The following is a 226,391-nucleotide window of genomic DNA, read 5'->3' as shown; positions in this document are numbered from 1 at the left end:
GCCCTACATTTTGGCAGGCGAGCAAACTGTACCCCTACACTTAGCGCTTCAGTTGAAGACCGCCAGCAAACTAAAATCGGCTCAGCAGCTCACTAACCAATTGATAGACGTTCTGGCGAAGGCTCGTGCCAGTGCTGTCGCGAAGAGGGGAAAACGAGACGCGTCAAGCATGGATATGCTTGCGCGCTCAGTGCAGTTCGTTATCGAAAGCGTTGGATATTTGCAGCCGAATGAGCAATCGCTCATTCGCATTGTTCGCGAGCTTACCAACTCCGTCGAATCGAAAGAGCAATGGAGCAGCTCAATCGGCAATCTGATCGAACATTCGACTAAGTTCAGCAGCGCTATAGTGGAGGGTGTCTACCAGTCTCTTGCAGATCGAATAGAGCGGCGCGAGGGACATAAGATTGGCTTCGTCATCGATTGGCTATACGCGTGCTATCTATCATCGCGTGATAGTTATCCAGTGGAGTTCTCCCCCATTGTCCAGCGATTCCGCGGCGTGCAGCGGAAATTCGACAGCTCCTTCATTAGCCGAGCCGTGGATGCCGAAATACGCCAGGCGTCGTTTCCTAAGATAGTCTTTGATCTGTCTCAAGCGACAACAAGCTTCGCGACAGAGTCTGGCTTGGCAATGTGGTCAGCTTCGGTGGTGCCCGATAGGCGACTTGATTGGCGGTATGTTGATTTCAGTTTAGGTACCTTTGAAAGCGCCGAAGTCTTGCTCGGTAGGAGGAATGAGGAAGATGCGCCCTATTTTAAGCTGTTCAAAGCAATTTCGCATCGGGCGATCGAACAAGCACCCTTTCAGGTCTCAGGTGGCAGCGCTACGGTACTTCCTTGGTTCGACTATGGTATTATCGAAGAGACGAGATCATCACTCGCGTCATGCTCCGCGGAGCACGCCTCTGCATTCGGCGTCGCGCTGATGGGCCTCGCCGAACTATCCTTGGATGATGCTGATGGTGCTGATGATAGTGATGAATCGATATCGACCGTCTCCCTCCTAGAAGTCGTGATCGGCCGGGACGATATGGACAGCGCTCTCGTGCAATTTGCAAGATCGTGGGTTCATCGAAACACGTCGTTATTTGTGAAGTCACCATCTCGGTGGCTTATACCAGCCGACAAGGTCTTCCTTCAAAGACATGAGAAAGACGCCATCAAGTGACAACAGCATAGATCGCCTTGCACTAGAGTTGCAGCTCGTGATTTAGCAAAAGCCAAGCACGGACGTCCCCTGCCGGTTCGTGGAAACGCAGTCGCAGGTGATGGTTCTTGTGTCGGTTTCTCCTCTTACAGGACGCGCTTGCGAATCCTAGAAGTGGCGACTGAAGATGAAATCGCGGCCACAATCTGCCTAAACTGTGGGATTACCAGAGCACTCCTTAAACGGTAGACCAGCGTTTACGTTTGACGTTATCAAGCTCTTCTCGCAGAGAATCGCAGGAGGCAATACGATACTATCGTTCGATTTTTTAATGTGTTGGGAAGACCTTAGTTTATCAATTGCTTGATGTAGCTTCCGACCATATTTACCCAAAAGGTGAAGCTTCCGGGGAAGCTTAATTCAAGTGCGACGAGTGACCCGAGGGCTAAGATAACGCCCAAAAGGAAATACGGTGCACGTGGCAGAGAAGAACTCTTCTTCAGTATCTGCACGGGAGGTCGTGCAGGCATGGTTTGCATTGGCACTATCGTACGATCAAAGAGGAGCCTCAGATCGACTTCGTCGCCTCCCATACGTCGTGTATCCCAGGCTCCACATTCATAAAGAACGCGCAGTGCGTTTCTACCTTTTAGCTTGCCTAACAACGCATTGAAATCCTTCGCGTCGGGCAGATTAGTCAATCGCCCTTCGAGTCGCTTCGTAACTCCAGCGAATCTATCCACCAGCAAACCGCGGTAGTCTTTATTGGGGTCGGGTGCAGATGCATACGACTTAGCAATCAGATTCTTGATCGCCTGTATATTGCCTGCGCCATCGACGCTTGTCATCGCTCGCCAAGCACGCGTCTTATGTCGATACTGCAACATTGCCATGAAGGCCTCGTGCCGCATGAAGCTGGCGTCACGCAATCCGTTATCGTTCCACTCATCACGTAGGCAATGAGCGAGCGAAAACGCGGATGCAAGTCCGCTGTTCAAGCCTCGACCGGGCCAGAAATGTATAGCATTTGCAGCATCTCCCAATAGGCAACCGTAAGTGCCAGGCGAATTTCTTGTGGGAGGCAAAACTTCGGCGCAAAAACGAGGCCGCTGTACCATTGCAAGTCGGAAAGCCGTGATGCCCTTCAAATCAGATTCCGCTACGCCAAATAAGCGTAATCCATCCAAGATGCGTGGCCAAAGGAGCGAAGCACGAGGCTCAAGTGCGGGCTTGAAATACGTGTTGTGGGTAGGGCAGTAGTACTTGCCACCATCCTTTGCGTCTCGTTGCATCATACACGGATTAGACTGGATACATTCTTCGAACCTTTCTTCTGCGAGGTTCACGCCTAAAACTTCCTTCACCTCTTCGGGATGCAGTCGCATGTTCAAAAATCCCTCGCCATTGAGGGAATTAAGTAGAAAACGATTCTGGCCAATCGTGAGTGCGACGGCGGTCGCATCTGGGAGTTTTGATTTGACTAAAAGTCCAAGAACAACATCCTCCAGCGGACTTTCCTCATCATCGTCATCATCATCCTGGTCTATCAAGGAATAAGACTTCGCGTCAGGCTCGCCAAATTTGTCCAGGAAGAATTCTCTTGTCGAAGAGCTCGCGCCTTCGCAAATGACTAGCACGTGTTGGTCGCTGATATTGTGTGTTTTAGGCGAAAAACGCTCGACGCGCATTTGTATTCTAGGATCACTTACGGCCAGCTGAAGCAGCGTGTCCTCGATTTGTGCAATCCGCATATTGCGAGGTGGCCCAAGCTCCGGAGGTGAATCCGGCCCTATGGGCCACATCTCCGTAAATTGTCCCTCTTGAAACAGTTCATCTTGAGCGGCCTTCGGAAGTTGAGTGTACTGGCGACTCTGGATTGTAACGACTTGCTGCCTCCGGGCGTTACCTTCACCTTTCCCCCTCCATTCGATTCCCTGATCTGTCTTCATCCATCGGCTGTCAAAAACCTCAATGATAGCCGTATCGCCCATTAGCTCCTGTAGCTTCAGCGCAAAAGCCAAGCCTACGGGTCCCCCACCGCTTACCGTTACCTTTAATTTTCTCACGCTTGCCCCCAGATTGCCTTCCCATACAAACTTAGGTGGCACGTTACGCGAATATCCCTCGCAGGTTCAAGCGATTGGCAGAGAAGGGCGGATATTTTCGTGCCGCAGCAATGACATTTGAGCAGGGATGCCGCCCTCTGCGACCTTCTCTCAATAATCGGCATGGCTAGGCGAGTAGCCGAGGTCCTGGGTGGTCGGAGCTGGTGAAGATGCAAGAGATTAGGTCGGGCGACTCGAGCGACGAGAGCCGCCATGGATCAAAGTGCTCGCCGAGTCCGCCGCTTAGCTATGCGCGCTAGTTGAAACCCTGCTCGTTCCGAATGGCGTCGTATGCTGCATTGACGCGCTGAGCCTCGGCTTCAGCGGCCTCGCGGATTGATTTACTGCGGTCGGCCACCGTGTCGGGATGGCACTTGACGATTGCGAGCCGATAGGCCGCTTTAATTTCAGGTATTGTCGCTTGCGGCGAGACGTTCAAGATCAAATAGGGATCGTCGATCTCTATATTGCCCTGATAGCCGCCATCGCCTGATTGTGGTCCGATATAATCCAACACGTCAGCGTGACGTTCCGAAGCGCCGTTTTCACGCTCAGCGGCCAGTCGATTGCTACGTCGAATGGCCAAGAACGTCGCCAAGCCAAGCACCCATCCAAAAACGGTCGCCACTTCGACGTGACGACCGATAAGATTCGGAAAGGCATTCCACACAAGTAGATCAGCGCCTTCATATATGTATGCTTTGAGGAGAGCAGCGGAGGCAGCAAAGCTAAACAGCGCGGCGATGAACGCGAGACGATAGGCCCTTCCTCGTCTCCAAGATCGCATAGACAGCCGCCAAGCATGATCTCTGCGATGTTGAGGATGCTGCGCCATCTCAATGCGAGTAACGACATCGGCCAAAGCCGATCTCGCATTCGCGAGGGCTTCGTTCAAATCCTGCCCCCTGCGAGAACGCATCTCGAAGCGATCTTCTACTGTGAGATACCGCACGCCTTCTCTCGCGCCTTGGTCTCTTAAACCAGCAATCTCGTCAAGCAGCGACCTCTTGGTTGTTTCAAGGTCGTGCAAGGCAGCACTAATCTGCGACTCGTCGATGAGCTCTGGCTCCGGCCGTCTAGTCCAGCTAGCGAACACCAAAAGAAAGATGAGGAATAATGGAAACGCGTAGACGGTAAAGGTGAAAAGATAGGGGAGCGAATAGGCAAGCCCGATGATAACCAAGGTTGCGATCGTGCAGCCGAGCGGCTCTTGCGGTGGCTTTTTAGCCATGCATCACCGAGCAGAGATCAGCGAGAGCAGGGCCAACCCGATTAGCGGCAAAACCAGGATATAAAAGATCCCGCTGATCACGTAGGTCATTATGGGACTTCGAGCCACCCGGGTATCAGTGACTACTTTGGCAAAGCTGCCGGTTGGAAACGTATAAAGAAACCACTGAGCGACCACGCCTGGAAGCAAAAGCCATTTCCAAGCCCGGTCAAACTCAACACCCGGCTTGTTCTCGCGCCTCCAGACCCCTTGAGCCATCTGACGATTCCTCGTTTAAAGGTTCCAGTTTGTTGCTTTAAAGCGGTGGTTGCTTATAAGCAACAGCGCAATCACTTGGCCTATGGATTGGCGCCAAGTGGTCGCGAACAATTTGCGAAGGATTCGGCGAGAACGAGGGTTCTCGCAGGAGACCCTCGCGACGGACGCCGGCGTGAATCGCACCTACATCAGTAAGTTGGAGAAGGGCTCGACATGGGTCGGCCTGGAGGTGCTCGTCAAAATCTCAAAGGTGCTCCAGGCTGAGCCAGCTGACTTCCTTCAGCGTCCGGCCCGGAAGCCGCCCAAGAAGGCCTGAGCGGCCTAGTTCAGTCAGCATTGTTCTTCGCTCGCACCGCATCGAGCAGCTCGTTGGTGACGGCGGTGTATGTCCGCCAGAATTCAACGTCCTCAGGACCTTTGCGGCCTAGGCGTTTATCGGCTTCTACCGTCACCCAATCGCCTATGCGCGGGTCGTCGAGGACGAGTGAAAGAGCGTGCGCAACAAGTTCGTCATCCATGGGAAAACCCTCCGAGGCATCAAGCCAACAGAGGGTCTGACCAAACTCGATGATAGGCAACGGCGAGCTTAGCCCTTCCCGGTCTTCTTGTCCTTCGCCGCCTTGAAGTTCGCTTTAACAGCACTTGCGCAGGCCTGTAGCGCTTCATCCAGGCCACCGGCCACGGCCAAAACTTTGATTTGCTCCAACTGTTCGACGAGGTCGTCCCATGCAGCATTTCCGGTTCCGACAGCTTTGAGAGTCGATTTCCCACGCTCAAGCTCCAAAGGCTGCTTTCCATATCGAAGTGAGCAGTAGATGGTGCCGCCGGCATCTACCCAGAAGTTCTCCCTGCTGATTCTCTTTCCCTCTCTGAAGCTTCCGATCTTTGCAATTTGCTGATCGATGCTGGAGGCGAATTTAGCCCGTCGCTGCAAGGCAGGCGTGTTCGCAGTGGGCTTGGTGACATTGACAAGACTGATCGTGGCTCGTGCCATGGTGGGCTCCTCGTTGTTGGTGGAGCCCCGTCTTCTGAATTCGCCACTTGGGCAACGGCAACCTGGTAGCCGGTACCCAAGTTGTCTAACCCGCTGGTCGGTGCGCGCTTTTTTGCGGAATGCTGGATATGAGTCCGCTTTTGGCGGGAAACCGGAAGCTGTTACGATGCGGTCCTTACAGCAGCTTTTGACCCGTTGCTGACCTCCGCCCACAGAGCTGCCCAAAGAATGACCATGAAGGACATCCGGCTGCCATGGACGGCCCTTGACCCTTTCAGACATCAGGCTCTATGGACGCGACTGGAGTACATCGAACTTCGAGCTAAATCGCGTACCGTTGTGATCAATGCTGCGTTGAGCGAAGTGCTCCGATCAGTCGCGCAGCCGTGCCTGGCTTAATTCCAGGCGGAGTTGTACGCCAGAAGGCTTCCAAACAATATCGACTTTTCCGCCGAGCTGCCCTTCGACTGCCGACTTAATGAGCCTGCTGCCGAAACCGGTCGATGTCGGCTTGGCAATTGCAGCAGAGGAATTGCGCTCGTTCCACGTCAGCACCAGACTCTCTCCAGCAAATGCCCAGCCGATCATCACCTTCCCGTCTGCATGACCCAGTGCGCCATACTTGATAGCGTTCGTGGCAAGCTCATGCAGGATGAGCGCCATAGCGGAGGCTGATTTCTCGCCCAGCAGGATTTCCGGTCCGGTCAAGCTCACTTTGCCATGTTGCGCGTCACTCAAATGCGGTGCCAATATCTGTTCAGCAAGATGGATGAGCAACACCGAATGCGCCGGCATCGAATCCGCTGCTCCGATCCGGACGAGGTCATGCGCCCGCGATAGCGCCTGCAAACGTTCTTTAAGCGCGGCGCTCATTTCAGCCGTCGTATTGGTCGATCGGCCCGTCATGTACACCATGGCCTCGAAGAGCTGGAACAGGTTCTTCACCCGATGATTCAGCTCTTGCATCAGCAGCTGGCGAGCCTCCTCGGCCATTTTCAAATCATGCAGGTCGGTGCACGTGCCGTACCAGCGGATGATCTCGCCCGCCTCGTTGCGGACGCACTGTGCACGTCCGATCACCCAGCGATATTCGCCCGAGCGGTGCCGCAGCCGATACTCGATGTGATAGGGGGCGCCCGTAGCCAAGCTGTGGCGCCACAATTTCCAGGCTCGCTCCTGGTCGTCGGGGTGAAACATTCCGTTCCAGGCCTCACCATCGGTTGAACCTTTGGGCATCCCCGTATATTCGTACCAGCGGTCGTTGTAATAATCGTGATAGCCGTCGGGCAGCGTCGACCAGATCATCTGGTCGATGGAGTTAACGATGGCCTGGTAACGTTCCTCGCTTTCGCGAAGAGCAGCCACCGCCCGGATCGTGTCCGTCACATCGGTCGCTTGCACGAAAATGCCGTACCGGTCGCCCGCGCCGTCGCTTATCGGCTGATAGACGAAATCGAGATGCCGCTGCTCGCGAATTCCACTTCGATCCAGGACGACCGGAATGGCGCGCCCGGCGTAAGGCTCTCCGCTCTTGTAGACGGTGTCGAGTAGCTCGATGAAACCTTGCGATGCCACCTCGGGCAGGGCCTGGTCGACCGACTTGCCGAGGATGTCGTTACGGCCCACCAACTGCAAGTAAGCGGGGTTTGCGATTTCAAAGACATGGCGGGGCCCCCGCAGAATGGCCGTCGCGCCTGGCGCCTGTTCGAACATCAGGGACAGACGCGCAATCTCCTGCTGGGCGCTACGCCGCGCCAGGACAATTTGAGTTGTCTCGTTGCCTTGATTGAAGATGCCCGCAACCTCGCCGTCTTCGCCGCGGATCGGGCTGATGCTGTAGTTCCAGTAGGTCTCCTGCTGGACGCCGCCACGCACCATTGGCAGCATTTCGTCATAGGTAGAAAAGCCCTCGCCCGTGGCCATCACGTTCTCGAACTGGGGGCCGACGACGTGCCAGATGTCGGACCAGACTTCCTTGGCGGGGCGGCCGAGAGCCCAGGGATGGCGCTCGCCCGGGATGACAGACCACGCGTCATTATAAAGGAGCCTGAAGTCCGGCCCCCAGTAGATCGCCGTTGGAAAGCTCGAATACAGGCAAATGGACAGTGCCGAACGAAGCGATTGCGGCCACGAATCCGGAGGCCCGAGTGAATTTGACCTCCAGTCGAACAGGCGGATGCGCTCGCCCATCCGTCCTCCCCCGTTCAGGAATGTCAGCATCTCGTCACGCATTGAATGCCCGTCTCAGCCCTCCGGGAGCAAACTTATCCAGCATTTCGGCGGACGGATACCCCCTGGCATGTCCTTACAGAGCGAACTGATGGGTCGGCTCTGTCCCGTCCAGAATATTTGCTGATCTCTCTCGATCTAGACCGCCCCCGGGGTTGGCGGCCCTCTTCATTTCAAACCAAGTTGGATTTCCGCTGTTGGCCCTTCGCTTCCGTTAGGGCGTTGCGGCGAGATGTCCGGGGTCGGGGGTGAAGCGGAAGCGCCCGACCGCTGGTCAAAACGGCGCTGTTGACCCGAAGCGGACTTGACGCTGAAACCCTCGGAAAGCTAATGCCCCTTCCGGGTCGCAAGCAGTTGACGAATGTGATCGAGCACGGGGCGGTAGTTTAGCTTCTTCGCTGCTTGCGGACCTTCTTCGCAGAGGTCACCCGCGAGGGCAAGGACCTTGCCAACCGTCGCGCCCAGCATTGTCTTTACGGTTGGGTACGTGCTCCGTATCCACGCGGAAAGAGCAAACCCGGAACCGGTGGGGCCGCCGACGTCGATTAAAGCGACATCGATGTTATGTTTCTCGCCTTCGAGGCATTCACGGGCTTCATCGTAGTGAGTTGCTTCCACCACTCGATAGCCGCACTCGCGAAGGTACTCCGCCAGCGGATGGCGCACGAGCACATCTCGCTCGACGATCAAGACAGTTGCTGTTTGCATGCGTGCTACAGCGCCGGGCCGAGCATCTCCGCGATCAGCATTGCGATCTGCTTTGGATCGTAGGGCTTGCGGATGAACCTACCTACGCGGCTCGCTGCGCTCTCCAATTCGATGCTTCCAGAGGCAACGAGGATAAGGAGCATCGGTTGCATAACGCGCATTTTCCCAGCCAACTCTAGACCATCAAAAGTTCCGGGCATGCGTATGTCGGTAATAAGCGCGTCAATTCGCTCGCCTGATGAGATGTAGTCCATGGCATCGTCGGCGGTGCTCGCCTCAACAACCTCGAAGCCTGCGCCTCGAAGCTGCTCAGCTACGTCAAATCGAATGAACCATTCGTCCTCCACGAGCAGAACCCTGACTCGGTTGCCGTCTAGCTGCTCTTGGGGGACCATCATTGGCTCCTCGGGATGCTGGTCAGCCAATCGACAGAGCGGCGCAACGTTCCAAGCCCTTGTGTTCAAATACTAAATTATAAAGCGCAGCTGCAGGAAAATTAACATAGGACAATGATCAGTGATGATGACGTTGCCAGCTCAGCGTCCTGAACTACGCGCTTTGTGCAGCCACGCTGACTTCTGCTGTTGGCCCATCGCTTCAGTTAGGGCGATGCTGCGAGATGTCCGGGGTCGGGGTAAACCGGAAGCCCCCCAACTGCTGCTCAAGGTGGCGCTGTTGACCCATCTCGGACATTGGGCCCTGAAAGCGTTCCGGGATTAGCGTCCCGCTTATGAAGATCGCTTGGGCGGCCAAGTCCGACGACCATGTGTTATTGATTTTGGCTATGACAATCCCGATCCGATGCGCTGTACAAGCGGCTTACATTTTCCTTATCGGCGGCTTATCCTTTCAGATCCGAGTGGCGGAAGGGCATCTTTGTGCAGCCTAAGCCCCAGGATGGACAACCCGAGGATGGCAGCTTGCGCTATCTATTCGAGGAGTACGTATTCGATACTGACCGGCGCGAGCTGCATCGGGGGACTGATGCAGTGTCGGTCACACCGCAGGTTTTTGACCTGCTCGACTACCTGATCCGCAACAGGGATCGCGTCGTTAGCAAGGATGACCTCATAACCGCGATCTGGAAAGGACGGATCGTATCCGACTCGGCGCTGACGACTCGGCTAAACGCTGCCCGCGCTGCCATCGGCGATACCGGTGAGGAGCAGCGCCTCATCAAGACGCTTCCGCGTAGGGGCTTCCGTTTCGTCGGACAGATGCGGGAGACGCCAGAAGTTGCGAACCCAAATCCGCGCGGTGCGTCCGAGAGCTCTCTTGCGCTCCCCGACAAACCTTCCATTGCCGTGCTGCCATTCGAAAACATGAGCGGTGACCCCGAACAGGAGTATTTTGCGGATGGAATGGTTGAGGAGATCATCACGGCGCTTTCGCGGTTCAAATCGCTGTTTGTCATCGCTCGCAATTCGAGCTTTACGTTCAAAGGCAAAGCCGTCGATGTGAAGGAGGTCGGACGCAGACTTGGCGTGCGCTACGTCCTTGAGGGGTCTGTGCGCAAGGCATCCGGGAAAGTTCGCATCGCAGGGCAGTTGATTGACGCAGTGACCGGCGCGCACATCTGGGCGGATAGGTTCGAGCGTGACCTGACCGACATTTTCGATCTGCAGGATGAAGTGACGGTCGCTGTTGTCTCAGCTATTCAGCCAAAATTGTTTCAAGCAGCAACTGAGATGGCGACGCGACGGCGACCGGAGAACCTCACCGCATATGATTTCTTTATTCGAGCTAGGCAGCAGTACTATCTGTTCACCCGCGAAGGAGTGGCCGAGGGGCTCCGGCTGGCTCATCGCGCCTTGGAACTGGACCCTCGATTTGGTGTGGCCGCTGTTTTGGCAGGTATCCGTCACGTGCACAACGTCATTTTTGGCTATGCTATCGATCCTCAATTCGACCGTAGCGAAGCAGTTCGGCTTTCTCGCCTGGCATTGAGTATCGACGATAGTGATCCGGACACGTTAGCAATTGCCGCCATAATCTCGGCGTTCATGGTCGGCGATAGTGAAAGTGAGATCGAAATGACTGATCGGGCGGTCGCGCTCAACCCAAACTCATATATCGCATGGAGTTGCAGAGGCCATGTGTATAGGATTGCGGGGGTGCCGGAGGAAGCGCTACGCAGCTTTGAGCGTGCGATGCGCCTGAGCCCGGTAGACCCGCAACTACACACAACGCTTGCTGGGATGGGGATGGCCTTTATTGAGCTTAGTCGGTTTGACGAGGCCATCGTCGCCGGGAAGAAAGCCCAACGTCAGAGCCCCTCCTATTCGCCAGCTTACCGCTGTCTCGCATCCGCCTTCGCCCATCTCGGACGCGACATTGAGGCACATGACACGGCGGCGCGTCTGCTTGAGACCGATCCCGCGTTTACGATTTCTGCGTGGATAGCTCGGGGCGGACAATCAAATGCGAAGCTCTTGATTGAGGGCCTTCGGAAAGCTGGATTGCCTGAATGACAGCTATTGGCCCTTCGCTTCCGTTATGGCGTTGCGGCGAGATGTCAGAGGTCGGGGGTAAAGCGGAAGCTCCTTACCGCTGCTCAAAACGGCGCTGTTGACCCGGAGCGGACGTCGACCGTGGGCGAGCCTCATATGCAGCCCATCGAACGATTCTCCACGTTGCCGCAGTCACTCGGGCAGTTCATGAAGCTGGCGGTATCGGCGAGATGCGAGCTGGAAAGTCCATTTCTGTTGCTAAGTGCGACAGCTTGTCCGGGTTTTTGACGATGTAGATCGCGGTGATCCCGTCCTCGCGGATGTCGAGCGCAGTCGTCTGCAGAACGCCGCGTCCATCGAGGCAAACGTAGCCTGGCAGGCCGTCGATGGTGACGACACGAAGCAGCTTCGGCGGTACGACGTATTTGCGTCGCTGCCTAGCAAATAGGCGCAGGGCCCGCTCGACCCCCCGAATGACATTGCGGAAAGCAAGGACTTTGCCGCCGCCATCGGTATGGATCTCGACATTCCTTGCCAGCAGCGCCGAAAGCGCCGCCACGTCCCCGTCGCGTGCTGCGGCGAAGAAAGCACGGGTGATCCGATCCGCATCCGCGGGTTCGACATCAAAGCGGGGACGTGCGGTCTGCACGTGCTTGCGGGCGCGCGCCGCGAGCTGACGAACAGCTGCCGGCTGGCGGCCGAGCGTGATGGCCACTTCGGTCAGCGGCACGTCAAAGACGTCGTGGAGAAGGAAAGCGGCCCGCTCAAGAGGCGACAGGCGCTCAAGGGCCAGCATCAACGTGACCGTGACGTCGTCGGCGACCGTCTCGTTCGGCTCCACGGAACCGACGAGAGGATCTGGCAGCCAGGGTCCGACGTAGGTTTCCCGGCGCGCCCGCGCGGAGCGGCGTCGGTCGAGGCACAGGCGTGTGACAATGCGGGTCAGATAGCCGGGAGGCGAATCGACGCCACGCTCCACCCCGACCCACCGTAGCCATGCGTCCTGAACGACGTCCTCCGCCTCGGTGAGCGAGCCCATCATCCGATAGGCCAAGCGTGTCAGGCGCCTGCGCTCCGCTTCGAACTCGGTGGTCCGCTGATCGTCCATCGCCTCCATCCGCCCAGTTTCCTCGCAGATCATATCCGCTGTCACCGTCGCTCGCGCATCCCGAACCCGAGAATAAGACGATCGGACCTGCGTGGATGTGACATCGGCCGCTTTGAATGGAACCGCCGAGTGCCATGTCACACCCTGACCGCTTGGCCCGTCATCGCTCCGAGCGTCGAATCTCCGGCGTTCCGAACAACGAGGCACGTCATGAGCGAGAACAAGCGGCTGGTCTGGAACGAAGTGGCACCCCACGGTGCAAAGGCGCTCTTCAGCATCCACCACTACATCACCACGGGTACCGACCTGCCCCACGAACTGATCCACCTCGTCTTCCTGCGGGTTTCGCAGATCAACGGCTGTGCGCACTGCATTGACCTGCACACCCGGGACCTCTTGGCCACGATGTCATTTGAAAAAGTCGCCCTCGTTTCAGTCTGGGCCGAGGTGCCCCACCTGTTTCCCGACAAGTACCGGGCTGCCCTCGCGTGGGCGGAGGAAGTTACGCTCGTCAGCGAGACGCACGCCTCCGACGAGGCCTATGCGGCCGCAAGCGCGGCTTTCGCCCCAAAGGATCTCGTGGACCTCACGATCACGATTGCGGCCATGAACGCATTCAACCGGTTGGGGGCGCCCTTTCGGCTCCCGGTCAAGGCCAAGGCCTGATCCGCTTCTTCGCATCGATTCGGAATGGCCCAAGGGCCGTTCCGAAGCGGAGCCGCGGGTGCCGGCCTATGAACCGGAGCGGAAGTTGCGCCCGGAGAGCTGTAGCTCGCCGCGCGCCTCAGGTCTCTCGCTCAGAGCTTTACCGAGATGAAGGCTTCTTCCGGAATCGCAAGCCCAGGCATTGCGCCGACTACAATGCCAGCTATTGGCCCTTAGCGGCTAATTCCTACCTGGCCGCGCGCGTCTGGTTATGAGGTAAGAGCCGACATTTTCAACTTCGCCACCCGGCCATTAACTCTTGTGAATCCCGAGCCGCCCCACCGCGACTATGTTTAGGACTGCGTGGGTCTTTAAATTGGTTGGGGGAGTGCTGCTGAACCCTTATGCAGGGAAGGTGGTCGCCTCCGTGAACAGTTTTCGTTCGTGGAGTGAGTCATGTTGCTTTCAGAAAAATTCAGTGAGCGAACCATCTCCGACATGGACGTTGCGCTGGAGCGAGCTTGTAGATTGATGCCGCAGGCTTTCGAAGGTCATCCAGCCCGCAAGTTCGTGGCGGAAAAGATCGTCGAGTGCGCCAGCAAGCACACGCAGACGCTCGGCGGTCTGACCGAAGCTGGCAGACGTGCCGTCGCTGAACTCGCGGCTGAGATCGTCGAAACGAACTGAGTTACTGCAAGACCTTCGGCAGCACGAGCACGACTTCGATTTCCCGCCTGAGGATGCGGCTTGCGATGTCCGCGATGAGTAGAGAAAAGTCGTCTTCGATCGTGGCGGCGGTAGCTTCGTCCTCGGCGTAGACGTACAGCAGAGGCCCTTCAACCTCAGCAAAACGAACGCCAGCGAATACGCGATCGAACTCAGCCGCTCCGAGGATCGCAGCTACGCGAGCCTGAATGGCGAAGTCCTGAATGTCGGTTAAGTTCATGCTCAAGAGATAGATATTAGAGGCAGGGAAACAAGAGCGCCTGCAATCACTTGGCACGCGCGTCTGTCCAGATGGAAAGCTGGTTCGGCATGCGCTGGCTGGAGGGCCGCAGACGCGAGCGCACCCGCGGGATGAAAGGACGGCCCGGTCCCGTCATTCTGCCGAACGAGAACTCCCCATTTCGGCGAAGAGGGTGTTCGCTTTCGCTGTAGGGAACGCTCCCGGCATGGTGTTCCCCGGGCCGTTCGGTGGGCGTTCTCGTTGACGTTGAAAATACAACCTGGAATCGCGATGCCGGTTGTATATGAGAACAACTGTCGGAACGTCCCCTCAGCCTTGCGGTTGGAGCGTCGTGAGTAAGGTAGGTAAACTGCCCGCCGTTGGCCCAACCTGACGGCGGGCTTTTTGTGAGTTGCGTAAGTGGCGAAGCGTACCAGGACGGCGCCGGCCAGAAAGCCGCGTGCCGCTATGCCGGGCTTTATCAGCCCCCAGCTTGCGACCTTGAAGATGAAAGCACCTTCGGGGTCTCAATGGATTCACGAAGTCAAATACGACGGCTACCGCATCCAGCTTCATATCGACGGTGACGACCGCAAGGTCTTTACCCGCAATGGGCTCAACTGGACGCACAAGTTCTCCGTGATCGCCGGCGCCTTTGACATCCCAGGACAAGCCATCGTCGACGGCGAGGTTGTGGTCATCCACGAGGGCCGGACCAATTTCTCTGAACTCCAGGCAGACCTCGCGAGAGGCGAACAGGACCGCTTGCTGTTCTTTGCCTTCGACCTCCTGTGGCTCGACGGACAGGACTTGCGGAAGCTCTCGCAGCTTGCCCGAAAGGAGCTGCTGAAGGATCTGATCGAAAGCAATCAGCTCGAGGAGCCGATCTTGTACAGCGAGCACCACGAGGGCGACGGGCAGGCACTGTTCGAAGCTGCAAGGAAGCTGAATTACGAAGGTATCGTCTCCAAGAGAGTTGACGCCCCATATCGGTCGGAACGTGTGGAAGCCTGGCAAAAGGTCAAAGTCGTCCAGAAGGGAAAATTCCCCGTCGTCGGGTTCATCAAGGACCCCACTGGCGTCGCCGCTCTCTACCTCGGCAAGGAGGAAGGGAAAGAGCTGGTCTATATGGGCAAGGTCGGCACCGGCTGGAGTGGGACGACATCGCGCAAGATCAGGGACGCCCTGGATACCGTAGTAAGCCCGAAGCAGAAGCTCACCAAGCCCGTCAGGAAGCCGAAGGCCACCTGGGTCGAGCCAAAATTCTACGCAGACATCGAGTACCGAGACATCACCGCGGAAGGATTGCTTCGTGCGAGTTCCTTCAAGGGATTGTCCCGGAAATAACTTCGGGACTCGACTCTGATGTTCTCTTTATGTTCTATTTTGGCTATGTCCGATCGACCGGCGAGCTGGCGTATGCCTACCCACAAGCAAATGGAAAAAATAGCAGCTGCAGCAGGCAGATCAGCGGAAGCGAAGCCGGGATTGGCACCGAATCAGGACCTCCCTGCTGAATACTGGCAAGCACTCCTCAATGACCCTCGCGCGCAGGCCGAGCCCGTCGTCTCAGGGGAAGCAAAGCGACTATGCCAGATCGCTCGACACATTCTGAGGGTGAGCTGCCGGCGCTGCGCCAGGACTGTCGAGATTCAGACGGCTGACGCCGTTCGGCTGTATGGTGCGGACGCAAGTTGGAGAAACGTTGGTCAGCGCCTTCTCGACAACACCTGTACGCAAAGGACAGGACGCCATGAGGAGGATGGCTGTTGGCCGTCGTTTGACGTGGCCTGATTGAGCCAGGGGACGGCCCATGGCTCCCAAACACCACCCGACCCCGCTCTCAGGAGGCGACCGGAAGGCTTTATCGAAGGAGTTGGGGAAGGCGAGGGCAATGACGACAATCCTTGCCGCACAATCCTCGGAAGCCCGGGCCAAAGGCGAGGCCCTAATCCAGACCGCCGACAAGCTTCTTTGCCAAAGCTGGAACGAGCGCATGTGGGCTGACGGTGGCCCGATCGATCCTTCGCCATCGATCGACCAGGCGGTGAATGGTGGGTACGCATGGCTCGAAATCGAATGCTCTCGCTGCAAGACGAAGCGAGAAATTGACTTGGCCTCTTTGCGCCATCCGCCGACAACCCATGTCCACGATCTTGCCAGCCGTCTTCGTTGTAGCAAGTGTGCCAAAGCTGGCCGCAGGCCAACTACGACGTTGTTGCAGCTGGGGCAGCGGCCTCGTCTGATCGATCAGGATACCTGAGGATGTGCAATCTCTACTCGATGACGAAAAACGTCGATGCGATTCGGCGCTTGTTCGGGGCGCTCAATAGCAGCGTCGGCAACTTGCCGAGCATGCCAGGCATCTTTCCGGATTATCCCGCGCCGATCGTCCGCAACTCCTCGAATGGACGAGAGATTGCCATGGCACGGTGGGGCATGCCGTCTTCGCAGAAGGCATTGATGGATGCCACCAAGAAGCGAGCCGAAAAGCTCCAATCGAAGGGCAAGTCGGTTGACTTCAAAGAACTCCTGAAGATGGAGCCCGACAGCGGCACCACCAATATCCGGAACGTCAGTAGTGCGCACTGGAAGCGCTGGTTAGTTCCCGAGCACCGATGCTTAGTGCCGTTCACGTCGTTCAGCGAGTACGGCACTATCGACGGAAAGAAGGTGCCGGTGTGGTTTGCGCTCAGCGAGGAACGGCCCCTCGTAGCCTTCGCCGGTCTCTGGACGAACTGGACGAGTGTCCGGAAGGCGAAAGAAGGCGAAGTTACCACTGATGTGTTCGGCTTCCTCACCTGCGAGCCTAACGAGGAGGTTGGTCGGGTTCATCCCAAGGCTATGCCAGTCATCCTGACAAAGCCCGAGGAATACGACGTGTGGCTCAGAGCACCGTGGGATGAAGCCAAAGCGCTACAGAGGCCGCTTTCAGATGGGGTGCTGCAAATCGTTGCGACTGGTGAAAAGGAGGACCCTGCCCCAAGCTGAGGGATTCATTGACAGACCGACATAGCAGGTGACGAGGGTTGCTGCGATTACGGCAAGACTAGCGAGACTTATCCGTGCTGTGACAGCCAAGCAAGGACCACGGAACAAACGAGAGAGATCACACCTGACCAGGACCAAGAACGTCCGCGTGCGGCGCTAATCGAACGCAGATACAGAAACGCACCGAGCAGCGTTCCGTAATTCTTCCTGAAGTCGCCATTGAGCTTAGCAATCTTCGATAGCTCTGAAGACGTTTCGTCTGTCACGGTGCTGGCTCCCTATGGCAACTACCAGCACCCCATAAACCACTGTTTTGCCCGACGGCGCAAGTGCCATTTCGGTAAAACGAAAACTATCGTGCAGGGATAGTTTGGAGCAAACTCAGCCTTAGCAACCGATAATGCTCCCAAACACGGAAGGTCATCAACCAGTCGGTCTAAATATCTCCATCGGGCAGCCAAAGCTGCATTCCCATTCGCACGAACGGAGATATCATGGCTCAAAGGCCAACACGCTGGAATAATCCGGCTCTTAACCTTCCAAACCTCACAAGAATCGACGAACGCCTTATTGGCAACTATCCCTCGCACCTTCGCGGGATGGCAACGAATCGTTATGGCGGTAACAACCTTCAACATGAACGCGGTTTGAGAGGTGGGACGTACGGGCCGGCGGGGCCAGCCCGCGTTTACACTGAAGAGCAACGGAAGAGCTACGAGGCAGCTCTCCGCCAGCGAGGAGAGCTGCCATGAACGATCTAAATGCGAACAACACAAACATGATCTCAGAAACTGACCAACGCCCTGTATCGCGTGCTGAGTTCCTGTTGCGTTTTCGTCCGGCTCCTTCGTTGGGCGCAAAAGCTTCGGCGAGATACAAGCGGAAGCTCCAAAACGCCATTAGTACTGACCTGATCGCATGGCTTCGAGAGAACGATCCGGCGGACTTCGCTGAATTGATGGATTTGCGTCGCGCCATGTACAGCCTGTCATCCAAGGGAAAGTATCGCGTATTTCTGCTGGGACTCACTCAATACGGTGAGCGCAAGATCAAACTGGTCGGCCCTAAGAGCGCCGTCATGATCGTGAGCGAGAAGTCACGCCATTATCTATTGCGTGTGCTTTGCCGTCTTAGGAAGGCCCGTGGATGGCCGCCTATCAGATACTGAAACCTGCGGCACGGCGGGAAGAGCGCGACGTTCTGGCAAATCTCATCGACGCAGTGCCATTCGATAATCCAGTGGCTGTGACGCTGACTATGAAGAAGCGTGCGGGAGCGAGAGCTGCCGACGACATAGCAGCTTCTGAAAACCTGCGGTTATTTCGGGTGCGCTTAGAAAATCGGGTTCTCGGTCGCGCAGCCAAGATCCACGGCAAGCGATTGCGCATGATTTGCGTGTTGGAAACGAGTGCCGACCATCGTTTGCATTACCACTGCATCTTTGAGCGGCCATACCACTGCTCATTCGAGCGTTTCAGGGCGATCATCCGAGACCAATGGCCGAAAACAGATTTCGGCTATCACGAGGTACATATCCAGGACCGGTCCGATTCCGGATGGACTGACTACCTCCTAAAGCTGCGACAGAAGCGGTCGCTGCTTGACTCCATAGATTGGACCAACTGCCAACTGTGATTGCTGGGCGAAAGGCCCCTCTCAGGCAACCGATCATCTTGTACAGTGCGAAGAGCGTCTCCGTGTCGGGACGCTTTAATAGCTAACTGTACTCCGATGGAATAGGTATAGGCACTCCGATGGAAGCGCCGCAGAGTACGAGGGCACCGTCGCAGAGAGAAACCTGATCGGCAAGCCAAGTCAATTGAATGTAATCGAGCGAAGCGAGTCTTTGAGATTGAACAATCGTCGGCGGCTGCTATTCAAGCGCCTTCAGGCTATTAATGGAGACGACAATTGGCGAGGAAATCAAAAACCGTAAAGCGGGTACGAAAGGCTTACTCAACAGCCGACATCAAATTACTCAAAGCTCATTCAAAATCTCGTACGCCAGTTACCAAGATATCGAAGCTGATGAAGCGTAGCGAAGGATCATTGAGGCAGAAGGCTTTGGCGCTCGGCATCGGTCTTGGACACCAACGATAACGATGGCTCTCTTAAGCGAAAGCTGTCGGAGTAGTGTGATAAAATTTCAATAGGCTGGCAGCCGCCGTCAGCGCTTCGTGTATCTGGCCATCGGTTGCGTCCACCCATTTGGCTGGCGGGCTCGAGACACCAATGCGGATTAGTACTGTGTTGCCGGTCTTATCGGCAAAGGCACCTAACTCAGTTAGATCAAGCCCGGGAACGGGCTTCTGCGAAGAGGACGGCCAGAATGAAAGGGCCACCACCGATTTTGTGATCTTCCAGTCTATCGTGACGTTCGGCGGAAGGCTGGCTTTGAAAGATATCCAGACCGAGTCGCTTCCCTTTGTCCCTGGTGGCTTCATCTTGAGATCGGGGTACGAGGCAGACGCGATCTCATAAACCCGGCCCCACATGTGGGTAACTTCGTCTGAGGGAACCGCCACATAAGAGCGCCGTGCAAGGCTGATAGCGTGCTGGATAAGCTTCGCACGGTGCTCGGACCTGGCATCCGCCTGAGTAGCGATGGCATCGGCAATCCGTTCGTATGTGATGACTGCGTCGAAGCTGCTGCCGGAACGTGAGACATCATAGGCAGCCGGAGCAATGAGACAGCAATACACCTTTACCCCAAGCTGTGATGACAGGAGTGCTGCACGTTTGCGGTATCGTTCCGGCTGGGTTGGCTGAAATGCGGCGTCAATCTTGTTCTCGATCAGCAGCGCTCCTCGCAGCTCGCCACATGAAAACCGAGCGTAAATATCAGTCTCCCCGGTACTGTCGGATACCGACAGAGCGCACCGGTCTATCTGAATCGGATGGGGAAGTTTAAGAGCTTTGCTGAAAAGGTATCGTACGCTCTCATTAAAGAGAAGTTCCTCCTGGATCAGAACGTCGATGTCTCGCTCGTAGAGGCGAGGAAGTAGCACGTCACTGACACCGTGCTCGCTCACCAATTGCGTCCTCGCAGACCTTGAGCGATTCCTACAGCCTGATCTGGCACAGGCGCAGTGAGGTATTCTCGAACATCGAAGTACCGATGACCCATGATTCCGCCAGGATCAGACTTGGTGAATAACGTTTCGTGCATCTGATCGCATAAGAAGAACTGATTATCTTTGCTTATGTCCCAATCCTGCTGATCTCGGGCCAACCGGGTTGCTTCGACAATTCGTTCGCGCTCACTGTCGGTCAGCAGAACCGTTTCGTTTAGAACCTCGCCGTCTCTAATCTCGCATTCGACAATCTTGGCAATCGAGCCAATATGACGAACGGCTTTGTCATAGTAGATGCCAATATATTTTGCCTTTCTGCGTGACCAGGCTGCGGGGCAGAAATAGAGCCGCTGAGCGATGTTAATCTCGCGAGAGCGGCCGCAGGGGGGTACAAACAAGGTCCACCTGTCGATCGGTAGTAGACCCTCCCCACTGCAAAAGTCCTCGTAGTCAGAGACCAGCGCGTGCATTTCCTCATCATAGTCGTTGAGGCAGCTGCGAGCAGCCGCAATCATGTCCTCAAACGTGACAGGCACGAGGACAACGCCTCGCTCAGTTGCCGTGGCCTTGAGAGGTTCCCATGACGCCCCAGACAAGTCGATTCGCTCGGGGCTGAGTAGAAAAAGAAATCCCCCGCTCGAGTGCGTGAAGCCGTCCAAGTGGCGGTGAAGTTGGTCGGCATAGAAGCCAGCGGTACTCCGCTTAGTCTCAATCCCGATCCGGAATGGTTCTTGATAAAGATAGCCGTCGATTACGCTCGAACCCGTGCCAACCTGCTGCTTTATCTGAAGGCCCAGCCCTATTGTACTGCCCGCATCAGTTGCAGCCTCACGGAGCAGCACTGAGAGAAGCCTCTCGAACCGAAAGCGATTGAAATCGTAAAGTCGGTGTAGGAGCAGAAGCGTATTGTTGGTTTCGAAGTTCTCTCGCTGGGAGTATCGCGGAAAGTAATGAACTTGGGTCATGGTCCAGGCCGCTCACACGAAGGTTCGGTTTGAAAAACATACTCCGCACCGGAATAGCAGATCGTCTCGATACCCTTCGATCTATACTGGCTTACTAGCTTGGCCGTGCGCTCATTTGGTCTTGATTGGCTCAACGCTCCGGGCCAGATCACAATCCCTCTGCTGCCGTTGACATCCTTCCAGCGATCGGGGCCCGTGTCCAACATGGTCTCGGCAAACTCACGCCAAAGGTTGAACTGATCGGGCCCCATGAACTGCCAAAACTTGAGGATCTGGCTGTGTGTCTCGGTGCTACGGTTAGACTTCAGCTCGACGTTCACAATTTCGCAGTCGCCTTTGCTGCTCTTGCGCATCAACAGCATGTCGGCAACGATCCGTTCACGCTTTTTCTCGTGGTTGGTTTCGTCCAACCCATTGAGTGCGATTTCGTCCGACACGTACCAATAGGAATGGCCATCGCCGAGAGCATCCTCAACTGACTTGATCCGACCAGCATTCTGCATAGCTTGAGAAATCAGCCACGACTGGACAGACTTCTCCGGAGTCGGGCGGGCTGGAGCTTTAAGGCTCAAAGTGCCCTCCTTCAGAGCAGCGAGCTTGCTTCGTAAGGCGGAGCCGCTCGTTATACTCGAAAAGCCGAGCTGAGGAGCCAGAATTGAGCAACTGACAAGACTGATCGAGTTGACCGATGGCCTAAGTCGAAGTGAATGACTGACGAAAAGATCTCGGTAATCATCGATCACCATTGTGAATTCGTCAGTCTTGATGCGCTCGGCATTTGCGAGAAGCTTTTCGAGTTGGGCGTTCAAGACGCTCATTATCAACTAACCTTTGCTCAACATCAGTCCGTTTTTTCCTACACGAACTTAATGCATCAGCATCGTTTGACCCGAACCAGACCGGATTTAGCAAGCCCCCTGACGGAACCCTGGTGGCGGCGTATCAGCTTTGCAAAATTGTGAACGCCCTGGATTGGTTTCGTGCGGTGTAGGACGCGGTGGCAATTGGCGCACAAGACGGCCAAGTCTTTGAGGTAAGTCTCTCGCGATCCATCTGCGATGGGCTTCCGATGGTGAACCTCATAACCCGCTAAGCCATGCTTGCCATATTGCGCCACGAGGTCGGCTGAACATGCTTCACATCGCACGGCCCCCTTAGTAGCTAGCTCGTTGAGGAGTTTTTCCTCTCGAAGAGCAGCACTTCTTTCTCGCTGAACATGCGCCTTGAACTGAGCATCACCCTCGGGAGCGGATTTCAACTCGTCTACCGGATCCTCGCAGAGTTCGGCTACAGCGAAGCCTGGCTGAAAGTCCTCATGTTCCCCATCGTCCTTCCAGAGAACAAGAGGCACGCCAGTTCGACGGGCGTTAGCGAACTCAAACCTCATTTGGCCAATGTAGAAGTCTTGCGCCGTGTTCCATGCCTTGTGTTCGCCAGAATAGTCGAAGGTGACAAGCTTCCTGTCGACAGTCACTGAGCACCTTCCAATCCGGATCCAACCTTTAGGACCAACGACCGCGTGCTCGACCAAGGCACTGGTGACCCGCATACAATTATCAGGCAAATGATCGTTGTACCCTTGGCTGTCGCCTTCAAGCCATTTTACTATGATCATGTTGGCGCCGCCTCCTGAGCCTGGGATAGGTCCCTTCAGAGCAATGGAATAAGAGCACACGACAGTGTAGGCCACGTCATTTCCTCATCTTCCGACGCATGATCATGAGCCGGGTCTTGGCAACGTCAATCTCTTCCACCGTGAATGCCCCGCTCGAGTCATGGTCGACGGCGGCCTGTTCGATCGAGCAGTCCAACAGATCGTGTTGCGCCAATTTCTCCAAGCCAGATTGCATCTGCTCAACATGATTGATGTCTAGGACCCGCTTCGCCGTGATCACAGTACCCTGCTTGTCAATCAGATCGCGCATAGCGGTGAACTCATAGCCAGGAATGGCTGCTTCAGCTCGGTCGAGCCTTGCCAGGACATCCTTCTTGAAGCGCTCTTCGAATGACATGCTTAACTCCTCTGTGGGTAGAGTCGTTTAGCAGAGGCAAGCAGACGACGAAATCCCTACACTCGCTGAAAAGTGTGAGCGGGTGCGATGGACAACGAAGACTTTATCGAGCTTGAGGAGGAGGAGACAGAACCCGACGAGCCAGCGCCAGAAAAGCGCAAGGTAGATGAGGCGGGCTCTGAAAAGCCCAAGGACACTCAGGCCGCCTTCCTTGGGACGAGCAACACCGCGTATATTTGTAACCGCCCGAAAGGGCGCAAATTCGAGTACTCGTTTCCGCGGACGACGATAAAGGACGTTGCGCGATCGGAATTCTTGGTTCTCGGGTTCGATACGGAATACCAATCACCCAAAGAAACGTTTGAGACCGAGGAGATCAAAGAAGGGAAGGCGAAGTACGAGGTCGTGTCGTACCAATTCCATGCAATCAACAGTAACGGTGTTGAGTGGAACGGTGTTGCCATCCCGAGAGACGGCGACCGTCTCTCCTTAACGGAGTTCATTGTTTATGCGTTGTCGTTAGGAGCGAGGAAAAAGCAGCAGATTCCGCGAACAATCATCTTGGTGGCGCACTACAATCGAGCAGACTTGCCAGCCTTCGATGACAGCAAGCAGGTTCTTTGGCGTCTTCAGAATGTTCGAAGCTCGCTGATCTCCGCATCAGCACCGATTCCGCTAAAGATCAGCTTTGATGACGGTGACAAAGAGCCCGTCGATATCAGCATTTATGTGCGCGACACAATTTTGCTTGCCCCAGCTGGTCGTAAGAGTCTGGCCGAGATTGGTAAATTAATTGAGCGGGAAAAGATCAAGCTCTCTGACGATGACGAGGAAGAGCTTCATTGGAAAAAGAACATGAAGGTCTTCCGGAACACCGACTGGGAGTCTTTCCGCGAATACGCACTGATCGACGCCGAAATCAGTGCAAAATACTTTCTCAAGCTGACGCACATGTACCAAGAGGTCACCGGCGAGGACTTTGTGCCGAACGCCCTGTCGAGCATCGGAATGAAATTGCTCGTCAAAGGATGGAAGCAGGAAGAGCCAAAGCGCGATCCGACTGAGTTGGTAGGTAAGGAGCAGGTGACCGAGGTCGTCTGGAACGAGAAGACGCAGGGATTCAGGAAATGGAAGCATACCCCATACCTCGAAGAGATCAGCTGGTTCGTCGACTTCGTAACGGAATGCTATCACGGCGGACGGAATGAGCAGTTGTGGTTCGGGCCGAGCTTTGAGGACGATTGGTACGACTACGACCTTACAGGAGCTTATCCGACCGCGATGGCCACGATTGGCCGTCTTAATTGGCGTACGATAAGACCGTTGGCTTCGCTAAACGATTTGCGTGGCAACGATGCCGCATTCGTCTGCGTCGATTTCAAGTTCCCAGATTACACACGGTATCCAACACTTCCTGTGCGGACGCAGAACGGGATCATCTTCCCCCTGTCCGGCCGCAGTTATTGCGCTCGCCCAGAAATCGAGTTGGCGCAACAGTTGGATTGTCAATTAACGCTCAAGAACGGCGTCGCAGTTTCGCAGGATCAAGACGACAAAATCTTCTTCAACTTCATCAAAGAGACAATACGGAAGCGCGATGAGGCGCCGACAAAGATTGAAAATGCCTTCTGGAAAGAGCTGACAAATTCTTGTTATGGCAAGACGGCGCAAGGTCTTCGCGAGAAGCGCGTGTTCAGTCTCCGCAAGCGCCGGGGCGAGCGCATCGGTGAGAGCGCTATTAGTAACCCATTCTATGCATCGTACATCACATCGTTCGTGCGCGCTGTCGTCGGCGAGATCATGAACCGGATTCCGGCTGACAAGATGGTTTTCAGCGTGACGACGGATGGCTTCCTCACGAACGCGAGTGAGCAGGAGATTGAGTTCGCCAAGAGCGGGCCAATCTCTAAGAGGTTTTCGGATGCCCGCGAGGCGCTCAAAGGTGATCCTGAGGTACTTTCAGAAAAGCATCGCGTTCGTCAGGTGCTCGGTTGGCGCACGCGCGGCCAAGCAACTATCCAGCCAGGTGATGAGACCGTGAAGAGCGAACGTTACGTTCTGGCCAAGGCAGGCATCAAGGCGCCCGTTCATTGTACGGAAGTGCACGAGCAGAACGACTACATCACCGAGCTATTCTTTCGACGCAATGCGGAGCACAAGATCGAGTTGGATTATTTCACGAGCGTGCGCGAAATGCTTCTCTTCAATGCTGACCTCGTTGGGAAGAAGGCCAGGAAGCACATCAGCATGGAATTCGATTTTAAGCGGAAGCCGTATGCAGCAGGAATGACCGAGGTTGAGGGGATCAAGCCGTTGGGAGCTGGCCCGAAGACGCACCTCGTCTTCAGCACGGAACCGTGGAAATCTGCAGCGGAATTCAAGCAGGTTCGATCCGTGTGGAATGATTTCTACGGCAAGACAAAGATCTGCCTGAAGACGACGAACGATTTCGCGGAGTTCGCGGACTTCTTTGATACAGCATCGTCGCTTGCGCCAGGTATGGGGCGATACATGAGCAGCAAGAACGGCGACATCAGAAGGCTCAAGCGCGATATATGCCGGGCGTTCAAGAGGGGTCTGGCCGGCTTTGCTCCGTATCAGGCCATGACGGCCAAGGAATTTGCTGCGGTGCTGAATGAAGTTGGGTTTCTGGCAGCAGGCGAGCCCGTGAAGGTCAGCGATGTCAACAATGCGGCCAAGCCCAACGCTCCGTTCACCAGAAATTCGACTCCCCCGACCAAACCTGTCAGGAAAATCGTGCAAAGCCTCAAGACCCGGTTTCCGGAATTCGACGAACTCGAGATATTGGCCGCTCCCTCGCCGGACGCAATCAGGTTGTACGACGCGCTTCTCCGATCTTGCCCATTCGTCGATCGCACTCGGGCTACCAGTGAATCATGGCGATGATAGTAAAAGTTCTGCCGTTCATCCCATACCCAGCTTTTACTACGTCGTGGTCGACGCGCCCGCAGCAATAGCTCCGGAGATTCATTATTCCTGAGCTGGAGCGCTCTCGGGGTTATTTCTAGTCACCATCGCAAAGGCGGGCAGGCCGGGCGCGACCTGCACCTGCACGTCGACCGCCCGGGCCTCGATCCCTTCAAAGGCGACGGTGGAAACCCGCTGAACCATGCTCGAACCAGCCTGCCCTCACGCACAATTAGGGGTAGCAGAGCCCGGCCCGTTTCGCAAGAACAATACGGGAACATTCGCGCAGGGCAGAGCAGGTCCTAACCAGTCGTAAACGTCTGACCGACATTACGTCTCGAATGCCAGCTTCTGTCCTCAGCACATCCCAACGAATGTCCGCTACTCCTAGCCTGCGGGATGGGCCGTGGTCTAACAAGTGAACAAGCAAAATGCTGGTAAATCGCCGGAGAAGCGAACGTCGGGTGTGCAGCCGGCTCGCCAAGATTCATTTTGGCGCGGGCTCGCTGCCCAGGGACTGCACGATCACGGATATCTCGGACGGGGGGGTGAAAGTCGTGGCGGAATTTCTGGAAGTGCCGCCGCAATTCACCATCATCTTCGCGCCGGACTATTCCCGGCAATGCCGCCTGCGCTGGCGCATCGGCTGTGAGTTCGGCGCCGAATTCGTCGACTAGACCTCAACAAGGCCGCGTCCTTAACGGGACTTTAGCGTTAATCGGTAAGCATCTCTGATCAGTTGCCGAGTGATCAGAGTATGTCCAAGCGTTCGTCTCTCGCCTTCCCCCCGGCGAGATTTCTGCTTTCCGCGCTCATCGTGCTTGCCCTCGGCGGCTGTCAAACGACGAGCCTCGAGGACGTCACCGGCGCGCTCGGCGGCAAGTCGGAACCGGTCAGCAAGGCCGACGCCAGGTCGGACATGAAGCCGGACATGGACGCATTGCGCGAGCGCTATCGCGCCAAGCCCAGCGATCCCGCCATTGCGCTGGAATACGGCAAGGCGCTGCGTGCCAGCGGCCAGCGAGCCCAGGCGGTCGCGGTGCTCGAGCAGGCCGTGCTCGCCCATCCCAGCAACAAGGCCCTGCTTGCCGGCTACGGCCGCGCGCTCGCCGACAACGGCAATTTCCAGCAGGCGTTCGACGTTCTGGGCCGCGCGCATTCGCCTGAGGATCCCGACTGGCGGATCCTGTCGGCGCAGGGCGCCGCGCTCGATCAGCTTGGCCGCAATGAAGAGGCGCAGCAATATTACGCGAGCGCGCTGAAGATCGTGCCTGACGAGCCGCAGGTTCTGTCCAATCTCGGCCTGTCCTACATGCTTCAGAACGACCTGACGCGGGCCGAACAGGTGCTCGGACGCGCTCATCAGCGCAATCAGAACGATGTGCGGATCCGTGCCAATCTCGCGCTCGTGCTGGGATTGCAAGGCCGAGAGGCCGAGGCTGAAATCCTCGTCAAGGCAGATTTGCCGCCGGACCAGGCCGCGGCCAAGGTCGCGGCGCTGCGGCAGCTGCTGACCAAGAAGCAGCAGCAGCGGGCCGAGAAGTAACCTGCCAGCCGCCTGCATTCTTCGCGTCGCGTTCTCGCGACGCGAAAACGCTATGGCGATTACGACGCTTTGCGATGCGGGGCTGATCCGCGGCTCGACCGGCCCTTCAGCTTCTTCAAGAGCGGCTCGAGCAGCGAGCGCTTCGGCTTCTTCACCTCGCCGCGGCCGGCGAGGCGGTTCGCCATGTTCTGAAAAAGCTCGGCGGTGCGGTGACTCTTGGAGACTTCCGCGATCATCTGGCCGTTATTGGCCGCGGTCGAAAACAATTTCGAATCGAACGGTATCACCGCGATCGGCTGGCTCTCCATGGTCTTGGCGAACGCCTTGACCTCGATCTCCGCGCGCTTGTGCATGCCGACCTGGTTGAGGCAGTACAGCGGCGGCCGGTCGTTCGGTCGCGCCGCCTTCAGCACGCTCAGCATGTTCTTGGTGTTGCGCAGATTGGCGAGATCAGGCTCGGCGACGATCACGATGTCGTCGGCGTTCACCAGCGCGCGCCGGGTCCAGCCCGACCATTGGTGGGGCACGTCGAGCACGATGCAGGGCGTGGTCATGCGCAGCGTGTCGAACACGGCATCGAAGGCTTCGGCGCCGAAATCGTAGACGCGGTCAAGGGCGGCAGGCGCAGCGAGGAGGCTGAGGCGGTCAGTGCATTTGGCGAGCAGGCGCTCCAGCAGCGCCGTGTCCGGCCGGTCCTGCGACAGCACCGCGTTGGCAATGCCCTGCACTGGGTCCTGGTTGTAGTCGAGCCCCGCGGTGCCGAAGGCGAGGTCGAGATCGATCACGACCGAATCCAGCAAAAGGTCGCGGGCGATGGTCCAGGCCACGTTGTGCGCGACGGTGGAAGCGCCGACGCCACCCTTGGCGCCGACCACTGCGATGACGCGGCCGGTGATGATGGCCTCGGAGGCCGAGAACAGGCTGCAGATCGAGCGGACGACGTCGAGGGTCTCGACCGGTCCGACCACGTAGTCGTTGACGCCACGGCGCACCAGCTCGCGATAGGGCGCAGTGTCGTTGGGATTGCCGATCACGACCACGCGCGTGCCGGGGTCGCAGACACCGGCGAGGTCGTCGAGCCCTTCGAGGATGTCCCGCGTACCGTCGGATTCGATCACGATGACGTTCGGCGTCGGCATCGATGCATAGACTTCGATCGCCGCGGCAAGGCCGCCGTCCTTGGCGGTGAGATGCGCCTTGGCAAGCCGGCGGTCCTGCCCGGCCGCGGTCACCGCCTTGAGCGTCTGCTCGGTCTCGCAAAACGCCTGCACCGAGATGCGAGGAACGGGCGCAATGTGTTCCTCGGGGTGCTGCGGATCGTCCGCGTCTTCGTCGTGGAGCCCTGTCATTTGCCGGTATCGCTGAGTTTGGCCTTGTCGGCCTCGGGATGGGGAGACGTGATCGCGATGCCTTTGCGATAGCGCTCGAAGGCGATGTCGCGCCGCGCGGTATAGGCCGGCGTCTCGGACCGGGGCTGCTCGAGATCGGCGGGGTTGTCGATCATCGCCGCGAGATTGCGCTGGCTGGCGCAGCCCAGATTGAAATAGGGCCGGTTCTCGTTGTAGCCGGGATCGAGAATCGAGGGGCCGACGTCTTCCGGCCACAGCCCGCAGGGGCCCGCGACCGCCGCGATCTTCGAATAGCTGAGGCGAATGGTCGGCAGCAATCCGGGATCCTCGGGACGATAGGGATGCTGGACGATGGCCCGCGACGGCACGCCGCCGGCTGCCAGCACGGAATGGATTTCCCGATAGGTTGCGGCGGCCGCGCGCGAATTGGCGCTGTCGACGGGCACGTCGACGACCACGGAGCCGGTGCCTTCGCGCACCCAGTCCTGCGCGATGCCGGCGACGTCCGAATGCTGCGCGGCCGACAGACCGCCCCGCGCCTTGCCGACGAAGATCACGATCGACTTCTTGCCCTCCTGCACCGCGATCGGATGGCGCTGGCGATAGTCGGTCGGCACCGTCTGGGTGATGATATCGCCTGTGGTGTTGCAGGCGCCGAGCACGACGGAGAGACCCGTCAATGCCAGCGCGATCCGCAAATTGCGACGTCGATCGGCAGATGTTGTCGTCATCGCCCGGTCCCCTCTTGCCCCATGTCCTGCCCCGGTCCCCAAACCGTACGCCTCAGTCGATGATGAAGCCGAAATCGCCGGGCGCGCCGTTGATCGGATCGACGCGGCGCGCGATGCCGTAGAGACGGTTCATGCGGCCAAGCAGCGCCGTCTGCGAATCGGAGGCCGGTGCGAAGCCGTCGTCGGGCCGCGACAATTCCTTCTGCGCGACCGCGCGCACCACATAGGGTGTCACAATCACCATCAGCTCGGTCTCGTTGTTGACGAAGTCCTGGCTGCGGAACAGCGCGCCGATGATCGGCACCTGGTCGACGCCGGGCAGGCCGTTGATGGCCTGCTTGGTCTGCTGCTGGATCAGGCCGGCCATCGCCATCGAGCCGCCCGAGGGAATTTCGAGCGTGGTCTCGGCGCGGCGGGGCTGGATCGAGGGAATGGTGATCGAGTTGCTCGTGTTCAAGGACACCGCCTGCGTCAACGTGATCGAATTCGTATTCGACAGCTCCGAGACCTCGGTCATCACGCGCAGGCTGATACGGCCCTCGCTCAGCACCACCGGGGTGAAGTTCAGGGAGATGCCGAACTTCTTGTAGGTGACCTGGGTGGTACAGACGTGAGTGACCGGATCGCAGGAATAGCCTGCGGGGATCGGGAATTCGCCGCCGGCGATGAAGGTGGCGGATTCGCCCGAGATCGCCGTCAGGCTCGGTTCGGCGAGCGTGCGCATGACGCCCGCGCTCTCCATTGCGCGCATGGTGGCGCTGACGGTGGCGACGCCCTTGGCGAGGCCGGCGACGCCGAGCCCGTTGCTGCCGACGATCGGGCCGCCAGAGACCGAGAACGGGTTGGAGTTGTTGAAGTTCACGACCGCCGTGCCGGCGTTCAGGCTGGCGCTGAGATCGACGCCGAGCTGCTTGACGATGTCGCGGCGCACTTCGCCGACGACGACCTTGAGCATCACCTGGTCGCGGCCGCGCACGACGATGTTGTTGACGACCTTCTCCGGTCCGCCGACCAGCTTGGCGGCGACGTCGCCGGCCTGCTGCGCCTCGACCGGGCTCGAGACCGAGCCGGTCAGCATCACGCTGTCGCCGACGCCTTCGATCTGCACGCCCGGCAGCGACTGGCGCAGGGCGGTGCGCATGCCGTTGAGATCGCGCTTCACCGCGATGTCATAGGAGGCGACCTGCTGGCCGTCGGCGGCAAAGAACACGACGTTGGTCTGGCCGACCTGGCCACCGATGATATAGGCGCGCTGGGCCGAGCGGATCACCGCATTGGCGATCTTGGGGTCGGCGACGAGCACGTCCTTGACCTCTCGGGGCAGGTCGATGACGACAGATTTGCCGATACCAAGCGAGAGAAAACGCGTCCTCGCCGGCGCGATCGTCGCGACCGACGACACGCCGAGATCCGGCACCTGCATCGGCACCTGATCGCCGACCGCCGCCTCCGCGGCGCTGACGCAGTCGGGCGTCGCGAACAGCCCCAGCATCAGCATCGCCCCCGTCCAGAACGAGCGCGCGCGCTTCCCCCGAATGCGCAGCGCCGTCCGATCATCCCCGTAGTTCATGGTGTCCCCATCACTTCTGTGACGTTAGCTGCCGCGTCTGCACGCCGTAGCGGATGACGTTGACGCCGCCGGTGCGCTTGGCGCCCTGGTCCTCGACCGTGGTCTCCACCGCGTTGGCATCGACGATGCTTCGCAGTGCAAGCTGCAGCGTGCCGCCCTGACGCGCGGCCGACAGCGTGGCGACCTGGTCGGGCTTGAGTTCGAGCGTGACGGTCTTGCCGATCACCGCGTTCTGGCCGTCCTTTTCCTTCGGCGCCTGGTCGATCGCGAGCACGCGAATGTTGCTCAGGATGACCTCGGACAGGATGAGGTCGTTGCCGCCATTGGCGGCATCGGGACTCTTCAGCCGGCGGGTCAGCACGATGTCGACGCGGTCATTCGGCAGGATGAAGCCGCCGGCGCCGGTCTCGGCGGAAATCTCGGTGGAAACGGCGCGCATCCCGGAGGGCAGGATCGCGGCCATGAAGCCGGAGCCTTCGGCCTTGACCAGCTTCTGCTCGCGGATCGGCTCGCCCTGCATCAGGGGAACGCGAGCGATCGAGCCGACGATCTGGGTCTGAGCGTCGGGCCTGGCGTCCCGGCGGATGAAGGCGCTGCTCGCGGTCGCGGCCGGCCAGGACTGCCATTGCAGGTCGTCGGGCTTCACGGCCTGGCCCAGCTGAATGTCGTTCTTCGCGATCAGAACCTCGACCGTCGGCAGCTTCTCGGCGACGGCAGCGACGGGCGCGGGTGCATTTTGATAGCCGCTCGCCAGATAAGCAGCGACGCCGCCGGCGCCCAGCGCGATGACGAGAACGACAATGCGTGCGGTGTTCATACGCTTTTACTCATACGCGGGGCACTCGAACCGCACCTGGCGGGCCCCATGCGTCGATGAGTAGGGAGTAAAAGTATAAGGGGTGTTGCGAGGCCGAACGTGATGGCCCGTCACAATGCGGGTTTTCGGCAGATGGTGAACGCGGCGTTATCGAGTCGGCCAGCGCCCCCGTAGATTCACGTAATGCGAAGGGCGCACACGGGATGTGACGCCGGGCGCTATGGTGAATGGGTGGTTAGTGCACGTTTGGTGGTCGCGTGCGCCGTCCGGCTACAAGCAGAGCTTTACTTCTTCCGCTTCTGCTCGATCACGTCCCAGATCCTCGCGGCGACGTCGGGCCCGCCGAGGCGCGCGATGGCGCGGATGCCGGTGGGCGAGGTCACGTTGATCTCGGTGAGATTGCCGTTGATGACGTCGATGCCGACGAACAACAGGCCGCGCGCGCGTAGCGCCGGGCCGACCGTGGCGCAGATCTCGCGCTCGCGCGGGGTGAGCTCGGTCTCCTGCGCCGCGCCGCCGCGCACCATGTTGGAGCGGAGGTCGTCGGCGGCCGGCACGCGGTTGACCGCGCCAGCGAACTCGCCGTCGACCAGGATGATGCGCTTGTCGCCGTGCTTTACCTCGGGGATGAACTGCTGGATCACCCAGGGCTCCCTGAACGTCACCGAGAACATGTCGAACAGGGAGCCGAAATTCATGTCCTGCGGCATCACGCGGAACACCGCGGCGCCGCCATGGCCGTGCAGCGGCTTCATCACGACCGCGCCGTGCTTGTCGCGGAACGCGTTGATCTCATCCAGGTCGCGCGAGATCAGCGTCGGCGGCATCAGCTGTGGAAAATTCATCACGAACAGCTTTTCCGGCGCGTTGCGCACCGAGGCGGGATCGTTGACGACGAGCGTCTTCGGATGAATGCGCTCCAGGAAATGCGTCGAGGTGATGTAGGCGAGATCGAACGGTGGATCCTGGCGCAGCAGCACCACGTCGAAGCCGTTCAGCGCCTCGCGCTTCGGCTCCCCGAGCGTGAAATGGTTGCCGGGCTCGTCGCGCACGGTCAGGAGCTGAACGGGGGCGACGAGCTCTTCGCCGACCATCGAGAGCTTGTCGGGCGTGTAATAGGACAGGCCATGGCCGCGCTTCTGCGCCTCCAGCAGCAGCGCGAAGGTGGAATCGCCCTTGATGTTGATGCGGGCGATGGGATCCATCTGGACGGCGACGTTCAGTTTCATGGTCTGCCTTTCAGGTCGAGGCGTCGAATGCCGCCAACACATGGCGCGGAAGTGAGCGCGGCGCAATCAGCATGGCGTCGAATCGCAATTCGAATTCGGCATGCTCGGGATGCGCTACGAGCCAGCCTTGCGCGGCATCGATGATGCGCTGCTGCTGGCGCGGCGTCACGGCAAAGGCGGCATCGTCCAGCGTTGCGCGTGCCTTGACCTCGACGAAGGCGATCAGGTTGCGGCGGCGCGCCACGATGTCGATCTCGCCATGTGCCGTGCGGTAGCGCTTGGCGAGGATGCGATAGCCCTTGGCCATGAGATAGGCGGCGGCGCGGCTCTCCGCGGAGATGCCGGTCTGGAACGCGGCGACGCGCTCGGGCGAGGCGACCTTCGGTTCCCTTGGGATCTCAGTCTTCGCCATCGCAGCTCCGCGAATCCTTGTGCAGAATCTTGGCGAGCTCGAGCGCGCGGGCATAGACCTCGCGGCGCGGCCGGCCCGAGAGCGCGACGGCATGCGCCACGGCATCCTTGACGCTGTGCGCGGCCAGCTGCTCGCGCAAGAGACCATCGAGCGCATCCATCGTCAGCACCTCGGCGTCCGCGGCGGGCGGGCCGATCACCAGCACGAACTCTCCGCGCGTCTCCGGCGCGTCCGCTTGTCGCGCGAGCTCGGCGACGGGCGCGCGCCTGACCTCCTCGTGCAGCTTCGTCAGCTCGCGGCAGACCGCGGCATCCCGCTCACCCATGATCTCGGCGAGATCGGTCAAGGTGGCCTGCATCCGATTCCCCGACTCGAACATCACCAGCGTCGCGTCGATGCGCGCGAGCTCGGCAAGGCGCGCGCGGCGCGCGGCGGACTTGGCCGGTAAGAAACCTTCGAAGAAGAAGCGGTCGGTCGGCAGCGCCGCAACCGACAGCGCGGCCAGGACCGAGGACGGGCCGGGCAGCGTATAGACCGCGTGGCCGGCGGCGCAGACCTCGCGCACCAGCTTGAAGCCGGGATCGGAGATCAGCGGCGTGCCGGCGTCTGAGACCAGCGCGACCGAGCCGCCCTGTCCTAGCGCCTCCAGGATTCTTGGCCGGGCGGCTTCCGCGTTGTGCTCGTGATATTGTTTGAGCTGCGCCGCGATGGCGTAGCGCTCGGTCAGGCGCCGCGTGATGCGGGTGTCCTCGCAGGCGATGACGTCGACGCCGGCGAGGGTCTGGAGCGCACGCAGCGTGATGTCGCCGAGATTGCCGATCGGGGTTGCGACCAGATGCAGGCCCGGCGCCGCCTTCGGCGCCGTGATCCGATGGGCATCGATGGAGAAGCCGCGCGAGGCGGCGTCTTGAGCTTCAGGCGTATTTATCGGGGCCGGCTTTGCGCGCATAATGAAGTCAACTTAGGCACGATCCGCAGGGCTGGGAACCGGCTCACCGAAAAAGATCGTGCCCAAAGATCGTACTGGGTGAGGGGCGAGGGACGGACGGGAATGTGATCGGTCGGGATCACGCCGCGAGGGAGTGAGGGCCTTCGCGCCATATTCGCGACGGAAACGCCGCCTTGATGCTGAATGAGCGACGGCGAACAGCTGCCGGGACAGGAAGGCGGCCGCGTTAAGCGGTCATTATCCTTTTGTTTTGGTTAACTATTTGCCGACAATATGCGTGAATCCGCGGCCTGTGTCGTGGAACGAATACCGTGACCGGTCGGCGACGGCAGGTCAGAAGAGAAGCTGCCATGGTGGGCCCGCGTTATCCTAAGTCTCCCGTTCCGGGGTCCCGCTCGTCAGGGGCGACCCGCCGGAGCGCGCTCGGCCTGTTGCTCGGAGCCCCCCTGCTGTCGGCCTGTGCCGGCGTGCAGCAGAGTCTCAGCCAGTTCTCCAACCCGTTCTCGAGTTCCGCACCGCCGGCCCAGCCGGCGGGTCCCCCGCAGCAGGCGGCGACCGCCGGCACCGGCGGCGTCAAGGTCGCCGTGATCCTGCCGCTCTCGGCCGCCGGCAATGCCGGCTTGGCCGCGCAATCCATGCGCAACGCCGCCGAGATGGCGCTGGCGGAGTTCCAGAACCCGAACATCCAGCTGCTGATCAAGGACGACAATGGCAGCCCGCAGGGCGCGCAGGCCGGCGCGCAGCAGGCCGTCGACGAGGGCGCCGAGATCATCCTGGGGCCGCTGTTCGCGCAATCGGTGCCGGCGGTGGCGCAAGTCGCGCGCACGCGCGGCATATCGGTGATCGCCTTCTCGACCGATTCCAGCATCGCGGGCCGCGGCGTCTATCTGCTCAGCTTTCTGCCGGAGTCCGACGTCAATCGCATCGTCGAATATTCCGCCAGCATCGGAAAGCGCTCCCTCGCCGTGCTCGTGCCCGACAACGCCTATGGCAATGTCGTCGAGGCCGCCGTGAAGGTGGCGGTGCCGCGGCGCGGCGGACGCATCGTCGCCTTCGAGAAATACGGCGCCGATCGCGCCACGCCGGCGCGCACCGTGGCGCAGCAGCTCGGCAGCGCGGATGGATTATTCATTGCCGATGATGGCGATGCCGTCGTGTCGGTGGCGGATGCGATGACCGCCGCGGGCGCGAATTTGCGCAACATCCAGCTGCTCGGCACCGGCCTGTGGGACAATCCGCGCGTCTATGCGAATGCGAACCTGCAAGGCGGCCTCTATGCCGCGCCGGATCCGGCCGGCTTCCGCGCCTTTTCCGGCCGCTATCGCACCAAATACGGTGCGGAGCCGGTCCGCACCGCGACGCTCGCCTACGACGCCGTCGCCCTCGTCGCCGCGCTCGCGCGCACGCAGGGCAATGCGCGCTTTTCGTCCGATGTGCTGACCAATCCTTCCGGCTTTGCCGGCATCGACGGCCTGTTCCGCTTCCGCGCGGATGGCACCAATGAGCGCGGGCTCGCGGTGATGAAGGTGACGCAGGGCGGCGGCGTCGCGGTCGCGGGCTCGCCGAAGAGCTTTGGGGCGTAGTGAGATGCGCTCCCTCGCCCCGCAAGCGGGGCGAGGGAAAGAACTACGCCGCGAGATCCGCGACCACCGCATCCAGCACCGGGAATCCGCTGCTGGTGACGCGCAGGCGGCCGGTCGGATCCACGGTGATCGCGCCTTCCTCGCGCAGCAGCGCGATGCGCTTGGGGTCGAGCGGGCGGCCTGAGAGTGCCCGGTAACGCTCGGGGTCGATGCCCTCAGTGAGACGCAAGCCCATCAGCAGGAATTCGTCGGCGCGCTCCTCGCTGTTGAGGAGCTCGTCGGTGACGACGCCATGGCCGTTGGTCTCGACCCGCATCAGCCAGGCCTCGGGACGCTTCTCGGTGGCGGTGGCGTACCGCACGCCGTCGATGTCGAGGCGGCCGTGCGCGCCGGGACCGATGCCGGCATATTCCTCGCCGCGCCAGTACACCAGATTGTGCCGGCACTCGGCGCCGCGTCGCGCGTGGTTGGAGATCTCGTAGGCGGGTAGCCCCAGCCTGTCGCAGGTTTCCTGCGTGACGTCGTAGAGCGCGCGCGCGATCGCTTCATCCGGCGTCTTCAATTTGCCGGCCTGGTGCAGGCCGAAGAACGGCGTGCCTTCCTCGATCGTCAATTGATAGAGCGACAGGTGCTCCGCCGCCTCGCTGATCGCAAGACGCAGCTCGTCGGCCCACATCGCCGGCGTCTGGTCGGGCCGGGCATAGATCAGGTCGAACGAATAGCGCTCGAACGAGCGGCGCGCGATGGCGACGGCATCGAGCGCCTCGCGCGCGCTGTGCAGGCGTCCGAGCGCCTTCAGCGAGACATCGTCGAGCGCCTGTACGCCGAGCGAGACGCGATTGACGCCGGCGATGCGATAGCCGGCGAAGCGCGTGGCTTCGACGCTGGTGGGATTCGCTTCGAGCGTGACCTCGACGTCGCCTGCAACGGTCCAGTGCTTGGCGATGGCATCGAGCACCGCGCCGACGGTTGCGGGCTGCATCAACGACGGCGTGCCGCCGCCGAGGAAGATCGAGGTCACTTCGCGCCCGGGCGCGCGCTCGGCGGTCGCAGCGATCTCGCGCGCGAAGGCCGAGGCGAAGCGGGCTTCGTCGATCGCGGCGTGGCGGACGTGGCTGTTGAAGTCACAATAGGGACATTTCGACAGGCAGAACGGCCAGTGCACGTAGACGCCGAAGGCTTTGGATTCCTGTTTTGGCGCGTTTTCCTGGCGCGAACCGGGATCCACTTCGCTCGAAGACGCTCTAGCGCGGCTCAAGGCAGATCTCCGCCAGTTTCACGAAGGCGCGGGCGCGGTGCGACAGGCCGAGGCCGAGCGGCGGCAGCCCGTGCTTCTCGATGCTCTCCATCTCGCCGAAGGTGCGATCATATCCCTCGGGCAGGAACATCGGATCGTAGCCGAAGCCGGCGGTGCCGCGCGGCGGCCAGACCAGCGTGCCGTCGACGCGCGCCTCGACCTCTTCGAGATGATCGTCGGGCCAGGCGACGCAGAGTGCGGAGACGAAATGCGCGGTGCGCTTTGCGGGCGTGGTGGCGCCGCGCTCCTGCAGCAGGCGCTCGATCTGCGCCATCGCCGCGTTGAAGTCCTTGGTCGGGCCGGCCCAGCGGGCACTGTAGATGCCGGGCGCGCCGTCCAGCGCATCGACCACGATGCCGGAATCGTCGGCGAAGGCGGGAAGCCTGGTCGCCTGCGCCGCCGCGATCGCCTTGATCGCGGCGTTGCTGCGGAAATCGTTGCCGGTCTCGTCGGGCTCGGACAGGCCGAGCTCGCCGGCCGACACTGCCTCGACGCCGTGGGGCGCCAAAAGCTCCCGCATCTCGGCGAGCTTGCCGGGATTATGGGTGGCGATCACGAGCTTTCCGGTGATTCGGCGGTGCATGGGCCTATTGACTACGCCACGGCCAGTTTCTGCAAGTCCACGAGACGCGCGACGCCCTTGCGCGCCAGCCCCATCAGCGCCAGGAACTCGCCTTCCGTGAACGGCTCGCGTTCCGCCGTACCCTGCACCTCGATGATGCGGCCATCGCCGGTCATGACGAAATTGGCGTCGGTCTGGGCTTCCGAATCCTCGGCATAGTCGAGATCGAGCACCGGCGTGCCGTTGTAGATACCGCAGGAGATGGCGGCGACGTTGTCGCGCATCACGTTGGCCTTGATCATGTTGCGCGCCTTCATCCAGTTGATGCAATCGGCGAGCGCGACCCAGGCGCCGGTGATGGAGGCCGTGCGGGTGCCGCCGTCGGCCTGCAGCACGTCGCAATCCACCGTGATCTGGCGCTCACCGAGCGCTTCGAGGTCGACGATGGTGCGAAGCGAGCGGCCGATCAGACGCTGGATCTCGACCGTGCGGCCGCTCTGCTTGCCCGCGGAGGCTTCGCGGCGGGTGCGTTCGGAGGGTGCGCGCGGCAGCATGCCGTATTCGGCGGTGACCCAGCCGCGGCCCTGGCCCTTCAGCCAGGGCGGCAGGCGGTCTTCCAGGGTGGCGGTGACCAGCACATGGGTGTCGCCGAACTTCACCAGGCAGGAGCCTTCCGCATATTTGACCACGCCGCGCTCCAGCGTCACGGGGCGCAATTCGTCGGGCGCACGGCGGCTTGGCCGCATGGGAAATCCTCCAAAAACTCGCAGGTGTAGGGCTGTTCGCGGTGCTTGTAGGTGGGGCGAGGGTGGGCGGCAAGGGGGAAGATCACAGCCTTGTTCACCCCCGATTTTCGATCCGCGAACGCCACGCTTGTCAGAACCCCCGGGGATGGACAAATTATGAGTATCTGAGAGGAGTTACCGTCTGTGGCCCATCACGATCCGATCCATCTGATCGCGCCGCGCGCAGGCCTTGCCCAGCTCAACGAGCGTTCCCGCGACATCTTTCGCCAAATTGTCGAAAGCTATCTCGCGACCGGTGAGCCCGTCGGCTCGCGCAATATCTCGCGCCTGATCGCCATGCCGCTATCGCCGGCCTCGGTCCGCAACGTCATGGCGGATCTGGAGCAGCTCGGCCTGATCTATGCGCCCCACACCTCCGCCGGCCGGCTGCCGACGGAACTCGGCCTGCGCTTCTTCGTCGACGCCCTGATGCAGGTCGGCGACCTCAACGAGGCCGAACGGCAGTCGATTCAGGGCCAGCTCTCCTCGGTCGGCGAGGCACAGTCGGTCGAGGCCGCGCTGGACCAGGCGCTGACGCGGCTGTCCGGCCTGACCCGCGCCGCAGCCGTGGTGTTGACGCCGAAATCCAATGCCCGGCTGAAGCACATCGAATTCGTCCGCCTGGAACCCGAGAAGGCGCTGGTCATCCTCGTCGGCGAGGATGGCCAGGTCGAGAACCGCGTGCTGACGCTGCCTCCTGGAGTTCCCTCCTCGGCGATCACCGAAGCCGGCAATTTCCTCAATGCGCGCATCCGCGGCCGCACGCTGGCCGAGGCGCGGCTCGAGCTCGAGACCGCGCTCGCCGAGGCCCGCGCCGAGCTCGATCAGCTGACGCAGAAGGTGATCTCGGCCGGCATCGCCAGCTGGTCCGGCGGTGAGACCGAGGACCGCCAGCTGATCGTGCGCGGCCACGCCAATCTGCTGGAGGATCTGCACGCGCTGGAGGATCTGGAGCGGGTGCGCCTGTTGTTCGACGATCTCGAGACCAAGCGCGGCGTGATCGACCTGCTCGGCCGGGCCGAGACCGCCGAGGGCGTGCGCATCTTTATCGGTTCGGAGAACAAACTGTTTTCCCTGTCCGGCTCCTCCACCATCATCTCGCCCTATCGGGATGCCGCCGGCCACATCGTCGGCGTCCTGGGCGTGATCGGCCCGACGCGGCTGAATTATGCCCGCGTGATCCCGACGGTGGATTATGCCGCCCGCATCGTCAGCCGCCTCTTGGGGGGCTGACCGGCGTTTGATCAGATCACGGGCGCTTGATTTTCGGCGTCCGAAGCACGATATCCGGGCCAGAAAAATCCCTGAAACGAGTTCGAGACAGAGCCGATGACCGATCGAGACCGGCAACCCGAAGACGCGGCTGCACCGACTGGCGAGCCCGTGGTGTCAAAGCCCTACATCATGCCCGACGATCCCGAGCCCGGCTCGGTCGAAACCTTGCAGAAGGAAGCCGCCGAGGCGCGTGATCGCATGCTGCGGACGCTGGCCGAGATGGAGAATTTGCGCAAGCGCACCGCGAAGGAGGTTGCTGATGCCCGCCTCTACGGCATCACCGGCTTTGCCCGCGACGTGCTCGACATCGCCGACAATCTTCAGCGCGCGCTCGATGCCGTTCCGGCCGAGGCGCGTGCAGCGGCCGATCCCGGCCTGACCGCGCTAATCGAGGGCGTCGAGCTCACCGAGCGCGCGCTGCTCAACGCGCTGGAAAAGCACGGCGTGAAGAAGCTCGATCCGCAGGGCCAGAAGTTCGACCCGAACTTCCACCAGGCGATGTACGAAGTGCCCGATGCGTCGGTGCCGTCGGGCACCGTGGTGCAGATTATGCAGGCCGGCTATACCATCGGCGACCGCGTGCTGCGCCCGGCGCTGGTCGGCGTCGCCAAGGGCGGCGCAAAGCCCGCGCCCGCGGCCAACACCAACGAGCCCAGCGGCGCCCCGAACTGATTTTGGGCGTCACTCCGGGGCGGCTCGCAGCGCCGAACCCGGAATCTCGAGGTTCCGGGTTCGATGCTGCGCATCGCCCCGGAACGACTCTGTGAAATTCTTACGCGCTCACCGCGATATCCGCAGACTGAATTCGCTTCACGCCGGCCTTGGCCATATCGGCCCAGGCTTTGGCGAGCGAGCCCTGCGTGTCGATGCCGCGGCAGGCGTCTTCCACGACGTAGACTTCGAAGCCCGCCTTGCGGGCATCGAGCGCGGTCCAGGCGACGCAGAAATCTGTCGCCAGTCCAGCGACGAAGACGCGCTTGATCTTGCGTCCCTTGAGATATCCGGCGAGGCCCGTCGAGGTCTTGCCGTCGGCCTCGAGGAAGGCCGAGTAGCTGTCGACGTCCTTGTGAAAGCCCTTGCGGATGATGAGCTCGGCGTGCGGGATCGCAAGGTCCTTCGACAGCGCCGCGCCGTCGGTGCCCTGCACGCAATGGTCCGGCCACAGCACCTGCTTGCCGTAGGGAAGGTCGACGGTCTCGAACGGCTTCTTGCCGGAATGCACCGACGCGAACGAGACGTGGCCGGGCGTGTGCCAGTCCTGCGTCATCACCACGTTGGCAAATGCCTTCGAGATCTTGTTGATGACCGGCACCACCTGCTCGCCTTCCTTCACGGCGAGGCTGCCGCCCGGCAGGAAGCAGTTCTGCACGTCGATCACGAGCAAGGCTGATGCATCGTCCGGTTTGATCGTCGCCGCCGCCAAAAGTGCGGCCGGCGCCAGGGCCGCCAGCGCCGTCGTTCCAAGCATTGCCAAGACTTGTCGCCGATCCGGCATCGTTCGCCTCCCCAAAAGATGATCCCAGGGAGGGAAGCCTAGTTCCGTTCGTACACGAACAGAAGCCCGAAAATGCGGCCGGTATAGGTGAGGGGTTGGGCTTGCCGCCCCAAAACTCACCGTCGTCCCGGACAAGCGCGCCCTCAGGCGCGCGCCGATCCGGGACCCATACCCCCAGGGAGATGTTTGGCGAAGATTCTTCGTTGGTACTGCGACCGCGCGCGAGAGATCGCGCGGTATGGGCCCTTGCTTTCGCAGGGACGACAGCGCGTATGTGGGACCACCTCAGCCCTTCGGCTGAATCCCGTCGCGCACGGCGCGGAAGCGGGTGAAGGCGGCTTGCCACTGGTCGCGCGGGGCGCTGGCGATGATGCGCAGCGAGGCGCCGCCGGTCGAGAAACGGATCCACTGGACCACGGTCACCGGGGTCTTGTCCTTGCCGCTGACGCCGTCGATCCGGGTCTCGAAACCCTGCTGGCCGTTGATGCGAATCGGCTCGGACATGGTGACGCGCGACTCCCGCACGCCGGGAATCTGCAGGGCGGCCTCCTGGGCGAAGCGGGCACGATCGTCGGCCTGTTGCGGAGTGGCGCCGATCAGGCCGAGGATCATGAACGGCTTCGATTCATAGCCCGAGCCCTCGTTGCCGTCGGCCAGGATGATGCTCGCACCCGGCGCCAATGTGCGGATGTCCTTGAAGTCGGCGAGATCGGTGATCTTGAACGGCATCAGCGCGATCTGCTCCTCGGCCGAGACCTGCTTGCGCGTGGTGGCGCTCGCAAACATCTGCCGCACCGCTTCATCCGTGTAGATCTTGGTCGCATTCTCCGGGATCTGCACCGCGACATAGCCGGAGAAGCCGGCGCCCGGCACGATCATCGAATAGCGCTTCACCGGGGTCTCGCCGGCCTTGCCGCTTTCGGTGGTGAAATAGGCGAGGCCCGCGGGGGTCTCGACCTTGTCCTGCTTGACGCCATTGGCGCCGGCCGGATTGGAATTGAACGCGCTCACGACCTCGCCATAGGCGGCGGGCGGCAGCTCGGTGATCAGCACCTTGACGCTGCCGTCCTCGCTCTCGAAGCCCGGAAAGGTCTTGGCGGTGTTGAGGCCGACCAGCGGCACCATGCCGAGGCGCAAGCCGGGCGGAAACACGGCGTCCGCGGCGAGGGCCGGAAGCGCGGAGCTAACGAGGAGGGCGAGCGCGGCGAGGGGGCGGATCAGCTTCATGGGCACTCTGATTGGTTCACATTGAGGCCGTTCGATGGTCGGCCACTGGGCCGCTTTGTCGCGCGAAGCAGCAGCTGCGGCGGCCCGGCCGGTCCGCCTTTTACCGGGTTTGGGCTTGCGGTAACAGGGCGGGGCGGGCTCGCGGTAGCGGGGGCTTGCTGATGCCTGAACCTGTTAATAATTCCTCACCCGTAAGGACGTTTGAGCCCGGATATCATCTTCCAAAACCCGATGTTTTAGCGGCAGAAACGTAGCTTCGGTCCTTGCGGGCCCCTCCCCCCCTCCTATATGAGCCTCAATCATCGCAATATCGCGGATGTTTGATCTTAGGGGGTTTCGGTTCGGGTGCCTCTTGGGCCCAGCCAACCTGCCGCAAAAAGAAGGATATCAGGACCATGGGAAAGGTCATTGGGATCGACCTCGGCACCACGAATTCGTGCGTCGCCGTGATGGATGGCAAGAACGCCAAAGTCATCGAGAATTCCGAAGGCATGCGCACGACGCCTTCGATCGTCGCCGTCACGGATGACGGTGAGCGCCTCGTCGGCCAGCCGGCCAAGCGCCAGGCCGTCACCAATCCCGAGCGCACCTTCTTCGCAGTGAAGCGCCTCATCGGTCGCCGCTACGACGACCCGATGGTCGAGAAGGACAAGAAGCTCGTTCCCTACAAGATCGTGAAGGCTTCCAACGGCGACGCCTGGGTCGAGGCCGACGGCCAGACCTATTCGCCCTCGCAGGTCTCCGCTTTCATCCTGCAGAAGATGAAGGAGACCGCGGAAGCCCATCTCGGCCAGAAGGTCGACCAGGCCGTCATCACCGTTCCCGCCTACTTCAACGACGCCCAGCGCCAGGCGACCAAGGACGCCGGCAAGATCGCGGGCCTTGAAGTGCTGCGCATCATCAACGAGCCGACCGCGGCCGCGCTGGCCTATGGCCTCGACAAGACCAAGGCCGGCACCATCGCGGTGTACGACCTCGGCGGCGGCACGTTCGATATCTCCATTCTCGAGATCGGCGACGGCGTATTCGAGGTCAAGTCGACCAACGGCGACACCTTCCTCGGCGGCGAAGATTTCGACATGCGCCTCGTCGGTTATCTCGCCGACGAATTCCAGAAGGAGCAGGGCATCAACCTGCGCAACGACAAGCTCGCGTTGCAGCGCCTGAAGGAAGCCGCTGAAAAGGCCAAGATCGAGCTGTCGTCGACGACGCAGACCGAGATCAACCTGCCCTTCATCACCGCGGACCAGACCGGCCCGAAGCATCTGACGATGAAGCTCACCCGCGCCAAGTTCGAGGCGCTGGTCGACGACCTCATCCAGAAGACCGTCGAGCCCTGCCGCAAGGCGCTGAAGGACGCCGGCGTCACCGCCGGTGAGATCGGCGAAGTCGTGCTGGTCGGCGGCATGTCCCGCATGCCGAAGGTCCAGGAAGTCGTGAAGCAGCTGTTCGGCAAGGAGCCGCACAAGGGCGTCAACCCGGACGAAGTCGTGGCGATCGGCGCCGCGATCCAGGCCGGCGTACTCCAGGGCGACGTCAAGGACGTGCTGCTGCTCGACGTGACCCCGCTGTCGCTGGGCATTGAGACGCTGGGCGGCGTGTTCACCCGCATCATCGACCGCAACACCACGATCCCGACCAAGAAGAGCCAGGTGTTCTCGACGGCTGAAGACAATCAGAATGCCGTCACCATCCGCGTCTTCCAGGGCGAGCGTGAAATGGCCGCCGACAACAAGATGCTCGGCCAGTTCGACCTGATGGGCATTCCGCCGGCTCCGCGCGGCATGCCGCAGATCGAGGTGACCTTCGACATCGACGCCAACGGCATCGTCAACGTCTCGGCCAAGGACAAGGCCACGGGCAAGGAGCAGCAGATCCGCATCCAGGCCTCCGGCGGCCTGTCGGAAGCCGACATCGAGAAGATGGTCAAGGACGCCGAGGCCAATGCCGAGGCCGACAAGAAGCGCCGCGAGGCCGTCACCGCCAAGAACGAGGCGGATGGTCTGGTGCATTCGACCGAGAAGGCTTTGGCCGAGCACGGCTCGAAGGTCGCCGAGAGCGAGCGCCGCGCCATCGAGGATGCCGTCAGCGACCTCAAGGAAGCGCTGAAGGGCGACGATGCCGAGGCCATCAAGGCCAAGACCCAGACGCTGGCCCAGGCTTCGATGAAGCTCGGCGAGGCCATGTACAAGCAGCAGGCCGAGGCCGACGCCAAGAAGGATGCGGCCAAGGACGACGTCGTCGACGCGGAGTTCACCGAGGTCGACGACGACAAGAACAACAAGAAGTCCGCTTAAGCCCCGAGGGGGTGACGATGCGGACGGCTTGGACCCCACACGCGCTACCGGCCTCCTCCCTTTCGGGGGAGGCCGTCGTGTCGGGACAGGGCGAGGCGCCCGTTACGATCGATCAATTCCCGACCGTTATGCTGAACGCAGGCACGCTGCCCTCTGCCGCAAGGCGGAAGGCTGCCTATATCGTCGCGTGGCGACGTCGTTTTGCTCCAACTTGAATCGCGATTGGATAGACCGAGTCCCACATGTCCACGTCCACCAAGCGCTGCTACTACGAAACCCTCGAAGTCGAACGCGACGCTGACGATTCCGTTCTGAAATCGTCGTTCCGCAAGCTGGCGATGAAGTTCCACCCTGATCGCAACCCGGGGGACGACACCAGCGAGGTCAAGTTCAAGGAAATCAACGAGGCCTACGAGGTCCTGAAGGACAAGGACAAGCGCGCCGCCTATGACCGTTACGGCCATGCCGCCTTCGAGCAGGGCGGCGGTGGCGCCGGCTTCGGTGCGGGCTTCGCCTCCTCTTTCTCCGACATCTTCGAAGATCTGTTCGGCATGGCCGGGCAGCGCGGCCGCGGCGGCCGCGAGCGCGGCGCCGATCTGCGCTACAATATGGAAATCACGCTCGAGGAAGCCTTTGGCGGCAAGACCGCGCAGATCGAGATTCCGGTCTCGGTCACCTGCGAGGCCTGCTCGGGGATCGGCGCCAAGGCCGGAACCAAGCCGAAGACCTGCTCGACCTGCGGCGGCGCCGGCCGCGTGCGGCAGTCGCAGGGCTTCTTCACGTTGGAGCGGACCTGTCCGGGCTGCCAGGGCCGCGGCCAGATGATCGAGGACGCCTGCCCGTCCTGCTCCGGCCAGGGCCGTGTCACCCGCGAGCGCACGCTGTCGGTCAATATTCCCCCGGGCGTCGAGGACGGCACCCGGATCAGGCTTGCCGGCGAAGGTGAGGCCGGGGTCCGCGGCGGCCCGCCCGGCGACCTCTACATCTTCCTGTCGCTGGCCCAGCATCAGTTCTTCCAGCGCGACGGCGCCGATCTGCATTGCCGCGTCCCGATCTCGATGGTGACGGCCGCCCTCGGCGGCGAATTCGAGGTGCCGACCATCGAAAAGGGCAAGGCCAAGGTGAAGGTGCCGGCCGGGACCCAGTCCAACCGCCGTTTCCGCATTGCATCAAAAGGCATGCCGGTGCTGCGGTCGCGCCAGATGGGCGACATGTATGTTCAAGTCGTGGTCGAGACTCCGCAGAATCTCACCAAGAAGCAGCAGGAATTGCTGGCCGAGTTCGAAAAGCTGTCGTCCGGCAACACCCAGCCGGAGTCCGAAGGCTTCTTCGCCAAGGTCAAGGATTTCTTCGGTAATCGGGCGAGTTGACTCGGCTTGACCGTATCGCCTTCGGCCTATACGTCTTTATGACCATTTTCTGACACGCCGCGGTCCCGCGGTCCCGTCCGGTCCCGACATGCCATTGCCATCGTCCGCGCGTGCGTTGAAGAAGCCTCGTCTCGACGACGAGGTGCGCTTTCTCAGGTCGTGGATCGAAAAGCCCCTGCACATGGGTGCGGTGATGCCGTCGGGCAAGCTGCTGGCCCGGACTATGGCCCACTATGTCGATGTCGAGTCGGATGCGCCTGTGGTCGAGCTTGGGCCGGGCACCGGCGCCATCACCTCCGCCCTGATCGAGCGCGGCGTCGACCAGAAGCGTCTCGTCCTCGTCGAGTACAATCCCGGCTTCTGCGCGCTGCTGCGCGATCGCTATCCGCAGGCCAAGGTGGTGCAGGGTGATGCCTATCGCCTGCGTGACACGCTCTGGAACGTCCTGAGCGCGCCGGCGAGCGCGGTCGTCTCCGGCCTGCCGCTCGTGACCAAGCCGATGCTGACCAGGTTGCGGCTGATCCGCGACGCCTTCACGGCGCTGGCGCCCGGCGCGCCCTTCGTCCAGTTCACCTATGCGGTGGTGCCGCCGATCCCGAAATCGCTGCCCGGCGTGTCCACAGAGGCCTCGGAACGGATCTGGATGAACCTTCCGCCGGCCCGCGTCTGGGTGTATCGCAAGGACTAATTCCGCCGGCTCGATCCTTTGCGCGGCGGGCTGGTTTCGCCGAACGCATGGAAGCGGATGCCCGCACCCAAGATCCTGATCATTCCCGGCTCGCTGCGCACCGGCTCGCATAATGCGAAGCTGGCCGCGGTCGCCGCCTATGAATTCGCCCAGGCCGGCGTTGACGTCACCCGCATCTCGCTCGCTGACTTCCCGCTGCCGATCTATGACGGCGATCTCCAGGCCAAATCCGGCGTTCCCAAGCACGCGATCAACCTCAAGCGCATGATCGGTGCCCATCACGGCGTGCTGATCGTCTCGCCCGAATACAACGCCTCGGTGCCGCCGCTGCTCAAGAACGCGATCGACTGGGTCAGCCGCGTGCACGAGCTGCATGAGGCGCGCGGCGAGGTGTTCCGCAACCGCGCTTTCGCGCTCGCCGGTGCCTCGCAGAGCCGGCTAGGTGCGGCCCGTGCGCTGCAGGCGCTGCGGCTGATCCTGACCTCCTGCCGCGCGAATGTGATTGCCAGCCAGCTCACGCTCGCCTTTGCCGACCAGGCCTATGACGATATGGACAGGCTGAAGAACGAGGGTGATATCGTCGCGCTGAAGGAGCTGGTCACGCAGTTGATCGACATTTCCCAACGCATGATGTGAGGTGACATGACGCCAGCCGAGATCGCTCCAAAGGACCGCCTGATCGTCGCGCTCGATCTGCCCAGCGTCGATGCCGCGGAGGCGATCATCAATCGTCTCGCCGACAGCGTCACCTTCTACAAGATCGGCTATCGCCTCGCTTATGCCGGCGGATTGCCGCTGGTCGGCAAGCTCGCCGACAAAGGCAAGAAGGTCTTCCTCGATCTCAAGCTGCACGACATCGGCAACACCGTGATGCAAGGCGTCGAGAGCATCACCAGGCTCGGCGCCACCTTCCTGACCGTGCACGCCTATCCGCAGACCATGAAGGGGGCGGTCGAAGGCCGCGGCAATTCGAGTCTCAAGATCCTCGCGGTCACGGTGCTGACCTCCTACAACGAGGACGACCTGCACGCGGCCGGCTACCGGCTCGGCGTCTCCGAGCTGGTCGAGGCGCGTGCGCAGCAGGCGCAGGTGCTCGGCATCGACGGCCTGGTGTCGTCACCGGAGGAAGCTGGAGCGTTGCGCAAGATCGTCGGCCACCAGATGCACCTCGTGACGCCGGGCATCCGGCCGGCCGGCTCGGCGACCGGCGACCAGAAGCGCATCATGACGCCGGGCCGCGCGATCGCCGCCGGCGCCGATTATCTCGTCGTCGGGCGTCCGATCGTGGAAGCCGCAGATCCGAAGGCCGTCGCAGAGGCCATTCACGCCGAGATTGCGCAGGCGCTTGGCTAATCAACAACGCAAGGGAGAAGAACGATGGCAAAAGGCTACTGGATCGGACGCGTCGACGTGAACAATGACGAGGGCTACAAGCCCTACACCGTCGCCAACGGTCCGATCTTCAAGAAATGGGGCGGCCGCTTCGTCATCCGCGGCGGCAAGTTCACCACCGTCGAAGGCCCCAGCCGCACCCGCAACGTCGTGATCGAATTTCCGGACTACGAGACCGCGATCGCCTGCTACAATTCGCCGGAATACCAGGCCAACATCAAGGTGCGCCAGCCGCACTCGATCGCCGACCTCATCATCATCGAAGGCTATGACGGCCCGCAGCCGCAGGACGGCTGAGGCGCCACACGACGTCATTCCGGGGCGGCATAGCCGAACCCGAAATCTCGAGATTCCGGGTCTGGTCCTTCGGACCAACCCGGAATGACGGCCGTGCTCATCCCCTTCGGTTGCCGGAACTGCATCCCCCCGCTACAACGACTCCCGAAGAGGATCACACCATGTCCGACATGCGCTTGATTGTTGCGGGGGCGGGCGGCCGGATGGGCCGCGCGCTGGTGCGGGCGATTGCCGAGAGCGAAGGGGCGGTGCTGGCCGGTGCGCTGGAGGCTCCCGGCTCGGAGCTGCTCGGCAAAGACGCTGGCGTGCTCGCAGGCCTGCCCGCCAACGGCATCAAGCTCTCGGCCGATCTCTGGGCGATGTCGAAGGAGGCCGACGGCATCCTCGATTTTACCGTGCCGGCCGCGACCATCGCCAATGTCGCGATCGCCGCCGAGCGGGGCATCGTCCATGTCGTCGGCACCACCGGGCTGTCGGGCTCCGACAACGCCGTGATCAAGAGCGTCACCAAACGTGCCGTGGTGGTGCAGTCAGGCAATATGAGCCTCGGCGTCAACCTGCTTGCTGCGGTGGTCAAGCGCGTCGCCAAGGCGCTCGACCAGAGCTTTGACATCGAGATCGTCGAGACCCATCACCGCATGAAGGTGGATGCGCCCTCGGGGACGGCGCTGATGCTGGGACAGGCCGCAGCGAGCGGCCGCGGCGTCACCCTCGATGAGCATTCCGAGCGTGGCCGTGACGGCATCACCGGCGCACGCAGGCCGGGCAATATCGGTTTCGCCTCCTTGCGCGGCGGCACCGTTGCCGGGGATCACAGCGTCACCTTCCTCGGCCCGTTCGAGCGCCTGACGCTGACGCACCAGGCCGAGGACCGCATGCTGTTCGCCCATGGCGCGCTGAAGGCGGCGCTGTGGGCGCATGGCAAGGCGCCGGGGCATTACTCCATGGCCGACGTGCTCGGCCTGTCTGACATCTGAACGAACCCAACGGAAAGCAGTCAATGAGCGAACGTCTTCTCGTGCTCGTGCGGCACGGCCAGAGCGAATGGAATCTGAAGAACCTGTTCACCGGCTGGAAGGACCCCGATCTCACCGAGCTCGGCGTCAAAGAAGCCAAGGAAGCCGGTCGCAAGCTGAAGGCGCAGGGTCTCGTGTTCGACGTCGCCTATACGTCGGTGCTCACACGCGCGCAGCACACGCTCGATCTCATCTTGAGCGAGCTCGGCCAGACCGGTTTGCCGACCTCGAAGAATCTCGCGCTGAACGAGCGTGACTATGGCGATCTCTCCGGCCTCAACAAGGATGACGCCCGCAAGAAATGGGGCGAGGACCAGGTGCTGATCTGGCGCCGTTCCTACGACGTGCCGCCGCCCGGCGGCGAAAGCCTGAAGGACACGCTCGCGCGCGCATTGCCGTACTACGTGCAGGAGATTCTGCCCGGCGTGCTCAACGGCAAGCGCACGCTGGTCGCCGCCCACGGCAATTCGCTGCGCGCGCTGATCATGGTGCTGGAAAAGCTGTCGCCGGAAGGCATCCTGAAGCGCGAGCTCGCCACCGGCGTGCCGATCATCTACCGCCTCAACGCGGATTCGACCGTGGCCTCGAAGCTGGATCTGGCGGGTTAGGCTTCGCCGCACACGCGCAGCCGTAGGGTGGGTTAGCGCAGCGTAACCCACCACACCTTTCGCCGCGGAACCAAAGAGGTGGGTTACGCCTTCGGCTAACCCACCCTACTGCATCTTGCCTACTGCACTCCCATCCGCCCGGCTTCCCAGCCCAGCATCGCCTGCTTGCGGGTGATGCCCCAATGGTAGCCCGTCAGCGTCCCGCTCTTGCCGAGCGCGCGGTGGCAGGGCACGACGAACGAGACCGGATTCTTGCCGACGGCGGCGCCGACGGCGCGCGACGCCTTCGGGCTGTTGATGTTGCAGGCGATGTCGGAATAGGACACGGCGCGGCCCATCGGGATCTTCAATAGCGTCTCCCACACCCGCACCTCGAAATCGGTGCCGATCAGCACCACGCGCAGCGGCTGGTCCGGCCGCCACAGCCTGGTGTCGAAGATGCGCGCCGCGAGCGGCGCGGTGCCTTCGTGGTCTTCGACATAGGTCGCGTTCGGCCAGCGCCGCGTCATGTCGGCGAGCGCGATCTTCTCTTCACCGTGGTCGGCGAAGGCAAGGCCCGACAGGCCGCGATCGGTCGCGATCACGATGGCGGTGCCGAACGGCGAGGGGTGAAAGCCGTAGCGCAGCGTGAGGCCGGCGCCGCCGTTCTTCCATTCGCCGGGCGACATCGCTTCATGGGTGACGAAGAGATCGTGCAGCCGGCCGGGGCCGGACAGGCCGGAGTCGAGCGCGGCATCGAGGATGCTCGCGGAGTCCCGCAGCAAGCCCTTCGCATGGTCCAGGGTGAGCGCCTGCATGAAAGCCTTCGGCGTGATCGAGGCCCAGCGGCGGAACAGATGGTGCAGTTCGTCCGGCGTGACGCCGGCCGCATCCGCCATCGCTTCGATGGTCGGCTGCGCGCGCCAGTTCTCCGAGATGAAGGCGATCGCCCGGCGCACCGAATCATAGTCGCGCAACGCGGCGTTCTGGGGACCCGGCTTGGTCAGGCGCTGGTCATGTATGGCGAGTGTCATCATGGTCGGAAATGTAGGAGAGGGGCGGCTGGGAAACCACCCGATTTCCGACGCGCCATCAGTTGATCGGGTTGTAGGTCGGGCCGCGCTTGGCGGCATTGAGAGCCTCAACCAAGCCTTTGTAAAAGCTTGCCTTTTCCTCCGGCCCCAGGAAGCGGGCGATCTGGATCTGGTGGCCGCGCGAGATCAGGTAGAGATGCTCGATGCCGAAATCCTCGTCGACCTCCATGTCGAGGCGGACCCAGAGCGGATTGAAGGTCCATTCGGCGACCTGGCCGCGATGGCTGATGCGCCGCACGCGCAGTTCGGACGCGGTGACCGTGATCTCCTCACGCGCTTGAGCGGTGCGGAAATTGGCCTTGAAGGCCCACCACACCACGAGCACGTCGAGGCCGAAGAAGCCGAGCACCGGCCAGGCGCCCTTCATCAGGAAGGCGAGGCCGGTGGCAAAGCTGACGACGCTCAGGAACAGCATCACCGCGAGAAAGCCGGTGCGGTTCAGCGAGCGGTGCGGCGTCAGCAGCGCGGAAAAGATCTGCACCTCGCGGGGATCTGCAGCGTCCTTGCGCTCAATTTCGTTGCCTGGGCTCATTGTCCCTCAGTATATCCCGATCATGGCGAAAATCCCCCGCAAGCCGGCGCCGCGCAAAGCGCCCGTGCCGAAGAAAAAGACGAAGGCTGCCGCTGCGAAGCCCAAGCCCGCTAAGACATCGGCTCCGGGGAGAAAATCACTCAAGGCGACAAGCCCCTGGACGCCCGCCGAGGTTCACGAGGTCTTCAGCCGCTTCCGCAAAGCCAACCCGGAGCCAAAAGGGGAGCTCGAGCACGTCAATCCGTTCACGCTGCTGGTCGCCGTGGTGCTGTCGGCACAGGCGACCGATGCCGGCGTCAACAAGGCGACGCGCGCATTGTTCGAAGTCGCCGACACCCCGCAGAAGATGCTCGATCTCGGCGAGGAGCGTCTGCGCGACTACATCAAGACCATCGGCCTCTATCGCACCAAGGCCAAGAACGTCATCGCGCTGTCGGCAAAGCTGCTCAGCGATTTCGGCGGCGAGGTGCCGCGCACGCGCGCCGAGATCGAGTCATTGCCCGGTGCGGGGCGCAAGACCGCCAATGTCGTGCTCAACATGGCCTTTGGCGAGCACACCATGGCGGTCGACACTCATGTCTTCCGCGTCGGCAATCGCACAGGACTTGCGCCCGGCAAGACGCCGCTGGAGGTCGAGCTCGGTCTCGAAAAGTTGATCCCGCCCCAGTTCATGCTGCATGCCCATCATTGGCTGATCCTGCACGGCCGCTATACTTGCCTCGCGCGCAAGCCGCGCTGCGAGCTGTGCCTGATCAACGATCTCTGCCGCTGGCCGGAGAAGACGGTGTGAAGGTGATGAGAGCGAAGCGCTTTGGGGTGATGTCGTGAGTCAGCAGGAACAAGTCTCGTCGCCCCCTGCTGCCGCTCCAATCGCGCCGCCCAAGCCGACCCAGCCGCCGGCCTCCTCGCTCTGGAGCCGGCTCGCGATCCCGTTATTCGCCGTCATCGTCGCGCTCGCCTTCGTCGCGCTGGCGACGCTGCGCTTCGACGAGTGGGTCGGCAGTGCCGCGGTCCAGACCACCAACGACGCCTATGTGCGCGCCGACCTGACGCGGCTTGCCAGCCGTGTCTCCGGCGAAGTGCTGACCGTTGGGGTCACCGACTTCCAGCGCGTCAGGGCCGGCGATCTGCTGATCCAGATCGATCCTGCGGATTACCAGGCCCAGGTCGCCCAGGCCGAAGCCGCGGTCGCCGCCGCGCAAGCCGTTCTCGATAATCTCAGCAACCAGATCGAGCTGCAATACGCGACGATCGCGCAGGCCGAAGCTGCGCGGCTGTCGGCGGAGGCGCTGCAGGTCGAGGCCAGGCAGGAGCAGGAGCGCCAGCAATCGCTGTCGCAGACCGAGGCCGGCACGCGGCAGCGGCTCGAGCAGGCGGTTGCGGGTCTTGCCAAGGCGCAGGCCGACGTGCGCGCGAGCCGCGCCGTGATCGCGGCCCAGCAGCACCAGCTCGAGGTCCTGCAGGGCACCAGGAAGCAGCGCGCCGCCGATGTCGAAGCGGCCAAGGCGACGCTGGCGAGCGCGAAGCTCAAGCTCGGCTATACCAGGATCACCGCGCCGTTCGACGGCGTCGTCGGCGAGCGGCAGGGGCAGCCCGGCGACTACGTCAACATCGGCGCCAACCTGATCAACGTGGTGCCGCTGCCGAAAGTGTACGTGATCGCCAACTACAAGGAGACACAGCTTACGCATGTCGCGCCGGGGCAGCCGGTCGAGATCACAGTCGATAGCTTTCCGCGCGAGAAGCTGCGCGGCAGGGTCGAGCGCATGGCCCCCGCGACCGGCGCGCAGGTCGCGCTGCTGCCGCCGGACAACGCCACCGGCAATTTCACAAAAGTGGTGCAGCGCATTCCCGTCCGCATCCAGTTCGACGACAATCAGCCGCTGCTGACGCGGCTGGTGCCCGGCATGTCGGTCGTCACCAGCATCAATACTGCGGGCGCGAATGGCGGAAAATGACGATGCCGGCCGCGGCCCCGTCTCGCGCGGCGGCATCGCGCCACAGCCGCTGTTCGCCGTGGCGGCGGTGCTGCTGGGCTCGTTCCTGGCCAATTTCGACAGCCGCCTGACCACGATCGGCCTGCCCGATCTGCGCGGCGCATTCGGCCTCAGTTTCGACGAAGGCGCCTGGCTCTCGACCGCCGGCATCGGCTCCCAGATCTTCGTCGCGCCCGCGGTCGCATGGCTTGCGACCGTGTTCGGTCTGCGCCGCGTGCTCGGTATTCCCAGCCTCGTCTATGCCGCTGTCTCGGCGATCATCCCCTTCGTGCACGACTATCCGACGCTGCTCGCGCTCAGCGTCGTACATGGCCTCCTGCTCGGCACCTTCGTGCCGGCGACGCTGATGATCGTATTCCGCAATCTGCCGATCCGCTGGTGGTTGCCGGCAATCTCGATCTATTCGATCCGCGTCGGCTTCGCGCTGGACACCTCGAGCTCGCTGGTCGGCTTCTATGTCGACCATCTCGGCTGGCAATGGCTGTACTGGCAGGGCGTCGTGATCGCCCCGCTGATGGGGCTGATGGTCTATCTCGGCACGCCGAACGAGCCGGTGAATCGCGCGTTGCTGCGCGAGGCCGATTGGGGCGGCATGCTGCTGCTCGGCGCGGGCGTCTCGATGGTCTATGCCGGCCTTGACCAAGGCAACCGGCTGGACTGGCTGGGATCCGGCACGGTGATGGCGCTGCTCGCCGGCGGCGCGGCGCTGTTCGCTTGCTTCCTCGTCAACGAGTCGCTGGTGCGACAGCCCTGGGCGCATGTGAACGTGCTGTTCTCGCGCAATATCGGCCTGTCGCTGATCGTCATCCTGCTCTACACGCTGACGTCCCTCTCCAATTCATCGCTGGTGCCGAACTTCCTCGGCAATGTCGGCCTGCTCCGACCGGAGCAGAGTGGTCTGTTGCTGCTCATCTACGGCGCGTTGCCGATGGTCGTGCTGGTGCCGGTCTCGATCTGGCTGCTGCGCCATTTCGATGCGCGCGCGGTGACGGTGCTTGGCTTTGCCTGCTTCGCCGCCGCCAACCTCTGGGGTACCCGGCTCACCCATGACTGGGCCCGCGAGGATTTCATCGGCATCGTGCTGCTGCAATCGATCGGTCAAGCGACGACGCTGCTGCCGATCATCATCATGGCGCTGTCGAACTCAGATCCGAGCCGAGCGACGTCGTTCGCCGCCTACATCCAGATCATGCGGCTCGGCGGCGCCGAGATCGGCGTGGCACTGATGGGGACGTGGCTGCGCGTCCGCGAGCAGGTCCATTCCTTCTATCTCGGCCAGAACCTCGCGGTCGGCGATGTCGACGTGGTGCGCGTGCTCAAGCAGCTCGCGGATCATTTCGCCGTGCATGGCGCCGGCCTCGCCCAGGCGCGCGCGGTGGGAACGCTCGCGGGCTTCGTGCAGCGCGAGGCCAACGTGCTCGCCTATATCGACGGGTTCTGGCTGTGCTTCTGGCTGGCGATGGCCGCGCTCGGCTTCATCGCCCTGATCACCCGTGCGCCGCCCGGTCCTTTCACGCCGGCACCGTTCGGCTTCGCCAAGACGTTGCTGCGGAAGTGCGGGGTGCGGGTGGCCTGAGCCGGCTCACCGCATCTGCCGCGCCGGCTTGATCAGCTCGGGCCGTGGGCCTGACAGCCGCTTGTGCATGTGGACCATGAAGGCCATGCCGAAGATCGGCGTCGCCAGATTGACGATCGGGATCGAGACGAAGGCGGCGATGAACAGGCCGGCGGTGAAGATGGTGGCGGCGTTGTCGCGCCGCATCGCCTTGGCTTCCTCCGGCGGGCGGAAGCGCATCGCCGCGAGCTCGAAATATTCGCGGCCCAGGAGCCAGGCGGCGGCGAGGAAGAAGATCAGGAAACCTGCGCCGGCGAACAGCACCAGCGGCAGCGCGGCGAGATAGACCAGGATCGTCAGCAGCGCGGTCTTGACGCCCTCGAGGATCGCCTGGCTGAACGGCAGCGCAAGGCCCGGCTGCTCGGCAGGGTAATGCTCGCGCTCGACGATGTCGGCGACGTCGTCGACGAACAGGCTCGCCACCAGCGAGGGGATCGCGGGCATCAGGAAGATTCCGCCGAACACGACGCCGAGGCCGGCCGCGATCGAAACCATCCAGGACAGGACTTCGAGCGAAGAGTGCCAGCCCGGCCCGAGCAGGCCTTCCAGCCAGACTTCGCCGGAAGTCGCAAACCAGCTCAAGAGCCGCTGCAAGCCGATCGCCAGCACGGTGATCAGTACCAGCGCCAGCCCGATTGATCGCCACAGGATCGAGCGCATCGGCGGCGAGATCATTTGCGACAGCGCCTTGAAGGCGGCATCCAGCATGGGGGACCCTCTCAGGTAGACACTGCGCGAGAGGTAGACACCCATTGCGGCGTCGGCAAGGGCGGGTGGCCGCGCTGCCGTCGGCCGCGAACGCGGCGGGCGCTCTTGCTTACCTCCAGGGGAGGGGAATATCCGGCCTACTCGTGCCGGTGTCCGTGCTTGCGCCCCTTCACCTGCTTGCCCTCGCCGGTCGGGATCATCACCACGCGGCCGTAGCGCACGCCGCGCTCGGCGATGATGTGGTCGGCGAAATGCTTGACCTCGTCCGCGGATCCCTTCAGCGCCGTCATCTCCATGCAATTGTTGTCGTCGAGATGGACGTGCAGCGTCGCCAGCGCGAGGTCGTGATGGCCGTGGAATTCCTGAACCAGGCGCTTGGAGAGATCCCGGGCAGCATGGTCGTAGACATAGACGAGGCCGGCGACGCATTGGCCGGTCTGCGCCGTGTCCTCCGTGGATTGCTGGAGCCCGGCGCGGGCGAGGTCGCGGATGATCTCGGAGCGGTTCTGGTAGCCGCGCGCCTCGGCCGCGGCATCGATCTCCGCCAGGAGATCGTCCTCGATCGTGATCGTTATCCGCTGCATCAGGTCTTCTCCGCGCGTCTTGCTCCTCTTACCTCGCCCCGCTCGCGGGGAGAGGTCGGAATTCGAGCGTAGCTTGAATTCCGGGTGAGGGGGACTCTCCGCGAGACTCACGCGCAATGAATTCGTGGAGACGGCCCCTCACTCTCCCTCTCCCCCCGTGAGAACGGGGAGAGGGAGAGCAGCCATCCATCCCTACAGCCGCGTCGTGCGCAAGCGCAGCGCATTGCCGACCACGCTGACCGAGGACAGCGCCATCGCTGCCGCCGCGATGATCGGCGAGAGCAACAGGCCGAACGCCGGATAGAGGATGCCGGCCGCGATCGGAATGCCGGCGGCGTTGTAGATGAAGGCGAAGAACAGGTTTTGGCGGATGTTGCTCATGGTCGCCTGCGACAGTTTTCGCGCCCGGACGATGCCGACGAGATCGCCCTTCAGCAGGGTGACGCCGGCGCTCTCCATCGCGACGTCGGTGCCGGTGCCCATGGCGATGCCGACCTCGGCAGCGGCCAGCGCCGGCGCGTCGTTGACGCCGTCGCCGGCCATCGCGACGATACGGCCGGCCTTTTGCAGCTTGGTCACCACCGCGCTCTTCTGATCCGGCAGCACCTCGGCCTCGACATCGGCGATGCCGAGCCGGCGCGCCACCGCTTCCGCCGTGGTGCGGTTGTCGCCGGTCAGCATGATGACCTTGATGCCTTCGGCAGCTAACGCCTTCAGCGCCTCGGGGGTCGAGGCCTTGACCGGATCGGCGATCGCGAACAGGCCGGCAAGCCGGCCATCGACCGCCATGTTGATCACGGTGGCGCCGTCGCCGCGCAGCCGTTCGGCCTCGGCGTCGAGCAACCTGGTGTCGATGCCGATCGAGGTCAGGTATTTTGCATTGCCGAGCACGACGGTCTTGCCGTCGACCTTGCCCGTCGCGCCCTTGCCCGTTGGCGAATCGAACTGCTCGACCTGGCCGAGCGTGAGCTGCTTCTCCTTGGCCGCGCGCACGATGGCGTCCGCCAGGGGGTGCTCGCTGGCGCGCTCGACGGTGGCCGCCTCCCGGAGGATATCGTCTTCGGCAAAGCCGGAAGCCGGTACGATCGTCACCACCTTGGGCTTGCCCTCGGTCAGCGTGCCGGTCTTGTCGACCACCAGCGTGTCGACCTTCTCCATCCGCTCCAGTGCTTCGGCGTTCTTGATCAGCACGCCGCCTTGCGCACCGCGGCCGACGCCGACCATGATCGACATCGGAGTCGCAAGTCCGAGCGCACAGGGGCAGGCGATGATCAGCACGCTGACGGCGGCGACGAGGCCGAAGGCGAGCCGCGGCTCGGGGCCGAACCAGGCCCATGCGGCAAAGGCGGCGATGGCGACGACGATCACCGCCGGTACGAACCAGCCGGCGACCTGATCGGCCAGGCGCTGGATCGGCGCCCGCGAGCGCTGCGCATCGGCGACCATCTGCACGATCTGCGACAGCAGCGTCTCCCGCCCGACCTTGTCGGCGCGCATGATGAAGCTGCCCGACTGGTTCAGCGTGCCGGCGATGACCTTGGCGCCGATCTCCTTGGTGACCGGCATGGATTCGCCGGTGACCAGGGATTCGTCGAGCGAGGACCGCCCTTCCAGGATGATGCCGTCGACTGGGACCTTCTCGCCGGGACGAACGCGCAGGCGATCGCCGGCATGGAGGGTATCGATCTCGACCTCGTGCTCGCTGCCATCGGCATCGACGCGGCGCGCGGTCTTCGGCGCGAGCTGGAGCAACGCCTTGATCGCGCCCGAGGTCGCATCGCGCGCGCGCAACTCCAGCACCTGGCCGAGCAGCACGAGCACGGTGATGACCGCGGCCGCCTCGAAATAGACCGCGACCGCGCCTTCATGGCCGCGGAAGGTGGCGGGAAAAATCCGCGGCGTGACGGTGCCGAGCACGCTGTAGACATAGGCCACGCCCGTACCCATTGCGATCAGCGTGAACATGTTGAGGTTGCGCGTCAGCAGCGACTGCCAGCCGCGAACGAAGAACGGCCAGCCGGCCCACAGCACCACCGGGGTGGCGAAGACGAGCTGGATCCAGTTCGACAGCGTCGGATCGATCCAGCTGCGGGGACCCGCGAGATGACCGCCCATCTCCAGCACGACAGGCGGCAGCGACAGCAGGCCGCCGATCCAGAACCGCCGCGTCATGTCGGCAAGCTCCGGATTGGGACCCGTCTCCAGGCTCGCGACCTCCGGCTCCAGCGCCATGCCGCAGATCGGGCAGGTGCCGGGTCCGACCTGGCGGATCTCTGGATGCATCGGGCAGGTGTAGATCGTGCCTTCAGGCAGCTTCGGCTCGGGCGCCTTCTCCTTGGCGAGGTATTTCGCGGGATCGGCGGCGGACTTGGTGCGGCAGCCGGCCGAGCAGAAATGGAAGGTCTCGCCGTGATGTATGATGTGATGCTTCGAGGTCGCGGGATCGACGCTCATGCCGCAGACGGGATCCTTCACCTTGGTCGCGGCATCACCGTGATCATGACCGTGATGATGGGCATGGCTGGAATGATCGCCGTGGCCGCCGCAGCACGAGGAGGCCGCGGGTTTCGCCGCCGGCGCTGCAGCCTTGGTGGAACAGCCGCATCCGGAATGCGTTTCCGCGTCGCGACGGTGCCCGTGCTCGTTGTTGTTCATTGCCATGCTCCGGCCCCTATGCCTGGTCTCGTACCTGGACTTGCAACCTATACCCGGTAGGGGTATATAGACCCCATGCGCAAGGACATCAAGGCATCTGTCGGAAAACGTCTCGGCCGGATCGAGGGCCAGGTTCGCGGCCTCTCGAAAATGGTAGAGGAAGACCGCTACTGCATCGACATCGTCACGCAGATCTCGGCGGTGCGCGCCGCGTTGCGGCGGGTCGAGGAGGAAATCCTGAAGGACCACGTCGCCCATTGCGTCGAGCACGCCATCGCGAGCGGCGACAAGACCGACCAGCGCGCGAAGATCGCGGAGCTGATGGCGGTGATCGGTCGGGCGGAGCGGTAGCGCGCGCTCTCTCCACCCTCATTGCGAGGAGCTCCTGCGACGAAGCAATCCAGACTGTCACCGCGGTAACAGTCTGGATTGCTTCGCGGAGCCTGTCATCGGGCCGCGCTTCGCGCGGACCCGTTGGCTCGCAATTGTCGATGTTCAATAATTCGCTGATTGGATCGCGGTGGTCTTGGTAGCGGCGAAGGCCTTGGGGGTTTGTCCTGCCAAGGCCTGATGGGGTCTGTGGTTGTTGTAGTAGACGAGGTACTCGAACAGTTCCTTGGCGAAGTGGTCGAGGTTGTCGAAGGTCGCGCCGTCGATAACGTCGTCATCGAGGGTCCGCCAGAACCGTTCGACCTTGCCGTTGGTCTGCGGCCGATAGGGCCTGGTGTAGCGGTGTTTGATGCCGAGCTCGAGCAGCATGGCCTCGAATGGATGCTCGCCCGGCCTGGTGCGGGCGGCGAACTCGGCGCCGTTGTCGGATAGGATCTCCTGGAAGACGAGCCCATAGGTGACGTTGAGGGTGTTGATCATCTTCAGGGTCTTGAACATGACCGGCAGCGCCTTCTTGGATGTCAGGACCTCTGCCCAGGCCAGCCGCGAGCAGCTGTCGATCAGGCTGATGATGTAGGCCGTGACCGGGGGGGGGCGCGAGGAACATATCGCGCGGCAATTGATGCAGATCGACGTGGCCCAGCTCTCCGAGCTTGTCCTTGATAATACGGCGTTTCTCCTCACGCATCGCCGGCGTACGGCGGTTCAGGCGATAGCGTTTCAGCACCCGGTAGATCGTGATCGGCGAAGGTACCGTGTCGTGCGTTTCGCGCAAGACGGCATGAATCTCATAACGGTTCATCCCCCGCTTGCGATGGGCGACGATCTCCGTCTCGATCCCTTCCGGCTCGCGTCGTCCCCGCCATTTCGGCCCGCGCCGCCGCGGCAGCAGGTCCGCTTCCTCGCCGCTCTGCAGATAGCGATTGTAATACTTGCGGAACGTCTGCGAGCAGGTCCCGTGGTGCCGGTAAAAGTCGCCGACCCGCTCGAACAGCGGCGATCGGCCAGCCTTCACCGCCTCATACTCCGAAATCAGAAAACGCCACTTGTGCAGATAGTTGCGTTCAACCGTTCGGTCATAGCTGTTGTCTCGCATCGGATCGTTCCTTCTCTGGAGCGATCCAATCAGCGAATTAGTGAACATGCACAGCAATGACGGTGGAGAGGACGCGCAGTATCTCCTCTGGCGTCGTCCTGGCGAAAGCCAGCACCCGTACCGCGGAGTCTATCGATAACGCTCGGCAGGCGTACCGAGCGAGGAGTCTTCGCCAAACGGCTGCTTGGGGTAATGGGTCCTGGCTTTCGCCAGGGCGACGATGGGCGACGTGACTTAAGTCGCGATCTCCCGCGCCCGCGCGCGGTGCATCGTGAGTTCGCTCAGCTGCACGAAATGCTCGCAGAACGTTGCGCTCATCCCCACAGCCTGCGCACTCACTTCTTCAGCCGGAACTTCAGCCGACGCCTCTTGGTCAATCGCTTCAGGAACGAGCGGCGGCGCACGGAGCGTTTCTGGAAACACACTGAACGTGCCCGCCACCTCCTCGAGCGGCTTCTGCTTGTCGGCCCAGTGCAGGGCGGTGTAGTCGAACCCGTGCACGATGGTGGGTTTGACGACCTCGAAATAGGGCGAGATGTCGAAATCGCGGGGCATGTAGAGGGAGGAATCGCGGATGTGCAGGATCTCGCGGCGCGCAGCGCGGCTGCCGGCCTTGGTGATCTTCGGCAGGATCGGATAGCGCACTGCGTCGAAGGCCTGCGCGATCAGCGCCGAGCAGATGATCTTGGTCGGATCCCCCGAGCCGATCGCGATCATGCGCCGGCGCCAGCGCTGCGGGACCGGCAACGGGAACAGGTAGCGCATGAGATCGATGATGTTCTTGGTGTCGTAGCCGAAGCCGATGCGGTTGATCGCATAGCGGCAGACCGTGGTACGGTCCTCGTAGGACAGCCCGACCGGGCGGCAGAGGCGGGGATGATACGGGAAATATTTCGACAGCGGCGCCGAGGTGACGCCTTCGCCGATATTGGCCTCGATCAGCACGTGCGGTTCGCCGTCGGGCTCCGCGGCGCCCTCGACCGGGCCGACATAGAGCGCGGCATGCGACCAGGTCGACTGCGTCAGATATTTGATGATGCCGGAGATACGGTTGTTGCCTTCGACCAGCAGCACGTCGCCGGGCTCGATGACGCCGCGCAGGTGCTCGGGGTCGCTCGGCGTGAACGGCTCGTAGCCCGGCACCTCCTTGGAGAGGTACGCGGCAATCAGCTTGCCGACCGAATCTAGGACCGTCCCCATTTCAAACTCCCCCCACGGCCTTTTCCGGCCGTCTTTTTCCTTTCTCTATCATGGTCGAAACGTCTTGCAATTCGGTTCATCAGTTCGTGAGGTCAAGCACGATTGATTCACCATGATGGTTGCCGTGCAACATCAGATGCGGCAAGGTTCGCTGACTGTTCCCCTCTGCCGCAAGCCCCCGGAAACCATGTCATGACAATCACACGCCGCGGTTTCCTTATCGCGTCGGCGGCTGTCGCCGCGGTGCCGGCCCCGCGCGCAAACGCTGCCAACGTGCCGCGCGAGGCCGACATCGTCGTGATCGGCGCGGGGGCCGCGGGAATTGCCGCGGCGCGGCGCATCATGGCGACCGGCCGCAAGGTCGTCGTGTTGGAAGCGGCGTCCCAGATCGGCGGCCGCTGTCTCACCGACAGCACGACTTTCGACACCCCGTTCGACCGCGGTGCGCGCTGGATGCACAATCCCGACACCAATCCGATGATCCGGCTGGCGCGCAGCGTCGGGCTCGACGTGCTGCCCGCGCCCTCGGGGCAGAAGATGCGCATCGGCCGCCGCAACGCACGCGCGGGCGAGACCGAGCAGTTTCTGGCGGCGCTGGTGCGCGCCAACCGCGCCATCGACGAGGCCGCGCGCGCCAAGCTGGATACCTCTTGCGCGTCGGTGCTGCCGAAGGATCTCGGTGACTGGGCGGGCGCGGCCGAGTTCATGCTGGGTGCGAGCTTTGCCGGCAAGGACCTGAAAGACCTGTCCGCGATCGACAAAGGGCGCGCGCAGGACCGCAACGCGGCGATCGCCTGCCGTCAGGGCCTCGGCACGCTGATTGCGAAACTGGGCGAGCAGGCGCCGGTGGTGCTCTCGACGCCGGCGAGCCGCATCGCCTGGAGCAACCGCGACGTCAGCGTGGAGACGCCAGCCGGCAAGATCGCCGCGCGTGCCGCCATCGTCACGGTCTCGACCAACGTGCTGACATCAGGCGCGATCAAGTTCGCCCCCGACATTCCCAAGCGCACGCTGGATGCGGCCGCCAAGCTCAGCCTCGGCAGCTACGATCGCATCATGCTGCAATTGCCGGGTAATCCGCTCGGCCTGTCGCGCGACGATATCCTCATCGAGCAGAGCAACTCGACGCGCACGGCGCTGATGTTCGCCAATATCGGCGGCTCCTCGCTCTGCTCCATCGACGTCTGCGGCGCGTTCGGCCGCGATCTTTCCGATCAGGGCGAGAAGGCGATGGCTGCCTTTGCCCGGGAATGGATCACCAAGCTGTTCGGCAGCGAGGCCGCTTCCGCCGTGCAGAAGACCAGCGCCACGCGCTGGAACGCCTCGCCCTACGTGATGGGCGCGATGTCGGCGGCTTCACCGGGCGGCCAGCTTTCGCGAAAGGCCTTGGCGGAACCGATCGGCAACATGTTCCTCGCCGGCGAAGCCACCCATGAGACGCTGTGGGGCACCGTCGACGGCGCCTGGGAAAGCGGCGAACGCGCCGCGGACGCCGCCCTGCGCAAGATCGGCGCGCTCAAGGACGAGCCCGCCGACGTGCCGACGCAGTCGACGAAGAGGCGTAGGACGCCGCGGCAGTAGGGCAACTGAGGAGATTGTCAGCGCAACACGCTGTCCAACGCCGGCAATCCAAAAATCACCGCCATTGCGATCAGCGCATAGCAAATGCCGCGAAATACCTTCTCGCTGGCGCGGCCGAACAGCGAGGCGCCGAACGCGACGCCGATCGCATAGACAGGGCCGACGATCAGCGACAGCACCAGCGATTCGCGGCTGATCAGGCCCGTGGTCGCATAGCTGATCATCGAGAAGAAATCCGACGCGCCGAAGAACAGAACGATGTTGGCGCGCGCGACGATCGGCGCGATGGGGCGGCCGAGCCAGTAGCCGACGATCGGCGGCCCGCCGGTCTGCGCGAGGCCGCTGCAGAAGCCGGAGAGGCCGCCGATGCCGACCGAGAGCCAGGCATGGTCCTTGCCGCGATAGCGCCAGCCCGACAGCAGCAGGAGCAGCAGCGCGGCGACGAAGCCGGAGATGATCCAGCGGGTGGTGACGGGTTCGAGCACGCTGAGGAAATAGGTGCCGAGTGGAACGCCGACCAGCGCACCCAGCACGATCACGGCGGTGGCTTTGCGATCGGCCTTGCGCCAGGCGTCGGGCAGCAGCGGTGCGGCTGCGATGAAATCGATCACGAGCAGCAGGGCCGCGACCAGCCGCGGCGCCGCCACGCTGCTCGCGAGCGGCATGAAGATCAGCGCCGAGCCGAAGCCGGAGAAGCCGCGCGCGGTGCCGGAAACGAACGCGACGGCGCAGAGCGCCAGCGCAACGGTGAGGCTGACATCCTTCGGAAGAAGATCCGCAAGCGTCATGCTTTATTTCTGGAGTATGATGTGGTCCGAAACCCGCTTCGCACTTTTCTGCATCATGCTCTCAGCGTGCCGCCGGTCTTCTTCGTCACCTCGGCCACGATCTTGGCGGCCACGGCCTCGATCTCCTGGTCGGTCAGCGTCTTCTCGCGCGGCTGGATCGTCACCGCGATCGCGATCGACTTCTTGCCGTCGTCGATGCCCTTGCCTTCGTAGACGTCGAAGACGTTGACGCCGGTGATCAGCTTCTTGTCCACACCGAGCGCGGCACGCACGATATCGCCGGCCTTCACGGCGCGATCGACGATGAAGGCGAAGTCGCGCGACACCGGCTGGAAGGCCGACAGCTCGATCACTGGCTTGGCGCGGGTCGGCTTCTTCTTCGCTTCGGGGATGCGGTCGAGGATCACTTCGAACACCACCAGCGGGCCGTCGGCGCCGAGCGCCTCGAGCGCTCTGGGGTGCACTTCGCCGAAAGTGCCGAGCACGTTCTGCGGCCCGATCTGGATGGTGCCGGAGCGGCCGGGATGCAGCCAGCCCGGCCCGCCGGCGACGATCTGCAGCGCCTGCATCGGCGCGCCGGCCGCGGCCAGAACGGCCAGCGCATCGGCCTTGGCGTCGAACACATCGGCTTTCGCCGAACCGGTCCAGTGCCGTCCGAGACCTTCCGACGAGGCAAAACCGCGGCGCACGCCGCTCGCGGCCATGAATTGATCCTGCGGGCGATCGCCCCTGAAGACCTGGCCAACCTCGAACAGCGCGACATCGCTCGCGCCGCGATTGGCGTTGGTTTGAGCTGCCGCGATCAGGCCCGCGAGCAGCGTCGGCCGCATGTCTGAGAGATCCGAAGCGATCGGGTTGGCGACCTCGAGCTCGCGCTGGCCGCCGCCGAACAGCCTTGCCGCCGACTTCGTGATGAACGACCAGGTCACCGCCTCGATCATGCCGCGGCTCGCGAGCGCGCGCCTGGCGCGGCGGGGGCGCAGCTGAAGCGACGTCAGCACCGGTTTGCGCGCGTCCTCGCCGCGCTCGAACGGCGTCATCGGCACCTTGTCGACGCCGAAGATGCGGACGATCTCCTCGACGATGTCGGCCTTGCCATGCACGTCGGAGCGCCACGAGGGCACGGCCACCTTCACGACCGGGCCCGGGCCCGCCATCATGAAGCCGAGATGGGTCAGGATGCGTTTCATCTCTGGCTGCGGCACCTCGATGCCGGAGAGACGCTTGACTTCGGTGACCGGGAATTCGATCACGCGGTCGTCGCCGAAGGATTTGCCGACCACGACCGTCTCGGACGGCGTGCCGCCGCACATCTCCATCACCAGCTTGGTCGCGAGCTCCAGCCCCGGCACCATGAAGGCCGGATCGACGCCGCGCTCGAAGCGGTAGCGCGCGTCCGAATTGATGCCGAGCTTGCGGCCGGTCTGGGCGATGTTGATCTCGTTCCACAGCGCCGATTCGATCAGCACATCGGTGGTCCCGTCGTCGCAGCCCGAGGCCTCGCCGCCCATGATGCCGGCCAGCGATTCGACGCCGTGCTCGTCGGCGATCACGCAAATGGCGGGATCGAGATCGTAGGTGCGGCCGTCGAGCGCGAGCAGGCTCTCGCCTTCGCGCGCGCGGCGCACGACCAGATTGCCCTTCACCTTCTTGGCGTCGAACACGTGCAGCGGCCGCGCGCGGTCGTAGGTCATGAAATTGGTGATGTCGACCAGCGCGTTGATCGGACGCAGCCCGATCGCGGTGAGCCGCTTCTGCAGCCATTCCGGCGACGGCCCATTCTTGACGCCGCGCACGAGGCGAAGCGCGAAGCCCGGACAGAGCGCGGCGTCCTCGACCGTGACCTTCACCGGGCACGGGAATTCGCCCTTGATCGGCTTGATGGTGGGGTCCTTGAACTTGCCCATGTCGGCCGCGGCGAGGTCGCGCGCGATACCGTGCACGCCGGTGCAGTCTTGCCGGTTCGGCGTCAAATTGATCTCGACCACGGGATCGCCGAGCGCAGCCCATTCGGCATAGCCGGCGCCGATTGGCGCGTCCGCCGGCAATTCCATGATGCCGTCATGGTCGTTGGAGATCTGCAGCTCGGCTGCCGAACACAACATGCCGCGGCTCTCGACGCCGCGGATGGTGCCGACGCCGAGCGTGATGTCCTTGCCGGGAATATAGGTCCCGGGCGGCGAGAACACGCTGACGAGCCCCGCGCGCGCATTCGGCGCGCCGCACACGACCTGCACCGGCGCCCCGCCGTCGCCGGTATCGACCATGCAGACGCGCAGGCGGTCCGCATTCGGGTGCTGCTCGGCCGAGATCACCTTCGCAATGGTGAAGGGCTTCAGCGCCTTCGCCTTGTCCTCGATGTTCTCGACCTCGAGCCCGATCATGGTGAGCTTGTCGGCGAGCTTGTCGAGCGGCTCGTCGGTCTCGAGATGATCCTTCAGCCAGGAGAGGGTGAATTTCATGGCTGTTTGCCTCGGCTCTTGTCGGTTGAATTGCTTTGGTCGGTGTCAATGTTCCCTCCCCCCTTGTGGGGGAGGGTCAGGGAGGGGGGTAAGCCGCGGGCTCCGGCGGAAGCTGCCTGGCGGATCGCCTCAACAACCCCCTCGAGATTCGACATCACCTGCTCATTGGTGAAGCGCAGAATCTGAAAGCCTTCGGCTGCGAAGAAAGCGTCGCGACGCTGATCTTTCTTCTGACGTTCGTCGAAATCATGGGATTCTCCATCTAGCTCAATGATGAGCTTTGAGGAGAAGCACGCGAAATCAGCGATGTAATTTCCGATCGGAGTCTGACGTCGGATGCCGACACCATCCATGCGATTGGCCTTCAGGTAGCGCCACAGCAGTGTTTCGGCACGCGTCATCGCTCGGCGAAGCTGTTTCGCCCGGCTGCGCTGACGCTCGCTTACAACTGCGTGCGGCATCCGCGGCTACCCCCCTCCCTGACCCTCCCCCACAAGGGGGGAGGGAACGGAGAGAGCTTTCGTGTGGCCGTTCACGTGCTCAATCCTCCCGCCAGCGTCGGCACCTCCAGCGGCTTGAAGCCGTAGTGAGACAGCCAGCGGACGTCGCTCTCGAACAGCTGGCGCAGGTCGGCGATGCCGTATTTCAGCATGGCGATGCGGTCGATGCCCATGCCCCAGGCGAATCCCTGGTACTCGTCGGGATCGATGCCGCAGGCGCGCAGCACGTTGGGATGCACCATGCCGCAGCCGAGGATCTCCAGCCAGTCCTCGCCCTCGCCGAAGCGGATCTCGCCCTTGTCGCGGCGGCACTGGATGTCGACTTCCAGCGACGGCTCGGTGAACGGGAAGAACGAGGGGCGGAAGCGCATGTTGATGTGGTCGACCTCGAAGAACGCCTTGCAGAACTCGTGCAGGATCCATTTGAGGTGGCCGAGATGCGAGTGCTTGTCGATGACGAGGCCTTCGACCTGGTGGAATTGCGGCGTGTGGGTCGCGTCCGAATCGATGCGATAGGTGCGGCCCGGGCAGATCACGCGGATCGGCGGCTCCTGGCTCAGCATGGTGCGCACCTGCACCGGCGAGGTGTGGGTTCGCAGCAGCATGCGCGAGCCGTCCTCCTTCGGATGGAAGAAGAATGTGTCGTGCATCTCGCGCGCGGGATGGCCTTCCGGGAAGTTCAGCTTGGTGAAGTTGTAGTCGTCGGTCTCGATGTCGGGGCCTTCGGCGACCGAGAATCCCATGTCGGCGAAGATCGTGGTCAGCTCGTCCCAGACCTGGCTCAGCGGATGGATGCGGCCGGTGTCAGTCGGTGCATCGCGCAGCGGCAGCGTGACGTCGATGGTCTCGGAGGCGAGCCGCGCATCGAGCGCCGCCGACTTCAGCACGTCGCGCCGTGCGGCGAGCGCCTGGGTGACCTCGTCCTTGGCCTGGTTGATCGCCGCGCCCTGCGTCTTGCGCTCGTCGGGCGACATCTTGCCGAGCGTTGCGAGCAGCGCGGAGATCGAGCCCTTCTTGCCGAGGGCTGCGACACGCACGGCTTCGAGCGCGGCCTCGTCGGCGGCGGCAGCGATGTCGGCGATGATCTGGGCCTGGAGCTGAGCTAGATCGGTCATGGCAATCCCTTTTGGCCAGGATGCTGAGCCGATGATCCTAGCCCGTTACGTCCGGCCCAAAAGCGCGAAGCGCGTCTTCGCGTCAGATGCGCCGGGCTTCCACGTCGGAGAAGTATTTGCGCGAGTGACGACGGCCGGGGCAGTGAGGCGAGACGCGCCTCTGCCCGGGCCATCACAAGCTGAATGCTGCGCAGAGCACAGCGGAGGACGGCTTACGCCGCCAGCGCGGCCTCAGCCGTATTACGCGGCAAGGGCGGCCTTGGCCTTCTCGGCGATCGCCTGGAACGCGGCGGGCTCGTGGATCGCGAGATCCGACAGCACCTTGCGGTCCACGGTGATGCCCGACTTGGCGAGGCCGTCGATAAATCGGCTGTAGGTCAGGCCGAACGGACGAACGGCGGCGTTGAGACGCTGGATCCAGAGCGCGCGGAAGGTGCGCTTGCGACGCTTGCGGTCGCGGAAGGCGTATTGCTGGGCCTTCTCCACAGCCGGCTTGGCGGCGCGAATGGTGTTCTTGCGGCGGCCGTAGAAGCCCTTGGCGGCCTTGTAGACTTTCTTGTGCTTGGCGTGGGCGGTCACACCGCGTTTGACGCGAGACATGACAAATATCCTTCAGAGATGACTTTGGTTTCGGATCGCCGCGCGAATGCGGCGCGAGATGGCAGTGATCGTGGACGCGATCAGGCGTTCGGCAAGAAGTACTTCTTGACGTTGTCGCCGTCGGTCTTGAACAGCACGCGGGTGCCGCGGAGCTGACGGATCTGCTTCTTCGTCCGCTTGATCATGCCGTGACGCTTGCCGCGCTGGGCGTGCATCACTTTGCCGGTGGCAGTCACCTTGAAGCGCTTTTTAGCGCCCGATTTGGTCTTCAGCTTGGGCATTTGGCTCTCCTAATGGCCACAGAGATCCGCCCGCGAAGGCGGCTGGCCGTCAAAAATGCTCGTCTAGAGCGTTGATTGTGCTCAGGTTTTTGCGAACAAGCGCGAAACCCGCACGAAACACCGCCACGGCAGCCCTTAATCAGCCGGGCGATGAAGGCTGGGCTTATGACAGAGGACGGGCGAATTGGCAACGATGAACCGCCGAAACCTGCCCGCCGACTATTGGAGGTTGCTAACCTCATGTCCAAGTCTTGCGGTCCAACTCTTGCTGCCCAAGTCTTGTTGCCCAAGCCTTGTCGTACAAGCCTTGTCGTACAAGCCTTGTCGTACAAGCCTTGTCGCCTGAAGCAGGTCCAAAATGGCCCATTTTCCGCAATGTCTCTCTTCGCTTTTCGCCCATCCGCGCCATTTGGCGCTGTTCGCCGTGCTCGCCACGGCCGCGCTGCCGTCAACGGCCGACGCCCGCGCCGGCGGCTATGACGGCGTCTGGAACGTCACCTTCGCCACCACCCGCGGCAATTGCAGCTCGGGCTACAGTGTTCCCTTCACCGTGACAGGCAGCCGGGTCTCGTCGGCCGGCGGCGGCCGGGTCTCTGGCAGGGTCAACCGCTCCGGCACTGTGGCTGTCCAGGTCTCGGTCGGCGCCTCCCATGCCAGCGGTGGCGGCCGGCTCGCCGGCGTGAACGGCGCCGGGGCGTGGAGGGGCATCATCTCCGGCGACCAGTGCAGCGGCACCTGGCAGGCGACGCGGACCTGACACGCAAACGGCCCGCCGGAGATCCGGACGGGCCGTTGAACTCTTGAAGTCCTAACGAGCTGCTGTCAGCGCGGCGCCAGCACCATGACGACCTGGCGACCTTCGAACCGCGCGTCCTGCTCGACCTTGGCGAGCTCGGCGACGTCGGTCTTGATCTTGTCCAAAAGCTTGGTGCCGATCTCCTGATGCGCCATTTCGCGGCCGCGATAGCGCAGCGTGATCTTGACCTTGTCGCCCTCTTCGAAGAACCGCTGCATCGCGCGCATCTTCACGTCGTAATCGTGATCGTCGATCATCGGACGGAGCTTGATCTCCTTGATCTCGACGGTCTTCTGGCGCTTGCGGGCTTCCGCGGCTTTCTTCTGAGCGGAATACTTGTACTTCCCGTAGTCCATGATCTTGCAGACGGGAGGGCTGGTATTCGGCGAAATCTCGACCAGATCCATGCCAGCTTCCTGCGCCATGCGGATGGCGACGACGGTCTCGACCGTACCTTTGTTGTCACCGGTCTGGTCGATCAGCTGGATCTGCGCATTGCGGATATCATCATTGATGCGCGGCCCGTCTTTGCTGGCAGCGGGCGGAGCTTTATTAGGACGGCGAATGGGTGGTTCTCCAAAGTTGTGAAAGAAGCGGCTATTTTGAAGGAAGATGCGTTTGCCGGCAAGCAAGTCGCTGGTGCGAGGCGCGAAAAACCCTCAAATGCGAGGCATTTTAGTCACGGCCCTCGGCACGCTGACCGACATAGACACCTTGCCTCTGTTCCGCAAGCGTCCCAAAGGACCAATACCGATGCCGGTCGTGCTTTCGGAACAGGTCCGGACAGCTCAAACCGCACAGCCAGAGTAAACGTTCCATGACCGATGTAATTCCCGATGCCGCGCTTGAGTTCATCGATGTGGGCGAGGGGCCGTCCGCACGCAGGATCGCGGTACGCCGCCGCCCCGGAAAAGGCCCCGGCCTGGTCTGGCTGGGCGGATTCAAGTCGGACATGCAGGGCGGCAAGGCCATGGCGCTGGATGCCTGGGCCCATGAGCGCGGCCGCGCCGTGGTCCGGTTCGACTATTCCGGCCACGGCGAATCCAGTGGCGATTTCGCCCAGGGAACCATCGGCAGCTGGCTTGAGGATAGTGTCGCCGTGTTCGAGCGCTTCTGCGACGGCCCGCAAATCCTGATCGGCTCCTCCATGGGGGGCTGGATGGCGCTGCTGCTCGCGCGCGAGATCAAGAATCGTGCCGGCAAAGCCTCGCTCGCGGGCCTGGTGCTGATCGCGCCGGCGCCCGATTTCACCGAAGAGCTGATGTGGAAGAATTTCTCGCCCGCGGTGAAGAAGGAGATCGAGACGAAGGGTTTCTGGCTGCGTCCGTCGGAATATGGCGACGGCACGCCCTATCCGATCACGCGGAACCTGATCGAGGAAGGGCGCAACCACCTCGTGCTCGGCAGCGCCATCGATCTCGGCTGTCCCGTCCGCATCCTGCAAGGCGCGCAGGATCCCGATGTGCCGTGGCAGCACGCCTTCGCGCTGACGCATCGTCTGCCGGCCGACGATGTCGTGCTGACCATGATCCAGGACGGCGACCACCGCCTCTCCCGCCCTCAGGACATCGCGCGCATTCTTGCCGCGGTGGCCGAGATCGGGTGAAACTGCTGCCCAACATTCGGTGTCATCGCCCGACTCGATCGGGCGATCCAGTATTCCAGGCCGTGGTTTTAGATCGAGAGGCCGCGGCGTACTGGATGCCCCGGTCAAGCCGGGGCATGACGGAGAATGGGGATGGAGAAGCGCCAATGACCACCACCGCCATGCTGCGCGCCTTCTGTGATGCGGTCGAGCAGCGCAACGGCAAAGCCTTCGCCGAGCTGTTCACCGAGGACGGCGTCTATCACGACGTGTTCTACGGCGTCTTCGAAGGTCACGAGAACATCGCGGCGATGATCGACGACTGGTTCTATCGCACGGCGACCGATTTCCGCTGGGACATGCACGATCCCGTCACCGACGGCACCACGCTCTATGCGCGCTACACCTTCAGCTACAAATCAACCCTGCCGGAAGCAGGCGGCGCGCGGGCGATGTTCGAGGGTGTCGCGATCATGACGCTAAAGGGCGGCAGGATCGCGAGCTATCGCGAGGTCGCCAACACCGCGCCGGCGTTCGTCGACCTGAAATTCGCGCCGGAACGGATCGCGAAGATCGTCGCCAAGCAGGGCGCGGAATTGAAGGCGCGGCCGGAGATGAAGCGGCATCTGGATTAGGTCGTCATTCCGGGGCGCGCGTAGCGCAAACCCGGAATCCATTTTACCTCTTGGCCTGCGGACCGATGGATTCCGGGTCTGCGCCTGACGGCGCACCCTGGAATGACGACCGGCGAGAGGCGCGCGCTCCTACCGCTTCGACGGATTCAGCATCGGCTTGCGCTGTGCAAGCGCTGCGACCGTCGCGGTGCCGATCGGGCCCGCTTCGTCATAGAGCCAGCATTCGCCGATCGCGACGCCGTCGGTGGCGTGATGATTCACCACCTCGAAGCCGATCCACTCCGTGACCGGCAGGCGGTGCAGGTAGATCGTCACGTCGCTGTTGATGTAGCCGAGCCCCTTGTCGCCGGCATTGGCGAACGGGCTGGCGAAATCGGCGCCGGTGGCGACGTGGACGAATGGCGTCATCGGGGCGCCCGCGACCAGCTCGCGCACCTCGCTCATCCAAAGCCGACGCGGACCGAGCGAGCCCATATGGCCGACGATGGGGCGCGTCGTCCATTTGCCGTGCATGCCGAGCCTGGGATCGGTCGGCTTGGGAATGTCGGCCGGCTTTGGCGCATCCCAGTTCGGTGGTGACCAGACATTGCCATCGGGATTCTGCGTCTTGCGCAGCAGCTGGCAGGAGGCGCGCGCCATGCTGACGCCGCCGGAGACGAATTCCGCCTCGACCACGCGGATGCGCAGACCGTCGCGCACGAGCCGCGTCGTCACCTGAATTGGCTTGTCGATGGTCGGCAGCCGAAACATGTCGACGGTGAGCCGCGCCGGCACGAAGTCGGGACCGGAATGGCGCTCCTCGATGGCAAAGCCGAGCAGGCCGACGATGACGCGACCGTGCAGCGAGTTCGGATCCCATGGGCCGTTGGCCACTTCCGTCGGATGGAATGTATCGCCGTCGCGCGTGAAGAAAGGCATGTTTGTCATGACGCGCGACTTTGCGGGAACGGGTGGGGAAATCAAGGTCCACGATCCTCATGGTGAGGAGGCGCGAAGCGCCGTCTCGAACCATGCAGGCCCCGCTGCGGCAGCTCGGCCTCGATCCTTCGAGACGCCGCTGCGCGGCTCCTCAGGATGAGGGGCCAGCAGTGCTTTCTGCCTGCCACTCCTCACAAACGCTCTCGTCGTGCTCGAGTCCGAGAGCGTGCAGCCTCATCACCGCAAACTCGTTCCGCTCCACCAACTGCCCCAGCGCCCACACCGCCGCCCCGCGCACCAGCGGGCTTGTGTCACCGAGTAATCGACGCGCCTCGTCGGCCAGCGCCACATCATCCGAGTTACCGATCGCAATCAGCACGTTGCGCAAGAACCGGTCGCGGCCGATGCGCTTGACCGGAGATTTCGTGAACAGCGCACGGAACGCGGCGTCGTCCAGCCGTGCGAGCTCGGCGAGCGAAGGCGCGCGCAGTTCGTCACGCGCGGCGAGCTTGGCTTCGCGGCCCTGCTGCGCGAACTTGTTCCAGGGACACGCCGCGAGGCAATCGTCGCAGCCATAGATGCGATTGCCGATGGCCTTGCGAAACTCGCGCGGGATCGGTCCCTTGTTCTCGATGGTGAGATAGGAGATGCAGCGCCGTGCATCGAGCTTGTAGGGCGCGGGGAATGCCGCGGTCGGGCAGATGTCGAGACAGGCCCGGCATGAGCCGCAATGGTCGATCTCGGCGGCGTCGCGCGGCAGCTCCAGCGTGGTGTAGATCGCGCCGAAAAACAGCCACGAGCCGAACTCGCGCGAGACGAGGTTGGTGTGCTTGCCCTGCCAGCCGAGACCCGCGGTCTGTGCCAGCGGCTTTTCCATCACCGCCGCAGTGTCGACGAACACCTTCACGTCCGACGGCGCGGTCGCGACCAGCCAGCGCGCCAGCGCCTTCAGCCGCTTCTTGATGAGGTCGTGATAATCGTCGCCCTGCGCATAGACCGAGATCGCAGCGTGCGTGCGCTCTTCGAGAATTGCGAGCGGATCGGAGTCGGGGCCGTAATTGACGCCGAGCATGATCACGCTGCGCACGTCGGCCCACAGTCCGCGCGGATCGACGCGACGCTCCGGCTGCGCGCCCAGCCAATCCATGTCGCCATGGCCGCCGGAGGCGATGAATTCGAGGAAATGTTTTCCGGCGGTCTCGATCGTGCCGGGCGCAGTGATGCCGATGCAGTCGAAGCCGAGCGCGCGCGCTTCGCGCGCAAGCGCCGCCTTCAGTTCAGTCGGATCGGAGCTCAGAAATCCAGGTCCACGTAAGTCCGCGACGCCGGCACGCCGGCCAGCCATTCGCTCAGCAGCGGACGGAACGACGGGCGGGATTTCACCCGCGCGTACCACGCCTTTGCTGCGTCGTCCTCGCTCCATGGCACGTCGCCCAGATAGTCGATCGCCGAGAGATGCGCCGCGGCGGCGAGATCCGCGTAAGTGAGCCGGTCGCCGGCGAGGAAATTGCGCGTCTGCGCCAGCCAGCCGATATAGGCCAGATGATAGCGCACATTGGCCTTGGCGGCGCGCATCACGTCGGCCGAAGGCGCTCCGCCGCCGTTCTCCTCGCTCATGAAGCGCTTGTAGATGCGCTCGGTGACGAGGGGATGCGAGACCTCCTCGAAGAACTTTTCGTTGAACCAGGCCATCAGCCGGCGCACCTCGACGCGCTCGGCAACCGTCTCCGGCATCAGGCGCTTCACGCCCATCCCGGAGCCATAGGCCTCGTCGACATATTCGGCGATGATGGCCGCGCCCGGGATCGGCGGCTGCTCGTCGTCCACCATGACAGGCGTCGTGCCCGCCGCGTTGAGCAGCAGAAACGCCTCGCGCCGTTCCCAGCTGCGCTCCTCGACCAGCTTGAGGTCGAGCCCGTATTCGCCCGCGATCAGGCGGATGAAACGCGAATGCGGACAGAACGGATGATGAAACAGCGTAAACATGAAGCCTTTGACTATTTGATGGTGCTTAAGAATCCATCAATGTTTGTGCGGCGCCACACTAGTCCTTCAAAACCGCGAGGCAAGGGCGTGATTTCGCATTTTGCGATTGCGGCATGGGGGCGAATAGGCGAGAACGGCCCCGCTTTTCAAGCCGAAATGGACCGTAAATATGTCAGACGCAATACGGGCAGTGATCCTCGGCATCATCGAGGGTGTGACCGAGTTCCTTCCCGTATCCTCGACCGGCCATCTGCTGCTCGCGGAGCGCTTCTTCCATCTCGGCGAAGGCGCCTTCTGGGATTCGTTTACAGTTCTGATCCAGTTGGGCGCCATCCTCGCGATCGTCGGGCTCTACTTCAGGAAGCTCTGGGATGTCGTGATCGGCTTCTTCACCGGCGATGCCTATTCGCGCCGGTTCGTGATTGGCGTGCTGGTGGCGTTCCTGCCGGCCGTGGTCGTCGGTCTCGTCGCCGGCAAGTACATCAAGAGCGTGCTGTTCAATCCATGGGTCGTCTGCTTCACGCTGATCGTCGGCGGCGCCATCCTGCTCTGGGTCGACAAGCTCGATCTCAAGCCGCACGAGCATGACGCTACCAGGTTTCCGCTGCTGATGTATCTCTATATCGGCATCGCGCAGTGCGTGGCGATGATCCCGGGCGTGTCGCGCTCCGGCGCCAGCATCGTCGCCGCGATGCTGCTTGGGGCCGACAAGCGCGCGGCGGCGGAGTTCTCGTTCTTCCTCGCCATCCCCACCATGATCGGCGCGTTCGCCTACGACTTCTACAAGAACCGCGCCGAGATGACGATGGACCACATGGGCATCGTCGCGATCGGCTTCGTCGTGTCGTTCATCACCGCGATCATTGTGGTGAAGACGTTCCTGACCTACGTCCCCCGCCACGGCTTCGTGGTGTTCGCCTGGTGGCGCGTCATCGTCGGCACGCTCGGCCTGATCGCGCTGGCATTGGGGAGGTAAGCTTCAAGACCCTCGACACGGCGCTGAATTCTGCGCTGTGACCGCGGCGGCAGTCTGCTCACCCGGCACGAGGTGCCGCCCTCTTCCGCAAGCGGGAGAGGTCAGAGAGACCGCGGGTGAGGAAGCTTCTTACGCGCTCTTGCGCTGGAACTGGCCGGCGGCGCGGAAACGCCAGAGATATTGCGGGGCGATCGCTTCCAGCGAGTCGGCCTGAATGCCGAGCCCTTCCAGCGTCAGCCCGGCCGCCTTGGCCGCCTCCGACACGACATTGTCGCGCTCGAGCAGCGTGACCTGGTCCGGCGTCAGCTTGAACGCGCCCGGCGCGAATTGCAGGAAGGCGGCCTTGAAGCGGGCGAGGCCGAACGGCAGCGGCACCAGCATCCGCTCGCGGTCGGTGATCTCGAGGATGGCCTCGATGATCTCGCGCATGGTCAGCACTTCCGGCCCGCCGAGCTCGTACGTCGCGCCCGCCTTGGCCTTGCCATCGACGGCGTCCGCGATCGCGGTGGCGACGTCGCCGACATAGACCGGCTGCATCTTCGTCTCGCCCCCGATCAACGGCAGCACCGGCGAGATCCGGGCCAGCGCGGCAAAGCGGTTGGTGAACTGGTCCTCGGGGCCGAACATCACGGAGGGGCGGAAGATCGTGGCCGAGGGCACCGCTGCCAGGACGGCCGCTTCGCCGGCCGCCTTGGCCCTGGCATAGCGCGAGGGCGATTCGGCATCGGCGCCGATCGCCGAGACATGCACCAGCTCGGCTGCGGCTGCGGCCGCCGCCTTGGCGACCGTCTCGGCGCCCCGGGCCTGAACGGCGTCGAAGGTCTGCTCGCCGCCCTCGGCGAGAATGCCGACCAGATTGATCACGACATGCGAATCACGCAGCGCCGCCTCGACCGAGGCCGGATAGCGCAGATTCGCCTGTACGGTGTGGACCTGCCCGACCCGGCCAAGCGGCTGCAGGAAGCCGGCCAGTTCCGGCCGCCGGACCGCGACCCGGACCCGGTAATCGCGCTTGCACAGGGCGCGGACCACGCTGCGGCCCAAAAACCCCGATCCGCCGAAAACCGTGACCAGCGTGTCCAGATTCGATGCCATGGGAGCCATTCCTGCGGAAAAGAGTGCGTCTTGTCAGGCTTGTATCGGGCCGGTTTGCGATGCGCAATCGGCATCCCGAACCGGCCTTCAAGCATGAATTGACAACGGCGTCACCGAACCGTAGTAACCGCCTCCGTGCCCCAAACGGCATGCCCAGGTGGTGGAATTGGTAGACGCGCTGGCTTCAGGTGCCAGTGGCTTAACGGCCGTGAAGGTTCGAGTCCTTTCCTGGGCACCATTTTGCGGAATTCGGACGCAAGATCAGGCTGCTTCCGATCGGAGATAGCGGGCGCGCGATCCTAAGTCGCCGTCGTGACGGTCCCCCGGTACGCCAAGTCGGCCCACTCGTCCTCACACCACCCTCTTCCCCGTCCGCTCGGCCACCGCCTTCTGCACGAAATACATCGCGACCAGCGTGACGATCGTCGTGGTCACCACGACGTAGCCGATCCGGTCGAAATGGATCAGTGCACCGTCAGGCGCCTGCACGATGATCGCGCCAGCGAGCACGGAACCCAGCCCTCCGGAGAGCTGCTGCAGCGAGGCGCTGACCGCGCTGAACGAGCCGCGCTGGTCGGGATCGGGGATCGCGGACATCAGCGCCGTCGAGGGGATCATGCGCGAGAAGATGCCGATGAACATCAGCACGTTGACGAGGATCGCGGTCGCCAGCGAGACGTGACCGAGATTTGTGTAGATCAGCACCATGACCACCGTCATCACGCAGCCGAACACGAAGGTCGGGAACTTGCCGAAGGAATCGCTCGCTCTTCCGACCAGCGGTCCGGTGACGATGCTGAACAGGCCGGAGACGAGATAGATCGTCGGCAGATGCGTGATGTCGATGCCGAGATTGTGCACGGTGTAGGCGCTGGAGAACGGCATCAGCATGTAGCCGCCGGTCGCCAGCAGCGTCGTGACCAGGAACGCCAGCGTGTAACGCGGCTGCGCCACGGTCGCGATCAGATGATGGAATGGATTCCTGTCCTGCTTCAGCTTCAGATGCGCATCGACCGGCTCCATGGCGAAGGCGATGACGGCGATCGCGGCGATCGACACGACGACAATCGCGACGAAGCAGAGGTGCCAGCTCCAGTGATTGGCGAGGAACAGCCCGGCCGGAATGCCCAGCACCTGGCTCGCGGCGAATGCGGTCTGGATGTAACCCATCACGCGGCCGCGCAGCTGCAGCGGAAACAAGTCGGTGACGATGGCGAGCACCACCGAGCCGATCACGCCGCCGAACAATCCGGTGACGATCCGCCCCAGCAGCAGCACGTGGTAGTTCGGCGCCGCGGCGCACAGCATGGTACCGAGCGTGAAGCCGACATAGAAGAACAGCAGCAGGCGCTTGCGGTCGAAGCGGTCGGCAAAGCCGGCGGCCAGCACGCCCGAAATGCCCGCGCTGAATGCATAGGCCGACACTGCGACGCCGAATTGCCCCGCCGTGATGCCGAGTGCGGGCATCAGGATGGCGCCGAGCGGCGACATGATGATGAAGTCGAGGATGATCGTGAACTGCGTGAACGCGAGCAGCGCGATGAGGAGCGCTTGATAGCGCGAGAAGCCGCGTTGCTGGTCCCGTCGGTCGTCGATCGGCGCGGCGAGCGTCTGTTCGGTCATTGGCACCTGATTCATGGTGGGGGCAGGGAGCAGGCAAGACTGGCAGATGGGGTCGGCCGGGACGATGTCCACGGGACGCAGGGCACAGATTGCGCTGAATTGCGAAGCCCCCGCCGGGCTGTGGGATCCCGGCAACAGCCCGCCGGCCGGGCGCCGTCCGCCCCTCGCGCGCAACCTTGCTTGCGCGCCCCGCCGGCAATGGCTACACCGCGGGCAATCCGAATTCGTTATTGTGCCGACGTGACCGATTCGACCCGAGGTTTTGACACGCCATGACCGTACGCCTGCATCGCGGCGACCTGCCCGACCTGTCCCGCTACACCGGAGCGGTGGCGATCGACACCGAGACCATGGGGCTCAACCCGCACCGTGACCGGCTCTGCGTGGTGCAGCTCTCGCCCGGCGACGGCAGCGCCGACGTGGTGCAGATCCCCAAGGGCCATACCGACGCGCCGAACCTGAAGGCCCTGCTGGGCAATCCTGCCATCACAAAAATCTTCCACTTCGCGCGGTTTGACGTCGCGGTGCTGTACCAGACCTTCGGCGTCATGACCGGGCCGATCTATTGCACCAAGATTGCCTCGCGCCTGACCCGCACCTACACCGACCGGCATGGCTTGAAGGACCTGGTGCGCGAGGTGCTCAATGTCGACCTTTCCAAGCAGCAGCAGTCCAGCGACTGGGGTTCCGACAGCCTGACCGAGCCGCAGCTCGCCTACGCCGCCTCCGACGTGCTGCATCTGCATGCCTTGCGCGAGCGGCTCGATGCCATGCTGGTCCGGGAAGGCCGCGCGGCGCTGGCAAAGGCCTGTTTCGACTTCCTGCCGACCCGTGCCCTGCTCGACCTCCAGGGCTGGGCGGAAGAGGACATTTTCGCGCATTCCTGAGCCCTTGGTCGCCGGCGAGACTTCGGGCTGCGCCCCGTTTCGGACACTTTCCTGCGGCCTGTCCAAGGCTGATACCTCCAAGCCTGATATGTCCAAGGCTGCATATCGGGGCGGTGACGGGTACAATGGGGCGCCCTGCAACCCGGCTTGGCGAGCGACACCTCAGGAGCTCAGGTGAATTCGGCCCACAATCCCACCTACGACGCCGCGCTTGCGGCGAAGTTTGCCAGCGCGGCGCGCCACAGCCGCCTGGTGCGGATTCTGCGGGTCTCGGTCCCGGCGACGGTGGTCGTGGCCATGGCCGTGATCATCTACATCGCCTTCTTCAACAAGTTCAGGATTCCGGAGCTGCCGCTCACCGTCGAGAACATGGTGGTGTCGGGCACCAAGATCACGATGGAATCGCCGCATCTGTCCGGCTTCACCCCGGATCAGCGGCCCTACGAGCTCTGGGCCAAGACCGCGACGCAGGACATCACCGATCCCGATCACGTCGACCTCAAGGACCTGCGCGCGAAAGTGCTGATGGAGGATCAATCCACCCTGCTGCTCGATGCCCGCACCGGCCGCTTCGACAACAAGCAGCAGCAGCTCGACCTGCACAAGGATATCTTCCTGCGCACCTCGACCGGCTACGAGGCGCGACTGAACTCGGCCTTCGTCGACATGGCCAAGGGCACGGTCTCCTCGGACGAGCGTGTCGACGTCAAGCTGACCAACGGCACGCTGACCGCGGACCGCTTGCGCATCACCGAAGGCGGCGACGTCATCCGCTTTGAAGGCAATGTGGTGATGCATCTGGACAAGCTGGACGACCCCGCGGTCGCACAGCCCGTGCCGGTCGAGCCTGCGCCGCCGGCGGCGAAGACACGTACGCCTCAGAACAGGTCTGCCAACTCAAGATGATTTTCATGACCAAGATCCTTTCGCGCAGCGACGATCCGCGGTGCGCCATCGTCGGCGCGGCTGCACTTGCAGTCGGCATCGCGCTGGTCGCTGGCGGTGCGGCCATGGCGCAGAGCGCGATGCAGGGCGTGCCCAACGCGATGCAGGGCTTTTCGCAGACCCGCGACCAGCCGATCCAGATCGAGGCCGCCGCGCTCGAGATGCACGACAAGAAGAAGGAGGCGACCTTCTCCGGCAACGTGAAGGTCGTGCAGGGCGACACCACCATGACCTCGAAGACGCTGGTGGTGTTCTACGAGTCCGGCGGCGACAAGCCGTCCACACCGCAGCCAGCGGCGAAGGGCGCGAAATCGGCGCCGATGCAATCGGCGCAGCCGGGTCCGGGCGGCAGTTCCTCGATCAAACGGCTCGAGGCGCGCGGCAATGTCGTGGTCACCCAGAAGGACCAGGTGGTGACGGGCGAGACCGCCGTGTTCGACACCAAGACCAATCTCATCACCATGCTCGGCGGCCCGGGCCCGGTGGTCCTGACGCAGTGCAAGAACGTGATGCGCGGTGACCGGCTGACGGTCGACATGACGACCGGGGTGTCCCGCGTGGAATCCGACACCGGCCGGGTTCAGGTCCTGCTGCCGCAGGGCGCCGGCAATGATTGCGGCCAGGGCGGACCAGGCGGCAAGTCCGGCGGGGCGCCGCCGCTGCAACTGCCTGGCGCAAGTAAACCGAAATAAATTCAACGGCTTGGTTCGGACGCCGCCGAACCGAGGTTGAAGCTTGGCCGGCGAGACTGTATCTAGCGCACAGGGCTTTCGAAGCGGGGTTCGCCGCTTTTCGGGCGTGTTTCACTGGGCATGAGACATCCCTTCACTCATGCTGCGTCGGCGAATCGAAAGGCCGGTGCGGTAGATCACGCGAATTCGCGAAAGAATCGTCGCGAAAGGCTAGAAGGCGGGGATGGTCGATCTCTTCAGCATGTTCCGTCGGCGCCCCGCCAAGCGCGGCCGGCCAGGATTTGCCCGTCAGGACATCACCGCGCTCGGTGACAGCGTCGGGGGACTCGTGACCAGCCCGATCCGGGACGCGCCGCCGATGGCCCGTGACCGCGCGATGCGTGCGCCCGATCAGTTCCAGGGTGACTATCAAGCCGACTATCAGGCAGAGCCGCGCCCGCAGGCCGTTCACCCCTTGCGGAACACCGCCAAATCCAATGGCATAGGCGGGCCGCAGCTGTTGAAGCGGCCGGGCTTCCTGGCTGTGCATAGCGTGGAAAAGGCCTTCGGCAGTCGCCAGGTGGTGCGCGGCGTCAGCATCTATGTGCGACGCGGCGAAGCGGTCGGCCTGCTCGGCCCGAACGGCGCCGGCAAGACCACCGTGTTCTACATGATCACCGGCCTGATCAAGGCCGATCGCGGCGCGATCGAGCTCGACGGCCACGACGTCACCAGGCTCCCGATGTATCAGCGCGCACGGCTCGGCATCGGCTACCTGCCGCAGGAAGCCTCGATTTTCCGCGGCCTCACCGTCGAGCAGAACATCCGCGCCGTGCTCGAAGTGGTCGAGCCCTCGCGCAAGAAGCGCGAGCAGCAGCTCGATTCCCTGCTCGATGAATTCAACATCACGCGGCTGCGCAAATCGCCGTCGATCGCGCTGTCCGGCGGCGAGCGGCGCCGCGTCGAGATCGCGCGTGCGCTGGCGACGCGTCCGAACTACATGCTGCTCGACGAGCCCTTCGCCGGCATCGACCCGATCGCGGTCGGCGACATTCAGGACCTCGTCCGCCATCTCACCAATCGCGGCATCGGCGTGCTCATCACCGACCACAATGTGCGCGAGACGCTCGGCCTCACCGATCGCGCCTATATCGTCTATGCCGGTGAAATCTTGACCGAGGGGAGCCCGGATGAGATCGTGGCCGATCCGGACGTGCGCCGCCTTTACCTTGGCGAGGAATTCCGCCTCTAGCCCGTTTTTGCGTTTCGTCAAGGCGTGTACATCGGGCTCGGACTAGGATAAGCAAAAATCGGACCAATTTTTGGGAACGGTTCTTGCTTCATGGCACTCACGCAGAGATTAGAGTTCCGGCAGTCGCAGTCGCTGGTGATGACGCCGCAGCTGATGCAGGCGATCAAGCTGCTGCAATTGTCCAATCTCGATCTCACGACGTTCGTGGAAGAGGAGCTGGAACGTAACCCCCTGCTGGAACGGGCCAGCGACGAGGGTCCGGCGGAAGCCTCGGCCGAAGCGGGCCAGTTCGCTGATCGCGACGAATCCGGCGGCCAGGGCGGCGATGACGGCTTTGGCGGCAGCGCGGAAGGCTTCGAGCCGGGCCAGGAAGAATGGATGAGCAAGGATCTCGGCACCCGCGCCGAGATCGAGCAGACCCTGGACACGGGCCTCGACAACGTCTTCTCCGAGGACCCCGCCGAGGCCGCGGCACGCAACGCACAGGACGCAGCGCCGACCACCTATACCGAATGGGGCGGCGGCGCCTCGGGTGACGAAGACTACAATCTCGAAGCTTTTGTCGCGGCCGAGACAACGCTGTCGGACCATCTCGCCGAGCAGCTCGCGGTGGCCTTCACCGCGCCGGCGCAGCGCATGATCGGCCAGTACCTGATCGATCTCGTCGACGAGGCCGGCTATCTGCCGGGCGATCTCGGCCAGGCCGCCGAACGGCTTTGCGCATCGCAGGCCGACGTCGAGGACGTTCTCGCCGTGCTGCAAAAGTTCGATCCGCCCGGCGTCTGCGCGCGCAATCTGAGTGAGTGCCTGGCGATCCAGCTCCGCGAGCTCGACCGCTACGACCCCGCGATGCAGGCGCTCGTCGAACATCTCGACCTGCTCGCCAAGCGCGACATCGCCGCTCTGCGCAAGATCTGCGGCGTCGACGACGAGGACATCGCCGACATGATCGGCGAGATCCGCCGCCTCAATCCCAAGCCCGGCATGAAGTTCGGCTCGGCACGTTTGCAGACCATGGTGCCCGACGTCTATGTCCGCCCGGGTCCCGACGGCGGTTGGCATGTCGAGCTCAACAGCGACACCTTGCCGCGCGTGCTGGTCAACCAGACCTACTATTCCGAGCTGTCGAAGAAGGTCGGCAAGGACGGCGACAAGTCCTATTTCACCGACGCGCTGCAGAACGCGACCTGGCTGGTGCGCGCGCTCGACCAGCGCGCCCGCACCATCCTGAAGGTTGCAACCGAGATCGTGCGCCAGCAGGACGGCTTCTTCACCCACGGCGTGGCGCATTTGCGGCCGCTCAACCTGAAAGCCGTCGCCGACGCCATCCAGATGCATGAATCCACGGTGTCGCGCGTCACCGCCAACAAGTACATGGCGACCAATCGCGGCACGTTTGAATTGAAATATTTCTTCACGGCCTCGATCGCCTCGGCCGACGGGGGCGAAGCGCATTCGGCCGAAGCCGTGCGCCACCACATCAAGCAGCTGATCGATTCCGAAGAGCCAACGGCGATCCTGTCGGACGACACCATCGTGGAACGCTTGCGCGCCTCGGGCATTGATATTGCCCGCCGCACGGTCGCGAAGTACCGCGAAGCCATGCGCATTCCTTCCTCGGTGCAACGCCGCCGCGACAAGCAGAGCGCTCTTGGTAACGTCCTCTCCACCGCATTGTCCGATCGTTCCCGCAACACCGAACCGGCCTGATTGCGCCGGCGCGAAATCGCGCTACTCTCGGCTCCCCGTTGCGACCGGTCCAAGCTAGGCAAGCAAACCAAGCGAGGCATCCATGACCCTCCGGATTTCGGGCAAGAGCATCAGCGTCGGTGAGGCCCTGCGTGGCCGCGTTGCCGACCGTACCGACGAGGTGCTGCGCAAATATTTCGACGGCAATTATTCCGGCCACATCACGCTCAGCAAGGACGGCTTCGGCTTCCGCACCGACTGCGCCCTGCACCTCGATTCCGGGATCACGCTGGAGGCCGATTCGAACGCGCCGGATGCCTATGCCAGCGCCGACCAGGCGCTGCTGATGATCGAGAAGCGGCTGCGCCGCTACAAGAACCGGCTCAAGGACCGCTCCGCCCGCAAGGCCCATGTCGCCTCCGAGGCGATGGCGGCGCTCGATGCCACCAGCTACGTGCTCGAGGCGCCCGAGGGCGAAGACGAGGTCACCGGCTACAGCCCCGTCATCATCGCCGAGGCGACCACCTCGCTGAAGCCACTGTCGGTCAGCGAGGCGGTCATGGAACTCGACCTGAGCGGCGCCCCCTGCCTGGTATTTCAGCATGGCTCCAGCGGCCGGGTGAACATCATCTACCGCCGGGCTGACGGCAATGTGGGCTGGATCGACCCGCCGGGTGCCAGACCGGACGGCAAGGCGGGCAGCTAGGGCCGAAACCGGGGAGCCCCCGTATGATCCCCGGCCTTAACAATGACCGGGGCAAAGCCGTACGCGGCAGTTGGCACCGGGATTGCGTTGGAGTAGAAGCGCCCCACATCAGGATCGGGGCTAAGTCCTCCTCCTGCTTCACCTTCTTGCGCCGGCCCGGCGTGGTTTCTTTCCAAGCCGGCCAATTCGGAACCTGACGGTCTAATTCACCTCGGAAACCTTCCATGCCGATTACCGATCTGGTCGCACCCGAGGCGATTCTCCCGGCATTGAAGGTCAACAGCAAGAAGCAGGCCTTGCAGGAGCTCGCGGCCAAGGCCGCCGAGCTGACCGGGCAGAATGAGCGCTCGGTGTTCGAGGTGCTGCTGCAGCGGGAGAAGCTCGGCACCACCGCGGTCGGCTATGGCGTTGCCATCCCCCACGGCAAGCTGCCCAAGCTCGAAAAGATCTTTGGCCTGTTCGCACGGCTCGACCGCCCGATTGATTTCGAGGCGATGGACGGCCAGCCGGTCGATCTCGTCTTCCTGCTGCTCGCCCCCGAAGGCGCCGGAGCCGACCACCTCAAGGCGCTCGCCCGCATCGCCCGCCTGCTGCGCGACCAGGACATTGCCAAGAAGCTCCGCGCCTCCCGCGACGCCCAGGCGATCTATTCGGTGCTGGCGCTACCGCCGGCCACCGCGGCGTAACGTTCCGTCCTTCTCGCCTGGTAAGGATTATGCGGGCAGCGTCCCGTCATGTCGCCTTGATCTCAAAGGTAGAAGGTACGAAAATCTTCCCGCTTGAGACGCACGGCACATTGGGCGGCGCCAAAATCCGCTAAGAGCCGTTCGAAGTTGTGGACTGAACGGACGTGACTGGGAATGGAATGACGCCGTTGCGCCTCGCGGCCGCGGCGAGAGAGCGGCTCTGGGGGCCAGGCCTCGACCGGCGGATACCCGGCGGCAGGGCGGCGTCGAACAGCTCTGCACCTTGCGACAGGCCCAAGCGGTCCATTCAGTGGTGGCATTGCCGCCGGCGACGAACGGCCGTTCATCGATATCGCTCGATCCGGACCGCGCATTTGCTCGAAGTGACGCCGAGCGAATTGAGGCCGGCTGGCGGCGCGGGTCCCGGGAACGTCGCGCGTGCGAAGGCGCTCGTGATCCGCGGTGAGGAAAGATTCGCGGTGCTTCAGGCGGTCAGCTCATGAGCAGCCTGCACACCGACGATTCCGAGGTGGACGAAACTGCGATCTGGGAAGCGCCCAGCGTCGGGGTGGAAAAGCTGGCCAGAAACGTGATGCGCGGCTCGATCACGGTCAATGTGATTGCGTCGATGGGTGTCTTCCACCCCGCGCTGCTTCGCGCCGAATGGAGCTACGTGCAACAGGCCGTTGCGCTCCTGATGTGGGTCATCCTGATCTACGCCAGTGCCTTCGTGCGTCCACGCATGCGCGTGCAGCCCAATCCCGATCTCATCGCGCTGGTCGCATTCTATGCGCTCGCGGCCGTTTCCGTTCTCTGGACCAATCTGTCCGCCGCAGCGATCATGAAGAGCGCGGCCCTCGTGGTCACGACCTTCGGTGCATACTGCCTCATCACGCGGATCGACATCGACGAGATCACGGGATCGACGGCGCTGGGGCTCTTCATATTGGTCGCCGCCTCGACGTTGGTTGCGATCTTCGTGCCCGAGATCGGCGTCGACGACAGCTGGATGCACAATGGGCAGTGGCAGGGAATCTACGAATCCAAGCAGACGCTCGGGTTCATCAGTGCCTATTTGATGTTCTTTGCCTGCTATCGGAAGATGACGGGACAGGGATGGACCATTTTTCTCGCAATGTTTCTCCTGGCCTCGACGTGCGTCATCGCCTCGGAATCGCGTGGGGCCGGCGCCGTCGCATTTGCCGCGTGTGGGTTGCTCCTGACCTCGATGTGGTCGATTCGTTGCATGAAAATCTATGCGGTGCTGCCATTCATCATGTGCATTCTTGCGGCCGTGCTGTTTCTGTACTTCTACGTGACGGGTTACGATTCCATCCATATCGGCGAAACCACAATCGATCTGACGGAGCGGACCTTCATTTGGCAGTACGCCATCAGCCATTTCAACGATGCGCCTCTGCTGGGCTTCGGCATTAACGGGTTCTGGACGCGCGCGCCGATATACGACTATTTCAACCAGAACCATGGCTGGGTGCTCGACAATTATCATAGCGGCTACATCGCAGTCGCCATCGAAACGGGATTCCTGGGCTACGTGCTGTTCGCTGCGAGCGTCTATCTGTTCTCGGAAAAGGTCTTGTATCTGATCGCCACGCGGTCGATTGATCGCGGCCACTGCGCTCTCATCCTCGGCTTCGTGGTCCTGAGCTTTCAATCGAATTTCACGGAAACGATGTTCCTGCGTTCGACGATGTTCACCTCGGTGCTTCTCGTCGCATTCTTCTTCGCGACGTGCAGGCCGGTGCCCCAGCAGGGCCTGCAGCAATGATGGATGCAATCAGGATGAATGGGGCCTGCGCCCGCTGGTCGGCGACTTTCGGTCTCGCCGTGGCGATATCCATCCTCGCCATCTGCTCTCAAGCCGCCGCAGCCGGGCAGGGCGCCGCACGCATCTCGGGCGGATTGGGACGAGGCATCAACGTTCTTGGCTATGACGGCATCTGGGAGGGCGGCCAGGACGCGCCGTTTCGTCTCGACAATCTCACCGCGATCAGAAACGCCGGCTTCTCGCACGTCCGCATCAACTTCTTCGGCTTCAAGTTCATGGGACCGGGGAATCTGCTGGATGAAGCCGTCTTGAAGCGCCTCGACGCTGTGATCGAGGAAGTGCTCGCCCGGAACCTCATCCCTGTCCTCGACGAGCACGATACCCATGTCTGTCAGCGTGACGTCTCCGGATGCGCCGAGAAACTGAAAGCGTTCTGGACGCAAATCGCCGCGCGCTATGCCGGAAGATACCCGACGCTCATCTTCGAGGTGCTCAATGAGCCGGGCGGACAGATGACATCGGCCGGCTGGAACGTCCTTCTGGACGAGTGTCTCGGCATCATCCGCGCCACCAACCCCGGGCGGACGGTCATTGCAGCGGTTCTCAACGTCGATGACATGCCGGTCGAGGATCTGATCCTGCCGCCCGCCGACCGAAACCTCATCGTCACGTTCCACTATTACGCGCCGCTACGCTTCACCCATCAGGGAGCACCGTGGTCGCCGACCTTCTCGCGACTCGGGCCACTTGATTGGGGCTCTCCGGAGGACGAACGTAAGGCTCGCGCCGATTTCGAGAAGATTCGGCTCTGGTCCCAACGGGAGAAGCGCCCGATCTATCTCGGCGAGTTCGGCGTCTACGAGGCCGCTCCGGCCGAAGCACGAACGAGATATCTGTCGTTCGTGGCGCGAAGCGCGGAGCGGCTTGGCTGGGCGTGGGGCTATTGGCAGTTCGACCATGACTTCGCCGCCTTCGACAGCGCGCGTCAAACCTGGAAGCCGGACATCCTGCGGGCGTTGATGCGGGGTGAACGCTGAAACGCGCTGCGGTTGTGCCGCATCGCAGGCACGCCATGGCTCAAATGAGAACGGGCACGCCTTCGCAAGAAGGCATGCCCGCTGGAAACTCTCTTCGTGCGACGCGTGCGCTTAGTGCACGCTCACGGCTTGCAGCTCGTTGCTCCAGGCGTTGGCGATCGCGGCTTCGCGGCTGTCGGTCAGCATGATCGGCGTGCCGTCGGCGGCGTGGAGCGCGAACAGCTTGAGACCCGGCGCAATCTTGGGCGCCTCGGGGAACAGGTCCGGTACGTCCTCGGAACGGATCTGCTTCACATAGGCGATATGGCCTTCGCCGAGGGTTGCCAGCGTCTCCGGAGAGACGTTCTTGGCTTCATATTCGAACGCAACGTGACCTTCACTCATGGTCTCGACTCCTCTGGAACACTAAGCGGTCGAGTCCGCTACTCGTTCCATTATTCGTGCTCATTGATAGCGATTGTCTTAACGATCCGCTCCGGTTCAGGCCGGGCCAGATCGATCGACAACAGCCCGTTCTTCAAATCCGCACCCAGCACCAGCATCCCCTCCGCCAGCACGAAGGTGCGCTGGAAGTGGCGCGCGGCGATGCCGCGATGGATGTATTGCCGGGTCTTGTCGTCCTGCTGCCGCCCGCGGATCACGAGCTGGTTTTCCTCAATGGTTACATCGAGTTGGTCGCGCGTAAATCCGGCGACCGCCAGCGTGATGCGTAAGCGCTCGGGCTGGCCGTCCGTGCGGTCACACCTCTCGATATTGTAGGGAGGGTAGCCGTCGGCGCCTTTGACGACGCGATCGAGCACGCGCTCAATCTCGTCGAAGCCCAGCAGGAACGGACTGGATAACGTTGGAACACGAGACATAGTTTACAAAGTCCTCGCAGAAGCGACTTTGGTGCATCAGGGCCCGCACGCGGCACCCCTTGATCAGCAATATGGGCATATCCCTGTTGTGGTTCAAGGACGTAGCCGGGAGGCTGTGGATGGGCCCATGTCGGCCGCGCCCGTCCAGTTTGCCATGGCGTACGTGTCAGCCATGTCTCCGAACGCCCCGTCGGCAATTGGGCGGCGCTGAACGACGGGTATCGGTGCGACGATTTTCGAAGCAAATTTCTCCAACGAAAACAGAGCCCCCTCTACTGTGCATGGGGTTGTTTTCGCAGTTTTGTCGATCGGTCCCCTGAATGCTCAGGCTTCGAGCCGCTTCCGGCCGTCGGCGCTGAACAGATGCAGCTTGGCCCGTACCGCCGCGACCCGGATTCTTGCGCCGATGGCGGGGGCCTCGGTTCCGGGGATGCGGACGATGACCTCGCCCGGCGGCAGCTCGCCGGGGGTGGCGGCGACGCGCTGGTCTTCCTGCTCGCGCGAGCCGTAGACGAAGGTTTCGGCGCCGACGCGCTCGATCGCCTCGACGGTGAGCGGCAAGGCGACGCCGCCGGCCGGGGTTTGGTCGGTGATGACGAAATCTTCCGGGCGAATGCCGAGGATGCCGGCGTCTGCTGCGTTGCTGCCGGCGAGCTGCGACCGGATCTCCTCCGGGCGCGTCGACATCAAGTTCATAGGCGGCGCGCCGATGAAGGAGGCGACGAAGGTGGTCGCCGGCCTCTCGTAGATATCAAGCGGATTGCCGACCTGCTCGACCTGGCCGCCGTTCATCACGACGAGAATGTCGGCGAGCGTCATCGCCTCGAGCTGGTCGTGGGTGACGTAGATCGACGTCGTGTTGAGCCGGCGCTGCAATTTGCGGATCTCGACCCGCATCGCGATGCGCAGCTTGGCGTCGAGATTCGACAGCGGCTCGTCGAACAGGAACACCTTCGGCTGCCGCACGATGGCGCGGCCCATCGCGACGCGCTGGCGCTGGCCGCCGGAGAGCTGGCGCGGCTTGCGCTCCAGCATCGCCGACAGCTCGAGCACGCGCGCGGCTTCCTCGACGCGGGGCTTGATCTCGGCCTCGGCCATGCCGCGGTTGCGCAGGCCGTAGGCCATGTTGTTGTAGACGCTCATATGCGGATAGAGCGCGTAGTTCTGGAACACCATCGCGATGTCGCGATCGGCGGGCTCGACCTGATTGACGACCTTGCCGCCGATGTCGATCTCGCCGCCGGTGACGGTCTCGAGGCCAGCGACCATGCGCAGCAAGGTCGACTTGCCGCAGCCGCTTGGTCCGACCAGCACGCAGAACTGTCCGTCGCCGACATCGACATTGACGCCTTTGATGGCCTCGAAGCCGCCGAGATAGGTCTTGCGGACATTGCGCAGGGTGACATTAGCCATGAAAACTCACTTGTTACTTCTCGGTCTCGACCAGTCCGCGCACGAACAATTTCTGCATGACAACGACGACGAACACCGGCGGCAGCATGGCCAGCACGGCGGTCGCCATCACGATCGGCCATTCGGTCAGCGCGTCTGTGGTGGTGATCATCTTGCGGATGCCGACCTGGATGGTCTGCATGTCGTCGCGCGTGGTGATCAGCAGCGGCCAGAGATATTGATTCCAGCCGAGGATGAACAGGATCACGAACAGCGCCGCCATGTTGGTGCGCGACAGCGGCAGCAGCGTATCCCAGAAGAAGCGCAACGGGCCGGCGCCGTCGATGCGCGAGGCTTCCAATAGCTCGTCCGGCACGGTCATGAAGAACTGGCGGAACAGCAGCGTCGCCGTGGCCGAGGCGATCAGCGGCAGCGCCAGGCCCGCATAGCTGTCGAGCATGTGCAGGTCGGCGACGATCTTGTAGGTCGGATAGATGCGCACCTCGACCGGCAGCATCAGGGTGATGAAGATCAGCCAGAAGATCGGCATCCGGAACGGAAAGCGGAAATACACGATCGCATAGGCCGAGATGATCGAGATCGCGATCTTGCCGACCGCGATCATCAGCGCCATCACCAGCGAGTTCAGCATCATGTTGCCGACCGGCTCGCGGGTCGAGCCGCTCGTGCCGACGAAGATCGTCTGGTAGTAGGTCTCGAAGAAATGACCGCCCGGCAGCAGGGACATCTGCCCGTTCGCGATCAGCGCGTTCTCCTGGGTCGAAGCGATGATCGCGATGTAGACGGGGAACGCGACGATCGCGATCCCGATCCAGAGGATGAAATGGGCGACGTAGCGCCGGAAGCCCTCTTCCTCGACCATCAGTACGTCACCTTGCGTTCGACGAAGCGGAACTGGATTCCCGTCAGCACGATGACCATGATCATCAGGATCACCGATTGCGCCGCCGAGCTGCCGAGATTGCCGCCGAGCAGACCGTCGGAATAGACCTTGTAGACCAGCGTCTCCGTCGACTTGCCGGGCCCGCCGCGGGTCATGGTGTCGATGATGCCGAAGGTGTCGAAGAAGGCATAGACGATGTTGACGACCAGGAGAAAGAAGATGGTCGGGGACAGCAGCGGGAAGGTCACGGTCCAGAACCGCCGCATCGGGCGCGCGCCGTCGATCGCGGCGGCCTCGAGCACGCTCTTCGGGATGCTCTGCAGGCCGGCGAGGAAGAACAGGAAATTGTAGGAGATCTGCTTCCAGGCGGCGGCGATGATGATCAGCGTTGCGGCCTGATCGCCATCGAGCAACGGATTCCAGTCGATGCCGAGGGCGCGCAGGTAGCGCGAGAGCACGCCGAGGGACGGATGCAGCATGAAGATCCAGAGCACGCCGACCACCGGCGGAGCCACCGCATAGGGCCAGATGAGGAGCGTCCGGTAGAGCATCGAGCCGCGCAGCGGCTTGTCCGCCATCACGGCGAGCAGCAGCGCAAAGGACAGCGACGACGCGGCGATGGCGAACGAGAAGAAGAAGGTGCGCAGGATCGCTTCGAAATAAGCGGCATCCCTGAACAGCTCGACGTAATTATCGAACCAGACGAAGCTGGTCGACAGGCCGAAAGCGTCCTGCAGCAGGAAGGACTGGATCACGGCCTGCAGGGCCGGCCAGTAGAAGAAAATCAGGACGACCGCGAGCTGCGGCGCAACCAGCGCGTAAGGCAACAGCTTGGATTGGAAAATGGCTTGCTTTTGCATGATGCCCCGGAGCGGCAGGCCGCTTTGACGGCCTGCCGCTGATCGTCTTACTTTACGGCGGTCTTTTCGAACTGCCGCAGCATGGTGTTGCCGCGCTCGACGGCCGCATCCAGCGCCTGCTTGGCGGTCTTCTTGCCGGCGAGCGCCTGCTCGATCTCTTCCGACCAGACGTCACGCAGCTGGACCATGTTGCCGAGGCGCAGACCACGCGAGTTTTCGGTCGGCTCCTTGTTGGTCAGCTCGAGCAGCGGGGTCTCGAGATAGGGCTGGTCCTTGTAGAAGCCTTCGGCCTTGGCCTTCTCGTAAGCCGCCTTGGTGATCGGCAGATAGCCCGAGGCCTTGTGGATGTAGACCTGACGATCGGTGTCGGAGAGGAAGGTCAGGAATTTTGCAACGCCCTTGTAATCGTCGGCCGGCTTGCCGCCCATGACCCAGAGCGAAGCGCCGCCGATGATCGAGTTCTGCGGCGCGCCCTTGACGTCCGGGTAGTAGGGCATCGGCACCGCCGTGAAGTTGAACTTGGCCTGGGCCTTGACGTTGCCGAAGAACGCCGAGGAGGTCAGGTAGAGCGGGCATTCACCCGAGGTGAAGCGGCCTTCGCCGGTGTTGGTGCGGCCGGCATAATCGTAGGTCTTGTCCTTCTGCAGCTCGACCAGCTTCTCGAGATGCTTGACCTGCAGCGGGCCATTGAACTCGAGCACGGTGTCGAAGCCGTCGAGGCCGTTGGCCTTGCTCGACAGCGGCACGTTGTGCCAGGCCGAGAGCTGCTCGAGATTGACCCAGGTGATCCAGGAGTTGGAGAAGCCGCAGGTGGCATGACCGTTGTCATGGAGCTTCTTGGCCGCGGCGAACACGTCGGGCCAGGTTTTGGGGATCTCGACATTGGCCTTCTTCAGCTCGTCGAGATTGACCCACATCACGGTCGACGACGAGTTGAACGGGAACGACAGCATCTCGCCCTTCGAGGTCGAGTAGTAGCCGGTGATCGCGGGCAGATAGGCCTTGGGATCGAACTTTTCGCCGGTCTCGGCCATCAGCTTGTAGACTGGCTTCACGGCGCCGGTCGCGGCCATCATGGTCGCGGTGCCGACTTCGAACACCTGCATGATGTGCGGGGCGTTGCCGGCGCGGAATGCGGCGATGCCGGCATTCATCGTATCGGGGTAGTTGCCCTTGTAGGTCGGGATCACCTTGTAGTCGGTCTGCGACGCGTTGAAATCGTTCGCCAGCTTGACGATGACGTCGTTGTTGGCGCCGGTCATCGCGTGCCACCACTGGATTTCCGTCACGGCCAGCGCCGGCGAAGCGCCGAGACCAACCGCGAGTGCAACAGCAGCAGCGGTGCCAAAATGTCGAAGAGCCATCAAGAAAACCTCCCTTGCCCGTCAATAAAGAAGCGCTTGCGCTAGCAGCGCCATATGACGTTCACATGACTGTGTAAGCGGGAGAAACGAAAGCAGCAAGCGCTGCTAAATGGGAAGTCGTCAAATAGGCGAAGACGCTGCGGGCAGCCTCCTCCGTTCGCGCTGCACTATCGTGCCCGCGCCGCAGTGCGGCATCATTCGTTGAACGGAGGTGGCGGCCTCAGCGCTTGCGCTCGGGGCCGCAGACGGTGCCCTTCGCGACCATCGCGTCGATCTCGGCCTTGGAGTAGCCGAACTCGCCGAGCACCTCGGCCGCGTGCTGGCTGAATTTCGGCGGCAGCCGGCGCAGGCTCGGCTTGCTGCGATCGAGCCGGATCGGCGAGGCGACGCCTTTGTACCAGTCCTTCTCGATGATGTCGCCGCGTGCGATCGTGTGCGCGTTGGTCAGCGCCTGGTCGATCTTCTGCACGGGCCCCGCGGGCAGGCCCGCTGCCAGCAGGCGATTGCACAGCGGCTCGGCCTCGTGCTGGCTGAACACGGCGGCCAGCTCGGCGCGCAGCGCCTCGCGATTGGCGATGCGGTCCTTGTTGCGGGCAAAGCGCGGATCGGTGCCGAGCTCGGGCTTGCCGATCTCCTTGGCGAGCTTGCGGAAGGTGCCGTCATTGCCGACGCCGATGAAGATGTTGTCGGTCTTGGTCGGGAAGATCGCGTAAGGCACAAGGTTCGGATGCTCGTTGCCGGTGAGCGAGGGCGGCTTGCCATGCATGAAATAGTTCGCGGTGTGCGGATGCATGATGGCAAGGCCGGTCTCGTACAGCGTGGTCTCCAGGAACTGGCCCTTGCCCGAGCGCTGCCGCTCCGACAGTGCCATTAGGATTCCGATCGCGGCATAAAGGCCCGTGGTGATGTCGACCAGCGGCACGCCGATCCGCATCGGCCCGCTCTCGGGCGAGCCGGTCGCGGCGATCATGCCGGTCATGGCCTGGATGATGGCGTCGTAGCCGGGATTGCCGCCGCGCGGACCGTCGGCGCCGAAGCCGCAGATCCGGCAGTGCACCAGGCGCGGGAATTTCTTGCTGAGGACGTCGTTGCCGATGCCCCATTTCTCCAGCGTGCCCGGCTTGAAATTCTCGATCAGGACGTCGGCGGTCTCCAGCATCTTGAGCAGCACGATGCGGCCGCCCTCGGAGGCGAGGTCGAGGCCGATGGAGCGCTTGTTGCGGTTGATGCCGACGAAATAGGCCGCGTCCTCCTCGTGGAAGGGAGGTCCCCATTCGCGCACTTCGTCGCCCGCGGGCGGCTCGACCTTGATGACGTCGGCGCCATGGTCGGCGAGGATCTGGGTGCAGTAGGGACCGCCGAGCACGCGCGTGAGATCGATGACGCGCAATCCGCTCATGGCACCTGTGGCGGCTTCAGAACTCATACCTTCGCTTCCCTGTGTCGGTCATTTGATCACAGGCCTAGCGAGGTTTGTTTGCGCCAGCAATGGGCCCTCGCGTGGAGCCGTATGCGCCGCCGCGCAGCCATGCCGCGCGATGGCAAATTCAGCCGGAAGCGGCCGGCCCGAGGGGGATCCCAGGCCAGCCAATCCGCCGGTCCGGTCAGACGACCGTCAGGCGAACATCGACATTGCCGCGCGTGGCGTTGGAGTAGGGACACACCTGGTGGGCCTTCGCGACCAATGCCTCGGCGTCGGCGCGGGCGAGGCCCGGCAGCGAGACCGCGAGGTCGATATCGAGCCCGAAGCCGCCTTCCGAGCGCGGGCCGATGCCGACGGTCGAGGTGACGGAGGCATCCGCGGGAACCTTGGGGCCGCCCTGCGAGGCCACGAACTTCATCGCGCCGATGAAGCAGGCGGCATAGCCGGCCGCGAACAGCTGCTCGGGATTGTTGCCGGCGCCGCCGCCGCCGCCGAGCGCCTTCGGCGTGGTGAGCTTGACGTCGAGCGCGCCGTCGAGGGTTGCAGCATGGCCGTCCCGGCCGCCGGTGGCCTTGGCGCTGGTCTTGTAGAGGACGTTCACGGACATTGTCGTCTCCTTGAGGGTTCGGTGGGGGCGCGATCTTTATTGCAGGCAATTAGATTGTGTGCAATTGAAATTGCGGAGCTTCACATTTAATTGTTCGCAATTGAATGTGCCGGCGCGCGGCGCCAGAATGAGACAAATCCCGAGAGAGTCTCCATGCCTCGAAAATCATCGGCAGCGGACGCGCCGCTGCGGCTCGACAACCAGATCTGCTTCGCGGTCTATTCCGCCGCGCATGCCTTCAACCGCGTCTACAAACCGCTGCTGGACCGGCTCCGCCTGACCTATCCGCAATATCTGGTGATGCTGGTGCTGTGGGAGCGCGACGACGTGCCGGTCAAGGACATCGGCGAGAAGCTGTTCCTGGATTCGGGCACGCTGACGCCGCTGCTCAAGCGCCTCGAGGCCGCACATCTCGTCAAGCGCACCCGCTCGAGCGAGGACGAGCGCCAAGTCCTGATCGCCCTGACGGCGCAGGGCCATGCGCTCAAGGAGAAAGCGCGCAGCGTGCCGCAGTCGATCCTGGCGGCGTCGGACTGCTCGGTGTCGCAGCTGGTGACGATGAAAGACGAGATCGTCGCGCTGAGAGATCGGCTCAATGCGGTGATTGGGGAGTAGGGGGCGGCTATGCGCGATCAGAAATGCTTCTTCGCGAATGCTCGCTCCGAGCCAGATTTCAGAATGCGACAGCTCGTACGGCGTCATCGAACGCGAAATAGGTCCGAATTCGCCAAGGCCCGTATTTCGAGGTGTGCGGCACCTCGCCGGCATTATGCTTCGTCAAGCGAGCCCGCAGATCGTCGGTGATGCCGACGTAGAAGTGCTCAGAATTCAGGCTTTCGAGGATATAGACGTATTTCATCGCGCTTCCTCCCAGGAGGGTAGGATAGCAGCTTCGAGACACGCTTTGGATGTTCTAGCCTGCTGTCGCTTAAGGAGCGTGCATATCGGCTCCAGCCCGCCGCCGCCCTTCGGGCTATGGCGGGGCAGCCTTCGCCCACTTCGCTACGAGGGACTTCCCTAGGCTTGCCCAGCCGAAGCTCGCGAAGCGAGCGAAGGCTGGTGGAGCCAGGCGGGATCGAACCGCCGACCTCTTGCATGCCATGCAAGCGCTCTCCCAGCTGAGCTATGGCCCCTTAGTCCAGATGGGAGGATCCTGGGGGACCCGTCCCGGCCGGCGAGCGCTCTAGGCGACTCGCGCGGTGAACCCTTTTTCACAGATCAGGACTGATCTCAAGTCTCTTCATCACCTCCGACATCACCAATGATGTCGGTCACGTCCTCATCGCCCTCTTCCTCATCGGCAATGAAGGTCGAATCGTCGTCATCATCGTCGTCGAGGGTCTCGTCGACCTCGATGTCGTCCTCCGACTCGGGCACGACGGCCTTGACCTTGCCGGTGTTCTCCTCGGCGTCGGCCTCCTCGAGCGAGACCAACTCTTCGGCCTCCGCCGGCTCCGGCGCGCTGTCCTGGGCCATGTTGCGGGCCTCGGCGCCCCGGGGCGCGCGCGCAGGCGCGATCGGGGCGATCGGCACCACCTCGCCGGTATAGGGCGAGATCACCGGGTTCTTGTTGAGGTCATAGAATTTCTTGCCCGTGGTCGGGCAAATACGTTTGGTTCCGAGTTCGGACTTGGCCACGGCAGGAATCCTGGGAATGTCTGAAAAGCGGTGCTTCACTTGGCTAGTTGGCGGCCCGCTGTCAATAGCGCATTACAGGAGAACGACATGCTCGTGACGGGGCGCGGACCATGTGGTACCTGCGCGCCAGCCCATTGGGCCGATCCAAGGACACAATCTTGACCCATTCCGATCAACCGAGACCGCTCCAGTCTCGCGCCAGCGGGCCCCTGACCGGGAAAGTACGGGTGCCCGGAGACAAGTCGATCTCCCACCGTGCGCTTATCCTGGGCGCGCTGGCGGTCGGCGAAACCCGGATTTCGGGCCTGCTCGAGGGCGAGGACGTCCTCAACACCGCCAAATCCATGCAGGCGCTGGGCGCAAAGGTCGAGCGGACCGGCGATTTCGCCTGGAAGGTGAATGGGGTGGGTGTCGCCGGCTTTGCCGCGCCCAAGGCGCCGCTGGATTTCGGCAACTCCGGCACCGGCTGCCGGCTGGTCATGGGCGCCGTCGCCGGCTGCCCGATCGCGGCGGGGTTCGACGGCGATGCCTCGCTGCGCAGCCGGCCCATGCGCCGGATCCTCGATCCGCTCGAGAAGATGGGTGCGAAGGTCATCTCCGGCGGTGAGGGCGGGCGCCTGCCGCTGACCCTTCAGGGCGCGCGCGATCCGCTGCCGATCACCTACACGACCCCGGTCGCCTCGGCCCAGATCAAGTCGGCAGTGCTGCTGGCGGGGCTCGCCGCGCCCGGCACCACGATCGTCATCGAGACCGAGGCCAGCCGCGACCATACCGAATTGATGCTCAAGCATTTCGGCGCCGACATTGCCTCGGCGCGGGAGGGCGTGCATGGCCGCCGTATCACGCTCAAGGGTCAGCCCGAACTCCATGGCGCCACCGTGGTGGTGCCGGCCGATCCCTCCTCGGCGGCCTTCCCGGCGGTCGCAGCGCTGATCGCGGAGGGCTCCGATGTCGTCCTGTCGGACGTCATGACCAATCCGCTGCGCACCGGCCTGTTCATCACGCTGCGCGAAATGGGCGCCTCCATTGAGGAAAGCGAGGTCCGCGGGGACGCCGGCGAGCCGATGGCGCAATTGCGCGTGCGCGCCTCGAAACTGCGCGGCGTCGAGGTGCCGCCGGAGCGGGCGCCCTCGATGATCGACGAATATCTGGTGCTGGCGGTGGCGGCCTCCTATGCCGAGGGCACCACCATCATGCGCGGCCTGCACGAGCTCCGCGTCAAGGAATCCGACCGGCTGGAGGCCACCGCAGCCATGCTGCGGGGCAACGGCGTCAAGGTCGAAATCTCCGGCGACGATCTGATCGTCGAGGGCCGCGGTCACGTTCCCGGCGGCGGCACGGTCGCCACCCATATGGACCATCGGATCGCGATGTCCGCTCTGGTGATGGGCTGCGCTTCCGACCAGCCCGTGAGCGTCGACGATACCGCCTTCATCGCCACCAGCTTTCCGGATTTCATTCCGATGATGCGTTCGTTAGGGGCCGAGTTTTCATGATCATCGCCATCGACGGGCCCGCGGCCTCGGGGAAGGGAACGCTCGGCAAGCGTCTCGCCCACCATTACGGCTATCGTCATCTCGATACCGGTGTGATCTACCGCGCGGTGGCGTACGCCCTGATGCAATCAGGTCATGATCTCCGGGACGAGGCGGCTGCGGTGCAGGCCGCGCTGGAGCTCGATCCCGAAAAGTTCGGCAATCCTGCGCTGAAGACCCAGAAGGCCGGCGAGGGCGCCTCGATCGTCTCGGCGATCCCTCGGGTCCGGGAGGTTTTGATCAATTTCCAGCGGCAATTTGCGGCCGATCCGCCAGGCGCGGTGCTGGACGGCCGCGACATTGGAACCGTGATCTGCCCGCACGCCGACGTGAAGATCTTCGTCGTCGCCGACCCCAAGGTCCGCGCCCGGCGTCGCACCATGGAAGCCAAAGCGAGGGGCGAGAAGGCTGACGAGGCGGCCGTGCTTGCCGACATCCTCCAGCGCGACGAACGCGACCAGAACAGGCCGATTGCGCCTTTAAAACCGGCCCCCGATGCTTACTTGCTAGATAACTCTCAACTGGATATAGAAGGCGGCGTCCGGGCCGCCATCGACATTATCGAGGCCGTCCGAGCGGGCCGGTCGCGGGGTTAAGCCGCAGCCGTCATTGGAGGAAGTGCCCGCTCCCGCTCTTTGAGGTCGATACGCCAGGCCCCTCGTTTCGGGACCGGCGCGATCCAGGCTCCGGACACAAGATTTCCACGTATCGAACGCGCGGGCCTCAGCCGGCCCGCTTCCGCTGTTCCGGCGCCAGCCGGAGCAACGAGCGGTCGCTCGAAGGTTTTGCGGACCTTCCGACACTGCGCGTCCGATGCGCCCATGAACCCAACGGCCGGCATGACATCCGCAACTGGAGAACAAATGGCTTCGACTTCTGCTGATACCTATAGCCCCTCGCGCGACGATTTCGCCGCGATGCTCGACGAGTCCTTCGCAGGTGGCAACCTGCAGGAAAGCTCCGTCGTCAAGGGCAAGGTGGTTGCAATTGAAAAGGACATGGCCGTCATCGACGTCGGCCTGAAGACCGAGGGCCGCGTTGCCCTGCGTGAATTTTCCGGCCCCGGCCGTGAGTCCGACCTCAAGGTCGGCGACGAGGTGGAAGTGTTCCTCGATCGCATCGAGAACGCCCTCGGCGAGGCCGTGCTGTCGCGCGACAAGGCGCGCCGCGAAGAGAGCTGGGGCAAGCTCGAGAAGGCGTTCCAGAACAACGAGAAGGTCAACGGCGTCATCTTCAACCAGGTCAAGGGCGGCTTCACCGTCGACCTCGACGGTGCCGTGGCCTTCCTGCCGCGCTCGCAGGTCGACATCCGTCCGATCCGCGACGTTGCGCCGCTGATGAACAACTCGCAGCCGTTCCAGATCCTCAAGATGGACCGCCGCCGCGGCAACATCGTGGTGTCGCGCCGCACGGTTCTCGAAGAGACCCGCGCCGAGCAGCGTCAGGAGCTGGTGCAGAACCTCGAAGAGGGTCAGGTCATCGACGGCGTGGTCAAGAACATCACCGATTACGGTGCGTTCGTTGACCTCGGCGGCATCGACGGCCTGCTGCACGTCACCGATATCGCGTGGCGCCGCGTCAACCATCCGACCGAGGTGCTCTCGATCGGCCAGACCGTGAAGGTCAAGATCATCAAGATCAACCACGAGACGCACCGCATCTCGCTGGGCATGAAGCAGCTGCTGGACGATCCGTGGCAGGGCATCGAAGCCAAGTACCCGCTGGGTGCCCGCTTCACCGGCCGCGTCACCAACATCACCGACTACGGTGCGTTCGTCGAGCTCGAGCCGGGCATCGAAGGCCTGATCCACGTCTCCGAGATGTCGTGGACCAAGAAGAACATGCACCCCGGCAAGATCGTTTCGACCTCGCAGGAGGTCGAAGTGCAGGTGCTGGAAGTCGATTCCGTCAAGCGCCGCATCTCGCTCGGCCTCAAGCAAACCATGCGCAACCCGTGGGAGGTCTTCGTCGAAGGTCACCCGACCGGTTCGGTGGTCGAGGGCGAGGTCAAGAACAAGACCGAGTTCGGTCTGTTCCTGGGCCTCGAAGGCGACGTCGACGGCATGGTCCATCTCTCCGACCTCGACTGGAAGCTTCCGGGCGAGCAGGTGATCGACAACTACAAGAAGGGCGACATGGTGAAGGCCGTGGTGCTCGATGTGGACGTCGAGAAGGAGCGCATCTCGCTCGGCATCAAGCAGCTCGAAGGCGATCCCTTCGCCGAGCCGGGCGATGTCAAGAAGGGCGCGGTCGTGACCTGCGAAGTGCTCGAAGTGAAGGAAAGCGGTATCGAGGTGAAGATCGCCGGTACCGACTTCTCGACCTTCATCAAGCGCTCCGAGCTCGCGCGTGACCGCAACGACCAGCGTGCCGAACGCTTCGCCGTCGGCGAGAAGGTCGATGCCCGCGTGATCCAGTTCGACAAGAAGGCCCGCAAGGTCCAGGTGTCGATCAAGGCGCTCGAAGTCGCCGAAGAGAAGGAAGCCATCGCGCAGTACGGCTCCTCCGATTCGGGTGCGACGCTCGGCGACATCCTGGGCACCGCGCTCAAGAACCGCGACAGCAAGTAAGCGAAACGCAAGTTTTGCTGACATCGAAGCCCCGGCGCGAGCCGGGGCTTTTTTGTTTGCTGCCGCATATACAACTGTCGTCCCGGACAAGCGGAGCGCCGATCCGGGACCCATAACCCCAAGGAGAAGTTTGGCGAAGACTCGCAGTTGCCAGCTCGCGCGACGGCTGCTTCCTGTGGTTATGGATCCCGGCGTTCGCGGGGATGACGATGGAGTTTGTGGCGACTTGCTGTGGCCTCAAGAGGCCTTGTTTTCTTCAAATTGCGCCGCAATTGATGTATCCAGATAAGCCGTTGGTCACGCCGTGACGGCACAACGCGCCTAGCTTTCATTTGGAGATATTCCGATGTCGCTCGATTCGGACATCATCGTCGATCGCCGACGGATCCGTCGCAAGCTGACGTTCTGGCGCGTCATGGCCGCGCTGATCGCGATCGCGGCGATCGCAAGCTTTGCGCTGATTGCGACGCCCGGCGCGCGCGGCAGCTTCGTATCCGCCGGCTCGATCGCGCGGGTCCAGATCGATGGATTGATCCGCAGCGATTCCGATCGCACGCAGGCGCTGGAGCGGCTTGAGAATTCGCAGGCCGCGGCCGTCATCGTTCACATCAACTCGCCGGGCGGCACCACCGCCGGCTCCGAGCAGCTCTACGATTCACTCGTCCGGTTGAAGGCGAAGAAGCCGCTCGTCGTGGTGGTCGAGGGCCTTGCGGCCTCCGGCGGCTACATCACCGCGATTGCGAGCGATCACATCATCGCCCAGCAGAGCTCGCTGGTCGGGTCGATCGGTGTGCTGTTCCAATATCCCAACGTCTCCGAGCTCCTGAAGACCATCGGCGTCAAGGTCGAGGAGGTGAAGTCGTCGCCGCTGAAGGCCGCGCCCAACGGCTTTGAGCCGACCAGTCCCGAGGCGCGGGCCGCGCTCGATGCGCTGGTGAAGGATTCCTACGCCTGGTTCAGGGGATTGGTGAAGGATCGGCGTGGCATGGATGACACGCAGCTCGAGAAAGTGGCCGACGGCCGCGTCTTCACCGGCCGCCAGGCGATCGATCTCAAGCTGGTCGACCAGATCGGCGACGAGAAGACGGCGGTGAGCTGGCTGGTCGAGCACAAGAGCGTCAAGAAGGGTCTGCCGGTACGCGACTACAAGCTTCAGCCGCGCTTTGGCGACCTGCCGTTCCTCAAGACGGCGGCGGCTGTCACGCTGGAAGCGCTCGGTTTGGGCTCGATTGCGCACCAAATCGGGCAAACTGGCGTTGCGCAGGCGGTCGACCGGTTCGGAATGGATGGAATGCTGGCCCTGTGGCAACCGGCCACCTCAAACTGAGGCGGCTGGGCGAGCGTACCAGGGTTTTCCCGTCTGACGGGCGTCGGGACAGCACGCTTTTTCGGCATTTGTCACGCATTTTCACGACGCTCAACCTTGATTTAGCGTCTTGACAGATCACGGTATTTTCACGGAAATGGTTATCCGCACGCTCCCGGGTCCTATCTCTCGATGATCAAATCCGAACTTGTTCAGCGTATCGCCGAGCACAACCCGCATCTGTACCAGCGGGATGTCGAGAACATTGTGAATGCGATTCTCGAAGAGATCGTAGCGGCCCTCGCACGCGGTGATCGCGTCGAGCTGCGCGGTTTCGGTGCCTTCTCGGTCAAGCATCGCCCCGCACGCGCCGGGCGCAATCCGCGCACTGGCGCCCATGTGCCCGTCGACCAGAAGAGCGTTCCGTTCTTCAAGACCGGCAAGGAAATGCGCGAGCGGTTGAACCGCGACCATCCGGACCCCGGCGCGCCCGATTAAGGTATCCGCTGTCGCCCGGGCTTAACCGAACGGCCGCATGATGCGGCAGCAAGCTTGATTCAAGACGAGCGATCGCGATGCGAAAGTTCCTGACCGCGCTGATCGTGATTCCGCTGGGCCTGATCCTGGTGGCGTTTGCCGTCGCCAACCGGCATTTCGTCACGGTCTCGTTCGATCCCTTCATTTCGGACGACCCGTCACTCTCGGTCACGTTGCCGCTGTTCCTGCTGCTGATCCTGGTGGCCGCCATCGGGGTCTTCGCCGGCGGTTGTGCGGTCTGGTTCGGCCAGCGGCACTGGCGCCGGGCAGCGCGCCGGCATGAGGCGGAGGCCCGGGCCGCCAGGGGCGAGCTGGCCGATCTGCGGGCCCAGGCGGCCGCGGCAAGGCCCGAGCCCCAGCGCCTTCCCGTTCCCTCCGGGGTGGGGCTTTACGGGCCCATCGGGCGAGACAAGCAGCGCGCGACGTTGTAGAAGCGGCCGCAATCGAAAACCTCGTTTTCCGGCCGCGGACCCGCGGCCTCCTCTTGCTTTGAGACCATGTCCCTGCTCGTCAAAATCTGCGGCCTGTCCACGCGCGAGACGCTCGACGTCGCGCTCGACGCCGGTGCCGACATGGTGGGGTTCGTGTTCTTCCCGCCGTCACCGCGGCACCTATCCCTGGCGCTCGGCCGCGACCTCGGCCGCCAGGTGAAGGGGCGTGCGCTCAAGGTGGCGCTCACCGTCGATGCCGACGATGCGACGCTCGACAACATCATGGATGCGCTCGCGCCGGACATCTTCCAGCTCCACGGCCAGGAGAGCGTCGCGCGGCTGCGCGACATCAAGCAACGCTTCGGCCGCCCGGTGATGAAGGCGGTCCCGGTCGCGAATTCAGCCGATCTCGCCGTGCTGCCCGGCTATGCCGCAGTGGCCGACCGCATTCTGTTCGACGCGCGCGCGCCGAAGGATGCGACGCGGCCCGGCGGCCTCGGGGCGCCCTTCGACTGGCACCTCCTGGAAAACCTCGATCTCAAATTGCCCTACATGGTCTCGGGCGGGCTGCATGCCGAAAACCTCGCTGAGGCCCTTCGCGTCACCCGCGCCGGCGGCGTCGATGTGTCCTCCGGCATCGAGAGCGCTCCCGGCGTCAAGGATCCGGACATGATCAAGGCCTTCATCCGCGCCGCGCGCGCCAGTCAAGAGTTGAGCGTCCGATGAACATCGCCAAACCAAACTCCTACCGCAGCGGTCCCGATGAGCGCGGCCATTTCGGCATTTTCGGCGGACGCTTCGTCGCCGAAACGCTGATGCCGCTGATCCTCGATCTCGAGAAGGCCTACACCGCGGCCAAGGCCGATCCGGCGTTCCAGGCCGAGATGAACGGCTATCTCAAGAACTATGTCGGCCGGCCGTCGCCGCTCTATTACGCCGAGCGCCTGACCGAGCATCTCGGCGGCGCAAAGATCTACCTCAAGCGCGAAGAGCTCAACCACACCGGCTCGCACAAGGTGAACAACGTGCTCGGTCAGATCATGCTGGCGCGGCGCATGGGCAAGAAGCGCATCATCGCCGAGACCGGCGCGGGCCAGCATGGCGTTGCCACCGCGACGCTGTGCGCGCGCTTCGGGCTCGAATGCGTGGTCTATATGGGCGCTGTCGACGTCGAGCGGCAGCAGCCCAACGTCATCCGCATGGAGATGCTGGGCGCCAAGGTGATGCCAGTGCAGTCGGGCACGCGCACGCTCAAGGACGCCATGAACGAGGCGCTGCGCGACTGGGTCACCAACGTGCACAACACCTTCTACTGCATCGGCACGGTGGCCGGCCCGCATCCCTATCCGACCTTGGTGCGCGACTTCCAGTCGATCATCGGCAACGAGACCAGGGCGCAGATGCAGGAGATCGAGGGCCGCCTGCCGGATTCGCTGGTTGCCTGCATCGGCGGCGGCTCCAACGCGATGGGCCTGTTCCATCCCTTCCTCGACGATCCCAGCGTCGAAATTTTTGGCGTCGAAGCGGCGGGCCACGGGCTGACGCAGCTCCACGCGGCCTCGATCGCGGGCGGCCGTCCCGGCGTGCTGCATGGCAACCGCACCTATCTCTTGATGGATGCTGACGGCCAGATTCAGGACGCGCATTCGATCTCGGCCGGCCTCGACTATCCCGGCATCGGCCCCGAGCATTCTTGGCTGCACGAGGTCGGCCGCGTCAATTATCTCTCCGCGACCGATGACGAGGCGCTCGCCGCGTTCCAGCTGCTGTCGAAGCTCGAGGGCATCATCCCCGCGCTCGAGCCCGCGCATGCCATCGCCAAGGTGATGGAGCTCGCGCCGAAGCGACCTCGGGATCACCTCATGGTCGTCAACCTCTCCGGCCGCGGCGACAAGGATGTCCCGCAAGTCGGCGACATCCTGAGGGGCAAGAGCAAGTGACCACGCGTATCGACACCCGTTTCGCCGAGCTTGCGAAGCAAGGCCGCTCGGCCTTCGTGACCTTCCTGATGGCCGGCGATCCCGATCCCGCGACCTCGCTCGAGATCATCAAGGCGCTGCCGAAATCGGGCGCCGACGTGATCGAGATCGGCATGCCCTTCACCGATCCGATGGCCGACGGCCCGTCGATCCAGGCTGCGGGCCTGCGTGCGCTCAAGGCCGGCATGACCTTGAAGAAGACGATCGAGCTTGTGCGCGGCTTCCGCAAGGACGACAACGCGACGCCGATCGTGCTGATGGGCTACTACAATCCGATCTACATCTACGGCGTCGACAAGTTCCTCACTGATGCGAAGAGCGCGGGCGTCGACGGTCTGATCATCGTCGATCTGCCGCCGGAGGAGGACGACGAGCTGTGCCTGCCTGCGATGAAGGCCGGCCTCAACTTTATCCGGCTGGCGACGCCGACGACCGACGACAAGCGTCTGCCAGCGGTGCTCGCCAACACGTCGGGCTTCGTCTACTACGTCTCGATCACCGGCATCACCGGCGCGGCCGCCGCTGACTCCCCCGCCGTGAGCGAGGCGGTGGCCCGCATCAAGCGGCACACCAAGCTGCCGGTCTGCGTCGGCTTCGGCATCCGCACGCCGGAGACGGCGCGTGCCATTGCCTCCCATGCCAATGGCGCGGTCGTCGGCACGGCGCTGGTCGATGCGCTCAAGACCAGCCTCGATGCGGAGGGGCGGGCGACCGGCAAGACCGTTAACGCCGTGGCGGAGCTGACGGCGGCTCTCGCCCAGGGCGTCAAGGGCGCGCAGCAGGCGGCGGAATAGGCCATAATTCCGCTGTAGCTCTTGAGTTTGAGCATGATCTGGTCGGAAAACCGCTTCACACTTTTCCGGATCATGCTCTAACGCGGGCGACACGGCGGCTTGCCGGGCAGAGGTCCGGCCGCCATATATCCTTCAGGCGATCCGCGAGGCGGCATCGCACATCGGAGTAAACCATGAACTGGCTTACCAATGTGGTCCGGCCGAAGATCCGCAACATGCTGCGGCGGGAGACGCCGGAGAATCTGTGGATCAAGTGCCCGGATTCCGGACAGCTCGTGTTCTACAAGGACGTCGAGGCCAACCAGTTCGTCATTCCCGGCTCGAATTACCACATGCGCATGGGCGCGCTGGCGCGCTTGAAGTCGATCTTCGACAACCAGACCTGGTTCGACGTCGCGCTGCCTGAGGTCACGCCCGACCCGCTCAAGTTCCGCGACGAGAAGAAGTACGTCGATCGCGTCAAGGACGCGCGCGCACGAACCAATCTGAATGACGCGGTCAAGGTCGGCTATGGCAAGCTCGAAGGCTCCGCCGTCGTCATCGCCGTGCAGGATTTCGACTTCATGGGCGGCTCGCTCGGCATGGCCGCAGGCGAGGCCATCGTGCGCGGCATGGAGCTCGCGGTCGAGAAGAATTCGCCGTTCATCGTGTTCGCCGCATCCGGCGGCGCGCGCATGCAGGAAGGCATCCTGTCGCTGATGCAGATGCCGCGCACGACCGTCGCGGTGCAGATGCTGCGCGAGGCGAAGCTGCCCTACATCGTCGTGCTGACCAACCCGACCACCGGCGGCGTCACCGCGTCCTACGCAATGCTGGGCGACGTGCAGATCGCCGAGCCCGGCGCGCTGATCGGCTTTGCCGGCGCGCGCGTGATCGAGCAGACCATTCGCGAAAAGCTCCCGGAAGGCTTCCAGCGCGCCGAGTACCTCAAGGAGCACGGCATGGTCGACATGGTCGTGCATCGTCACGAGCTGCGCCCGACCCTGGCGCGGCTGTGCCGCCTGTTGACCAAGGCGCCGGCGCAGGAGGGTGCATCGAAGCCGACGCAGGCCGTCACGAGCCCGGCACAGATCGTATCGGCCGCTGAGACGGCGCCGGCTGCGCCCCACGCGTGAACGCGCCCTCCGACAGCACCAAGACGCCGCTCGGCGAGCTGATCGGGCGGCTGTCGGCCCTGCATCAGAAGCGCATCGATCTCGGGCTGGAACGGATGCACCGGCTGCTTGAGCGGCTCCGCCACCCCCAACGCAAGCTGCCGCCGGTGATCCACATCGCCGGCACCAATGGCAAGGGCTCGACGCTCGCCTATCTGCGCGCAACGCTGGAGGCAGCAGGCTTGCGCGTCCACGCTTACACCTCGCCCTACCTCGTCCGCATCAACGAGTGCTTCCGGCTCGGCCGTGTCGGCGGCGGCATGCTGGTCGGTGACGACGCGTTGCGCGCCGCGCTGGAAGAGGTCGAGCGCGTCAATGCCGGCGAACCGGCAACGGTATTCGAGTTGAAGACTGCTGCGGCTTTTGTCTTGTTCGCGCAGAACCCGGCCGACGTGGTGCTGCTCGAAGTCGGTCTCGGCGGCCGGCTCGACTCAACCAACGTGGTCGATACGCCGGCGGCCTGCGTGATCACGCCGGTCAGCATGGACCACATGGATTTCCTGGGATCGACGCTGACATCGATCGCCGGGGAGAAGGCGGCGATCATCAAGCGCGGCGTGCCCGTGGTCTCCGCGGAGCAGGCGCCGGACGCCATGGCGGTGATCGAGGCGGAGGCCAAGCGCGTGCGCGCCCCGCTGTTTGCCGCGAACGAGAGCTGGCACGTCAATGTCGAGCGTGGCCGTCTGGTCTATTCCGATGATCGCGGCCTGATGGATCTGCCGGCGCCGCGTCTGTTCGGCCGCCACCAATTCGCCAATGCCGGCCTTGCGATTGCGACGCTGCGCGCGCTTCCGGGCTTCAAGGTGGGCCACGCCGCGTTCGAGGCCGGCATCGTCGGTGCCGAATGGCCGGCGCGGATGCAGCGCATCACCTCTGGCGAGCTGCTGTCCTGGGGACCGCAGGGTTCCGAGATCTGGCTCGATGGCGGCCACAATGCCGAAGGTGGCCGCGTTGCAGCCGCCGCGCTCGGCGATCTCGAGGAGCGGGTGTCACGGCCGCTGGTCATCATCGTCGGCATGATGGCCAACAAGGATGCGCCAGGGTTTCTCGCCAATTTCGCCGGCCTCACCCGTCACATCATCGCGGTGCCGATCCCCGATACCGAGAACGCGATGCCGGCTGATCGCCTCGCGGACGCCGCGCGCAGCCTCGGCATGCGCGTCGAGCCCGCAGCCGGGATCGAAGCCGCGCTGCGCGCCTTGTCCAAGCTCGCCTATGAAGTGCCGCCGCGGATCCTGATCACCGGCTCGCTGTATCTCGCCGGCCACGTGCTGGCCATCAACGGCACGCCTCCTGCATAGACGGACTCGTGTCCCGGACAAGCGCAGCGCTGCGTCCGGGACACGAGCGTGGGGATGACAATGCGTTTTGCCGCGATTGCCGATGTGCACGGAAATTACCTCGCGCTGGAGGCCGTGCTCGCCGACATTCGCGCGTTTGGCATCACCGATATCGTCAACCTCGGCGACATGCTGAGCGGACCGCTTGATGCGCGCCGGACCATCGAGATCCTGATGCCGCTCGAGGCCGTGCACGTGCTCGGCAATCACGACCGCTATCTGCTCGACCGGCCGCCGGAGAAGATGGGCTCGTGGGATCGGCCCGCGCATGCGCAGCTGAGTGCCGGGCAGCTCGCCTGGCTGCGGGCGCAGCCGATGACGCGCGTGTTCCGCGACCAGGTGTTCCTCTGCCACGCAACCCCCGGCAATGACGAAATCTATTGGCTCGACACCGTGCATCCCGACGGCGCGGTGGCGCTGTCGCCGTTGGACCGGATCGAGCAATTCGCGCATGGCATCACCCAATCCCTGATCCTCTGCGCCCACACCCATCTCGCCCGCGCCGTGCGCCTGCGCGACGGCCGGCTGATCGTCAATCCCGGCAGCGTCGGCAGTCCCGGCTTTCGCGACAAGCATCCCTATCCGCATGTCGTCGAAGCCGGCACGCCGCACGCGCGTTATGCGATCCTCGAACTGGCGGAAGGTGCCTGGCAGGTGACGTTTCGCAACGTCGCGTATGATCACGATGCGATGGCGGCGCTTGCGCGCCGTTATGGGCAGCCGGAGCTGGCGAACGCGCTCGCGACGGGATGGATCGAGTAAGCCGGCACCGGCTGCTCACTTCAACAGCTTCATCGGATCGGCCGCCTTCTGCTTCAATTGCTCGAAGCTGCATTGCCGCGGCGCCTTGTCCGGGCGCCAGCGCAGGATCGAGGTGCCGTGGCGAAAGCGCTCGCCGCTGAAATGATCGTAGCAAACCTCGATCACCAGCTTCGGCTTGAGCGGACACCATTTCGCCGAGCGCTCGGTCGACCAGCGGCTCGGCCCGCCCGGCGCGGTGCCGGTGAAGCCGGGCTCGCCAATCAAAGCTTCGAGCCGATCGGTCAAGGCTGGCTTCTCCTCCGCCTTGATCGCTGAGGTGAAGCCGACATGGTGCAGCAAGCCGGCATCGTCGTAGAGCCCGAGCAGCAGCGATCCCACGACCTTGCGACTCACGATCTTGTTGCTGGCATAGCGGAAGCCGCCGACCACGCAATCGGCGCTACGGAACCTCTTGATCTTCTGCATGCCGTCGCGGTTTCCGGCCTGATAGGGCAGGTCGATGCGCTTGGCGATGACGCCGTCCGAACCGCGGCCGGACCGCGCCAGCCATGTCTTGGCCGTGGCGTAGCTTGTGGTGAACGGCGAGAGACGGAAGGTGCCGCTTGTCAGATTTGCTTTCGCAAACGCTTCCAGCACCGGCCGCCGCGCGCTCAGCGGTTGTTCGGCAAGCTGCTTGTCCCTGGCAGTCGCGAGCAGATCGAAGACGAGATAGAGCGCCGGCGTTTCCTCGGACAGCTTCTTCACGCGGCTTGCGGCGGGATGAATCCGTTGCAGCAGCGCGTCGAAGGAAAAGCCCTTGCCCTGCGGCACGACGAGCTCGCCGTCGAGCGTGAAGCGATTGGCCTTCAGCCTCAAGGCAGCGGCGACCACTTCCGGGAAATAGCGCGCGAGGTCCTCGCCGGATTTGGAGCGCAGGTCGACCCGGCCGCCGTCGCGCGACAGCAGGCAGCGAAAGCCGTCCCATTTCGGCTCGTACTGCCATTCCTTGCCGCGCGGAATCGCGTCGACCGACCGCGCTTCCATCGCAACCAGAAAGCTCGATTTTCGCGCGCGCTTGGCGGGAGGAGCGGGCAAGGGCTGGGACTCGTCATACGCTGGACACGCCCCACCAACGCAGAACGGCCGGCTTTAGCCGGCCGTTGTAGAAAATAATCTGACGCGAAGCCGATCAGACCGCGGAGGTGATCCACTGCTGCAGCTTCGCCTTCGGTGCTGCGCCGACCTGGCGGGAGGCCATCTCGCCGCCCTTGAAGATCATCAGGGTCGGGATCGACATCACGCCATACTTCGAGGCGGTCTTCGGGCTCTCGTCGACGTTGAGCTTGACGATCTTGACCTTGTCGCCCATCGCGCCGGCGATCTCGTCGAGGGCGGGCGCGATCATGCGGCAGGGGCCGCACCACTCGGCCCAGAAATCGACGACCACGGGGCCGTTCGCCTTGAGCACTTCGGCTTCGAAATCGGCGTCGGAAACCTTGCTAACGGCCATTGGGAGTACCTCACACAGGTTGAAAGAATCAGCGCGACCTGGAATCGCGCCCGGGATCATGGGGTGAACCTATGAACGGCTCCTTGCCGGGTCAAGGACGCTCACACCGAGATGAAGGGATGCCAGCGCCGCGTCCAGCGCGGGGGCCGAAATCTCCATATATTCAAGGGCCTCGGTCCAGAGCAGGACGGCCCTGATGGGCTTTTGGGGATAAAGTCGCGATAGCACCGCCCGGTACAGCGCAAGCTGCCGGACATAGGCCGCCGGCGCCTCATTGACGCTCTTGGGCGCTGCCTGGTTGGTCTTGAAATCGACGATCAAGATCTCATCCGGGCGAACGACCAGGCGGTCGATCTGCCCCGACACCAATGCCGGAGGACGGCCCGGTCGCTCCAGCCTGCCGGCGATAGCGACTTCCGCCCGGCTGCCGGCGGCAAAGACTGGCGCGAAGCGCGGCTCGCTGATCAAAGCGAGCACCCTGTCGGCGAGTGCAGTGCGGTCGGCTTCGGTCCAGTCTGTGGCGTTGCGGGCCATGAAGCCGAGCGCGGCCTCGCGCCGGCGTTCTCTGGCGATGTCGGGCAGGGATTGCAGCAGGCGGTGCACCAGCGTGCCGCGTTGCAGCGCGAGCGCGCGGGACTGCACCGATTCGCCCGACCGCACGCTGCGGCCCTCCTCGGCCGACTGGCCGGACGGGCGCACGGGATCGTCGTCGGAAGTCTCGCGCGGTGCCGGGGTTCGCAGCCAGTCCGGCAATTTGACCGGTGTGTCCACGGAGGCCGCCGGCATGCCCAGCGCGGCGACGTCCTCCGGCCGGGCGAATCGGGTGACCATGCCGAGCGGCGTCTCGACCACCTGCTTGTCGAGGCCCGAGCCGGCGAGCCCGGTGTCGACCAGGTCGTACCAGCTCAGCTTGCGCACCGTCTTCATGTTGCCGGGCATGCAGCCGCCGACAATCAGCCGGTCGGCGGCGCGCGTCATTGCGACATAGAGCAGGCGGCGATACTCGTCCTCGGTCTCCTCGAGCATGGCCTTGCGTGCCTCGGCGACGGGCTTGGGATCGTCAGCCTTGCGCCCGGCCCAGACCACGACCTCGCCGCCATTGCCGCGCGGCACGTGAATCAGCCGCACCCGTTGCGAATCCGCGGGCGACGACGTGGTGTCGACCATGAACACGACCGAGGCCTCGAGGCCCTTGGCGCCGTGTACGGTCATCACCCGCACCTCGTCGCGCGAGATTTCCATGTCGCGCTTCACCTCGGTGTCGGCCGAGCGCAGCCAGGCCATGAATCCCTGCAGTGAGGCCGGTGCCTTGCGCTCGTAGTTCAGCGCAAGCTCCAGAAATTCGTCGAGCGCGTCGTTGGCCTCATGGCCCAGCCGGCGCAGGATGCGTGCCCGCCCGCCGTCGCCCCCGAGCAGCCAGGCGTAAAAGGCGAACGGGGTCTCCTCGCGCGCGCGCGCCTCGCAAGCTTCCAGGCGACGCAGCACGGTCGCGAACTTCTCGTTGCTGGCCGCCTGCTCGCCGAGCGCGCGGCGCAGCGATCCCTTGCGGTCGTAGGCGAGCTGGAACAGATCGTCGTCGTCGAGCCCGAACAGTGGGCTCTTCAGCGCCACAGCCAGCGCAAGATCGTCCTGCGGCAGCAGCAGCGCGTCGGCGAGGTTCATCAGGTCGATGATGCCGATGTGCTCGGTGAGCTTGAGCCGGTCGGCGCCGGCGACCGGAACGCCGGCGTGCTTCAGCGCCTGGATCACGGCATCGAAGGCATTGCCGCGCCGGCGCACCAGGATCAGCATGTCCCCGTAGCGTAAGGGACGGCGCTCGCCTTCGTGCCCGGTCAGCGTGCCGCTTTCGACCAGCCGCTTGATCTCGGCCTGGATCCGGCGCGCCAGCTTGACTTCGGGGCTGGTCACCGCGACACCGTCGAACGGCGCGCGCCAGCCCTCGATGTCCTGCCTGTCGTCGGCCTCCGCAAGATCCCACAGCTCGATCACGCTGGGGCCGGCATCGGCGAGCGCGTTGTGCAGGGGATGGCCGATCTCGACCGAATGGATGCTCTTGTAGATCTGGGGATCACGGAAGACGTGGTCGACCGAGTGCAGGATCGCGGCCCCTGAGCGGAACGAATAGGTGAACGCGACAGGATCGAATTTCAGCCCGGCGGCGGTGAACTTGCGGTGCAGCTCGCGCCGGCGGGCGTCGAATTCGTGCGGCGCTGCGCCCTGGAACGAGAAGATCGACTGCTTCTCGTCGCCGACGGCGAAGATGGTGCGGTTTAGGCCTTCGCGCGCGCCTTCGCCTGCCGTGAATTCGGAGATGATGTGCGCGACGATGTCCCATTGCCGCGGGCTCGTATCCTGGGCTTCGTCGATTAGCACGTGATCGACGCCGCGATCGAGCTTGTAATGCACCCAGCCCGAGGAAACGCGGTTCAGCATCGTCAGCGTCTTGTCGATGAGGTCGTCGTAGTCGAGCAGGCCGCGCTCCTGCTTCTCGCGGCGATAGTTTGCGGCTGCGGCGGTCGCGATATGGAGCAGGGCCGCGGTGCGGTCGCGCATGGTCACCGCGCGGCGCTTCTCGATCAATCCGCCGATGCGCTGGCTCTCCGCCTCGAACAGGCGTGCGACCGACGGGTTGTGATCGCAAAGCTTCTTGGTCAGCACCGCCTTGCGCGGCAGCTTTTCGTCGGTGAGGAAGACGGCAAGATAGGCATCGACCTGCGCGCCGCCGGAGAACGCTTTTGCCTCACGAAGACGGGCGGCCTGGTCGTTGTCGGACTTGCTGCCGTCTTCGAGCGCAACGGCGATGTCGTCCCAGCGCGAGCGCGGCAAATAGGGCCCGTCGAGAATCTCGGTCTCGACATCCTCGATGCGATCGCTCGCATCGACGCCGAGTGCCGATGCCATCTGTGCCGCCGCCGCTTCGGCGTTGCCGGCCTCGTCCGTCCAGGCCATGAAATGATCACGGCTGAGACAGGCCTCGCGCACGACCTCCTTGAAGGTGACGTCGGCGGCGCTCGCCATCGCGGTCAGCAAAGCGCGGCCGGTGACGCTGTCCGGATCGCGCGCGGCTTCCAGCAGCACCTTCAGATTGGCGCGCTCCATCATGTCATTCTGGTCGCGCTCGTCGATGACGGAAAAGCGCGCCGGCACGTTGGCTTCGAACGGAAACTGCTGCAGCAGGCGGGTGCACAGCGCGTGGATGGTCTGCACCTTCAGCCCGCCCGGCGTCTCCAGCGCGCACGCGAACAGCTTTCGCGCGTTTCGGCGCAATGTTCTGTCGGGATGCGGAATGCCGACCGCCTTGATCGCGGCGTCGAGCGCGGTGTCGTCCAGCGTCACCCAATGCCCGAGCGTGGTGAACACGCGCTCGGCCATGTTGGCGGCAGCAGCCTTTGTGAAGGTGATGCAGAGGATCTTTTCCGGCGGCACGCCCGACAGCAAGAGGCGGATTACGCGCTGCACCAGCACATGCGTCTTGCCCGAGCCGGCATTGGCCGACACGAAGGCCGACGCGGTCGGATCCGATGCGCGCGCCTGCCGCGCGCGCACCTCGTCGGGGATGGGGCGTGGCGCCTTCACCATTCCTCGATCCCCAATCCGCCGGCCGCAGACCATTCCTTGATCCGGGCGAGGTCGTCATAGGTGCCGTAGCGGTTCGCCCACATCGGCAGGGTCAGCGACGTATAGGGCTGGTTCTCGTCTTCGAAGGCGCGGATCAGCGCCTCCAGCTTGGCCCGCGCTTCCGCAGCGGCCGTGTCCGGCGGCTGCGGCTCGTCGCTCTGCTTGTATTTGAGCTCGAGGATGCGTTCCTCGCCCGGCGGGTTGTTGCCGCTGAGGCGGACATAGACGAGCTGACTCACCGACGACCCCGCGTCGATATCGGGAAAGCCGCCCTCGCGCAGGATCGCGGCTTCCAGCGTCAACTGCGGCGACAGGCCCATGCGAACCTGCTTGCCGGTCGGCGGCTGTCCGGTCTTGTAGTCGAGGATGGCGTAGCCGCCGCCCTGGCGCCGCTCGATGCGGTCGGCGCGCGCGGAAAGAAAGAACGTGCGCGCATTGTCGAGCGGGATCGAGATCTCGCCCCTTGTCTCGGCCGTGATCGCCTCAATCGCGTCGCGTCGCGCGGTCTCCCATTCGCCGAACCAGCGCGCGATGCGCTGGAATCGAGGCCACCATAATGCCCGCGCCTCGGGACGCTCCATCAGTGGCAGAAAGTGCTTCTCGCCGATCGCACGCAGCACGCGGGCGGGATCGTCGGGCAGACGCGTCGCATAAACTTCCGTGAATTCGCCGATCGCGTCATGGATCGCCGAGCCGCGGTCGGCCGCCGACAGCGGCATGTCGACGGGGTCGAGCGCATCCAGCCGCAAAATGTATTTCGCATAGATCGTGTAGGGATCGCGCAGCCAATCCTCGATCGCGGTCACTGACATCTTCAGCGGCCGCGTCGCGCGCGGCGGTCGCGGCTCGGGCTGCTTGATCGGTTCGACCTTGCCGGGCTGGTCCAGCGCGCCCGCGAACTGCACGTATTTTTCACCGGCGCGAACCGCCGCCTTCCAGAGATCGTCGCCTGCGACCGCCTCCAGCCGGTGCAGGAAGCGCGAAGCCACGGCTGGCGCGCCGCCGGCCTTGGCGGGATGGGTGAGGATGACTTCATCGCCGCCAAGCAGCTGCGCAAAATCGTGGGCGGAGAGGCCGATGCGGCGCTCCGGCAGATCGAGCCCAAGCTCGTGCCGCATCGGCCGGCTGAGCCAGGGATCGATGCGTGGCGCCGGCGGCCAGACGCCTTCGATCAGACCGCCGACGATGATGCGGTCAGCCTGCATCAGGCGCGATTCCAGCGGGCCGTAGATCTGCAGGCGTGCCCCTGGCCTGTCTGGCCGCCGCACCGCGCGATCGCTGAACGCGGTCTGGAAGACGTCAGGATAGTCCGGCAGCGGCACCAGCAATCCGCTGGTCGTGCCGCCGCGCAGGAGGTCGTCGAAAGCGCTGGCGAGTGCGAGGCCTTCGCGCTCCTCGAATGCTAGCGGGATGCCCTGCTCGTCGCGCGACAGCTCGATCATGATCTCGCGATGCCGGTGCGCCAGCTCGGCGAAGTCATATGGTCTTGATAGCGGCAGGCTCTCGATCGGCGCCAATGCTCTTTGCAGCGCATCGATCAGCGCCTGGATGCGGTCGAGATCCTCGGCCTTGAGACGCGCGCGCGGCTCGGCGCGATGCAGCGCGGAGACCTCGCTGCGCCACAGTTTTGCAAGCTCCTCGCGAAAGCGGTTGAATTCGCGCAGGAGGCCGGCCGTTCCGGCAGGCGGACGCGTGCCGCGCAAGACGGCCAGCTCGAGGCCTTCGATCGCCGCCGTCCATGCGCCGGGCGCGCGGCGGAGCCGGCACAGCGGATGCTTCAGCATCGCCAGCAGCGTCGGCGGCTCCAATCCCTTGCTCGCTGCCTCCGCCGCGAGACGTGCAAAGACGCCGGCAGAAGTTTCCATCAGCACGTCGCCGCCGGAATCATCGAAGGCGAGGCCCCATCGGGTCAGCGCAGCCATTACCCGTCGCGCCAGCGCGCGATCCGGGGTCACCAGCGCCGCCGATTTGTCGAGATGCCGCGCCTCGCGCATGGCAATGGCAATGGCGAGCGCTTCCATTTCGGGGTTGGGGGACTCGACAACTGCGAGCTTGGTCATGCCGCCGGCGATCTTCGCGGCGACATCCGCCTGCCTCAGCCGATCGTGCCAGACTTCCGTCTTGGCGGACGGCCGCATCGATTCAGACGCAAGCAGATCGCGGCCGCCTTGCGCTGGCGGCTGCAGCAGCTCGACGTCGCCGCGCTTGATGCCGAAGCGCTGCAACAGCGCGTGCATGGCATATTGCGGATGGTTCGACGCCGGATGCTCCACGAATTTGCCGACTGCATCGCGCAGGCCGCCGATCGTTCGCCAGGCGTCGTCGTCGAGGTCGGTATCGAGGCCGGGCAACACCACCGCGCCATGCGGCAACGAAGCGACCGCGTGTAGAAACTTTGCGGTGGCCGGCATCGAGCCGGTCGATCCCGCCGCGATCACGGGCCCGTTCGGATGCGCGGTCAGCCGTTTGGCTTCCGCCGCGATCAAGAGATCGCGCCGCGCCGCCGGCTCGATCCGGTTGATCTCGGCGAGATGTTGGGGCCAGGCGATGCGGGCGATGCGCAAAAATTCGAGCGAGTGCTGCCAGTAGCGATCGAGGTTGTCAGGCACGAGGCCGTCGAGCGCGTTCCAGTCGACGCCGCGCGTGACCATGTCGTCGATCAGGCGCGCGAGATCGCCGGCAAGCGCGAGCGTCGAGGCGGGGCCGCCGACCACCAGCGGCGCCAGCACCGGACCCTTGGCCCAGGCGGCGACCAGCTGCGCCAGCGTCAGCCTCCGCTCGAGCTCGCCGAGCCGCGGCGGAATTTCGAGCGGTGTCGTGCCGGAAAATTGCTCGCCTTCATCGGCGAAAGCGAGCTCGTCTTCGTCGATGTCGCCGAGCGCGACGATGCGCGGCAGCACCACCGCATCCGCCTTCATCTCGTCGAGGAAGATCTCGCGGACGACGCGCATGGCGCGGCGGGTCGGCAAATACAGCGTCGCATCGGCCAGCCGCGCCGGTTCCCTGCGTGCCTCGAATCCCTCGACCAGCCGGCCATCGAGCAGGGCCGTGACGACCGTGCGCAGGAACGGAACTGAGATGGGAACGCTGAAGACGCTCATGGGCTGCCTGATTCGAAGGATCAGGCAATATAGGGAGGCGAGGTCAAATGGTCATCGGTGGAGGAGGAGTCGTCCCCGCTCTCCCACTGTCATTCCGGGGCGATGCGAAGCATCGAACCCGGAATCTCGAGATTCCGGGTTCGCGCTCGCGCGCGCCCCGGAATGACGCGGTTAAGCCACGCTCTCCAGAAACGCCTCTTCCGCGGCATGCACGGCATCGGGTGTGCCGACATGCATCCAGACGCCGTCGAGACGGAGGCCGAACAGCCGCTCCTGCTCGTTGGCGCGGTCGAACATCTTCGTCAGCGAAAATTCTCCCGCAGGCGCGCCTGCGAAGATCGACGGCGACAGGATTGCCGCGCCGGCATAGACGAACGGGACGACCTCTTTTTCCTTGCGCTTGCGCAAGGCGCCGTCGGGCAGCATGCCGTAATCGCCGCGGCCGCTGTAGCCGATGCTGGTGGCGGTCGGCGCCATCAGCAGCAGGATGTCCATTCGCTCAGGGTCGAAGTTTTCGGCGAGCCGCGTCAGGTTCGAGCGCACACCGTCGATCCACAGCGTGTCGGAATTGACGTGGAAGAACGGGGCATTGCCGAGCAGCGGCAGCGCCTTGACCACGCCGCCGCCGGTGCCGAGCACCTGGTCGCGCTCGTCCGAGATGGTCACGCGCGGACGCTGGCGCGATGCGACGTGATCGATGATCTGATCCGGCAGGTAGTGCACGTTGACCACGGCCTCGGTCACGCCGGCCTGGCCGAGCTTGTCGAGCACGTGGTCGAGCAGCGGCTGGCCGGCCACGGGCACCATCGGCTTCGGCATCTTGTCCGTCAACGGACGCATGCGCAGGCCGAATCCTGCGGCGAGCACCATGGCTTTGGTCGGTTTGACGGACATCCTTCGCTTTCTCAGACCTTTCGCGTTCGCAGCAAGCCTAACACGGGGTTCGCCCAGCCGCACCGCATCTCACCCGCCTTAATCGCCCGCCGTGACGGTTGTACGACGGGTGTTGCCGTCATGCCCCGACGGCTGTGGAACGGACCTTTTTCTTCCTGTCGCCGACCTTCAGGAAATTGACGCCGATCTGGTCGCCATTAACCCAGGCCAGCTCGCAGCGCCGGTAGGCCAGTCCGGTGGACGACAGCAGCAGGAAGAACTCTTTCAGATGCAGGCCTTCGACCGAGCCGTCGATGGTCAGCTTGGCGCCGCTTTCGGAGACGTCCTCCATGGTGCAGTCGCGCCGCCAGGTACCGTCGATTCCCATCATCTGGGCCGGAATCCCGCGCTCGAAAATGACCCTGCTGTTTCCGCGCTGATCCGCTTTCGCCGCCATCTGCCCTGCTCCAGCCCCGTAATCATCCGGCTCCCTCGCTGCCAGATTAGCGACATCTTGGCTAACGGCCGGTAAATCGGGCCCGGAATCAGCCTCGGGGGGGCGGGACGTTGGCGAGATACCAGTCGCGCAAGGAGCTCAGCGCGGGATGCGCCAGCGAGCGCTGGAGATAGGTCCAGATCCGCGGCTGGTGGCGCAGGTAATGCGGCTTGCCGTCGCGGCGGTTGAGCCGGGCGAAGGTGCCGAGCAGGCGCGTGTTCCGCTGCGCTGACATGATCGCGTAGAGCTCGGCGAAACCGGCCGGATCGAAGCCCGCATCGCCGGCGCGCCGCGCCTTGATGTAGCGCGACAGCAGCGTCAGCTCGAGGCTTTCGGGCACGTCGATGCGGGCGTCCTGGAGCAGGGACACCACGTCGTAGGATTGCGGACCGAGCACGGCGTCCTGGAAATCGATGACGCCGACGCGCGCGATGCCGGCGCGATCGCCCAGCCAGATCAAATTGGGCGAGTGATAGTCGCGGATGATCCAGGTCTTCGGCGCCGCCAGCGGCTTCTTCAGCAGCTCGCGCCACATCGCGAAGAACTCCGACCGCGCCGTCTCGCTCGGCGATGCGTTGCGATCGGGCAGATACCATTCCGGCATCAATCCGATCTCGATCAGCAGCGCCTCGATATCGAAGACGGGAATGGTGTAGGTCTGATCCGCAAGCTTCAGTGTTTCCGGCAGCGTCTTGCCGTGCAGCGCGGCCAGCACGTCGGTCGCTGCCTCATAGCGCTCGGCGATCGGGCGCGGCGGATCGCCTTCGATCACGCCCTCGCTGCCGAAATCCTCCGAGATGAGGAAGCCGTGCTCGAGATCGAAATGGTGGATCGCGGGCGCGGAGATTCCTTGCGCGCGCAGGCCTTCGTCGATGGCGACGAACGGCCTCACGTTCTCGGCGAGATGCACCGCGGCGCTGTAGGACTTTCCGTTGTAGAGGGCAGCGCCGTCGGGTCGCTGCGGAAAGTTCATGAGGATGACGATCTCGTCGTCGCGCAACAGCCGCGCATAGGAGCGGGTCGAAGCATCGCCGGCCATGCGCCGACGCGTCGCGTCGACATAGCCGGATGCGCCCAGGAATTCGCGCAGCGCCTTCAGCCTCACGACGATGGCCGCCCCCCTGCCGTAACCGGTGATGTCGGCGGCGCGCGCAGTCGAGCCCAGTGCCGGGCGATGCGTCAGCGCGATGTCGATACGGTCTTGCGGCATCGCCGAAGGCGCGCGCTCCGGCCACTCGATCAGCACCAGCGTGGCATCGGGAAGCGGCGCCAGCCCGATCTCCTCGAGCTCGCTCTCGTCCTCGACCCGGTAGAGGTCGGCGTGCAGCACCGCAAAGGGCGGCAGCTCGTAGCTCTGCACCAGCGTGAAGGTCGGGCTCGGCACCTCCAGCTCCTCGTTGCCGGCGAGGTAGCGGATCAGGCTGCGCGCCGCCGCGGTCTTGCCGGCGCCGAGATCGCCGGTGAGGGTGATGACATTGCCGGGGCCGACCAGCAGCGCGAGGTCGGCCATCAATTGCGCGGTGGCCGTCTCGTTGTGAAGCGCGACGGAGAATGTGGTGGGGTCGGTCATTCGGCGGCGTCGCGATGCGCCGCCTGGTCGGTCGGGAAGTCGCAGATCACGACCGTGCCCCGGCCGACGATCGAATCCACCCGCACCTTGCCGCCATGCAGCTCGACGAAGGAGCGCACCAGCGACAGGCCGAGCCCGGCGCCGCGGTGACGCGAGCCCTGCGAGCGGCTTTCGAACCAGTTGAACACCTTGTCCTTCATGTCGGCAGGTATTCCAGGCCCGGAATCTGTCACAGTGAAGACCACGCTGCGTTCGGTGCGCCGCGCGCTGATGCCGACGGTGGAATCCTGTGGAGAAAAGCCGACCGCGTTGGCGAGGAGGTTATAGAGCACCTGCACCACGCGCTTCTCGTCGCCGATGAAGCTGCCGACGTCGGGCGCGATCTCGACCTTGAGGCGGATGCGGTCGGTGGCGAGGCGATCCTGGATGCCTTCGGCGGCGAGCTCGATGGCCTTGCTGACGTCGACCGGCCCGAGCTCCAGCTTCATCGCGCCGGCATCGATGGTGGCGAGATCGAGGATGTTGTTGGTCAGCGCCAGCAGCGCATTGGTCGATTTGGTGACGTAGTCGAGATATTCGGCCTGCTTCGGCGTCAGCGGTCCCGTCGAGGGGTCGCTGAGGAAATGCGCGAAGCCGATGATGGTGGTGAGCGGCGAGCGCAGCTCGTAGGAGACGTGGTGGACGAAATCCACCTTCATCTGGTCGGCGGCCTCCAGCGCCTCGTTGCGCTCGCGCAGCGCGCGCTCGACATTCTCGGTGTCGGTGATGTCCTGGAACGTCAGCATGGTGGCGCCGTCATGCAGCGGGCGGATCATGCCGTCGAGCACGCTGCCGTCCTTGCGCTCCAGCTTGAGCGGCACGTCGGCGCGGTTCTCGATCGAGGTGATGGCCTCGCGGATCTGCCGCCAGACCGCGGGATCGTCGAACAGCTGATGGCACCAGCCTTCCACAGTCTGGATGTGCGGCTCGTCGCGCATGGCATCGCTCGACAGCTTCCACATCCGGACGAAGGCCGGGTTGAACAGCTGCGCCTTGCCGTTGCTGCCGAACACCGCGACGCCCTCGGCGAGGCTGTCCAGCGTCTCGCGCTGGACACGGATCAGACCGTCGAAGCGGCGGGCGAGGTCGAGGCTCTCGGTGACGTCGTCGAACAGATAGGTCACGCCGCCTTCCGGGTTCGGCGTGGTGACGACCGAGAGCGCGCGGCCGTCGGGCAGGAACCAGGTGTCCTTGGCGGTCTCGACCGCGCGATAGGCTTCGTGCAGCTTGGCCTTCCAGGCGCGGAAGTCCGGCTGCTCCGGCAGCTTGCGCGCGGCGCGGAGCTGGTCGAGCACGCTGGAATCGTCAGGGTTGGCGTCGAGGAAGCCGCGGTCGAGGTCCCACAGCCGGCGATAGGAATCGTTGTAGAAGGCAAGGCGACGCTGGCCGTCGAACACGGCAACGCCGGAGGAGAGCTGGTCGAGCGTACGGCGATGCGCTTCCGCCATCCGCACCAGCGCCGAGCTGAGCGCATCCGCCTCGCTGGCATCGATGGCGACGCCGACGCTGCCGCTGCCGACATTGACCGCCCGCACGTCATACATGCGCCGCTCGCCGCCGACCACGATCGGCAGCCGCGAATTGAAGCCGGCCGCGTCCTTCAGCCCCCGCTCCATGGCGCTGCGGTCGGCACTGTCGAGCAGCTCGAGCTTGCGCTGCTGCGCGTCGGCGACGCTGTTCGCCTCGGTCGCGCGGACATAGGCCGGGTTGGCATAGGTCAGCGCGCCGTTCTCGCCCTTGGCCCAGATCGGCCAGGGTGAGGCGGTGGCAAAGCCGCGCAGCATCTCGGTCTCGTGCGAGAGCGCGTTGTAGCGCAGATTGGTCTCAGCCAGGTCACGCCGCAGCCCCGAGAGCTCGCGAATCCGGACGATGGCCTGGCCGCCGATGGCGCGGCCGATGGCTTCCAGCGTGTGGCCATGCGCGGTGGTCAGCGTCAGCTGGAACCCGTCGCCGCGATCGCGCAACGCATCGACGGCATGGTCCATCTGCAGTGCGGGTTCCGGAGGCAGCCAGGTTCCGAATGCGAGCACGCGCTGCGGAGAGGAGTCGCGCGGCAGCACCATGGAGATGTCGCCGGAGATCTGCGCGCGATTGTCGCCGGCCGGCCAGGAGATCAGGATCTGCGGCTCGGCGAACAGCAGCGCGCCGAAGCGGTCGGCCTGGAGCTGGAGTTCCCTGATCCGCGCCCGCAGCCGTGCCTCATTCTTCGCTGTCCGCACCCGCGTGCGCATCAACAGGATTGCAGCCGTCACCGAGAAGCCGAGCAGAGCCAGCGCGGTGGCCAGCACCGCGAGTTCCTGCCGGTTGAAATCCAGCATGATGGAGAGGGTGTCGATGAGGTCGGCGGCCTCGGCCGGCGCAGCCGGCAGCAGCGCTGCAAGAGCGCCTCCCAACAAGCCGTTGCGCGCAAGCGATGTGCACGACAGCAGCGTCCGACGCATCGACACGATCACGCCTGACATAGTTGCCCCAAGACCGCACGAATCTACGCGCGGCGACCCCCGTCGCGCGCGAATCAAACGACAATACCCTCACCGTGACTCCGCCGGTAAGAGTCCAGATCGTGAACGCAAAGGTGGCCCCAAAAAAATGCCGCCCGCGCCGTTCCAACGCACGTAAATCTTCGGGTGATTCGGTTGGGATTGCCGTGTGTTAGCGGCCGGTCGAGCCGAAGCCGCCGGCGCCGCGATCGGTGGTCGACAATGTGGCGACGGGAACCAGCGTGGCCTGCACCACGGGCGCGATCACCATCTGGGCGATGCGCTCGCCGCGCTTGATCACGAACGGTGCCGCGCCGTGATTGATCAGGATCACCTTGATCTCGCCGCGATAGTCGGCGTCGATCGTGCCCGGCGAGTTCAGCACGGTGACGCCGTGCTTGGCCGCGAGTCCCGAGCGCGGCCGCACCTGCGCCTCGTGCCCGGCCGGCAGTGCGATCGCGAGCCCCGTCGGCACCAGCGCATATTGGCCGGGCGCGAGCGTCAACGGCTCGCTGTCCGGCACCGCAGCCATCAAATCGAGCCCGGCGGCCTCCGTGGTCTGATAGGCCGGCAGCGGCAGGCCGTCGGCATGAGCCAGTTGCTGCAGTTCGACGCTGATCTTCGTGCTCAAGATGCCGGCTCCAGGGCTTTGCCGCTCACGCTCTTTGCGACATGCGCGACCAGTTCGATCGCGACCTGTTCCTTGGTCATCACCGGCCAGGAATCAACGGTAATCTCACCGTCCTTCCCACCATTCTTGCGGCTGATCAGATGCACGGTGTTGCGGTCGCCGCCCATTACGCCGGTGGCGGGGGAGACGTCGTTGGCGACGATCCAGTCGCAGCCCTTGCGGGCAAGCTTGGACTTGGCGTTGTCGATGAGGTGCTCGGTCTCGGCGGCAAAGCCGATCACCAGCGGCGGGCGCTTATCGGTCAGCCTGGAGATCGTTGCGAGAATGTCGGGGGTCTCGACCAGCTGCAGCGGCGGCATGCCGGCAGAGGTCTTCTTCAGCTTCTGCTCACCTTCGTTGGCGACGCGCCAATCGGCGACGGCGGCGGCGAAGATCGCGATGTCGGCGGGAAGCGCAGCCTGCACCTGCTCCAGCATCTGCCGGGCCGATTCGACGTGCTTCACGGTCACGCCGGCGGGGTCATCGAGGTCGACCGGCCCGCTCACCAGAATCACATCGGCGCCGGCGGCCTGCGCGGCGGCGGCAATGGCAAAGCCCTGCTTGCCGGAGGAGCGATTGGCGATATAGCGCACCGGATCGATCGGCTCATGCGTGGGGCCGGCGGTGATCAGCACGCGCTTGCCGGCCAGCGGCTTCGGCACCGGCGGCCGCAGCAGCCGCTCGGCGGCATTGGCGATCTCGATCGCTTCGGACATGCGGCCGACCCCGGCCTCACCCGCTTCCGCCATCTCGCCGGAGTTGGGGCCGATCAGCGCCACGCCGTCGCGCTGCAGCGCGCTGACATTGCGGCGTGTCGCCGCATTGTTCCACATCAGTGGATTCATCGCCGGCGCCAGCAGCACCTTGCGGTTGGTCGCGAGCAGGATGGCGCTGGCGAGATCGTCGGCGTGGCCATTTGCCATCTTCGCCATCAAATCGGCGGTGGCCGGCGCCACCACGATCAGGTCGCAGTCGCGCGCGAGGCGAATGTGCCCGGCGTCGAACTCGCTCTGGGGATCGAACAGGTCGGTATAGACACGCTCGTGGGACAGCGCGCTCGCCGCTAGCGGGGTGACGAATTGCTGTGCCGCTTTGGTCAGCACGCAGCGGACCTCGATACGGCGCTCCTTCAGCCTTCGGATCAGGTCGAGTGATTTATAGGCTGCGATGCCGCCGCCGATGATGAGGGTGACGCTGGCCTCGGGCACGGCCGCGGTGCGCTGCGGCGTCGCACTGGCGGATGGCGTCGGCGGCACCGCAAACGGCGTCAGCGGCTCCTCGCGGCCCTCGATCAGCTCCCGCAGGATGACCCGGACCTCCTCCTCGACCGACCTGTGGTTCTTGGCCGAGCGCAGCCGCAAATATGTTTTGACGCCCTCGTCGAGCTTGCGGATGGTCAGGCTAGCCATGACGCCCTCCAGCACGGAATGATAGCGATGCTATCATCCGAATGATTGCAGTGCAATCATAAATTCCGGACGGCGATCAGGATTCCGATGAAGGTGGCGGCGATGATCCAGAGTGCCACGGTGCGCCAGCGATTCTTGCGGCCCTCGCTGCGGCCCATCGCGGCGATGCTCTCCGGCGACAGCCTGATGCCCTCCCGCGTCATGGTCTCGAGCTGCTCGAGCACCTTCACGGACCGCTCGGCGATCTCCGGCATGCGCATCAGCACGCGTGCGATGTCCCCGGTCCCGGCAAGCGCGCCCTGCACCCGGCCGATCGGACCCAGATTGCGCTCGATCCATTCGCGCACCACGGGGTCGGCCACCTTCCAGATGTCGAGCCGGGGGTCGAAGCCACGCGCCACGCCCTCGACCACGACCATGGTCTTTTGGAGCAGGATCAGCTCCGGCCGCGTCGTCATGTCGAACAGGCCGGTGACCTCGAGCAGCAGCGTCAAGAGCCGCGCCATCGAGATCTCTTCCGCCGTGCGGTTGTGAATCGGCTCGCCGATGGCACGGATGGCTTGCGCGAAATTCTCGACCGAATGATGCGCGGGCACGTAGCCCGCCTCGAAATGCACCTCGGCAACGCGGCGATAATCGCGGGTGATGAAGCCGAGCAGGATTTCGGCGAGGAAGCGCCGCTCCTTCATGCCGAGCCGGCCCATGATGCCGAAATCGACCGCGACCAGGCGGCCGGCGTCATCGAGGAACAGGTTGCCCGGATGCATGTCGGCATGGAAGAAGCCGTCGCGCAGCGCGTGCCGCAAAAAGCTCTGAATCACCTTGCGGCCGAGATCGGGCAGGTCGACCTGCGCCTCTTCCAGGCGCTTGTGGTCGTTCAGCGCGATGCCGTCGATCCACTCCATCGTCAGCACGTTGTGCGTGGTGCGGTCCCAGTCGACTGCAGGCACGCGGAAATCGGGATCGTCGCGCGTGTTCTCCGCCATCTCCGACAGCGCGGCCGCCTCCAGCCGCAGGTCCATCTCCATGGCGACCGAACGCGACATGGTGTTGATGACCTCGATCAGGCGCAGGCGTCGCGCCTCCGCCGAATAGGCTTCGGCCTTGTGTGCGACGAAGAAGAAGTCGGAGAGATCGCGGCGGAAGCGGGCAGCGACGTTCGGCCGAAGCACCTTGACCGCGACCGACTTGCGGATGCCGTTGCGCAACACCTCGCCGCGATGCACCTGCGCGATCGAGGCCGCCGCCACCGGCGGGCCGAAGTTCACGAAGATGTCCTTCAGCGGCCGCTCCAGCGATATCGCGATTGCGGCCTCGGCTTCCTCCTGCGAAAACGGCGGCAGGCGGGCCTGCAGGCTTTCGAGGTCTCGCGCCATGATGACGCCGACGACGTCGGGACGCGTGGCCAGGAATTGTCCGAGCTTGAGATAGGCGGGGCCCATCCGCGTCAGCGCGCGCGATATCCGCGGGCCGTGCTTGGCGCCGCGCCGTTCGACGAGGCGCGCCAGCTTCAGCGCGAGCTGTCCCGGCGGCGGCACCAGGCTCGGATCGACCGAGCCGAACACGCCCTCGCGGGCAAACACGAACGCGGCGCGAATCAGGCGCGCAATGTGGGTGAAGGCAGAGATCACAAACGCCAGCCCGAATGCAGTGCGACGATGCCGCCGGAGAGTGTCTGCCAGCTGACGCGGGAAAAGCCGGCGTCGCGGATCATGTCGGCAAAGGCGGCAGGCTTCGGAAACTTGCGGATCGATTCGACGAGATATTGGTAGGATTCGGCGTCGCCCGTGACCATGCGTCCGAGCGGCGGGGTCACCTTGAACGAGAACAGATCATAGAGCTTGTCGAGCCCGGGCATCTCGACGGTGGAGAATTCCAGGCAGAGGAAGCGGCTGCCGGGCTTCAGCACGCGATAGGCCTCGCGCAGCGCAAGGTCGATCTGCGGCACGTTGCGAATGCCGAAAGCGATCGTATAGGCGTCGAAGCTGCGGTCGGCGAAGGCGAGCGCTTCGGCATTGCCTTCGACGAAATCGACCTGGGTTTCGAGATGCCGCTTCACGGCGCGCTCGCGCCCCACCGCCAGCATGTCGGCGTTGATGTCGCAGACGGTGGCATGGAAGCCTGCGCCTGCGGCCTTGGCGGCACGGAACGAGATGTCGCCGGTGCCGCCGGCGACGTCGAGCAGCGCGAACGGCCGGTCGCTCCTCGGCGGGTCGAGCGCGGTGATCATGATGTCCTTCCAGACCCGGTGCAGGCCACCGGACATCAGGTCGTTCATCAGATCATAGCGCGACGCCACGCTGTGAAACACGTCGTTCACCAGCGTCTGCTTGTCCCCGAGGGGGACGTCCCTGAAGCCAAAATGCGTGGTTTCGCCCGGCCGATCCATTACTCTACTCCACTGGGCGGACCATAGCCTGCCCGCCGCAATGGCGCTATCACACCGCCCTCATAAGGTGAATGCCTGACCATGCCTGAATTGCCCGAAGTCGAGACCGTCCGCCGTGGTCTTCAGCCCGTCATGGAGGGTTCAAAGATCCTCAATGCGGAGGCCCGTCGGCCGGATTTGCGCTTTCCGTTCCAGCCCGACTTCGTGGCCCGACTCCAGGGCCAGGTCGTCACCGGGCTCGGCCGCCGTGCAAAATATCTCATGGCCGATCTCGCCTCCGGCGATGTGCTCCTGATGCATCTGGGCATGTCGGGCTCGTTCCGCGTCATCAAGCCGGACAACGACGCCGTGCCTGGCGAGTTTCACTATCCCAGAGGGAAGGACTCCGCGCACGACCACGTGCTGTTTCGAATGTCCTCGGGTGCGGACATCGTCTTCAACGACCCGCGCCGCTTCGGTTACATGAAAGTGATCGCGCGCAGTGAGCTCGAAGATGAGCCGCTGCTGCGCGGCCTCGGTCCCGAGCCGCTCGGCAACGAATTCGATGCCGCGATGCTGGCGCGGTCCTGCGCCGGCAAGACCACCAGCCTGAAGGCTGCGCTGCTCGACCAGCGCGTGGTCGCCGGGCTCGGCAACATCTATGTCTGCGAGGCGCTGCACCGCTCGCATTTGTCGCCGCGCCGGATCGCCGCGACGCTCGCGATCAAGGGTCGCAAGGGTGTCGGCGGCGGCGAGACGACCGATCATGCGAAGCGACTGGTCAGCGCGATTCACACCGTGCTGAATGACGCCATCAAGGCCGGCGGATCGTCACTGCGCGACCATCGCCAGACCTCGGGCGAGCTCGGCTATTTCCAGCATTCGTTCAGGGTTTATGACCGCGAAGGCGAGACATGCACGACGCCCGCCTGCGGCGGCACCATCAAGCGCTTCACCCAGAACGGCCGTTCGACCTTCTGGTGCCCGAAGTGTCAGAAGTAGCGTAGTCGGGCCAGAAGGAGCTGCGAAAACGCGAAGCGAAGCAATCCGGCCGGGCTGGTGGCCGGATTGCTTCGTCGCTGGGGCCCTTCCGGATGATGAAGGGCCGACTGCCGTCCGAGCGATTGCCCCGCTCAGGACGCCAGGGTCGTAGTCTCGTCCGCCGCAAGATCGGCGGTGACATGCAGCATGCCGTCCGCAGCCGACATCACCTGGTCGATCAGCACATTGGTCGTGGTGCTGAGCTCGAGACGATTCTCGATCCAGCGCCAGAGGCCGTGGATCTCGTCCGCCGACTTGCCGTTCGGCGCGAACTCGCTCACCGCAAGGCCGCTCGCGAGCGCGTCCTGGTGATCGTTGCGCATCACGATCAGCGGGCGCGCGAGCACCTCAGCGAGATCGAGCGAAGCCTCGTCGGCGAGCGCGCCCGCGGCATTGTCGATGCGCTGGCCGCGGATCGGCGTCTGGTTCAGCACGAAGCTGTAGGGCCGCTTCCAGGCGCGCGCGACGCTGAGCGTGGAGACGGTCGCCTCGATATCGGCGACGCTTGGGCGGGCCGGGATCAGGCAGAGATCGGAATGGCGGATCGCGGCGGTGGTGGCGGCGGACAGACCGGCCGCGGTGTCGACGATCGCGAGCTGCAGGCCGCTGTCTGCCAGCATCCTCAGACGCGGCTCGATGTCGGCGGCGTGATAGATCGGCTCCACGACGAGATCATCGGCGGTGCGGCGGCGCTGCCAGTTGGACAGGGTGCCCTGCGGGTCCGTCTCGATCAGGCGGACGGTAAAGCCGGCCTGCTTGGCGGCCAGCGCGAGGCCGACGGCGAGCGTGCTCTTGCCGCTGCCACCCTTTTGGGTGGCCAGTACGATCGTGTGCATTTGAAGCTCAATCCTTTGGAGTGCTTGGGTCAGGAATACGCCACGCGAACGTGCATCGATCTTGATGCTGAGCTCTTCTCGCTCAGGACGTGCCGGCCCGATCCAAAGGGGGATCGCGGTGGTCCGAATCAACGGTCACAAAGATGGCGGAACAGGGAATGCCAGCTAATCCGTACCAATACTGGACCAGTAGTCGTACGTATGATGTGCTTGCTGCCGTGAATAGCAGGGGCAGACAAGATGAGCGGCAACTGGCGCGACCGGACGGCAACCACCTTTGACTGCCAGAAGATGCCGGCGGTCTCGAGCCGCGGCATGGTGGTCAGCAACCACCCCCTGGCCTCCAGCGCCGGCGCCGAGATGCTGGCCGCCGGTGGTAACGCCATCGATGCCGCGATCGCCACCCTGTTCACGCTGACCGTGGTCGAGCCGATGATGGTCGGCATCATCGGCGGCGGCATGGCACACATCCGGCTAGCGGACGGCAGCCATCGCATCATCGATGGCCAGAGCACCGTACCCTCGGCTGTTCGTGACACCACCTACACCTCCAAGCCCGGCTCGGCGCACGACGTGTTCGACACTGTCGGCGACGCGAATCTCAACGGTGCGAAGGCCGTTGCCACGCCGGGCTCGCTGAAGGCCTGGTGCGAGACGCTGCGCCGGTTCGGCACCATGAGTCTCGCCGACGTCTTGCAACCCGCCATCAAGCACGCCGCGCGCGGCTATGCGGCAACGCCTTATTTGCACGAATGCATCAGCGAGAGCGCTGCCGAGATGCGCAAGGACAAGCCGATTTCGGCGATCTACTTGCCGGACGGTGAGCCGCTCAAGGTCGGCGAGCGCGTGGTGCAGGCCGAATATGCCGAGACCTTGCGCACTATCGCCGAGCACGGCGAGACCGCGCTCTACGACGGGCCACTCGGCGATATTCTCGCCGATTACATGGAGAAGGCCGGCGGCTTCATCGGCCGCAACGATCTCACCGGCTACAAGCCCGTCGAGCGGCAGCCGATCCGCGCCGATTATCGCGGCTGGACCATTTTGGGCCCGCCGCCTCCGGCCGCCTCCGGCGTGCATATCGCGCAGATGCTGAACATCCTGGAAGGCTACGACATCGGCGCACTCGGCTTCAGCACGCCGGAAACGATCCATTTCCTCGCCGAGGTGCTGAAGATCGCCTTTGCCGATCGCGCTGCCGCCAGCGGCGATCCTGATTATGTCGGCGTGCCCGTGGAGAAGCTGACCTCGAAAGTCTATGCCGAGGAGCGCCGCCGCGCCATCGATCCGGCGCGGGCGCGGATCTGGGGTGCCGGCGTGTCGCAGCTCGAAGGCGCGCACACCACGCACATGACGGCGGCCGATAGTTTCGGGAACGTGGTCGCGACCACGCAGACCATCAACAATCTGTTTGGCGCCAAGATCATGATCCCGGGCTTGGGAGCCATCGCCAACAACTACATGAACTTGTTCGATCCGCGACCGGGCCACGCGCTGTCGCTGGCGCCGGGCAAGCGCGTCACCACCTCCATGTCGCCGATGATGGCGCTGAATGGTGGCAAGCTGCGCTATGCGCTCGGCTTGCCCGGAGGCAAGCGCATCTTCCCGAGCGCGATGCAGGCGCTGGTCAATCTGATCGACCACGGCATGAGCCTGCAGGAGGCCGTCGAGGCGCCGAGGGTCTGGACCGAAGGCAATGCGCTCGAGGTCGAGCAGACGGTGCCGGAGAGCGTGCGTTTGAGGCTCGCGGCGCTTGGCCACAAGGGGCAGCCCGTTCCGACCGTCGCCGGCGGCATGAACGGGATCGCCTTCCACGACGACGGCACCATGACCGGCGCCGCCTGCTGGCGCGCCGACGGTACGCCCGTCGGCATTTCGGGCGGCCTTGCGAAAAGCGGAATCAGGTTCAGGCTCGCCTGACGGCTCTCATTTCTGTGCGCCGCTGCCCGCAAGGTCCGCGGCGGCGCGTGCAACCAGGTCGGTGGCGCTCGCATTGGTCTGGAGCGAGCGGACCTTGACGTCGATCGTGATCAGCTTCCATTCGCCCTCCGACATGGCGTAGTCCAGCGCGTAGCTCAGCTGCGATGGCGTCGTATCGAAATGGCCGCGCAACAACAGCGCGCCGTTGTCGTCGATCCTGGGCTCTTCCGTCGTCACGATCGGCATGCCGGCGATGGCATCGATGTGATGTCCGGCAAAGGTCGCGAATGCCTGCTTCAGCGTGGCGACGGAAAAGCGCTCGCGAAACGGCCTCGCCATCTTCGCGTGGAGGACGTTGTAGTTGCCGGTGAGATTGGCGTCGTTGAGCGTCAGCAACGCCACCTTCACCATCACCTCTTCCACTTTCGGCGTCGGCAGCGCCGACGATTGTGCCAAGGCGGAAAAGTTCAACAGTGCGGTCGCTGCCGCCGCGGAAGAAGAGACAAGACGCCGCCACATGCTACTTGCGCACGCAGATCACGCGCACGACGGCGGCTTTGGCATCGCTCGAGGTGCCGTTCGCCGCGACCTGGTTGCCCTTCAGGAAATCGCGCACGGCATCTACGGACACCATCACGGCCTGCGAGGCCGGCGCCGATGTCGCGGGGCCCGCCAGCATGGCCGGCTTCAACAGCGCAATGCCGGCGAACTTGCCGTCGCCATCGATTGCCAGTGCACCGGAAAACCCGACCGCGGGCGGCGGGGCCAACGCGGAATCGCTGCCCGGGAACGGCGCCAGCGCGGCCTTGACGACCGACACGCCGCCCGCACCGCCCTGGCTCTGCGGATCGGCGATGCCGACGACATCCACGTTCGTCCTTGCCGCGCCGCCAGCGAGGCTGAACGGTTTCAAGCCGCGTGCACCGTAGATATGCAGGAGCGCAAGACCTCGCTCCTTGTCTTCGGCAAGGCGGTCGGCACTGCCATGGCCGGCGATCGTGATCGCGAGACAGCCGTCGGTGACGAGACGGTCGGCCAGAATCGCGCCGTCGTCGCTGACGACGATTCCGGTGCCGTATTCGACGGTCTTGCGCGGCGGCGGCCCGGCCATTGGTCCCGACGGGAACGCGTTGAACGCGCTCGACATCGCAATCACGACCGGCTCGACCGTGTTCTCGGTCGCCTGATCGTAAAGGATCGTCATGGTGCGGACCTCGTCGCCCTTGAAGGTGCCGCGGACATAAAACTTCTTCAGGCCTTGCAAGCCCGAGAGGACGAAGAAATCGGGCTTCACCACGGTGTAGTCGACCTTGCGGCCGGACGGCTCCTTCTCGAGTTCCACGAGCTTTGCCGAGGTCGGGTTCGCCTCCTTGCGGCGGCTGAGCAGCACCTGAACGGTTCCGGTCGGCGAGGTCCATTTCGAGCCGTTGGCGTCGCTCGCCTGCTGCGGCACCAGCTTTGAGGGGATGCCGAGCCGGGCGCCGCTGGTCGGTTCCGTCACGATTTTCCAGCCGACGCTGTCCTGCTTCTTTCGTGCCGTCTCGGCGAGCGCGGCGCGTTCCTGCGGATTGAGCACGCCGGTCGGCTTGCCGCCCTTGGCCTTCTGGTATTCCTTGATGGCGTTGACCATGCGCGTGCTGACGTCGCCGGTGATGGCGCCGTTGTACTGGCCGATCCAGGCGAGGTCGGATTGCAGCGACAGCCGCTCCGCCTGCGTCATCGCGTCCGCCGTCGCCGATGGCGTCTGCATGGCCGGTGGCTGGATCGGCACGGTCTGGACCATCTTGGGCTTGGTCCCGGCGATCGGCTGCGTCGTCATCTGGGCGTTCGCGGCCGTGGCAGCCGCAAACATCAAGGTTGCCGTAAGCATCGATCTCATGACAAATCCAACCAGCCCATTGAACGCCAATACGTTGAAAAGCGTGCCATTGAAGCACATCTCGTTGGTCGCGAACAATGTTGGGGTGGTTCAGGTGGCGTAGAGGTCACGAACTCAGGCCCTCATCCTGAGGAGCGGCCGAAGGCCGCGTCTCGAAGGATGGCCGCAGGCGAGATCGGGGCCTTCATGGTTCGAGACGCGCGTTCCGCGCTCCTCACCATGAGGGTCCGAGAGCACGAAGGATAACGATGCTGAGTCCGGACGAACTCGAACGCTATGCCCGTCATATCGTGCTGCGCGATGTCGGCGGACCGGGCCAGGCCGCGCTGAAGCGGGCCTCGGTGCTGGTGATCGGCGCCGGCGGCCTCGGCGCGCCCGCTCTGATGTATCTGGCCGCGGCCGGTGTCGGCACGCTCGGCGTGGTCGACGACGACGTCGTGTCGCTGTCCAACCTGCAGCGTCAGGTGATCCACACCACGCCCGATATCGGCCGGCACAAGGTCGAGAGCGCTGCCGAGCGGATCGCAGCGCTCAATCCGCATGTCCGCTTCGTCGGCCACGCCACCTGGCTCAACGCCGACAATGCGCTTGGCCTGATTGGCGACTACGACCTCGTGCTCGACGGCTCCGACAATTTCTCGACGCGCTATCTCGTCTCGGACGCCTGCTTCTTCGCCAAGCGGCCGCTGATTACCGCCGCGCTCGGCACCTTCGACGGCTCGCTCACCACCATCCGCGCGCACGAGACCAACGAGCAGGGCGAGTTCAACCCGACCTATCGCTGCCTGTTTCCGGAGGCTCCACCGCCCGGCACGGTGCCCGCCTGCGCGGAAGCCGGGGTCATGGGCGCATTGGCGGGCGTGCTCGGCTCGATGATGGCGCTGGAGGCGATCCGCGAGATCGTCGGTTTCGGCGATGGCCTGGTCGGCCGCCTCCTGATGATCGATGCGCGCGCGATGCGCTTCGAGACGCTGCGTTACGCGCGCGCCCCTGCCAATCCACTCAACGGCGACGGGCCTGTGGTCGTCGACCTCAGCGCCCATCGCGCGTAGCCGCGTGGCACGAAAATAGATACTTGCAAGCGTCTCTCTTCGTGATTGAATTCACCCGCCGCAAGGCAAATGGATGATTTCAGATTGGAGATTGCGATGAAGTACATCTCGAGCTGGAAATTGCCGCCGAATTTGATCGACTCTGCAATCGAAAAGTTTCTGAAGACAGGGGGAGCACCACCCGAAGGCGTGAAGATGCTCGGCCGCTGGCATGGAATGAATGGAACGGGCTTTGCAATTTCGGAGAGCAACGACCCGAAGGCCATGTATCAATGGTATGCCCAATGGGCCAACGTGATGGAGATCACTGTTACTCCATGCGTGGAAGACGCCGAAGCCGGCCCAGTCCTCGCCGCCTTGGCGAAGCAGTGACTGGCTCGGGGCGGCCGTAGTCCACTGCGGCCGCTCCGCTCAAGATTACGAGCCAAACCTGCGAGCGTTGGGGGCGCCCTACAGCATACCCGGCAGCACGCGATCCGGCGGCTTGTGGGCGTCGAGGAAGGTGCGGATGTTGATGATCACCTTTTCGCCCATCTCGACGCGGCCTTCGATCGTGGCCGAGCCCATATGCGGCAGCAGCGTCACCTTGCCGGCCTTGGCGAGCCGCACCAGCTTCGGGTTGACCGCGGGCTCGTGCTCGTAGACGTCGAGGCCGGCGCCGGCGATCTCGCCGCCTTCGATCAGCTTGATCAGCGTGTCCTCGTCGGTGACCTCGCCGCGCGCGGTGTTGACGATATAGGCGTCCTTGCGGATCAGCTTCAGCCGCCGCGCCGAGAGCAGGTGGTAGGTCGCCGGCGTGTGCGGGCAGTTCACCGAAATGATGTCCATTCGCGCCAGCATCTGGTCGAGGCTTTCCCAATAGGTCGCGCCAAGCTCTTCGGCGATGACAGGGGCGACGGGACGGCGGTTGTGATAGTGGATCTGCAGGCCGAAGGCGCGGGCGCGGCGCGCGACCGCCTGACCGATGCGGCCCATGCCGATGATGCCGAGCCGTTTTCCGCCGATGCGATGGCCGAGCATCCAGGTCGGCGACCAGCCCGCCCAGGGTTTGCCTTCGGTCAGGATCGAGGCGCCTTCGATCATCCGCCTCGGCACGGCGAGGATCAGCGCCATGGTCATGTCGGCGGTGTCCTCGGTCAGGACCTTCGGCGTGTTGGTCACGGTGATGCCGCGGGCATGCGCTGCCGCGACGTCGATATTGTCGACGCCGTTGCCGAAATTGGCGATCAGCCGCAGCTTGCAGTCGGGCTGGTTGACGATGTCGGCGCTGATATTGTCGGTGACGGTCGGAACCAGCACGTCGGCGGTGCGCGCGGCTTCCGCGAGCTGCTCGGTGGACATCGGCGTGTCCTCGAGATTGATCCGCGCGTCGAACAATTCGCGCATGCGCGTCTCGATCGAATCCGGCAGCTTGCGCGTCACCACGACGAGGGGCTTTTTCTTCACCGACATGTCCTGCTCTCATGAGGCGTCGCAGGCCGCCTCTGTCGCCAAAGGCCGGTCGTTGAGGCCTCATTAACCCGGTTGTTCGACACTGCCCTTGCCGTGTCCGTCCCCGGCGTTTCCTTCAAGCTCTCCCGACATTTCCGGCCGGAAAATCGGGGCAAACTGGTTGTTCAAGTGCCCGTCCTCTCTAGCAGAAGGCCGGGCCAAGACAAGAACCACGGGTTAAGGCTTGGAGGATCTGGCTGGGAACACCCGCGTGGGGCGGGCTGACGCGGCAGGTTTGGATTTTGGAGTAGGGACCCGGCTCGGCCGGGTCTTCGACGGGAGACGGGTTGATGGCGTTGGGGCGTTTTTGTTCGGTGATGGCGCTCGCTTGCACCTGGTTGAGCGCCTCGGTCGGCCCCTCGCATTCGGCCAAGGATAATCCCCCTCAGCCCGCCAGCGGCCTGCCGGTGCCGCGCTATGTCAGCCTCAAATCGGATCACGTGAATGTCCGCGCCGGCCCGACCAAGGACAATGACGTGGCCTGGGTCTACACCCGCGCCGGCCTGCCGGTCGAAATCACTGCCGAGTTCGAGAATTGGCGCCGGGTGCGCGATTCCGAGGGCGCCGAGGGCTGGGTCTATCACTCGCTGCTGTCGGGCCGCCGCACCGCGGTGGTCACCATGAAGCACAAGGACGATCTCGCCCCGATTTACGACCGGGCCGATCCCGACAGCGCGGTTGCAGCACGACTCCAGGCCGGCGTCGTCACGCAGGTGAAGAAGTGCGCTGCAAACTGGTGCCGCGTCACCGGCAACGGCTTTGACGGCTGGATCCAGCAGGAGCGCCTTTGGGGCGTGTACTCGGACGAGCAGGTGAATTGACCCGAAGGGTCATCCCGGAGCGATGCGCAGCATCGAATCCGGGATCTCGAGATTCCCCGGTGCGCAATTACGCACCTGAGGTCTGGTGCTGCGCACCATTCCGGAATGACGTGCTAAAAGGAAATGGCCGGGACATAGGCGAGCGCAAGCGACGCCGTCCTTCGGACGGCTATGCCCGGCCATGACGATCAAATCAGCGATGTAGACTGATCTCAGCGCTTCTTACGCAGGCGCACGACCATGTCGATGCGCGAGATCTCGTAACCCTCGGGCACCTCCGGCATCTTGGACAGTGCCAGATGCGGATCCTCGATATCGACCAGCTCGTGGCTGTTCTCGAGGTAATAGTGATGGTGGGTGGTGACGTTGGTGTCGAAATAGGTCTTGGTGCCGTCGACGCTGACCTGGCGGAGCAGGCCGGCATCGGTAAGCTGGTTCAGCGTGTTGTAGACGGTCGCCAGCGACACCGGGACCTTGGCCAGGGTCGCTTCCTCGTAGAGCATTTCAGCCGTCAGATGACGTGCACCCTTGCCGAACAACAGCCAGCCGAGCGCCATGCGCTGGCGCGTCGGACGGAGCCCTGCGGACTGGAGCATTTCGTTGACGTCGTGCCAGGGGCAGCCGGTCAAGGCCGGCTGGCGGCCGGACAGCAGGGCTGCGGTGTGGACATCATCGTCGTGACGGGGCGCGGTATTCTCGCTCATTTCCAGATTTCGGGCACGCGTGAACAATATCTCTAAGCAATATAGGAAGAGAAAGATGCAGATGCAAGTTTCTCGCAACTAGAGAGGTTCTAATCAGCCTTGGAACCGGGCGTGGATCGCGTCATTTTACCTTCATGGATGCGCTTTGCCACCCGAAAGGCCTGTGTTAGAGAGCGCGCGGTTCCGCTTAGCCGATTTTGGCGCAGCCGGGCATCGAGGCCCGTCCGCCGTCCATCCGAGCATGTGTGAGCCGCGCCTGACGGGTGGCAATTGGCGTTGCTCTCCGACCGAGACGGGGCCCAATTTCGCCAAAAAACGCCGCTCAATCGGAATTTTGACAGAGGCACGTGCATGCTGAACAGGCGCAATGGTTACGAATATGAAGATCTGCTGGCCTGTGCTCGTGGCGAGATGTTCGGCCCGGGCAATGCCCAGCTGCCTCTGCCGCCGATGCTGATGTTCGATCGGATCACCGACATCAACGAGGATGGCGGCGAGTTCGGCAAGGGCCTGGTGCGCGCCGAGCTCGACGTGAAGCCCGCCCTCTGGTTCTTCGGCTGCCACTTCAAGAACGATCCGGTGATGCCCGGCTGTCTCGGCCTCGACGCGCTCTGGCAGATGGTCGGCTTCTATCTGGGCTGGATCGGGGGTGAGGGTCGTGGTCGCGCGCTCGGCCTCAACGAGCTGAAGTTCAGCGGCCAGGTCCTGCCCGAGGCGCGCCGGGTTGTGTACAACGTCGATATCAAGCGCGTGATGCGTTCAAAGCTGGTTCTCGGTATCGCCGACGGGTGGCTTTCGGTCGATGATCAGATTATTTATCGCGCGAAAGACCTGAAGGTCGGCCTGTTCAAGCAGGGCACGAGCCTGGGCTGAACGCATCACCACGAAGAGAACGAGAAGACAACGAGCAGGGCGAGGCTGTCATGAGGCGGGTTGTGGTCACCGGGATGGGCATCGTCTCGTCGATCGGAAACAACACCCAGGAGGTGCTTGCGAGCCTTCACGAGGCGAAGTCGGGCATTTCTCGGGCTGAGAAATATGCCGAGCTCGGCTTTCGTTCGCAGGTGCAAGGCGCGCCGACGCTCGATCCTGCGACGGTCGTCGACCGCCGCGCCATGCGTTTCCTCGGTCAGGGTGCGGCGTGGAATCACGTCGCGATGGAGCAGGCGATTCAGGACTCCGGTCTGTCGCCCGACGAAGTCTCCAACATCCGCACCGGCATCATCATGGGCTCCGGCGGCCCGTCGGCGCGCACCATCGTCGAATCCGCCGACATCACCCGCACCAAGGGACCGAAGCGCGTCGGACCGTTTGCAGTGCCGAAGGCGATGTCGTCCACGGCCTCCGCGACGCTTGCCACTTGGTTCAAGATCAAGGGCGTGAACTACTCGATCTCCTCGGCGTGCGCGACGTCGAACCATTGCGTCGGCAATGCCTATGAGACGATCCAGATCGGCAAGCAGGACGTCATCTTCGCCGGTGGCTGCGAGGAGCTGGACTGGTCGCTGTCGGTGCTGTTCGACGCCATGGGCGCGATGTCCTCGAAGTACAACGATCCGCCCGCCACGGCCTCGCGTCCCTACGACGTCAACCGCGACGGCTTTGTCATCGCCGGCGGCGCCGGCGTGCTGGTGCTGGAAGAGCTCGAGCATGCCAAGGCGCGCGGCGCCCGTATCTATGGCGAGATCGTCGGTTACGGTGCGACCTCCGACGGCTACGACATGGTCGCGCCGTCAGGCGAAGGCGCCGAGCGCTGCATGCGCATGGCGATGTCGACGGTGAAGACCAAGGTTGACTACATCAACCCGCACGCGACCTCGACGCCGGCCGGCGATCCGCCGGAGATCGAGGCGCTGCGCAAGGTGTTCGGCACCGGCGAGAAGTGTCCGCCGATCTCGGCGACCAAGGCGTTGACCGGCCACTCGCTCGGCGCTACCGGCGTGCAGGAGGCGATCTATTCGCTGCTGATGATGAACAACGGCTTCATCTGCGAGAGCGCCCACATCCAGGAGCTCGATCCCGTCTTCGCCGACATGCCGATCGTGCGCAAGCGCATCGACAACGTCAAGATCGGCACCGTGCTGTCGAACTCCTTCGGCTTCGGCGGCACCAACGCCACGCTGGTGTTCAGCCGGATGGATGTGTGAGCACGGACGTCGTCATGCCCCGCCTGGTGCGCAATTGCGCACGGGGGGCGGGGCATCCAGTACGCCGCGGCTTCTCGATCTATCACGAGTTTCTCTGGGATACTGGATCGCCCGCCCCAGTGCGCAGCGCGCACAAGGCGGGCGATGACACCGAATAGTGGAGTTACGAGGCAATGGAAGGACTGATGCAAGGCAAGCGCGGTCTGATCATGGGCATCGCCAATGATCATTCAATCGCCTGGGGCATGGCCAAGACGCTGCACGCCCACGGCGCGGAGCTTGCCTTCACCTTCCAGGGCGAGGCCTTGGGCAAGCGGGTCAAGCCGCTGGCGGACCAGCTTGGTGTCGATCTGGTGCTGCCTTGCGACGTCGAGGATATCGCCAGCGTCGATGCCACCTTCGCCGTTTTGCGCGAAAAATGGGGCAAGCTCGACTTCGTCATCCACGCCATCGGTTTTGCCGACAAGAACGAGCTTAAGGGCCGCTACGCCGACACCAGCCGCGAGAATTTTTCGCGCACCATGGTGATCTCCTGCTTCTCGTTCACGGAAATCGCGAAGCGCGCGGCCGAGCTGATGACCGAGGGCGGCAGCATGATCACGCTGACCTTCGGCGCCTCCGAGCGCGCGATGCCGAACTACAATGTGATGGGCGTCGCCAAGGCCGCGCTGGAAGCCTCGGTGCGCTATCTCGCCTCCGATTTCGGGCCGCGCGGCATCCGCGTCAACGCGATCTCCGCAGGGCCCATCCGCACGCTTGCCGGCTCGGGCATCGGCGAGGCGCGCGCGATGTTCGCCTTCATGCAGAAGCATTCGCCGCTGCGCCGCGGCGTCACGCTCGACGATCTCGGCGGCTCGGCGCTGTATCTGTTGTCGGATCTCTCCGGCGGCGTGACCGGCGAGATTCATTACGTCGATTCCGGCTACAACATCGTCCTGATGCCGCGGCCGGACGATTTGAAGGCTACGGAGTAGGACGCCGTAGGATGGGCAAAGGGAACGTAAGCGATGTGCCCACCATCTCTCACTAATCGGGCACGCTTCCGCCTTCGCTCTTCGAGCTACGGCGGACAAGTCGCTTTGCCCGTCCTTGCAAATCCTGAGTTTGTCTACCCCGCGGCGATCTTCTCCGCGCGCTGGAACGCCGGGCGCGCGATGCAGCGCGCCAGATAAGCATCGAAGGCTGGGCGCGACGGCACCATCTTAAACAGCCGCACCGCGAAATTCAGGCCCGAGCCGATCGTGATGTCGGCGGCCGAAAACTCCTCGCCGAGAATCCACGGCCCCTTGGCGAGCGCGGCCTCCAGCACGTCGAACACCTGCGTCGCGCTACCCCAGGCCGCGGTCGAGGTCGGGATCTCGATCTTGGTGAAGATCTGGATGATGGCGGGCTCGATACAGCCCGGCGAAAAGAACAGCCATTGCAGATAGCGCGCCCGGCGCGGATCGGTCACCGCGGGCGCGAGCTTCGTCTCCGGGTAGCGATCGGCAATGTAGGCGCAGATCGCCGCGGCTTCACCGAGCGCAGCTTCGCCGTCGCTGAGCGCCGGCACCTTGCCCATCGGGTTGATCTTCAGATAGTCCGGCGCTTTCTGCGCGCCGGTCGAGATGTCGGTCAGCACGCGCTCATAGGGCAGGTTGCTCTCCTCCATCAGCCAGAGCGTCGAGAACGAGCGCGAGCGGGGCGACCAATAGAGCTTGATCATGGTGCGGACCTTCGACAGGTGTAAGAGACAAGGCCCATTCATTGCTTGTTTGCTTTGAATCCGCAACGCACAACGCCTAGGCGGAGACAGCGTTCAGCGAGCGACATCTGGGTCACTCGAACGAGTTCTGCGAATCGAGCGCGTTACTCTTCCTTTAGATAGCCGGGGAGGCTCCGGTCGAGCCTTTCTAAGACGAGCGCACGCGTTCTCTCGCGCAACGCCGCGTTGGTCGAAGCTGTCTCGGGCGGATCTGGGAAAAGCGAATTGTCCAGCTTCGTGATCGGGTCTTCAAACAGACGCATGCTTGTGGCGAGGCTCGCGCCGATATCTGTAAGGGGACGCTTGATCTGTTCGTAGCTGCGGCCGTCAATCAGCGTGATCGCAACATTGGCGAAAAGGTGTGAGTGCCGAATCAAGCTGCCGAGCCCCTGGTTGTAGGTGCCGATGCCGTTCAGCGTCATGTTCGAGTTCGGCAGCTTCGTCTTGAAAGTGGTTGCGACGAGATAGCGATCGCAATTTGCATTCGGGGTGAACCCCTTCACGATCACCGGCAGAGTCTCTTTGGGGTCCGGGATGAAGATCGCCTTCGCATGATAGAAGGGATCGAAGGCGCCCTTGGGATAAGCGATCCTGCGTATCGAGGGATCGTTGTTCGTTGCCGCGCGCACGCGCGCAAAAACGAGATCATCCAGGCCCCAGTCGATCGGGACCTCTTTTGCTTCCGCCTCGAAGATTGTGACGCCGAACTTCTGTACGGAGTAATGCTCGCCGATTGCCGAGATTACGCCGAGACGGCACGGACCGCCGTTCATCTGCTCGGTCGGTTTGATTGCCGCAGCTTTCGGCTTCGGCGCCGCTTTCTTGACGGTCGGCTTTGAGGGAGGCGTGGGTGGCGCGGTGATCGCAGGAGGAGTTTGAGCTGCTGCCAGAGCTAGAGAAGACAGCAAAACGATCGCGGGAGCAGCAAATCGAATCATGGATTCCAGGGCATCAGCAGCGGGAGAATATCGATCACGCCACCCTAGATTAGCACGGTAACAACCGCAAGCTGCACCCGCGTGCCGCTACCTATCCGTTGGCCGCTGTTGCTTCCACCGGTAATATTTCATCACGAACTCGTTCGACGGCTCGACCTCCTCCTTCTCGAACACAAAGCCTTCGCGCTGGTACCAGCGCCAGGCCTTTTCGTTCTCGCGGACGCAGCGCAGGTACATCTCGTCCGGCATCTGCGTGCGGGTGAAGGCGAGCAATTGCCGGCCGAGCGATTGGCCCTGATAGGCGGGCGCGACGAACAGCATGTCGAGATAGAGCCTCGGCAGATGCAGCGCCAGCATCGCAGCGATCGCGCCGTGATCGTCGGCGACGAACAGACTCCAGCCGTCCGCGATCTCGCGTCTTATGCGTGCACGCAAATTGGCCAGCAGGAAGTCGCTGGCCTCGCCGAGACCGGTGGAGACCCAGCTTTCCATCCAGACTCGGCCGATCTCGTCGTACTCCTCCGGGCGAGCGGGGCGGATGATGGGATTCGACATCTGGTCAAGCCCGCTGGCTGCGCACGGATGGCCGCGCGCGCACCTTGCCGGCCGACAGGCACACCACTTCGGAGATCTGCAGCAGCTGGCGCGCCAGCGGGCTGGTCTTGCGCCAGACCATGCCGATGGTGCGCGACGGCTCGGGGGCGCGGAAGCGCGCCAGCGAAACCGAGGCGGAGCGCGTCTCCACCGGCACCGCCATCTCCGGGATCAAGGTGACGCCGATGCCGGCGCTGACCATCTGCACCAGCGTCGACAGCGAATTGGCATCCAGCATCTCGCGCGGCGGCGCCGACTGCATGTTGCAGAACGACAGCGCCTGATCGCGGAAGCAGTGTCCCTCTTCCAGCAGCAACAGCCGCATCTCGCGCATCATCTCGCGCGACGGCACCGGTGTGCCCTCGTCCGCGCCCGGCCGCACCAGCAGGAATTTCTCCTCGAACAGGGCGACCTCGGTGAGCGACGGCTCGGACACCGGCAGGGCCACGATGGCGGTGTCGAGCCGCCCTTCCACCAGCTCCTGGATCAGCCGCGGCGTCATGGTCTCGCGCACGCGGATGTCGAGCTCGGGGTGCATGCGCGTGAGATTCTTGGTGATCTTCGGCAGGAGATAGGGCGCGATGGTTGGGATCATGCCGATGCGTAAGCGGCCCGCGAAGCGGTCCTGCGAGGCGCGGGCGAAATCGCCGAGTTCATCGACCGAGCGCAAAATGTCGCGGACGCGCTGGGCGAGTTCCTCGCCGAACCGCGTCAGCGCCACTTGGCGCGCGCTGCGCTCCAGCAGCAGGCCGCCCAGCGCTTCCTCCAACTCCTTGATCTGCATCGACAAAGCCGGCTGCGAGATGGAGCAGGCCTCGGCCGCGCGGCCGAAATGGCCGTGACGGGCCAGCGCATCGAAATACCGGAGCTGGCGCAGCGTGACGTTCAGCATCAGGAAATCTTATTGCAGCGATCATTAAAGTCAACTTCACCTGATCGAACGTGAGGCTTAGAGTGGTTCTACCTGGTCAAAGGCGCGAGTTCGACGCCACCAGAGGAGGTATTCATGGACGACTCTTCGAAGTGCCCGTTTTCGGGCGGAAAACCCACGCGCGTGAACCGCGACTGGTGGCCGACGCAGCTCAACATCGAGGTGCTGCACAAGAATTCCGCCCTGTCCGATCCCATGGGCAAGGACTTCGACTACGCCAAGGAATTCAAGTCGCTCGATCTCAACGCGGTCATCAAGGACCTGACCGCCCTGATGACCGATTCGCAGGAATGGTGGCCCGCTGACTTCGGTCACTACGGCGGCCTCATGATCCGCATGGCCTGGCACAGCGCGGGCACCTACCGCATCACCGACGGCCGCGGTGGCGCCGGTGCCGGACAGCAGCGCTTCGCGCCGCTCAACAGCTGGCCCGACAATGCCAATCTCGACAAGGCCCGCCGCCTGCTGTGGCCGATCAAGCAGAAGTACGGCCGCAAGATTTCCTGGGCCGATCTGATGGTGCTCGCCGGCAACGTCGCGCTGGAATCGATGGGCTTCAAGACCTTCGGTTTCGCCGGTGGCCGCGCCGACGTCTGGGAGCCGGAAGAGCTCTATTGGGGCCCCGAGGGCACCTGGCTGGGCGATGAGCGCTACAGCGGCGAGCGCCAGCTCGCCGAGCCGCTCGGCGCCGTGCAGATGGGCCTCATCTACGTCAACCCGGAAGGCCCGAACGGCAAGCCGGATCCGGTGGCCGCGGCCAAGGACATCCGCGAGACGTTCGCCCGCATGGCGATGAACGACGAGGAAACCGTCGCGCTGATCGCCGGCGGCCACACCTTCGGCAAGACCCATGGTGCTGGCGATCCTTCGCTGGTCGGACCGGAGCCGGAAGCGGGCGCGCTGGAAGATCAGGGCCTCGGCTGGAAGAGCAAGCACGCGTCGGGTCTGGCGGGGGATTCCATCACCAGCGGTCTCGAAGTGACCTGGACCACGACGCCGACGAAGTGGAGCAACAACTTCTTCGAGAACCTGTTCAAGTACGAATGGGAGCTGACGAAGAGCCCGGGCGGTGCGAACCAGTGGACGGCCAAGGGCGCCGACGCGATCATTCCCGATGCCTTCGACAAGTCGAAGAAGCATCGGCCGACGATGCTGACGACCGACCTCTCGCTGCGCTTCGATCCGGCCTACGAGAAGATCTCGCGTCGTTTCCTCGAGAATCCCGGTCAGTTCGCTGACGCCTTCGCCCGCGCCTGGTTCAAGCTCACTCATCGCGACATGGGTCCGATCCAGCGCTATCTCGGCCCGCTGGTGCCGAAGGAGACGCTGATCTGGCAGGATCCGATCCCGGCCGTGAATCACGAGCTGGTCAGCGATCAGGACATCGCCGCACTGAAGACCAAGATCCTGGCTTCGGGCCTGTCGGTCTCCGAGCTGGTCTCGACCGCCTGGGCGTCGGCCTCGACGTTCCGCGGTTCGGACAAGCGCGGCGGCGCCAATGGCGCGCGCATCCGCCTCGCCCCGCAGAAGGACTGGGAGGTGAACCAGCCGGCTCAGCTCGCCAAGGTGCTGGGCAAGCTCGAAGCGATCCAGAAGGACTTCAACGCCTCCTCGGGCGCCAAGAAGGTCTCGCTCGCGGACCTGATCGTGCTCGGCGGCACCGCCGCAGTCGAGAAGGCTGCGAAGGATGCCGGCGTCGACGTCAAGGTCGGTTTCACGCCGGGCCGCATGGATGCTTCACAGGAGCAGACGGACGCTGAGTCGTTCGCTCCGCTCGAGCCGCGGGCCGATGGCTTCCGCAACTATGTCGGCAAGAAGCATCAGTTCCTGCAGCAGGAGGAAGCGCTGGTCGATCGCGCCCAGTTGCTCAGGCTCACCGGCCCGGAGATGACGGTTCTGGTCGGCGGTCTGCGCGTGCTCGGCGCCAATGCGAACGGGTCGAAGCACGGCGTCCTCACCACGAAGGTGGGAACGCTCTCCAACGACTTCTTCGTCAACCTGCTCGACATGAGCGCGCAGTGGACGCCGGTCGCCGACGGCAGCTACGAGGCCCGCGACCGCAAGACCAACGCGGTGAAGTGGACCGGCACACGCGCCGACCTGATCTTCGGCGCGCACTCGCAGCTCCGCGCCTTCGCCGAGGTCTATGCCACCTCGGACTCCAAGGAGAAGTTCGTGCAGGACTTCGCCAAGGCCTGGACCAAGGTGATGAACCTCGACCGCTACGACATCGTGGCGTGAGGCGGTTTACCTCTCCCGCTCTTGTCCGCCGAAGCTTCTTAGCGAAGGCGGATGCGGGAGAGGGCTCATATCGCCCAGAGTTAACAAAAAGGGCGGCCTCTCGGCCGCCCTTCGTGTTTCCGATGCCGTGAAGCGATTACTCGCCGGCGGCTTCGCGTGGGGCCTTCTCGCCCTCGGCAGCCTTTTCCTTGCCCTCGAGGTCTTCGCCGGTGGTCTGGTCGACCACCTTCATCGACAGCCGGGTCTTGCCGCGGTCGTCGAAGCCGAGCAGCTTGACCTTGACCTTGTCGCCTTCCTTGACGACGTCGGAGGTCTTCTGCACGCGGTTGGCCGCGAGCTGGCTGATGTGGACGAGGCCGTCCTTGGAGCCGAAGAAGTTCACGAAGGCGCCGAACTCCATCACCTTGACGACGGTGCCGTCATAGATCTGGCCGACTTCCGGATCGGATGCGATCGACTTGATCCACTTGATCGCGGCCTTCATCGCCTCGCCGTCGCTGGAGGCGACCTTCACGGTGCCGTCGTCCTCGATGTTGACCTTGGCGCCGGTCTTCTCGACGATCTCGCGGATGACCTTGCCGCCGGTGCCGATCACTTCGCGGATCTTGTCGGTGGCGATCTTGAAGGTCTCGATGCGCGGCGCGTATTCGCCGAGCTCGGCGCGCGCGGCGGTGAGGGCCTTGGCCATCTCGCCGAGGATATGGATGCGGCCGTCCTTGGCCTGAGCCAGCGCCACCTTCATGATCTCTTCGGTGATGCCCTCGATCTTGATGTCCATCTGGAGCGAGGTGATGCCCTGCTCGGTGCCGGCGACCTTGAAGTCCATGTCGCCGAGATGGTCTTCGTCGCCGAGGATGTCCGAGAGAACCGCGAAGCGCTTGTCTTCGAGGATCAGGCCCATCGCGATGCCCGCGGTCGGCCGCTTCAACGGCACGCCGGCATCCATCAGCGCCAGCGAGGCGCCGCAGACCGAGGCCATCGAGGACGAGCCGTTCGATTCGGTGATCTCCGACACCACGCGCGTGGTGTAGGGGAATTCGTGATGCGGCGGCAGCACCGGATGGATCGCGCGCCAGGCGAGCTTGCCGTGGCCGATCTCGCGGCGCTTGGTGCCGCCGAGGCGACCGGTCTCACCGACCGAATAGGGCGGGAAGTTGTAGTGCAGCAGGAACGTCTCCTTGTACGTTCCCGACAGCGCGTCGATGTACTGCTCGTCCTCGCCGGTGCCGAGCGTGGTCACGACCATCGCCTGGGTCTCGCCGCGGGTGAACAGCGCCGAGCCGTGGGCGCGGGGCAGCACGCCGACTTCGGCGACGATGTTGCGCACGGTCTTGCTGTCGCGACCGTCGATGCGCTTGCCGGTGTCGAGGATGTTCCAGCGAACGATCTTGGCCTCGAGCTCCTTGAACACGGCAGCGATGCGCAGCTTGTCGTATTTCGGCTCCTGGCCCTCCGGGAAATAGTGGGCCATCACCTTTTCCTTGGCCTTGCCGACCGCGGCGTAGCGGTCCTGCTTGACCGGGATCGCATAGGCGGCGCGCAGCTCCTGCTCGATCAGACCGAGCATTTCCTTCTCGAGCGCCGCATTGTCGATTACAGTGACTTCGCGCGGCTCCTTCGCGGCCTTCTCGGCCAGCTCGATGATGGCGTTGATGACAGGCTGGAAGTGACGGTGACCGAACATCACCGCGCCGAGCATCACGTCTTCGTTCAGCTCCTTGGCTTCCGATTCCACCATCAGCACGGCGTCGGCGGTGCCGGCGACGACGAGGTCGAGCTGGGTGTCGACCATCTCGTCCAGCGTCGGGTTGAGAACGAATTCGTCATTGGCAAAGCCGACGCGGGCAGCGCCGATCGGGCCCTTGAAGGGCACGCCGGACAGCGTCAGCGCTGCCGAGGCCGCGACCATCGCAACGATATCGGGATCGTTCTCCATGTCGTGCGACAGCACGGTGACGATCACCTGGGTCTCGTTGCGCCAGCCGTCGACGAACAAGGGGCGGATCGGACGGTCGATCAGGCGGGAGACCAGCGTCTCCTTTTCGGTCGGACGGCCTTCGCGCTTGAAATAGCCGCCGGGAATGCGGCCGGCAGCGTAGGCCTTCTCCTGGTAGTCGACGGTCAGCGGCAGGAAGTCGACGCCTTCGCGCGGCGCCTTTGCCGCGACGACGGTAGCAAGCACAACGGTCTCGCCATAGGTGGCGACGACGGCGCCGTCGGCCTGGCGGGCGATCTTGCCGGTTTCAAGCTTGAGCGGGCGTCCACCCCAGTCGATCTCGACTGAATGCTTATTGAACATAGAGGTCTTCTTTCATGGGTTCTCGAAAGAGGGACGACCCCGAAAAGCAAAAACCATGCGCAAGATTGCGGGACGCTGATCGGAGCGGATGATCAGCGTCCTGCGATCCTGCCATGGTTTTTGGATTTCGGATGGCGTCCATCCTTTCGGGTCATACGGGCGCCTTGCCCGTTGTGCCCAGCCGCCGGATTGCTGCTGGACTGTCAGTCGGCACGAATGCGAACACCGAACCTTCGATCTTCGCTCATCATGCCCGGATGCTGGCCGTCAACGGCTCGCATCCGACGTGCGCGCAACCTCGATCAAAAAGCTTAAAAACAAGCGCTTTCGTTCGAAACCACGTGCGAAAACGCGCGCCGGTGGCGCGCGCAGGAACTCTTAACGACGAATATTGTGCTTCTCGAGCAGCGCCTTGTACCGCGCCTCGTCCTTCTTCTTGAGATAGTCGAGGAGCGAGCGGCGGGGCGAGACCAGCTTCAAGAGGCCGCGACGCGAATGGTTGTCCTTCACGTGGGTCTTGAAATGGTTGGTGAGGTTGTTGATGCGTTCCGACAGGATCGCGACCTGAACCTCGGGCGAGCCGGTGTCGCCGGCCTTGGTGGCATTCGTCTTGATGACTTCCGCTTTGCGTTCTGCGGCAATCGACATCGTCAATTTCTCTCGTTGCGACCGGGGCTGGCAGTCAGGCCGGTCAGGTTGAACACACGCTTGGGGATGATTTCGCCATTGCCAACTTCGGCAAGCGCCAAAAGACGGCCTGCCACCGTGACATAGACTGTGCCGCTACAAGTGGGCGCATCCCGTCCGCGCAACAAAACGGCCTGGCCCCGATGGAGCCTTGCCGCATCAGCCCGAGTGACGGCCAGTGCCGGGATGTCGTCCAGCGCGGTCTCAACGGGCAAAAGCGCGTCGGCGAGGCTGCCCTCGCCGGACGCGGCTCTATCGCACAAAGCCTCCAACTGATCCAGCGGAATCATGTCGTTTTCGCCAAATGGGCCGACCAGGGTCCGCCTCAGCGCGCAAATATGGCCATAAGTGCCGAGAATCCGGCCCATATCGCGGGCCAGCGCCCGGACATAGGTGCCCTTGCCGCATTCGGCCTCGAACACGGCGTGGTCGTTATCTGGTTGATTAACAAGGGTTAAATGGTGGATCTCGACCGGGCGGGGGGCCAATTCCACGACCTCGCCGTCGCGGGCGAGGTCATAGGCGCGCTCGCCCTGGACCTTGATCGCGGAATAGCGCGGCGGGATCTGCTCGATCACCCCGGTGAAACGGGGCAGCAGGGCCAGGATGGCCTCCCGGGTCGGACGCTGGTCGGAGGTCGCGGTCACCCGGCCCTCGATGTCGTCGGTGTCGCGCTCCTCGCCCCAGCACACGGTGAACTGGTAGCGCTTGCGGCCGTCCATGACGAAGGGAACGGTCTTGGTGGCTTCCCCGAGCGCGATCGGCAGCCCGCCCGAGGCGAGCGGGTCGAGCGTGCCGGCATGTCCCGCGCGCTTGGCATTGAACAGGCGCTTGAGCACCGCGACCGCCTGCGTCGAGGTCATGCCGATCGGCTTTTCGAGCACGACCCAGCCATGGACGTCGCGCCGGTCGCGGCGAACCTGGCCGCCTTTCTGCTGTTTGGCGCGCGGATCGTTGTTGACGCGGCGCGGCTCCTGATGCGGCTGAGAGTTGCCGCCCATCTCCGCAAAGTTGTTTGTCTGCACGTCGCGCTGATCAGCCTCGTTGTCGCCGATCGTGCCGTGAGCCGGGTCCATCGTCATTGCTCTTCTTCCCGATCCGAATCCAGATCCTTGTCCAAGTCCTTCTGCACCGCAGGTGTTCGCAAAAGCTTCTCGATCCGTTCCGCTTCGTCGAATCGTTCGTCGACGCGGAAGCGAATATCGGGTGCAAATTTCAGGTTAACGCGCCGCGCGACCTCGCCGCGCAGGAACTTCTTGTTGCGTTCGAGCGCAGCGATGACGATCTCGGTGTCGCGGCCACCAAGCGGCATCACGTAGACTGTCGCGAGCTTCAGGTCGGGCGACATCCGTACCTCCGGCACGGTGATGATGTGGCCTTCGAGGTCCGCATCATGCACATTGCCTTGCGCCAGAATATCGGCCATCGCGTGGCGAACCTGCTCGCCGACGCGCAACTGGCGTTGCGAGCCTCCGCCGGGTGCGGAACTCTTCTTCTGATGATGGCGTGGCATTCTCGAAAATCACCTCGTCATGCCCGTGCATGGGGCACGGGCATTGTCATTTGTCCTGTTGAAACGAAGAGGGGTGGATGGCCGGAAAAATCCGGCCATCGCACTCCCGCAATTTCAGTTCAAAAAGATCCGGACGCTTCGGTAAGATTTGGACTTACAGGGAGCGCTGGATCGTCTCCACGCGGTAACACTCGATCACGTCACCGGCACGCATGTCGTGATAGTTCTCGAAGGCCATGCCGCATTCCTGACCGGACTGGACTTCCTTCACTTCGTCCTTGAAGCGCTTCAGCGTCGACAGCTTGCCCTCGTGCACGACGACGTTGTCGCGGATCAGGCGCACATTGGCGCCGCGTTCCACGGTGCCGTCGGTGACGCGGCAGCCGGCGACCTTGCCGACCTTGGAGATGTTGAAGATCTCCAGGATCTCGGCATTGCCCAGCATGGTTTCGCGCAAGGTCGGCGCGAGCAGACCGCTCATCGCCTTCTTCACGTCGTCCACGAGGTCGTAGATGATGTTGTAGTAGCGGATCTCGATGCCGTTGCGCTTGGCGGCCGCGGCGGCCTCCTTGTTGGCACGAACCGAGAAGCCGATGATCGCGGCATTGAAGCCTTCCGCGAGCGTCACGTCGGATTCCGAGATGCCGCCGACGCCGGCATGCAGGATGCGGGCGGCGACTTCGTCGGTGCCGAGCTTCTCCAGCGAGCCGAGGATCGCTTCCAGCGAGCCCTGCACGTCGGCCTTGACGATCAGCGGGAATTCCTTGCGGCCCGCCGTCTTCAATTGCGACATCATCTGCTCGAGCGAGCCGCGCATGCCGGAGATCGAGGCTGCCGCGTTCTCGCGCTTCTGGTGCGCGCGGTAGCTGGTGACTTGGCGGGCGCGGGCTTCGTTCTCGACCACGGCGAGACGATCGCCGGCTTCCGGCGGACCGTTGAAGCCGAGCACTTCGACCGGCACCGAGGGACCTGCTTCCTGCACGGTCTCGCCCTGATCCGAAATCAGCGCGCGGACGCGGCCCATCTCGGCGCCCGCGACGATGATGTCGCCGACACGGAGCGTGCCGCGCTGGACCAGCACGGTCGCGACCGGACCGCGGCCGCGATCGAGCTTGGCCTCGATCACGGTGCCTTCGGCCGGACGTTCCGAATTGGTCTTCAGGTCGAGGATTTCGGCCTGGAGCGCGATCATCTCGAGCAGCTTGTCGAGATTGGTCTTGTTCTTGGCGGACACTTCGACGTCGACGACGTCGCCGCCGAAGGATTCCACCTGCACCTCGTGCTGGAGCAGCTCGGTGCGCACCCGTTCGGGCTTGGCGTCGGGCTTGTCGATCTTGTTGATCGCGACGATGATCGGCACCCGCGCTGCCTTGGCGTGGTTGATGGCTTCGACCGTCTGCGGCATCACGCCGTCATCGGCCGCGACCACCAGCACGACGATGTCGGTGACCTTGGCGCCGCGGGCGCGCATCGCGGTGAACGCGGCGTGGCCGGGCGTGTCGATGAAGGTGATCTTCTTGCCGCTCTCGGGCGACACCACCTGGTAGGCGCCGATATGCTGGGTGATGCCGCCGGCTTCGCCGGAGACGACGTTGGCATGACGGAGCGCGTCGAGCAGCGAGGTCTTGCCGTGGTCGACGTGGCCCATGACGGTGACGACCGGCGACCGGGTTTCGGTGTCGGTGGAATCATCGACGGTGTCGAACAGGCCTTCTTCGACGTCGGACGCGGCAACGCGCTTGACGGTGTGGCCGAGTTCTTCGGCGATCAGCTGCGCGGTGTCGGCGTCGATCACGTCGGTGATCTTGTGCATCGCGCCCTGCTTCATCAGCATGCGGATGACGTCGACCGCGCGCTCGGACATGCGGTTGGCGAGTTCTTGGATCGTGATCGCTTCCGGAATCGTGACTTCGCGGACCAGCTTTTCCTTCGGCTCGTTCGAGGCGTGGCCCTTCAGGCGCTGGGTGCGGCGGCGGAACGAGGCGATCGAGCGCTCGCGCACTTCGTCGGCATTGAGCGCGGTGACGACCGTCAGGCGGCCGCGCTCCTTCTGCGGGCCGGGCTTATGGGTGGTCTTGGGGGCTGCCGCAGGACGCGCGGCGCCGCCGGGGCCGCGACGGACCTGACGCGGACCATCGTCCTCGTCCGGTCCCGCCGCCATCGCGGGCGTGCGACCCAGCGGGCCGCCGCCCGGCGGCCGCGGCGTGGTGGTTCCGGGACGCGCGGTCGTTCCCGGGCGTGCCGTGGTCGGGGCGGCGCCGGGGCGCGTTGCGGGCGCGCCGGGACGCGGCGCGGGAGCGGCCGGGGCTGCAGTTGCCGGGCGCGGAGCGGATTGCGGTTGCTCGCCCTCGCCGAAGCGCTTCTTGGCTTCGGTCTCGGCCTTGCGTTTGGCCTCTTCCTCGTGACGGTGGCGCTCTTCCTCGGCCTTGCGGCGGGATTCGGCGGGTTCGCGCTCGGCGCGTTCGGCGGCCTCGCGGACCGCGCGGCGCTGGGCCTCTTCCTCGGCCTGGCGGCGCTCTTCGACTTCACGAACCTTGGCATCGGCCAGCGCGCTGGCGCGGGCGGAACGTTCGTCCTCGGTCAGCGTGCGCAGCACGACGCCGGAGCCGGCGTTGCGCGGCGGCGCCGAGCGTGACGGAGCAGGCGCAGGGGCCGCCGGTGCGGGCTTCGCAACAACCGTGGGAGCCTGCGGCTCGGCGCTGCCGTCGATGCGGCGCTTGCCGCGCTTCTCGACCACGACCTGCTTGCTGCGGCCATGGCTGAAGCTCTGGCGGACAGTGCCCGTTTCGACGCGCGGCTTGAGCGATAGCGTCTTGCTCGGAACGCTCAGCTTCTTGTCGTCAGGGGTCTTGGTATCAACCATTCAGCAGTCCTAATCCTGATTTATCAGTGTTGTGCGTTGCCGCACCGTCCTATCGGGTCGTCTTGTCTCTCAGAAATCCTGGCCGGGCTCTTCGGCAGTCTTGTCAGCGTCCGCCATCCGGTATCGGACCAGCATCTGGCTACGTGACAGGAATGACTTGCTCGCCGGGCCCGCGAGCAGGGCAGCATGTATCACATTTGACCGGGTCAGTGCCAAATCCAATTCTATCGATTTCAGCGCGGTGACGACGGGAATCTGCGGCTTGGCGCCGCGATTTCCGGCATTTTGACGCGCCAGCATGTCCAATTTGCGGATTCCGTCCGCGGACCCGTCGCTGGCGTGGATCAGGACCTCGACCGTGCCTTCCCGAAGGGCGCTTTCGACCTTGCCGAAGCCGGCCGCGACCTGGCCGGCCTTGGCGGCGATCCCAAGGGCTTCCGTCACGCTCCGAACCAGGAGCGCCTCGATGTCGGCAGGAAGCGTCTGAGGGGTGCGCAGCTCGCGCTTGAAGGCCTTGCTAAATTGGTGACGCCGCACGGCTTCCGCAACCACCCCGCGGGAGGCCGTGAGCCACATGCCGCGCCCGGGCAGCTTGCGCTTGAGATCTGGAACCACGTCGCCTTGCGGCGAAATGACGAAGCGGATCAGCTCGTCGATCGGCCGGACCTCGCGGCTGACCGCGCACATGCGCATGGTCGCGGACCTTTCGGTCCGCGGTCCATGGTCAAGTTCGTTGTCAACGCTGGCGAGCATCCGGGCGACATCCTCCGTTACCCTTAAGCCGGCTGATCTTCGGTCGCCTCGGCCTCCTCGGCCGGCTTGGCGAGATCGGCCTCGGTGATCCAGCCGGCCTTGACGCGGGCCTGCATGATCATCGCTTCGGCATCGTCGCGGGAGATATCGATGCCGTCGAGGGCGCCCGGGAATTTGGTCTGCTCGCCGCCTTCCTTGCGCTCGGTCCAGCCGACCAGATCGTCGGTGGCGCAGCCCGCGAGGTCTTCGACCGTCTTGATGTCGTTCTCGCCGAGCTTCACCAGCATCTTGGAGGTGACGCCGGGCACCTCCTTGACGGCGTCCTCGACACCGAGCTCCTTGCGCTTCGCTTCGATCTCGGCTTCCTGCTGCTCGAGATATTCGCGGGCACGGCTCTGCAGTTCCTGCGCGGTCTCCTCGTCGAAGCCCTCGATGCCGGCGAGTTCCTTGAGGTCCACCATGGCGAGTTCCTCGACCGAGGTGAAGCCCTCGGACGCCAGCAGCTGACCGACCACCTCGTCGACGTTGAGCGATTCCATGAAGACGCGGGTGGAGTTCTCGAAGTCGGCCTGGCGGCGCTCCGATTCCTCCTGCTCGGTCAGGATATCGATGTCCCAGCCGGTGAGCTGCGAGGCCAGGCGCACGTTCTGGCCGCGGCGGCCGATCGCCAGTGAAAGCTGGTTGTTGGTGTCGGGCACCACGACCTCGATGCGCTCGCGGTCTTCGTCGATGACGACCTTGGAGACTTCGGCCGGCGCCAGCGCGTTGACCACGAAGGTCGCGATGTCGGGCGACCAGGGGATGATGTCGATCTTCTCGCCCTGCAATTCGTTCACCACGGCCTGCACGCGCGAGCCGCGCATGCCGACGCAGGCGCCGACCGGATCGACCGAGGAATCGCGGGAAATCACGCCGATCTTGGCGCGCGAGCCCGGATCGCGGGCCACCGCCTTGATCTCGACGATGCCGTCATAGATCTCCGGCACTTCCTGCGCGAACAGCTTCGCCATGAACTGCGGATGGGTGCGGGACAGGAAGATCTGCGGACCGCGGGTCTCGCGGCGGACGTCGAAGATGTAGGCGCGGACGCGGTCGCCGTTGCGGAACACTTCGCGCGGCAGCATCTCGTCGCGGCGGATGATGGCTTCACCGCGGCCGAGATCGACGATCACGCTGCCATATTCCACGCGCTTGACGACGCCGTTGACGATGTCGCCGATGCGGTCCTTGAATTCCTGGTATTGGCGGTCGCGCTCGGCCTCGCGCACCTTCTGCACGATCACCTGCTTGGCGGACTGCGCGGCGATGCGGCCGTATTCCAGCGGCGGCAGGGTGTCGGCGATGGTGTCGCCCACCTGGGCGCCGGGATTGGCGCGCTGCGCGTCAACCAGCGAGATCTGGTTGGAGTGGTTCTCGACCTTGTCGACCACCAGCATATGGCGCGATAGCCGCAGCTCGCCCTTCTTCGGGTCGATCTCGGCGTGAACGTCCGTCTCGCTGCCGTAACGGGCCCGCGCCGCCTTGGCGATGGCGTCCTCCATCGCCGCGATGACGATGCCGCGGTCGATCGATTTCTCGCGCGCAACGGCGTCTGCGATCTGGAGCAACTCAAGTCGATTGGCGCTGACTGCCATGGCTAGTCTCCTTCGTCAGGCTCGATCTCGCCACGCCGCGCGCGTTCGGCGGCAAGGCGATGTTTCTTCGTGTTGGTCGGGGCCGGCTTCTTCTTTTTCTGCGGCTTGCTGTTCTTGGTGGTCTTTTCGCTGATCTTCGCGTGCGGCGCCTGCGGCGGCTCGAGGCCGAGATCCCGGCGCATCTGGCGCTCTTCGGCCTTGCCGCGGCGCATGGATTCGGCGATCAGCTCGTCGGTCAGCACCAGCCGGGCCTCGCCGATGTCCTCCATGGTCAGGAGCACATCGGGATTGTCGCCGGCCTTGACGTCGTCGCGATGCAGATGCACCCGGTCGCCTTCGACGGCGCCGAGCGTGCCGCGGAAGCGCTTGCGCCCTTCATGCGAGACCGCCATCTCGATCTTCACCAAATGGCCGGAATAGCGCTCGAAATCGGAGCGGCGGACCAGCGGACGGTCGATCCCCGGTGAGGAGATTTCGAGCCGGTAGGCGCGATCGATGGGATCGGCAACGTCGAGCACGGGCGAGAGCGCCCGCGAGATCGCCTCGCAGTCTTCGAGCTGCATCGAGCCGTCCGGCCGCTCGGCCATGATCTGCACGGTGCAGCCGGCCTCGCCGGAAATCCGGATCCGCACCAGGCGGTAGCCCATGCTCTCGAGCACCGGCGCTGCGCCCGCCGATACCCGTGCCGCCACGCCGGGCTCGACCACGAGTCTCGGCTCGGCCAGCAATTCGGCATCCGTGGAACCAGGGGTCGGTTCGGTCATGTCCAGGGTCAGGCGCTCGATGGTTAAGGCTTGGTTACGCTTTCAAAGCCCGGCTTTCGGAACTCTCCCGACACGCGTCGGGCCGCATCTTCCGCCGAGCCACGTTCAGGTAATAAAAAAGAGCGGGTCCTTTCGGGCCCACTCTCACTACGCGGATCGTATGAGAAGATGAATTGGCGCTGATATAGCGCTTTCGCCCCTCCCGGACAAGGCCCATTGCGGGGAAAGGCGGCCTTTTTGCGCCGGTCCCAGGACGCCCTGGCGCAACGCTTCCTTCATCAAGCAGGCTTAGATTCCCTGATTGTGGGGCGGCTTGGACCAAGGGCGCACCCGCGGCGTGCCCCGTTCGAGTTGCGTTTTCATGACCGTTGCCACGTCGCTCATTCCTGGACTGGACGATATCGTCAAACGCGGCGATCCGCGGCGGCGCGGCGAGATCGCGCGCGCCATCTCCGAGTTGTTCTTTCAGGATCCCGCCAATCTTCGTCCCGAGCTGATCGATCTCTTCGACAATCTCCTGATCGATCTCGTCCCGCATGCGGAGCTTGCCTCGCGCGTCGACCTCGCCGAGCGCTTCTCGCATCTGAACAACGCCCCGCCGCATCTGGTCAATCAGCTCGCGCGCGAGAACGAGATCATGGTGGCCGGCCCCGTGCTGCGCCGCTCGCCGGTGCTCGATGACGCCGCCCTGGTCGAGATCGCGCGGCTGAAGGGCCAGGGCCATCTGCTGGCGATGACGGAGCGCCCCGTTTTGTCGGCCGAGATCACCGACGTGCTGGTCGAGCGCGGCGATCGCGACGTGGTGCGCCGCGCCGCCGGCAATGCCGGTGCGGTGTTCTCGCCCGGCAGTTATTCCGAGCTGATCAAGCGCGCGGCGCAGGACGGCGTGCTGACGCTCAAGATCGGCCAGCGCAACGATCTTTCGGGTGAGAACCTGAGGCAGCTGCTCGACGGCACCCTCGACGTCATCCGCCGCCGCCTCTCGAGCGTAGTCAATCCAGCGCGCCAGGTCGAGATCAAGCGCGCCATCACCGCGATCGAGGAAGCTGCGCTGCCGCCGGGCCCGCGGCGGGACTACGCCGCAGCCCAGCGCACGGTGCTCGCCTTGCATCGCGAGGGCCATCTCGGCGAGAGCGCGCTGCTCGGCTTCGCCAAGGCGAACAAATACGAGGAATCGATCGCCTCGCTCTCGGCGCTGTCCGGCGTTCGCCTCTCGGTGCTCGACCGCCTGATCGCCGGCGACCGCTACGATCCGATCCTCATTGTCGGCCGCGTGCTGAATCTAGGCTGGCCCACCGTGCGCGCGCTCATCCTGCTCTGGTACGGTTCGCACCGGACCCCGGCCGATGCTGACATCGAGACCGCGCGCGTGAACTTCTCGCGGCTGATGCCGACGACTGCCGAGCGCGTCGTGAATTTCTGGCGCAACCGGCAGACGATCTAAACTCGCCTGAACCGCAGATAAGCCGCCTTGCGTCCCTCGCGCGCGGCCTTGCGGCCGTAGCGCGTCATGGTGTAGCCGGCCCATGGTTGCCGGAAATCGTCGGCGCGCTCCGCGAGCCATTTGAAGTCCGGCGAGCGCGCAAGATGCGACAACGTCCAGGCGCAGTAATCGTCGATGTCGCAGACGAAACGGAATTCGCCGCCTCCCTTCAGCACGCGCGCCATCGCGGCGATCGTCCTGTCCTGGACGAAGCGCCGTTTCCAGTGCCGCCGCTTCGGCCAGGGGTCGGGGTGGATCAGGTCGATCCGCGACAGCGATGCCTGGGGCAACCAGGCCAGCAGCTCGGCGGCATCGCCGGCGAACAGGCGGATGTTGCCGATGTTGGCGGCCTCGATCTGCGCGAGGATCTTGGCCATGCCGTTGACATAGGGCTCGCAGCCGATGAAGCCGGTCGTGGCGAAGGTCTGTGCCTCGGCCGCAAGATGCTCGCCGCCGCCAAAGCCGATCTCGAGCCGCACGTCTTCGGTTGCGGGACCGAAGATCTCGCGAGCGTCCGCCGGCGTCTCGCCGTCGATGTCGAGCGAAAGATGCGGCAGCAGATGATCGATCAGCTCGGCCTGGTGTTGCCTCAGCTTGTGGCCCTTGCGGCGCCCGAAGAAGGCGCGCTCGCCGTCCTCGCGATCTGGGTTTGATTTGCGCTCGCTCATCGCAGCGTCTGATACAGGCGGTGGAGCAGCCGCGCGCGCGGAGCGAGCGAGGAGACATAGAGCTGCTCATAATGGGTGTGGGCGCCCTTGCCGTCGACGCCGAGCCCGTCGAGCGTTGCGGTGAAGGGAGCGGTGAAATTGCCGTCCGAGCCGCCGCCGGTGTCGGTGTCGATCAGTTCGAAGCCGATCTCGCTGGCGAGCGTCTTCGCATGCTCGTAGAGCGAAGCTCCCGCATTGCTCTTCTCATAAGGCGGACGGTTGAGCTCGCCGGTGACGGTGACCGTGACGCCTTCGGTCTTCGAGGTCAAAGCGAGAATCCTGCCGACGAACTCGTCGGCATCCTTGAGGCTCACCACGCGCAGGTCGACTTCGGCATAGGCCTCCTCCGGCGTGACGTTGGGGCGCGTGCCGCCGCGCACGACGCCGACATTGACGGTGACGCCGCGTTCGAGATCGTTCATCCCTTCGAGCGCCAGGATGATGTTGGCGAGCTCGCGGACGGCGCTGCGGCCGTCTTCCGGCCGGGAGCCGGCATGCGCCGGCACGCCCTTGACGAACACCCGGAAGCGTCCGACGCCCTTGCGTCCGGTGACGATCTTGCCGGCGTCGCGCGCCGGCTCCGTCACCAGCACGTATCTGGCCTTGCGTCCTTCCTGCTCGATGAGCGCGCGCGAGGTCGGGCTGCCGATCTCCTCGTCGGAGGTGAACAGGTGCGTGATGCCGAGCGGCGAGCGATCGCCCGTCGCACACAGCGCGCCAAACGCGTGATGGGCGATGTAGGCGCCGCCCTTCATGTCGTAGATGCCGGGACCATACGCGACGTCGCCTTCGACCTTGAACGGCAGCCGCTCGATGAATCCGAGGGGATGAACGGTATCGAGGTGGCTGAGCACCAGGATGCCCGGCCGGTCCTGGCCCCAATTCGTGCGCACGATGAGATGATCGCCGCAGCCATCGACGCCGGCGACGCGCTCGAGCGTGACGGGCAAATCGCGGTATTGCTCCGCGACCACGGAGATCAGCTTGTTGACCTGTTCAGGCGCTTCCGTCGGCGTCTCGATCTCCACCCAGCGGCGGATGCCATCGAGAATAGTTTGGGAATCGAACCAATTGGAGCTGGTCATGGGCGCATCTGTGCCTTTGGATCGCATCATCGAGGCGGACGCGCATCAGGACGCGGCCACAAACGACGACATAGGCCAGATTTGACGCGGTCTCAAATCGCCATTGAGATGGCAGGTCAGCGCTTGTCGGGACCTTCGGGAGCCGCGATCTGCTCGACGAGATCGACGATCGAGCGGCGCATCTTCGAATCGGTGATTCGCGTGAACGCCTTGGTCAGGGCCAGGCCTTCGGAGGTCGCGAGAAAATCCGAGACGTAAGAGGGCGAAGCGCCTTCGCTGAAGCCCTCCGGACCCGGCACGCCGCTTGGACCGCCCTCGAACAGGAATGATACCGGCACCTGCAGAATCTCGGCGATTTGCTGGATGCGGCTTGCACCGACCCGGTTGGTGCCCTTCTCGTATTTCTGGATCTGCTGGAAAGTCAGGCCCAAAGCTTCACCGAGCTTTTCCTGGCTCATGCCCAACATGATGCGGCGCATGCGCACGCGACTGCCGACATATTTGTCAACAGGGTTGGGCGCTTTCGACATTTCCTCAGCCCTCCAAACACCACCTTCAGCGCAATCAACCGGAGTGCCCCAGGTGCAATCAACGTCAAATCAAGCCCTGTTATTGGCAAACATTGCGGAGAAATTTAGCAATGCACCACTGTCTTTTGCAGCCGGTGCAGAATGGGGAGCCCGCGTGCAGTCTGTCAACCGTGGGACTACGGTTGTCAAAAGTTTCCGGCTACCTCCGCGGCGACGGCGCGATCAGCCATGCCGCTTGGCGACGCGTCGGCGAATAGTCAGAACCACGGCCAGCGCGACGAGCATGGCCGCAGGCGCATCGCCCACCCGCGCATAGACCGTCGGCGGGATGGCGGCGGGCAGATTCGCATCCAAAATGCCTTCGATTCCCAGACCGAGGCTGGCGACGGTGCGGCCCAGCGGATCGATCACCGCGGAGATGCCGGTATTGGCAGAGCGGACCAGCGGCAATCCGAGTTCGATCGCGCGCATGCGCGACTGCTCCAGATGCTGATAGGGTCCGGTCGAGATGCCGAACCAACCGTCATTGGTGAGGTTCACGATCCAGCCCGGACGTTCGTTGCGTCCCGCCACTTCGCCGGGAAAGATAGCTTCGTAACAGATCAGCGGTAGCGCGGGCGGCGCGCCCGGTACCTGCAGCGCATGCCGCACCGTGCCCGGAATGAAGCCACCGCGCACACGCGTCAGTTGCTCGAAGCCGAGCGTCTCCATCAATGACTGGTAGGGCAGAAATTCGCCGAACGGCACCAGATGCAGCTTGTCGTAGATTGCGAGCACGCCGCCATCATGGTCGATCACGTAGATCGAATTATAGGCACGCGTGATCGGCGTGCCCGGCGGCAGGTCGGGGGCGCGGACCGAACCCGTGATCAGCACGGTGCCCTTCGGCAGAAGCTCGGCGATTTGCGCCATCGCATCGGCCTCGCGGGTCAGGAAGAACGGAAAGGCGGATTCCGGCCAGATCAGGATGGTGGCATCGCGCACGCCGGTCGATTGCGGGCCCGAGGCGCGGTCCGACAGCGCCAAATATTTCTTCATCACCTCCGGCTTGGCGGCGTAGTTGAATTTCGCGTCCTGCTGGAGGTTCGGTTGCATCAGGCGCAGCTTGGCGCCTGCGACCATCGTGGTCGGATGCAGCGACAGGCGGATCGCGCCGAAGATGCTCATGACAAGCAACAGCGCGATTGCCGCCGCCGGCGCGCGCCATGGCAGGCGGCGATCGGACGTGCGGTCGATCAGCGTCGCGGGGCTGGCGAAGATCGCAACCGTCAGGAAGGTCATGCCCCAAAGGCCGATCAGCGACGCCGTCTGCGCCAGCGGCAGCGGCTCGGACAGCGCATAGCCGAACGCGTTCCAGGGAAAGCCGGTCAGCGCGTGGCCGCGCAGCCATTCGCCGATGGTGAGACTCGCAGCGAGCGCGAGCACGCGCGTGGCGTTCTTGGTCCAGAGCAGGCGCGCCAGTGCAAAGCCGATGGCCGTGAAGATGGACAGATAGGCCGGCAGGCCGAGCACGGCGAATGGTGTCAGCCAGGCGAACACATCGGCATCGACGAAGAAGGCATAGCCGATCCAGTAGAGGCCGGGCACGAAATAGCCGAGCCCGAACCAGTAGCCGGTCAGTGCGGCGGCGGGGACGCCGCCATATCGGCCGGCGCCGGCCCCGTCGATCAGCCAGACCAGCACCGGGAAGGTGATGAACAGCACCGGGAAGAGGTTGAACGGCGCCAGTGCCAGCACCGACAGCGCTCCGCACCCCATGGCGATGACCGCGCGCTTCCATCCCCAGGCGAGGATGATGGCAAGCGCAATTTGCCGAAGGCGCTGGAACGGACTCACTGTTGGCCGGTCCCGTCGCTCGGCGGCGGGCTGGGCGTGTCGCTGGCCGGCGGCTGACCGCCATCCGGTGCGGTCTCGCGGCGGCGGCTCTCGCGCTGGGTGCGCGGCGCCGGACGCTCCTTGCGCGTCGAGATGCGCAGCCGCTTGACGCGGCGCGGATCGGCATCGAGCACCTCGACCTCGTAGGTGCCGGGGCCCGAGATCACCTCGCCCCGCACCGGCAGGCGGCCGACGAAACTGACGAGATAGCCGCCCAGCGTCTCCACCTCCTCGCCGGCTTCGCCGGTGACGAAATCCTCGCCGATCACCGAGCGGACGTCGTCGAGGCTGGCACGGGCGTCGGCGATGAAGGCGTTGTCGGGCAGGCGCACGATCGAAGGCGGCTCGTCGCTGTCGTGCTCGTCGTCGATCTCGCCGACGATCTGCTCGACGATGTCCTCGAGCGAGACCAGCCCGTCGCTGCCGCCATATTCGTCCACCACCAGCGCGAGGTGAACGCGCGTGGCCTGCATCTGCGCGAGCAGGTCGATCGCCCGCATCGACGGCGGCACGTAGAGCAGCTTGCGGATGATGCGCGCTTCCTCGAGCGGCAGCGCGAGATCGACGGCGCGCAGATCGAGTCCGGCCGGCAACGGCTTCTTGCGCTTGGTCTTGGTGGCTTCCGACACGCGGGCGCGCGCGGTCATGAAGGCGAGCAGGTCGCGGATGTGGACGATCCCGACGGGATCGTCGAGCGTCTCGTTGTAGACCACGAGGCGCGAATGGCCGGCGCTCTCGAAACGGTCCATCAATTCGCCGAGCGGGATGTCGCGCTTCACCGCGACGACGTCGGCGCGATGCACCATGACGTCGGCGATGCGGCGCTCGTGCAGGCCGAGGATGTTGCGCAGCATGGTGCGCTCGACCGCCGAGAAGCCGGTGTCGTCGGGCGTGCTGGCATCGAGCACGACCTGGAGATCGTCGCGCACCGATCCCGCTTTCCAGCCGAACAGCGTGCGGATCGCGCGCAACAGCCAGCCATCGGACGTCGGGCGCATCACCTCGCCCTGCGTCACCACGACCGGCAGATTGGCCGTGGCGCGCGGATTGTCGTGGATCGGGTCGGAATCGGGCATCTCAGTGCGTCCCCGCGCGATCTGCATAGGGATCGGGGATTCCAAGGTGAGCCAGGATCTGCGTCTCCAGCGCTTCCATCTCCTCGGCGTCGCCGTCGTTCTCGTGATCGTAACCGATCAGGTGCAGGAAGCCATGCACCGCGAGATGGCTCAAATGGTGGTCGAACGGCTTCTGTTCGTCGTCCGCCTCGCGCCGCATGGTCTCGTAGGCGATCGCGATGTCACCGAGCATGCGCGGCGCATCGCCGGGCTTCCATTCGCCTTCCGGCTGGAGCGCGGGAAACGACAGCACGTTGGTCGGTTTGTCGATGCCGCGCCAGTTGCTGTTGAGCGTGCGGATGCCGGCATCATCGGTCAGCATTACGGCCACTTCAGCGTCGGCGACATCTTCGTCGACGCTTTCGGCGGCCGCCGCAACGGCGCGCAGGATCACGGCTTCGGAATCGGGCTCGTGCTGCCAGCAATCGGCGACGACGAGAACCTCGGTCATGGGAAGGTTGGGATGGGACATTGTGTTGTCTGGGACGAAAGGGCACCGTGTCGGCGCCCTCCGGGGTCCCGCTGTTGCCTCGTCAGGATTGGCCGGTGGCCGGCCGCTGCGGCGAACCTTCGTAGGCGGCGACGATCCGCGCCACGAGTTCGTGGCGGATCACGTCCTCGGCTTTGAAATGAACTTGGGCAATGCCCTCGACGCCGTTCAGCAGCCGGGTCGCTTCGGCCAGGCCCGAGGTCTGGCCGTTCGGCAGGTCGATCTGCGAGGGATCGCCGGTCACGATCATGCGGCTGTTCTCGCCGAGACGGGTCAGGAACATCTTCATCTGCATCGAGGTGGTGTTCTGCGCCTCGTCCAGGATGATGGCGGCATTGGTGAGCGTGCGGCCGCGCATGAAGGCGAGCGGCGCGATCTCGATCTCGCCGGTCTGCAGCGCGCGCTCGACGATGCGCGCATCCATGAGGTCATAGAGCGCATCGTAGATCGGGCGAAGATAGGGATCGACCTTCTCGCGGAGGTCGCCGGGCAGGAAGCCGAGCCGCTCGCCGGCTTCCACCGCTGGACGCGACAGGATGATCCGGTCGACCTCCTTGCGCTCGAACAGCTGCGCGGCGTGCGCGACGGCGAGCCAGGTCTTGCCGGTGCCGGCCGGGCCGATGCCGAACACCAGCTCGTGGCGCTTCAGTGCGCGAATGTAGGAATCCTGCGCGGCGGTGCGCGCACGCACCGGGCGCTTGCGTAAGTTGATGCTGTCGAAGGCCGATTTGGCCGATTTGGCGTCGAACTCGAACAGCGAGCCCTGGGCGATTACAGCGCGGATCGCGCCTTCGACCTCGCCCTGGTCGAGATCCTGTCCCTTCACGGCTTGCGCGTAGAGCATCTCCAGCACGCGGCGTGCGGCATCGCAGCCGTCGCGCGTGCCGCCGATGGTGATGTGGTTGCCCTTGGAATCGACGACGACGCCGAGCCGCCGCTCGATCTGCGCCAGGTGCTGGCCGTAGGGACCGACCAGCGCGGATGCGGCACGGTTGTCGTCGAAGTCGATGACGACCTGGGTCTCGGGCGGAACTTGCATGTCGCGGTCAAATTTGCGGCTGGGAGCGAACGAAGACGAATCCGATGCGCTTTTTGGCAAGGGTTCAGGCTCCAGTGGCTTGCGATAAAACGGGGACGCGCGCGCTGCGCGGCGTGGCGAGCTCGCCGAGAAAACTGTAGCGCTCGAGGCTGTCGATCCGCACCGGCAAAATCTGTCCGATGATGTCGGCCGAGGCCATCACGTGGGCGGGCTGGAGGAAGGCGGTGCGGCCGACGATCTGGCCGTCCTTGCGCGCCGGACGTTCGAACAGCACGTCGACCGTTGAGCCAATCGCGGCCTTGTTGAAGGCCGATTGCTGGCTGTCGATCAGTTCCTGGAGCCGCTCCAATCGCTGGTCCATCTCGGCGGGGGACACCGTCTCCTGCATGTCCGCGGCCGGCGTTCCCGGCCGGGCGGAGTATTTGAACGAATAAGCCGCAGCGTACCCGATTTGCGTGACAAGCGCGAGGGTGGCGAGAAAATCTTGCTCGCTCTCGCCAGGGAAGCCGACGATAAAATCTGATGAAAAAGCAATGTCTTGGCGCGCGGTACGAAAACGGTCGATGCCCCGCCGGTAATCATCGGCGGTATGTTTCCGGTTCATGGCCGCCAGAATGCGGTCCGAGCCCGACTGCACCGGCAGGTGCACGAACGGCATCAGGGCACCGAGATCGCGATGAGCCGCGATCAGGCTGTCGTCGACGTCGCGCGGATGGCTGGTCGAATAACGCAGCCGCGCGATGCCGGGGATCGTCGCCAGATGTTCGAGCAGACGTCCGAGCGGCCAGGTTTTTCCGTCGGGTCCCTCGCCATGATAGGCGTTAACGTTCTGCCCGATCAGCGTGAGCTCGCGCACGCCGTTGTCGGGGAGCCGCTTCACGTCGTCGACGATCTTCGCGACGGGGCGCGACACTTCCGAGCCGCGCGTATAAGGCACCACGCAGAAGGTACAGAACTTGTCGCAGCCTTCCTGCACCGTGACGAAAGCGGAAATGCCGCGCGCACGGATCGCATCGGGCCGGGGCTGGGCGAGGAAGCCGAACTTGTCCTGAGCGGGAAACTCGGTCTCGATCGCGCGGCCTTCATCCCCGGCGCGCTTCAACAACTCCGGCAGATGATGATAGCTCTGCGGTCCGACCACGACGTCGACGACAGGCGCGCGGCGCACGATCTCCTCGCCCTCGGCCTGCGCGACGCAGCCCGCGACCGCGATCTGCATCGTGCGGCCGCCGCGTGCGGCCTCGTCCTTGGCGACACGCAGGCGTCCGAGCTCCGAATAGACCTTCTCTGAGGCCTTCTCGCGGATATGGCAGGTGTTGAGGATGACGAGGGCGGCCTCTTCGGCACTCGCCGTCTCCACGAACCCTTCCGGAGCCAGCGTGTCCACCATGCGCTGGGCATCGTAGACGTTCATCTGGCAGCCATATGATTTGATGTGCAGCTTGCGCGGCGGCGTCATGGAACCCGAAATGGCGGTGGAGGACGGCCTTCACATAGAGGCTGGAGGATCGAAAATCCAGCGAATGGGCGCTCAAATGGTCATTCCGGGGCTCCCGCAACCGCGAGCGAACCCGGAATCCGGAGGTTTTGGCGCGAGAACGATGCTCCGGCCGCGCTTCGCGGTCCCGGCGCATCGCCCCGGAATGACAGCAATAATCAGCCCGCCAAGGCCTTCGCCTCGATCCGCCGAACCAGCTCCGGCAGCTGGTGCATGTCGGCAAAGACCAGATCGGCACGGGCTTGGCGCAGGGTTTCGGCATGGCCGGCCCCACAATGGCTGCCCCCGTAAAAGCCGAATACGGTCATGCCGGCGGCGCGGGCGCCGGCAATGCCGGCCAGGCTGTCCTCGACCACGACGCAGCGCTCGGGCGGCACCCCCATTTCGCGAGCCGCGAACAGGAACAGGTCGGGCGCCGGCTTGCCGTTCTTCACCTGCGAGGCCGAGAAGATGTTTGGCGCCAGGCGCTCATAGAGGCCCGTGCTCCCCAGGCTCACGCGCATCCGTTGATGCGATCCGCTCGAGGCGACGCAGACCCGTTGCGTGACGACATCGAGCACATCGTGGATGCCGTGGATGGCTTCCAGGTCGGCCTCGAACGAACGAAATAGCTCGTCCTGAAGATCGCCGTGATAGGCCTCGGGCAGCTTGCGGCCGAGCTCGGTCTCGATCTCCAGATTGGCCTGCTTTGTCGAGCGGCCGAGGAAGCGTTCGAACACCTGCTCCGGCGCGATCGGATAGCCGTGCCTGGTCAGCACGTCCGCGTGTGCACGGCATGAGATCACCTCGCTGTCCACGAGCACGCCGTCACAATCGAAGATGATGAGGTCGATGGGCACTAAGGCATGGCCCGGAAAAGTGTGAAGCGGTTTTCCGACAAGGTCATGCCCAGTCAATTCGTCGGCTTGTCGTCGTCGAGCGGGACGCAATAGAGTTCGAGCCGGTGATCGACCAGCTTGTAGCCGAGCTTGCGGGCGATCTCTGCCTGCAGCTTCTCGATCTCCTCGGAGGTGAACTCGATCACCTTGCCGTCCCTGAGATTGATGAGGTGGTCGTGATGGCTGTCGCGCATCGTCTCGTAGCGCGCGCGGCCTTCGCGGAAATCATGCCGTTCGATGATGCCGGCATCCTCGAACAGCTTCACGGTGCGATAGACGGTCGAGATCGAGATCTTGTCGTCGACGGCGACGCAGCGCCGGTACAATTCCTCGACATCGGGGTGATCGATCGCCTCCGCGAGCACGCGGGCGATGACACGGCGCTGCTCGGTCATGCGCATGCCGGTGGCGGCACAGCGCGCCTCGATACCGGAGGCCTTGGATGCGGCGGAAGCTTTAAGTCCAGTCATATGTTGTCTGCCTGACGGGGGCGCCTTCTGCCATCAATATTACGACAAGTCACGTCGCATCAGAAGGGCGTTCAATTGTTCCCCGTTCGGCTGCTTATAGTAGCGTTCGCGGCGCCCGACCACCACGAATCCGCACCCGTCGTAGAGCCGCCGCGCCGGCTGGTTGTTTTCCTCGACTTCGAGAAATATTGTGCGCACGCCGCGCCCTGCGAGGTGACCGAGATGGGTCATCAACAGCGTGCGGGAGAGGCCGCGCCCGCGATAGGCCTCGTCCACCGCGATCGAGAGGATTTCCGCCTCGTCCGCGCCGATCCGCGACACCGCAAAGCCGATTGTCCTGCGGCCGAGGCGCAAGCGATGCACCAGCGTGTTGCGCTCGCCGATCATGCTCTCGAATTCGCCTTCGCCCCAGCCGTGCGCGAAGGAGGCGCCGTGCAGCTGCCCCAGCCGCAGGGCGTCGCGCGCGGAGGCTGGCTCGACGGCGGCCGTGCCGCCGCGCCACCATTCCGACAGCCAATTCATCATGAGATCGCGGCTTGTGCTGCAAATGGCGGCTGTGCCGCCGGCTTGGCGTCGGGCGCCTTCAGGTAGAACGGCCGCGCCGGATTTGTCGCGGGATCGGCGGCAGCGCCGAGCCATGCGACCCAGCCGATGTCGGGCGCGGGTTGCGCGTCGACCGCGACCGGCTGCTCGCCATCTTTCGGCCAGCGCGCGGCGAGGATGTCTGCGGCATTGCCGACCAGATGCGGCGTGCCGAATTGCGAGGCCGCGATGGCTTCGTCGATGGGAGCGACGCGCGGCCGCACCAGCTGGCTGCCGTCGCCGGCGACGATCTGGAAATAGACGTGGTCGTGACGCGCATCGATTGCGGACATCACGGGCGAAGATCTGCTTTGGCCGACGATGTTGGCGGCATAGGCCGACAAGGTGGTGAGGCCGACGGCGGGCTTGTCGGCGGCAAGCGCAAGGCCGCGCGCCGCCGAAATGCCGACGCGCAGGCCGGTGAAACTCCCGGGACCGACGGTGACGGCGATGCGGTCGAGTGCGGTAAAGGCGAGGTCGGCCGATTGCATCACGCGCGCGATCATCGGCATCAGCGCCTCGGCGTGGCCGCGCTTCATGAGAAGCTGCTCCTGTGCCAGGAGCTCGGCCGCTTCGGTGTCGAGCACGGCCACGGAGCAGGCGTCGAGCGCGGTATCGATGGCAAGGATCAGCATGGAATAGCAAATGGCGAGTGGCGAATGGAGAGCAGTCTAGCGAACCGAGCGCCTATCCGCCATTCATCACACACGATTTGCACGCCCCCGATATGCTACCCTATGACAACCGTCATTCCGGGATGGTGCGTCAGCACCAGACCCGGAATCTCGAGATTCCGGGCCCCGGAATGACGACTTCGTCGTCACATCGGCCGGACTTCGACCACGTCGGGCACGAAATGCTTGAGCAGGTTCTGAATGCCGTGCTGGAGCGTCGCGGTCGATGACGGGCAGCCGGAGCAGGCGCCTTTCATGTTGAGGTAGACGATGCCGTCCTTGAAGCCGCGGAAGGTGATGTCGCCGCCGTCATTGGCGACTGCCGGGCGCACGCGGGTCTCGATCAGGTCCTTGATCATGTCGACCGTTTCGGCGTCGGCCTCGTCGAAGAACTCGTCCTCGTCGTCGAGATCGTCATCGGTCGTGGCTTCGCCGCCGGCGAGCAGCGGCGCGCCGGACATGTAGTGCTCCATGATGGCGCCGAGGATTGCGGGCTTGAGCTGCTGCCATTCACCGCTCGCCTTGGTCACGGTGATGAAGTCCGATCCGTAGAACACGCCGGTGACGCCGGGCACCTCGAACAGCTTTTCAGCGAGCGGCGAGCGCGTGGCCGCTTCGCGGCTCGAAAATTCCATCGGGCTGCCGTCGACCACGACGCGGCCGGGAATGAACTTCAGCGTGGCGGGATTGGGGGTGGCTTCGGTTTGAATGAACATGGTTTTCTCCAGACGTCGCCGGTTCAAGGCCGGCGCGTGCTCCAATCCCTAGCAGATGGCGACGGCGAACGCACGGTCAAGGGGAGGCGGGGTATTAGTCCATAAAAATCAGAGGGTTGAGCTTCGCCTACCCTCCCCCTCCAGGTCCCTCCAGGGGAGGGTAAGAGCGGCTACGACAGGGAATCCACGCTTTGGTCGCTGAGCGCGCCCGAGATGATCGTCACGGGAATCGGGAAGGTTCCGACCGCGTGGGCGAGCAGGGCAACCAGCGGCCCCGGCCCTTCCGCGCCGGGATTGGCGGCGAGCACCAGCATGCCGATGTCGGGGTCCTCGTCGATCACGGCGAGCAGCTGCTCCATCGGCTCGCCCTCGCGGATCACCCGCTCCGGCGTGATCGCGGCGATGCCGTTGGCGCGGCCGGCGGCGCGGTCGAGCGCGGCTTCCGCCGCCTCCTGCGCCTCGGCGCGCATGATGTCGGCGACCCCCAGCCATTCCTGGCTCTGCCGCTCAGGCTCGATGATACGCAGCATCACCACGCCGCCGCCGGCGCGGATCGCCCAGCGGCTGGCATAGTAGACCGCGCGGTCCCATTCGGCGGTGTCATCGACGATGACGAGGCATTTGGGCTTGTGACCCGGCTCGTAGCAAAGTCGCTTGCTGGTCATGCATGTCCTGGATTGTGCACGACCGCCATGCTGCCACACTCCCGCAAAATTGGGGAGAGGAGAAGCGGTCGGCGCTCGGGGCGCCGACCGTCGTCAGCGCCGGCGGATGAAGCCGACGATGTCCTTGGACAGCTTCATCGTCTCGTCGGCGAGGGCGCGGGCTCGGTCCGAGCCGTCGATCAGGATCGCGTCGATATGGCCGGGATCGGCGACGAGGCGCTTCATCTCGCCCGCGATCGGCGCAAGCTTGGTGACGCAAAGCTCCGCCAACGCGTTCTTGAAGCTGGAGAACTGGCCGCCTCCCAACTCACGCAGCACGTCCGCCTTGGAGCGGCCGGAGAGCGCGGCGAAGATGCCGACGAGATTGTCGGCCTCGGGGCGCGCTTCGAGACCCTTCTCCTCGGTCGGCAGCGGCTCCGGATCGGTCTTCGCCTTGCGGATCTTCTGCGCGATGGTGTCGGCGTCGTCGGTCAGGTTGATGCGCGAATTGTCGGAGGCGTCCGACTTCGACATCTTCTTGGTGCCGTCGCGCAAGCTCATCACGCGTGTCGCCGGGCCGGTGATCAGGGGTTCCGGCAGCGGGAAGAACAGCCCGTCATTGTGGCCTTGGGCGCGAATGGAATCGCCGAAGTCGTTGTTGAACTTCTGCGCGATGTCGCGCGAGAGCTCGAGATGCTGTTTCTGGTCCTCGCCCACGGGAACGTGGGTGGCCCGGTACAGCAGGATGTCGGCGGCCATCAGCACGGGATAGTCGAACAGGCCGACGGAGGCGTTCTCGCGGTCCTTGCCGGCCTTCTCCTTGAACTGGGTCATGCGGCCGAGCCAGCCCATGCGCGCGACGCAGTTGAAGATCCAGGCGAGCTCGGCATGGCCGGAGACCTGGCTCTGGTTGAACACGATGTGCTTCTTGGGATCGATGCCGGCGGCGATGAACGCCGCGGTGACCTCGCGGGTGTTGCGCGTGAGCTCGGCCGGGCCGCCCCAGACGTCGACCCCTTGCGTGATCGCGTGCATGTCGACGACGCAATAGATGCAGTTGTGGGTTTCCTGCATCTTCACGAAGTTGACGATGGCGCCGAGATAATTGCCGAGGTGCAGATTGCCCGTCGGCTGGACGCCCGAAAAGACCCGTTCAACGAATGGCATGGCAAGCTTTCCTAAGGGGTAGCCGGCGTCGTTTCCAACAGCGGCGCTGCTCCGTCAAGGGTAATTCGCTGGGCTCGCCGTTTAGCCGGGCCGTTTCAATGCGTTCACCGCCTCACGCCAGGAGGCGACACCGAGAATTTGCAGCAGCAGGCCGTAGACGGCGATGCCGGCGGCGATCTGCATCCCCAGCGCGATGAAGTGGATCAGGCCATGACTCCCGACAGGCACCAGGCCCGTGGTCAGCCAGAGCAGGACGCCCATGGTGACGGCGGCCAGCACGATCCGCGGCAATCGCGTGCGGGCGCTCGCATCGACCGAGAAGCCGAACTCGGCCGTACCTTTCCGGAGCAGCGCGAGCGCGCTGGTCCAGGCTCCCGCCGCGACGCTCGCCGCGATCCCGCTCGTGCCGAAGACATGGCCGAGCAGCACGGCAAGCACGATGGCGACCGCAAAACCCTCGGCGGTGGCGCGTAGCGGCGTCATCGTGTCGCTGCGCGCATAGAAGGCCGGTGACAGCGCCTTGATCAGCACGTGGGCGGGCAGGCCCAGCGCCAGCCACATCAGCGCGTGCGCTGTGGCCAGGCTGTCATCGGCGCCGAATGCGCCGTGCTCGAACAGCAGCCGCACGATCGGCTCGGCCAGCACCGTCAAGCCGAGCGTCGCGGGCAGCGCCAGCCCGGTCGCAAGCTCAAGCGCGCGCGATTCGGCATGCGCCACCGCCTCGCGGTCGGAGCTGGCGACGGCGCGGGTCAGCTCCGGCACCAGCACGGTGCCCATGGCGACGCCGACGATGCCGAGCGGCAGCTCGATCAGTCGATTGGCGAAATAGAGCCAGGACACTGCTGACGGCGTCGCGGATGCGGTGATCGCGCCGGCCACCATCAGCCATTGCGGCCCGGAGCTTGCGATCATGCCGGGAATCGCCATGGTGAAGAAGCCGCGCATCTCCTTGTCGAAACTGACGCGCAGCGGGGTCGCGAGGCGCGCGCTTCGCTGTGAGAGCAGCATCAAGAGCTGTAGCAGTCCGGCGATGCCGACGGTGGCCGCAAGCAGCCAGGCGGCTTGGGTCGCATCTGCATGCCCGACCAGCAGTGCCGCGATCGCGGTGATCAGCGCGATGTTGAACAGCAGCGGCGAGAACGCGGTGAGAGCGAAGCGTCCTTGCGCGTTCAGCAGGCCCATCAGCACCGTGACCGGTCCGGCGAAGGCGAGGTAAGGCAGCATCAGCCGGGCGTTCTGAACCGCAAGGTCGAGCGTGCCGCTGCCGAGGAATCCCGGCGCGACGACCGTGATGATCAGCGGCATCGACAGCGCGATCAGGAGCGAGATGGCGACCAGCGCCGCGCTGACGGTTCCGAGCACGCGTCCGGCGAATGCCGCTGCGGCCTGCTCGCCGTCGCGGTCCCGGCTGCGCAGCCAGGCCGGGATCAGCGCCGCATTGAGCGCGCCCTCGCTGAGCAGGCGGCGCACCACGTTGACGAGCTGGAAGGCCGCCAGAAACGCATCCGCCACGGCACCGGAGCCGAGCAGCGCCGCGATCAGGGAATCGCGGGCAAAGCCCAACAGGCGCGAGGCCAATGTTCCCGTCGAGACGGTCAGGAAGGAGCGGATCATCGGCGCTTATAATACCGTTGCTTGCTCGTGCGGGCCCGGTCGTGATAGGCCGCGAGCCGGATTTCAGGCCGACAGGAAGCGGATTTTCGCGGGTATCGCAATCCGCCAGACAGGATCAAGGTGAATGGCTGACGTGAAATATGACGTTCTCGGCATCGGCAACGCGCTGTTCGACGTGCTGGTCAGGACCGACGAAGCCTTTTTGGCCAAGCACGGCATGACCAAGGGCAGCATGTCCCTGATCGACGAGGCGCGGGCGGCGGCGATTTACAAGGACATGGGGCCGGCCACCGAAGTCTCGGGCGGCTCGGCGGCCAACACCATCGTCGGCATCGGCAGCCTGGGGGCGCGTGCCGCCTATGTCGGCAAGGTCAAGGAGGACCAGATCGGCAAGCTCTACGTCCACGACATCCGGGCTTCCGGCGTCGCCTTCAACACGCCCGCCGCCAAGGACGGTCCCGCCACCGGGTGCTCCTACATCCTGGTCACCGATGACGGCGAGCGCACCATGAACACCTATCTCGGCGCGGCCCAGGATCTGTCGCCCGCCGATATCGACCCGGCCGAGATCGCCAGCGCCGGCATTGTCTATCTCGAAGGCTATCTCTGGGACCCCAAGAACGCCAAGGACGCCTTCGTCAAGGCGGCCAAGATCGCCCATGACGCCAAGCGCAAGGTGGCGCTGACGCTGTCGGATTCGTTCTGCGTCGATCGCTATCGCGACGAGTTTCTGTCCTTGATGCGCAGCGGCACCGTCGACATCGTGTTCGCCAACGAGTCCGAGCTGCATTCGCTCTACATGACCTCGGACTTCGACACCGCGCTGAAGCAGCTGCGCAACGACGCCAATCTCGGCGTGGTCACTCGCAGCGAGAAGGGCTGCATGGTGGTGTCGGTGGAAGATGCCGTCGCTGCCCCGGCATTCCCGGTCGACAAGGTGGTCGACACCACCGGTGCCGGCGACCTCTTCGCCGCAGGCTTCCTGTATGGCCTGGCGCGCAATCTTGCGTACAAGCAGTGCGGCGAGCTCGGTGCACTGGCCGCCGCCGAAGTGATCCAGCACATCGGCGCGCGTCCGCTGGTGTCCCTGAAGGAGCTAGCCGGCCAGCGCGGGCTGACGGCTTAGCTCTTACCCTCCCCTGGAAGAGGAGGGTCGATCGCGCGCAGCGCGAGCGGGGTGGGGTGACGGTCTCTCGGCGCATTCAGCGTTCATGAGGCCTCTGCGTTCTCTGAAACCGCATCGCTTCACTAGGCAGATCTTCACCGCGGCTTCACCCCACCTCGCTTCGTATGCCGCTTCGCTCTATGCGAACCGATCCTCCCCTCCAGGGGAGGATGGGAGTTCGTGTCTCGGCCGTCGCTTTACCGCGATACGGCTGAGGATGTGAGGCCGTGCGCCCCCTCACGCCGCCTTCTGTCCGCTGCCCACATCGAGGCCGGCATAGACACCGCGCTCGAAGCCTGCGAACGCCTCCAGGCACTTTCCGTCGGCGAACGGCAGCAGCTGCATCAGGATGACGCCGGTGACGTCGCGCGCAGGATCAATCCAGTAATAGGTGTTGGCAAGGCCCGCCCAGGCGAGGCTGCCGGCGCTGCGGCCTTCGGCCGTCTTGGCGGTGTTGATCATGAAGCTGAGGCCCCACTTCTTCACCTGCTCCGGATAGAGATCGACGTCGTTGGTGTACATCGGCGCCGATGTCGTCATCTTGCCCATGGCGAGATCGCCGATGTGGTTCTGCCCCATCGTCGCGACCGTGTCGGCCTTCAGCACTTGATTGCCGTTGCCGCGGCCCTTGTTGAGGATCATCTGCGTGAACTTGATGTAGTCGGCCGCGGTGGAATAGAGGCCGCCCCCGCCCATGTGGAATTCGGGCTCCTGCTCGAGCTCGAACGGGATCGATGCGAGCTCGCCATCCTCGCCTCGCGCATGCATGCCTACGAGGCGCCTGCGCATGCTGTCGGTGATCTTGAACGCCGTCTCGCTCATGCCGAGCGGGTTGAACAGATTGTCGCGCAGATAGGCGTCGAGCCGCTTGCCGCTGGCGGCCTCCACGGCCTTGCCGACGAAATCAATATTGGTGCCGTATTCCCAGCGCGTGCCGGGGTCGGACATGATCGGCGTCTTCAACGCCGCGTTCTGGCAGGTGGTGATCGCGGGAATGCCGTGCTTGTCCAGATAGACCGCGAGATCGCCGTTCCACATATTGTAGCAGAAGCCGGCGGTGTGGGTCATGAGCTGGCGCAGCGTGATCGGCCGCTTGGCGGGCCGCAGCTTCGCCTCGCCATTGGCATCGAAGCCTTCGAGCACCTGCGGGTTGGCGAGATCGGGCAGCAGCTCGCCGATCGGCGCATCCAGCGACAGCTTGCCCTGCTCGACCAGCTGCATCGCGCCCGCTGCCGTTATCGCCTTTGTCATCGAGGCGATCCAGAACACGCTGTCGGCCGTCATCGCGTCGGGCTTGGACAGGTCGCGCTTGCCGAACGCGCCCTGGTACAGCACGTCGTTACCGCTGGCGGCGATGGCGACGACACCGGGAATCTCCCTGGCCTCGCACTTCTGGCGCAGAATCTGGTCGATCTCGGCTTGGCTTTGCATGGCATTTCCTCCGGTTTGATTATTGTTGGAAGTGATCGATTGTCCTCCCGCAGGTCGCGAGCGGCAAGCGTCTCAAGTCCTGGGGTGGTCGCGATGTCGTGACTTGACGGTCCGTGCCGCAGGCAGGACGACAGGTGGGCTGAACGGCAACACGCCGTCACAATCTGCGGTGGATGGCCGCAGCGAGCAGTGACCGTGGATGGGCTCCGGCGATATATGTTTCACCTGTTTGAAGCACTTGAAACATTTCGTGCGTTGCGGCGTTTCAGCACGCGGCCAATCGGCCGGTGACGTTCAGACTTGATGCAAATTGGCGGCGGCTGCCGGCCGCGAGGGGACCTTAGATGATTTCGACCTGGAGCGAATGGAAGCGCTATCCCCGTCCCGGACGGGGGGAGAACCTGGAGGCGCCGATTTCGCCCGGCATCTATGAGGTGCGCATCGCCGGGACCGGCGCGCTCTATTCCTTCGGCGCGGTCGACAATCTGGCGCAGTCGCTGGCGCTGCTGCCGGTCGGCTCGAAATCCTGGTTCGGCCGCCGCAACCCATCCGACGTGCCCGACCTCGAATACCGGACCTGCGCGACCTCCTCGAAGGCCGATGCCAAGGCGGCCGCCGAGCGCATGATCGGCCGGCGCGAGACCTATATGAGCGGTGCGGCGTAGCTACTTCCGCGATCGCGATGCCAAACTGCTCCCCGCTGCGAGTTTAGCTCCCATCAGATGTGCGTTGCGGGGCGGTGCATTGGGCGCCGCTTGCCCCTATATTCCGGGCCGATCCGATCGCCCCAGGGAGAGACGCCATGACCCCGACCGCCGCTGCACGCGCCCCGCAAGCCACCGCCACCCTGCGCGACCGGCTGAAGGACCCCTCGCTCCTGAAGGAGGCCTGCTACATCGACGGCGCCTGGGTCGGCACGCCGGTCTTTGCCGTGAACAATCCCGCAACGGGTGTCGAGCTTGCAAAGGTCCCGCAGCTCGGAGCGGACGACACGACCCGGGCGGTTGAAGCCGCTCAACGCGCCTTTCCGGGCTGGGCCAAGCACACCGCCAAGCAGCGCTCCAACATCCTGCGCAAATGGTTCGAGCTGATCACCGCCAACCGCGAGGATCTCGCGCTGATCCTCACCTCCGAGCAGGGCAAGCCGCTGTCGGAGGCACTCGGCGAGGTCGACATCGGCGCCGCCTATATCGAGTTCTTCGCCGAGGAGGCAAGGCGCGTCTATGGCGAGACCATTCCGACGCAGCGGCCCGATGCGCGCCTGCTCGCGATCAAACAGCCGATCGGCGTCTGCGGCGCGATCACGCCGTGGAACTTCCCGAACTCGATGATCACGCGCAAAGTCTCGCCGGCGCTCGCCGCCGGCTGCACCGTGGTGCTCAAGCCCGCCAACGAGACGCCGCTGTCGGCGCTGGCGCTCGCCGTGCTCGCCGAGAAGGCCGGCATCCCGAAGGGCGTGCTCAACATCATCACCGGCGACGCGCCACCGATCGGCAAGGTGCTGTGCGAGCATCCGGCGGTGCGCTTCGTCGGCTTCACCGGCTCGACCGCGGGCGGCAAGATCCTCTACCAGCAGGCCTCGGTCGGCGTGAAGCGGCTCGGCCTCGAGCTCGGCGGCAACGCGCCGTTCATCGTGTTCGACGACGCCGATATCGACGCCGCGGTTGAAGGCGCGATCGTCTCGAAATATCGCAACATGGGCCAGACCTGCGTCTGCGCCAACCGCATCTACGCCCAGGACAAGGTCTACGACGAGTTCGTCCAGAAGCTGTCGAAAAAGGTCGCCGCGATGAAGATCGGCGACGGCACCGAGAGCGGCGTAACGCAGGGCCCGCTGATCAACATGAAGGCGGTCGACAAGGTCGAGCGCCACATTGCGGATGCCGTCAAGCGCGGCGCCAAGATCGTGACCGGCGGCAAGCGCAGCGAGCTCGGCCGCTCCTTCTTCGAGCCGACCGTGCTCGCCGACGTCAAGGCGGACTCGCTGGTGTCGCAGGAGGAAACCTTTGGTCCGCTCGCGCCGGTGATCCGCTTCAAGGACGAAGCCGATGTGATCGCGATGTGCAACGCCTCGCCGTTCGGCCTGGCGTCCTATTTCTATTCCCGCGATCTCGGCCGCGTCTGGCGCGTCGCCGAGGCGCTGGAGTCCGGCATGGTCGGCGTCAACACCGGCCTCATCACCACCGAGGTCGCGCCGTTCGGCGGCGTCAAGGAAAGCGGCCTCGGGCGCGAAGGCTCGCATCACGGCATGGAAGAATATGTCGAGATCAAGTACGTGATGATGGCGGGGGTTTAGCCGCCGCCGTCGCTTGACGCAGATCAAGAGGCCTCGGGTGAGACAGCATAGCCTGACGCGAGCGGCATCACAGGGTGGCGCCCGCGCAAGGTTGCAGCTCGCGAATGCTGACGAGGATTTCTTTCGTTCCGGGTGAAAGGCAGCTTCTGGGCCGATTCTGGCAGAGCGCCTCCGGCTACTGGCGCGGACCGACCGCATGGACGGCGTGGCTCCTGGTGGTCGCGCTGATCGTCAACGTCATCCTGCAACTCCTGACGCAGTACGGGCTGAACTTCTGGAATCGGGATTTCTTCAACGCCGTCGGCCGGAAGGATCAGGCGGAGCTGCTGTCTCAGGCGCTTCGGTTTCTACCACTGGCGGCGGCGAGTATCGCCTTGGCCGTGTTCTCGGTGTGGGCGCGCATGACCCTGCAGCGCTCCTGGCGCGAGTGGCTGAGCCCCCGCCTCTATGGCGACTGGCTGGCGGATGATCGTTCTCCGGGGCCCAGCTCCATCGAGGGACATCACGAGGCGCCGGAGTATCGCATTGCCGAAGATGCCAAGGTCGCCACGGATCTCCCGATCGATCTGGTCACCGGCCTGCTGCAGTCGGTGCTCACGATCGCAACGTTTGCCGGGGTGCTATGGTCGGTCGGTGGCAGCCTGACGATCGCGCTTGACGGCATCGCTTTTGCGATTCCCGGTTACCTCGTGCTCGCGGTGATCGCCTATTCCGCGCTGCTGGTGATCGGCATCTGGCTGACAGCCGGCCGCCTGACCCGGGTCATTGAGGAAAACAAGCGCATGGAAGCCGAGCTGCGGGCGATCGGAACGCATGTGCGCGAGAGCCGCGAAGGCAAGGCGGTGCAGCAGACCGGCATCAACGATCGCCATGCCGTCGGCGCCGCCCTGAAAGCCGTGATCGCCATCTGGCGAATCTACTGCTGGCAATTGATGCGAATGACGCTGGTCACTTATACGGGCCTTCTGGTGACGCCGGTGGTCGGCCTGCTGCTGTGCCTGCCCAAGTATCTCGACGCCACCATGACGCTGGGCGAGGTCGTTCAGGCGTCGGCGGCATTCGTCGTCGTCCAGACCGCATTCAACTGGTTCACCGACAATTATGCCAAGCTCGCGGAATGGACGGCGTCCGCCAACCGGGTTGCCGAGCTCCTGCTCGCGCTGGATGCGGATCGCGCGCCTGGCGCTGAAGCCGGTCGTCGATCCATCCCGGCCTGAAGCATCGCGCCACGATGACCAAGGTGCGAGCTAGATCTTCAGCTCCGTTCCGGTCACGCGCCGATACGCCTCGAGATACCGCTTGCTGGTCGCGTCCACCACGCTCGCCGGCAGTGGGGGTGGCGGGGCGTCGCCGTTCCAGCGGCCGGCGCGGCGCTCGACGTCGAGATAGTCGCGCAAGGGCTGCTTGTCGAAGCTCGCCTGCGGCTGGCCGGGCTTGTAGGCATCGACCGCCCAGAATCGCGAGGAGTCCGGCGTCATCACCTCGTCGATCAGGATGATGCGGCCGTCCTTGTCGCGGCCGAACTCGAACTTGGTGTCGGCGATGATGATGCCCTGCTCGCGCGCCAGCTCCTCGCCGAGCGTGTAGATCGCGCGCGTCATGCTCTCGAGCGTGTAGGCGACCTCGTCGCCGACCACTGCGCGCATCTTCGCGATGGTGATGTTCTCGTCATGGCCGGTCTCGGCCTTGGTCGCCGGGCTGAAGATCGCCGGCTCCAGCTTCTCGCTCTCGACGAGGCCTACCTTCAGCTTCTCGCCTGCGAGCGTGCCGCTGGCGGCGTACTCTTTCCAGGCCGAGCCCGAGAGATAGCCCCGGATCACGCACTCGATCGGGAATACGGTGGTGCGCTTGCACAGCATGCCGCGGCCGAGGATCTCGGCGCGGTGCGGTTTCAACGCCGGCACGGCCGCGATGATCTCGTCGGTGTCGGCGCTGATCATGTGATGCGGCACCACGCCTTCGAGCTCATTGAACCAGAACGCGCTGATCTGCGTCAGCACCGCGCCCTTCATCGGGATGGTCTCGCCCATCACCACGTCGAAGGCGCTGATGCGGTCGGTGGTGACGAGCAGCAGGCGGTCGTCGTCGACGGCGTAGATGTCGCGCACCTTGCCGCGTCCGATCTTGGACAGAGGCAGGTCGCTGGAGAGCATGGTGGTCATCGGCAAGGCTTTCGAGGGTGAGGCTTTCGAAGGTGAGGCTTTCGCAGACAAGGCTTTCAGGCAGAACGTTCGGCCGCACCTGATGGCACAGCCTGAAACCGGATTAGCCTATTCCGGCAGCGGAATGAACTCATGTTCCTGCGGAACTGCGGCGAAACGTCCGGTTTTCCAGTCCTGCTTCGCCTGCTCGATCCGCTCCTTGCTGGAGGAGACGAAATTCCACCAGATGTGGCGCGGGCCCTCCAGCGCATCGCCGCCGAGAAACATCATCCGCGCGGCCTTGAGCGCCTTCACGGTGATGCGGTCGCCGGGCCGGAAGATCAGGAGCCGCGGCCCCTCATAGCGCTCGTTGGCGATCTCGACCTCGCCGTCGACGACATAGATCGCGCGCTCCTCGTGATCGGGGTCGAGCGGCACGCTCGCGCCGGCGACCGCCGTGACCTCGGTGTAGAACCAGGGCGAGACCATCGACACCGGCGAGGTGATGCCGAAGGCGGAGCCTGCGATCACGCGCGCGGTGAAGTCGCGCTCGGAGATCATCGGCAGATCGCCAGCCGCATAGTGCTGGAACGACGGTGCGATCTCTTCCGATCCGGCCGGCAGCGCGATCCAGCTCTGCAGGCCCAGCATCTGCTGGCCCGAGGCGCGCTGCGCGTCCGGCGTGCGCTCGGAATGCGCGATGCCGCGCCCTGCCGTCATCAGATTCATCGCGCCCGGAGCGATCTCCTGGACATTGCCCTCGCTGTCGCGATGCATGATCGCGCCGTCGAACAGATAGGTGACGGTAGCAAGCCCGATATGCGGATGCGGGCGCACGTCCATGCCCTTGCCGGAGACGAACTGAACGGGGCCGAAATGATCGAAGAAGATGAAGGGCCCGACCATCTGCCGCTTGCCATGCGGCAGCGCGCGCCGCACCGCGAAGCCATCACCGAGGTCGCGCGTCCGCGGCACGATGACGAGATCGAGCGCATCGCAGGACATGGGATCGCCGAGCACGGGATCGTTCGAGGGCTGCCAGCTCATGGGTAGGCTCCTTTTTGACTTTCTTGGACGCAATGGTAGCAGGATTTCGCATCGCCGTCGCGACAAAGCTCCGCTAACCCTTGCAAGCGAATGGTCCTTGAAAAAGCGAGCCTGACGAACGATGTTCGGCTGCCTTCAACTGCGACCGTTCGACCCAGCCGATGACCCTTGCCGCAACCGAGCTTGCCTTTCGCGCCGCCAGCGTTGCGCTGCTGCTTGTGCTCGCGGCCTCGCTTGTCTCCGACTTCCGCAACGTGCTGGCAGCCCGCCTCGGCGCGGCGTTCGCGCTGGGCTCGGCGGCGCATGCGGCGAGCTATTCCATCGGAGTCTCTTTGCTGGTCGCGGGCTGGCACGCGCCGCTGATTGCATTATCGACCGGCAACATCGTCGTGTTCTGGCTGTTCACGCGTGCGCTGTTCGACGACGAGTTTCGCCTGCGCTGGTGGCACGGATTGATCTGGGCAGCGGTCGCGGCCTTCAGCTTTGCGGGCTGCTTCTGGATTGCGCCAGGCGGCCAAGCGCGGTTCTCTGTGACGGTCGTCAATCTGATCGTGCTTGGCTTCATCGCGCTTGCGATCGGCCAGACGATCGCCTCGTGGCCGGCCGATCTGGTGGAGCGGCGGCGGCGCGTTCGCGTCTTTATCGTCTGCGCTGCGGCGCTCTATGGCGGGTTGAACGCGCTGCTCCAGATCGCGATCGGCGGCAGTGCCGGCGAGGTCGCCAACACCATCAATGCCGGTGCGCTCGCCTGCGTCGTCGCGATCATCGCCTATGCGATGATGCGCGTCGATGGCGCCGATCTGTTTCCGGCCGTGGTCGCGGCGCCGATAATTCTGGCGCAGCCCGCGGCGGTCGATGAATCTGCCGACCAGCAACTCATCGACGCGCTGATGCGCCTGATGGCGGATGAGCGGATCTACCGCCAGGAGAACATCACCATTGGCGTGCTGGCGGGCCGGCTGAAGATTCCCGAATACCGGCTGCGCCGGCTGATCAACCAGCGCCTCGGCTACCGCAACTTTAATGTGTTCCTGAACAATCACCGTATCGAGGAGGCCAAGGCCGCGCTTGCCGATCCCGCCCAGGCCGAGGTCCCCGTCATCACCATCGCCATGGACGCCGGCTTCCAGTCGCTGGGACCGTTCAATCGTGCCTTCAAGGCGGTGACGGGCGTGACACCGACCGAGTACCGGCGGCTGAAGGTGAATGTGGCATAGTTCGTAAACTGCTGTAATCGCAGTAACATTCTGGATTCGGCGAACCTCGGTCAAATTCAGCCAGGCCATTTTCCAAATCCGGCGAGCGCTTCTTCGCCCGCTCCGGCTTCCTCCCGGCACAGCCCCCCAGCCGGAGAAACGTCCGTGACCCGCCGTCGCAAGATCATCCTCCTCACCGCCACCATCGCCTGTGCCGGCCTCGCGCTCGGCGCCGCCCGGGCCCGCGACGTCCCGAAGGTCGCCACCGGCTTCGTGGCCGACATCCTCTGCTCGGAGACGTTCGTGTCCGGCCTCGATGTCGGACGCAATTTCACCGAGACCACCGATGCCATGCCCGGAACGAGCCTGATCACCTGGGCAATGGACTATCGGATCGACCATGCGCGCAAGGATGTCACGGTGACGCTGTTCGGCATCGGCCGCAGTCATGCCGTCTATCGCGAGGGGCTCGGCTGCTCGCTCGACCATGGCGCGGGAATCGCCGTCGTCGAGCCGCCCGCGAACGACAGGCAGCCCGCGCTGCTGCCCGAGATCGCCGGCCCCGGAATCGTGCCGCCGCAAAGCCCCTCACTTGCCGCCGCGCTCGATCGCGCCTTCACCGAGCCTGCGCAGCCGCCTTACCGGCGCACCCGCGCGGTGCTTGTGATGAAGCAGGGCCGCGTCATCGCGGAGCGCTATGCGGACGGCATTGGACCGCAGACCCCGCTGCTCGGCTTCTCCATGACGAAATCCGTCATCTCGGCGCTGATTGGCATTCTGGTGCGCCAGGGCAAGCTGAAGCTCGACGGACCCGCGCCGGTCGCCGCCTGGAAGGATCCCGGCGATCCCCGCCATGCCATCACCGTCGACCAGCTTCTGCGCCACACCGCGGGCCTTGCACTCGGCAGCTCGTTGCAGGCTTCGCTCGGCTCCGCCTTCGAGCCGGTCAACCGGATGAAATTCGCAGAATCGGACATGGCGGCCTATGCCGAGAGCATCCCGCTCGCGACCGCACCCGGCACGGCGTGGAATTATCACGACGGCAATATCCTCATCCTGTCGCATCTGATCCGCGATGCGTCCGGCGGCACACCGGAAGACGCGCTCCGCTTTGCGCGCCGCGAATTGTTCGCCCCGCTCGGCATGCGTCATGTCGTCCTTCAGCTCGATGGCTCGGGCACGATCGAGGGGTCGAGCGAGATGCTCGCGTCGGCGCGCGACTGGGCGCGCTTCGGCCAGCTCTATCTCAATGACGGCGTCGCCGGCGGCAAGCGCATCCTGCCGGAAGGCTGGATCAACTATTCGGCGACGGCCACGCCGAATGCCTGGGTCGGCATCGGCGCCGGCTTCTGGACCAACCAGGGCGACAGCTTTAGCGCGAATTTTCGCGTCGCACACGGCTGGCCGCGCGACGCTTTTTTCGCCAAGGGCACGATCGGGCAATACACCATCGTGATCCCGTCGGAGAAGCTGGTGATCGTCCGGATGGGACGCTCGCCGAACGCGCCGCCGGAGGCGGACGGCGTGTTCGATCTCGTGCGCGATGTGGTGGCGGCGACTCGTGAGAAGGGGAAGCTGGCGGGGGCGGAATGAGACGTCTCTTACCCTCCCCTGCAGGGCAGGGCTATCGCATATGGCTCTTTGCGCGAGCTGAGCGCGCGCCTCGTCCTTCGAGACGACCGCTTCGCGGTCTCCTCAGGATGAGGCTAAGCGATATCGGAGGCCGTTGAAACGAGCGAAATGCCCTCAGTCCTCATCCTGAGGGCCCGCCAACGGCGGGCGGCTCGAAGGATGGCCACGGGCGACATCACTCCCATATGCGATTGCCCTCCCCTGGAGGGGGAGGGTCGATCGCGCGCAGCGCGAGCGGGGTGGGGTGACGGTCTCTCCGCAACCAACAGTGCCCGAGTGGAGAGATCACCCCACCCCGTCACGCAATCTCGCTTCGCTCGATCGCGTGCCGACCCTCCCCCTTCAGGGGAGGGTAAGAGGCAGGCTCTGCTGCGCCGCCTACCTGCCCAATTCCGTCGCCTGCGCCACGCGGTCGAACCGCTCCAGCGTCATGATCGCGTCGGCGAATTTTTCCGCGCGCGCGTTCAGCACGGGGCGGGCCAGCGTCAGGAACTTCTGCTGCATCGCCTGCGTGTCCGGGAACGAGGTCGGCTCGCCCGAGGGATCGGCATAAAGCCGCTCATGCACGCCGTCATCCGTCGTGATGCTGACGCGGGCGCCGAAGGGATGGGTGCGGCCGATCTCGAGCCGGTCATCCTGCACCACGTCGAACTTGTCGGCGAGCGCGTCGATCGCGGCGTCGCCGAGACGGTTGTAATCGTCCCAGCCGAATGAACCCTGGTCGAGCGCGAGCGCGCCGGTGAAGAACATCGAGAACTGGCCGCCGACGATCGAGCGCGGGTGCCGCTTGGTGGCGGCATCGCCGGTCAGGGTGATGCCGTTGCGATGAAGGCCGATCTCGACGCGCTTGACCTGGTCCGGCGTGAGATTGTGCTCGCGCCGCATCGCGATCAGCGCGTCGATCGCGGCATGGGTGTAGCGGCAGCTCGGATAGGGTTTGACGCCGATCTTCATGGTCTCATAGGTCTTGCCGAGCTCGGCCACCGCCTTGTCGGGATGCGCATCGTCGGTGTAGCCGGCGAGCAGTCCGTGCTTGCCCTCGACCGATTCCGTCGCGCCGACGAAATCGTTGCGCGCCAGTGTCGCGGCGATCACCCCGTTCATCGCGGCGGCGCCGACCTGGTAGCGCTTGTTCCAGGCGCCGTTGACCAAAAATTGCAGCGAGCCCGCGGCCTGGCTGCCGGAGACACCGAACGCGGCGATCAGCTGCTTCTCGCTGAGGCCGAACAGCTTCCCGGCCGCGGCGGCGGCGCCGTAAGTCCCGGCGGTCGCGGTCGGATGGAAGCCGCGCGCGTAATGCGAGGTGGGGTCGAGCGCATTGCCGAGCCGGCAGCAGACCTCATAGCCGGCGACGATCGCGGTCAGCACGTCGCGCCCGGAGGCGCCGACCATCTCGCCGACGGCGAACGCGGCCGGAACCACCGGCGCGCTCGGATGCAGCGAGGAATCGGCATGGGTGTCGTCGAAGTCGAGGGAATGGCCGAGCGCGCCGTTGAGGAGCGCTGCGACCGCCGGCGTCCAGGTCTTGTTGTCGCCGAACACGGTGGATTCGCCCTTGGTGTCGAGCGCCAGCGCCTCCAGCATTTTCAGCATCGACGGGGTCGATTCCGCCTCGCGCCTCGCCCGGATCGCGCTGCCGAGGAAGTCCAGCGTCAGCACCTTGGCACGCTCCAGCACCTCGGCCGGAATATCCTGGTATTTCAGATGGAAGACATAGGCGGCGAGCGTTGCGGTTTCGTGAGCCATCGTGTTTCCTCGTTTTGGCGCGCAAGTTAGGCGGGCTGATTTGGCCTTTCAAGCGGCCTTGCGGCCGCGGGCATCAGCCATGCTTTTGCTTGGCGCAAGAGGATCGGGATATTCCGTATGACGCGCGCAAGGCAGCTGTTCGACCGGATCAGGTCGCGGCGGACGCAACTGGGATTGGCGATCCGGGTCACCGTGGCGGCGACCGCGGCCTATGCGCTCGCCACCGCGCTGCATCTGTTGTTGCCGCTCTGGGCGGTCCTGACCTCGCTGATCGTGACCCAGATGAGCGTCGGCCGCTCGCTGAAGGCGACGCGCGACTACATGCTCGGCACCATCGGCGGCGCGATCTATGGCGGCGCCATCGCGATCCTGATTCCCTATTCCAGCGAAGCCGGCCTCCTTGGCTTGCTGGTGCTCTCGGTCGCCCCGCTCGCCTTCATCGCCGCGATCAATCCGAGCCTCAGCGCGGCCACGGTGACAGCCGTGATCGTGCTGCTGGTCCCTACCATGCATCATTCCGACCCCATGACCTCGGCGATCGACCGCGTCAGCGAGGTCGGCGTCGGCGCGGTCACGGGGCTGCTGGTGTCGTTCCTGGTGCTGCCCTCGCGCGCGGTGCGACAGATTCGTGCCAGCGCCGCGGTCCTGCTCGAGCTGATCGCGGATGCCTTCACCGAGCTGCTGGCAGGCCTCACCCGCGGCCGCGACAACGACGCGCTGCACCGGATCCAGGACGGCATCGGCACCGCGATGGTAGGGATGAATGCCATCGGTGCCGAAGCCGAACGCGAGCGCGCCGCGCGGCTGTCGAGCGGGCCGGACACCGGCCCGCTCTTGCGCACCGTCTTGCGGCTGCGCCATGACGTCGTGATGATCGGCCGCGCCACCGTGGTGCCGCTGCCGGTCGAGGTGCAGATGCGGTTAGCTGCTCCGCTGACGGAGGTGTCGACCGTGATCGCCCGCTTCCTGCGTTCGGCGGCTAGCGCCTTGCGCGAAGGCGCGGGCGCACCGCCGATCCATCCCGTCCACGTCGCGCTCCAGCATTACGCCGAGGCGGTCGCGTCGGTCCGCCAGGACGGCCTGATCCGCGGCCAGCCCGGCGACACCGCCGAGCGCTTCTTCGCGCTCGGCTTCTCGCTGGAGCAGATGCATCAGAATCTCTGCGCCCTCGACCGCGTCGTCGGCGAATGGTCGGAGGCCTCGGCCGACAAGTCCGCGCGCGTTGCGCAGTGAGTTATACGTATTCTCGTAGACTCGTTTCGACAGCAATGCATGCGTCGCGCGGTTCAGCCGTGATCGTTGCCTGCGTATTCTGACACTGCATGCGCAAGGTTCCATCGGGTCATGTTGCTGACGCAATCTCTGTCTTAATCGGCGACAAGCTCAACGCGACGTGAGGACCACTCCGGTTCCCACAACGGTTCCGTAGCCAGGGGTTGGCTCGAATCCGCGAAACGATTGGCGCAAGTTGATGAACGCTGCTGCGTTCGCTTGACCACGTTTGCGGTTCTGGAACCGGACAATCCAGAAAATCACAGGACTAAAGATGCTCTTCCGCTCGAGCGCCGCAACTTGCGGCGCCCTGATTGCGCTCGCCGTTTCTGTTGCCGCTGCCCGAAGTGAAACGATTGGGGGTCACTCAAATAACGTCGTCGATGCCGCCTCTGGCGATGCGGTCGTTGGCGCGGCGTCCACATACAATCCGTTCAAGCCCGGCAAGGAGGAGGGCGGTCCGAAGACAGCCACCGGCGAGCGTTATGATCCCTCTGCCTGGACTGCCGCCATCAAGACGAGCTTACGTCGGAAATTCGGTGGGGTTCAATTTGGCACGAGGCCGAAATATGCCCTCGTCGAGGCCGTGGGCAAGAAGGTCATTGTCAAGATAAATGACGTGGGGCCGCTCCGACCTGGCCGCATCATTGACCTCAATGAGCGGACGATGCGCCATTTCGATCCAAGCATGGACCTCGGAGTGATTCCTGGTGTGAAAGTCAGTCCGCTCGCAGGGGACAATTGGACCCCGGGCCCGGTGGGCTGAACACGGCAGCGTTCATCGATGTCGGCCCTATCGCTTCGCCAGGCCCTTAGCCACCATGCGCCAGACCAGCAGATCGATGCGGTCCTGGCCGAAGAACGGCTCGTTCTCGAACACGAAGGGCGGCACGCCCCAATGGCCTGACGCGGCGTGGTCTTTCTCGTTCTCCGCGATCACATGCTCGTAGCGATCCGGGTCGGCATTGATCGCGGCGTCCATCGCGGCGAGATCGAAGCCGGCCTGCGCGGCCGCGCGCGCGAGATGATCGCCTTCGTTCCATCCCGCCACCGAACCGTCCCACAGCACGCTGGCGATCGCCGAGGTGAATGCGAGCGCGCGTCCCTCGAGCTGCGCCATCGCCCCCAGCCGGGTCAGGCGGTGGATATAGGGCTGCTCGGCCGCGACGTCGAACGTCGTCTTGTCCTGCACGATCGGATCAGGCCTGGGAAAGCGGAACGGAATGCCCTCGTGCTGCGCCACGCGCGTGCTGTCGAGCAACACGTAGCGGATGAAGTTCGGATTGGCCTTCTTGAAGAAGCCGGGCACGCGCACCGCGAGCGGGTAGACCGGCCGCAGGTTCACGGCGAGATCGTAGTTCTCGACGAGCTTTTGCGTCTTCGGCAACGCCAGATAGCTGAACGGGCTGCGGAAGGAGAAGAAGAGATCGACGGACAGCGTCATCTGGCCGGCTCCACGATGCATCCCATCATGCTGCGGGCCACGAGCTTGTGGAATGGCGTGATGAGTGTGAGGTAAGTCCGTCCAAGCAAATTGTTCGTTTTCACCAGAGTGGTCACGGTGACGTGGCGAAGCGTCGCCTCGCCGGCGACATCGACCACGATACGGAAATCGAGATGATAGTCGTTGAAGCCGGCGACCAGCCGCTCCGGCGCCTCGCTCACCACAGGAAACAGGCCAATCAAGCCGCCGGGCGCGTAGGCACCTTCACCCGATGTTTTCAAGCCGAACGGTGTCACCAGAATGTTGCGCAAGCGCGTCAGCGCATCGATCCAGCGCGGTCCGTGCAGAACCATTCGGGTGCAGGCCTCGCGGGCGCTCAATTGCATCGCGCCGACCTCCACGCGAAAGGCATCGATGAACTGCGCGCCTGTCAACAGCGGGCCGGCATCGACATTGGGGGTGACTTCGCGGACTGTCCCGATCATCCCGCCAGTTTGCGCGTCAGCATCCGGAAGCGCAAGATCAGCAGCCCGGCATAGACGAAGGTCCCGACCGAGAAGCCGACCCAGACGCCAACCGCGCCGAGCCCGGTGTGGAAGGCCAGCGCCCAGCCGACGGGAAAAGCGACGCCCCAATAGCCGATAGCAGCGAACAGCAGCGTCATCCTGGTGTCGTTGATGCCGCGCAGCGCACCTCCCATGATGGTCTGCAGGCCGTCGGCGATGAAGAAGGTGGCGCCGACCAGCAGCAGCGTCGCGGTCAGCTCGACGGTGGTCGCGCTGCCGGCGCCGCTGCCGAAAAACAGCTGGCCGAGCTGGTAGCGCCCAAAAATGATCGCGATCGTCAGGGCACAGACTAGGCCGATGCCAAGCACGGCTGCGGCCAGCCCGGCGCGGGTCACGGCGGCCGGCTCGCCGCGGCCGAAGGCGTGGCCAACCCGCACCGTCGCCGCCATGCCGATGCCGAGCGGCACCATGAACAGCACGGCGGTGACCTGCAGCGCGATCTGATGCGCGGCAATCGCGGTGGTCGAGATCAATCCCATCAGCAGCGCCGCCGAGGAGAATAGGCCGTATTCCAGCAGCAGCGAAAACGAGATCGGTGCGCCAAGCGCGATCAATTGCCGCATCAGGGGCCAGTCGATCCGCCACAGGTGGGCGAGCGGGCGGTAGTCCGAGAACGGCTTTCGCAGTCCGGCGATGGCGAGCACGGCGATGAACGTGCCGAGGTTGACGATCGTGGTCGCGAGTCCCGCGCCGAACAGGCCGAGCTCGGGCACGCCGAACAGGCCGTGGATCAGGGCATAGACCAGCACGGCATTGACCGGGATCGCCGCCAGCGTGATCCACAGCGGCGGCTGCGGCCGGTTCACCGCGCTCATCATGCTGCGCAGCGCGATGAAGCCGAGCGCCGGCGCGATGCCCCAGGCGAGGCCGTTGAGATAGTGCTGCGCCAGCGCGGCCGATTGCGGCGCTTGTCCGAGTGCGAGCAGGATCTGCTCGCCATAGAGCGGCGAGGCCATCATCGGCAGTGAGATCAGAAACGCGACCCACAGCCCGACGCGCAAGGAGCGGCGGATGCGCCTGACATCGCCGGCGCCGAACGCCTGCGCCGCCAGCGGCGACACCGCCGACATCAGCCCGAGCCCGAAGGTGAAGCTGACGAAATAGACCGTGTGCGCCAGCGCCGCCGCGGCCACCGCATTCTCGCCGAGCCGGCCGATCAACGCGAGATCGGTCGTGATCATCGCGATCTGCCCGAGCTGCGTCAGCATCAGCGGCACGGCCAGCCGCAACGTCTCGACGAACTCGTCGGCGAGGCGGCTTTGCGGCACGCCGGCTTGCGGCTGCGCATGATGTTGGACGGTGTCGAGCATGGCGGCTCAATAGCACGCCTGAGCGACGAAAACATGGCTCTCTTGCGCTCTCCCCTTGCGGGAGAGGGTGGATCGCCGCGAAGCGGCGAGACGGGTGAGGGGCTCTATCCGCGAGTCCAATTCTTGCTTGAATTCGCGGAGGCATACCCCTCATCCGGCGCTTCGCGCCACCTTCTTCCGCAAGGGGAGAAGGAAGAAAGAGGCCTCAGCTCTTCCGTTCCGGCACGCGCTTGATCTTCGCGCCCAGCGCGTTCAGGCGCTCCTCGATGCGCTCGTAGCCGCGCTCGATCTGGTCGGCGTTGTTGATGGTGGAGGTGCCTTGCGCGCACACCGCCGCCAGCAGCATCGCCATGCCGGCGCGGATGTCGGGCGAGGTCATGGTCGCGCCGTGCAGGCGGCTCGGACCGGCGATGATCGCGCGGTGCGGGTCGCACAGTACGATGCGCGCGCCCATCGCGATCAGCTTGTCGACGAAGAACATCCTGGATTCGAACATCTTCTCGAACATCAGGATGACGCCCTCGCATTGCGTGGCGGTGACGATCGCGATCGACATCAGGTCGGCCGGAAAGGCCGGCCAGGGCTGATCCTCGAGCTTGGGCACATGGCCGCCGAAATCGTCCTGGATCTTCAACGTCTGGTTCGACGGCACGATGAGATCGTCGCCCTCGACGCGGCAGACGATGCCGAGCCGCTCGAAACCCATCCGGATCGAGCGCAGATGCTCGACGCCGGCGCGCGTGATGCGTAACGGAGAGCGCGTCACCGCGGCGAGCCCGATCAGTGAGCCGACCTCGATATGGTCGGGCTGGATCCTGTAGGTCGTCTCCCCCAGCGTCGCCGGCCCGTGCACGATCATGGTGTTGGTGCCGATGCCCTCGATCTTGGCGCCAAGCGCGACCAGGAAATTGGCGAGGTCCTGCACATGCGGCTCGGACGCCGCGTTGCGCAAATATGTGACGCCGTCGGCGGCGACCGCCGCGACCAGCGCGTTCTCGGTCGCGGTGACGCTGGGCTCGTCCAGGAACACGTCCGCACCGGCAAGCTTGGGCGCCCGGAATTCGAGCCGGTCGGTCGCGGTGACCTTGGCGCCGAGCTGCTCCAGCGCCAACACATGGGTGTCGAGCCGGCGTCGCCCGATGACGTCGCCGCCGGGCGGTGGCAGCATCACCTCGCCGCAGCGCGCGAGCAGCGGGCCGGCGAGCAGGATCGAGGCGCGGATGCGCACGCACAGCTCGGGGTCGAGATCGGCGGCGCGGATACTCTTGGCGTGGATATGGAGGGTATTGCGGGCCGTCCATTCCGCCGACGCGCCGACCGAGCGGATCAGCTCGACCAGCGTCTCGGTGTCGCGGATCCGCGGCACGTTCTCCAGCGTCACCGGATGTGAGGTGAGCAGCGCCGCGGCGATGATCGGCAGTGCCGAATTCTTGTTGCCGGACGGCTCGATCGAGCCCGAGAGCCGGTGACCGCCCTCGACGATGTATTGGATGGGCGCCACGGGGTTCTCGCTGTCCTGTTGAGTGGGCGGGCCTGTTTCGGGCGGAAACTACAGAGATTTGAGCGCGGGAGCAATTGTAGTGGGGCGGGCTCGCACCCGCCCGTCTGGCGCCCGTGGCAGCAAGCCCGCCCTTAGAACAGCCCGATGATATTCCCGATCACGTAGAGGATCGCGATCAGGATCAGGGCCCCCATCATGATGAAGGAGATTTCGATGGCGATGGCGCCGGTGCCGAGTGTGGCAGCGACAGCGGCAAGGAGCCGTTCCTCCCGGAAGATCAGGGAAAGCACCGAAAGCAGGATGGCGAGCAGGCCGAGCGAGATCGCTGTGACCGACGCGGTTTCACTCCAGCTTCGTCCGGCCGACTTCTCAGGCCTCGGAGCCTGATACTCCACGCCCTTCACCTTTGCGACGATGCGGTCCTTGATGCGATGTCCGGTGTCGACGATCACCTTGTCTGCGGGCGGCGGCGGAAACACGATCGGCACGACCCAATGCGGCAACACGGCCGCCATCAGCGCCAGCACGCCGACAATGCTGCCGATGATGCCGAGGCGGCGTGAGGGCGCGGCGGAACTTGTCGTTGCAGAGGCGGTCATGGCGCGACATTTCCCGGCCGGAATTGGCCTTGCGGGGGCATGCCGTTTCGTCGCGATGGCGGGTAGGGAGGTTCAGGGCCGGTCACCTCTCCCCGACGGGGAGAGGTGATCCGTGTCCGTGGCGGGGGCCGACCAAGTCCAAGCCCAACGGCCTCAGATATCGATCGTCGCGCTGAGCGAGTGTTCCTGGATGAAGTCGCGACGGGGCTCGACCACGTCACCCATCAGCTTGGTGAAGATGTCGTCGGCCTCGTCGACCTCCTTGACCTTCACCTGCAGCAGCGAGCGCGCGTCGGTGTTCAGCGTGGTCTCCCAGAGCTGCTCCGGGTTCATCTCGCCGAGACCTTTGTAGCGCTGCAGCGCGATGCCCTTGCGGCCGGCTTCAGTCACGGCCTCGAACAGGTCGGACGGGCCGTGCACCACATGCTCGCTATCCTTGCGGCGCAGCTTGCCGGAGCGCGCGTAGACGTCCTGGAGCTTGGGCGTGTACTCGTCGAGCTTGCGGGCTTCGGCCGAGCCGAGCAGCGCGTCGTCGATGACGGCGGCTTCCTTGACGCCGCGCACGGTACGCTCGAACAGGAAACCCTGGCCTTCGACGAACTGTCCGACCCAGCCGCGCTCGACCTCCTCGGCCTGGCTGTCCAGCCGGGTTGCGATGTATTGCGCCGCGGCGATGGCGTTCTCGGGGTTGCCGTAGACCGACTTGTTCAGCACGCCGGTGATGGCGGCCTGCTCGACCACCTTGCGGTTATAGCGGCTGTGCAAGCTGCGCAGGATGCTGCGGACGACGCGGGCATCGTCGACCAGCGCGCGCAGATCGCGTCCGCTGCGGTCGCCGCCGGTGCCGGGGATGTAGACGCAATCGTCGAGCCCGGCGTCGATCAGATAATCTTCCAGCGCCCGCTCGTCCTTCAGATATTGCTCGGATTTGCCTTTGCTGACCTTATAGAGCGGCGGTTGGGCGATGTAGAGATAGCCGCCGTCGATGATGTCGCGCATCTGCCGGTAGAAGAACGTCAGCAGCAGCGTGCGGATGTGGGCGCCGTCGACGTCGGCGTCCGTCATCACGATGATCTTGTGATAGCGCAGCTTCTCGACCGAGAACTCGTCGCTGATGCCGGTGCCGAGCGCGGTGATCAGCGTGCCGATCTGCTCCGACGACAGCATCTTGTCGGGACGGACGCGCTCGACGTTGAGGATCTTGCCGCGCAGCGGCAGCACCGCCTGGAATTCGCGGTTGCGACCCTGCTTGGCGCTGCCGCCTGCCGAGTCGCCCTCGACGATGAAAAGCTCGGACTTTGCCGGATCCTTTTCCTGGCAGTCGGCGAGCTTGCCGGGCAGCGAGGAGACCGAGAGCGGGCTCTTGCGCGTCAGCTCGCGCGCTTTTCGCGCAGCTTCACGGGCCGCGGCGGCCTGGATCACCTTGCCGACGATCATCTTGGCCTCGGACGGGTGCTCCTCGAACCAGGCGGCAAGCGCCTCGTTGAGGACGTTCTCGACCACGGGGCGCACTTCCGAGGACACCAGCTTGTCCTTGGTCTGCGACGAGAACTTCGGGTCCGGCACCTTCACCGACAGCACGGCGGTGAGACCTTCGCGGCAATCGTCGCCGGTCAGCGCGATCTTCTCTTTCTTGGCGTTGGCCTCGGCATAGCCGTTGACCTGGCGCGTCAGCGCGCCGCGGAAACCGGCGAGATGGGTGCCGCCGTCGCGTTGCGGGATGTTGTTGGTGAAGCACAGCACGTTCTCGTGGTAGCTGTCGTTCCACCACAGCGCAGCCTCGACGCCGATGCCGTTGGCCTCCGAGCGCACCATGATCGGCGCCGGCACCAGTGCCTTCTTGTTGCGGTCGAGATATTTGACGAACTCCTCGACGCCGCCGGAATAGAACATCTCCTCGCGCTTCTCGACTGCGTGGCGCATGTCGGAGAGGACGATGTTGACGCCGGAATTGAGGAAGGCGAGCTCGCGCAGGCGATGCTCGAGCGTGGCGAAATCATATTCGATGTTCTTGAAGGTCTCGGTCGAGGCCAGGAACGTCACTTCAGTGCCGCGCTTGCCAGGTGCGTCGCCGACCACCTTCAGCGGCGCCACGGCATCGCCGTGGGCGAACTCGATATAGTGCTCCTTGTCGTCGCGCCAGATCCGCAGGCCGAGCTTGCTCGACAGCGCATTGACGACGGAGACGCCGACGCCGTGCAGGCCGCCGGAAACCTTGTAGGAGTTCTGGTCGAACTTACCGCCGGCGTGGAGCTGGGTCATGATGACCTCGGCTGCCGAGATGCCTTCGCCCTTGTGGATGTCGACGGGAATGCCGCGGCCGTCGTCGCGCACGGTGACGGAATTGTCGGCGTTGAGCACGACCTCGACGCGCGTGGCGTGGCCCGCCAGCGCTTCGTCGATCGCGTTGTCAACGACTTCGTACACCATGTGGTGCAGGCCCGAGCCGTCATCGGTGTCGCCGATATACATGCCAGGGCGCTTGCGGACGGCGTCGAGACCCTTGAGCACGCGGATCGATTCCGCACCGTATTCGCTCGGATTGGAGGGCTCGTTTTCGGCAGCGGGCTGCCGAGCAGGTTCTGTCATGAGAGGCCTTCGAAATGTCGCCCGAATCAGCGGCGCAAAAAGCGCTGATTTGCAGGGCTATTTGTGCCACGAAAGGGGCATTGCGCCTAGCGCAAAGTATGCTGTCGCAACCCTTTGAGCAGATAGGGATTTTTGGCCAGTTTTCAAGGCGTTTGAAGGCCGATTCCGGAGCTCGAAAAAAGCGCGATTCGAGGGGCCGTTTGGGGCTCGGAAGGGCGTGGTTTTTGCGGGCTTGGAAGTGGGTGTTCTGAGCCCCTTCAGGCGCCTTCACGCGGGCGCCTGTCATGCCCGGGCTTCCCGCAACAAAGATGGGGATGGCCGGGACAAGCCCGGCACCTCAATACATCTGCAGCGGCAGCACGTCGCCGCTTGGCCCCACCAGCAGACCCCAGGCATCGCCGGCGGCGACGGTGAGGGTCTCGGTGCGGGCGGGCTGCCCGCCTACACGCAGCGCGTATTGGTACTTGCCCGGCGGCAGATCGAGCATCGGGCCCTTCGGCGATTGCGGGCCGCCGGCGCCGGCCGCGATCTTCACGGTTTGCCTGTTGATCGCGAGCGAGGCTTCCTTGTCGCCCATGTTGCCCATCACCAGCCGGGCTTGTCCCGCCTTCGGAATGATGTCGGCCTTGGCCGCGGCATCCGGATTTTTTTGGACCAGGTTGACCGTGGTCTCGCTCCTGGCGCGGCCAAGCCTGAGCACGGCCGGTCCTTGTGGCGAGGTGAAGTCGATCTGCGCGCGTTCCGCGGACACGGCGGCTCCGCCGGTCTTTTCCTGCCAGCCGAGCTTGCCAAGCTCGGTGCGGTAGAAGGCCAGGACGTCGCCGAGCGGGGCGGGGATGCTGGCTTCGAGTTCGCGGCGGAACGGCGTCTCGCTACCCGGGAATTTCGAGGTGGCGAGCGAGGTCGACGAGCGCTGCGTCGGCACGGGCAACTGAGATTCGGTGTCAAGCTTGAGCGGCTCGGAGGATTTGGCCTGCACCTCCGGGATCGCCGCAGCCACCACGAGAGCCGATCCGCTGGCGCGAACGTTCACCTTCGGACCCATCTGCATGACCGTCATCGAGATCGACTTGCCGCCCTTGGAGAATTCCATCACCGCCATGTTGGGCTGGTTGATCACGGAGGGCTGCTCCTTCCAGCCTGCGGGCTTGAGCGATGCGCGATAGAACGCGGTGAGGGCCTTGACGCTCGAGCTGGAGGAGAATTCGAGATGGCCGCCATTGCCTTCGAACGTCACGCCTTCGGCGGTCTCCGGCAGCGGCACCGGCGTGTTGCTGCCTGCGAGCGCATTCAGCGGCGCATCGGACAGCGCGGCCGCCTGCACCTTGCGCCTTGCTTCGTCGGCGGCGATGACCTGCTTGGCCGTACCCAGCGCATCCGCAAGGAACTTCTCGTCGGTGTCCTTCTTCGCCTTGGCGCGCGCGGCGAGCGCGGATTCCGTCACCTGCGTGGTCAGGCTGACCATGGTGAAATCATATTTGCGGCCGAGCCGCAGCACGCCGGTCTCATCAGTGTTGGAGACCTTGATCGCGATCTCGTCGCCAGGGGCGAGCGGCGCGCTGCCGTCTTCCCGCCAGCCGCGCGCTGCGAGCTCGCGGTGATAGAAGGCGAGCACGGCAGGCAGCTCGGCCATTGCGGCAGCACTCATCTCGCGCTTGTTGGAGCTCGCGCTGCCGAGGCCTCTGGCCGACTTGGTCGGGCTCGGCCGCGGCAGGCCGGCGATGTCGCTATCGGCCTTGAGATCGGCGGGCAGCACGAACGGTGCGATCCGGATGTCGACATTGGTCCGGCCGTCGTCGCGGCGCGTCAGCGTCAGCATCACCGGCTTCTGCTTATAGAACTGCGTCGTGTCGCCCTCGGGATGGTCGTAGAAGGCGCGCACGCCGTTCGGCACGGTCTCATCGAGGCCGGCACTGGTCCAGCGCGCGGCCGTTTCCGCGGTGAGCTTGCGCCAGCCGATCGCCTCCATCTGGCCGGTGTAGAAATCCGATATGGCATCGAGCGCGCCGGGCGCGATGCAGCCGAGATAGGGCCTGGTGCCGTCGAACACAAGGTCGCTCGCGCCGTCGGGGAACGGCACGTCCGAATAGATCCGGTCGGTGGTGTAATACACCACGGACTGATCGGGGCGGCCGAGCGCTTGCGTGAAGTGAACGGACAGGCCCTGCCGCCCCTTCTTGAATTTCAGCGTGGTGCTCTTCTCCTCCAGCGGCAGCACATAGGGCACCCAGCCGTCGGCGCTCAGGAGCTTCCGCACCGCCTGCGAGGTCGCGGCTTGCGGCGTCGGCACGCGATATTCGACGCGGTAGGGATCGGGGCGCGTGGTGTCCTCCACCGCACCCTCGAGCTGCGGCAGCGCGTGGACGTCGGCGATGCCCTCGTCGGCGCCGGCTGCGATGGAGCAGCTCGCCACCAGGAAGAGGCCGCATGCAAGCAGCCGCCATCGAGTCGGGACTTGCGTCCCGCGCGTCATCCTCAACATGGTCAATTCTCCAGGGGCGTGGCGCAGCGCACCGGCTCGCGCGCAATTGCGGACTGCGGCACCGTCGGCGCGGCCTCTGACGAGAAGTCGCGGCAGGAACCGGTGAGGGTCAAAGACCGCCGAAGGCCCCGGGACGCCTCAATACAGCTGGAGTGGAGGCCGGACGTCGCCGTCGCGCCCAAGCGAGAGCTCCCAGGCATCGCCGGCGGCAATGGTGATTGTATTGGTGGTGGCCGGGCGGTCCGGCGCGCTCAGCTCGTAGGAATATCTGCCGGGCGGCAGATCCAGCGATACCGCGTTGGTGCCGGCGGCACGCTTGATGGTCCGCGCGTCGATCGTGAGCACGGCGTCCTCGCCGCTGATATTGTTGAACACCAGCTTGGCCTGGCCGGGCTCGGGCATGATATTCGCCCGCGTCGCCGCATCGGCGTTCTTCTGCACGAGGTGAATCGAGGTGCTGCTGTCCCTGCGGGCGAGCTCCAGTGCGGCGGGCCCCAGCGGCGAGGTGAAGGCGAGCTGGACGTGATCGGCTGCGATCACTGCGCCGTCGCGCTGCTCCTGCCAGCCGAGCTTTCCGAGCTCCGTGCGATAGAAGGCGAGGACGTCGCCGAGCTGTGCAGGCACGGTGGTTTCGAGCCTGGTGCGGAGCGGTGCCGCGATTCCGGGCATCACGGTGGTGTGGGTGCCGCGATAGAGGTAGCGGGTCGGCGCCGGCAGCTTGGCGGCGGGGTCCAGCGTCAGCGCGGACGAGAACAATTGCGGCAGATTGGACACGAACGCGCCGGCACTGGCCGCGAGCAGGCAGCTTGCGAGGAGAGCGAGGCCGCACGCAAACAATTGCCATCGTGCCGGAGCTCGCGCCCCATGCCTCACCGTCGTCATGCCGATGCTCCAAGAATACTGCGAAGGATATCGCGCGTGTCCGAGATATTCGCGCGATGGCCGCGTCTTGCGGCCTCAAGCAGCTAGTCGCTAACGGAAACGGCCGGGTTCAATCGCGCTGCTGGCTTCGAGCGGAGACTCGTCCGCTCTCGACGTCAAACACTTCGCCTCCCGCGCCGATGTCGGCGAAGGCGGCAGGGTCGGCGCCCGTCAGCCACACCTGCGCGCCGAGCGTCTTCAGCTCGTCGAACAGCGCGGCGCGCCGGTTCGGGTCGAGATGCGCGACGACCTCGTCGAGCAGCAGCAGCGGCACGATGCCGGTCATTTCGGCGACCAGGCTCGCATGCGCCAGCACGAGGCCGATCAGCAGCGCCTTCTGCTCGCCGGTCGAGGCATCGCGCGCCGGCATGTTCTTCGGTGCGTAAACGACCTGGAGGTCGGTGAGATGCGGGCCGTCGGTGGTGCGGCCGGCGATGGCATCGCGCGGACGGTTGTCGCGCAGGATCTGGCGGTAGCGGTCCTCGACCGAGGTCGCGGTCTCCTCCAGCAGTGCGTTCTCCATCCAGCCGTCGAGCGCGATTCGCGCCGAGGGAAAGGCGGAGGCCTGTGCGCGCGCGTTGAGCATGCCGGTCAGCCTTGCCGCGGTCTGGCCGCGCGTTGCCGCGACCGCGACCGCGAGCTCCGCGGTCTCGCGCTCGATCGCGTCGCACCAATGGTCGTCGTAATTGCGGGTCTCGAGCAGGCGGTTGCGCGAGCGCAAGGAACGCTCCAGCGCGTTGATGCGGCTGGAATGCTCGTTGTCGATGGCGAGCACCAGGCGGTCGAAGAAGCGCCGTCGCTCGGAGGCTGCGCCCATGAACAGCCCGTCCATCGCCGGCGTCAGCCACACCATGCGGATGTGGTCGCCGAAGGCGCTGGCCGAGCCCACCGGCTCGCGGTCGATGCGGCAGCGCCGGCTCACCGCGGTGTCCGCGCGCGGCGGCTCGATGCCGGTGCCGAGCGTCGCCAGCCCCAGCGCGCCCTCGACCTGCGCCGACACCGCCCAGGAGCCGTCGCCCTGGTTGTCGGCGACGTCCTCCAGCGTGGCGCGCCGCAGGCCCCGTCCGGGCGACAGGAACGAGATCGCCTCGATGCAATTGGTCTTGCCCGCCCCGTTCGGCCCGACCAGCGCCACCAGGTCAGCCGCCGTCTCGAGCCCCGCCGCCCGGTAATTGCGAAAATGCGTCAGCGTCAGGCGGTGAATGCGGGAGGGGGTCATGTTACTTCTGTCATTGCCGGGCTTGACCCGGCAATCCATCGCCCGCTTCAGCGGGCAATTTCATCATATAGGTCTTGCCACGCGGGATTGCCCTTCACGATCAAATCGATCTTCCACTCGCGTGACCAGTGTTTCATATTTTTCTCGCGCTGAAGGGCAGCGGCGATCGTGTCATGCGCCTCGAAATAGACCAGAGTCTTCACTCCGTAACGTTTGGTGAAGCCATCGGCCAGACCTTCGCGATGTTCGTAGACGCGCCGGATCAGATTGTTCGTGACACCGATGTAGAGCGTTCCACCGGGCTTACTAGCGAGGATATACACCCAATAGGTCATCTTGTTCGATGGATGGCCGGGTCAAGCCCAGCCATGACGAGAGGAGAGAAATCGCCTCACACCCGCATCGGCATCAGCACATACAGCGCGCTCTTGTCGTCGCGGTCCTGCACCAGGGTCGGCGAGCCGGGATCGGCGAGCTTGAGCGTTGCGACGTCGCCTTCGATCTGGGCGGCGATGTCGAGCAGATAGCGGGAGTTGAAGCCGATATCGAGGGCGTCGGAGGCGTATTCGACCTCGAGCTCTTCGGTCGCGCTGCCGGAATCCGGGTTGGTCACCGACAGCACCAGCTTGCCGGCCGACAGCGACAGTTTCACCGCGCGGCCGCGCTCGCTGGAGATGGTGGAGACACGGTCGACCGCGTTCTCAAAATCCTTCTTGTCGACGACGAGCTCCTTGTCGTTGCCTTGCGGAATGACGCGGCCGTAATCGGGGAAGGTGCCGTCGATCAGTTTCGAGGTCAGCACGACGTTGCCGATGGTGAAGCGGATCTTGGCCTGCGACAGCTCGATGGTCATCTCGGCGTCGGTGTCCTCGATCAGGCGCTGCACCTCGCCGACGGTCTTGCGCGGCACGATCACGCCGGGCATGCCCTCGGCGCCCTTGGGCTGCACCAGGTCGAGCTGGGCGAGGCGGTGGCCGTCGGTGGCGACGCCGCGCAGGGTCGCGGCCTTGGCGGTGCCGGCGGCGTGCAGATAGATGCCGTTGAGATAATAGCGCGTCTCTTCCGTCGAGATCGCGAACTGGGTGCGGTCGATCAGTCGCTTGATGTCCTTGGCGGCGAGCGAGAAGGAATGCGACATGTCGCCGGCGGCCAGATCCGGGAAGTCGTTCTCCGGCAGCGTCTGCAGCGTGAAGCGCGAGCGGCCGGCGCGGATCGCCAGCACGGCGCGGTCGCCGTCGGCCTCCAGCACGATCTGCGAGCCATCAGGCAGCTTGCGCACGATGTCGTAGAACATGTGCGCCGGCACGGTGGTGGAACCCGCTGTCGCGGTTTCCGCAGGCAACGTTTCCGTCACCTCGAGATCGAGGTCGGTCGCCTTCAACGACAGCTTGGCGTTCTCGGCCCGGACCAGCACGTTGCCGAGGATCGGAATCGTGTTGCGGCGTTCGACCACGCGGTGGACATGGCCCAGTGACTTCAGGAGTTGCGCGCGTTCGACCGTAACCTTCATTGCACTACTCGCCCGATCCCCAAGATGTAAAAAGCCGGGCAGCCGAAAAGCGCCGCGGCACCGATGACCCCGGTCGGCCGGGTCATCCGACCGATATGACCAAAGCCGTCAGGGTCGCGCAAGGTGGCGCGGATGGCCCCCGGATTCAAGGGATCGGGGCCAGTTCCCCACGATTTACGGGCAAAAATTCCAGCCGCCGTCCAGACGTAGTGTGCTCCCTCGCCCCGCCTGCGGGGAGAGGGTTGGGGTGAGGGGGAGTCTTCGAAAGGGGGGGGTGAGAGTTGGATGCGCGGAGGCTCCTCTCACCCGAATTCGATCTGCGATCGCATTCGACCTCTCCCCGCGGGGCGGAGAGAGGTGAAAGAAATAGGCGTTTATTCCTGAAGCTGGCGCTTCAGCGACTCCACTTCCTCCGACAGCGCGGTGTCCTTGGAGACCAGCGCCTCGATCTTGCGCACGGCGTGCAGCACCGTGGTGTGGTCGCGCCCGCCGAAGCGGCGGCCGATCTCCGGGAGCGAGCGCAGGGTCAGCGTCTTGGCGAGATACATCGCAACCTGCCGCGGGCGCACCACGTTGGCGGTGCGGCGCGACGACAAGAGGTCGGAGCGGCTGACATTATACTGCCGCGCCACCACGCGCTGGATATCCTCGATCTTGATCCGCTTCGGCTCCTGCGGCCGCACCAGGTCGCGCACCTCGCGCTCGGCCATCTCCAGCGTCACCGGCTGGTTGTTGAGCTTGGAATGCGCCAGGAGGCGGTTGATCGCGCCTTCGAGGTCGCGGCCGTTATGGGTGATGGTGCGCGCCAGATAATGCAGCACCTCCTCGGGCACGTCGAACGTCGCATGATGGGTGCGGGCGGCTGCAACGCGCGACTTGAGGATGCCGTGGCGCAGCTCTTCGCCGAGCGAGCCCATCTCGACCACGAGGCCGCCGGCGAGCCGCGAGCGGACGCGATCATCGAGGCTTTCGAGATCGGACGGCGGACGGTCGGCCGCGATCACGACCTGGCGGCCGGCGTCGATCAACGCGTTCAGCGTGTGACAGAACTCGGCTTGGGTCGACTTGCCCTGCAGGAACTGCAGGTCGTCGATGACCAGCACGTCGATGCCGCGCAGCGCTTCCTTGAACGCCAGCGCCGTCTGCGTCTTCAGCGCGGCGACGAAGCCGTACATGAACTTTTCCGCCGTGAGATACAGCACCTTGCGCTCGTTGCCGGAATTGCCGGCCCAGGTCACCGCCTGGAGCAGATGCGTCTTGCCGAGGCCGACGCCGGCATGGATGTAGAGCGGGTTGAACATCACGGGGTCGCCGCGGCGACCTTCCGCGACCTGACGCGCAGCCGCATGCGCCAGCGTGTTGGAGCGGCCGACGACGAAGCTCGCAAAGGTCAGGCGCGGATCGAGCGGCGAGCCGCCGAGCGCGTCGTGATTGGCCGAGACCGGCGCGGTCGCGGTCGAGCGCAATTCCGGCGTCGGCGCGCGGCGCGCCTCGACCGGGGCGGGCGCTTCCTTCGGCTGCGCCACCGGACGCACCGCGGAGCGAACGGTGAGGTCGATGCGATGCACTTCCGGCATCTCGGCCTGCCAGCACGACAGCACGCGCTCGGCATAATGGGCCTGGATCCAGCTCTTCAGGAAGCGCGTCGGCACCGAGAGCCGCACGCTCTCGTCCTGCACGCCTTCCAGATCCATGCGCGCAAACCAGCTCGTGTAAACGTCCTCGCCAACGCTCGAGCGCAGCCGACCCTTCACGCGTGACCAGCGATCCTGTTCCATTGTCATCGTCAGAAAACTTCTCTTGAGAGATTTAGTTGCGTGGTGAGCGCCATGCAGAGTTCCTGCCGCCAGGGTTTCTGTCATGGGGCGACCTCAGGGCGAGTCCATCGTCAGACATGGCTCCGCCGCTCGGCGAGAACGCCGCGTCCGGTCAGCGATGTCAGAGATGGAGGGTTCGCGAGGTCAGCGCGTACTTGGCGCTCCGTCACACGCGGGAGGCTGGAGGTCGGACTGATCTAAACCGGCATCGTTCGAAAAGAAGGCGAGTTTCAATACCGCGTTGAGTCCGTAAGACATGATACCTCCCCGTCCTGCCGTGATTGCTCACGGCAAGGTCCTGCGTGTCCAAAAGACAACCGCGCACTGAAGTCGCAGATGCCCGCCCGTATACTCGTCGTCCGCTCGACTTCGCCCTCATGCGCGTCGGGGTAGCTTCGCGACATCTCTCTTGTGCGCCTTGGCGCGCAGGATCATCAGATCCCGCTTGGAGACATTCAGACAAAGAGCTACCATTCCCACATTGCTGTGGGTTTTGAACCGACATCACTTTTTGAAGCGTCGCCTACGTGCCCACCGCCGCCGATTTGCACGCTCGCCCCGTTTCCTAAACCGCGCTGGTCTGAAGATCGTGGGCGCCGCTGACGACCTAAGGAATACACTAAGCGGAAAGACTCGCAACGAATTGATTCACACTTGAGCCGCCAAAAAAACTTGACGTCGGTTAACGCCGCGCACGGGTTGTTCACAGGCTCCGAAGCAAGTTTTTGGATTCGTGCGCAGAATCGAGAATGCCGGGCATCATGTGACATTTCTCAGTCACTGCTAAAAAAATTTTTACAAATTCGTCATGCGCCGGATGTGTCGGCGAATTTTCCAAATGCTTGCGCTCACTATGTCGATAAGTGATTAGCGAGACATCGTTTTTTGAGTCTCGTTTCACAGGGTAACTCCACTGCCGCACACCTTCCGGTGAATCTACGGTGTGCAGAACTCTTGCGCGCACGAATTCATCTTAGCCCCGCGGCGCAGGGGTTTTTGCAACGCAGTGAAAGTTTCCGCTGTTGCAAGACATCGGCAGGTAGAACTACGGACGAACGATAGCGCAGGCGGTGCAGATCTTCTGGGGTCACGCCTTCCAGGCTCACGTCTTCGAAGTGCGCGTCTTCCAATCGAAGATCGATCATGGCGTGACGGCTTGCGTGAATTATGACAGGCAACAAAAAGCCCGGCGCGATGCCGGGCTGTTTGACGCGTGCGATGTTCGATCGATCAGTCGATCGATGCTCCGCCGTTGCTGGCGCGTTACTTGGCGAGCTTGGCGATCTGCGCGGTGAGTCGCGAGACTTTGCGGCTGGCGTTATTCTTGTGAATGATGTTGCGCTGGGCGGCGCGCATCAAAGCGGGCTCGGCGGTCGCGAGCGCCTTCACGGCGGCGGCGCGGTCGCCGGTCTTGATGGCTTCCTCGACGGTCCGCACGGCACCGCGCATCTGCGTGCGGCGCGACTTGTTGACGGCGGTGCGGCGGGCGATCTTGCGCGTCGCTTTCTTGGCGGAAGTGGTATTGGCCATGGTCTCAATATCCTTTGCGGGTACCGGTCGCGTCTTGGTCGGGTAGCGCCGGCTTGCTTGACCGCGTAATCGACGCTCGGATTTAGGGTGTTCGGTTGCTGGGCTGTCCCGGGAACATGAGGCCTCCAAGAGCTTATGAGCTCGAGGGGCCTGCGACTGCTCAAAGAACAGCGGCGGCAGGATTGCGCCCACCGCCAGTTGGCGCCCTTATAGAGAGGGTCTTCGGCACCGTCAACGCTTTCCAGGCTGGAAAAGCGGGCCCAAGGCGCCTTCTGGGGCGCCGTAACGCCCTGAAGAGGTTGAATTTCTGCCGTCGCCCGGCTATTGGCTGGCGGCGTTTTGTTTGGGTCCTCCGATCGGACGACCATATAAGGTGAGGCATGATCCGCGGGTTTTTCCGACTGATTGGGCTGTTGCTGCTCGCCGGCGGGGTCATCTTCATGGTCTATGACGGGGCCCGTTGGGTGGCCGACCAGACCCTCAAGTTCACTCGGTTCGGCCAGTTCTGGAACGACATCAATCAGGCCAGCCAGGCGGCCTTCCGCACCTGGGTCGAGGCCAAGGCGCCCTGGCTCTGGACCTCGGTGATCCGCCTGTTGCTGGATCAGCCGGTCTTTGCCGTCCTCGGCATTCTTGGCATCCTGCTGATGATCCTGTTCCGGCCGCGGAAACCGCTGATCGGCTATTCCCGGGATTGACCTTCAATTCCCGCCGCGATTGATCTTCAATTCGCGCCGGGATGGAGCGGCGCGCGGCGTAACAGTGCTGCCCCCGCCAGCGTAGAGCCCTATATTCCCACCCGAATTGCGAGCACGCCGCGTGAGCATCTGGCTCAGGCGACGGACGGCTCGCCCCCGGAGATCTCATCATGCTGTTCATGCGCAAGACCACCGCGTTGCCGAGCGCAGCTGAGGCGCTGCCCGGCCGCGCGCAGGCCATTCCGACCGCGGCCACCCATTTCGTCAACGGCCGCAAGCTGCATGCGCCTTATCCCGCCGGCTTCGAGCAGGCGGTGTTCGGGCTCGGCTGCTTCTGGGGCGCCGAGCGCAAATTCTGGCAGCTCGGCGACGGCATCTACACCACCGCTGTCGGCTATGCCGGCGGCCACACGCCGAACCCGACCTATGAAGAGACCTGTTCGGGCCGCACCGGCCACACCGAAGTGGTGCTGGTCGTATTCGATCCGAGCAAGATCTCCTACGAGAAGCTGTTGAGGACGTTCTGGGAGAGCCACAACCCGACGCAGGGCATGCGTCAGGGCAACGATGTCGGCACGCAGTACCGAAGCGCGATCTACACCTGTTCCGATGCGCAGAAGAAAGCGGCCGACGAGTCGAAGGCGCTCTATCAGAAGGCGCTCGCAGCCAAAGGTCTCGGCACCATCACCACCGAGATCGCGCCATCAGGCGAATTCTATTTCGCCGAGGACTACCATCAGCAATATCTGGCGAAGAACCCCGCCGGCTATTGCGGCCTGGGCGGCACCGGCGTGTCCTGCCCGATCGGTGTCGGTGTGAGCGGGTAAGTCGCTTACTCATCGCGACCGCGCGCGCCTCTTACCCTCCCCCTCCAGGGGAGGGGTGCCGCTCAACCCTTTATTAACCATAACCGGTGCATCACTGGAGCCGTCTCGTTTCGAGGGATGGGTCCGGTGCCAGTTGCACGCGCGTTTCGATCGACGATCTCGGCAGTGGCCCTGGCAGCGTCCGCCGCGCTGACCCTTGGCGGCTGCATGCAGACGGCCGGTCCCGTCGCGGTGATGCAGCCCCGTCCCGATCTCGACTCCATGGCCTATGGCCAGCCCTACAGCGCTCCGCAGCCGGTCGTCGTTGCCGACGGTGGCGGCGCCATCGGCGCGCTGCGCAATTCGTTTGCCGCTTCGCCCGCACCCATGCCGGTGGGCTACGCCGCGCCGATGCCGGCCCCCGTGCGCTATGACGCCTCCTATCATCTCGACGCCGGCGATAAGCTGCGCGTCGTGGTCTACGGCCAGGAAGGCCTCACCAACAGTTATGCCATCGACGCCGGCGGCTCCATCACCATGCCGCTGATCGGCGCGGTGCCGGCGCGCGGCCGCACCACCGCAGGCCTTGCCGGCGAGATCGCCGCGCGGCTGCGCAACGGCTACATCCGCGAGCCCTCGGTGGCGGTGGAGATCGAGGCCTATCGCCCGTTCTTCATTCTCGGCGAAGTCACCGCGCCCGGCCAATATCCTTATGTGCCGAACATGACGGTCGAGAGCGCGGTCGCGATCGCCGGCGGCTTCTCGCCGCGCGCCAAGCGCGACGTGGTCACCGTCACGCACACCGAGAATGGCGGCTCCATGCGCGCCGTGGTGCCGCTCGGCACCCCGCTCAACCCCGGCGACACCGTGTTCGTCGGCGAGCGCTGGTTCTAGCTCACCGCCTGAAATCCAGGCGTCCGTTCGGAAAACATCCGTCGATCCTGTTCGCATCGACCACGCGCCCGATCCATGGCCGCGTGATCGTAGGCGTGGTCAGGTTGACGTATTTTCCGACCAGGCGCGCACCATCGCGCGAAGCATCGATCAGCCCGTGCCGGCGGCCATTGTCCCAATCGAAGCGAAGATAAACGCGACGGCCCGCAACCCGCACTTCGGCGCGCCCTTGCTTCCACTTCTCCGGCCTATCGCCCGCGATAGTCGGGTCGGCACCGCCTTTCCAGCGGCTCCCCCAGGTGCCTTCGAGCGGATCGGATGGCGCCGCGATTGCTGCCCATGCCGGCGCATTGTCGTCTGCCGCATCGCCGGGCAGCGCAGCTGTTGCGGCATAATCCGTCACCTCGGAATCATCTGGCGAGGGGACGTCCATGGTTGCGAACGGATTGCGGATGACGAGGTGCGTGATAGCCTGCTGCATGGCGATGTTCCGGCGTGAGTTGGCGTGATCGGCCAGCTCTATCGCCGAGCGGCGGGATGCAGCCACCCGATTCCTGCTTTGAGACACAGCGCGCCCCTCTCCGCTGTCATTCCGGGGCATCGCGCAGCGATGAGCCCGGAATCCATCGCGCGGCCAACTCTGCGGCCAGATGGATTCCGGGTCTGCACCGGTTTGCGGTGCATCCCGGAATGACGACGGTGAGATTGCGCTCTACGCCAAATGCTTCGCGAAGAATGCCATGCTGCGCGGCCAGGCGATGTCGGCGCTGGCTTTGTCGTAGCTGGCACGCTCGTCGCAATGGAAGCCGTGCTGGGCGCCGGGATAGATGAACACCTCCACGTCCGGCCGCTTCGACTTGACGGTTTCGACGTCGGTCAAGGGAATGCCGGCATCCTTCTCGCCAAAATGCAGCTGGGTCGGCACCTTCGGCGTCTCATCGGCAAAGCGCACGACCGCGCCGCCGTAATAGCCGATCGCGGCCTTCAGGCCGGTCAGCCGCGTCGCCGCGACGAAGGCGATGCTGCCGCCTAAGCAAAAGCCGATGATGCCGACCGGGCCGATGCTCTTCACCGCATCGATTGCGGCCTGGGTGTCGCGCAGCATCGCCGCCCAGTCTGGATTGGCGACGAACTTGCGCGCCTCGGCGATCTCGTCGGGCGTATAGCCCGACTGGAAGTTCGGTGCGGTCCGGTCGAAGATCGAAGGCGCGATCGCGACATAGCCTTCGCCGGCGAGACGGTCGCAGACCGAGCGGATGTGGTGATTGACGCCAAAGATCTCCTGGATCACCACAACCGCGCCCTTCGGGGTGCCTGCGGGATCGGCGCGATAGGCGCCGAGCTGGAAATTGTCGGACGCCGTCAGTTTGATGTCTTGTCCCACGCGGGTTGTCCTTCTTGGTTGTCGATCCGAAATTTCAGCTCTCTCCTCATCCTGAGGAGCGCGCCCTTCGCGCGCGTCTCGAAGGATGAAAGGCCGAGATGCAGCAGCCGGGCCTTCATGGTTCGAGACGCGCCTGGGGCGCTCCTCACCATGAGGAGATACACCTTACTCCCACATCCAGTTCTCGCCGTAATCCTCCTTCCACCCTGCCAGCCGGCCGTGGCGGAATTGCAGGAACAGGCGGTGGCGGTACGGGATCAAGCCGCTGCCGCCGATGTCGCGAAGCGCGAGATAGATCTCGTTGCCGGGACGCCCGCGCACATATTGCAGCGGCTGTCCGAGGGCGCGGGCAGTCTGTTCGGCATCCATGCCGAAAGCGAGCGGAATGTTGTTCGACAAGGTGGCGACGAAGGGCTGGCGCGGCGGCACGGTGCCGAACGGCTCGGCCTGCGCGGACATCGACAGCAACACCGCGCCCGCAGCCAACATTGCTCGCTTCATTGCCTATGTCCCTGTTCGCTATCCCGGCAAGTTCTTCAGGAAAGGCGCGACCGCGTCAAGAAAAGCCTTGGGCTGGTCGATGTTCACGGCGTGTCCGGCGGCGGGGATCACGACCTTTTGTGCGCCGGGGATTTTTGCGGCCATGTAGTCGGACGCGGCGAGGAACGGGGTGTCGTCGGCGCCGACCACGATCAGCGAGGGCACCTTGATGTCGGGAAGCAGCTCGATTACGCGGGCGTCGCGCTGGGTCAGCATGCCGCGTGCGGCGAGCGCCAATCCCCTGGCATCGCGATGGCTGGCGGTGGCGCGCTCGCGCGTTGCCGATTTCAGCACGTCGAGGCCTTCGCGATCGAGCCTCTCGGCGGTGGCGAGCGCACGCGCATTCCAGGCCTCGCGCGCGTTGTCCTTCTTGAAGCCTGGGCCGGTGTCGATGATCAGCAGCGCGCGGGCCCGCTCCGGATAGGCCCGATAGAACGCGAGCGACATGTCCCCGCCGAGCGACAATCCGCCGATGATGGCGCGCTCCGTGCCGACCGCATCGAGGATCGCCGCCATGTCGCCGACAGTCAGCGCTTCGCTGTAGGCCTTGGGATCATCGGGATAGTCGGACTGGCCGTGACCGCGCATGTCCCACAGGATCAGCATGTGATCCTTTGCCAGTGCATCAACCTGCCCATGCCACATCGCCGACGTCGAGGAATAACCGTGGGTGAGTAGCAATGGCGGCCCGTTGCCGTGAACCTCGTAGTAGATCCCGACGCCGTCCCGGTTGATTTTCGGCATTTCGCTTACCCTTGTTGTTTGTTGCTCTTGTTCTCCTCACGCATCCTAGCCTGCTGGGTTACTCGGAGGAAACCGCCGGCGTCGCCGTGCCACGCATGCCTGACTCACGCCGCTGTTGTGTCCAGTAGCTGCGTTGGCCCTTGGCGCGGCGCACAACGAGCGGATGCGGAGACAGTTTTTTCGACTCGTTCCAAATTGCATTTGCCTCGGCCGCTGAACGCGATCATGCTTGCGGCCAAGGCTGGCGCCAGCCCGGTGGGCGTCCGCCATTCAAGTTGCCGCCGTAAGCGGCTTCATGCACCGGCAGGGGAAGACGCCTATGCCAACTCTCACCATCAACGGGCGGAGTCTGTCCGTGGATGCGGCGAACGACACGCCGCTCCTCTGGGCGATCCGCGAGCAATTGCAGATGACCGGTACCAAGTTCGGTTGCGGTGCCGGGTTGTGCGGGGCCTGCACCGTGCACGTCAACGGCGAAGCGGTGCGCTCGTGCCAGACCATGGTCGGCGACGTCGCCGGCAAGAAGATCACCACCATCGAAGGCCTTTCCGCCAAGGGCGATCATCCCTTGCAGAAGGCATGGATCGCCGAGCAGGTGCCGCAATGCGGCTACTGCCAATCCGGGCAGATCATGCAGGCGGCCTCGCTACTGGCGAAGAATCCCAATCCGACCAGGGAAGAGGTCGTAGCGCATATGGACGGCAATCTCTGCCGTTGCATGACCTATTCGCGGATCCAGAAGGCGATCATGCGCGCCGCATCGGAGATGCGCACCGCGTCGGCAGCCTCCAGCGAGCGGAGGCCCACATGAACGAGCACGTCAAGAACCTCGCCCCCGCGACGACCGATCTCAGCCGCCGCTCCTTCCTGGTCGGCACTGCCGCGACCGGCCTCGTGCTCGGCTATGCCGGCGTGCCCGGCATCGATGCTGCGTCGGCCGCGGCGCCCGCCAATTTCGAGCCGAGCGTGTGGTACGCGATCTCGCCGGATGGCCTCGTCACCGTGACCTGCGGCAAGGCCGACATGGGCCAGCACATCGCCTCCACCATGGCGCAGATCGCCTGCGAGGAGCTCGGCGCGAAATGGAGCGACATGCGGGTGCAGCTCGCCTCCAACGATCCCAAGTTCAACGATCCGGTCTTGGGCGCGCAGATCACCGGCGGCAGCTGGTCGACCATGATGAACTTTGAGGCGATGAGCCGGGCGGGTGCTGCCGGCCGTATCGCCTTGACGGAGGCCGCAGCCGCGGCCATGGGCCTGCCGCCCTACTTCAAGGATCAGCTCGTCGTTCGCGACTCCGTGATCTCGCATCCGAAGTCGAAGAAGCAGATGAGCTTTGCCGAGATCGTCAAGAGCGGCAAGGCGACGAAGACCTTCACGCCGGACGAATTGAAGGCGATCAAGCTGAAGACGCCGGATCAATACACCATGATCGGCGTCTCGGTGCCGCAGCTCGACATCCCCTCCAAGACCAACGGCACGGCCAAATACGGCATCGACGTGATGCTGCCAGGCATGGCCTACGGCAAGGTGGTGACCCCGCCGGTGCGCTTCGGCGCGACGGTGAAATCGGTCGACGACGGCGACGCCAAGAAGGTGCCCGGCTTCATCAAGGCCGTGATCCTCGACGACAAGACCGGCACCACGTCCGGCTGGGTCGTCGCGGTCGCCAACACCTATGCGAACGCGCGCAAGGCGGCGGATGCGCTGAAGATCACCTATGACGGCGGTCCGAACGCCAAGCTGTCGAGCCAGTCGCTGCTGGATGAGGCCAAGCGCCTTCAGGGCTTGGAGGATTCCGGCCAGTTCTTCGTCAAGGACGGCGATCCCGCTGCTGCCTTCGGCACGGCGGCCAAGGTGGTCGAGGCCGAATACACCACCAGCATCAACATCCATGCGCCGCTGGAGCCGATGAACGCCACCGCGGAGTTCAAGGGCGACATCCTGCACATCTATTCCGGCAACCAGTTCGCGACGCGCTCCGGCGCGATCGCCGCGGGCGCAGCCGGAATCGATCCGAAATTCGTCGTGATGCATCAGCATTGGCTCGGCGGCGGCTTTGGCCGCAGGCTCGATGCCGACATGATGGTCCCGGCCGTGCAGGCGGCGAAGGCGGTCGGCAAGCCGGTCAAGGTGATCTACTCGCGCGAGAACGACATGACGATGGATTTCTCGCGGCCGCTCACCTACCAGAAAGTGAAGGCCGGCGTGGACGGCGACGGCAAGCTCGTCGCGCTCAGCCACGACGTGGTTTCGGCCTGGCCGACCGCGCGCTGGGGGATCCCCGATTTCCTGACGCCCTCGGTCGACAAGAAGGGACCGCTCGACAGCTTCACGGTTAATGGCGCGGACTTCTTCTACACCGTGCCCAACCACTATGTGCGCGCGATCAAGAACGAGCTCGCGCACAATGCCACGCCGTCCGGCCAGCTCCGCTCGGTGGCGCCGGGCTGGACCTTCTGGGCGGTCGAAAGCATGATTGACGAGATTGCGGCCGCCACGGGCAAGGATCCGGCCCAGTTCCGCATCTCGCTGCTCGACGGCGCCGGCAAGAACGACGGCGGTGCGCAGCGGCTGCGCAACACGTTGCTGGCGGCGATGGGGCTTGCCGGCTACGGCACCCGCAAGCTGCCGAAGGGCGAGGGCATGGGCGTCGCCTGCGTCTCCTCGCAGGAACGTGCCACCGCGAGCTGGACGGCCTGCGTCGCCCATGTCGCAGTCGCCCCGTCGGGAGAGGTCACCGTGAAGAAGCTCACGGTCGCGACCGACGTCGGCACGCAGGTGCATCCCGACAATATCCGCGCCCAGGTCGAGGGCGCGGCGCTGTGGGGCCTTTCGCTGGCAATGTACGAGAAGGCGACGCTGAAGGACGGTGGCATCGAGCAGACCAATTTCGACAGCTACCGGCCCTTGCGCATGAGCCAGACGCCCGAGGTCGCGGTTGCCGTGATCGCCAATGGCGAGAACGCCACCGGCGTGGGCGAGCCCGCGGTGACGGTGGTCGCGCCCGCCATCGGCAACGCCATCTTCAACGCTTCAGGCGCCCGCGTGCGGGCCCTGCCGATCACGGCGGAGGCGGTGAAGGCCAGCATGAAGGCGTAGGGCCGGGCTGCGATCGCCAAACGAGTTGATCCGCCGGAGGGCCACCTCCGGCGGATTTTTTTCGAGACCGTTTCCCCATACTCGCTGTCATTCCCCGCGAAAGCGGGGAATCCAGTACAGCGCGGCTTTTCGGCTCCAGCTGCGCCGCCTCGGCGTACTGGGTCGCCAGGTCGAGCCAGGCGACGACGATGCGTTCGAAATTCCCCTTATCCATCAAGGCCCGTTCTACTGTGCATGGGGTTGTTTTCACGGATTTGATGCGCGGCCTCGGGGATCCCGAAATCCGTAAAATTGCGTGCAATTCCCCAAGGTTCCATTGAGCACGCCTCTTAAGGGCCGGAGAACCTGATCCGGCTTAGGCTGTCATCAAATCCCGTCCCATGCTTTGGGGAAGTCATGAACGCGCCAGCCAAAACCGCCGCCAAACGCCGGCTTCTGCTCGCCTCCGACCGAACCGACGAGAGCTCCGAGCTCGCCAGCATCCTGAAGGCAGTCGGCGACGTCTCGACGGTGACGACGCAGGACATCCCCGAGCAGCCCTCGCGCGATCTCTCCGGCCTCGTGGTCGACATCAACCTGCGCTCGCCCGAGAGCGTGCAGCGGGTGCGCAACAAGCTGCGGGGCGATGCCTATCGTTCGATGCCGCGGTTGTTCGTGCTCGCCGACGCACTTCATCACGGCACCATGCAGGCGTGGGCGCTTGGCGCGACCGACACCATTTCGCGGCCGCTCCAGCCCGAGGCCATCCTTCAGCGCATCCGCGCCGCCTTTCCGGACACCGCCGTCTATGACGCGACCGATCGCGGCAAGACGCTCAACCGCGGAGTCGAAGCGGCGCATGCGGTGTTGGCGAAGATGTTCGAGAAGCTGCCGCTCGGCGTGCCCCTGACCTTCGACGATGTCATCGCCGCGGAAAGCAAGATCCTGAAGGCGATCAAGCATTCCTCGCTGCGCGAATGGCTCACCACGGTGGGCTGCCACCATGTCGGCAGCTATCGTCACTGCCTGTTCGTGACCGGCTTCGCGGTCGCCTTCGCCCAGCATCTCGGCATGCGCGAGGACGACCAGCGCCGCCTGACCCGCGCCGCGCTGCTGCACGACGTCGGCAAGGCCTTCGTTCCCACCGCGCTGCTCGACAAGCCCGGCAAGCTGACCGACGAGGAGATGGCCGAGGTCCGCCAGCATCCGCGCCGCGGCTATGACGCGCTGGCCGCGCAAGGCGGCTTCCCGCCGGAGATGCTCGACGTGGTGCTGCATCACCACGAGTTCCTCGACGGCACCGGCTATCCGAACGGCCTGTCGTCGAACCAGATCAGCGACATCGTGCGGCTGACGACGATCGTCGACATCTACGCTGCGCTCGTCGAGAAGCGCGCCTATCGCATGCCCTTCACGCATTCGCGTGCGTTCACGATGATGGAAGGCATGGGAGGCAAGCTCGACCAGCAGCTGCTGCAGGCATTCCGCCCGGTGGCGCTGGGGTCGTTCTGACGATCCAATCCGTCATTCCGGGTTCAACGCTCCGCGTCGCCCCGGAATGACATCACTCCATCATCCCACCATCTTCCGCAGCTCCGCCTTCGCTACCTTCTCCAGCGTTGAGCGCGGCATGTCCTCGACCAGGCGGATCTCGCGCGGCACCTTGAAGTCGGCGAGACCCTTGCGGCAGGCCGTCATCACGCGCTCGTGCAGATCGGGCGCAGCGCCGGCCACGCCGCCCTGCGGAATGATGAAGACAACAGGCACCTCGTCCAGCATCGGATGCGATTTCGCCACCACGGCGGCCTCGCGCACGCCCGGCACCAGCGCGATCACCTGCTCGATCTCGGAGGCCGCGACGTTCTCGCCGCCGACCTTCAACATGTCCTTGGCGCGGTCGCCGAACTTGATGTAGCCGTCTTGAAGCCGCTCGACGCGATCGCCGGTGAGGAAGAAGCCGTGCGCGTCAAAACTCTCGCGCGTCGCCTTCTCGTTGTGCAGATATTCGGCGAACAGCGACAGGCCGGGGATGCCCTTGATCGCGAGATTGCCGGTGCCGCCGACCTCGGTCGGCCGGCCGTCATCGTCGGTGATGCGGATCTGATATTCGGGAGCGGCGCGGCCGATCGACATCGGGATATTGGGCTGGTCGACCTCGCCGACGATGCCGTGGGTGATGGTCTCGGTCATGCCCCACCATCCGATGACCTTGACGCCGAAGCCGGCGAAGGCCGGCGGCTCGTTGATCGCCGAGCCCCAGAGACGGAATTTGTGGTCTTTCGGGATCTCCTGCTCGAGCAGCGCCTTCATGCAGAACGGAATCGTCGAGGTCCACGTCGCGCCGTGCTCGCGCGCGACGCCCCAGAACCGGCTGGCGGAAAAGCGCGGCTGGATCACGCAGGGGGCCCCGACCCACAGCGTCGCGAGCATGGAATAGGCTAGCGCATTGGTGTGGAACAGCGGCAGATAGGCCTGGTGCACGTCACTCGCATGCAAGTCCTCATGCGCGGCGTTGATCTTGGCACCCCACAGCGCGTTGGCGTGGGTCCACAGCACCGCCTTCGGCCGCGACGTCGTACCCGAGGTGTATTGCACGCTGCACGGCGCGAGCGGATCGGTCGCGCGCGTCGGACGCTCGGCGCTGTCGGCGAACAGGGATTCGAAGCTGTCGCCGCGGGAGACCGGCTGTGCCGGCGCGGCGCCCGCATCGTGCGAGGTCACCGCCAGCCAGCGAATGTTGCGGCAGTTCTGCGCGACGACTTCCACATAGGCCGGCTGCGTGATCGCGGCGACCGCGCCGCAATGGTCGGCGAAATATGCGATCTCCGCCGGCGCCGAGCGCGTGTTGGTGGTGACCGCAATGGCGCCGAGCTCGACACAGGCAAACCAGGCCAGCAGCGCCTCGATGCAATTGTCGAGATGGATGAGCACATATTCGCCTGGACGCACGCCGCGCTTGGCGAGGCCTGCGGCGAGCGCACCGACCCGCTCGTGAAATTCACCATAGCTCCAGCGCCGCGCCGGCGCGTCGAACGGCGCCCAGATCAGGAACGGATGATCACGACGGACCCTGGCGCGCATCTCGAGCAGCCAGGGCACGTCGAGCCCGTCGAATGGGCCGACGATTCCGGCTGTGCTCTGTTGAAGTGACATGGCTCCTCCCCGTGCAGCCTGCATCTTGGTGGCGGCTGCCTCTTGATGATTGCGTCTTTCTGCCATCGGACGACGCAGGGAGCAAATCGGGGGAGCGCCTCAATCCCCGTAGGACGAGATCTCGATCAAGCTGCCATCCGGATCGCGGCAATAGACCGAGCGCAGCGTTCCGCGCGCGCCCTGCCTGGGGCCCGGGCCTTCCTCGATCGCAACGTTGTGTGCCTGCAAATGCGCCACCACCTCGTCGGGCGCTGCCGAGGTCAGGAAGCAGAGGTCCTCGCTGCCGGCGGTCTGGTGGTCCGCGGTGAACCATTCCACCTTGTCGGCATCGCGCGGCCGGACGTTGATCTTCTGGTTACCAAAATGAAGTGAAGTCCGCGGCGCTTTGCCGCCGCCGGGATCGAACACCTTGACTTCCATGCCGAGAATCCTGCGGTACCAGTCCGCGGTGGTCGCGACATCGGAGACGTTGATCACGAGATGATCGAGAGCTTCGACCTTGACCGGCATGTCTTATCCTTTCGTCGTGATGCGCCCCGTGCACTTTCCGCCTGCGGCAAGCTTTGTTACAACCCCACCGACGCCGGGCTCAAGCCATCTGGCTTCAAGAACAACACTGGGAGAACCCTTGAGATGATCACTCGCCGTACCGCGCTGGGCCTGCTCGCCGCCAGTCCGCTTGCAGCCACCCCGCTGTCGAAGGCCCTTGCCGCCGATTATCCGGCTCGGCCCGTGAAATGGGTGGTCGGCTATCCGCCGGGCGGCGCCACCGACATCCTGGCGCGACTGATCGGCCAGCGGCTCTCGGAGAAGTTCGGCCAACAATTCGTGATCGAGAACAAGCCGGGCGCCGGCAACAACATCGGCACCGAATCGGTCGTCAACGCCGAGCCCGACGGCTACACACTGCAGCTGGTCAATCCGGCCAACTACATCAACGCCTCGCTCTACGCCAATCTGAAGTTCAACTTCGTGCGGGACATCGCGCCGGTCGCCTCGTTCCAGCGCGTGCCGAACGTGATGACCGTCAACAAGGACGTGCCGGCGAAGAACGTCGCCGAGTTCATCGAGTACGTGAAGGCCAATCCCGGCAAGGTCAACATGGCCTCGTCCGGCAACGGCACCTCGGTGCATCTGTCCGGCGAGATGTTCATGGCCATGACCGGCTGCAAGATGCAGCACGTGCCCTATCGCGGCGCGGCGCCTGCGATCACCGACATGCTCGGCGGCCAGGTGCAGGTGATCTTCGACAACATGCCCTCGATCATCCAGCACATTCGCTCCGGCTCGCTGCGCGCAATCGGCGTCACCACCGCGCAGCGCTCGCCGCAGCTGCCCGACGTGCAGGCGATCTCTGAGACCGTGAAGGACTACGAGGCCAGCGCGCTGTTCGGCATGGGCGCGCCGAAGAACACGCCAAAGGAGATCATTACCAAGCTCAACAGCGAGATCAACACGCTGATGAAGGAGCCCGACATGACCAAGCGCCTGGTCGAGCTCGGCGGCGAACCGCGGGTGCAGACCCCGGAAGCGTTCGGCGAGGAGATCAAGGCCGAGACCGAGAAGTGGAAGAAGGTCGTCGAGTTCGCCGGCCTCAAGGTCGAGTAGCGAGCTTGTGATAGCCGGGAAGGGAGCCCTGCCGCCTGGCAGGGCTTTTTTCTTGCGGGTTTCGTTCCAATTGATCTGGAATAAAACAGCGCCGCGAAACCTGATGATAGATGGCACCGTAGCTCGTGCCTGCTAGAGAGGAGTTGGATCATGCGCAAGACGCAATTGGTGCTGCTAACGCTCGGTGCGGCGATCCTGGCCGGCTTCGCCACCATCACGCCCGCAGCCGCCCGCGACTATCCCTGGTGCGCCCAGGGCGGCGAGTTTGATTATCCCGGCGAATGCGCCTACAGCAGCTATGAACAATGCCAGGCCAGCGTATCCGGCCGGCTGCTGTACTGCGATCGCAACCCGCGCTTCGCGTACGGCCAGGGGCAGCCGCAGCAACCACGGCCGCCGCGGCGCACGCGGCCCGTCGCACCGTACTGAGAGCGATTCACCGCTTCGCGTCGGCCTGTTCCGTGCCGGTACATGAGATCAGCATCGTGTAGGCGCGGGCGTTGGCGGCGATGTCGGTGGTCTTCAGCTCGCCCTTGGGCTCGGCGGTCTGGTACGGCACCACGGAATTGTCGAGAAAGTCGCGCAGCGCCCCGGTCTTGATGGCGAAATTGATGTTCTCCGGGATGTTGCCGGTTGCGACCGCGATCCGCAGATTGTCGAGCTTTCCCGTGACCACGCCGACGATCTGACCGGCGGTATCGAACAGCGGGCCTCCGCTGTTGCCTGGCTGCACAGGCGCACTGATCTGCAGGAAACGCGAATCGTTGCGCATGCCACTGAGCGAGCTCACGATACCGGTGGTCACGGTGAAGTCCGAGCTCAGTAGCCCGCGGTAGGGAAAGCCGATCGCGACGACGGAATCGCCCGAGCGGATCGAGCGGTCGCGGATCCGGGCAAACTCCTTGAACGTCGCCGTCGACGGCGCCTGCAAGAGGGCGAGATCGTTGGTTGCATCGCTCGATACGACGCGCAACGCCGTTGCGGCCTCGCCCGTGAGATTGCCCTTGAGGTCACTGCAACCGTCGATCACGTGGTGGTTCGTGACGACGTGCCCATTGGCGCTGACCACGAAGCCGGTGCCACTCTTGGACTTGGCGGACTTGCCGGCCGGCGGCGCGGCCTGCTTCTCTGCCGTGGCTGCCGGCTTGGCCGTACCCTTGGTGAAATCGCCGGCCTTGTCGAGCCCGTCGGCTTTCACCTTGCTCACGCAATTGGCCAGGGCCGCGATGACCGGCCCGGTCGATGTCAGATCGAAATTCAAAACGGCGCGGCCGGCCGTCGCCACCATAAGACTCGCCTTCTGAAACGTCCGCACGACATTGAGCGGCATGATGGCCGTGAGCATGTTGGACTGGTACGCCGTCGCGTACAGCCTGGCTTGCTCCTGCCCGTCAAAGGTGACGTCGATCGCGGCGTTCTCACCCTTGTTGAAGCGGTAGCCGGGACTTGCAAAAGCGAGCGACCAGGTGCCGGCGGCATTCTGGCTCACGACGAGGATGACGCCGTTTGCGTAAGGAGTTGTCGCCGCACAATGGGAGAAGGCGCCCGTCTGGTCATTGCTGAAGGCGCCGCCGATCCAGTTGCCGACATTGACGCTGCCGAACGGTCCCGCCGCATTCGCAACTCCCGCGACAACTACCTGCAACAAGGACGCGATGATGAATGATCTAAGCCACATACCAGCCCCCGGACGCTTTCGAGCGCATCTTATCTGGGCAGGCACGGTTTGTGCAACCGGCAGTTGTCCGCCGCGGCGCAAATCCTCTCGCGGCGATTTCGGGCTTGCGTCTACTTTGTGTCGCTATATACTTTGCGGTACAAAGTACGTGGTATTGACGATCCCGGCGGGCATGCGCGGAGCGAGGTTTTGGCGTTGCCAATGCGTGATCTCGACAAGGCACTGGCCGACATCGTGGCGATCCGCAGCCAGATCGCGGCCGGCACCGCGTTCCGCGGTTATGGCACGGCGACGATGGCCGCGACCGCCGTGGTCGCTCTGCTCACCGCGGTCCTGCAATTCTGGCTGCTCGGCGATCCCCCCGGCGAGCCGCTCGGCTTCTTCGTCGGCTGGTTCGTCGCTGCCGCGCTCTCCGTCCTGATGATCGGGATCGAGATGCGCGCGCGATCGCGCCGTCATCATTCGGGTCTGGCCGACGTCATGATCCACCAGGCGGTCGAGCAGTTCCTGCCGGCGGGCGTTGCCGGCGTGCTGCTCGCGGTGGTGATGTGGAAGTTCGCGGGCGAGGCGCTGTGGCTGCTCCCGGGCCTGTGGCAGATCCTGGTGTCGCTCGGCATCTTCGCCTCAGTCCGCTCCCTGCCGCGCACCGTCGCGCTCGCCGGCGCCTGGTATTTCGTGTCTGGCTTTGCGGTGGTGGTGCTCGCGAGCCAGACCCACACGCTTTCGCCATGGACCATGGGTCTGCCCTTCGTGATCGGGCAGTCCGTGATGGCGGGCATTCTGCATTTCGCATCCGGAGACCATGATGTCGAAGACTGACAGCGCGCCCTTCTCCTACGAAGGGCTCGACCGCGTGATCCACGAGAAGGCGAGGCTCGGGTTACTGACCTCGCTGATGGCGCATCCCAAGGGGCTGGCATTCGCCGATCTCAAGCAGCTGTGCGGCCTCACCGACGGCAATCTCAGCCGGCACCTTGCCGTGCTCCAGGAGGCCGGCCTCGTCGACGTGATCAAGGGCTATGAGGGCAACCGCCCGCACACCACCTGCCGCCTCACCAAGACCGGGCGCCGCCGTTTCCTCGATTATCTCGCCGTGCTCGAACGCCTGGTGCGCGACGCCGCCAAGGCCGCCGGGCGCGAGGCGCCGCCGCTCGGCCGCCTCGGCATCGTCTCGACCTGATCCTCCCCCCTTTTTGACCGGAGACTTTGCAATGCAAAGTGACATGTCCTGTAGCGAGAAGCTTCATGTCGGCATCATCATGGACGGCAACGGACGATGGGCGACGCGCAGCGGCCTGTCGCGCGTGCGCGGCCACGAGGCCGGTGTCGAGACGATCCGCCGCGTCGTCGAGGCCGCGCCGAAGCAGGGCATCGGTACATTGACGCTCTACGCCTTCTCCACCGACAATTGGCGCAGGCCGAAGGCGGAGGTCGCCGCACTGATGACCTTGCTGCGCTTCTATCTCGCGAGCGAGGTGCAGAGCCTGGTCAAGAACGGCGTGCGCCTCACCGTGATCGGACGTCGCGACCGCCTGCCTGAGGGTATTGCAGGCGCGATCACACGCGCCGAGGAGGCGACCGCCGACGGCGGCGCGCTGCACCTGCGCATCGCGGTGGACTATTCCGCGCGCGACGCCATCCTCAATGCCGCGGCGAAGGCAGCCGCGTTGACCAGCATCACCCGCGAAGCCTTTTCGCAGCTCGTGACCGGCGAAGCCGGCTTGCGCGACGTCGATCTCATCATCCGCACCTCGGGCGAGAAGCGGCTGTCGGACTTCCTGCTCTGGGAAGGCGCCTATGCCGAGCTGCACTTCACCGAGCGGATGTGGCCCGAGTTCGACGCGGGCGATCTCGCCGCCGCCCTGACCTCTTTCCACGGCCGCGAGCGCCGTTTCGGCGGCCTTCAGGCGATCCTGCCCGAAGAGGTGCCGTCGCTCTCGCGGGTGTGACGCGCACATGACAACGCGCGGTTCGTTTCGGCGCATGATTGGCAGCAAGCGGCAGAGCCATGATAGCGCTGCAAAAACATGGGACGACGTCATCTCCCTCGGGAGCGACGCCGCCGCTCGCTAACAGTTTCATCGCGTGTTTTGGGCGCCAATAACCTGCCGATCCACCATAGGTCCCATCCCAAAAGTTTCTTTTAGCCGAGACGCAAGCTGTCGGTGTTTTGCTTCAGTAAGCTGCGCAAACGCAGCGGCAGCGATATTGGCGACGACGATTGCGGTAAGAAGACCGCTGGTTTTTGAAAGCGGCCACCAATAAATAAGTGGCTTGATGATTGAAACGTGGATCAGGAAAAGAGAGAAAGAGTAGTTGGCCGCTACGGTGATCGGTCGCTCCAATCGTGCCAAGATATGCGTTGACTGTGTCGCGATGCAGAAACAGACGAATGCTATGGCGAATGGAAGATAGGCCGACAACCGATATTCATCGCCGTCACCATGCCTGCGAGATATCCAGTACCATAGCGCGATAATCGCAATAATGCCGGCAATGCGACAGGCGTGTCGCTCGATCTGCATCCCGTTGCAGATGAAGTAGCCGCCGAATCCGGCAAGCCACAATGCGAAAAGATTGCGATCACTCATCGCTTCTTCCCGCAAATAGGAGAGCGGCATGAAAACGAAGGCCAGCGCTACCAGGGCCGTAGCGATGCGATTTCGCCCGATGCAGAAAAAGAACGCGCCGCCGACAAAGAAGTAGATGTGAAATTCTGCAGCAAGCGAACTGAGCTGCCCCGCGGTCCCAAATGTGTAGCCAGCCCAGTCAGCAGGATAGCCCTGCAGCATCACCAGGTTTTTAAGAAAATCGATGATGTGATTCGGCTCGATCGGAGCGCCGAGGGAGAGTGACAGTGCATCAAGACCGGCGATCAAAATCAGCGCCGGAAGATAGGCGGAGTAAATCCTCGCAAAGCGTTCAATGGCATACTCGCCAAAACTATACTCTGGACGGCGCGATCTCGAGTGCAGCGTGTAGGCGATAACGAAACCGGACAGTACGAAGAACAACATCACCCCGATGTACGGGATGAAGGTAGAGCGTGCATTGGTGTGATTGCTGAAGGCGTTGCCATCGTTGAAGGTCAGATTCCATGCGTGACCGACGCACACCATCTGTGCCGCCAAGGCACGCAATAGGTCGAGTCCGATCGACGTGTCGTTCTTAGACCGCTCAAGCGTAAACATGACGGCGAGAAGCTAGCATCACAGTTCGCGCGCTATCAACCCGTACCACCACCTTTGCGACCCACTGGGCGGCGTTTTCTTTGGGAAATCAAATGTAGACCTCAACGAGCTAACCCGCGCGAGTACTGACCGCTGGCAACGCACCAAGCTGACCCATAAACCTGAATTCATCCGTCCGGCTAAGACGGCCGTCGCCAACACGGGGCTGCTATCTGGCCATCGTACGCGCGGCGGGCATGGCTGATATTGCCCGGGTCCTCATCGCGGTCAGCCATTACCGGGAGTCCTCACAGGATTTCAGCAAGAGATTGGCCCAGGGCGATCCGTGGAACCGGGTATCAACGCACGTTCCGGCTGGCCGCGGCCCATTCAACTCGTTCGAGGAGTCGCTGTTGATGCGCAAGTGAAGTGCGCGGCCAAGGCGGCTATCCGCAGTTCGGTGTCGCCGGCCTGATCTTGACCATGATGCAGATCGATCCGTCGTCAAGTTCGACGGGCAGGCGTCGCAGGTGCAACCCAAGCCTTCATCACCGCAGGCGCGATCACGCGCGCCGAGGAGGCGATCGCCGACGGCGACACGCTGCACCTGCGCATCGCGGTCGACCATTCCGCGCGCGACGCCATCCTCAATGCCGCGGCGAAGGCGGCGTTGATCAGCTCGCGGGTGTGACGCGCAGCACATGACAACGCGCGGTTCGTTTTCAGCCGCATGATTGGCAGCACTGTCCAAGCGGACGGTGCGTGGCCTCGGCTAGGTGTGCAGCTCTCAGCAACTTGCCGAAGGCGCCGCGCATGTCACAGCCGTTTCCGGGAGAGGTCGTCGCGCCGGTCGAACTGGCCGAAGCGAAGGGTATCGTCTGCATCAGGACCGCCTGCGCGTCCGACGTGGAGAACCTGTCGGTCTATTTCATCGACCTGTCCGCGACATCCCGCAACAAGCGATTCAGCGGTGCGCGCGCAGACCCCGGCGTGGTCGCCGCGGAGTGGATCGCCAGGAGCAGTCTCGACAATTTCACCTTGCTCGCCGAGCTCAGGGAGGAGGGGCGGGGCAGGATCATCGGCGAAGCGCGATACGCCTATGATGCGGCCGCGCGCCATGGCGAGTTTGCCATCTCGATCGCCGACGCCTTCCAGCGCCGGGGTCTTGGCCTCCAGATGATGACGGCGATGGAAAGGCGTGCGATCGATCTCGGCCACGAGATGATCGCCGCCGAGACGGCGCGCACGAACGTCGAGATGCGTGGCCTCGCCAAGAAGGCGGGCTTCGACGACACCGGGCTCGGAGACTGGCAGTCGGTCCACCTCGCCAAACGCCTGTCGCGCCCGCGTTGATTTGCCGCGTGGCACGGATCGTGCTCTAGTATCGGGTGGGGTATCCCCAGCGATGGGAGCTTTCGCAAGATGCGCGCAGTCCTGGATTATTGCACCGGCGGAACGGAACGGCGGGGTGCAGCCGGCACGCTGGTGGTCACAGAGGGTGGCACCAGCGGTCATCTCTATGTGCTGATGCAAGGCAAGCTCGAGGTACTCAAAGGCGAGATGGTGGTCGCCACCGTCACAGAACCCGGCGCGATTCTCGGCGAGATGTCCGTGCTGCTGGGCCTGCCGCATACGGCGACGGTGCGAGCCTGCTCCGATGCCGTCGTCTATGAGTTCGAGGACGCCGCCTCGTTCCTCAAGCAGGAGCCGGGCATCGCGTTGCTGATCGCCAAGATGCTGGCGCAGCGGCTCAACGTCGCCAACACCTATCTTGCTGATCTCAAGCGGCAATATGCCGGCCACGGCACGCATCTGGCCATGGTCGGCGAGGTGCTGCAGAGCATGATCAACCTGCCGCCGCTTGAGGTCTCGCCAGGCTCGGATCGGCAATCTGATCCAAGAATGTGAGCCAGTCGGGTGGCGCTTCAATGGGAGCTGCGGGCCGCTTCAGCGGCGCAGCAAGGTCGATCCACTGCGCTTCGCCGGCCGCCAGCCAGAACGCCCTCTCTGCATCGAGATCCAGCACGATGTAGGTCGGAGGGCGGCCCGGTTGCAGGCCGGTGTTGAAGACCCAGGTCTGTCCCAGCCGGTCGAACCATGATCCATTGGTGATGAAGGGCGATTGATGCACATGGCCCGAGATCACCATCGACGGCTGGTACTGCATGATCCACTGCACCAGCTCGACATCGCCGAAGAAGCGCTTGCCGCCCCAGCTGGTCGGTGAATCCGCCGGCGGCGCGTGATGTGCCCAGATCCAGCGCTGCGGCCGGTTGGCGGCGGCATCGCGCAACTGCTCGACGAGGCGCTGCTTGACCAGGGGCCCGTCCCACCACGGGCACACCGTGAACAGGATGTCCCCGATGGTGAGGCTGTCGCCGTCGCAGGCAATGCCAAGCTCGCGCACCTCCGAGATCCAGCGCGAAATCTTTTCGCCCTCTACATTGCGCTCGTCGAGGTCGTGATTGCCGGAGCAGAGGATCACGCGGGTCTTTGCCGCAAGCAGCGCCAGGTACTTCTTCACCACCACGATCTGCGCGCGAAAATCCCCCATCGAGCCGATGTCGAGCGCATCGCCGGCGAAGATCAAGAGGTCGAATTGCGGCGCCGCGTTGACCAGCCAGTCGAGCTGCGGCAGCGAGTAGTGCAGGTCGGCCACGACCAAGCAGCGCATGAAAAATCCGTCGCGAGAGATCAAAATGTCAGGGAATTCCAAAACGACATAAAGCAAGAAGCAGACCAGCCCGGGTGCCCTACGCGTCAATCCGGGGAACGCCAGCATGCTGCGGTGCGCTGCAGAGCGCAAGGGGGCGGGCAACGCGAGGGCTGGACCGGATCGTCGAATTCTGGTGTCGTGGCGTACCCCAACCGTCCGTGTCCGCATGCCTCCCTTCAAGACCATTCGTGCCCGCGCCGAGAAGCGCAAGGGCGGGCCCAAGGCCCTGGAAATGCTGATGCCGGCAAAGCCCGACCTGAAGCGTCTGGCCAAGCTCGGCGACGATCGCATCCTTGCCGAGATGACGAAGCGTGTGTTTTGCGCCGGCTTTGCCTGGAGCGTGATCGATTCGAAATGGGACGGTTTCGAAGCGGCCTTTCTGCATTTCCAGCCGGCCAAGCTCAGCTTCCAGCCGGAAGATTATTGGGAAGGCCTGCTGCGCGACGCGCGCATTGTGCGCAACGGCGCCAAGATCATGTCGGTGCGCGACAACGCAGCTTTCGTGCAGGAGATCGCGAAGGAGCATGGCAGTTTCGGCAAGTTTCTGGCGAAATGGCCCTCATCCGACGAGATCGGACTGCTCGATCTCCTCAACAAGCGCGGCAGCCGGCTCGGCGGCAATACCGGGCAGATGCTGCTGCGGTTCGTGGGCTGGGACGGCTTCGTCACGTCCAAGGACGTCGTGGTTTGCCTGCGTGATGCTGGTCTCGATATTGCCGAAGAGGTGAAGTCGAAGGGCGATCTCGCCAAGGTACAGGCGCAGTTCAATGCCTGG

Annotated in this window: 217 protein-coding genes, 2 tRNA genes and 3 pseudogenes (1 of these 222 running past the window's edge); 93 read left to right on the top strand and 129 right to left on the bottom strand. The window is 64.1% G+C overall.

Translation table 11 applies throughout. The features are described from left to right. The first annotated feature begins 52 nt into the window (after positions 1–52). Positions 53–1,171, top strand: a complete 1,119-nt coding sequence (locus X268_RS32660; protein ID WP_128928760.1) for a hypothetical protein — start codon at positions 53–55, stop codon at positions 1,169–1,171. A gap of 326 nt (positions 1,172–1,497) precedes the next feature. Here the strand turns inward: X268_RS32660 and X268_RS32655 are convergent, their stop codons facing one another. The 3 genes from X268_RS32655 to X268_RS32645 all read right to left on the bottom strand — a co-directional run bounded on the left by X268_RS32655 (position 1,498) and on the right by X268_RS32645 (position 4,744). Continuing rightward, on the bottom strand, positions 1,498–3,171 hold the full coding sequence (locus tag X268_RS32655; RefSeq protein ID WP_128928759.1) for an FAD-dependent monooxygenase family protein: 1,674 nt from the start codon (positions 3,169–3,171) through the stop codon (positions 1,498–1,500). A gap of 340 nt (positions 3,172–3,511) precedes the next feature. Continuing rightward, complete coding sequence (locus tag X268_RS32650; protein ID WP_128928758.1) at positions 3,512–4,486, bottom strand: J domain-containing protein; 975 nt, start codon at positions 4,484–4,486, stop codon at positions 3,512–3,514. Between the two features lie 3 nt (positions 4,487–4,489). Beyond that, positions 4,490–4,744: a hypothetical protein gene (locus tag X268_RS32645; RefSeq protein WP_128928757.1), complete on the bottom strand. Its 255-nt coding sequence runs from the start codon at positions 4,742–4,744 to the stop codon at positions 4,490–4,492. Between the two features lie 82 nt (positions 4,745–4,826). Between X268_RS32645 and X268_RS32640 the strand changes: the two genes are divergently transcribed. Then, positions 4,827–5,060 carry a helix-turn-helix domain-containing protein gene (locus X268_RS32640; RefSeq protein ID WP_128928756.1) on the top strand — a complete coding sequence of 78 codons (234 nt, stop codon included), beginning with the start codon at positions 4,827–4,829 and terminating at the stop codon, positions 5,058–5,060. A gap of 10 nt (positions 5,061–5,070) precedes the next feature. Here the strand turns inward: X268_RS32640 and X268_RS32635 are convergent, their stop codons facing one another. From X268_RS32635 to X268_RS32615, 5 genes are all read right to left on the bottom strand, one after another. After that, complete coding sequence (locus X268_RS32635) at positions 5,071–5,262, bottom strand: hypothetical protein (RefSeq protein ID WP_128928755.1); 192 nt, start codon at positions 5,260–5,262, stop codon at positions 5,071–5,073. Between the two features lie 68 nt (positions 5,263–5,330). Beyond that, positions 5,331–5,738 (bottom strand): hypothetical protein, encoded by a 408-nt coding sequence (locus X268_RS32630; protein ID WP_128928754.1) that lies wholly within the window; start codon positions 5,736–5,738, stop codon positions 5,331–5,333. Positions 5,739–6,110: 372 nt separating this feature from the next. Continuing rightward, a complete protein-coding gene (locus tag X268_RS32625) occupies positions 6,111–7,970 on the bottom strand; it encodes a PAS domain-containing sensor histidine kinase (protein WP_128928753.1) in 1,860 nt (619 codons plus the stop codon). 324 nt (positions 7,971–8,294) lie between these two features. Next, positions 8,295–8,675, bottom strand: a complete 381-nt coding sequence (locus tag X268_RS32620) for a response regulator (protein ID WP_128928752.1) — start codon at positions 8,673–8,675, stop codon at positions 8,295–8,297. A gap of 5 nt (positions 8,676–8,680) precedes the next feature. After that, on the bottom strand, positions 8,681–9,073 hold the full coding sequence (locus X268_RS32615) for a response regulator (RefSeq protein ID WP_128928751.1): 393 nt from the start codon (positions 9,071–9,073) through the stop codon (positions 8,681–8,683). Between the two features lie 522 nt (positions 9,074–9,595). On the opposite strand from X268_RS32615, the gene X268_RS32610 reads away from it, so the two are divergent. Beyond that, the gene (locus tag X268_RS32610; protein ID WP_128928750.1) at positions 9,596–11,146 is read left to right on the top strand and encodes a winged helix-turn-helix domain-containing tetratricopeptide repeat protein; all 1,551 of its coding nucleotides are present in this window, start codon (positions 9,596–9,598) and stop codon (positions 11,144–11,146) included. Positions 11,147–11,330: 184 nt separating this feature from the next. Here X268_RS32610 and sigJ read toward each other — a convergent pair whose 3' ends face one another. Beyond that, positions 11,331–12,233: an RNA polymerase sigma factor SigJ gene (sigJ, locus tag X268_RS32605; RefSeq protein WP_245477998.1), complete on the bottom strand. Its 903-nt coding sequence runs from the start codon at positions 12,231–12,233 to the stop codon at positions 11,331–11,333. A 210-nt stretch (positions 12,234–12,443) separates the two neighbouring features. Here sigJ and X268_RS32600 point away from each other — a divergent pair, with 210 nt between their 5' ends. Beyond that, the gene (locus tag X268_RS32600) at positions 12,444–12,899 is read left to right on the top strand and encodes a carboxymuconolactone decarboxylase family protein (RefSeq protein ID WP_128928748.1); all 456 of its coding nucleotides are present in this window, start codon (positions 12,444–12,446) and stop codon (positions 12,897–12,899) included. A gap of 435 nt (positions 12,900–13,334) precedes the next feature. Further along, the gene (locus X268_RS32595; protein ID WP_128928747.1) at positions 13,335–13,565 is read left to right on the top strand and encodes a hypothetical protein; all 231 of its coding nucleotides are present in this window, start codon (positions 13,335–13,337) and stop codon (positions 13,563–13,565) included. Position 13,566: 1 nt separating this feature from the next. Here the strand turns inward: X268_RS32595 and X268_RS32590 are convergent, their stop codons facing one another. Beyond that, on the bottom strand, positions 13,567–13,824 hold the full coding sequence (locus X268_RS32590) for a hypothetical protein (RefSeq protein WP_128928746.1): 258 nt from the start codon (positions 13,822–13,824) through the stop codon (positions 13,567–13,569). Positions 13,825–14,244: 420 nt separating this feature from the next. On the opposite strand from X268_RS32590, the gene ligD reads away from it, so the two are divergent. The 7 genes from ligD (at position 14,245) to X268_RS40130 (ending at position 18,915) form a co-directional block, all read left to right on the top strand. Continuing rightward, positions 14,245–15,171: a non-homologous end-joining DNA ligase gene (ligD, locus tag X268_RS32585; protein WP_245477718.1), complete on the top strand. Its 927-nt coding sequence runs from the start codon at positions 14,245–14,247 to the stop codon at positions 15,169–15,171. A gap of 45 nt (positions 15,172–15,216) precedes the next feature. Beyond that, entirely contained in the window at positions 15,217–15,618 is a 402-nt protein-coding gene (locus X268_RS40135) for a hypothetical protein (protein WP_128929456.1), read from the top strand. Positions 15,619–15,637: 19 nt separating this feature from the next. Continuing rightward, on the top strand, positions 15,638–16,087 hold the full coding sequence (locus X268_RS32575; RefSeq protein ID WP_128928745.1) for a hypothetical protein: 450 nt from the start codon (positions 15,638–15,640) through the stop codon (positions 16,085–16,087). Positions 16,088–16,089: 2 nt separating this feature from the next. After that, the gene (locus X268_RS32570; protein WP_128928744.1) at positions 16,090–16,815 is read left to right on the top strand and encodes an SOS response-associated peptidase; all 726 of its coding nucleotides are present in this window, start codon (positions 16,090–16,092) and stop codon (positions 16,813–16,815) included. A gap of 748 nt (positions 16,816–17,563) precedes the next feature. Continuing rightward, positions 17,564–17,983, top strand: coding sequence for a hypothetical protein (locus X268_RS32560; protein WP_128928742.1), 420 nt, complete (start codon positions 17,564–17,566; stop codon positions 17,981–17,983). Beyond that, on the top strand, positions 17,962–18,450 hold the full coding sequence (locus X268_RS32555; RefSeq protein WP_128928741.1) for a rolling circle replication-associated protein: 489 nt from the start codon (positions 17,962–17,964) through the stop codon (positions 18,448–18,450). Before X268_RS32560 ends, X268_RS32555 begins: the two co-directional genes overlap by 22 nt. Positions 18,451–18,726: 276 nt before the next feature. Then, complete coding sequence (locus X268_RS40130) at positions 18,727–18,915, top strand: hypothetical protein (RefSeq protein WP_128928740.1); 189 nt, start codon at positions 18,727–18,729, stop codon at positions 18,913–18,915. A gap of 11 nt (positions 18,916–18,926) precedes the next feature. On the opposite strand, the gene X268_RS32545 is transcribed toward X268_RS40130, so the two are convergent. The 5 genes from X268_RS32545 to X268_RS32525 form a co-directional block, all read right to left on the bottom strand. Beyond that, on the bottom strand, positions 18,927–19,847 hold the full coding sequence (locus X268_RS32545; RefSeq protein WP_164938050.1) for a PD-(D/E)XK nuclease family protein: 921 nt from the start codon (positions 19,845–19,847) through the stop codon (positions 18,927–18,929). Further along, positions 19,844–20,854, bottom strand: a complete 1,011-nt coding sequence (locus X268_RS32540) for a hypothetical protein (RefSeq protein ID WP_128928738.1) — start codon at positions 20,852–20,854, stop codon at positions 19,844–19,846. Before X268_RS32540 ends, X268_RS32545 begins: the two co-directional genes overlap by 4 nt. Next, on the bottom strand, positions 20,851–21,672 hold the full coding sequence (locus X268_RS39715; RefSeq protein ID WP_164938049.1) for a hypothetical protein: 822 nt from the start codon (positions 21,670–21,672) through the stop codon (positions 20,851–20,853). Before X268_RS39715 ends, X268_RS32540 begins: the two co-directional genes overlap by 4 nt. Before the next feature lie 56 nt (positions 21,673–21,728). Beyond that, positions 21,729–22,469 carry an HNH endonuclease gene (locus X268_RS32530; RefSeq protein ID WP_128928737.1) on the bottom strand — a complete coding sequence of 247 codons (741 nt, stop codon included), beginning with the start codon at positions 22,467–22,469 and terminating at the stop codon, positions 21,729–21,731. Positions 22,470–22,545: 76 nt separating this feature from the next. Beyond that, positions 22,546–22,866, bottom strand: coding sequence for a hypothetical protein (locus X268_RS32525; protein ID WP_128928736.1), 321 nt, complete (start codon positions 22,864–22,866; stop codon positions 22,546–22,548). Between the two features lie 87 nt (positions 22,867–22,953). On the opposite strand from X268_RS32525, the gene X268_RS32520 reads away from it, so the two are divergent. Then, positions 22,954–25,773: a DNA polymerase gene (locus tag X268_RS32520; RefSeq protein WP_128928735.1), complete on the top strand. Its 2,820-nt coding sequence runs from the start codon at positions 22,954–22,956 to the stop codon at positions 25,771–25,773. Between the two features lie 87 nt (positions 25,774–25,860). Here X268_RS32520 and X268_RS39710 read toward each other — a convergent pair. Beyond that, positions 25,861–25,998, bottom strand: a pseudogene (locus X268_RS39710) (ATP-binding protein); the annotation flags it as partial. A 227-nt stretch (positions 25,999–26,225) separates the two neighbouring features. Here X268_RS39710 and X268_RS32515 point away from each other — a divergent pair. Beyond that, on the top strand, positions 26,226–26,471 hold the full coding sequence (locus tag X268_RS32515; RefSeq protein ID WP_028145870.1) for a PilZ domain-containing protein: 246 nt from the start codon (positions 26,226–26,228) through the stop codon (positions 26,469–26,471). 80 nt (positions 26,472–26,551) lie between these two features. Beyond that, entirely contained in the window at positions 26,552–27,340 is a 789-nt protein-coding gene (locus X268_RS32510; RefSeq protein ID WP_128928734.1) for a tetratricopeptide repeat protein, read from the top strand. Between the two features lie 59 nt (positions 27,341–27,399). Here the strand turns inward: X268_RS32510 and X268_RS32505 are convergent, their stop codons facing one another. The 7 genes from X268_RS32505 to rsmI form a co-directional block, all read right to left on the bottom strand. Beyond that, positions 27,400–28,689 carry a CpaE/TadZ family protein gene (locus X268_RS32505; protein WP_128928733.1) on the bottom strand — a complete coding sequence of 430 codons (1,290 nt, stop codon included), beginning with the start codon at positions 28,687–28,689 and terminating at the stop codon, positions 27,400–27,402. Further along, entirely contained in the window at positions 28,686–29,420 is a 735-nt protein-coding gene (locus X268_RS32500; protein WP_128928732.1) for a CpaD family pilus assembly protein, read from the bottom strand. The genes X268_RS32505 and X268_RS32500 overlap by 4 nt, the downstream gene beginning before the upstream one ends. 52 nt (positions 29,421–29,472) lie before the next feature. Further along, positions 29,473–30,990, bottom strand: a complete 1,518-nt coding sequence (locus X268_RS32495; protein ID WP_128928731.1) for a type II and III secretion system protein family protein — start codon at positions 30,988–30,990, stop codon at positions 29,473–29,475. A 10-nt stretch (positions 30,991–31,000) separates the two neighbouring features. Continuing rightward, positions 31,001–31,807 carry a Flp pilus assembly protein CpaB gene (gene cpaB / locus X268_RS32490; RefSeq protein ID WP_128928730.1) on the bottom strand — a complete coding sequence of 269 codons (807 nt, stop codon included), beginning with the start codon at positions 31,805–31,807 and terminating at the stop codon, positions 31,001–31,003. A gap of 284 nt (positions 31,808–32,091) precedes the next feature. Beyond that, positions 32,092–33,036: a glutathione synthase gene (gene gshB, locus X268_RS32485; protein ID WP_128928729.1), complete on the bottom strand. Its 945-nt coding sequence runs from the start codon at positions 33,034–33,036 to the stop codon at positions 32,092–32,094. A gap of 10 nt (positions 33,037–33,046) precedes the next feature. Beyond that, positions 33,047–33,448 carry a YraN family protein gene (locus tag X268_RS32480; RefSeq protein WP_128928728.1) on the bottom strand — a complete coding sequence of 134 codons (402 nt, stop codon included), beginning with the start codon at positions 33,446–33,448 and terminating at the stop codon, positions 33,047–33,049. Further along, positions 33,435–34,397 (bottom strand): 16S rRNA (cytidine(1402)-2'-O)-methyltransferase, encoded by a 963-nt coding sequence (gene rsmI / locus X268_RS32475; RefSeq protein WP_128928727.1) that lies wholly within the window; start codon positions 34,395–34,397, stop codon positions 33,435–33,437. The genes X268_RS32480 and rsmI overlap by 14 nt, the downstream gene beginning before the upstream one ends. A gap of 350 nt (positions 34,398–34,747) precedes the next feature. On the opposite strand from rsmI, the gene X268_RS32470 reads away from it, so the two are divergent. Beyond that, complete coding sequence (locus X268_RS32470; protein WP_128928726.1) at positions 34,748–35,980, top strand: penicillin-binding protein activator; 1,233 nt, start codon at positions 34,748–34,750, stop codon at positions 35,978–35,980. Positions 35,981–36,023: 43 nt separating this feature from the next. On the opposite strand, the gene hemW is transcribed toward X268_RS32470, so the two are convergent. From hemW to rph, 3 genes are read right to left on the bottom strand one after another with little or no spacing between them, the layout of a single operon-like run. Beyond that, a complete protein-coding gene (gene hemW, locus X268_RS32465) occupies positions 36,024–37,208 on the bottom strand; it encodes a radical SAM family heme chaperone HemW (protein ID WP_128929454.1) in 1,185 nt (394 codons plus the stop codon). 16 nt (positions 37,209–37,224) lie between these two features. Beyond that, positions 37,225–37,860: an RdgB/HAM1 family non-canonical purine NTP pyrophosphatase gene (gene rdgB, locus X268_RS32460; protein WP_128928725.1), complete on the bottom strand. Its 636-nt coding sequence runs from the start codon at positions 37,858–37,860 to the stop codon at positions 37,225–37,227. Between the two features lie 11 nt (positions 37,861–37,871). Further along, a complete protein-coding gene (rph, locus tag X268_RS32455; RefSeq protein ID WP_128928724.1) occupies positions 37,872–38,585 on the bottom strand; it encodes a ribonuclease PH in 714 nt (237 codons plus the stop codon). Positions 38,586–38,768: 183 nt separating this feature from the next. Here rph and hrcA point away from each other — a divergent pair, with 183 nt between their 5' ends. Both hrcA and grpE read left to right on the top strand, forming a co-directional pair. Continuing rightward, positions 38,769–39,857, top strand: a complete 1,089-nt coding sequence (gene hrcA, locus X268_RS32450) for a heat-inducible transcriptional repressor HrcA (protein WP_128928723.1) — start codon at positions 38,769–38,771, stop codon at positions 39,855–39,857. Between the two features lie 96 nt (positions 39,858–39,953). Further along, positions 39,954–40,571, top strand: coding sequence for a nucleotide exchange factor GrpE (grpE, locus tag X268_RS32445; protein ID WP_128928722.1), 618 nt, complete (start codon positions 39,954–39,956; stop codon positions 40,569–40,571). 100 nt (positions 40,572–40,671) lie between these two features. On the opposite strand, the gene pncA is transcribed toward grpE, so the two are convergent. Together pncA and X268_RS32435 are read right to left on the bottom strand one after the other, a co-directional pair. Continuing rightward, positions 40,672–41,394, bottom strand: coding sequence for a bifunctional nicotinamidase/pyrazinamidase (gene pncA / locus X268_RS32440; RefSeq protein ID WP_128928721.1), 723 nt, complete (start codon positions 41,392–41,394; stop codon positions 40,672–40,674). Between the two features lie 285 nt (positions 41,395–41,679). Beyond that, a complete protein-coding gene (locus X268_RS32435; protein ID WP_164938048.1) occupies positions 41,680–42,621 on the bottom strand; it encodes a hypothetical protein in 942 nt (313 codons plus the stop codon). A 395-nt stretch (positions 42,622–43,016) separates the two neighbouring features. Between X268_RS32435 and dnaK the strand changes: the two genes are divergently transcribed. The 8 genes from dnaK (at position 43,017) to X268_RS32390 (ending at position 50,289) form a co-directional block, all read left to right on the top strand. Continuing rightward, positions 43,017–44,918 carry a molecular chaperone DnaK gene (dnaK, locus tag X268_RS32430; RefSeq protein WP_025033017.1) on the top strand — a complete coding sequence of 634 codons (1,902 nt, stop codon included), beginning with the start codon at positions 43,017–43,019 and terminating at the stop codon, positions 44,916–44,918. 242 nt (positions 44,919–45,160) lie between these two features. Next, positions 45,161–46,288, top strand: a complete 1,128-nt coding sequence (dnaJ, locus tag X268_RS32420; RefSeq protein WP_128928718.1) for a molecular chaperone DnaJ — start codon at positions 45,161–45,163, stop codon at positions 46,286–46,288. An 88-nt stretch (positions 46,289–46,376) separates the two neighbouring features. Next, on the top strand, positions 46,377–46,976 hold the full coding sequence (locus tag X268_RS32415; protein WP_128928717.1) for a class I SAM-dependent methyltransferase: 600 nt from the start codon (positions 46,377–46,379) through the stop codon (positions 46,974–46,976). Positions 46,977–47,033: 57 nt separating this feature from the next. Continuing rightward, positions 47,034–47,612 (top strand): NADPH-dependent FMN reductase, encoded by a 579-nt coding sequence (locus X268_RS32410; RefSeq protein ID WP_128928716.1) that lies wholly within the window; start codon positions 47,034–47,036, stop codon positions 47,610–47,612. Between the two features lie 6 nt (positions 47,613–47,618). Continuing rightward, entirely contained in the window at positions 47,619–48,329 is a 711-nt protein-coding gene (gene pyrF, locus X268_RS32405; protein ID WP_128928715.1) for an orotidine-5'-phosphate decarboxylase, read from the top strand. Positions 48,330–48,353: 24 nt separating this feature from the next. Next, positions 48,354–48,665, top strand: a complete 312-nt coding sequence (locus X268_RS32400; RefSeq protein ID WP_128928714.1) for a DUF1330 domain-containing protein — start codon at positions 48,354–48,356, stop codon at positions 48,663–48,665. Positions 48,666–48,826: 161 nt separating this feature from the next. Continuing rightward, the gene (dapB, locus tag X268_RS32395) at positions 48,827–49,642 is read left to right on the top strand and encodes a 4-hydroxy-tetrahydrodipicolinate reductase (protein ID WP_128928713.1); all 816 of its coding nucleotides are present in this window, start codon (positions 48,827–48,829) and stop codon (positions 49,640–49,642) included. Between the two features lie 23 nt (positions 49,643–49,665). Continuing rightward, positions 49,666–50,289 (top strand): 2,3-bisphosphoglycerate-dependent phosphoglycerate mutase, encoded by a 624-nt coding sequence (locus X268_RS32390; RefSeq protein WP_128928712.1) that lies wholly within the window; start codon positions 49,666–49,668, stop codon positions 50,287–50,289. Between the two features lie 119 nt (positions 50,290–50,408). Here the strand turns inward: X268_RS32390 and X268_RS32385 are convergent, their stop codons facing one another. Both X268_RS32385 and X268_RS32380 read right to left on the bottom strand, forming a co-directional pair. Continuing rightward, on the bottom strand, positions 50,409–51,305 hold the full coding sequence (locus X268_RS32385) for a methylated-DNA--[protein]-cysteine S-methyltransferase (protein ID WP_128928711.1): 897 nt from the start codon (positions 51,303–51,305) through the stop codon (positions 50,409–50,411). Positions 51,306–51,360: 55 nt separating this feature from the next. Further along, positions 51,361–51,894, bottom strand: coding sequence for a DUF2244 domain-containing protein (locus tag X268_RS32380; RefSeq protein WP_128928710.1), 534 nt, complete (start codon positions 51,892–51,894; stop codon positions 51,361–51,363). Between the two features lie 22 nt (positions 51,895–51,916). On the opposite strand from X268_RS32380, the gene nth reads away from it, so the two are divergent. The 3 genes from nth to X268_RS32365 are packed head-to-tail and all read left to right on the top strand — an operon-like array spanning position 51,917 to position 55,467. Beyond that, positions 51,917–52,684, top strand: a complete 768-nt coding sequence (nth, locus tag X268_RS32375; protein WP_128928709.1) for an endonuclease III — start codon at positions 51,917–51,919, stop codon at positions 52,682–52,684. Between the two features lie 34 nt (positions 52,685–52,718). Next, positions 52,719–53,852, top strand: a complete 1,134-nt coding sequence (locus tag X268_RS32370) for an HlyD family secretion protein (protein ID WP_128928708.1) — start codon at positions 52,719–52,721, stop codon at positions 53,850–53,852. Continuing rightward, entirely contained in the window at positions 53,839–55,467 is a 1,629-nt protein-coding gene (locus X268_RS32365; RefSeq protein ID WP_128928707.1) for an MFS transporter, read from the top strand. The genes X268_RS32370 and X268_RS32365 overlap by 14 nt, the downstream gene beginning before the upstream one ends. A 6-nt stretch (positions 55,468–55,473) precedes the next feature. Here X268_RS32365 and X268_RS32360 read toward each other — a convergent pair whose 3' ends face one another. From X268_RS32360 to X268_RS32350, 3 genes are all read right to left on the bottom strand, one after another. Further along, positions 55,474–56,214, bottom strand: a complete 741-nt coding sequence (locus X268_RS32360; protein ID WP_128928706.1) for a sulfate transporter family protein — start codon at positions 56,212–56,214, stop codon at positions 55,474–55,476. Between the two features lie 137 nt (positions 56,215–56,351). Further along, a complete protein-coding gene (gene nikR / locus X268_RS32355; protein ID WP_128928705.1) occupies positions 56,352–56,798 on the bottom strand; it encodes a nickel-responsive transcriptional regulator NikR in 447 nt (148 codons plus the stop codon). Between the two features lie 192 nt (positions 56,799–56,990). Beyond that, positions 56,991–59,453 (bottom strand): heavy metal translocating P-type ATPase, encoded by a 2,463-nt coding sequence (locus tag X268_RS32350; protein WP_164938047.1) that lies wholly within the window; start codon positions 59,451–59,453, stop codon positions 56,991–56,993. Positions 59,454–59,528: 75 nt separating this feature from the next. On the opposite strand from X268_RS32350, the gene X268_RS32345 reads away from it, so the two are divergent. Beyond that, the gene (locus tag X268_RS32345; protein ID WP_128928703.1) at positions 59,529–59,804 is read left to right on the top strand and encodes a metal-sensitive transcriptional regulator; all 276 of its coding nucleotides are present in this window, start codon (positions 59,529–59,531) and stop codon (positions 59,802–59,804) included. Between the two features lie 144 nt (positions 59,805–59,948). On the opposite strand, the gene X268_RS32340 is transcribed toward X268_RS32345, so the two are convergent. Continuing rightward, positions 59,949–60,527 (bottom strand): integrase core domain-containing protein, encoded by a 579-nt coding sequence (locus X268_RS32340; RefSeq protein WP_128928702.1) that lies wholly within the window; start codon positions 60,525–60,527, stop codon positions 59,949–59,951. Between X268_RS32340 and X268_RS39705 the strand changes: the two genes are divergently transcribed. After that, the gene (locus X268_RS39705) at positions 60,466–60,999 is read left to right on the top strand and encodes a hypothetical protein (protein ID WP_164937439.1); all 534 of its coding nucleotides are present in this window, start codon (positions 60,466–60,468) and stop codon (positions 60,997–60,999) included. The genes X268_RS32340 and X268_RS39705 overlap by 62 nt on opposite strands. Before the next feature lie 174 nt (positions 61,000–61,173). Here the strand turns inward: X268_RS39705 and X268_RS32335 are convergent, their stop codons facing one another. Continuing rightward, positions 61,174–62,139 carry a YiiX/YebB-like N1pC/P60 family cysteine hydrolase gene (locus tag X268_RS32335; protein WP_128928701.1) on the bottom strand — a complete coding sequence of 322 codons (966 nt, stop codon included), beginning with the start codon at positions 62,137–62,139 and terminating at the stop codon, positions 61,174–61,176. 192 nt (positions 62,140–62,331) lie between these two features. On the opposite strand from X268_RS32335, the gene X268_RS32330 reads away from it, so the two are divergent. Beyond that, the gene (locus tag X268_RS32330; protein WP_128928700.1) at positions 62,332–63,720 is read left to right on the top strand and encodes a flavin monoamine oxidase family protein; all 1,389 of its coding nucleotides are present in this window, start codon (positions 62,332–62,334) and stop codon (positions 63,718–63,720) included. Between the two features lie 17 nt (positions 63,721–63,737). On the opposite strand, the gene X268_RS32325 is transcribed toward X268_RS32330, so the two are convergent. The 6 genes from X268_RS32325 to rpmI all read right to left on the bottom strand — a co-directional run bounded on the left by X268_RS32325 (position 63,738) and on the right by rpmI (position 69,466). Further along, a complete protein-coding gene (locus tag X268_RS32325) occupies positions 63,738–64,508 on the bottom strand; it encodes a sulfite exporter TauE/SafE family protein (protein ID WP_128928699.1) in 771 nt (256 codons plus the stop codon). Positions 64,509–64,561: 53 nt separating this feature from the next. After that, entirely contained in the window at positions 64,562–66,970 is a 2,409-nt protein-coding gene (gene pheT, locus X268_RS32320) for a phenylalanine--tRNA ligase subunit beta (RefSeq protein WP_128928698.1), read from the bottom strand. Further along, positions 66,967–67,431, bottom strand: coding sequence for an endonuclease domain-containing protein (locus tag X268_RS32315; RefSeq protein WP_128928697.1), 465 nt, complete (start codon positions 67,429–67,431; stop codon positions 66,967–66,969). The genes pheT and X268_RS32315 overlap by 4 nt, the downstream gene beginning before the upstream one ends. Positions 67,432–67,502: 71 nt before the next feature. Further along, positions 67,503–68,585 (bottom strand): phenylalanine--tRNA ligase subunit alpha, encoded by a 1,083-nt coding sequence (pheS, locus tag X268_RS32310; protein WP_128928696.1) that lies wholly within the window; start codon positions 68,583–68,585, stop codon positions 67,503–67,505. A 240-nt stretch (positions 68,586–68,825) separates the two neighbouring features. Beyond that, on the bottom strand, positions 68,826–69,185 hold the full coding sequence (rplT, locus tag X268_RS32305; protein WP_128928695.1) for a 50S ribosomal protein L20: 360 nt from the start codon (positions 69,183–69,185) through the stop codon (positions 68,826–68,828). Between the two features lie 80 nt (positions 69,186–69,265). Then, on the bottom strand, positions 69,266–69,466 hold the full coding sequence (gene rpmI / locus X268_RS32300; RefSeq protein WP_008539890.1) for a 50S ribosomal protein L35: 201 nt from the start codon (positions 69,464–69,466) through the stop codon (positions 69,266–69,268). A 358-nt stretch (positions 69,467–69,824) separates the two neighbouring features. On the opposite strand from rpmI, the gene X268_RS32295 reads away from it, so the two are divergent. Next, on the top strand, positions 69,825–70,223 hold the full coding sequence (locus tag X268_RS32295) for a hypothetical protein (RefSeq protein ID WP_128928694.1): 399 nt from the start codon (positions 69,825–69,827) through the stop codon (positions 70,221–70,223). Between the two features lie 65 nt (positions 70,224–70,288). Here X268_RS32295 and infC read toward each other — a convergent pair whose 3' ends face one another. After that, the gene (gene infC, locus X268_RS32290) at positions 70,289–70,828 is read right to left on the bottom strand and encodes a translation initiation factor IF-3 (protein WP_080134054.1); all 540 of its coding nucleotides are present in this window, start codon (positions 70,826–70,828) and stop codon (positions 70,289–70,291) included. Between the two features lie 251 nt (positions 70,829–71,079). Here infC and X268_RS32285 point away from each other — a divergent pair, with 251 nt between their 5' ends. Beyond that, entirely contained in the window at positions 71,080–71,868 is a 789-nt protein-coding gene (locus X268_RS32285; RefSeq protein ID WP_128928693.1) for an alpha/beta hydrolase, read from the top strand. A 146-nt stretch (positions 71,869–72,014) separates the two neighbouring features. After that, positions 72,015–72,482: a nuclear transport factor 2 family protein gene (locus tag X268_RS32280; protein WP_128928692.1), complete on the top strand. Its 468-nt coding sequence runs from the start codon at positions 72,015–72,017 to the stop codon at positions 72,480–72,482. 129 nt (positions 72,483–72,611) lie between these two features. Here X268_RS32280 and X268_RS32275 read toward each other — a convergent pair whose 3' ends face one another. The 3 genes from X268_RS32275 to X268_RS32265 form a co-directional block, all read right to left on the bottom strand. Continuing rightward, positions 72,612–73,409 carry a thioesterase family protein gene (locus X268_RS32275; RefSeq protein WP_128928691.1) on the bottom strand — a complete coding sequence of 266 codons (798 nt, stop codon included), beginning with the start codon at positions 73,407–73,409 and terminating at the stop codon, positions 72,612–72,614. Between the two features lie 142 nt (positions 73,410–73,551). Beyond that, positions 73,552–74,745, bottom strand: coding sequence for a tRNA epoxyqueuosine(34) reductase QueG (gene queG, locus X268_RS32270; RefSeq protein ID WP_128928690.1), 1,194 nt, complete (start codon positions 74,743–74,745; stop codon positions 73,552–73,554). Then, positions 74,694–75,386: a glutathione S-transferase family protein gene (locus tag X268_RS32265; protein ID WP_128928689.1), complete on the bottom strand. Its 693-nt coding sequence runs from the start codon at positions 75,384–75,386 to the stop codon at positions 74,694–74,696. Before X268_RS32265 ends, queG begins: the two co-directional genes overlap by 52 nt. Before the next feature lie 169 nt (positions 75,387–75,555). Between X268_RS32265 and X268_RS32260 the strand changes: the two genes are divergently transcribed. Then, a complete protein-coding gene (locus tag X268_RS32260; RefSeq protein ID WP_128928688.1) occupies positions 75,556–76,362 on the top strand; it encodes an undecaprenyl-diphosphate phosphatase in 807 nt (268 codons plus the stop codon). 129 nt (positions 76,363–76,491) lie between these two features. Here X268_RS32260 and X268_RS32255 read toward each other — a convergent pair whose 3' ends face one another. Continuing rightward, positions 76,492–77,457 (bottom strand): complex I NDUFA9 subunit family protein, encoded by a 966-nt coding sequence (locus X268_RS32255; RefSeq protein WP_128928687.1) that lies wholly within the window; start codon positions 77,455–77,457, stop codon positions 76,492–76,494. Between the two features lie 151 nt (positions 77,458–77,608). Between X268_RS32255 and X268_RS32250 the strand changes: the two genes are divergently transcribed. Further along, positions 77,609–77,695 (top strand) — tRNA-Leu (locus tag X268_RS32250). A 113-nt stretch (positions 77,696–77,808) separates the two neighbouring features. Here X268_RS32250 and X268_RS32245 read toward each other — a convergent pair. Further along, positions 77,809–79,080, bottom strand: a complete 1,272-nt coding sequence (locus X268_RS32245) for an MFS transporter (protein ID WP_128928686.1) — start codon at positions 79,078–79,080, stop codon at positions 77,809–77,811. Positions 79,081–79,352: 272 nt separating this feature from the next. Here X268_RS32245 and X268_RS32240 point away from each other — a divergent pair, with 272 nt between their 5' ends. The 9 genes from X268_RS32240 to X268_RS32200 all read left to right on the top strand — a co-directional run bounded on the left by X268_RS32240 (position 79,353) and on the right by X268_RS32200 (position 88,742). After that, entirely contained in the window at positions 79,353–79,967 is a 615-nt protein-coding gene (locus tag X268_RS32240) for a ribonuclease D (RefSeq protein ID WP_128928685.1), read from the top strand. Between the two features lie 174 nt (positions 79,968–80,141). Then, positions 80,142–80,873, top strand: a complete 732-nt coding sequence (lptC, locus tag X268_RS32235; RefSeq protein ID WP_128928684.1) for an LPS export ABC transporter periplasmic protein LptC — start codon at positions 80,142–80,144, stop codon at positions 80,871–80,873. Continuing rightward, a complete protein-coding gene (locus X268_RS32230) occupies positions 80,870–81,604 on the top strand; it encodes an LptA/OstA family protein (RefSeq protein ID WP_128928683.1) in 735 nt (244 codons plus the stop codon). Before lptC ends, X268_RS32230 begins: the two co-directional genes overlap by 4 nt. Before the next feature lie 223 nt (positions 81,605–81,827). Then, positions 81,828–82,835, top strand: coding sequence for an LPS export ABC transporter ATP-binding protein (gene lptB, locus X268_RS32225; protein ID WP_128928682.1), 1,008 nt, complete (start codon positions 81,828–81,830; stop codon positions 82,833–82,835). A gap of 90 nt (positions 82,836–82,925) precedes the next feature. Next, positions 82,926–84,545 carry an RNA polymerase factor sigma-54 gene (rpoN, locus tag X268_RS32220; RefSeq protein WP_128928681.1) on the top strand — a complete coding sequence of 540 codons (1,620 nt, stop codon included), beginning with the start codon at positions 82,926–82,928 and terminating at the stop codon, positions 84,543–84,545. Between the two features lie 82 nt (positions 84,546–84,627). After that, complete coding sequence (hpf, locus tag X268_RS32215; RefSeq protein WP_128928680.1) at positions 84,628–85,230, top strand: ribosome hibernation-promoting factor, HPF/YfiA family; 603 nt, start codon at positions 84,628–84,630, stop codon at positions 85,228–85,230. 224 nt (positions 85,231–85,454) lie between these two features. Then, on the top strand, positions 85,455–85,916 hold the full coding sequence (gene ptsN, locus X268_RS32210) for a PTS IIA-like nitrogen regulatory protein PtsN (RefSeq protein ID WP_008141251.1): 462 nt from the start codon (positions 85,455–85,457) through the stop codon (positions 85,914–85,916). 499 nt (positions 85,917–86,415) lie between these two features. Next, a complete protein-coding gene (locus X268_RS32205; protein ID WP_128928679.1) occupies positions 86,416–87,705 on the top strand; it encodes an O-antigen ligase family protein in 1,290 nt (429 codons plus the stop codon). 14 nt (positions 87,706–87,719) lie between these two features. Then, positions 87,720–88,742: a glycoside hydrolase family 5 protein gene (locus X268_RS32200; protein ID WP_128928678.1), complete on the top strand. Its 1,023-nt coding sequence runs from the start codon at positions 87,720–87,722 to the stop codon at positions 88,740–88,742. Between the two features lie 111 nt (positions 88,743–88,853). Here the strand turns inward: X268_RS32200 and X268_RS32195 are convergent, their stop codons facing one another. The 8 genes from X268_RS32195 to X268_RS32160 all read right to left on the bottom strand — a co-directional run bounded on the left by X268_RS32195 (position 88,854) and on the right by X268_RS32160 (position 96,152). Next, on the bottom strand, positions 88,854–89,126 hold the full coding sequence (locus X268_RS32195; protein WP_035704148.1) for a BQ00720 family protein: 273 nt from the start codon (positions 89,124–89,126) through the stop codon (positions 88,854–88,856). Between the two features lie 50 nt (positions 89,127–89,176). After that, positions 89,177–89,602 (bottom strand): Hsp20 family protein, encoded by a 426-nt coding sequence (locus X268_RS32190; RefSeq protein WP_024338612.1) that lies wholly within the window; start codon positions 89,600–89,602, stop codon positions 89,177–89,179. 324 nt (positions 89,603–89,926) lie between these two features. Beyond that, complete coding sequence (locus tag X268_RS32185; protein ID WP_128928677.1) at positions 89,927–91,015, bottom strand: sn-glycerol-3-phosphate import ATP-binding protein UgpC; 1,089 nt, start codon at positions 91,013–91,015, stop codon at positions 89,927–89,929. A 13-nt stretch (positions 91,016–91,028) separates the two neighbouring features. After that, positions 91,029–91,877: a sn-glycerol-3-phosphate ABC transporter permease UgpE gene (gene ugpE / locus X268_RS32180; RefSeq protein WP_128928676.1), complete on the bottom strand. Its 849-nt coding sequence runs from the start codon at positions 91,875–91,877 to the stop codon at positions 91,029–91,031. Beyond that, positions 91,877–92,758 (bottom strand): sn-glycerol-3-phosphate ABC transporter permease UgpA, encoded by an 882-nt coding sequence (ugpA, locus tag X268_RS32175; protein WP_128928675.1) that lies wholly within the window; start codon positions 92,756–92,758, stop codon positions 91,877–91,879. The genes ugpE and ugpA overlap by 1 nt, the downstream gene beginning before the upstream one ends. Positions 92,759–92,805: 47 nt before the next feature. After that, positions 92,806–94,122: a sn-glycerol-3-phosphate ABC transporter substrate-binding protein UgpB gene (ugpB, locus tag X268_RS32170; protein WP_128928674.1), complete on the bottom strand. Its 1,317-nt coding sequence runs from the start codon at positions 94,120–94,122 to the stop codon at positions 92,806–92,808. 220 nt (positions 94,123–94,342) lie between these two features. Further along, positions 94,343–95,548: a CaiB/BaiF CoA transferase family protein gene (locus tag X268_RS32165; protein WP_128928673.1), complete on the bottom strand. Its 1,206-nt coding sequence runs from the start codon at positions 95,546–95,548 to the stop codon at positions 94,343–94,345. Between the two features lie 178 nt (positions 95,549–95,726). Next, positions 95,727–96,152, bottom strand: coding sequence for an organic hydroperoxide resistance protein (locus tag X268_RS32160; RefSeq protein WP_128928672.1), 426 nt, complete (start codon positions 96,150–96,152; stop codon positions 95,727–95,729). A gap of 153 nt (positions 96,153–96,305) precedes the next feature. Between X268_RS32160 and X268_RS32155 the strand changes: the two genes are divergently transcribed. After that, entirely contained in the window at positions 96,306–96,767 is a 462-nt protein-coding gene (locus X268_RS32155) for a MarR family winged helix-turn-helix transcriptional regulator (protein WP_128928671.1), read from the top strand. Positions 96,768–96,784: 17 nt separating this feature from the next. Here X268_RS32155 and X268_RS32150 read toward each other — a convergent pair. The 3 genes and pseudogenes from X268_RS32150 to X268_RS32140 all read right to left on the bottom strand — a co-directional run bounded on the left by X268_RS32150 (position 96,785) and on the right by X268_RS32140 (position 97,790). Further along, a pseudogene (locus X268_RS32150) lies at positions 96,785–97,011 on the bottom strand (GIY-YIG nuclease family protein). Positions 97,012–97,209: 198 nt separating this feature from the next. Next, a tRNA-Ala gene (locus tag X268_RS32145) sits at positions 97,210–97,285 on the bottom strand. 97 nt (positions 97,286–97,382) lie between these two features. Next, positions 97,383–97,790 carry a TIGR02300 family protein gene (locus X268_RS32140; RefSeq protein WP_128928670.1) on the bottom strand — a complete coding sequence of 136 codons (408 nt, stop codon included), beginning with the start codon at positions 97,788–97,790 and terminating at the stop codon, positions 97,383–97,385. Between the two features lie 158 nt (positions 97,791–97,948). Here X268_RS32140 and aroA point away from each other — a divergent pair, with 158 nt between their 5' ends. From aroA to X268_RS32080, 12 genes are all read left to right on the top strand, one after another. Further along, on the top strand, positions 97,949–99,286 hold the full coding sequence (gene aroA, locus X268_RS32135) for a 3-phosphoshikimate 1-carboxyvinyltransferase (protein WP_128928669.1): 1,338 nt from the start codon (positions 97,949–97,951) through the stop codon (positions 99,284–99,286). Further along, on the top strand, positions 99,283–99,921 hold the full coding sequence (gene cmk, locus X268_RS32130; RefSeq protein ID WP_128928668.1) for a (d)CMP kinase: 639 nt from the start codon (positions 99,283–99,285) through the stop codon (positions 99,919–99,921). Before aroA ends, cmk begins: the two co-directional genes overlap by 4 nt. Before the next feature lie 267 nt (positions 99,922–100,188). Then, on the top strand, positions 100,189–101,895 hold the full coding sequence (gene rpsA / locus X268_RS32125; RefSeq protein WP_164938046.1) for a 30S ribosomal protein S1: 1,707 nt from the start codon (positions 100,189–100,191) through the stop codon (positions 101,893–101,895). Positions 101,896–102,241: 346 nt separating this feature from the next. Next, positions 102,242–103,222, top strand: a complete 981-nt coding sequence (gene sppA, locus X268_RS32120; RefSeq protein ID WP_128928666.1) for a signal peptide peptidase SppA — start codon at positions 102,242–102,244, stop codon at positions 103,220–103,222. Between the two features lie 171 nt (positions 103,223–103,393). Further along, positions 103,394–103,699, top strand: a complete 306-nt coding sequence (locus X268_RS32115) for an integration host factor subunit beta (protein WP_007598410.1) — start codon at positions 103,394–103,396, stop codon at positions 103,697–103,699. A 77-nt stretch (positions 103,700–103,776) separates the two neighbouring features. Next, positions 103,777–104,169 carry a lipopolysaccharide assembly protein LapA domain-containing protein gene (locus X268_RS32110; RefSeq protein WP_128928665.1) on the top strand — a complete coding sequence of 131 codons (393 nt, stop codon included), beginning with the start codon at positions 103,777–103,779 and terminating at the stop codon, positions 104,167–104,169. 66 nt (positions 104,170–104,235) lie between these two features. Then, positions 104,236–104,895, top strand: a complete 660-nt coding sequence (locus X268_RS32105) for a phosphoribosylanthranilate isomerase (RefSeq protein WP_128928664.1) — start codon at positions 104,236–104,238, stop codon at positions 104,893–104,895. Continuing rightward, positions 104,892–106,109 (top strand): tryptophan synthase subunit beta, encoded by a 1,218-nt coding sequence (gene trpB / locus X268_RS32100; RefSeq protein ID WP_128928663.1) that lies wholly within the window; start codon positions 104,892–104,894, stop codon positions 106,107–106,109. Before X268_RS32105 ends, trpB begins: the two co-directional genes overlap by 4 nt. Further along, on the top strand, positions 106,106–106,942 hold the full coding sequence (trpA, locus tag X268_RS32095) for a tryptophan synthase subunit alpha (protein ID WP_128928662.1): 837 nt from the start codon (positions 106,106–106,108) through the stop codon (positions 106,940–106,942). The genes trpB and trpA overlap by 4 nt, the downstream gene beginning before the upstream one ends. A gap of 173 nt (positions 106,943–107,115) precedes the next feature. After that, positions 107,116–108,057: an acetyl-CoA carboxylase, carboxyltransferase subunit beta gene (accD, locus tag X268_RS32090; protein WP_128928661.1), complete on the top strand. Its 942-nt coding sequence runs from the start codon at positions 107,116–107,118 to the stop codon at positions 108,055–108,057. Beyond that, positions 108,054–109,397: a bifunctional folylpolyglutamate synthase/dihydrofolate synthase gene (locus X268_RS32085; protein ID WP_128928660.1), complete on the top strand. Its 1,344-nt coding sequence runs from the start codon at positions 108,054–108,056 to the stop codon at positions 109,395–109,397. Before accD ends, X268_RS32085 begins: the two co-directional genes overlap by 4 nt. Positions 109,398–109,457: 60 nt before the next feature. Then, the gene (locus X268_RS32080; RefSeq protein ID WP_164938208.1) at positions 109,458–110,198 is read left to right on the top strand and encodes a metallophosphoesterase family protein; all 741 of its coding nucleotides are present in this window, start codon (positions 109,458–109,460) and stop codon (positions 110,196–110,198) included. A gap of 15 nt (positions 110,199–110,213) precedes the next feature. Here X268_RS32080 and X268_RS32075 read toward each other — a convergent pair whose 3' ends face one another. The 12 genes from X268_RS32075 to ubiE form a co-directional block, all read right to left on the bottom strand. Beyond that, positions 110,214–111,221 carry an ATP-dependent DNA ligase gene (locus tag X268_RS32075; protein WP_128929453.1) on the bottom strand — a complete coding sequence of 336 codons (1,008 nt, stop codon included), beginning with the start codon at positions 111,219–111,221 and terminating at the stop codon, positions 110,214–110,216. 145 nt (positions 111,222–111,366) lie between these two features. After that, a complete protein-coding gene (gene trxA, locus X268_RS32070) occupies positions 111,367–111,687 on the bottom strand; it encodes a thioredoxin (protein WP_008540017.1) in 321 nt (106 codons plus the stop codon). Between the two features lie 69 nt (positions 111,688–111,756). Beyond that, entirely contained in the window at positions 111,757–115,266 is a 3,510-nt protein-coding gene (addA, locus tag X268_RS32065) for a double-strand break repair helicase AddA (RefSeq protein ID WP_164938045.1), read from the bottom strand. Beyond that, positions 115,260–118,406: a double-strand break repair protein AddB gene (gene addB, locus X268_RS32060; RefSeq protein WP_128928657.1), complete on the bottom strand. Its 3,147-nt coding sequence runs from the start codon at positions 118,404–118,406 to the stop codon at positions 115,260–115,262. Before addB ends, addA begins: the two co-directional genes overlap by 7 nt. A gap of 171 nt (positions 118,407–118,577) precedes the next feature. After that, complete coding sequence (locus tag X268_RS32055; RefSeq protein WP_128928656.1) at positions 118,578–119,300, bottom strand: nucleotidyltransferase family protein; 723 nt, start codon at positions 119,298–119,300, stop codon at positions 118,578–118,580. A 118-nt stretch (positions 119,301–119,418) separates the two neighbouring features. Next, entirely contained in the window at positions 119,419–119,736 is a 318-nt protein-coding gene (locus X268_RS32050; RefSeq protein ID WP_128928655.1) for a PilZ domain-containing protein, read from the bottom strand. An 88-nt stretch (positions 119,737–119,824) separates the two neighbouring features. Then, positions 119,825–121,345, bottom strand: a complete 1,521-nt coding sequence (gene tsaE / locus X268_RS32045) for a tRNA (adenosine(37)-N6)-threonylcarbamoyltransferase complex ATPase subunit type 1 TsaE (protein ID WP_128928654.1) — start codon at positions 121,343–121,345, stop codon at positions 119,825–119,827. Beyond that, the gene (locus X268_RS32040) at positions 121,342–123,846 is read right to left on the bottom strand and encodes a sensor histidine kinase (RefSeq protein WP_128928653.1); all 2,505 of its coding nucleotides are present in this window, start codon (positions 123,844–123,846) and stop codon (positions 121,342–121,344) included. Before X268_RS32040 ends, tsaE begins: the two co-directional genes overlap by 4 nt. Positions 123,847–124,036: 190 nt before the next feature. Beyond that, complete coding sequence (dut, locus tag X268_RS32035; protein ID WP_128928652.1) at positions 124,037–124,495, bottom strand: dUTP diphosphatase; 459 nt, start codon at positions 124,493–124,495, stop codon at positions 124,037–124,039. After that, a complete protein-coding gene (gene coaBC / locus X268_RS32030; protein WP_128928651.1) occupies positions 124,492–125,943 on the bottom strand; it encodes a bifunctional phosphopantothenoylcysteine decarboxylase/phosphopantothenate--cysteine ligase CoaBC in 1,452 nt (483 codons plus the stop codon). Before coaBC ends, dut begins: the two co-directional genes overlap by 4 nt. Positions 125,944–125,999: 56 nt before the next feature. Then, positions 126,000–127,574 (bottom strand): 2-polyprenylphenol 6-hydroxylase, encoded by a 1,575-nt coding sequence (ubiB, locus tag X268_RS32025; RefSeq protein WP_128928650.1) that lies wholly within the window; start codon positions 127,572–127,574, stop codon positions 126,000–126,002. Beyond that, positions 127,571–128,332 carry a bifunctional demethylmenaquinone methyltransferase/2-methoxy-6-polyprenyl-1,4-benzoquinol methylase UbiE gene (gene ubiE / locus X268_RS32020; RefSeq protein WP_128928649.1) on the bottom strand — a complete coding sequence of 254 codons (762 nt, stop codon included), beginning with the start codon at positions 128,330–128,332 and terminating at the stop codon, positions 127,571–127,573. Before ubiE ends, ubiB begins: the two co-directional genes overlap by 4 nt. 81 nt (positions 128,333–128,413) lie before the next feature. On the opposite strand from ubiE, the gene mutM reads away from it, so the two are divergent. Beyond that, positions 128,414–129,313: a bifunctional DNA-formamidopyrimidine glycosylase/DNA-(apurinic or apyrimidinic site) lyase gene (gene mutM / locus X268_RS32015; RefSeq protein WP_128928648.1), complete on the top strand. Its 900-nt coding sequence runs from the start codon at positions 128,414–128,416 to the stop codon at positions 129,311–129,313. A gap of 131 nt (positions 129,314–129,444) precedes the next feature. Here mutM and X268_RS32010 read toward each other — a convergent pair whose 3' ends face one another. Continuing rightward, the gene (locus X268_RS32010) at positions 129,445–130,188 is read right to left on the bottom strand and encodes a ParA family protein (RefSeq protein ID WP_128928647.1); all 744 of its coding nucleotides are present in this window, start codon (positions 130,186–130,188) and stop codon (positions 129,445–129,447) included. 240 nt (positions 130,189–130,428) lie between these two features. Between X268_RS32010 and ggt the strand changes: the two genes are divergently transcribed. Next, positions 130,429–132,108, top strand: coding sequence for a gamma-glutamyltransferase (gene ggt / locus X268_RS32005; protein WP_128928646.1), 1,680 nt, complete (start codon positions 130,429–130,431; stop codon positions 132,106–132,108). A gap of 6 nt (positions 132,109–132,114) precedes the next feature. Here the strand turns inward: ggt and X268_RS32000 are convergent, their stop codons facing one another. After that, the gene (locus X268_RS32000; RefSeq protein ID WP_128928645.1) at positions 132,115–132,579 is read right to left on the bottom strand and encodes a hypothetical protein; all 465 of its coding nucleotides are present in this window, start codon (positions 132,577–132,579) and stop codon (positions 132,115–132,117) included. 49 nt (positions 132,580–132,628) lie between these two features. Beyond that, positions 132,629–133,987 carry a peptidoglycan-binding domain-containing protein gene (locus tag X268_RS31995; RefSeq protein ID WP_164938044.1) on the bottom strand — a complete coding sequence of 453 codons (1,359 nt, stop codon included), beginning with the start codon at positions 133,985–133,987 and terminating at the stop codon, positions 132,629–132,631. Between the two features lie 248 nt (positions 133,988–134,235). Between X268_RS31995 and X268_RS31990 the strand changes: the two genes are divergently transcribed. Both X268_RS31990 and X268_RS31985 read left to right on the top strand, forming a co-directional pair. Continuing rightward, a complete protein-coding gene (locus X268_RS31990) occupies positions 134,236–135,039 on the top strand; it encodes a HesA/MoeB/ThiF family protein (RefSeq protein WP_128928644.1) in 804 nt (267 codons plus the stop codon). A gap of 96 nt (positions 135,040–135,135) precedes the next feature. Continuing rightward, on the top strand, positions 135,136–135,411 hold the full coding sequence (locus X268_RS31985; protein ID WP_128928643.1) for a DUF3303 domain-containing protein: 276 nt from the start codon (positions 135,136–135,138) through the stop codon (positions 135,409–135,411). 78 nt (positions 135,412–135,489) lie between these two features. Here the strand turns inward: X268_RS31985 and X268_RS31980 are convergent, their stop codons facing one another. Further along, positions 135,490–136,491, bottom strand: coding sequence for a 2-hydroxyacid dehydrogenase (locus tag X268_RS31980; protein ID WP_128928642.1), 1,002 nt, complete (start codon positions 136,489–136,491; stop codon positions 135,490–135,492). A gap of 329 nt (positions 136,492–136,820) precedes the next feature. Here X268_RS31980 and X268_RS31975 point away from each other — a divergent pair, with 329 nt between their 5' ends. Continuing rightward, entirely contained in the window at positions 136,821–137,351 is a 531-nt protein-coding gene (locus X268_RS31975; protein ID WP_128928641.1) for an SH3 domain-containing protein, read from the top strand. Between the two features lie 212 nt (positions 137,352–137,563). On the opposite strand, the gene irrA is transcribed toward X268_RS31975, so the two are convergent. Then, a complete protein-coding gene (gene irrA / locus X268_RS31965; protein WP_128928640.1) occupies positions 137,564–138,055 on the bottom strand; it encodes an iron response transcriptional regulator IrrA in 492 nt (163 codons plus the stop codon). A 351-nt stretch (positions 138,056–138,406) separates the two neighbouring features. Between irrA and fabA the strand changes: the two genes are divergently transcribed. The 3 genes from fabA to fabI all read left to right on the top strand — a co-directional run bounded on the left by fabA (position 138,407) and on the right by fabI (position 141,176). Further along, positions 138,407–138,928: a bifunctional 3-hydroxydecanoyl-ACP dehydratase/trans-2-decenoyl-ACP isomerase gene (gene fabA / locus X268_RS31960; protein WP_128928639.1), complete on the top strand. Its 522-nt coding sequence runs from the start codon at positions 138,407–138,409 to the stop codon at positions 138,926–138,928. Between the two features lie 50 nt (positions 138,929–138,978). Then, positions 138,979–140,202: a beta-ketoacyl-ACP synthase I gene (fabB, locus tag X268_RS31955; RefSeq protein ID WP_128928638.1), complete on the top strand. Its 1,224-nt coding sequence runs from the start codon at positions 138,979–138,981 to the stop codon at positions 140,200–140,202. Positions 140,203–140,375: 173 nt separating this feature from the next. Next, positions 140,376–141,176, top strand: coding sequence for an enoyl-ACP reductase FabI (gene fabI / locus X268_RS31950; protein ID WP_128928637.1), 801 nt, complete (start codon positions 140,376–140,378; stop codon positions 141,174–141,176). A gap of 134 nt (positions 141,177–141,310) precedes the next feature. Here fabI and X268_RS31945 read toward each other — a convergent pair whose 3' ends face one another. From X268_RS31945 to X268_RS31930, 4 genes are all read right to left on the bottom strand, one after another. Further along, positions 141,311–141,907, bottom strand: coding sequence for a glutathione S-transferase family protein (locus tag X268_RS31945; RefSeq protein WP_128928636.1), 597 nt, complete (start codon positions 141,905–141,907; stop codon positions 141,311–141,313). Between the two features lie 143 nt (positions 141,908–142,050). Further along, a complete protein-coding gene (locus tag X268_RS31940; protein WP_128928635.1) occupies positions 142,051–142,884 on the bottom strand; it encodes a hypothetical protein in 834 nt (277 codons plus the stop codon). Positions 142,885–142,971: 87 nt separating this feature from the next. Beyond that, the gene (locus tag X268_RS31935; protein ID WP_128928634.1) at positions 142,972–143,439 is read right to left on the bottom strand and encodes a GNAT family N-acetyltransferase; all 468 of its coding nucleotides are present in this window, start codon (positions 143,437–143,439) and stop codon (positions 142,972–142,974) included. A 4-nt stretch (positions 143,440–143,443) separates the two neighbouring features. Beyond that, positions 143,444–144,370, bottom strand: coding sequence for a hydrogen peroxide-inducible genes activator (locus tag X268_RS31930; RefSeq protein WP_128928633.1), 927 nt, complete (start codon positions 144,368–144,370; stop codon positions 143,444–143,446). 114 nt (positions 144,371–144,484) lie between these two features. Between X268_RS31930 and katG the strand changes: the two genes are divergently transcribed. Further along, the gene (katG, locus tag X268_RS31925) at positions 144,485–146,650 is read left to right on the top strand and encodes a catalase/peroxidase HPI (RefSeq protein ID WP_128928632.1); all 2,166 of its coding nucleotides are present in this window, start codon (positions 144,485–144,487) and stop codon (positions 146,648–146,650) included. A gap of 136 nt (positions 146,651–146,786) precedes the next feature. Here katG and pnp read toward each other — a convergent pair whose 3' ends face one another. The 8 genes from pnp to rimP form a co-directional block, all read right to left on the bottom strand. After that, entirely contained in the window at positions 146,787–148,949 is a 2,163-nt protein-coding gene (pnp, locus tag X268_RS31920) for a polyribonucleotide nucleotidyltransferase (RefSeq protein WP_128928631.1), read from the bottom strand. Positions 148,950–149,327: 378 nt separating this feature from the next. Further along, positions 149,328–149,597: a 30S ribosomal protein S15 gene (gene rpsO, locus X268_RS31915; RefSeq protein ID WP_128928630.1), complete on the bottom strand. Its 270-nt coding sequence runs from the start codon at positions 149,595–149,597 to the stop codon at positions 149,328–149,330. A gap of 2 nt (positions 149,598–149,599) precedes the next feature. Beyond that, complete coding sequence (truB, locus tag X268_RS31910; protein ID WP_164938043.1) at positions 149,600–150,718, bottom strand: tRNA pseudouridine(55) synthase TruB; 1,119 nt, start codon at positions 150,716–150,718, stop codon at positions 149,600–149,602. Further along, positions 150,715–151,149: a 30S ribosome-binding factor RbfA gene (gene rbfA, locus X268_RS31905; protein WP_128928629.1), complete on the bottom strand. Its 435-nt coding sequence runs from the start codon at positions 151,147–151,149 to the stop codon at positions 150,715–150,717. Before rbfA ends, truB begins: the two co-directional genes overlap by 4 nt. Positions 151,150–151,303: 154 nt before the next feature. Then, positions 151,304–154,012, bottom strand: coding sequence for a translation initiation factor IF-2 (infB, locus tag X268_RS31900; RefSeq protein ID WP_128928628.1), 2,709 nt, complete (start codon positions 154,010–154,012; stop codon positions 151,304–151,306). 69 nt (positions 154,013–154,081) lie between these two features. Beyond that, entirely contained in the window at positions 154,082–154,765 is a 684-nt protein-coding gene (locus tag X268_RS31895; RefSeq protein WP_128928627.1) for an RNA-binding protein, read from the bottom strand. Positions 154,766–154,788: 23 nt separating this feature from the next. Continuing rightward, positions 154,789–156,399, bottom strand: a complete 1,611-nt coding sequence (nusA, locus tag X268_RS31890; RefSeq protein ID WP_128928626.1) for a transcription termination factor NusA — start codon at positions 156,397–156,399, stop codon at positions 154,789–154,791. A gap of 2 nt (positions 156,400–156,401) precedes the next feature. Further along, complete coding sequence (gene rimP, locus X268_RS31885) at positions 156,402–157,163, bottom strand: ribosome maturation factor RimP (RefSeq protein ID WP_128928625.1); 762 nt, start codon at positions 157,161–157,163, stop codon at positions 156,402–156,404. Positions 157,164–157,524: 361 nt separating this feature from the next. Here rimP and X268_RS31880 point away from each other — a divergent pair, with 361 nt between their 5' ends. After that, positions 157,525–158,607, top strand: a complete 1,083-nt coding sequence (locus X268_RS31880; protein ID WP_128928624.1) for a DUF2336 domain-containing protein — start codon at positions 157,525–157,527, stop codon at positions 158,605–158,607. On the opposite strand, the gene trmB is transcribed toward X268_RS31880, so the two are convergent. The 16 genes from trmB to murJ form a co-directional block, all read right to left on the bottom strand. After that, entirely contained in the window at positions 158,604–159,314 is a 711-nt protein-coding gene (gene trmB / locus X268_RS31875) for a tRNA (guanosine(46)-N7)-methyltransferase TrmB (RefSeq protein WP_128928623.1), read from the bottom strand. The genes X268_RS31880 and trmB overlap by 4 nt on opposite strands. Continuing rightward, positions 159,311–160,468, bottom strand: coding sequence for a M20 family metallopeptidase (locus X268_RS31870; RefSeq protein ID WP_128928622.1), 1,158 nt, complete (start codon positions 160,466–160,468; stop codon positions 159,311–159,313). Before X268_RS31870 ends, trmB begins: the two co-directional genes overlap by 4 nt. Before the next feature lie 86 nt (positions 160,469–160,554). Further along, on the bottom strand, positions 160,555–160,968 hold the full coding sequence (locus tag X268_RS31865; RefSeq protein ID WP_128928621.1) for a helix-turn-helix domain-containing protein: 414 nt from the start codon (positions 160,966–160,968) through the stop codon (positions 160,555–160,557). A 222-nt stretch (positions 160,969–161,190) separates the two neighbouring features. After that, positions 161,191–162,804, bottom strand: a complete 1,614-nt coding sequence (gene lnt, locus X268_RS31860; protein ID WP_128928620.1) for an apolipoprotein N-acyltransferase — start codon at positions 162,802–162,804, stop codon at positions 161,191–161,193. Next, positions 162,801–163,919 (bottom strand): hemolysin family protein, encoded by a 1,119-nt coding sequence (locus X268_RS31855; protein ID WP_164938042.1) that lies wholly within the window; start codon positions 163,917–163,919, stop codon positions 162,801–162,803. Before X268_RS31855 ends, lnt begins: the two co-directional genes overlap by 4 nt. A 1-nt stretch (position 163,920) precedes the next feature. After that, a complete protein-coding gene (gene ybeY, locus X268_RS31850) occupies positions 163,921–164,430 on the bottom strand; it encodes an rRNA maturation RNase YbeY (RefSeq protein WP_128928618.1) in 510 nt (169 codons plus the stop codon). A 61-nt stretch (positions 164,431–164,491) separates the two neighbouring features. Next, on the bottom strand, positions 164,492–165,487 hold the full coding sequence (locus tag X268_RS31845; protein ID WP_128928617.1) for a PhoH family protein: 996 nt from the start codon (positions 165,485–165,487) through the stop codon (positions 164,492–164,494). Positions 165,488–165,551: 64 nt separating this feature from the next. Beyond that, complete coding sequence (gene miaB / locus X268_RS31840; protein WP_128928616.1) at positions 165,552–166,946, bottom strand: tRNA (N6-isopentenyl adenosine(37)-C2)-methylthiotransferase MiaB; 1,395 nt, start codon at positions 166,944–166,946, stop codon at positions 165,552–165,554. Between the two features lie 197 nt (positions 166,947–167,143). Continuing rightward, positions 167,144–167,824, bottom strand: a complete 681-nt coding sequence (locus X268_RS31835) for an HAD family hydrolase (RefSeq protein ID WP_128928615.1) — start codon at positions 167,822–167,824, stop codon at positions 167,144–167,146. A gap of 53 nt (positions 167,825–167,877) precedes the next feature. After that, complete coding sequence (locus X268_RS31830; protein ID WP_128928614.1) at positions 167,878–168,333, bottom strand: Fur family transcriptional regulator; 456 nt, start codon at positions 168,331–168,333, stop codon at positions 167,878–167,880. A gap of 39 nt (positions 168,334–168,372) precedes the next feature. Then, entirely contained in the window at positions 168,373–168,858 is a 486-nt protein-coding gene (rimI, locus tag X268_RS31825) for a ribosomal protein S18-alanine N-acetyltransferase (protein WP_128928613.1), read from the bottom strand. Next, positions 168,855–169,550 carry a tRNA (adenosine(37)-N6)-threonylcarbamoyltransferase complex dimerization subunit type 1 TsaB gene (gene tsaB / locus X268_RS31820; RefSeq protein WP_128928612.1) on the bottom strand — a complete coding sequence of 232 codons (696 nt, stop codon included), beginning with the start codon at positions 169,548–169,550 and terminating at the stop codon, positions 168,855–168,857. Before tsaB ends, rimI begins: the two co-directional genes overlap by 4 nt. A 185-nt stretch (positions 169,551–169,735) precedes the next feature. Then, complete coding sequence (locus tag X268_RS31815; RefSeq protein ID WP_128928611.1) at positions 169,736–170,305, bottom strand: NifU family protein; 570 nt, start codon at positions 170,303–170,305, stop codon at positions 169,736–169,738. A gap of 170 nt (positions 170,306–170,475) precedes the next feature. Further along, a complete protein-coding gene (locus tag X268_RS31810; RefSeq protein ID WP_164938040.1) occupies positions 170,476–170,970 on the bottom strand; it encodes a universal stress protein in 495 nt (164 codons plus the stop codon). Between the two features lie 93 nt (positions 170,971–171,063). Continuing rightward, entirely contained in the window at positions 171,064–172,116 is a 1,053-nt protein-coding gene (trpS, locus tag X268_RS31805; protein ID WP_128928609.1) for a tryptophan--tRNA ligase, read from the bottom strand. A gap of 81 nt (positions 172,117–172,197) precedes the next feature. Beyond that, positions 172,198–173,730, bottom strand: coding sequence for a murein biosynthesis integral membrane protein MurJ (gene murJ, locus X268_RS31800; RefSeq protein WP_128928608.1), 1,533 nt, complete (start codon positions 173,728–173,730; stop codon positions 172,198–172,200). Positions 173,731–173,854: 124 nt separating this feature from the next. Between murJ and X268_RS31795 the strand changes: the two genes are divergently transcribed. Continuing rightward, complete coding sequence (locus X268_RS31795; protein ID WP_128928607.1) at positions 173,855–174,856, top strand: adenosine kinase; 1,002 nt, start codon at positions 173,855–173,857, stop codon at positions 174,854–174,856. Positions 174,857–175,132: 276 nt separating this feature from the next. Here X268_RS31795 and X268_RS31790 read toward each other — a convergent pair whose 3' ends face one another. Beyond that, complete coding sequence (locus X268_RS31790) at positions 175,133–176,326, bottom strand: serine hydrolase domain-containing protein (RefSeq protein ID WP_128928606.1); 1,194 nt, start codon at positions 176,324–176,326, stop codon at positions 175,133–175,135. A gap of 344 nt (positions 176,327–176,670) precedes the next feature. Between X268_RS31790 and X268_RS31785 the strand changes: the two genes are divergently transcribed. From X268_RS31785 to X268_RS31775, 3 genes are all read left to right on the top strand, one after another. After that, on the top strand, positions 176,671–176,991 hold the full coding sequence (locus tag X268_RS31785) for a hypothetical protein (protein WP_128928605.1): 321 nt from the start codon (positions 176,671–176,673) through the stop codon (positions 176,989–176,991). Between the two features lie 137 nt (positions 176,992–177,128). Then, entirely contained in the window at positions 177,129–178,622 is a 1,494-nt protein-coding gene (locus X268_RS31780; protein WP_128928604.1) for an NAD-dependent succinate-semialdehyde dehydrogenase, read from the top strand. 104 nt (positions 178,623–178,726) lie between these two features. Then, positions 178,727–179,839 (top strand): SbmA/BacA-like family transporter, encoded by a 1,113-nt coding sequence (locus X268_RS31775; RefSeq protein WP_128928603.1) that lies wholly within the window; start codon positions 178,727–178,729, stop codon positions 179,837–179,839. 30 nt (positions 179,840–179,869) lie between these two features. On the opposite strand, the gene X268_RS31770 is transcribed toward X268_RS31775, so the two are convergent. Both X268_RS31770 and X268_RS31765 read right to left on the bottom strand, forming a co-directional pair. Further along, positions 179,870–180,784 (bottom strand): phosphoribosylaminoimidazolesuccinocarboxamide synthase, encoded by a 915-nt coding sequence (locus X268_RS31770; RefSeq protein WP_128928602.1) that lies wholly within the window; start codon positions 180,782–180,784, stop codon positions 179,870–179,872. A 108-nt stretch (positions 180,785–180,892) separates the two neighbouring features. After that, positions 180,893–181,810: a pirin family protein gene (locus tag X268_RS31765; RefSeq protein ID WP_128928601.1), complete on the bottom strand. Its 918-nt coding sequence runs from the start codon at positions 181,808–181,810 to the stop codon at positions 180,893–180,895. 161 nt (positions 181,811–181,971) lie between these two features. On the opposite strand from X268_RS31765, the gene X268_RS31760 reads away from it, so the two are divergent. Continuing rightward, positions 181,972–183,027, top strand: a complete 1,056-nt coding sequence (locus X268_RS31760) for a helix-turn-helix domain-containing protein (RefSeq protein WP_128928600.1) — start codon at positions 181,972–181,974, stop codon at positions 183,025–183,027. A gap of 144 nt (positions 183,028–183,171) precedes the next feature. Next, positions 183,172–184,599 (top strand): serine hydrolase domain-containing protein, encoded by a 1,428-nt coding sequence (locus X268_RS31755; RefSeq protein ID WP_128928599.1) that lies wholly within the window; start codon positions 183,172–183,174, stop codon positions 184,597–184,599. A 417-nt stretch (positions 184,600–185,016) separates the two neighbouring features. Here X268_RS31755 and X268_RS31750 read toward each other — a convergent pair whose 3' ends face one another. Beyond that, complete coding sequence (locus X268_RS31750) at positions 185,017–186,384, bottom strand: MmgE/PrpD family protein (RefSeq protein WP_128928598.1); 1,368 nt, start codon at positions 186,382–186,384, stop codon at positions 185,017–185,019. A 117-nt stretch (positions 186,385–186,501) separates the two neighbouring features. Between X268_RS31750 and X268_RS31745 the strand changes: the two genes are divergently transcribed. Continuing rightward, positions 186,502–187,617: an FUSC family protein gene (locus tag X268_RS31745; protein ID WP_128928597.1), complete on the top strand. Its 1,116-nt coding sequence runs from the start codon at positions 186,502–186,504 to the stop codon at positions 187,615–187,617. Positions 187,618–187,930: 313 nt separating this feature from the next. Beyond that, entirely contained in the window at positions 187,931–188,422 is a 492-nt protein-coding gene (locus X268_RS31740) for a septal ring lytic transglycosylase RlpA family protein (protein ID WP_128928596.1), read from the top strand. Between the two features lie 27 nt (positions 188,423–188,449). Here the strand turns inward: X268_RS31740 and X268_RS31735 are convergent, their stop codons facing one another. The 13 genes from X268_RS31735 to rpsT all read right to left on the bottom strand — a co-directional run bounded on the left by X268_RS31735 (position 188,450) and on the right by rpsT (position 205,144). Continuing rightward, on the bottom strand, positions 188,450–189,100 hold the full coding sequence (locus X268_RS31735; RefSeq protein ID WP_128928595.1) for a 2-hydroxychromene-2-carboxylate isomerase: 651 nt from the start codon (positions 189,098–189,100) through the stop codon (positions 188,450–188,452). Next, positions 189,097–189,585: a DUF2867 domain-containing protein gene (locus X268_RS31730; protein ID WP_128928594.1), complete on the bottom strand. Its 489-nt coding sequence runs from the start codon at positions 189,583–189,585 to the stop codon at positions 189,097–189,099. Before X268_RS31730 ends, X268_RS31735 begins: the two co-directional genes overlap by 4 nt. Then, a complete protein-coding gene (locus tag X268_RS31725; protein WP_128928593.1) occupies positions 189,582–190,976 on the bottom strand; it encodes an MATE family efflux transporter in 1,395 nt (464 codons plus the stop codon). Before X268_RS31725 ends, X268_RS31730 begins: the two co-directional genes overlap by 4 nt. A 205-nt stretch (positions 190,977–191,181) precedes the next feature. Further along, a complete protein-coding gene (gene murA, locus X268_RS31720; RefSeq protein ID WP_128928592.1) occupies positions 191,182–192,477 on the bottom strand; it encodes a UDP-N-acetylglucosamine 1-carboxyvinyltransferase in 1,296 nt (431 codons plus the stop codon). A 131-nt stretch (positions 192,478–192,608) separates the two neighbouring features. Beyond that, complete coding sequence (locus tag X268_RS31715; protein ID WP_128928591.1) at positions 192,609–193,076, bottom strand: hypothetical protein; 468 nt, start codon at positions 193,074–193,076, stop codon at positions 192,609–192,611. Between the two features lie 153 nt (positions 193,077–193,229). Continuing rightward, a complete protein-coding gene (gene gyrB, locus X268_RS31710) occupies positions 193,230–195,665 on the bottom strand; it encodes a DNA topoisomerase (ATP-hydrolyzing) subunit B (protein ID WP_128928590.1) in 2,436 nt (811 codons plus the stop codon). Between the two features lie 337 nt (positions 195,666–196,002). Beyond that, positions 196,003–198,147, bottom strand: a complete 2,145-nt coding sequence (locus X268_RS31705) for a hypothetical protein (RefSeq protein WP_128928589.1) — start codon at positions 198,145–198,147, stop codon at positions 196,003–196,005. A 138-nt stretch (positions 198,148–198,285) separates the two neighbouring features. Beyond that, complete coding sequence (locus tag X268_RS31700; protein ID WP_128928588.1) at positions 198,286–199,029, bottom strand: hypothetical protein; 744 nt, start codon at positions 199,027–199,029, stop codon at positions 198,286–198,288. A gap of 109 nt (positions 199,030–199,138) precedes the next feature. Beyond that, complete coding sequence (gene recF / locus X268_RS31695) at positions 199,139–200,287, bottom strand: DNA replication/repair protein RecF (RefSeq protein ID WP_128928587.1); 1,149 nt, start codon at positions 200,285–200,287, stop codon at positions 199,139–199,141. A 47-nt stretch (positions 200,288–200,334) separates the two neighbouring features. Continuing rightward, the gene (locus X268_RS31690; protein WP_128928586.1) at positions 200,335–200,622 is read right to left on the bottom strand and encodes a GIY-YIG nuclease family protein; all 288 of its coding nucleotides are present in this window, start codon (positions 200,620–200,622) and stop codon (positions 200,335–200,337) included. Positions 200,623–200,678: 56 nt separating this feature from the next. Next, the gene (dnaN, locus tag X268_RS31685; RefSeq protein ID WP_128928585.1) at positions 200,679–201,797 is read right to left on the bottom strand and encodes a DNA polymerase III subunit beta; all 1,119 of its coding nucleotides are present in this window, start codon (positions 201,795–201,797) and stop codon (positions 200,679–200,681) included. 374 nt (positions 201,798–202,171) lie between these two features. Continuing rightward, entirely contained in the window at positions 202,172–203,581 is a 1,410-nt protein-coding gene (gene dnaA / locus X268_RS31680; RefSeq protein WP_128928584.1) for a chromosomal replication initiator protein DnaA, read from the bottom strand. 1,296 nt (positions 203,582–204,877) lie between these two features. Continuing rightward, on the bottom strand, positions 204,878–205,144 hold the full coding sequence (rpsT, locus tag X268_RS31670; protein WP_035704405.1) for a 30S ribosomal protein S20: 267 nt from the start codon (positions 205,142–205,144) through the stop codon (positions 204,878–204,880). Between the two features lie 380 nt (positions 205,145–205,524). On the opposite strand from rpsT, the gene X268_RS31665 reads away from it, so the two are divergent. The 3 genes from X268_RS31665 to X268_RS31655 all read left to right on the top strand — a co-directional run bounded on the left by X268_RS31665 (position 205,525) and on the right by X268_RS31655 (position 207,542). Then, the gene (locus tag X268_RS31665; protein ID WP_128928583.1) at positions 205,525–205,842 is read left to right on the top strand and encodes a hypothetical protein; all 318 of its coding nucleotides are present in this window, start codon (positions 205,525–205,527) and stop codon (positions 205,840–205,842) included. A 170-nt stretch (positions 205,843–206,012) separates the two neighbouring features. Next, the gene (gene msrA / locus X268_RS31660; RefSeq protein WP_128928582.1) at positions 206,013–206,669 is read left to right on the top strand and encodes a peptide-methionine (S)-S-oxide reductase MsrA; all 657 of its coding nucleotides are present in this window, start codon (positions 206,013–206,015) and stop codon (positions 206,667–206,669) included. A gap of 126 nt (positions 206,670–206,795) precedes the next feature. After that, on the top strand, positions 206,796–207,542 hold the full coding sequence (locus X268_RS31655; RefSeq protein WP_128928581.1) for a polysaccharide biosynthesis/export family protein: 747 nt from the start codon (positions 206,796–206,798) through the stop codon (positions 207,540–207,542). A 1-nt stretch (position 207,543) separates the two neighbouring features. Here X268_RS31655 and X268_RS31650 read toward each other — a convergent pair whose 3' ends face one another. From X268_RS31650 to X268_RS31635, 4 genes are all read right to left on the bottom strand, one after another. Next, a complete protein-coding gene (locus X268_RS31650; protein ID WP_128928580.1) occupies positions 207,544–208,023 on the bottom strand; it encodes a hypothetical protein in 480 nt (159 codons plus the stop codon). Positions 208,024–208,254: 231 nt separating this feature from the next. Next, the gene (locus tag X268_RS31645) at positions 208,255–208,926 is read right to left on the bottom strand and encodes a dienelactone hydrolase family protein (RefSeq protein WP_128928579.1); all 672 of its coding nucleotides are present in this window, start codon (positions 208,924–208,926) and stop codon (positions 208,255–208,257) included. A gap of 165 nt (positions 208,927–209,091) precedes the next feature. Next, positions 209,092–209,427 carry a hypothetical protein gene (locus tag X268_RS31640; RefSeq protein ID WP_128928578.1) on the bottom strand — a complete coding sequence of 112 codons (336 nt, stop codon included), beginning with the start codon at positions 209,425–209,427 and terminating at the stop codon, positions 209,092–209,094. An 18-nt stretch (positions 209,428–209,445) separates the two neighbouring features. Beyond that, entirely contained in the window at positions 209,446–210,210 is a 765-nt protein-coding gene (locus X268_RS31635) for an alpha/beta fold hydrolase (RefSeq protein ID WP_128928577.1), read from the bottom strand. Positions 210,211–210,529: 319 nt separating this feature from the next. Here X268_RS31635 and X268_RS31630 point away from each other — a divergent pair, with 319 nt between their 5' ends. From X268_RS31630 to X268_RS31615, 3 genes are all read left to right on the top strand, one after another. Beyond that, complete coding sequence (locus X268_RS31630; RefSeq protein WP_128928576.1) at positions 210,530–211,021, top strand: (2Fe-2S)-binding protein; 492 nt, start codon at positions 210,530–210,532, stop codon at positions 211,019–211,021. Then, the gene (locus tag X268_RS31625; protein WP_128928575.1) at positions 211,018–213,312 is read left to right on the top strand and encodes a xanthine dehydrogenase family protein molybdopterin-binding subunit; all 2,295 of its coding nucleotides are present in this window, start codon (positions 211,018–211,020) and stop codon (positions 213,310–213,312) included. The genes X268_RS31630 and X268_RS31625 overlap by 4 nt, the downstream gene beginning before the upstream one ends. 396 nt (positions 213,313–213,708) lie before the next feature. Then, positions 213,709–214,803, top strand: coding sequence for an HD-GYP domain-containing protein (locus tag X268_RS31615; protein ID WP_128928573.1), 1,095 nt, complete (start codon positions 213,709–213,711; stop codon positions 214,801–214,803). A 60-nt stretch (positions 214,804–214,863) separates the two neighbouring features. Here X268_RS31615 and X268_RS31610 read toward each other — a convergent pair whose 3' ends face one another. Further along, positions 214,864–216,444 (bottom strand): AMP-binding protein, encoded by a 1,581-nt coding sequence (locus X268_RS31610; RefSeq protein ID WP_128928572.1) that lies wholly within the window; start codon positions 216,442–216,444, stop codon positions 214,864–214,866. Between the two features lie 99 nt (positions 216,445–216,543). Further along, positions 216,544–216,954 carry a VOC family protein gene (locus tag X268_RS31605; RefSeq protein WP_128928571.1) on the bottom strand — a complete coding sequence of 137 codons (411 nt, stop codon included), beginning with the start codon at positions 216,952–216,954 and terminating at the stop codon, positions 216,544–216,546. Positions 216,955–217,077: 123 nt separating this feature from the next. Between X268_RS31605 and X268_RS31600 the strand changes: the two genes are divergently transcribed. Continuing rightward, entirely contained in the window at positions 217,078–218,052 is a 975-nt protein-coding gene (locus X268_RS31600) for a Bug family tripartite tricarboxylate transporter substrate binding protein (RefSeq protein WP_128928570.1), read from the top strand. Between the two features lie 150 nt (positions 218,053–218,202). Continuing rightward, positions 218,203–218,481, top strand: coding sequence for a DUF3551 domain-containing protein (locus X268_RS31595; RefSeq protein ID WP_128928569.1), 279 nt, complete (start codon positions 218,203–218,205; stop codon positions 218,479–218,481). 7 nt (positions 218,482–218,488) lie between these two features. Here X268_RS31595 and X268_RS31590 read toward each other — a convergent pair whose 3' ends face one another. Continuing rightward, positions 218,489–219,730 (bottom strand): S1C family serine protease, encoded by a 1,242-nt coding sequence (locus X268_RS31590; RefSeq protein WP_128928568.1) that lies wholly within the window; start codon positions 219,728–219,730, stop codon positions 218,489–218,491. A gap of 201 nt (positions 219,731–219,931) precedes the next feature. Here X268_RS31590 and X268_RS31585 point away from each other — a divergent pair, with 201 nt between their 5' ends. The 3 genes from X268_RS31585 to X268_RS31575 are packed head-to-tail and all read left to right on the top strand — an operon-like array spanning position 219,932 to position 221,679. Then, the gene (locus X268_RS31585) at positions 219,932–220,549 is read left to right on the top strand and encodes a hypothetical protein (RefSeq protein ID WP_128928567.1); all 618 of its coding nucleotides are present in this window, start codon (positions 219,932–219,934) and stop codon (positions 220,547–220,549) included. Beyond that, positions 220,536–220,910, top strand: a complete 375-nt coding sequence (locus X268_RS31580; RefSeq protein WP_164938039.1) for a transcriptional regulator — start codon at positions 220,536–220,538, stop codon at positions 220,908–220,910. Before X268_RS31585 ends, X268_RS31580 begins: the two co-directional genes overlap by 14 nt. 31 nt (positions 220,911–220,941) lie before the next feature. Next, positions 220,942–221,679: a di-trans,poly-cis-decaprenylcistransferase gene (locus tag X268_RS31575; RefSeq protein WP_128928565.1), complete on the top strand. Its 738-nt coding sequence runs from the start codon at positions 220,942–220,944 to the stop codon at positions 221,677–221,679. Positions 221,680–221,808: 129 nt separating this feature from the next. Here the strand turns inward: X268_RS31575 and X268_RS31570 are convergent, their stop codons facing one another. Next, the gene (locus X268_RS31570) at positions 221,809–222,921 is read right to left on the bottom strand and encodes an acyltransferase family protein (RefSeq protein WP_128928564.1); all 1,113 of its coding nucleotides are present in this window, start codon (positions 222,919–222,921) and stop codon (positions 221,809–221,811) included. A gap of 236 nt (positions 222,922–223,157) precedes the next feature. Here X268_RS31570 and X268_RS39700 point away from each other — a divergent pair, with 236 nt between their 5' ends. The 4 genes and pseudogenes from X268_RS39700 to X268_RS31555 all read left to right on the top strand — a co-directional run bounded on the left by X268_RS39700 (position 223,158) and on the right by X268_RS31555 (position 224,808). Next, positions 223,158–223,328, top strand: a complete 171-nt coding sequence (locus X268_RS39700; protein ID WP_164937438.1) for a hypothetical protein — start codon at positions 223,158–223,160, stop codon at positions 223,326–223,328. A 125-nt stretch (positions 223,329–223,453) separates the two neighbouring features. Next, a pseudogene (locus X268_RS40125) lies at positions 223,454–223,582 on the top strand (isoprenyl transferase); the annotation flags it as partial. A gap of 131 nt (positions 223,583–223,713) precedes the next feature. Then, positions 223,714–224,253, top strand: a complete 540-nt coding sequence (locus X268_RS31560) for a GNAT family N-acetyltransferase (RefSeq protein WP_128928563.1) — start codon at positions 223,714–223,716, stop codon at positions 224,251–224,253. Positions 224,254–224,322: 69 nt separating this feature from the next. After that, positions 224,323–224,808: a Crp/Fnr family transcriptional regulator gene (locus X268_RS31555; RefSeq protein WP_128928562.1), complete on the top strand. Its 486-nt coding sequence runs from the start codon at positions 224,323–224,325 to the stop codon at positions 224,806–224,808. Here the strand turns inward: X268_RS31555 and X268_RS31550 are convergent. Then, positions 224,747–225,574 carry a metallophosphoesterase family protein gene (locus X268_RS31550; RefSeq protein WP_128928561.1) on the bottom strand — a complete coding sequence of 276 codons (828 nt, stop codon included), beginning with the start codon at positions 225,572–225,574 and terminating at the stop codon, positions 224,747–224,749. The two genes, X268_RS31555 and X268_RS31550, sit on opposite strands and share 62 nt — an antisense overlap. 208 nt (positions 225,575–225,782) lie before the next feature. On the opposite strand from X268_RS31550, the gene X268_RS31545 reads away from it, so the two are divergent. Beyond that, positions 225,783–226,391 carry the 5' portion of a DNA-3-methyladenine glycosylase I gene (locus X268_RS31545; RefSeq protein WP_128928560.1) on the top strand. It continues 78 nt past the right edge of the window, so 609 of the gene's 687 nt are visible here — the first part of the coding sequence; it begins with the start codon at positions 225,783–225,785; its stop codon lies off the right edge, out of view.

Source organism: Bradyrhizobium guangxiense, from assembly GCF_004114915.1.
Lineage (GTDB): Bacteria > Pseudomonadota > Alphaproteobacteria > Rhizobiales > Xanthobacteraceae > Bradyrhizobium > Bradyrhizobium guangxiense.
This window is presented reverse-complemented; position numbering and strand designations above follow the sequence as displayed.

Coding starts and splice junctions, on each gene's coding strand:
- X268_RS32650 (WP_128928758.1), bottom strand. CDS start 4,486: ATGGCTAAAAAGCCACCGCAAGAGCCGCTCGGCTGCACGATCGCAACC.
- X268_RS32645 (WP_128928757.1), bottom strand. CDS start 4,744: ATGGCTCAAGGGGTCTGGAGGCGCGAGAACAAGCCGGGTGTTGAGTTT.
- X268_RS32640 (WP_128928756.1), top strand. CDS start 4,827: ATGGATTGGCGCCAAGTGGTCGCGAACAATTTGCGAAGGATTCGGCGA.
- X268_RS32635 (WP_128928755.1), bottom strand. CDS start 5,262: ATGGATGACGAACTTGTTGCGCACGCTCTTTCACTCGTCCTCGACGAC.
- X268_RS32630 (WP_128928754.1), bottom strand. CDS start 5,738: ATGGCACGAGCCACGATCAGTCTTGTCAATGTCACCAAGCCCACTGCG.
- X268_RS32625 (WP_128928753.1), bottom strand. CDS start 7,970: ATGCGTGACGAGATGCTGACATTCCTGAACGGGGGAGGACGGATGGGC.
- X268_RS32620 (WP_128928752.1), bottom strand. CDS start 8,675: ATGCAAACAGCAACTGTCTTGATCGTCGAGCGAGATGTGCTCGTGCGC.
- X268_RS32615 (WP_128928751.1), bottom strand. CDS start 9,073: ATGATGGTCCCCCAAGAGCAGCTAGACGGCAACCGAGTCAGGGTTCTG.
- sigJ (WP_245477998.1), bottom strand. CDS start 12,233: ATGGACGATCAGCGGACCACCGAGTTCGAAGCGGAGCGCAGGCGCCTG.
- X268_RS32600 (WP_128928748.1), top strand. CDS start 12,444: ATGAGCGAGAACAAGCGGCTGGTCTGGAACGAAGTGGCACCCCACGGT.
- X268_RS32595 (WP_128928747.1), top strand. CDS start 13,335: ATGTTGCTTTCAGAAAAATTCAGTGAGCGAACCATCTCCGACATGGAC.
- X268_RS32590 (WP_128928746.1), bottom strand. CDS start 13,824: ATGAACTTAACCGACATTCAGGACTTCGCCATTCAGGCTCGCGTAGCT.
- X268_RS40135 (WP_128929456.1), top strand. CDS start 15,217: ATGTCCGATCGACCGGCGAGCTGGCGTATGCCTACCCACAAGCAAATG.
- X268_RS32575 (WP_128928745.1), top strand. CDS start 15,638: ATGGCTCCCAAACACCACCCGACCCCGCTCTCAGGAGGCGACCGGAAG.
- X268_RS32570 (WP_128928744.1), top strand. CDS start 16,090: ATGTGCAATCTCTACTCGATGACGAAAAACGTCGATGCGATTCGGCGC.
- X268_RS32560 (WP_128928742.1), top strand. CDS start 17,564: ATGAACGATCTAAATGCGAACAACACAAACATGATCTCAGAAACTGAC.
- X268_RS32555 (WP_128928741.1), top strand. CDS start 17,962: ATGGCCGCCTATCAGATACTGAAACCTGCGGCACGGCGGGAAGAGCGC.
- X268_RS32540 (WP_128928738.1), bottom strand. CDS start 20,854: ATGACCCAAGTTCATTACTTTCCGCGATACTCCCAGCGAGAGAACTTC.
- X268_RS39715 (WP_164938049.1), bottom strand. CDS start 21,672: ATGAGCGTCTTGAACGCCCAACTCGAAAAGCTTCTCGCAAATGCCGAG.
- X268_RS32530 (WP_128928737.1), bottom strand. CDS start 22,469: ATGATCATAGTAAAATGGCTTGAAGGCGACAGCCAAGGGTACAACGAT.
- X268_RS32525 (WP_128928736.1), bottom strand. CDS start 22,866: ATGTCATTCGAAGAGCGCTTCAAGAAGGATGTCCTGGCAAGGCTCGAC.
- X268_RS32520 (WP_128928735.1), top strand. CDS start 22,954: ATGGACAACGAAGACTTTATCGAGCTTGAGGAGGAGGAGACAGAACCC.
- X268_RS32515 (WP_028145870.1), top strand. CDS start 26,226: ATGCTGGTAAATCGCCGGAGAAGCGAACGTCGGGTGTGCAGCCGGCTC.
- X268_RS32510 (WP_128928734.1), top strand. CDS start 26,552: ATGTCCAAGCGTTCGTCTCTCGCCTTCCCCCCGGCGAGATTTCTGCTT.
- X268_RS32505 (WP_128928733.1), bottom strand. CDS start 28,689: ATGACAGGGCTCCACGACGAAGACGCGGACGATCCGCAGCACCCCGAG.
- X268_RS32500 (WP_128928732.1), bottom strand. CDS start 29,420: ATGACGACAACATCTGCCGATCGACGTCGCAATTTGCGGATCGCGCTG.
- X268_RS32495 (WP_128928731.1), bottom strand. CDS start 30,990: ATGAACTACGGGGATGATCGGACGGCGCTGCGCATTCGGGGGAAGCGC.
- cpaB (WP_128928730.1), bottom strand. CDS start 31,807: ATGAACACCGCACGCATTGTCGTTCTCGTCATCGCGCTGGGCGCCGGC.
- gshB (WP_128928729.1), bottom strand. CDS start 33,036: ATGAAACTGAACGTCGCCGTCCAGATGGATCCCATCGCCCGCATCAAC.
- X268_RS32480 (WP_128928728.1), bottom strand. CDS start 33,448: ATGGCGAAGACTGAGATCCCAAGGGAACCGAAGGTCGCCTCGCCCGAG.
- rsmI (WP_128928727.1), bottom strand. CDS start 34,397: ATGCGCGCAAAGCCGGCCCCGATAAATACGCCTGAAGCTCAAGACGCC.
- X268_RS32470 (WP_128928726.1), top strand. CDS start 34,748: ATGGTGGGCCCGCGTTATCCTAAGTCTCCCGTTCCGGGGTCCCGCTCG.
- rdgB (WP_128928725.1), bottom strand. CDS start 37,860: ATGCACCGCCGAATCACCGGAAAGCTCGTGATCGCCACCCATAATCCC.
- rph (WP_128928724.1), bottom strand. CDS start 38,585: ATGCGGCCAAGCCGCCGTGCGCCCGACGAATTGCGCCCCGTGACGCTG.
- grpE (WP_128928722.1), top strand. CDS start 39,954: ATGACCGATCGAGACCGGCAACCCGAAGACGCGGCTGCACCGACTGGC.
- pncA (WP_128928721.1), bottom strand. CDS start 41,394: ATGCCGGATCGGCGACAAGTCTTGGCAATGCTTGGAACGACGGCGCTG.
- X268_RS32435 (WP_164938048.1), bottom strand. CDS start 42,621: ATGAAGCTGATCCGCCCCCTCGCCGCGCTCGCCCTCCTCGTTAGCTCC.
- dnaK (WP_025033017.1), top strand. CDS start 43,017: ATGGGAAAGGTCATTGGGATCGACCTCGGCACCACGAATTCGTGCGTC.
- dnaJ (WP_128928718.1), top strand. CDS start 45,161: ATGTCCACGTCCACCAAGCGCTGCTACTACGAAACCCTCGAAGTCGAA.
- X268_RS32415 (WP_128928717.1), top strand. CDS start 46,377: ATGCCATTGCCATCGTCCGCGCGTGCGTTGAAGAAGCCTCGTCTCGAC.
- X268_RS32410 (WP_128928716.1), top strand. CDS start 47,034: ATGCCCGCACCCAAGATCCTGATCATTCCCGGCTCGCTGCGCACCGGC.
- pyrF (WP_128928715.1), top strand. CDS start 47,619: ATGACGCCAGCCGAGATCGCTCCAAAGGACCGCCTGATCGTCGCGCTC.
- X268_RS32400 (WP_128928714.1), top strand. CDS start 48,354: ATGGCAAAAGGCTACTGGATCGGACGCGTCGACGTGAACAATGACGAG.
- dapB (WP_128928713.1), top strand. CDS start 48,827: ATGTCCGACATGCGCTTGATTGTTGCGGGGGCGGGCGGCCGGATGGGC.
- X268_RS32390 (WP_128928712.1), top strand. CDS start 49,666: ATGAGCGAACGTCTTCTCGTGCTCGTGCGGCACGGCCAGAGCGAATGG.
- X268_RS32385 (WP_128928711.1), bottom strand. CDS start 51,305: ATGATGACACTCGCCATACATGACCAGCGCCTGACCAAGCCGGGTCCC.
- X268_RS32380 (WP_128928710.1), bottom strand. CDS start 51,894: ATGAGCCCAGGCAACGAAATTGAGCGCAAGGACGCTGCAGATCCCCGC.
- nth (WP_128928709.1), top strand. CDS start 51,917: ATGGCGAAAATCCCCCGCAAGCCGGCGCCGCGCAAAGCGCCCGTGCCG.
- X268_RS32365 (WP_128928707.1), top strand. CDS start 53,839: ATGGCGGAAAATGACGATGCCGGCCGCGGCCCCGTCTCGCGCGGCGGC.
- X268_RS32360 (WP_128928706.1), bottom strand. CDS start 56,214: ATGCTGGATGCCGCCTTCAAGGCGCTGTCGCAAATGATCTCGCCGCCG.
- nikR (WP_128928705.1), bottom strand. CDS start 56,798: ATGCAGCGGATAACGATCACGATCGAGGACGATCTCCTGGCGGAGATC.
- X268_RS32350 (WP_164938047.1), bottom strand. CDS start 59,453: ATGAACAACAACGAGCACGGGCACCGTCGCGACGCGGAAACGCATTCC.
- X268_RS32345 (WP_128928703.1), top strand. CDS start 59,529: ATGCGCAAGGACATCAAGGCATCTGTCGGAAAACGTCTCGGCCGGATC.
- X268_RS39705 (WP_164937439.1), top strand. CDS start 60,466: ATGCAGATCGACGTGGCCCAGCTCTCCGAGCTTGTCCTTGATAATACG.
- X268_RS32335 (WP_128928701.1), bottom strand. CDS start 62,139: ATGGGGACGGTCCTAGATTCGGTCGGCAAGCTGATTGCCGCGTACCTC.
- X268_RS32330 (WP_128928700.1), top strand. CDS start 62,332: ATGACAATCACACGCCGCGGTTTCCTTATCGCGTCGGCGGCTGTCGCC.
- X268_RS32325 (WP_128928699.1), bottom strand. CDS start 64,508: ATGACGCTTGCGGATCTTCTTCCGAAGGATGTCAGCCTCACCGTTGCG.
- pheT (WP_128928698.1), bottom strand. CDS start 66,970: ATGAAATTCACCCTCTCCTGGCTGAAGGATCATCTCGAGACCGACGAG.
- X268_RS32315 (WP_128928697.1), bottom strand. CDS start 67,431: ATGCCGCACGCAGTTGTAAGCGAGCGTCAGCGCAGCCGGGCGAAACAG.
- pheS (WP_128928696.1), bottom strand. CDS start 68,585: ATGACCGATCTAGCTCAGCTCCAGGCCCAGATCATCGCCGACATCGCT.
- rplT (WP_128928695.1), bottom strand. CDS start 69,185: ATGTCTCGCGTCAAACGCGGTGTGACCGCCCACGCCAAGCACAAGAAA.
- rpmI (WP_008539890.1), bottom strand. CDS start 69,466: ATGCCCAAGCTGAAGACCAAATCGGGCGCTAAAAAGCGCTTCAAGGTG.
- X268_RS32295 (WP_128928694.1), top strand. CDS start 69,825: ATGGCCCATTTTCCGCAATGTCTCTCTTCGCTTTTCGCCCATCCGCGC.
- X268_RS32285 (WP_128928693.1), top strand. CDS start 71,080: ATGACCGATGTAATTCCCGATGCCGCGCTTGAGTTCATCGATGTGGGC.
- X268_RS32280 (WP_128928692.1), top strand. CDS start 72,015: ATGACCACCACCGCCATGCTGCGCGCCTTCTGTGATGCGGTCGAGCAG.
- X268_RS32275 (WP_128928691.1), bottom strand. CDS start 73,409: ATGACAAACATGCCTTTCTTCACGCGCGACGGCGATACATTCCATCCG.
- queG (WP_128928690.1), bottom strand. CDS start 74,745: ATGGCTGGCCGGCGTGCCGGCGTCGCGGACTTACGTGGACCTGGATTT.
- X268_RS32265 (WP_128928689.1), bottom strand. CDS start 75,386: ATGTTTACGCTGTTTCATCATCCGTTCTGTCCGCATTCGCGTTTCATC.
- X268_RS32260 (WP_128928688.1), top strand. CDS start 75,556: ATGTCAGACGCAATACGGGCAGTGATCCTCGGCATCATCGAGGGTGTG.
- X268_RS32255 (WP_128928687.1), bottom strand. CDS start 77,457: ATGGCATCGAATCTGGACACGCTGGTCACGGTTTTCGGCGGATCGGGG.
- X268_RS32245 (WP_128928686.1), bottom strand. CDS start 79,080: ATGACCGAACAGACGCTCGCCGCGCCGATCGACGACCGACGGGACCAG.
- X268_RS32240 (WP_128928685.1), top strand. CDS start 79,353: ATGACCGTACGCCTGCATCGCGGCGACCTGCCCGACCTGTCCCGCTAC.
- X268_RS32230 (WP_128928683.1), top strand. CDS start 80,870: ATGATTTTCATGACCAAGATCCTTTCGCGCAGCGACGATCCGCGGTGC.
- lptB (WP_128928682.1), top strand. CDS start 81,828: ATGGTCGATCTCTTCAGCATGTTCCGTCGGCGCCCCGCCAAGCGCGGC.
- rpoN (WP_128928681.1), top strand. CDS start 82,926: ATGGCACTCACGCAGAGATTAGAGTTCCGGCAGTCGCAGTCGCTGGTG.
- hpf (WP_128928680.1), top strand. CDS start 84,628: ATGACCCTCCGGATTTCGGGCAAGAGCATCAGCGTCGGTGAGGCCCTG.
- ptsN (WP_008141251.1), top strand. CDS start 85,455: ATGCCGATTACCGATCTGGTCGCACCCGAGGCGATTCTCCCGGCATTG.
- X268_RS32205 (WP_128928679.1), top strand. CDS start 86,416: ATGAGCAGCCTGCACACCGACGATTCCGAGGTGGACGAAACTGCGATC.
- X268_RS32200 (WP_128928678.1), top strand. CDS start 87,720: ATGAATGGGGCCTGCGCCCGCTGGTCGGCGACTTTCGGTCTCGCCGTG.
- X268_RS32195 (WP_035704148.1), bottom strand. CDS start 89,126: ATGAGTGAAGGTCACGTTGCGTTCGAATATGAAGCCAAGAACGTCTCT.
- X268_RS32190 (WP_024338612.1), bottom strand. CDS start 89,602: ATGTCTCGTGTTCCAACGTTATCCAGTCCGTTCCTGCTGGGCTTCGAC.
- X268_RS32185 (WP_128928677.1), bottom strand. CDS start 91,015: ATGGCTAATGTCACCCTGCGCAATGTCCGCAAGACCTATCTCGGCGGC.
- ugpE (WP_128928676.1), bottom strand. CDS start 91,877: ATGGTCGAGGAAGAGGGCTTCCGGCGCTACGTCGCCCATTTCATCCTC.
- ugpA (WP_128928675.1), bottom strand. CDS start 92,758: ATGCAAAAGCAAGCCATTTTCCAATCCAAGCTGTTGCCTTACGCGCTG.
- ugpB (WP_128928674.1), bottom strand. CDS start 94,122: ATGGCTCTTCGACATTTTGGCACCGCTGCTGCTGTTGCACTCGCGGTT.
- X268_RS32165 (WP_128928673.1), bottom strand. CDS start 95,548: ATGAGTTCTGAAGCCGCCACAGGTGCCATGAGCGGATTGCGCGTCATC.
- X268_RS32160 (WP_128928672.1), bottom strand. CDS start 96,152: ATGTCCGTGAACGTCCTCTACAAGACCAGCGCCAAGGCCACCGGCGGC.
- X268_RS32155 (WP_128928671.1), top strand. CDS start 96,306: ATGCCTCGAAAATCATCGGCAGCGGACGCGCCGCTGCGGCTCGACAAC.
- cmk (WP_128928668.1), top strand. CDS start 99,283: ATGATCATCGCCATCGACGGGCCCGCGGCCTCGGGGAAGGGAACGCTC.
- rpsA (WP_164938046.1), top strand. CDS start 100,189: ATGGCTTCGACTTCTGCTGATACCTATAGCCCCTCGCGCGACGATTTC.
- sppA (WP_128928666.1), top strand. CDS start 102,242: ATGTCGCTCGATTCGGACATCATCGTCGATCGCCGACGGATCCGTCGC.
- X268_RS32115 (WP_007598410.1), top strand. CDS start 103,394: ATGATCAAATCCGAACTTGTTCAGCGTATCGCCGAGCACAACCCGCAT.
- X268_RS32110 (WP_128928665.1), top strand. CDS start 103,777: ATGCGAAAGTTCCTGACCGCGCTGATCGTGATTCCGCTGGGCCTGATC.
- X268_RS32105 (WP_128928664.1), top strand. CDS start 104,236: ATGTCCCTGCTCGTCAAAATCTGCGGCCTGTCCACGCGCGAGACGCTC.
- trpB (WP_128928663.1), top strand. CDS start 104,892: ATGAACATCGCCAAACCAAACTCCTACCGCAGCGGTCCCGATGAGCGC.
- accD (WP_128928661.1), top strand. CDS start 107,116: ATGAACTGGCTTACCAATGTGGTCCGGCCGAAGATCCGCAACATGCTG.
- X268_RS32080 (WP_164938208.1), top strand. CDS start 109,458: ATGCGTTTTGCCGCGATTGCCGATGTGCACGGAAATTACCTCGCGCTG.
- X268_RS32075 (WP_128929453.1), bottom strand. CDS start 111,221: ATGGAAGCGCGGTCGGTCGACGCGATTCCGCGCGGCAAGGAATGGCAG.
- trxA (WP_008540017.1), bottom strand. CDS start 111,687: ATGGCCGTTAGCAAGGTTTCCGACGCCGATTTCGAAGCCGAAGTGCTC.
- addA (WP_164938045.1), bottom strand. CDS start 115,266: ATGGTGAAGGCGCCACGCCCCATCCCCGACGAGGTGCGCGCGCGGCAG.
- addB (WP_128928657.1), bottom strand. CDS start 118,406: ATGAGCGTCTTCAGCGTTCCCATCTCAGTTCCGTTCCTGCGCACGGTC.
- X268_RS32055 (WP_128928656.1), bottom strand. CDS start 119,300: ATGTCCGTCAAACCGACCAAAGCCATGGTGCTCGCCGCAGGATTCGGC.
- X268_RS32050 (WP_128928655.1), bottom strand. CDS start 119,736: ATGGCGGCGAAAGCGGATCAGCGCGGAAACAGCAGGGTCATTTTCGAG.
- tsaE (WP_128928654.1), bottom strand. CDS start 121,345: ATGACCGACCCCACCACATTCTCCGTCGCGCTTCACAACGAGACGGCC.
- X268_RS32040 (WP_128928653.1), bottom strand. CDS start 123,846: ATGTCAGGCGTGATCGTGTCGATGCGTCGGACGCTGCTGTCGTGCACA.
- coaBC (WP_128928651.1), bottom strand. CDS start 125,943: ATGGCTAGCCTGACCATCCGCAAGCTCGACGAGGGCGTCAAAACATAT.
- ubiE (WP_128928649.1), bottom strand. CDS start 128,332: ATGGATCGGCCGGGCGAAACCACGCATTTTGGCTTCAGGGACGTCCCC.
- mutM (WP_128928648.1), top strand. CDS start 128,414: ATGCCTGAATTGCCCGAAGTCGAGACCGTCCGCCGTGGTCTTCAGCCC.
- X268_RS32010 (WP_128928647.1), bottom strand. CDS start 130,188: ATGCACACGATCGTACTGGCCACCCAAAAGGGTGGCAGCGGCAAGAGC.
- ggt (WP_128928646.1), top strand. CDS start 130,429: ATGAGCGGCAACTGGCGCGACCGGACGGCAACCACCTTTGACTGCCAG.
- X268_RS31995 (WP_164938044.1), bottom strand. CDS start 133,987: ATGAGATCGATGCTTACGGCAACCTTGATGTTTGCGGCTGCCACGGCC.
- X268_RS31990 (WP_128928644.1), top strand. CDS start 134,236: ATGCTGAGTCCGGACGAACTCGAACGCTATGCCCGTCATATCGTGCTG.
- X268_RS31985 (WP_128928643.1), top strand. CDS start 135,136: ATGAAGTACATCTCGAGCTGGAAATTGCCGCCGAATTTGATCGACTCT.
- X268_RS31980 (WP_128928642.1), bottom strand. CDS start 136,491: ATGTCGGTGAAGAAAAAGCCCCTCGTCGTGGTGACGCGCAAGCTGCCG.
- X268_RS31975 (WP_128928641.1), top strand. CDS start 136,821: ATGGCGTTGGGGCGTTTTTGTTCGGTGATGGCGCTCGCTTGCACCTGG.
- irrA (WP_128928640.1), bottom strand. CDS start 138,055: ATGAGCGAGAATACCGCGCCCCGTCACGACGATGATGTCCACACCGCA.
- fabA (WP_128928639.1), top strand. CDS start 138,407: ATGCTGAACAGGCGCAATGGTTACGAATATGAAGATCTGCTGGCCTGT.
- fabB (WP_128928638.1), top strand. CDS start 138,979: ATGAGGCGGGTTGTGGTCACCGGGATGGGCATCGTCTCGTCGATCGGA.
- fabI (WP_128928637.1), top strand. CDS start 140,376: ATGGAAGGACTGATGCAAGGCAAGCGCGGTCTGATCATGGGCATCGCC.
- X268_RS31945 (WP_128928636.1), bottom strand. CDS start 141,907: ATGATCAAGCTCTATTGGTCGCCCCGCTCGCGCTCGTTCTCGACGCTC.
- X268_RS31940 (WP_128928635.1), bottom strand. CDS start 142,884: ATGATTCGATTTGCTGCTCCCGCGATCGTTTTGCTGTCTTCTCTAGCT.
- X268_RS31935 (WP_128928634.1), bottom strand. CDS start 143,439: ATGTCGAATCCCATCATCCGCCCCGCTCGCCCGGAGGAGTACGACGAG.
- X268_RS31930 (WP_128928633.1), bottom strand. CDS start 144,370: ATGCTGAACGTCACGCTGCGCCAGCTCCGGTATTTCGATGCGCTGGCC.
- katG (WP_128928632.1), top strand. CDS start 144,485: ATGGACGACTCTTCGAAGTGCCCGTTTTCGGGCGGAAAACCCACGCGC.
- pnp (WP_128928631.1), bottom strand. CDS start 148,949: ATGTTCAATAAGCATTCAGTCGAGATCGACTGGGGTGGACGCCCGCTC.
- rpsO (WP_128928630.1), bottom strand. CDS start 149,597: ATGTCGATTGCCGCAGAACGCAAAGCGGAAGTCATCAAGACGAATGCC.
- truB (WP_164938043.1), bottom strand. CDS start 150,718: ATGACGATGGACCCGGCTCACGGCACGATCGGCGACAACGAGGCTGAT.
- rbfA (WP_128928629.1), bottom strand. CDS start 151,149: ATGCCACGCCATCATCAGAAGAAGAGTTCCGCACCCGGCGGAGGCTCG.
- infB (WP_128928628.1), bottom strand. CDS start 154,012: ATGGTTGATACCAAGACCCCTGACGACAAGAAGCTGAGCGTTCCGAGC.
- X268_RS31895 (WP_128928627.1), bottom strand. CDS start 154,765: ATGCTCGCCAGCGTTGACAACGAACTTGACCATGGACCGCGGACCGAA.
- nusA (WP_128928626.1), bottom strand. CDS start 156,399: ATGGCAGTCAGCGCCAATCGACTTGAGTTGCTCCAGATCGCAGACGCC.
- rimP (WP_128928625.1), bottom strand. CDS start 157,163: ATGACCGAACCGACCCCTGGTTCCACGGATGCCGAATTGCTGGCCGAG.
- X268_RS31880 (WP_128928624.1), top strand. CDS start 157,525: ATGACCGTTGCCACGTCGCTCATTCCTGGACTGGACGATATCGTCAAA.
- trmB (WP_128928623.1), bottom strand. CDS start 159,314: ATGAGCGAGCGCAAATCAAACCCAGATCGCGAGGACGGCGAGCGCGCC.
- X268_RS31870 (WP_128928622.1), bottom strand. CDS start 160,468: ATGATGCGATCCAAAGGCACAGATGCGCCCATGACCAGCTCCAATTGG.
- X268_RS31865 (WP_128928621.1), bottom strand. CDS start 160,968: ATGTCGAAAGCGCCCAACCCTGTTGACAAATATGTCGGCAGTCGCGTG.
- X268_RS31855 (WP_164938042.1), bottom strand. CDS start 163,919: ATGCCCGATTCCGACCCGATCCACGACAATCCGCGCGCCACGGCCAAT.
- ybeY (WP_128928618.1), bottom strand. CDS start 164,430: ATGTCCCATCCCAACCTTCCCATGACCGAGGTTCTCGTCGTCGCCGAT.
- X268_RS31845 (WP_128928617.1), bottom strand. CDS start 165,487: ATGCAAGTTCCGCCCGAGACCCAGGTCGTCATCGACTTCGACGACAAC.
- miaB (WP_128928616.1), bottom strand. CDS start 166,946: ATGACGCCGCCGCGCAAGCTGCACATCAAATCATATGGCTGCCAGATG.
- X268_RS31830 (WP_128928614.1), bottom strand. CDS start 168,333: ATGACTGGACTTAAAGCTTCCGCCGCATCCAAGGCCTCCGGTATCGAG.
- rimI (WP_128928613.1), bottom strand. CDS start 168,858: ATGATGAATTGGCTGTCGGAATGGTGGCGCGGCGGCACGGCCGCCGTC.
- tsaB (WP_128928612.1), bottom strand. CDS start 169,550: ATGCTGATCCTTGCCATCGATACCGCGCTCGACGCCTGCTCCGTGGCC.
- X268_RS31815 (WP_128928611.1), bottom strand. CDS start 170,305: ATGTTCATTCAAACCGAAGCCACCCCCAATCCCGCCACGCTGAAGTTC.
- X268_RS31810 (WP_164938040.1), bottom strand. CDS start 170,970: ATGACCAGCAAGCGACTTTGCTACGAGCCGGGTCACAAGCCCAAATGC.
- trpS (WP_128928609.1), bottom strand. CDS start 172,116: ATGCCATTCGTTGAACGGGTCTTTTCGGGCGTCCAGCCGACGGGCAAT.
- murJ (WP_128928608.1), bottom strand. CDS start 173,730: ATGATCCGCTCCTTCCTGACCGTCTCGACGGGAACATTGGCCTCGCGC.
- X268_RS31795 (WP_128928607.1), top strand. CDS start 173,855: ATGGCTGACGTGAAATATGACGTTCTCGGCATCGGCAACGCGCTGTTC.
- X268_RS31790 (WP_128928606.1), bottom strand. CDS start 176,326: ATGCAAAGCCAAGCCGAGATCGACCAGATTCTGCGCCAGAAGTGCGAG.
- X268_RS31785 (WP_128928605.1), top strand. CDS start 176,671: ATGATTTCGACCTGGAGCGAATGGAAGCGCTATCCCCGTCCCGGACGG.
- X268_RS31780 (WP_128928604.1), top strand. CDS start 177,129: ATGACCCCGACCGCCGCTGCACGCGCCCCGCAAGCCACCGCCACCCTG.
- X268_RS31775 (WP_128928603.1), top strand. CDS start 178,727: ATGCTGACGAGGATTTCTTTCGTTCCGGGTGAAAGGCAGCTTCTGGGC.
- X268_RS31770 (WP_128928602.1), bottom strand. CDS start 180,784: ATGACCACCATGCTCTCCAGCGACCTGCCTCTGTCCAAGATCGGACGC.
- X268_RS31765 (WP_128928601.1), bottom strand. CDS start 181,810: ATGAGCTGGCAGCCCTCGAACGATCCCGTGCTCGGCGATCCCATGTCC.
- X268_RS31760 (WP_128928600.1), top strand. CDS start 181,972: ATGACCCTTGCCGCAACCGAGCTTGCCTTTCGCGCCGCCAGCGTTGCG.
- X268_RS31750 (WP_128928598.1), bottom strand. CDS start 186,384: ATGGCTCACGAAACCGCAACGCTCGCCGCCTATGTCTTCCATCTGAAA.
- X268_RS31745 (WP_128928597.1), top strand. CDS start 186,502: ATGACGCGCGCAAGGCAGCTGTTCGACCGGATCAGGTCGCGGCGGACG.
- X268_RS31740 (WP_128928596.1), top strand. CDS start 187,931: ATGCTCTTCCGCTCGAGCGCCGCAACTTGCGGCGCCCTGATTGCGCTC.
- X268_RS31735 (WP_128928595.1), bottom strand. CDS start 189,100: ATGACGCTGTCCGTCGATCTCTTCTTCTCCTTCCGCAGCCCGTTCAGC.
- X268_RS31730 (WP_128928594.1), bottom strand. CDS start 189,585: ATGATCGGGACAGTCCGCGAAGTCACCCCCAATGTCGATGCCGGCCCG.
- X268_RS31725 (WP_128928593.1), bottom strand. CDS start 190,976: ATGCTCGACACCGTCCAACATCATGCGCAGCCGCAAGCCGGCGTGCCG.
- X268_RS31715 (WP_128928591.1), bottom strand. CDS start 193,076: ATGACCGCCTCTGCAACGACAAGTTCCGCCGCGCCCTCACGCCGCCTC.
- gyrB (WP_128928590.1), bottom strand. CDS start 195,665: ATGACAGAACCTGCTCGGCAGCCCGCTGCCGAAAACGAGCCCTCCAAT.
- X268_RS31705 (WP_128928589.1), bottom strand. CDS start 198,147: ATGTTGAGGATGACGCGCGGGACGCAAGTCCCGACTCGATGGCGGCTG.
- X268_RS31700 (WP_128928588.1), bottom strand. CDS start 199,029: ATGACGACGGTGAGGCATGGGGCGCGAGCTCCGGCACGATGGCAATTG.
- recF (WP_128928587.1), bottom strand. CDS start 200,287: ATGACCCCCTCCCGCATTCACCGCCTGACGCTGACGCATTTTCGCAAT.
- X268_RS31690 (WP_128928586.1), bottom strand. CDS start 200,622: ATGACCTATTGGGTGTATATCCTCGCTAGTAAGCCCGGTGGAACGCTC.
- dnaN (WP_128928585.1), bottom strand. CDS start 201,797: ATGAAGGTTACGGTCGAACGCGCGCAACTCCTGAAGTCACTGGGCCAT.
- dnaA (WP_128928584.1), bottom strand. CDS start 203,581: ATGACAATGGAACAGGATCGCTGGTCACGCGTGAAGGGTCGGCTGCGC.
- rpsT (WP_035704405.1), bottom strand. CDS start 205,144: ATGGCCAATACCACTTCCGCCAAGAAAGCGACGCGCAAGATCGCCCGC.
- X268_RS31665 (WP_128928583.1), top strand. CDS start 205,525: ATGATCCGCGGGTTTTTCCGACTGATTGGGCTGTTGCTGCTCGCCGGC.
- msrA (WP_128928582.1), top strand. CDS start 206,013: ATGCTGTTCATGCGCAAGACCACCGCGTTGCCGAGCGCAGCTGAGGCG.
- X268_RS31650 (WP_128928580.1), bottom strand. CDS start 208,023: ATGCAGCAGGCTATCACGCACCTCGTCATCCGCAATCCGTTCGCAACC.
- X268_RS31640 (WP_128928578.1), bottom strand. CDS start 209,427: ATGAAGCGAGCAATGTTGGCTGCGGGCGCGGTGTTGCTGTCGATGTCC.
- X268_RS31635 (WP_128928577.1), bottom strand. CDS start 210,210: ATGCCGAAAATCAACCGGGACGGCGTCGGGATCTACTACGAGGTTCAC.
- X268_RS31630 (WP_128928576.1), top strand. CDS start 210,530: ATGCCAACTCTCACCATCAACGGGCGGAGTCTGTCCGTGGATGCGGCG.
- X268_RS31625 (WP_128928575.1), top strand. CDS start 211,018: ATGAACGAGCACGTCAAGAACCTCGCCCCCGCGACGACCGATCTCAGC.
- X268_RS31615 (WP_128928573.1), top strand. CDS start 213,709: ATGAACGCGCCAGCCAAAACCGCCGCCAAACGCCGGCTTCTGCTCGCC.
- X268_RS31610 (WP_128928572.1), bottom strand. CDS start 216,444: ATGTCACTTCAACAGAGCACAGCCGGAATCGTCGGCCCATTCGACGGG.
- X268_RS31605 (WP_128928571.1), bottom strand. CDS start 216,954: ATGCCGGTCAAGGTCGAAGCTCTCGATCATCTCGTGATCAACGTCTCC.
- X268_RS31600 (WP_128928570.1), top strand. CDS start 217,078: ATGATCACTCGCCGTACCGCGCTGGGCCTGCTCGCCGCCAGTCCGCTT.
- X268_RS31595 (WP_128928569.1), top strand. CDS start 218,203: ATGCGCAAGACGCAATTGGTGCTGCTAACGCTCGGTGCGGCGATCCTG.
- X268_RS31590 (WP_128928568.1), bottom strand. CDS start 219,730: ATGTGGCTTAGATCATTCATCATCGCGTCCTTGTTGCAGGTAGTTGTC.
- X268_RS31585 (WP_128928567.1), top strand. CDS start 219,932: ATGCGTGATCTCGACAAGGCACTGGCCGACATCGTGGCGATCCGCAGC.
- X268_RS31580 (WP_164938039.1), top strand. CDS start 220,536: ATGTCGAAGACTGACAGCGCGCCCTTCTCCTACGAAGGGCTCGACCGC.
- X268_RS31575 (WP_128928565.1), top strand. CDS start 220,942: ATGCAAAGTGACATGTCCTGTAGCGAGAAGCTTCATGTCGGCATCATC.
- X268_RS31570 (WP_128928564.1), bottom strand. CDS start 222,921: ATGTTTACGCTTGAGCGGTCTAAGAACGACACGTCGATCGGACTCGAC.
- X268_RS39700 (WP_164937438.1), top strand. CDS start 223,158: ATGGCTGATATTGCCCGGGTCCTCATCGCGGTCAGCCATTACCGGGAG.
- X268_RS31560 (WP_128928563.1), top strand. CDS start 223,714: ATGTCACAGCCGTTTCCGGGAGAGGTCGTCGCGCCGGTCGAACTGGCC.
- X268_RS31555 (WP_128928562.1), top strand. CDS start 224,323: ATGCGCGCAGTCCTGGATTATTGCACCGGCGGAACGGAACGGCGGGGT.
- X268_RS31550 (WP_128928561.1), bottom strand. CDS start 225,574: ATGCGCTGCTTGGTCGTGGCCGACCTGCACTACTCGCTGCCGCAGCTC.